This is a genomic window from Streptomyces cadmiisoli (assembly GCF_003261055.1).
In the GTDB taxonomy this organism is placed as follows: domain Bacteria; phylum Actinomycetota; class Actinomycetes; order Streptomycetales; family Streptomycetaceae; genus Streptomyces; species Streptomyces cadmiisoli.
In genome coordinates, this window is record NZ_CP030073.1 from 57,672 (window position 1) to 288,357 (window position 230,686).

Annotated in this window: 198 protein-coding genes and 14 pseudogenes; 96 read left to right on the forward strand and 116 right to left on the reverse strand. The window is 67.3% G+C overall.

All coding sequences use genetic code 11. The features are described from left to right. Positions 1–693 precede the first annotated feature (693 nt). Complete coding sequence (locus DN051_RS00310; protein WP_342781518.1) at positions 694–1,953, reverse strand: hypothetical protein; 1,260 nt, start codon at positions 1,951–1,953, stop codon at positions 694–696. A 1,994-nt stretch (positions 1,954–3,947) separates the two neighbouring features. On the opposite strand from DN051_RS00310, the gene DN051_RS00315 reads away from it, so the two are divergent. From DN051_RS00315 to DN051_RS00330, 4 genes are all read left to right on the forward strand, one after another. Then, positions 3,948–4,145, forward strand: a complete 198-nt coding sequence (locus DN051_RS00315; RefSeq protein ID WP_112437534.1) for a type II toxin-antitoxin system Phd/YefM family antitoxin — start codon at positions 3,948–3,950, stop codon at positions 4,143–4,145. 34 nt (positions 4,146–4,179) lie between these two features. Beyond that, complete coding sequence (locus tag DN051_RS00320) at positions 4,180–4,533, forward strand: DUF6247 family protein (protein WP_112437535.1); 354 nt, start codon at positions 4,180–4,182, stop codon at positions 4,531–4,533. Further along, positions 4,530–4,853: a hypothetical protein gene (locus tag DN051_RS00325; RefSeq protein ID WP_112437536.1), complete on the forward strand. Its 324-nt coding sequence runs from the start codon at positions 4,530–4,532 to the stop codon at positions 4,851–4,853. The genes DN051_RS00320 and DN051_RS00325 overlap by 4 nt, the downstream gene beginning before the upstream one ends. A 125-nt stretch (positions 4,854–4,978) precedes the next feature. Then, complete coding sequence (locus DN051_RS00330; RefSeq protein ID WP_112437537.1) at positions 4,979–5,479, forward strand: hypothetical protein; 501 nt, start codon at positions 4,979–4,981, stop codon at positions 5,477–5,479. Here the strand turns inward: DN051_RS00330 and DN051_RS00335 are convergent. The 4 genes from DN051_RS00335 to DN051_RS00355 all read right to left on the reverse strand — a co-directional run bounded on the left by DN051_RS00335 (position 5,445) and on the right by DN051_RS00355 (position 7,600). After that, complete coding sequence (locus tag DN051_RS00335; RefSeq protein WP_162624726.1) at positions 5,445–5,849, reverse strand: transposase; 405 nt, start codon at positions 5,847–5,849, stop codon at positions 5,445–5,447. The genes DN051_RS00330 and DN051_RS00335 overlap by 35 nt on opposite strands. 195 nt (positions 5,850–6,044) lie before the next feature. Continuing rightward, positions 6,045–6,338, reverse strand: a complete 294-nt coding sequence (locus tag DN051_RS00345) for a hypothetical protein (protein WP_162624727.1) — start codon at positions 6,336–6,338, stop codon at positions 6,045–6,047. A 661-nt stretch (positions 6,339–6,999) separates the two neighbouring features. Beyond that, positions 7,000–7,275 (reverse strand): DUF7848 domain-containing protein, encoded by a 276-nt coding sequence (locus DN051_RS00350; protein WP_112437540.1) that lies wholly within the window; start codon positions 7,273–7,275, stop codon positions 7,000–7,002. Further along, positions 7,268–7,600 carry a hypothetical protein gene (locus DN051_RS00355; protein ID WP_112437541.1) on the reverse strand — a complete coding sequence of 111 codons (333 nt, stop codon included), beginning with the start codon at positions 7,598–7,600 and terminating at the stop codon, positions 7,268–7,270. The genes DN051_RS00350 and DN051_RS00355 overlap by 8 nt, the downstream gene beginning before the upstream one ends. On the opposite strand from DN051_RS00355, the pseudogene DN051_RS00360 reads away from it, so the two are divergent. After that, positions 7,599–8,429 (forward strand): annotated as a pseudogene (locus tag DN051_RS00360) (IS5 family transposase). The gene DN051_RS00355 and the pseudogene DN051_RS00360 overlap by 2 nt on opposite strands. Here DN051_RS00360 and DN051_RS00365 read toward each other — a convergent pair. After that, positions 8,421–8,903 (reverse strand): hypothetical protein, encoded by a 483-nt coding sequence (locus DN051_RS00365; protein WP_246040803.1) that lies wholly within the window; start codon positions 8,901–8,903, stop codon positions 8,421–8,423. The pseudogene DN051_RS00360 and the gene DN051_RS00365 sit on opposite strands and share 9 nt — an antisense overlap. Before the next feature lie 260 nt (positions 8,904–9,163). Next, positions 9,164–10,420 (reverse strand): helix-turn-helix domain-containing protein, encoded by a 1,257-nt coding sequence (locus DN051_RS00370; RefSeq protein ID WP_112437542.1) that lies wholly within the window; start codon positions 10,418–10,420, stop codon positions 9,164–9,166. Positions 10,421–10,911: 491 nt separating this feature from the next. On the opposite strand from DN051_RS00370, the pseudogene DN051_RS46215 reads away from it, so the two are divergent. Continuing rightward, positions 10,912–11,426, forward strand: a pseudogene (locus DN051_RS46215) (tyrosine-type recombinase/integrase); the annotation flags it as partial. A gap of 137 nt (positions 11,427–11,563) precedes the next feature. Here the strand turns inward: DN051_RS46215 and DN051_RS47675 are convergent. The 3 genes from DN051_RS47675 to DN051_RS00385 all read right to left on the reverse strand — a co-directional run bounded on the left by DN051_RS47675 (position 11,564) and on the right by DN051_RS00385 (position 22,800). Continuing rightward, the gene (locus DN051_RS47675) at positions 11,564–11,959 is read right to left on the reverse strand and encodes a DUF5958 family protein (RefSeq protein WP_220451579.1); all 396 of its coding nucleotides are present in this window, start codon (positions 11,957–11,959) and stop codon (positions 11,564–11,566) included. Next, on the reverse strand, positions 11,956–18,849 hold the full coding sequence (locus DN051_RS00380; protein ID WP_112441894.1) for a polymorphic toxin-type HINT domain-containing protein: 6,894 nt from the start codon (positions 18,847–18,849) through the stop codon (positions 11,956–11,958). The genes DN051_RS47675 and DN051_RS00380 overlap by 4 nt, the downstream gene beginning before the upstream one ends. Positions 18,850–19,044: 195 nt before the next feature. Next, positions 19,045–22,800 carry a laminin G domain-containing protein gene (locus DN051_RS00385; RefSeq protein ID WP_246040802.1) on the reverse strand — a complete coding sequence of 1,252 codons (3,756 nt, stop codon included), beginning with the start codon at positions 22,798–22,800 and terminating at the stop codon, positions 19,045–19,047. An 801-nt stretch (positions 22,801–23,601) separates the two neighbouring features. Between DN051_RS00385 and DN051_RS00395 the strand changes: the two genes are divergently transcribed. From DN051_RS00395 to DN051_RS46220, 11 genes are all read left to right on the forward strand, one after another. Next, positions 23,602–23,784, forward strand: coding sequence for a DNA ligase-like domain-containing protein (locus tag DN051_RS00395; protein WP_162624728.1), 183 nt, complete (start codon positions 23,602–23,604; stop codon positions 23,782–23,784). Continuing rightward, a complete protein-coding gene (locus DN051_RS00400; protein WP_112437545.1) occupies positions 23,781–24,029 on the forward strand; it encodes a DNA ligase-like domain-containing protein in 249 nt (82 codons plus the stop codon). Before DN051_RS00395 ends, DN051_RS00400 begins: the two co-directional genes overlap by 4 nt. Then, the gene (locus DN051_RS00405) at positions 24,026–24,529 is read left to right on the forward strand and encodes a hypothetical protein (RefSeq protein ID WP_112437546.1); all 504 of its coding nucleotides are present in this window, start codon (positions 24,026–24,028) and stop codon (positions 24,527–24,529) included. The genes DN051_RS00400 and DN051_RS00405 overlap by 4 nt, the downstream gene beginning before the upstream one ends. A gap of 13 nt (positions 24,530–24,542) precedes the next feature. After that, positions 24,543–25,097, forward strand: coding sequence for an integrase (locus tag DN051_RS44690; protein ID WP_162624729.1), 555 nt, complete (start codon positions 24,543–24,545; stop codon positions 25,095–25,097). Beyond that, the gene (locus tag DN051_RS00410; protein ID WP_112437547.1) at positions 25,094–25,639 is read left to right on the forward strand and encodes a hypothetical protein; all 546 of its coding nucleotides are present in this window, start codon (positions 25,094–25,096) and stop codon (positions 25,637–25,639) included. Before DN051_RS44690 ends, DN051_RS00410 begins: the two co-directional genes overlap by 4 nt. 255 nt (positions 25,640–25,894) lie before the next feature. After that, entirely contained in the window at positions 25,895–26,137 is a 243-nt protein-coding gene (locus DN051_RS45700) for a hypothetical protein (RefSeq protein ID WP_199315031.1), read from the forward strand. Beyond that, positions 26,124–26,585 carry a hypothetical protein gene (locus DN051_RS00420; RefSeq protein ID WP_112437548.1) on the forward strand — a complete coding sequence of 154 codons (462 nt, stop codon included), beginning with the start codon at positions 26,124–26,126 and terminating at the stop codon, positions 26,583–26,585. Before DN051_RS45700 ends, DN051_RS00420 begins: the two co-directional genes overlap by 14 nt. Before the next feature lie 84 nt (positions 26,586–26,669). Beyond that, positions 26,670–27,131 carry a hypothetical protein gene (locus tag DN051_RS00425; protein WP_246040801.1) on the forward strand — a complete coding sequence of 154 codons (462 nt, stop codon included), beginning with the start codon at positions 26,670–26,672 and terminating at the stop codon, positions 27,129–27,131. A gap of 464 nt (positions 27,132–27,595) precedes the next feature. Further along, the gene (locus DN051_RS00435) at positions 27,596–28,627 is read left to right on the forward strand and encodes a hypothetical protein (protein WP_112441899.1); all 1,032 of its coding nucleotides are present in this window, start codon (positions 27,596–27,598) and stop codon (positions 28,625–28,627) included. A 107-nt stretch (positions 28,628–28,734) separates the two neighbouring features. Beyond that, the gene (locus tag DN051_RS00440) at positions 28,735–29,058 is read left to right on the forward strand and encodes a hypothetical protein (RefSeq protein ID WP_112437549.1); all 324 of its coding nucleotides are present in this window, start codon (positions 28,735–28,737) and stop codon (positions 29,056–29,058) included. 574 nt (positions 29,059–29,632) lie between these two features. Then, positions 29,633–30,319, forward strand: a complete 687-nt coding sequence (locus tag DN051_RS46220) for a hypothetical protein (protein WP_246040800.1) — start codon at positions 29,633–29,635, stop codon at positions 30,317–30,319. A gap of 162 nt (positions 30,320–30,481) precedes the next feature. Here DN051_RS46220 and DN051_RS44695 read toward each other — a convergent pair whose 3' ends face one another. From DN051_RS44695 to DN051_RS00470, 8 genes and pseudogenes are all read right to left on the reverse strand, one after another. Then, a complete protein-coding gene (locus DN051_RS44695) occupies positions 30,482–30,643 on the reverse strand; it encodes a hypothetical protein (protein WP_162624730.1) in 162 nt (53 codons plus the stop codon). A 652-nt stretch (positions 30,644–31,295) separates the two neighbouring features. Continuing rightward, a complete protein-coding gene (locus DN051_RS00450; protein WP_112437551.1) occupies positions 31,296–31,763 on the reverse strand; it encodes a DUF5959 family protein in 468 nt (155 codons plus the stop codon). Between the two features lie 147 nt (positions 31,764–31,910). Then, positions 31,911–32,414, reverse strand: coding sequence for a hypothetical protein (locus DN051_RS00455; RefSeq protein WP_112437552.1), 504 nt, complete (start codon positions 32,412–32,414; stop codon positions 31,911–31,913). Between the two features lie 34 nt (positions 32,415–32,448). Further along, complete coding sequence (locus DN051_RS00460) at positions 32,449–33,306, reverse strand: IS5 family transposase (RefSeq protein ID WP_112437553.1); 858 nt, start codon at positions 33,304–33,306, stop codon at positions 32,449–32,451. Positions 33,307–33,439: 133 nt separating this feature from the next. Beyond that, positions 33,440–33,991 (reverse strand): hypothetical protein, encoded by a 552-nt coding sequence (locus DN051_RS44700; protein ID WP_162624731.1) that lies wholly within the window; start codon positions 33,989–33,991, stop codon positions 33,440–33,442. A 103-nt stretch (positions 33,992–34,094) separates the two neighbouring features. Then, positions 34,095–34,658 (reverse strand): hypothetical protein, encoded by a 564-nt coding sequence (locus DN051_RS47485; protein ID WP_342781516.1) that lies wholly within the window; start codon positions 34,656–34,658, stop codon positions 34,095–34,097. A 173-nt stretch (positions 34,659–34,831) separates the two neighbouring features. Then, a pseudogene (locus DN051_RS47490) lies at positions 34,832–35,299 on the reverse strand (pentapeptide repeat-containing protein); the annotation flags it as partial. A 585-nt stretch (positions 35,300–35,884) separates the two neighbouring features. Next, the gene (locus tag DN051_RS00470; protein ID WP_425471787.1) at positions 35,885–37,321 is read right to left on the reverse strand and encodes an IS1380 family transposase; all 1,437 of its coding nucleotides are present in this window, start codon (positions 37,319–37,321) and stop codon (positions 35,885–35,887) included. Positions 37,322–37,525: 204 nt separating this feature from the next. Between DN051_RS00470 and DN051_RS00475 the strand changes: the two genes are divergently transcribed. Beyond that, a complete protein-coding gene (locus DN051_RS00475; protein ID WP_112441901.1) occupies positions 37,526–38,368 on the forward strand; it encodes an IS5 family transposase in 843 nt (280 codons plus the stop codon). On the opposite strand, the gene DN051_RS00480 is transcribed toward DN051_RS00475, so the two are convergent. The 3 genes from DN051_RS00480 to DN051_RS00490 form a co-directional block, all read right to left on the reverse strand. Continuing rightward, positions 38,326–39,324: a site-specific integrase gene (locus tag DN051_RS00480; RefSeq protein WP_162624732.1), complete on the reverse strand. Its 999-nt coding sequence runs from the start codon at positions 39,322–39,324 to the stop codon at positions 38,326–38,328. The two genes, DN051_RS00475 and DN051_RS00480, sit on opposite strands and share 43 nt — an antisense overlap. 304 nt (positions 39,325–39,628) lie before the next feature. Further along, positions 39,629–40,198 carry a GNAT family N-acetyltransferase gene (locus tag DN051_RS00485; protein ID WP_112437556.1) on the reverse strand — a complete coding sequence of 190 codons (570 nt, stop codon included), beginning with the start codon at positions 40,196–40,198 and terminating at the stop codon, positions 39,629–39,631. A 10-nt stretch (positions 40,199–40,208) separates the two neighbouring features. Then, complete coding sequence (locus DN051_RS00490) at positions 40,209–41,516, reverse strand: NsdA family TPR-like regulatory protein (RefSeq protein ID WP_112437557.1); 1,308 nt, start codon at positions 41,514–41,516, stop codon at positions 40,209–40,211. 193 nt (positions 41,517–41,709) lie between these two features. On the opposite strand from DN051_RS00490, the gene DN051_RS00495 reads away from it, so the two are divergent. The 10 genes from DN051_RS00495 (at position 41,710) to DN051_RS00540 (ending at position 49,140) form a co-directional block, all read left to right on the forward strand. Beyond that, entirely contained in the window at positions 41,710–42,120 is a 411-nt protein-coding gene (locus tag DN051_RS00495) for a DUF6415 family natural product biosynthesis protein (protein WP_112437558.1), read from the forward strand. Then, positions 42,117–42,572: an ATP-binding protein gene (locus DN051_RS00500; RefSeq protein ID WP_112437559.1), complete on the forward strand. Its 456-nt coding sequence runs from the start codon at positions 42,117–42,119 to the stop codon at positions 42,570–42,572. Before DN051_RS00495 ends, DN051_RS00500 begins: the two co-directional genes overlap by 4 nt. A 117-nt stretch (positions 42,573–42,689) precedes the next feature. Beyond that, positions 42,690–43,460 carry an NUDIX hydrolase gene (locus DN051_RS00505; RefSeq protein ID WP_112437560.1) on the forward strand — a complete coding sequence of 257 codons (771 nt, stop codon included), beginning with the start codon at positions 42,690–42,692 and terminating at the stop codon, positions 43,458–43,460. A 3-nt stretch (positions 43,461–43,463) separates the two neighbouring features. Beyond that, positions 43,464–44,300 (forward strand): 2-keto-4-pentenoate hydratase, encoded by an 837-nt coding sequence (locus DN051_RS00510; RefSeq protein WP_246040799.1) that lies wholly within the window; start codon positions 43,464–43,466, stop codon positions 44,298–44,300. A 25-nt stretch (positions 44,301–44,325) separates the two neighbouring features. Further along, a complete protein-coding gene (locus tag DN051_RS00515) occupies positions 44,326–45,216 on the forward strand; it encodes an acetylating acetaldehyde dehydrogenase (RefSeq protein ID WP_112437561.1) in 891 nt (296 codons plus the stop codon). Beyond that, the gene (dmpG, locus tag DN051_RS00520) at positions 45,213–46,232 is read left to right on the forward strand and encodes a 4-hydroxy-2-oxovalerate aldolase (protein ID WP_112437562.1); all 1,020 of its coding nucleotides are present in this window, start codon (positions 45,213–45,215) and stop codon (positions 46,230–46,232) included. The genes DN051_RS00515 and dmpG overlap by 4 nt, the downstream gene beginning before the upstream one ends. Then, positions 46,229–47,092 carry an HpcH/HpaI aldolase/citrate lyase family protein gene (locus DN051_RS00525; protein ID WP_112437563.1) on the forward strand — a complete coding sequence of 288 codons (864 nt, stop codon included), beginning with the start codon at positions 46,229–46,231 and terminating at the stop codon, positions 47,090–47,092. Before dmpG ends, DN051_RS00525 begins: the two co-directional genes overlap by 4 nt. After that, entirely contained in the window at positions 47,089–47,625 is a 537-nt protein-coding gene (locus DN051_RS00530; RefSeq protein WP_246040798.1) for a MaoC family dehydratase, read from the forward strand. Before DN051_RS00525 ends, DN051_RS00530 begins: the two co-directional genes overlap by 4 nt. Positions 47,626–47,638: 13 nt before the next feature. Then, the gene (locus DN051_RS00535; RefSeq protein WP_112437564.1) at positions 47,639–48,805 is read left to right on the forward strand and encodes a GNAT family N-acetyltransferase; all 1,167 of its coding nucleotides are present in this window, start codon (positions 47,639–47,641) and stop codon (positions 48,803–48,805) included. A gap of 56 nt (positions 48,806–48,861) precedes the next feature. Next, positions 48,862–49,140 (forward strand): hypothetical protein, encoded by a 279-nt coding sequence (locus DN051_RS00540; protein ID WP_112437565.1) that lies wholly within the window; start codon positions 48,862–48,864, stop codon positions 49,138–49,140. Between the two features lie 231 nt (positions 49,141–49,371). Here DN051_RS00540 and DN051_RS00550 read toward each other — a convergent pair whose 3' ends face one another. The 6 genes from DN051_RS00550 to DN051_RS00575 form a co-directional block, all read right to left on the reverse strand. Continuing rightward, positions 49,372–49,863, reverse strand: coding sequence for a hypothetical protein (locus DN051_RS00550; protein ID WP_162624733.1), 492 nt, complete (start codon positions 49,861–49,863; stop codon positions 49,372–49,374). Positions 49,864–49,895: 32 nt separating this feature from the next. Continuing rightward, entirely contained in the window at positions 49,896–50,369 is a 474-nt protein-coding gene (locus tag DN051_RS45705; RefSeq protein WP_199314828.1) for a hypothetical protein, read from the reverse strand. A gap of 234 nt (positions 50,370–50,603) precedes the next feature. Continuing rightward, on the reverse strand, positions 50,604–51,620 hold the full coding sequence (locus DN051_RS00560; RefSeq protein ID WP_112437567.1) for a helix-turn-helix domain-containing protein: 1,017 nt from the start codon (positions 51,618–51,620) through the stop codon (positions 50,604–50,606). A 2-nt stretch (positions 51,621–51,622) separates the two neighbouring features. Continuing rightward, entirely contained in the window at positions 51,623–51,844 is a 222-nt protein-coding gene (locus tag DN051_RS00565) for a hypothetical protein (RefSeq protein ID WP_162624734.1), read from the reverse strand. Between the two features lie 578 nt (positions 51,845–52,422). Then, the gene (locus DN051_RS00570; protein WP_162624735.1) at positions 52,423–53,046 is read right to left on the reverse strand and encodes a replication-relaxation family protein; all 624 of its coding nucleotides are present in this window, start codon (positions 53,044–53,046) and stop codon (positions 52,423–52,425) included. Positions 53,047–53,141: 95 nt separating this feature from the next. Continuing rightward, on the reverse strand, positions 53,142–53,384 hold the full coding sequence (locus DN051_RS00575; protein ID WP_162624736.1) for a hypothetical protein: 243 nt from the start codon (positions 53,382–53,384) through the stop codon (positions 53,142–53,144). Positions 53,385–53,423: 39 nt separating this feature from the next. Here DN051_RS00575 and DN051_RS00580 point away from each other — a divergent pair, with 39 nt between their 5' ends. The 3 genes and pseudogenes from DN051_RS00580 to DN051_RS00590 form a co-directional block, all read left to right on the forward strand. Further along, positions 53,424–53,834: an Imm10 family immunity protein gene (locus tag DN051_RS00580; protein WP_112437571.1), complete on the forward strand. Its 411-nt coding sequence runs from the start codon at positions 53,424–53,426 to the stop codon at positions 53,832–53,834. Between the two features lie 209 nt (positions 53,835–54,043). After that, positions 54,044–55,234, forward strand: a complete 1,191-nt coding sequence (locus DN051_RS00585; protein WP_162624737.1) for a hypothetical protein — start codon at positions 54,044–54,046, stop codon at positions 55,232–55,234. A gap of 68 nt (positions 55,235–55,302) precedes the next feature. Further along, a pseudogene (locus tag DN051_RS00590) lies at positions 55,303–56,277 on the forward strand (transposase); the annotation flags it as partial. A gap of 395 nt (positions 56,278–56,672) precedes the next feature. Here the strand turns inward: DN051_RS00590 and DN051_RS00595 are convergent. Continuing rightward, a pseudogene (locus tag DN051_RS00595) lies at positions 56,673–56,804 on the reverse strand (CBS domain-containing protein); the annotation flags it as partial. A 258-nt stretch (positions 56,805–57,062) separates the two neighbouring features. Here DN051_RS00595 and DN051_RS00600 point away from each other — a divergent pair. Both DN051_RS00600 and DN051_RS00605 read left to right on the forward strand, forming a co-directional pair. Next, entirely contained in the window at positions 57,063–57,515 is a 453-nt protein-coding gene (locus DN051_RS00600; protein ID WP_112437573.1) for an SRPBCC family protein, read from the forward strand. 71 nt (positions 57,516–57,586) lie between these two features. Continuing rightward, a pseudogene (locus tag DN051_RS00605) lies at positions 57,587–58,125 on the forward strand (site-specific integrase); the annotation flags it as partial. Positions 58,126–58,278: 153 nt separating this feature from the next. Here the strand turns inward: DN051_RS00605 and DN051_RS00610 are convergent. From DN051_RS00610 to DN051_RS00620, 3 genes are all read right to left on the reverse strand, one after another. Then, positions 58,279–58,671, reverse strand: coding sequence for an Imm50 family immunity protein (locus DN051_RS00610; protein ID WP_162624738.1), 393 nt, complete (start codon positions 58,669–58,671; stop codon positions 58,279–58,281). Positions 58,672–58,685: 14 nt separating this feature from the next. Next, a complete protein-coding gene (locus DN051_RS00615) occupies positions 58,686–58,919 on the reverse strand; it encodes an HNH/endonuclease VII fold putative polymorphic toxin (RefSeq protein WP_246040797.1) in 234 nt (77 codons plus the stop codon). A 779-nt stretch (positions 58,920–59,698) separates the two neighbouring features. Beyond that, positions 59,699–60,127, reverse strand: a complete 429-nt coding sequence (locus DN051_RS00620) for a winged helix-turn-helix domain-containing protein (RefSeq protein ID WP_246040796.1) — start codon at positions 60,125–60,127, stop codon at positions 59,699–59,701. Between the two features lie 305 nt (positions 60,128–60,432). Between DN051_RS00620 and DN051_RS00625 the strand changes: the two genes are divergently transcribed. Together DN051_RS00625 and DN051_RS00630 are read left to right on the forward strand one after the other, a co-directional pair. Continuing rightward, positions 60,433–61,905 (forward strand): replication initiator, encoded by a 1,473-nt coding sequence (locus DN051_RS00625; protein WP_246040795.1) that lies wholly within the window; start codon positions 60,433–60,435, stop codon positions 61,903–61,905. 187 nt (positions 61,906–62,092) lie between these two features. After that, positions 62,093–62,887: an IS5 family transposase gene (locus tag DN051_RS00630; protein ID WP_112441909.1), complete on the forward strand. Its 795-nt coding sequence runs from the start codon at positions 62,093–62,095 to the stop codon at positions 62,885–62,887. Here DN051_RS00630 and DN051_RS00635 read toward each other — a convergent pair. Both DN051_RS00635 and DN051_RS44705 read right to left on the reverse strand, forming a co-directional pair. Then, on the reverse strand, positions 62,835–63,362 hold the full coding sequence (locus DN051_RS00635) for a hypothetical protein (protein ID WP_112441911.1): 528 nt from the start codon (positions 63,360–63,362) through the stop codon (positions 62,835–62,837). The genes DN051_RS00630 and DN051_RS00635 overlap by 53 nt on opposite strands. Before the next feature lie 48 nt (positions 63,363–63,410). After that, positions 63,411–63,767: a hypothetical protein gene (locus DN051_RS44705; RefSeq protein WP_162624740.1), complete on the reverse strand. Its 357-nt coding sequence runs from the start codon at positions 63,765–63,767 to the stop codon at positions 63,411–63,413. A 56-nt stretch (positions 63,768–63,823) separates the two neighbouring features. Between DN051_RS44705 and DN051_RS00645 the strand changes: the two genes are divergently transcribed. Beyond that, positions 63,824–64,015: a helix-turn-helix domain-containing protein gene (locus tag DN051_RS00645; RefSeq protein WP_112437576.1), complete on the forward strand. Its 192-nt coding sequence runs from the start codon at positions 63,824–63,826 to the stop codon at positions 64,013–64,015. Next, positions 64,015–65,322, forward strand: a complete 1,308-nt coding sequence (locus DN051_RS00650) for a tyrosine-type recombinase/integrase (RefSeq protein WP_112437577.1) — start codon at positions 64,015–64,017, stop codon at positions 65,320–65,322. The genes DN051_RS00645 and DN051_RS00650 overlap by 1 nt, the downstream gene beginning before the upstream one ends. Before the next feature lie 307 nt (positions 65,323–65,629). On the opposite strand, the gene DN051_RS00660 is transcribed toward DN051_RS00650, so the two are convergent. Further along, positions 65,630–72,862, reverse strand: a complete 7,233-nt coding sequence (locus tag DN051_RS00660; protein ID WP_246040794.1) for a polymorphic toxin-type HINT domain-containing protein — start codon at positions 72,860–72,862, stop codon at positions 65,630–65,632. Between the two features lie 493 nt (positions 72,863–73,355). Between DN051_RS00660 and DN051_RS00665 the strand changes: the two genes are divergently transcribed. Continuing rightward, a complete protein-coding gene (locus tag DN051_RS00665; protein WP_112437579.1) occupies positions 73,356–76,841 on the forward strand; it encodes a DNRLRE domain-containing protein in 3,486 nt (1,161 codons plus the stop codon). 427 nt (positions 76,842–77,268) lie between these two features. Here the strand turns inward: DN051_RS00665 and DN051_RS44710 are convergent, their stop codons facing one another. Then, positions 77,269–77,688 (reverse strand): hypothetical protein, encoded by a 420-nt coding sequence (locus DN051_RS44710; protein ID WP_162624741.1) that lies wholly within the window; start codon positions 77,686–77,688, stop codon positions 77,269–77,271. A gap of 294 nt (positions 77,689–77,982) precedes the next feature. On the opposite strand from DN051_RS44710, the gene DN051_RS00675 reads away from it, so the two are divergent. After that, positions 77,983–78,339, forward strand: coding sequence for a MafI family immunity protein (locus DN051_RS00675; protein ID WP_112437581.1), 357 nt, complete (start codon positions 77,983–77,985; stop codon positions 78,337–78,339). A gap of 83 nt (positions 78,340–78,422) precedes the next feature. On the opposite strand, the gene DN051_RS00680 is transcribed toward DN051_RS00675, so the two are convergent. Then, positions 78,423–78,845: a hypothetical protein gene (locus DN051_RS00680; protein ID WP_162624742.1), complete on the reverse strand. Its 423-nt coding sequence runs from the start codon at positions 78,843–78,845 to the stop codon at positions 78,423–78,425. 590 nt (positions 78,846–79,435) lie between these two features. Between DN051_RS00680 and DN051_RS00685 the strand changes: the two genes are divergently transcribed. Beyond that, entirely contained in the window at positions 79,436–80,089 is a 654-nt protein-coding gene (locus DN051_RS00685; RefSeq protein WP_112441915.1) for an RNA polymerase sigma factor, read from the forward strand. Then, on the forward strand, positions 80,086–80,709 hold the full coding sequence (locus DN051_RS00690) for a hypothetical protein (protein ID WP_112437583.1): 624 nt from the start codon (positions 80,086–80,088) through the stop codon (positions 80,707–80,709). The genes DN051_RS00685 and DN051_RS00690 overlap by 4 nt, the downstream gene beginning before the upstream one ends. Positions 80,710–81,251: 542 nt before the next feature. On the opposite strand, the gene DN051_RS46225 is transcribed toward DN051_RS00690, so the two are convergent. The 5 genes from DN051_RS46225 to DN051_RS00715 all read right to left on the reverse strand — a co-directional run bounded on the left by DN051_RS46225 (position 81,252) and on the right by DN051_RS00715 (position 85,603). Then, entirely contained in the window at positions 81,252–82,232 is a 981-nt protein-coding gene (locus DN051_RS46225; RefSeq protein WP_246040793.1) for a hypothetical protein, read from the reverse strand. Positions 82,233–82,272: 40 nt separating this feature from the next. Next, positions 82,273–82,722 (reverse strand): helix-turn-helix domain-containing protein, encoded by a 450-nt coding sequence (locus DN051_RS45710; RefSeq protein WP_199314827.1) that lies wholly within the window; start codon positions 82,720–82,722, stop codon positions 82,273–82,275. Between the two features lie 774 nt (positions 82,723–83,496). Further along, positions 83,497–83,724, reverse strand: coding sequence for an NUDIX domain-containing protein (locus tag DN051_RS00705; protein WP_112437584.1), 228 nt, complete (start codon positions 83,722–83,724; stop codon positions 83,497–83,499). 172 nt (positions 83,725–83,896) lie between these two features. Beyond that, the gene (locus DN051_RS00710) at positions 83,897–84,709 is read right to left on the reverse strand and encodes a formylglycine-generating enzyme family protein (RefSeq protein WP_246040792.1); all 813 of its coding nucleotides are present in this window, start codon (positions 84,707–84,709) and stop codon (positions 83,897–83,899) included. 117 nt (positions 84,710–84,826) lie between these two features. After that, positions 84,827–85,603, reverse strand: coding sequence for an aminotransferase class IV family protein (locus DN051_RS00715; protein WP_112437586.1), 777 nt, complete (start codon positions 85,601–85,603; stop codon positions 84,827–84,829). 251 nt (positions 85,604–85,854) lie between these two features. Between DN051_RS00715 and DN051_RS00720 the strand changes: the two genes are divergently transcribed. Continuing rightward, entirely contained in the window at positions 85,855–86,412 is a 558-nt protein-coding gene (locus tag DN051_RS00720) for a hypothetical protein (protein ID WP_112437587.1), read from the forward strand. Then, positions 86,409–86,954 (forward strand): DUF6415 family natural product biosynthesis protein, encoded by a 546-nt coding sequence (locus DN051_RS00725; RefSeq protein ID WP_112437588.1) that lies wholly within the window; start codon positions 86,409–86,411, stop codon positions 86,952–86,954. The genes DN051_RS00720 and DN051_RS00725 overlap by 4 nt, the downstream gene beginning before the upstream one ends. Positions 86,955–87,072: 118 nt before the next feature. On the opposite strand, the gene DN051_RS44715 is transcribed toward DN051_RS00725, so the two are convergent. Beyond that, positions 87,073–87,297, reverse strand: a complete 225-nt coding sequence (locus DN051_RS44715; RefSeq protein ID WP_162624743.1) for a hypothetical protein — start codon at positions 87,295–87,297, stop codon at positions 87,073–87,075. Positions 87,298–87,469: 172 nt separating this feature from the next. Beyond that, a pseudogene (locus DN051_RS47680) lies at positions 87,470–87,637 on the reverse strand (MFS transporter); the annotation flags it as partial. A 170-nt stretch (positions 87,638–87,807) separates the two neighbouring features. On the opposite strand from DN051_RS47680, the gene DN051_RS00740 reads away from it, so the two are divergent. Beyond that, positions 87,808–88,335 carry a MurR/RpiR family transcriptional regulator gene (locus DN051_RS00740; RefSeq protein ID WP_162624744.1) on the forward strand — a complete coding sequence of 176 codons (528 nt, stop codon included), beginning with the start codon at positions 87,808–87,810 and terminating at the stop codon, positions 88,333–88,335. Between the two features lie 10 nt (positions 88,336–88,345). Here DN051_RS00740 and DN051_RS00745 read toward each other — a convergent pair whose 3' ends face one another. Together DN051_RS00745 and DN051_RS00750 are read right to left on the reverse strand one after the other, a co-directional pair. Then, positions 88,346–89,104, reverse strand: a complete 759-nt coding sequence (locus tag DN051_RS00745; protein ID WP_112437591.1) for an SDR family NAD(P)-dependent oxidoreductase — start codon at positions 89,102–89,104, stop codon at positions 88,346–88,348. Between the two features lie 52 nt (positions 89,105–89,156). After that, positions 89,157–90,239, reverse strand: coding sequence for an aldo/keto reductase (locus tag DN051_RS00750; protein ID WP_112437592.1), 1,083 nt, complete (start codon positions 90,237–90,239; stop codon positions 89,157–89,159). Between the two features lie 180 nt (positions 90,240–90,419). Here DN051_RS00750 and DN051_RS00755 point away from each other — a divergent pair, with 180 nt between their 5' ends. Next, positions 90,420–91,313: an AraC family transcriptional regulator gene (locus DN051_RS00755; RefSeq protein ID WP_246040791.1), complete on the forward strand. Its 894-nt coding sequence runs from the start codon at positions 90,420–90,422 to the stop codon at positions 91,311–91,313. A 215-nt stretch (positions 91,314–91,528) separates the two neighbouring features. Here DN051_RS00755 and DN051_RS00760 read toward each other — a convergent pair whose 3' ends face one another. Then, positions 91,529–91,987, reverse strand: coding sequence for a DinB family protein (locus DN051_RS00760; RefSeq protein ID WP_112437593.1), 459 nt, complete (start codon positions 91,985–91,987; stop codon positions 91,529–91,531). 36 nt (positions 91,988–92,023) lie between these two features. Next, a complete protein-coding gene (locus DN051_RS00765) occupies positions 92,024–94,003 on the reverse strand; it encodes a recombinase family protein (protein WP_199314826.1) in 1,980 nt (659 codons plus the stop codon). A 374-nt stretch (positions 94,004–94,377) separates the two neighbouring features. On the opposite strand from DN051_RS00765, the gene DN051_RS00770 reads away from it, so the two are divergent. After that, positions 94,378–95,784 carry an IS1380 family transposase gene (locus tag DN051_RS00770; RefSeq protein ID WP_112437594.1) on the forward strand — a complete coding sequence of 469 codons (1,407 nt, stop codon included), beginning with the start codon at positions 94,378–94,380 and terminating at the stop codon, positions 95,782–95,784. Here the strand turns inward: DN051_RS00770 and DN051_RS47685 are convergent. The 7 genes from DN051_RS47685 to DN051_RS47690 all read right to left on the reverse strand — a co-directional run bounded on the left by DN051_RS47685 (position 95,698) and on the right by DN051_RS47690 (position 100,779). Beyond that, positions 95,698–96,225, reverse strand: a complete 528-nt coding sequence (locus tag DN051_RS47685; protein WP_425471714.1) for a DUF5372 family protein — start codon at positions 96,223–96,225, stop codon at positions 95,698–95,700. The genes DN051_RS00770 and DN051_RS47685 overlap by 87 nt on opposite strands. Beyond that, a complete protein-coding gene (locus DN051_RS00775) occupies positions 96,188–96,520 on the reverse strand; it encodes a reverse transcriptase family protein (protein WP_112437595.1) in 333 nt (110 codons plus the stop codon). The genes DN051_RS47685 and DN051_RS00775 overlap by 38 nt, the downstream gene beginning before the upstream one ends. 570 nt (positions 96,521–97,090) lie before the next feature. Beyond that, the gene (locus DN051_RS00780) at positions 97,091–98,233 is read right to left on the reverse strand and encodes an IS630 family transposase (RefSeq protein ID WP_246040790.1); all 1,143 of its coding nucleotides are present in this window, start codon (positions 98,231–98,233) and stop codon (positions 97,091–97,093) included. 35 nt (positions 98,234–98,268) lie between these two features. Then, positions 98,269–98,646 carry a cupin domain-containing protein gene (locus DN051_RS00785; protein ID WP_246040789.1) on the reverse strand — a complete coding sequence of 126 codons (378 nt, stop codon included), beginning with the start codon at positions 98,644–98,646 and terminating at the stop codon, positions 98,269–98,271. 262 nt (positions 98,647–98,908) lie between these two features. Continuing rightward, positions 98,909–99,157 carry an integrase core domain-containing protein gene (locus DN051_RS44725; protein WP_162624746.1) on the reverse strand — a complete coding sequence of 83 codons (249 nt, stop codon included), beginning with the start codon at positions 99,155–99,157 and terminating at the stop codon, positions 98,909–98,911. Between the two features lie 64 nt (positions 99,158–99,221). Then, positions 99,222–100,298, reverse strand: a complete 1,077-nt coding sequence (locus DN051_RS00795) for an IS110 family RNA-guided transposase (protein ID WP_112437599.1) — start codon at positions 100,296–100,298, stop codon at positions 99,222–99,224. 250 nt (positions 100,299–100,548) lie between these two features. After that, positions 100,549–100,779 carry a DDE-type integrase/transposase/recombinase gene (locus DN051_RS47690; RefSeq protein ID WP_162624747.1) on the reverse strand — a complete coding sequence of 77 codons (231 nt, stop codon included), beginning with the start codon at positions 100,777–100,779 and terminating at the stop codon, positions 100,549–100,551. 126 nt (positions 100,780–100,905) lie between these two features. Between DN051_RS47690 and DN051_RS47695 the strand changes: the two are divergent. The 3 genes and pseudogenes from DN051_RS47695 to DN051_RS00815 all read left to right on the forward strand — a co-directional run. Continuing rightward, positions 100,906–101,340, forward strand: a pseudogene (locus DN051_RS47695) (ABC transporter permease); the annotation flags it as partial. Positions 101,341–101,449: 109 nt separating this feature from the next. Further along, complete coding sequence (locus DN051_RS00810; protein WP_112437601.1) at positions 101,450–102,868, forward strand: FtsX-like permease family protein; 1,419 nt, start codon at positions 101,450–101,452, stop codon at positions 102,866–102,868. Positions 102,869–102,915: 47 nt separating this feature from the next. Next, positions 102,916–103,161 (forward strand): FtsX-like permease family protein, encoded by a 246-nt coding sequence (locus DN051_RS00815; protein WP_112437602.1) that lies wholly within the window; start codon positions 102,916–102,918, stop codon positions 103,159–103,161. A 489-nt stretch (positions 103,162–103,650) separates the two neighbouring features. On the opposite strand, the gene DN051_RS00820 is transcribed toward DN051_RS00815, so the two are convergent. Both DN051_RS00820 and DN051_RS00825 read right to left on the reverse strand, forming a co-directional pair. Next, positions 103,651–104,628 carry an NmrA/HSCARG family protein gene (locus DN051_RS00820; RefSeq protein ID WP_162624748.1) on the reverse strand — a complete coding sequence of 326 codons (978 nt, stop codon included), beginning with the start codon at positions 104,626–104,628 and terminating at the stop codon, positions 103,651–103,653. Positions 104,629–105,040: 412 nt separating this feature from the next. Next, positions 105,041–105,793, reverse strand: a complete 753-nt coding sequence (locus DN051_RS00825; protein WP_112437603.1) for a GntR family transcriptional regulator — start codon at positions 105,791–105,793, stop codon at positions 105,041–105,043. 124 nt (positions 105,794–105,917) lie between these two features. On the opposite strand from DN051_RS00825, the gene DN051_RS00830 reads away from it, so the two are divergent. After that, the gene (locus DN051_RS00830; protein ID WP_112437604.1) at positions 105,918–106,220 is read left to right on the forward strand and encodes a hypothetical protein; all 303 of its coding nucleotides are present in this window, start codon (positions 105,918–105,920) and stop codon (positions 106,218–106,220) included. A gap of 548 nt (positions 106,221–106,768) precedes the next feature. Here the strand turns inward: DN051_RS00830 and DN051_RS00835 are convergent. Both DN051_RS00835 and DN051_RS00840 read right to left on the reverse strand, forming a co-directional pair. Further along, positions 106,769–107,782 (reverse strand): hypothetical protein, encoded by a 1,014-nt coding sequence (locus tag DN051_RS00835; protein ID WP_162624749.1) that lies wholly within the window; start codon positions 107,780–107,782, stop codon positions 106,769–106,771. Positions 107,783–109,068: 1,286 nt separating this feature from the next. Continuing rightward, positions 109,069–112,398 carry a S8 family serine peptidase gene (locus DN051_RS00840; RefSeq protein ID WP_246040788.1) on the reverse strand — a complete coding sequence of 1,110 codons (3,330 nt, stop codon included), beginning with the start codon at positions 112,396–112,398 and terminating at the stop codon, positions 109,069–109,071. 125 nt (positions 112,399–112,523) lie between these two features. Here DN051_RS00840 and DN051_RS44735 point away from each other — a divergent pair, with 125 nt between their 5' ends. After that, on the forward strand, positions 112,524–112,694 hold the full coding sequence (locus DN051_RS44735; protein WP_162624750.1) for a hypothetical protein: 171 nt from the start codon (positions 112,524–112,526) through the stop codon (positions 112,692–112,694). Positions 112,695–113,232: 538 nt separating this feature from the next. Here the strand turns inward: DN051_RS44735 and DN051_RS47700 are convergent. Beyond that, positions 113,233–113,499 carry a hypothetical protein gene (locus tag DN051_RS47700; RefSeq protein WP_162624751.1) on the reverse strand — a complete coding sequence of 89 codons (267 nt, stop codon included), beginning with the start codon at positions 113,497–113,499 and terminating at the stop codon, positions 113,233–113,235. Here DN051_RS47700 and DN051_RS46240 point away from each other — a divergent pair. The 10 genes and pseudogenes from DN051_RS46240 to DN051_RS00890 form a co-directional block, all read left to right on the forward strand. Further along, positions 113,425–113,607 (forward strand): annotated as a pseudogene (locus DN051_RS46240) (ISAzo13 family transposase); the annotation flags it as partial. The gene DN051_RS47700 and the pseudogene DN051_RS46240 overlap by 75 nt on opposite strands. Positions 113,608–114,469: 862 nt before the next feature. Continuing rightward, on the forward strand, positions 114,470–114,928 hold the full coding sequence (locus tag DN051_RS00850; RefSeq protein WP_053762690.1) for a cupin domain-containing protein: 459 nt from the start codon (positions 114,470–114,472) through the stop codon (positions 114,926–114,928). Positions 114,929–115,325: 397 nt separating this feature from the next. Then, positions 115,326–115,454 carry a hypothetical protein gene (locus tag DN051_RS47195; protein ID WP_267890914.1) on the forward strand — a complete coding sequence of 43 codons (129 nt, stop codon included), beginning with the start codon at positions 115,326–115,328 and terminating at the stop codon, positions 115,452–115,454. Positions 115,455–116,054: 600 nt separating this feature from the next. Further along, a complete protein-coding gene (gene cseB / locus DN051_RS00860) occupies positions 116,055–116,783 on the forward strand; it encodes a two-component system response regulator CseB (RefSeq protein ID WP_053762689.1) in 729 nt (242 codons plus the stop codon). Position 116,784: 1 nt separating this feature from the next. Continuing rightward, complete coding sequence (locus DN051_RS00865) at positions 116,785–118,047, forward strand: sensor histidine kinase (RefSeq protein ID WP_053762688.1); 1,263 nt, start codon at positions 116,785–116,787, stop codon at positions 118,045–118,047. Positions 118,048–118,321: 274 nt separating this feature from the next. After that, positions 118,322–118,795 (forward strand): hypothetical protein, encoded by a 474-nt coding sequence (locus DN051_RS44745; RefSeq protein WP_159054240.1) that lies wholly within the window; start codon positions 118,322–118,324, stop codon positions 118,793–118,795. Next, complete coding sequence (locus DN051_RS00875; RefSeq protein WP_112437607.1) at positions 118,792–119,907, forward strand: efflux RND transporter periplasmic adaptor subunit; 1,116 nt, start codon at positions 118,792–118,794, stop codon at positions 119,905–119,907. The genes DN051_RS44745 and DN051_RS00875 overlap by 4 nt, the downstream gene beginning before the upstream one ends. Then, positions 119,904–120,593: an ABC transporter ATP-binding protein gene (locus tag DN051_RS00880; RefSeq protein ID WP_053762685.1), complete on the forward strand. Its 690-nt coding sequence runs from the start codon at positions 119,904–119,906 to the stop codon at positions 120,591–120,593. Before DN051_RS00875 ends, DN051_RS00880 begins: the two co-directional genes overlap by 4 nt. A 59-nt stretch (positions 120,594–120,652) precedes the next feature. Then, positions 120,653–121,795 (forward strand): ABC transporter permease, encoded by a 1,143-nt coding sequence (locus DN051_RS00885; RefSeq protein WP_342781514.1) that lies wholly within the window; start codon positions 120,653–120,655, stop codon positions 121,793–121,795. Between the two features lie 43 nt (positions 121,796–121,838). Beyond that, a complete protein-coding gene (locus DN051_RS00890; protein ID WP_246040787.1) occupies positions 121,839–122,303 on the forward strand; it encodes a hypothetical protein in 465 nt (154 codons plus the stop codon). 15 nt (positions 122,304–122,318) lie between these two features. Here DN051_RS00890 and DN051_RS44750 read toward each other — a convergent pair whose 3' ends face one another. Both DN051_RS44750 and DN051_RS00895 read right to left on the reverse strand, forming a co-directional pair. Next, a complete protein-coding gene (locus tag DN051_RS44750) occupies positions 122,319–122,495 on the reverse strand; it encodes a hypothetical protein (protein ID WP_162624704.1) in 177 nt (58 codons plus the stop codon). A gap of 252 nt (positions 122,496–122,747) precedes the next feature. Beyond that, positions 122,748–123,581, reverse strand: coding sequence for a PIG-L family deacetylase (locus DN051_RS00895; RefSeq protein WP_112437609.1), 834 nt, complete (start codon positions 123,579–123,581; stop codon positions 122,748–122,750). A gap of 518 nt (positions 123,582–124,099) precedes the next feature. Between DN051_RS00895 and DN051_RS00900 the strand changes: the two genes are divergently transcribed. From DN051_RS00900 to DN051_RS00910, 3 genes are all read left to right on the forward strand, one after another. Beyond that, positions 124,100–124,294, forward strand: coding sequence for a hypothetical protein (locus tag DN051_RS00900; protein ID WP_112437610.1), 195 nt, complete (start codon positions 124,100–124,102; stop codon positions 124,292–124,294). Positions 124,295–125,075: 781 nt separating this feature from the next. Then, complete coding sequence (locus DN051_RS00905) at positions 125,076–128,651, forward strand: S8 family peptidase (RefSeq protein WP_162624752.1); 3,576 nt, start codon at positions 125,076–125,078, stop codon at positions 128,649–128,651. Then, positions 128,648–129,274, forward strand: a complete 627-nt coding sequence (locus tag DN051_RS00910; RefSeq protein ID WP_112437612.1) for a hypothetical protein — start codon at positions 128,648–128,650, stop codon at positions 129,272–129,274. Before DN051_RS00905 ends, DN051_RS00910 begins: the two co-directional genes overlap by 4 nt. A 135-nt stretch (positions 129,275–129,409) precedes the next feature. On the opposite strand, the gene DN051_RS00915 is transcribed toward DN051_RS00910, so the two are convergent. Further along, positions 129,410–129,883, reverse strand: a complete 474-nt coding sequence (locus tag DN051_RS00915) for a VOC family protein (RefSeq protein WP_112437613.1) — start codon at positions 129,881–129,883, stop codon at positions 129,410–129,412. Between the two features lie 348 nt (positions 129,884–130,231). Between DN051_RS00915 and DN051_RS00920 the strand changes: the two genes are divergently transcribed. Both DN051_RS00920 and DN051_RS00925 read left to right on the forward strand, forming a co-directional pair. Then, the gene (locus DN051_RS00920; protein WP_112437614.1) at positions 130,232–131,734 is read left to right on the forward strand and encodes an FAD-dependent monooxygenase; all 1,503 of its coding nucleotides are present in this window, start codon (positions 130,232–130,234) and stop codon (positions 131,732–131,734) included. 304 nt (positions 131,735–132,038) lie between these two features. Further along, positions 132,039–132,896, forward strand: a complete 858-nt coding sequence (locus DN051_RS00925) for an arylamine N-acetyltransferase family protein (RefSeq protein ID WP_112437615.1) — start codon at positions 132,039–132,041, stop codon at positions 132,894–132,896. 19 nt (positions 132,897–132,915) lie between these two features. Here the strand turns inward: DN051_RS00925 and DN051_RS00930 are convergent, their stop codons facing one another. Together DN051_RS00930 and DN051_RS44755 are read right to left on the reverse strand one after the other, a co-directional pair. Next, the gene (locus DN051_RS00930; protein WP_112441901.1) at positions 132,916–133,758 is read right to left on the reverse strand and encodes an IS5 family transposase; all 843 of its coding nucleotides are present in this window, start codon (positions 133,756–133,758) and stop codon (positions 132,916–132,918) included. A gap of 110 nt (positions 133,759–133,868) precedes the next feature. Further along, complete coding sequence (locus tag DN051_RS44755) at positions 133,869–134,033, reverse strand: hypothetical protein (protein ID WP_162624705.1); 165 nt, start codon at positions 134,031–134,033, stop codon at positions 133,869–133,871. Between the two features lie 430 nt (positions 134,034–134,463). Between DN051_RS44755 and DN051_RS00935 the strand changes: the two genes are divergently transcribed. Both DN051_RS00935 and DN051_RS00940 read left to right on the forward strand, forming a co-directional pair. Then, positions 134,464–135,273, forward strand: coding sequence for an SCO4651 family lipoprotein (locus DN051_RS00935; protein WP_112437616.1), 810 nt, complete (start codon positions 134,464–134,466; stop codon positions 135,271–135,273). Between the two features lie 501 nt (positions 135,274–135,774). Then, positions 135,775–136,428 carry a class I SAM-dependent methyltransferase gene (locus DN051_RS00940; RefSeq protein ID WP_112437617.1) on the forward strand — a complete coding sequence of 218 codons (654 nt, stop codon included), beginning with the start codon at positions 135,775–135,777 and terminating at the stop codon, positions 136,426–136,428. Positions 136,429–136,565: 137 nt separating this feature from the next. Here DN051_RS00940 and DN051_RS00945 read toward each other — a convergent pair whose 3' ends face one another. The 5 genes from DN051_RS00945 to DN051_RS00965 form a co-directional block, all read right to left on the reverse strand. Continuing rightward, the gene (locus DN051_RS00945; RefSeq protein ID WP_246040820.1) at positions 136,566–136,778 is read right to left on the reverse strand and encodes a hypothetical protein; all 213 of its coding nucleotides are present in this window, start codon (positions 136,776–136,778) and stop codon (positions 136,566–136,568) included. A gap of 967 nt (positions 136,779–137,745) precedes the next feature. Continuing rightward, positions 137,746–138,216, reverse strand: a complete 471-nt coding sequence (locus DN051_RS00950; protein ID WP_234389134.1) for a hypothetical protein — start codon at positions 138,214–138,216, stop codon at positions 137,746–137,748. Positions 138,217–138,277: 61 nt separating this feature from the next. After that, entirely contained in the window at positions 138,278–139,171 is an 894-nt protein-coding gene (locus DN051_RS44760) for a hypothetical protein (RefSeq protein WP_162624753.1), read from the reverse strand. 1,176 nt (positions 139,172–140,347) lie between these two features. Then, on the reverse strand, positions 140,348–141,031 hold the full coding sequence (locus DN051_RS00960; RefSeq protein ID WP_112437619.1) for an MOSC domain-containing protein: 684 nt from the start codon (positions 141,029–141,031) through the stop codon (positions 140,348–140,350). Positions 141,032–141,363: 332 nt separating this feature from the next. Continuing rightward, positions 141,364–141,870 (reverse strand): hypothetical protein, encoded by a 507-nt coding sequence (locus DN051_RS00965; RefSeq protein WP_246040821.1) that lies wholly within the window; start codon positions 141,868–141,870, stop codon positions 141,364–141,366. 760 nt (positions 141,871–142,630) lie between these two features. Here DN051_RS00965 and DN051_RS00970 point away from each other — a divergent pair. Continuing rightward, the gene (locus tag DN051_RS00970) at positions 142,631–143,839 is read left to right on the forward strand and encodes a HEAT repeat domain-containing protein (RefSeq protein WP_162624754.1); all 1,209 of its coding nucleotides are present in this window, start codon (positions 142,631–142,633) and stop codon (positions 143,837–143,839) included. A gap of 139 nt (positions 143,840–143,978) precedes the next feature. Here DN051_RS00970 and DN051_RS00975 read toward each other — a convergent pair. The 4 genes and pseudogenes from DN051_RS00975 to DN051_RS00990 form a co-directional block, all read right to left on the reverse strand. Next, a pseudogene (locus DN051_RS00975) lies at positions 143,979–144,912 on the reverse strand (IS5 family transposase). Positions 144,913–144,968: 56 nt separating this feature from the next. Continuing rightward, complete coding sequence (locus tag DN051_RS00980) at positions 144,969–145,298, reverse strand: deoxyxylulose-5-phosphate synthase (RefSeq protein WP_112437621.1); 330 nt, start codon at positions 145,296–145,298, stop codon at positions 144,969–144,971. A gap of 808 nt (positions 145,299–146,106) precedes the next feature. Continuing rightward, positions 146,107–146,319, reverse strand: a complete 213-nt coding sequence (locus DN051_RS44765) for an SAM-dependent methyltransferase (protein ID WP_162624755.1) — start codon at positions 146,317–146,319, stop codon at positions 146,107–146,109. Between the two features lie 122 nt (positions 146,320–146,441). Further along, positions 146,442–146,714, reverse strand: a complete 273-nt coding sequence (locus DN051_RS00990; protein ID WP_112437622.1) for a hypothetical protein — start codon at positions 146,712–146,714, stop codon at positions 146,442–146,444. A gap of 1,215 nt (positions 146,715–147,929) precedes the next feature. Between DN051_RS00990 and msrB the strand changes: the two genes are divergently transcribed. Next, positions 147,930–148,343: a peptide-methionine (R)-S-oxide reductase MsrB gene (msrB, locus tag DN051_RS00995; protein ID WP_112437623.1), complete on the forward strand. Its 414-nt coding sequence runs from the start codon at positions 147,930–147,932 to the stop codon at positions 148,341–148,343. Positions 148,344–148,502: 159 nt separating this feature from the next. Here the strand turns inward: msrB and DN051_RS01000 are convergent, their stop codons facing one another. The 3 genes from DN051_RS01000 to DN051_RS47705 all read right to left on the reverse strand — a co-directional run bounded on the left by DN051_RS01000 (position 148,503) and on the right by DN051_RS47705 (position 150,033). Next, complete coding sequence (locus DN051_RS01000) at positions 148,503–149,102, reverse strand: hypothetical protein (protein ID WP_112437624.1); 600 nt, start codon at positions 149,100–149,102, stop codon at positions 148,503–148,505. Between the two features lie 108 nt (positions 149,103–149,210). Continuing rightward, entirely contained in the window at positions 149,211–149,753 is a 543-nt protein-coding gene (locus tag DN051_RS01005; RefSeq protein WP_112437625.1) for a helix-turn-helix domain-containing protein, read from the reverse strand. A 172-nt stretch (positions 149,754–149,925) separates the two neighbouring features. Then, the gene (locus tag DN051_RS47705; RefSeq protein ID WP_425471801.1) at positions 149,926–150,033 is read right to left on the reverse strand and encodes a divalent-cation tolerance protein CutA; all 108 of its coding nucleotides are present in this window, start codon (positions 150,031–150,033) and stop codon (positions 149,926–149,928) included. A 245-nt stretch (positions 150,034–150,278) separates the two neighbouring features. Here DN051_RS47705 and DN051_RS46245 point away from each other — a divergent pair. From DN051_RS46245 to DN051_RS01025, 4 genes and pseudogenes are all read left to right on the forward strand, one after another. Continuing rightward, positions 150,279–150,551 (forward strand): annotated as a pseudogene (locus tag DN051_RS46245) (ISL3 family transposase); the annotation flags it as partial. Positions 150,552–150,738: 187 nt separating this feature from the next. Then, complete coding sequence (locus tag DN051_RS46250; protein WP_246040824.1) at positions 150,739–151,428, forward strand: transposase; 690 nt, start codon at positions 150,739–150,741, stop codon at positions 151,426–151,428. A gap of 144 nt (positions 151,429–151,572) precedes the next feature. Beyond that, the gene (locus DN051_RS01020) at positions 151,573–152,118 is read left to right on the forward strand and encodes a ferredoxin (RefSeq protein ID WP_112437626.1); all 546 of its coding nucleotides are present in this window, start codon (positions 151,573–151,575) and stop codon (positions 152,116–152,118) included. 476 nt (positions 152,119–152,594) lie between these two features. Next, positions 152,595–152,885: a hypothetical protein gene (locus tag DN051_RS01025; RefSeq protein ID WP_079002059.1), complete on the forward strand. Its 291-nt coding sequence runs from the start codon at positions 152,595–152,597 to the stop codon at positions 152,883–152,885. Positions 152,886–152,914: 29 nt separating this feature from the next. Here DN051_RS01025 and DN051_RS47495 read toward each other — a convergent pair. Then, a pseudogene (locus DN051_RS47495) lies at positions 152,915–153,065 on the reverse strand (IS21-like element helper ATPase IstB); the annotation flags it as partial. Positions 153,066–153,345: 280 nt separating this feature from the next. Here DN051_RS47495 and DN051_RS01035 point away from each other — a divergent pair. From DN051_RS01035 to DN051_RS01045, 3 genes are all read left to right on the forward strand, one after another. Further along, positions 153,346–154,275: a tyrosine-type recombinase/integrase gene (locus tag DN051_RS01035; protein WP_199314831.1), complete on the forward strand. Its 930-nt coding sequence runs from the start codon at positions 153,346–153,348 to the stop codon at positions 154,273–154,275. Then, entirely contained in the window at positions 154,272–154,586 is a 315-nt protein-coding gene (locus tag DN051_RS01040; RefSeq protein WP_112437628.1) for a helix-turn-helix domain-containing protein, read from the forward strand. Before DN051_RS01035 ends, DN051_RS01040 begins: the two co-directional genes overlap by 4 nt. Before the next feature lie 528 nt (positions 154,587–155,114). Then, the gene (locus DN051_RS01045; protein WP_246040826.1) at positions 155,115–156,236 is read left to right on the forward strand and encodes a tyrosine-type recombinase/integrase; all 1,122 of its coding nucleotides are present in this window, start codon (positions 155,115–155,117) and stop codon (positions 156,234–156,236) included. Here DN051_RS01045 and DN051_RS44770 read toward each other — a convergent pair whose 3' ends face one another. The 4 genes and pseudogenes from DN051_RS44770 to DN051_RS01065 all read right to left on the reverse strand — a co-directional run bounded on the left by DN051_RS44770 (position 156,237) and on the right by DN051_RS01065 (position 158,755). After that, positions 156,237–156,632, reverse strand: a complete 396-nt coding sequence (locus DN051_RS44770; RefSeq protein ID WP_162624706.1) for a hypothetical protein — start codon at positions 156,630–156,632, stop codon at positions 156,237–156,239. Between the two features lie 88 nt (positions 156,633–156,720). Continuing rightward, positions 156,721–157,362 (reverse strand): annotated as a pseudogene (locus DN051_RS01050) (ATP-binding protein); the annotation flags it as partial. An 11-nt stretch (positions 157,363–157,373) separates the two neighbouring features. Continuing rightward, the gene (locus DN051_RS01055; RefSeq protein WP_246040828.1) at positions 157,374–157,871 is read right to left on the reverse strand and encodes a hypothetical protein; all 498 of its coding nucleotides are present in this window, start codon (positions 157,869–157,871) and stop codon (positions 157,374–157,376) included. Between the two features lie 398 nt (positions 157,872–158,269). After that, complete coding sequence (locus DN051_RS01065) at positions 158,270–158,755, reverse strand: DUF1036 domain-containing protein (protein WP_107094157.1); 486 nt, start codon at positions 158,753–158,755, stop codon at positions 158,270–158,272. 481 nt (positions 158,756–159,236) lie between these two features. Here DN051_RS01065 and DN051_RS01070 point away from each other — a divergent pair, with 481 nt between their 5' ends. Further along, positions 159,237–159,881, forward strand: coding sequence for an SMI1/KNR4 family protein (locus tag DN051_RS01070; protein WP_112437630.1), 645 nt, complete (start codon positions 159,237–159,239; stop codon positions 159,879–159,881). 71 nt (positions 159,882–159,952) lie between these two features. Here the strand turns inward: DN051_RS01070 and DN051_RS01075 are convergent, their stop codons facing one another. Further along, a complete protein-coding gene (locus DN051_RS01075; RefSeq protein ID WP_162624756.1) occupies positions 159,953–160,576 on the reverse strand; it encodes a TetR/AcrR family transcriptional regulator in 624 nt (207 codons plus the stop codon). 365 nt (positions 160,577–160,941) lie between these two features. Between DN051_RS01075 and DN051_RS01080 the strand changes: the two genes are divergently transcribed. From DN051_RS01080 to DN051_RS01090, 3 genes are all read left to right on the forward strand, one after another. Beyond that, complete coding sequence (locus DN051_RS01080; RefSeq protein WP_199314832.1) at positions 160,942–161,679, forward strand: SDR family NAD(P)-dependent oxidoreductase; 738 nt, start codon at positions 160,942–160,944, stop codon at positions 161,677–161,679. Between the two features lie 549 nt (positions 161,680–162,228). Beyond that, on the forward strand, positions 162,229–163,098 hold the full coding sequence (locus tag DN051_RS01085) for an aldo/keto reductase (RefSeq protein WP_112437633.1): 870 nt from the start codon (positions 162,229–162,231) through the stop codon (positions 163,096–163,098). Between the two features lie 502 nt (positions 163,099–163,600). Further along, on the forward strand, positions 163,601–164,563 hold the full coding sequence (locus tag DN051_RS01090; RefSeq protein WP_112437634.1) for an alpha/beta hydrolase: 963 nt from the start codon (positions 163,601–163,603) through the stop codon (positions 164,561–164,563). 205 nt (positions 164,564–164,768) lie between these two features. Here DN051_RS01090 and DN051_RS01095 read toward each other — a convergent pair whose 3' ends face one another. After that, the gene (locus DN051_RS01095; protein ID WP_112437635.1) at positions 164,769–165,959 is read right to left on the reverse strand and encodes a M20 family metallopeptidase; all 1,191 of its coding nucleotides are present in this window, start codon (positions 165,957–165,959) and stop codon (positions 164,769–164,771) included. A gap of 262 nt (positions 165,960–166,221) precedes the next feature. On the opposite strand from DN051_RS01095, the gene DN051_RS01100 reads away from it, so the two are divergent. From DN051_RS01100 to DN051_RS01110, 3 genes are all read left to right on the forward strand, one after another. After that, entirely contained in the window at positions 166,222–166,437 is a 216-nt protein-coding gene (locus tag DN051_RS01100; protein ID WP_053756977.1) for a hypothetical protein, read from the forward strand. 38 nt (positions 166,438–166,475) lie between these two features. After that, the gene (locus DN051_RS47200; RefSeq protein ID WP_267890842.1) at positions 166,476–166,610 is read left to right on the forward strand and encodes a hypothetical protein; all 135 of its coding nucleotides are present in this window, start codon (positions 166,476–166,478) and stop codon (positions 166,608–166,610) included. A gap of 1,457 nt (positions 166,611–168,067) precedes the next feature. Then, positions 168,068–168,982: an MBL fold metallo-hydrolase gene (locus tag DN051_RS01110; RefSeq protein WP_053756978.1), complete on the forward strand. Its 915-nt coding sequence runs from the start codon at positions 168,068–168,070 to the stop codon at positions 168,980–168,982. Between the two features lie 344 nt (positions 168,983–169,326). Here DN051_RS01110 and DN051_RS01115 read toward each other — a convergent pair whose 3' ends face one another. The 4 genes from DN051_RS01115 to DN051_RS01125 all read right to left on the reverse strand — a co-directional run bounded on the left by DN051_RS01115 (position 169,327) and on the right by DN051_RS01125 (position 172,548). Beyond that, positions 169,327–170,523 carry a phosphatidylinositol-specific phospholipase C1-like protein gene (locus tag DN051_RS01115; RefSeq protein WP_112437637.1) on the reverse strand — a complete coding sequence of 399 codons (1,197 nt, stop codon included), beginning with the start codon at positions 170,521–170,523 and terminating at the stop codon, positions 169,327–169,329. Positions 170,524–170,553: 30 nt separating this feature from the next. Further along, entirely contained in the window at positions 170,554–171,228 is a 675-nt protein-coding gene (locus DN051_RS01120; RefSeq protein WP_162624757.1) for a hypothetical protein, read from the reverse strand. Positions 171,229–171,493: 265 nt separating this feature from the next. Further along, positions 171,494–171,715: a hypothetical protein gene (locus tag DN051_RS44775; RefSeq protein WP_162624758.1), complete on the reverse strand. Its 222-nt coding sequence runs from the start codon at positions 171,713–171,715 to the stop codon at positions 171,494–171,496. 386 nt (positions 171,716–172,101) lie between these two features. After that, positions 172,102–172,548: a peptidoglycan-binding domain-containing protein gene (locus DN051_RS01125; RefSeq protein WP_112437639.1), complete on the reverse strand. Its 447-nt coding sequence runs from the start codon at positions 172,546–172,548 to the stop codon at positions 172,102–172,104. 524 nt (positions 172,549–173,072) lie between these two features. Here DN051_RS01125 and DN051_RS01130 point away from each other — a divergent pair. Continuing rightward, on the forward strand, positions 173,073–173,465 hold the full coding sequence (locus tag DN051_RS01130; RefSeq protein ID WP_162624759.1) for a hypothetical protein: 393 nt from the start codon (positions 173,073–173,075) through the stop codon (positions 173,463–173,465). Between the two features lie 947 nt (positions 173,466–174,412). Next, a complete protein-coding gene (locus DN051_RS01140; protein ID WP_162624760.1) occupies positions 174,413–174,829 on the forward strand; it encodes a peptidase inhibitor family I36 protein in 417 nt (138 codons plus the stop codon). Positions 174,830–176,049: 1,220 nt separating this feature from the next. Here the strand turns inward: DN051_RS01140 and DN051_RS44780 are convergent. From DN051_RS44780 to DN051_RS01160, 4 genes are all read right to left on the reverse strand, one after another. Continuing rightward, positions 176,050–177,090, reverse strand: coding sequence for a hypothetical protein (locus DN051_RS44780; protein WP_162624761.1), 1,041 nt, complete (start codon positions 177,088–177,090; stop codon positions 176,050–176,052). Between the two features lie 839 nt (positions 177,091–177,929). Beyond that, the gene (locus tag DN051_RS01155) at positions 177,930–178,346 is read right to left on the reverse strand and encodes a peptidase inhibitor family I36 protein (RefSeq protein ID WP_159054189.1); all 417 of its coding nucleotides are present in this window, start codon (positions 178,344–178,346) and stop codon (positions 177,930–177,932) included. Between the two features lie 476 nt (positions 178,347–178,822). Then, a complete protein-coding gene (locus tag DN051_RS44785; RefSeq protein ID WP_162624762.1) occupies positions 178,823–178,966 on the reverse strand; it encodes a hypothetical protein in 144 nt (47 codons plus the stop codon). Positions 178,967–179,639: 673 nt separating this feature from the next. Then, entirely contained in the window at positions 179,640–180,044 is a 405-nt protein-coding gene (locus DN051_RS01160) for a peptidase inhibitor family I36 protein (protein WP_053761408.1), read from the reverse strand. A gap of 226 nt (positions 180,045–180,270) precedes the next feature. Between DN051_RS01160 and DN051_RS01165 the strand changes: the two genes are divergently transcribed. The 3 genes from DN051_RS01165 to DN051_RS01175 all read left to right on the forward strand — a co-directional run bounded on the left by DN051_RS01165 (position 180,271) and on the right by DN051_RS01175 (position 181,398). Next, positions 180,271–180,582: a hypothetical protein gene (locus DN051_RS01165; protein ID WP_162624763.1), complete on the forward strand. Its 312-nt coding sequence runs from the start codon at positions 180,271–180,273 to the stop codon at positions 180,580–180,582. 190 nt (positions 180,583–180,772) lie between these two features. Then, positions 180,773–181,036 carry a hypothetical protein gene (locus DN051_RS01170; protein ID WP_199314833.1) on the forward strand — a complete coding sequence of 88 codons (264 nt, stop codon included), beginning with the start codon at positions 180,773–180,775 and terminating at the stop codon, positions 181,034–181,036. Beyond that, on the forward strand, positions 181,033–181,398 hold the full coding sequence (locus tag DN051_RS01175; protein ID WP_063797357.1) for a hypothetical protein: 366 nt from the start codon (positions 181,033–181,035) through the stop codon (positions 181,396–181,398). The genes DN051_RS01170 and DN051_RS01175 overlap by 4 nt, the downstream gene beginning before the upstream one ends. Positions 181,399–181,933: 535 nt before the next feature. Here the strand turns inward: DN051_RS01175 and DN051_RS01185 are convergent. Further along, positions 181,934–182,311, reverse strand: coding sequence for a VOC family protein (locus DN051_RS01185; protein ID WP_053761410.1), 378 nt, complete (start codon positions 182,309–182,311; stop codon positions 181,934–181,936). Next, entirely contained in the window at positions 182,308–183,087 is a 780-nt protein-coding gene (locus tag DN051_RS01190; protein ID WP_112437645.1) for an arsenate reductase/protein-tyrosine-phosphatase family protein, read from the reverse strand. Before DN051_RS01190 ends, DN051_RS01185 begins: the two co-directional genes overlap by 4 nt. An 80-nt stretch (positions 183,088–183,167) precedes the next feature. Here DN051_RS01190 and DN051_RS01195 point away from each other — a divergent pair, with 80 nt between their 5' ends. Then, positions 183,168–184,439 carry an APC family permease gene (locus tag DN051_RS01195; RefSeq protein WP_112437646.1) on the forward strand — a complete coding sequence of 424 codons (1,272 nt, stop codon included), beginning with the start codon at positions 183,168–183,170 and terminating at the stop codon, positions 184,437–184,439. A 191-nt stretch (positions 184,440–184,630) separates the two neighbouring features. On the opposite strand, the gene DN051_RS01200 is transcribed toward DN051_RS01195, so the two are convergent. After that, positions 184,631–185,908 carry an NAD(P)-binding domain-containing protein gene (locus DN051_RS01200; protein ID WP_112437647.1) on the reverse strand — a complete coding sequence of 426 codons (1,278 nt, stop codon included), beginning with the start codon at positions 185,906–185,908 and terminating at the stop codon, positions 184,631–184,633. A gap of 286 nt (positions 185,909–186,194) precedes the next feature. Further along, the gene (locus DN051_RS01205; protein WP_220451580.1) at positions 186,195–186,632 is read right to left on the reverse strand and encodes a DUF6223 family protein; all 438 of its coding nucleotides are present in this window, start codon (positions 186,630–186,632) and stop codon (positions 186,195–186,197) included. A gap of 217 nt (positions 186,633–186,849) precedes the next feature. On the opposite strand from DN051_RS01205, the gene DN051_RS01210 reads away from it, so the two are divergent. Both DN051_RS01210 and DN051_RS01215 read left to right on the forward strand, forming a co-directional pair. Beyond that, positions 186,850–187,977, forward strand: a complete 1,128-nt coding sequence (locus DN051_RS01210; protein WP_112437648.1) for a histidine kinase — start codon at positions 186,850–186,852, stop codon at positions 187,975–187,977. Beyond that, positions 187,974–188,633 carry a response regulator gene (locus DN051_RS01215; protein WP_053761415.1) on the forward strand — a complete coding sequence of 220 codons (660 nt, stop codon included), beginning with the start codon at positions 187,974–187,976 and terminating at the stop codon, positions 188,631–188,633. Before DN051_RS01210 ends, DN051_RS01215 begins: the two co-directional genes overlap by 4 nt. Positions 188,634–189,244: 611 nt before the next feature. Here DN051_RS01215 and DN051_RS01220 read toward each other — a convergent pair. Then, the gene (locus DN051_RS01220) at positions 189,245–189,571 is read right to left on the reverse strand and encodes a hypothetical protein (protein WP_246040830.1); all 327 of its coding nucleotides are present in this window, start codon (positions 189,569–189,571) and stop codon (positions 189,245–189,247) included. A 79-nt stretch (positions 189,572–189,650) separates the two neighbouring features. Beyond that, on the reverse strand, positions 189,651–198,263 hold the full coding sequence (locus DN051_RS01225) for a golvesin C-terminal-like domain-containing protein (RefSeq protein ID WP_425471715.1): 8,613 nt from the start codon (positions 198,261–198,263) through the stop codon (positions 189,651–189,653). A 474-nt stretch (positions 198,264–198,737) separates the two neighbouring features. Here DN051_RS01225 and DN051_RS01230 point away from each other — a divergent pair, with 474 nt between their 5' ends. Beyond that, positions 198,738–199,160, forward strand: a complete 423-nt coding sequence (locus DN051_RS01230; RefSeq protein ID WP_234388955.1) for an MmpS family transport accessory protein — start codon at positions 198,738–198,740, stop codon at positions 199,158–199,160. Positions 199,161–199,924: 764 nt separating this feature from the next. After that, positions 199,925–201,133 (forward strand): hypothetical protein, encoded by a 1,209-nt coding sequence (locus DN051_RS01235; protein WP_112437650.1) that lies wholly within the window; start codon positions 199,925–199,927, stop codon positions 201,131–201,133. 418 nt (positions 201,134–201,551) lie between these two features. Here the strand turns inward: DN051_RS01235 and DN051_RS01240 are convergent, their stop codons facing one another. Both DN051_RS01240 and DN051_RS01250 read right to left on the reverse strand, forming a co-directional pair. Next, positions 201,552–201,983 (reverse strand): hypothetical protein, encoded by a 432-nt coding sequence (locus DN051_RS01240; protein WP_053761418.1) that lies wholly within the window; start codon positions 201,981–201,983, stop codon positions 201,552–201,554. 883 nt (positions 201,984–202,866) lie between these two features. Then, on the reverse strand, positions 202,867–204,048 hold the full coding sequence (locus tag DN051_RS01250; RefSeq protein ID WP_053761419.1) for an SMI1/KNR4 family protein: 1,182 nt from the start codon (positions 204,046–204,048) through the stop codon (positions 202,867–202,869). A gap of 552 nt (positions 204,049–204,600) precedes the next feature. On the opposite strand from DN051_RS01250, the gene DN051_RS47205 reads away from it, so the two are divergent. Next, positions 204,601–204,732, forward strand: a complete 132-nt coding sequence (locus tag DN051_RS47205; RefSeq protein WP_281289051.1) for a hypothetical protein — start codon at positions 204,601–204,603, stop codon at positions 204,730–204,732. Positions 204,733–204,750: 18 nt separating this feature from the next. Here DN051_RS47205 and DN051_RS01255 read toward each other — a convergent pair whose 3' ends face one another. From DN051_RS01255 to lanL, 16 genes are all read right to left on the reverse strand, one after another. Then, positions 204,751–205,413: a hypothetical protein gene (locus tag DN051_RS01255; RefSeq protein ID WP_159054193.1), complete on the reverse strand. Its 663-nt coding sequence runs from the start codon at positions 205,411–205,413 to the stop codon at positions 204,751–204,753. 367 nt (positions 205,414–205,780) lie between these two features. After that, a complete protein-coding gene (locus DN051_RS44790; RefSeq protein WP_162624764.1) occupies positions 205,781–205,951 on the reverse strand; it encodes a hypothetical protein in 171 nt (56 codons plus the stop codon). 380 nt (positions 205,952–206,331) lie between these two features. Continuing rightward, a complete protein-coding gene (locus DN051_RS01260) occupies positions 206,332–208,809 on the reverse strand; it encodes a beta-galactosidase (RefSeq protein WP_199314834.1) in 2,478 nt (825 codons plus the stop codon). Positions 208,810–209,214: 405 nt separating this feature from the next. Continuing rightward, positions 209,215–210,147 carry a formylglycine-generating enzyme family protein gene (locus tag DN051_RS01265; protein WP_381276954.1) on the reverse strand — a complete coding sequence of 311 codons (933 nt, stop codon included), beginning with the start codon at positions 210,145–210,147 and terminating at the stop codon, positions 209,215–209,217. Beyond that, positions 210,144–211,802 (reverse strand): alpha-amylase family glycosyl hydrolase, encoded by a 1,659-nt coding sequence (locus DN051_RS01270; protein WP_112437651.1) that lies wholly within the window; start codon positions 211,800–211,802, stop codon positions 210,144–210,146. The genes DN051_RS01265 and DN051_RS01270 overlap by 4 nt, the downstream gene beginning before the upstream one ends. A 12-nt stretch (positions 211,803–211,814) precedes the next feature. Further along, positions 211,815–213,251 (reverse strand): sulfatase family protein, encoded by a 1,437-nt coding sequence (locus DN051_RS01275; protein WP_112437652.1) that lies wholly within the window; start codon positions 213,249–213,251, stop codon positions 211,815–211,817. 136 nt (positions 213,252–213,387) lie between these two features. After that, positions 213,388–215,535, reverse strand: coding sequence for a glycoside hydrolase family 3 N-terminal domain-containing protein (locus DN051_RS01280; RefSeq protein ID WP_112437653.1), 2,148 nt, complete (start codon positions 215,533–215,535; stop codon positions 213,388–213,390). A 173-nt stretch (positions 215,536–215,708) separates the two neighbouring features. Then, the gene (locus DN051_RS01285) at positions 215,709–216,083 is read right to left on the reverse strand and encodes a hypothetical protein (protein WP_112437654.1); all 375 of its coding nucleotides are present in this window, start codon (positions 216,081–216,083) and stop codon (positions 215,709–215,711) included. A gap of 185 nt (positions 216,084–216,268) precedes the next feature. After that, positions 216,269–217,162: a carbohydrate ABC transporter permease gene (locus tag DN051_RS01290; RefSeq protein ID WP_112437655.1), complete on the reverse strand. Its 894-nt coding sequence runs from the start codon at positions 217,160–217,162 to the stop codon at positions 216,269–216,271. After that, complete coding sequence (locus tag DN051_RS01295) at positions 217,159–218,214, reverse strand: carbohydrate ABC transporter permease (RefSeq protein ID WP_112437656.1); 1,056 nt, start codon at positions 218,212–218,214, stop codon at positions 217,159–217,161. Before DN051_RS01295 ends, DN051_RS01290 begins: the two co-directional genes overlap by 4 nt. A 3-nt stretch (positions 218,215–218,217) precedes the next feature. Further along, the gene (locus tag DN051_RS01300; protein WP_053761427.1) at positions 218,218–219,465 is read right to left on the reverse strand and encodes a sugar ABC transporter substrate-binding protein; all 1,248 of its coding nucleotides are present in this window, start codon (positions 219,463–219,465) and stop codon (positions 218,218–218,220) included. Between the two features lie 344 nt (positions 219,466–219,809). Then, complete coding sequence (locus DN051_RS01305; RefSeq protein ID WP_053761428.1) at positions 219,810–220,856, reverse strand: LacI family DNA-binding transcriptional regulator; 1,047 nt, start codon at positions 220,854–220,856, stop codon at positions 219,810–219,812. Between the two features lie 488 nt (positions 220,857–221,344). Further along, a complete protein-coding gene (locus DN051_RS01310; protein WP_246040832.1) occupies positions 221,345–222,328 on the reverse strand; it encodes an LLM class flavin-dependent oxidoreductase in 984 nt (327 codons plus the stop codon). 119 nt (positions 222,329–222,447) lie between these two features. Then, the gene (locus DN051_RS01315) at positions 222,448–224,193 is read right to left on the reverse strand and encodes an ATP-binding cassette domain-containing protein (RefSeq protein ID WP_162624765.1); all 1,746 of its coding nucleotides are present in this window, start codon (positions 224,191–224,193) and stop codon (positions 222,448–222,450) included. 8 nt (positions 224,194–224,201) lie between these two features. Beyond that, entirely contained in the window at positions 224,202–225,824 is a 1,623-nt protein-coding gene (locus DN051_RS01320) for an ATP-binding cassette domain-containing protein (RefSeq protein WP_162624766.1), read from the reverse strand. 418 nt (positions 225,825–226,242) lie between these two features. Continuing rightward, on the reverse strand, positions 226,243–228,987 hold the full coding sequence (gene lanL, locus DN051_RS01325; protein WP_162624767.1) for a class IV lanthionine synthetase LanL: 2,745 nt from the start codon (positions 228,985–228,987) through the stop codon (positions 226,243–226,245). Between the two features lie 512 nt (positions 228,988–229,499). Here lanL and DN051_RS44795 point away from each other — a divergent pair. After that, complete coding sequence (locus tag DN051_RS44795) at positions 229,500–229,661, forward strand: hypothetical protein (RefSeq protein WP_162624768.1); 162 nt, start codon at positions 229,500–229,502, stop codon at positions 229,659–229,661. An 81-nt stretch (positions 229,662–229,742) separates the two neighbouring features. On the opposite strand, the pseudogene DN051_RS47710 reads toward DN051_RS44795, so the two are convergent. After that, a pseudogene (locus DN051_RS47710) lies at positions 229,743–229,823 on the reverse strand (hypothetical protein); the annotation flags it as partial. Positions 229,824–230,686: the final 863 nt, after the last annotated feature.

Here is a 230,686-nt window from a genome sequence, read left to right on the forward strand (position 1 = left end):
TCGTGATGACCAGGTCGTTCGCCATCCGGGCCAGGCACTTGCTGCCGGCCGCATTCCTGATCGTGGCACCGGCTTCACCGGGTGAGTCGTCGAACAGCCACAGCCTGCGTCGTCGCCGGCGGCACAGGGCTTCATGGCGGCCCGGCCGTTGCGCGACACGAGGCACAGACCGGTTGCCTTCTGCCGGAGCGCGTTGTACCCGTACTCGTCGTTCCAGTACCACTCCTGGCAGGTCGAGTAGTTGCATTCGACGACATACGGGCCGAGGTCGGCACGGAAGTCCAAACAGCGCCAAAGCGGCGCGGCGGCGTTCGAAAACAGCGTCTTCTGCGGCACCGCGCTCGCCGACGTGCCGGTCAGGCCCATGACGAGCCCGACGACCGCCCCCATGACGGCCAGCCTTTTCAGAACCACGATTCCCCCACCTCTACCCGACAGGTCAGGAGCGGATGCAACATCCGCAGTGACCGGAGAGAAGCAGCCGGCTACCACCCCAGTCCCCAGAACCCGCACGGGCGCACAGGGCCAGGGCGCCCATCACACAGTCGCCGTGGTCGCACGAGCATGGAGCCCGGCGAGAGGCCGAACCCCCTTGCTGCTGTTCGCCTCCTGCGGGATCTCCCCGTCGCCGCCGATGAGGTCGAAGACCCCCTCGTTCCACAGAAATCCCGTCCAACCGCAAAGCACCGGCGGTCATGATCGGCTTCCCGCCAGGAGGACGGCTTGCGCGGTGACGCAGGCGTTGCAGCGGCCGTTGTTGTCGGGGTGTGCGCGCCGTGGTGTGGGTCCGGGGCAGGTGCGGCACAGCGGCCAGCCCAAGCAGGACGGGCACAGACTCTCCCCCGGTGCCGTTGCGGGCGCGCCGCAGCCGGAGCACTCCACCAGCGCCCGGTACGCCAGGGCCGCGACCACCGTGCGGGAAGGGGGCGCCGGGGAGGACCGCTCGGACACTGGTCCGGCGGTCGCCTCGTCTCCCGGGGCGTCGCCGTCGTGGTGCCGGCTGTCCGCAAGGGGCGGCGGCGGATAGGCGTGGGCAGCGCGCAGCCGGGCGGCGATGATCGCGCCTACCGTGGTGCGGACCCGGTCCGGCAACGGCCGGTGGGTGATGACGTGGCGTAACTGCTCGGTGTTCCAGCCGGCCTCCATCATCGCGGTGATCACACGGCCCTGATCCGTCAGCACCTGCCCGGTCAGCAGGAGATCCGGACAGCGGGCTCCGATGTCGAGGAGCAGCCGGATACCCGGATGCATCGCGTCCGCCCGCGGCCCGGGCGGCGCAGACGCTGCGGGGACGGGCTTGCCGGTCGCCGCGTGCGTTGCGGCGTGGCCGCGGGCGCAGGGACGGAGGGGTGTGGTCTTCTGCTTCGTGGTGTTCTTTCCGATGGTGTTCTTAGTGAGGTGGTCAGCCGACGTCGGGTCACCCACCGGTGGAAAACCCGACATCGGCTGCGACCTGCCACGTTGCTGACCGGGCAGATCGGTGAGGACGTAAGTGGCCGCACCGAGCGTGCCGTCCGGACGGCGCTCACGTCCCCGGCGCAGGAAGCCGTGCTTCTCCAGTTCCTTGAGGCCGCTCCTGACGGCTGCCTCACCGTCACGGCCGCGGCGCGCCAGGTCCGCCACGCTGATCCGCCAGCCGTCCCGGTGCGTACTGATCAACCCGAACAGACCCTGCGCCTTGAACGAAAGCCGGGGGTCGCGGAACAGGCCGTTCGCGATCTGCGTGAACCGGTCCGCCGCCATCACCCCACGCCGTATCCCCGCCTCGGAACCGGCCCCCGCCCGACTCGACGACCCGGACACCGACACGGACGGCCAGCTGGTCGCCTGCGTGAGCCCGGCATTACGGAGGGCCGGCCGGTCCGTGATCGAGTAGACGATCCCGCCGAGCGTCCCGTCATCGCACCGCACCTGCTCACGGACCAGATAGCCGAACCTCTCCAGCTCACTCACACCAGCACGCACCGCATCCCGCCCATCAGGCCCCACACCCACCAGGTCAGCAACCGTGACCCGCCAACCGACCACATGGGTACTGAGGAAACCGAAAATCCCCTTCGCCCGAAACGAAAGCCCACAGTCACGGAACAGGGCATTGGCGACCTGAGTGAACCGGGCAGACGGCGCGGACCGGGCGGACCGGGTGGACCGGTCCGCCGCCATCACCCCACGACGAACCCCCACCCCGAAACCAGTCACCGCACTCCCCCACCAGCCACGAACACCCGGCCGCCACAGGTCTGCAGCAAAGGGGCAGACACGAAGTTGCGGCGACCACTGAACAAAGAAGCGTGGGAGAGATTCATCCCTTCAGCGCACCCGACGACCCCGACCACACCGACGACCACCAGCCCCGACCACCGGACACAATCCAGCAACAACCACACAAGACCGCCATGGTCGGGCCATGGTCGGCCCGACCACAGCCCCGGTGCGCAACCACGATTGCGCAACCACGCCGGCACTCCACTGCGCAAGCCTTCCACTGCGCAAGCACCCGGGGATTCCCCGCAGCCCAACACCGGCAGGCAGCTGCGCAACGAGCCCCGACCCTGCACACCCGACCTGCGCAGCCGACCTGCGCAGCCAGCTGCGCACCGCCGGGAGCCACCACCACCAAAAGGGCTGCGCAGTTAGCGGAGTTGGGCACAAGCGGGCTTCCACGACCACGGCCTGAGGCCGGTGCGCAGCCGAACCGTCCCCTCCCCGTGATCGCCCGAGCCTCGCTCCGACCGGATCCCCACCCCCGCCGCCTACGCGACGGCCGTCCACTCACTCCCACCCCGTGCCACGGACACCGCTGGTCGGCCCGACCACAGGCCCACCCGCCGTTTTGTGTCCCCATCGATACCTTGGTCGGGGGCCCACGGTCGATGGTCAGGTCGGACCACACTGGTACTGCCAGGCGGCAGGTCAGAAGCGCAAGTTCTGCCCCAGGAGTGTGACCGTGTCGCTTGGCAAGCACGCCCGGCAACCCGTACTTCCGCTCCGAGGCCGCAGATGCCGAGCTAAGCACGACGAGGCGCAGGCTACGCCCGTCGCGCCTGGCCCTCCTCACCGCGACCGCAGCCGGTACCGTCACCCTCGGCAGGGTGCCACCGGCACGCACAACGGATACCGCCGATCCTCCGAACAAGCCGGCCACTGTGTCCACCCCAGCCGACACAGCCGACTCGGCAGCCAATGCGCAGTCCTGTGTTGACGTATGGCCGCGCAACAGACTCCGACAACGCCCACCGTGCGCAAACGAGACCTGCGCAGTTCCTCAATCCCCGACACCGATTCGCCCAACGCGTGCCGCTGCGCAATCGGAGCCGAGTTCGACGTGTCAGCGACCGCGCAATTCCCCAGGTGCTCCGCCACTTTCCCCTGGCATGCGTTCGAGTGCGTGGGGAAGCTGAGGGCGGCCCGCCCGCCCGGTCAGTGTCCCGGGCCCTGGCAGCCGGCCAAGGACGCCTGCGGCGCCGCTACCGCGGTGAGCTGCGCTCATCCCTGACAGTCCGCCACGCCCCGCAGGATCCGGCAGTAGTCGGGCGGGCCGGGGAAGATTGACGTCCCCCTGGTCGCGCAGACGCAGCGCCGCGATCCCCATGGGGAAGTCTCCGACACCGCTGTTGGGGAATATCGCCGTCGTTCACACGACGACCACCGTAGACACAGCGCGACGACCAGCGGGTCACCGCAGGCAGCGAGGCCTTGCCGGAGGCCGTCCCCCGGCCTTCGGCAAGGCCCAGTTCCACTGCCGAAGCGCGGTCGAGCGGTGCGTCAGCAAAACGTCGGACGCCGCTGCGCTGCCACAAGGCGTGCACCGCCAGTAGCCACTCAAAGCACCCAACCGACACCCCGGCTTGCCACAGGTCGACACGCGGGCTGTCCACGGCCGTACCGAACGCGCCTCACCTCGAAGCCAGCTATCACAACTATCATAGTTGAGGTAGGCTGGGGCCATGGAGCCGAAGACATACTCGACCATCGATCTCCGCAAGCAGATGGGCGAGATCCTCGATCGCACCCGGATCGCCGGCGAGCCCGCCGCGATCACCCGCCGGGGCAAGACTCTCGCGTACCTCGTACCCGCCGAATGGTTCGAGCAGTACATCGCGCAGCACCCGCAGGCTTCCGACGCCGACCGGAACGCGGCCTGAGACGCCGGACCCGCAGACCAGGAGCCATTCCGCCATGACAGCGCAGCCCCTCCACTCCGACGGCCCCCGCCGGGTACCGCCGATGCCCGAACGCACGCCCCAAGCCCTGAGGCTGGCCATCCAGGAGCACGCCCCACACCTGCTGCCGGACTTCGAGGCCCACTGGCGCCGCGCGATCGCAGACGCCTTCAACCTCACCCCGGTGCCCGCCTTCATGCACCTGTGGTGGACCCAGTACGCCATCGCCCGCGACCCCCGCCTCGAAGCGCACCTGGCCGACCTCGAGACCCGGGCGGCAAGGTGCGACGACCCCGAGGAATCCGCCGCGCTCCTGGCCCAGTACAGCAGGCTCAGGCGCCAGGCCGCCACGGCGGAGCCCGGCCGGTGAACGACGAGTTCCCACAACCACCCTGGCAGATGGACTGGACAGTCGAAGCTCGCAACGAGTTCGAGCACATGCCCGCGGACGCCAAGCAACTGGTCCTGGCAGCACGTGCCGAACTGATCACGGCCACCGACCCCTACCACCGAGGTATCGACGCCGACGCCTCCCTCCCGCACTGGATCACCATCCGCCCCCTGGCCTCGACCAACCCCGGCGGACCACACATCGCCGACCTTGCCGGCGGCCGCGGCTGGCTCATCTTCACCTTCATCCGCCGCCACGCCGAACCCCAGATCACCGTCACCGACGCCTTCTGGGCCTGAACCTGACGCCTCAGAGGGCTTCTCGAAACCGAGTGTGGGGCTGGGTTTGTGCTGGTCAGGCGTAGTGCCGGGGTGGGTGAGGTAGGTCCGGTGCGTCCGTGGAGGTGGCGTGCTGGAGGTGTGTGATGGTGTCGGTGCTGGGGCTTCTGGAGGAGCGGGAGCGTGCGGCCCGGAAGCGGGTGGAGGAGTTGCTGGCCGAGTTGGAGGCGGCGCAGTCGCAGTGGGACGGGTGGCTGGTTGCCCGCAGGCGGGTCGGCGAGGTGTGGGACGCTCGTGAAACGGCAGATCAGCAGGCTGCGGCGGGGATGACGCCGGAGGGGAACAGGGCCAGGACGCCGGCGGTGGTGAAGCCCGGGTCGCTGGTTCCGGTCTGGCGGGAGGGGCTGTCGGCCGAGGTGCTGGCGCCGGAGTATCAACAGGTCATGGGCCTGCTGGCCGAGCGCCGGACCACCGGTGGTGAGCCACTGAACTGCCGGGAGATCACAGTCTTGTCGGGGCTGGAGGTGGTTCCGGCGAAAGTTGAGGGTGTGCGGTGCAAGCTCAAGCGGCTCGTTGCGCGGGGATGGGCGCACGAGCCGGTGCCGGGCCGATTCACCTTGGGTGATGGGCGAGGCGGCGGGTCATGACCGTGGTCATCGACCACAGGATCATCGCTTCCGACGACGCGGCCAGCCGTTCGTAGTCGCAAGTCAGGCGCCGGGAGCGGGTCAGCCAGGCGAAGGTCCGCTCAACGATCCACCTTTTGGGCAGCACGACGAAGCCTTTCTGGTCGTCGCTGCGGCGGATGACTGTGAGCATCAGGTTCAGGACGGTTGCGCACCAGCCCACCAGCATGCCGGTGTATCCGCTGTCCGCCCACCCGCGCATGAGCCGGTGATGCCGCCTCGTGGCCTGAGCCAGAAGATCCTGGGCGGCGTCCCGGTCCCCCGTCGAGGCGGGGGTGACCATGACCGCGAGGATGCCCACATCGGTGTCACCGCCACGGTGTACTCCCACGTTCGCCTCCGCCTCCAGCGTCAAGCGATCGATGCCCTCAGCGCAGCCCTGAGCGACCCGTCAGAAGGCTTCGCGCAGACGGATGATGGCGGCGATCCACCACTCTGTGCAGCACCTCTCCGCTGACGTTGCCGTCAACCGTTGCCGTCAAGAGACCAAAGAGCCCCGCCGGATACCTTCCGGCGGGGCTCTCCGCTACGTTCTAAGAATCAGCACAGAATCCCGGTGCGGCACTCCCAGAGCGTCGTTATCCGAGCCCCTGGGATGTGACCAGATGCTATAGCTGAGGCACGCCACAAGGCCGTCGCCACTGTCCGACTTCAGCGCCAAGCAACGAACGCGCGAGGCATGGGATTCTCGCACGCCGGAGAATTTCAACATCTCTTCGACCTGCACTGGCTCCGCAATGGCGATAGTGAGCGGCTGGTACACCGTTTTCAGCTTCATTCCAATGACGCCGTAGAACGTCACTTCAATGAACTCATGCACGGAAGCTGGATCGACGCTTCGCAGCTTGAGCTCAGAATGGCTGACACTGTATCGCCATGGCCGGAACTTCCGATCGAAGGAGATGGGAAGGCTCGCAGTCGGCTGTGGTGACTCCTCGTCAGGGAGCGAATGGGTTGGCAACGGGACTTCCGTTTCTGTAGAAGGTCACGCGAGACCACGCGCTCGGGTCCTGGATGTAGCTTAGCTCCCACCCAGTCGCATGCCCATCGAAGATCGGATCCAGACCCCTGCCGGTGCGGGCGACTGCCGCCGGGTCGTCAATGCCATTCAGGTTGAAGTGGATCGGCGTCTTCCCGTCATTGACATAGCCCTTGAACTCGCTGACCCATTTATCACCAGCAGAGGGCCAATCATGGTACGACTTAGCGCCAACCGAATCCGAAAATTCATGAAGGTCCATAGAGTCGCCATCGACGTCGCTAAGTCCGAGTGCAATCCCCCCGCAACCATTGGAATTGTGAACCAAGATCGGCGTGCTGCCGGCGAGTACATAGTACCTGTGCTCCGCGGCACCCCTCTACCTGCTTCTTCGCTGGTCAGCGCTGGTTTTGCGTTCCGCTGTTGTCCGTGGGTGAGCGGGGAGATCCGTGGTTGTTGCCGTCGCTACTGCCGTCAGGACGTACGGGCGGCGGAGGGGCCGCTACTGCCAGGCGCCGGGTTCAGCCCGGAGGGTAGCGCGGGTGGTGCGGTGGTAGAAGTCGTGGCCGGTCTCGGCGCAGTGCTCGGCGATCCAGCGGGTCAGGTCGTCCTCGGCGTGGAGTTCGCCGGAGGTGGTGCCGCAGTCGTGGTCTTCGCCGGTGACGCAGACGGCCTCGAAGGTGGGCAGGGCCATAGGGTCCACGGCGGCGGTCACGTGGTACTCGCGGAAGCGGTAGCGCTTGCGGCCCGGCGTGCCGGTGGTTGCCGGGTCAGGCATGCTCGGCCGTCTCTTCCTGCGGGTCCGGGATGCGCTGTCCGCGTGATTCGGCCACCCAGAGCGCGTCGGTGAGGGCCTCGACGAGTCGGGAGGCGAGCCAGCGGTACTCGGTGGCCGACTGCGCTCGTGCGCCGGGGGCCACGACTTCGCGGGCGTGTTCCAGCAGTTCTTCGCCCATGCCGAGTTGGATGGCTTCGATGCTGTCGGCGAGTGTGGACAGGTAGCCCCTGCCGTCGGTGCTGAGGTAGCAGGGGCGCCCGTCCGGGGTGGTCCACGGCAGTAAGACGTCGTTTCTTATGGCGTGATCGGTCGTTGAACCGTGCATGACGGATCTGGTTGAGCGGCTGGTGCCGGACGAGTTGTGGGTGCTGTTCCGGCGGGTGGTGCCGCCGACGGAGGTGATACGTCCGCAAGGCGGGGGCCGGCGTCGGGCGGGTGACCGCGAGGCCCTGGCCGCGATCATCTTCGTGGCGACCTCAGGCTGCACCTGGCGACAGCTCCCGCCGGTTTTCGGACCGAGCTGGCAAACGGTCTACCGGCGGTTCGCCCGGTGGAGCCGAGCCCGTGTCTGGGCCCCTCCACCGGGTCATTCTCGACGAACTCGGGGCTTGTGGTGAGCTGGACTGGTCGCGATGCGCGATCGACTCGGTCAGCGTCCGGGCGGCAAAAGGGGGCCACTGACGGGACCGAATCCGACCGACCGCGGCAAGAGTGGATCGAAGATTCACCTGATCACCGACCGGAACGGACTGCCTCTGTCGGTGGGCATCTCCGGTGCCAACATGCACGACAGCCTCGGCCTGCAGCCGCTTGTGCGCGGCATCCCACCCATTCGTTCTCCCCGCGGACCCCGACGTCGTCGTCCGGCGAAGCTGCACGCCGACAAGGGCTACGACTACGACCACCTGCGCCGATGGCTCCGCAAGCGCGGGATCCGCCATCGCATCGCCCGTAAGGGCATCGAGTCCTCACAGCGACTCGGCCGTCACCGATGGGTTGTTGAAAGGACGGTCTCCTGGCTCGCTGGCTGCCGCCGCCTGCACCGCCGCTACGAACGCAAGGCAGAACACTTCCTCGCCTTCGTCGGCATCGCTGCCGCCCTCATCTGCCACCGCCGACTCGTCCGTGTGAACGGGCAGGACCAGTCAGTGTGAGGCTCCGACGCTGCTGACCCAGACATCCAAGGGCGCGATCTCCAGTTCGGTCTCGGCCTGCTCCGAGAGGCCCTGCGCGTCGTCCAGATCCGACCAGGGGATGAAGCCCGGCTCGTCGTCGGCCAGAAATCCCTCGACGACCGGACGGAGGTCCTCTGATGCCACATAGGCACCGGTGAACGGCAACGCATCCGGGGGCACAGAACCGGTCGAGCACCGGAGCTGCCCTGCCTGTTCGTCGTGCCACACGTAGAACGTCGCCACCCCGGGAAACCCCAGATCGCGAATGCGCTCCCGGACGGCAGCAGCAGTCCACTCGAAGGCATCCACCACCTCGGTGACGGACAACGAACTCCTGTCCTCGTCCGCCGCACCCAGCGACCAGGTGTTGGTCTCCCACTCCACTCGCCGATCAGCCGGCTCCAGCACCAGGGGCTCGGCCGCCACCTCAGCGATCCACGTCAACAGCACCACAGCAGTATCCCTGCACAGCTCGGCCCGAGAACCACCAAAAGAAACGACTTCTAAGTGGGGACCGGCCAAGCCTGCTGCCGCGTCGTACAGTTCCCGGCGCCGCATGCGGTCCGCGTCGCTCCTGGGTTTGGTCACCGTGCACCCCCGGCTGGGTCGCTGATAGGGACACGGTGACCGTAGGAGCTGACTGGCCGTCACTCGATGTATGGGCCAGGGCAGTTTGCTACACGGAGTGCGCGAATTGCTGCGCTGCGTGGTAGCTATCCGACGACGCCCAGGTAGGAGGCCATGTCGCGCATCTCGGCGGTGAGGGTGCGCTTGCGCTTCTTCAGGATCTCCTGCATGGTCTCGGCGGCCACGTGCTGATGTTGGAGCCACTGGGGGGATGCTCGGCGGACCCCGATCAGCTCGTCCATGGCTGCGGTCAGGTCGCCGGTGCGGGTGTGGGCGCGTGCTACGTCCATGCAGTGGCGGTTCCAGTTGTCGTCACTCGGCCGCCCGGTGCTCTTCCACGCCTTGGGCGACAGTGCGTCCTCGCCGGCCTTGCGGACGACGGTACGCGCGTCGCCCACGACCATGGCGTCCTCCACGCCCTTCATGCCGACGGTCAGCGGGCCGAAGGTCGTCCAGTGTCGGAAGAACGAGCCGGTGTGCTCGCGTCCTACCGCTGATGCCGCTGTGGTAGCCATGCGGTGGTAGTGGCGGGCCTCCTGGGGGCGGTTGTTTCGGCCTGCGGCCGCCGCAGCCCGTAGTGCCAGCCAGCCCCATGCCGCGCATTCGTCGGGGGTGGCTCTGGACAGCCTCGGCTCGATCGTGTCGGCGGTCTGGGCGGCGAGGGTTTCTGCCTCGTCCAGTCGGCCCTGGCGCAGGAGCAGCCAGCACATGCCGATCACGCCGGATGCTGCGGTGAGGGTGTCTGCGGCTCGGCGGGCGTCGGTGATCGCCCCGGCCAGGGCGGTGTAGCCGAGGTCGTACTGCCGGACCTGGGTCAGGTACCGCCCTGCCAGTTGCCGGGCTTCGGCTCGGGCCAGAAGCGCCTGGCGGTGTTCCTCGCCGTTGTCGTAGTAGGCGACCGCGCTGTTGGCGTCCCGTAGGAGTCCGGGGAGTTGGGAGGCGACGCTCTTGTAGCTGTCGGAGTGGTACAGCACTGCGCCGTCATGCACCGCCCGGCGGAAGCGACGTACGTTCGGCTCTTCCTCGCCGGCCTCGCCGCCCGCATCGGCCAGCCCGACCGGCGGAGTCAGGGCGGCCCGCAGCTCGATGAGGTTGACGCGGTTCCTGTCCTCGGTTCGGCGCACCGGTTGCGGAGCGTCCGGAGCCAGCAGCGTTGCCGTGGTCACCTCCAGTGCGCGGGCGAGGGTGTGCAGCGTCTCCATGCGGACCGTTCCGCCCTGCTCGACCTTGCGCACTGTTCCCGGGGACACGCCTGCGGCGTGGGCCAGTTCCTCCTGGCTCATCCCGGCCCGCCGCCGGTACTTGCGGACGTTGTCCGCCAGCTCCGTGAGTTCCGTAGCCATCCGCTCACCACCTCCAGCGCCACGGTACGCCGGACGGGCGCGTCAACCGGTGGCTATCCGGCAGATACCCGCCACGGAGCGATCGCCCACCCCGGGCGGGGCCGGACCTCCGGCAGAACCGCCGCCTGAGCGGGTTGGGTCCCTCGTCGGTCGGGCAGCTTCGCCGGACCAGGGTTCTCCGGGGGCCGCCAAGGCTCACCCCGTGACGCTTGCGCTCGGCCTTGGCGGACCCCGGGGGTTCCTGGTACGCCTCCGGTGACCGGGCGACGAGGGACCCCACCCGCGCCCCGCGACCACTCACCACGACGAAGCCGCACCCGGCACTCGGCCCCCTGCCCCTCGGAGGGAGGGCCGGGGTCTGGGGCAGCGCCCCAGGTGGTTTGCGGTGCTGGCTGTTGCGCGCCCGGACCGGCGGGGCCGTCGCCTGCGGGGCGGAGAGCGGCGGCGGCCCCGCAGGGCCGGAGCGCGCGCGGCCCGCGACAGCGGGCCGCCTTGACGCGGGCACCGCCGCAATCCGCCGAACCTTGCAGCGAACCGCCGCAGGCGGGCTCACCACGCTGCCCACCAAGACGCGGGCGTCCGAGCGCCGCATCGCTCTCCCCACCCGCTGCGTCCAGTCGCTGAAGCTCCACCACGAGCAGCAGCGCGAACAGGAAGCCGTAGGCACCACGTCGCGGCACGACGGGCACGTCTTCACCACGGTGCAGGGCCGACCGATCGACCCAACCAACCTCACCCGCACTTTCATCGCGCTCCTCCGCAAGGCCGGCCTCCGCCGCATCCGCTTCCACGACCTCCGGCACTCCAGCGCCACCCTGCTCCCGGAACAGGGCGTCGAACTCATCGTGATCAAGGAACTCCTCGGCCACGCCCACATCGGCGTCACCGCCACCGTCTACACGTACGCCTCCGCCTCCAACGCCAAGCCATCGACACCCTCAATGACGTGCTCAACGTCGAGGATGACGGCCCTGACGACCCACCCGCCGCAGCCGACGTCCGCTGACGTTGCCGTCAGCGTTGCCGTCAAACACGTGGGAGCCTCCACCGATTACCGATTCGGCGGGGGCTCCCAATTCGTGTCCGAGAGAACTCGGAAATCCTCGAACATTTCCCCATCGGGGGCACCAGCAGCGCTGGCACCTACGACAGGTTGTGCCAGGCGTGGCTACAAGTTCCTCGGCACTCCGCTTCTCTTCGTCGCGTGTCAGCCACAGCGAATGTCGCCAAGAGGACGCGCCAGGACTTCACGTACTCACCGGGGGGAAGATTTATGATCTTCCCCATTTGTTCGAGAATTGGCTCTCGAACAATCAACACTGCCGGGGTCATGGTCGGCTTAACGCCTGATCGCAGGAGTCCTTCACGCGCGTCATTCACCGTTGCATGGGCTTGTATGACGTAGCGAACAACCTCATGCAGCACCGCTTTCTGATCAACCTGCTCCAGCGAAGAGAACCAAGCCACAGCGTCTTCCAGGCTTCGGAGCCCCTGGGCAAACTCGTTGATGATCCGCTCTGATGCTCGCAAAGTGCTCACCTGGGCTCGAAGACAACGTACGGCCTGCTTCTGTCCACCTCTGCATAGTCCGGGCGGTTCGGATTGTAGCTCTGCCAGAAGTCTCTACCACGCCCGCTCCCTTCACCATCGCCTGTTCCCCGCGGAAGTGAATTCTTGACACCGTGACGAGTTCTGGACGGACCGGACAGGATGTAATCCCAGTCGGACGCCGCGTTGGGTGTTCCGTTCGCGCGACTCCCAACCACGATGATTGGCTGCCCGGACTTATTGGCGGCATTCTGGATTCGCTTTGCATCATTCGGGCTGATCCCCGCTTCCGATGCCGTCCGAAGGCCAGGGCCACACCAGCCGTTGGAATTATGAACCAAGACCGGAGTCTGTCCAGCCAGCACATAATACGTGTGCAATCCGTCGATCGTGAGGTTGTATGTTACGGCATGCTGAGTGAAGGGCCTGTTGGCTGTGACGACTACCGTTCGGGCATCGTCCGTGAGGAGCGTCATGCCAGGCTTGAGTTGCTGAGCCTCAACCCACCGTCTCTCGGAGGGTGACCAGAAGGGGTGCTCGTAGGTTGCGGTAAGCTCCTCGATCCCTTGCTCGGTTGTGATGGACAGTTCGTTGAATTTCTTGTCCTCGTCGGTGCGAATGAGCCGAGAGACCTTACGTGGGGCAACCTCACCCGTTTCCGGGTCCGCAGCCAGGACCTTGTCACCGATTCGGACGTTTTCGATGTCCTTCGTTGTGCCGTCGGCCATGAGGACTTCTGTGCCCGCAAGGAAGCATTGTGTGCAGTTTCCCTTGCGACTCTTTGGCAGCTTTCCGAGGCCGGGCCGACCCTTTACACCCCCTTCAAAGATTCCCGCAACCACGTTCTGGGCGAAGAAGTTGAAGAAGAATTTCTTCTCGTCAGGGCATCCAGTGGCATGGCATGCGCTGGTCAGTGCTGCGCTCACTGATACCTGCAGAGACGGCTCTTCAGGATGGTCGGCGTAGATCCAGATCCCGTAGTGACTTTCGCTCAGCTTGCCGTAGAAAAGCTGAGTGAACTGGGCCGTTCCATGCCACTCCGCGGGAATGTGGACACCCGGGAGCAGGGTGATGTAACCGTCCCCGTTCGCGTCCTCATTCTGAAGGCCTTCGTCCTGCCAGGTGATGTTCGTATCTTTGACGTTGGTGTTTGGATATCCGGGGTTTGTGACGCCGTCACCGTTGGTGTCGTTATCGGGGCAGGGCGTGTCGAAGCCGTTGCCCTCTCCGCAGGCGAGACCCATTCCGCTGGGGTCGGGGTATGTTGCCGGGTTTTGCGCTCCGTAGCTGTATCCGTTCAGCGTCTGGTGCAGGTTGAGCTGGAGGAGTGGGTCGACGCTGATGAATTGGCCAGTGCTGGGGTCGTATTCCCGCGCGCCAATGTGGGTGAGGCCTGTTTGGTGGTCGGCTGTCATGCCGAGGAAGGCCTTGTCGTCCGGCCAGACGCCGGTCGTCTGGCCGCGGTTCTTGCCGAAGGGTGTGCTGTAGCGCTTGCTGAGGGCTTGGCTGGCGTCGCCGGTGATGGCAACGGTGCTGGTGCCGTGGTGGTCACCGGCGAGGAAGGTCAGTTTCTCGCTGCCGGTTTCGTTGGTGCGGAGGGCGATGGTGGCGCCGGCTGCGGTGTAGTACCGGTTCGCCCACTTCTTGCCGGTCTTGAGGTGCACCTCTGTGGCGCCGAGGTAGAGGACCGTTTCACCGTCGGTGGCGTTGTCTCGGCGGATGAGGAGTTCGCCGTCGGCGTCGTATAGGTAGTTGGTGGAGGTGGCTGAGGTGCTGTCGGTGAGGCGGGCGAGTTTGCCTTCCTTGTTCCAGTTGAGGGTCTGGGTGGTGGTGGAGCCGTTCTCCTGGACGCGTGTTTCGGTGTTGCCCGTGTCGTCGTAGGTGTACTGCGGGGTGATGCCGGTGCAGTTGCCCGTGGTCGTGGTGGCGGTCAGGGCGTGTGGGCGGGCGGTGTCATAGCAGTGGGTCGTGGTGGCGGAGGTACCGAAGTGCTGTTGTTCGGTCTTTCGCTGGCCTGAAGCGGTGTAGGTGTAGCTGGTCCAGTACGGGGCGGGGCCGCCTAGGTTTGCGGTGGTGCGGCCAGAAGTCGCGCAGTCTGCGGTCTTGGGGGTCCAGGTTTGGCTCAGGCGGCGGTATGCGTCGTAGGTGAAGCACTGGTTGTCGGTGCCGGTGCCGATGTTGGCGGCATCGGTGATGGCCGTGACGTTGCCGGCGGGGTCGTAGGCGTAGGTGAGGTCTTGGACGGGGCCGCGGGTCTGGTCGTCGGTCGCGGCGGCCAGCAGGCGTCCGGTGCCACGTTCGTAGGTGTTGGTGAGGAAGACTCGTTTGGTTCCTTCGGCGGTGGACGTGCCGAGTTGGAGCTGTCCGACCTGTCCGAGTTCGGTGTAGTCGGCAGCGAGCAGGTAGCCGGTGGTGCCGGACAGTTCGGTTTGGAGTCCGGCGCTGTTGTAGCGGTGGGTCAGCAGCTCGGAGGCAAGGCCTGCGGCGGCGGGTTCGCGGGTGGTGGCGACTGAGCCGTCCAGCCGGTAGTCGGTCTGGAAGGTGGTGGTGGGTTCTACCGCTTTTGAGGTCACCAGCGGGTCGTCGGCGGGGAGTGTGAGTGTGGTGGCGGTAGGCCGGTAGCGGTTGTCGTAGGAGGTGACTTGCTTGGTGTAGGCCTTGCCGGTGGTGGTGTTGCCGTTCTCATAGCGGATGGAGGCAGTGGGCTGCCCCTTGAGGACGGTGTCGTATGTCCACGCGGCGAGCTGGTTGGTGTCGGTGCGGCTGGTGTGCCACAGACCGGTCTTGCGGCCGTGTTCGTCGTAGGAGTAGAGGAGTGTGCGGTCCTCGTCGTCCGTGGTGCTGTCGATCTGATCGAGGTCGGTGTAGCTGGTCGTCGTGGTGCCCTTGTCGGGGTCCACGGTCTTCACTGTGCGGCCGAACAGGTCGTAGGTGTAGGACCAGGTGGTGCTGTCCGGGCCGGTGATGGTGTCCGGTTTGCCGTCGCGTGTGTGGGTGTAGCGGACATTGGTGTAGGACGTGCCGGACGCGGCGCCGTAGGCGGTGTCGTTGGGCTGGGTGCCGGCGTAGGTGCGGGTTTCTGTGGTGCGGCCGAGGGGGTCGGTGATGGTGCGGGTTGCGTTGCCGCCGGTGGGGGCGCTGGTGGCGGTCGAGTCGCCGGTGTGGGTGGTGGTCGTTTCCCACTTCTTTGCGCCGTCGACGAGGAATTCCGTAGTGGTGGGTCGTCCGGCGCCGTCGTGCTGGATCTGGGTCTGTGCGCCGCCGCCGTAGGCGGCTTGCGCGTAGGCCCCGCTGGGGCCGCTGGTGGTGTCGTAGATGTCGGCGTAGGTCTCGTACGCGAGTCCGCGGCTGTCGTAGCGGGTGTCGGTCAGGATGCGCCCGCCGAGCGGGGACGGTGCCTGGACCTGGATGGGACGCAGCTGGGCGTCGTAGAGGCTGTAGGTGGTGTCGTAGCTGGTGCCATCCGGTTTGAGGGTTGCTACCGACGTCCAGGGAGCCTCGTTGCGTGTGAGGCCGTAGGCGAACTTGGCGTGGGGGGTATCAGCGGTCTTTGAGCGGCCGGGCAGCCAGGTTGCGGTGATGCGGCCGAGGGCGTCGTAGGTGTGGTCGGTGCGCTTGAGGTTGGCGTCGAGGGTGTAGTTGACGGTGCCCCGGGCCGGGTTGTAGTTGGTGCTGGTCTGGTGGGCCTGTCCGTTGGAGGCGAGCTTCGGGGTGGTGACGACCTGTGTGGCCAGCGGGCCGTCGGCGGCTGGGTAGTAAGTGGTGGTGGTGCGGCCCTTGGCATCTGTGGTGGTCAGCGGTCGGCCGAGCTTGGCGGTGGCGGTGTCGTAGGTGGTGGTGGTGACGGTCTGCCAGCCGGTGGTGGGCAGGGGATTGCGGTCGGCGGTGCCGGAGGCGGCCGGATAGGCCTTGGCTCGGCCGGTCCAGGTTGGCAGGCCCAACGTGGGGATCTGGTCAGGGGACCATCCGGTCGCGGCGGGGTTGTCGTAGACGACGGCGGTGTCGGACAGCACGTCACCGCGGGTGTCCGAGTTGGCGGGGAGGCTGAGCGTGTTGTCGGTGTTCGCGCAGGGTTTTGCGACGGTGCGGGTGCGTGAGACCAGGTTGGTCGGGCCCTTGTCGGGGTCGCGGGCGTACCAGGTGCGGGTGCAGGTTTCGTCACCGCTCGTGGACCAGGCACCGTGGTCCTCGACCGTGTTGGTCGTGCCGTAGGTCGTGTCGTAGGTGTAGGAGGTGGCGGTGGTCCGCCATTTTTGGGCCGTGGTCAGGTAGGTGTGGCTGTAGGTGCGGGCCTTGTTGACGAAGTAGGACTTGATGTGGGCGTACGACTTCTTCTGGCTGGCTGTCTGGTGGGCCCAGGGGTTGTGGACGGCGGTGGAGATGGCGGTGGCGGCACCGTTGTAGGTGATCTCCTGGCGCAGTTGTCCCGCCAGCCAGTCGTGGTCCGTCCAGTCGGCGACGTCGAGGTCGTCGTAGGTGGTCGCGGGGTCATTGTCGGCGACGTTGTCGAGGTCGATGCCCTTGATGACGGCGCTCCGGGTGGTGCCGTCCTTGCGCTTGTCGGCGTTCATGCCCTGCATGAACAGCTTGACGTTCTTGGACCGGGTGGTTCCGGCATCGCCGGCGTAGGTGGTGACTTTCTGGTAGCCGCGCCAGATCGACCAGGTGCGTTCCTTCTCTTTGGTGAAGGGGTCGTCGTTGTAGTGCCAGCCCGGGGTGTCGTAGTCGTAGGACAGCTGGGTGCCGGGGTTGCCCGCGGCAGGGTCGTTGGTGGTGATGGAGGTGACGCGGTACTTGTGGAACCAGTCCAGCTGGGTTTCGCCGCCGTTGATGGCCCAGTAGACCGGGTAGCAGGAGAGGCTGTTGTTGTCTTCGGCCGCTGGCATGTTGCTGCTGCGGACGCACTCCGGTTCGGAGAGAGTCACCGAGGTGATCGCGCCAGTTTCCGAGGTGACCGACACGATGCGCGGACGGGTCAGGGGAACGATGTTGCCGCCGCCGGGCTGGGTACCGCCGGCCACCCGGTTGGGGCGCTGCTGGTACAGGAACTCGATGGCCGGTACGGACAGGGCGGTGCCGTCCTTGCCGGTGCGGGTCAGCGAGGTGAGGGTGAGGACCTGGTCGGAGCTGTTGCCGATGTCCTGCCCGTCGAAGAACTCCTGCTCCAGGGTGTAGCTGTCGACCGGCTTGAAGGCGTCGGGTTCGGCGGCACGTGACCAGAAGTAGGTGTCGATGCCGGTCAGTCGCTTGCGTGTGAAGAAGGTAGGGCCGGTGGACTGGCAGTCCGTGGCGCTGGCTGAGCAGATGGTGTCGAACGGGACGTCAGGCCAGTTGTCCGCGGTGTCGGCGGTCAGTGAGGAGCAGTTGGTGGCGGTGCATCGCTCCTTGTAGGTGAAGGTGATCTTGTCGGAGGCCGGTGCGGTGAACAGGGTGTCGGAGCGCTGGCCGTAGCGGATTTCCTCCAGGCGGCCGCCGCGGGTGTAGGGGGCCAGTGCGGTGGTGTCGCCGTTCTTGGCGTAGTGGTTGTCCTCCGCTGCGTACGAGTAGGTGGAGGCGTTGCCGTGCACGTCGGTGACCTGGTCAAGATTCCAGCGCCATGCCTGGACCTCGGAGCGGTCTTTGAATTCGGTGCCTTTGGAGTAGCCCGGCTCGCCACTGTCGTCGCCGAAGACCGGCACGGTCCACACGGAGTTCGTCCGCTCGCTGCCGGCGCCGGAGAGCTTGTTGAGGCCGAATGTGTAGGTGGTGCCGTCCGAGGTGGTGAGCTGCCAGTACTCGCCGTTTTCGTCGTTGCTGTCACCCCCGGTGAGCCTGACCACCTTGGAGGCGTTGTCGTCCTTGAGGTGCCACGCACCGCTGGTGTCGTCCTGGACGAGTTCGGTGGCGTTGCCGTTCAGCACGAGGGAGGCGTTGTCGTACTTCCAGCACAGGTCGAACTTGTCGGTCTGGCCGTCGTCGTCGCAGGACGTGTACTTGCGTTCGATGTAGGAAGAGGTGATCTCGAAGCCCTCGCCTACCATCGAGCCCTGGTTGTTGGTGTTGGCGGTGCGCCCGTCGATGCTGCCCGAGTCGTACGACAGGGCCAGTGACGGGGCGGGGCCCGCTGCGGCAGGGGGCGTGGTGATGGGGTACGACCAGGTGAACGCCCCGGAGGAGCTGCCCGCCTGCCATGTGGCGGACGCGGACAACGGTGTTGCCTTGAAATCACCGGCGCCTGCAGCGGTCGAGGCGGCCGTGAGTGCCATGACCGTCGGTGTCTTGTCTGCGCTCCCCGCGATGGAGGTGCGGGCGGTGACGGTTTCAGCGTTGATGTTGTTGGTGGCAGCCGTCTCCGCTGCCAGGGTGCGGCACTGCTTCTTGTGCGGGGTGGTCAGTGCGCAGGCGGGCAGGGTGGCCAGGCCTAGTCTGGAGGACCAGTTGCCCCCGACCGCAGAGGCGAAGGTGCTGTAGTCGACTGTGACTTCGGCGGCCCCGGTCTGCTCGGCCTGGAGGGTGAAGAGCACGCCGGTCACGCCGGCTCGTCGTGCTGCTTTCTGGTCCAGGACAGTGACCTTCACCTCGCCTGCGGCGCGCGCACGTGCCTGGCGCGAAGATGCAGCGCCTCCAACGCTGTTCACCGTGACGACGGCGTCACTTTTCGCAGTTCTCGTCAGTCTGTGCTCGGTCGCCGACGGCTTCGGCCACGCGGTGCGGCGCTCAGCACGGGCTGAATCGATCAGCCGCTGGTTGCCTTTGCGATGCTGGGCCGCCCTGTCCCGGGCCGCTTTGGCTCTGGGAGAGGTCACCTCCACCACGCGGGTCGGCTTGACCTCGGGCACATCCGGGCGGCCCGGCATCTCAGCGGCCGCGGCAAGCGGCGTGAGCGGCACGGGAACCGACATGATCGCGGCGAGCAACACGGTCAGCGCCGTACGCCGGCCACGAAGGCGAGGGCGGATCAGGCGAGAAGACACAGCAAGCGCTCCGTAGGAAAGGGCAGCCGGTGCGTGACCGGGCGCCATGGGGTGAGCAGGCAAACTGCAGGCCGTCTGCCGTCCGCTCGGCTGCTGAAGCACGGACAGCACACGGCGGGCGGATCAGTAGCCGACGGTGCTTTCCACCTGGCTTGCGTCCTTCACCGCGCCCGCCCACAGGCGGATGTCGGTGAGCCGGCCGGGCAGGTGATGACTCCAGGCACCGTTCGTCCAGCCCTTGCCTGCGGCGAACTCCCCGCTGCCGACAACAGCTGTGTAGGCCACAGGTTCGCCCTGAGGGCCACTGCCGACATAGAGGGTGATCGTGCGGGTGAGCGCGTCGTAGGCACCGACAAGGCTGACATCGGAGTCCAGGACGGCATCTTCCTCACTGACCACCGATGTGCCACTGCCATCGGCTGTCAGGCGCCCGAAGTACCAGCGGGCCAGCGGTTCAGTCCGCATCACCGGATTGCCTTCGTCGTCGTAGACCGGGTTGCCCTCGTCGTCGAGCGCTGGCTCATCCTTCGTCCCCGTCTTCTCCGTCCAAAGGCTCCACGAAGAGCCGCTCGCGGTGCGCTGGCCCAGTACCTGAGCTTTGTAGCCGTCGGGCTTGTCGAGAAGGCTTCGGGCGGAGACCTCGGCCTTCGTAGCTACGGTGAACGAGCCGGTGTCGGCCACGACGGGGCGGGAGGCGGTTGCCGCTCCCGTCGTGCCGTCGAGGATCAGCGCGTCGCCGTCCAGGGAAGCGCCGGAGGACAGGCTGAGTGTGTTGCCATATCCGCTCAGGTCGGGCAGGGACGTGCCGGTGGCGCCCTCAGGTTTGTACTCGGCTACCAGTTCCATGAACGCCTTTCCGCTGGCGTCCTTCAGGCTGGCCTCGTTCGCGACCTGCAGTTCGTTCTTGACCTCTTGCCATACCTTGATCTCGTCTACGTCACCGGAGAAATGGTCAACGTAGGAGCCTTTGTACTTCACCCGGCCCATCTGCAGTGCACCGTCGGCCGACCAGGCGTTGGTGGTGAGGGTGTCACTGCCCTGCTTGGCACCGTTGACATACAGCGTGAGCGTTTTGGCACCGGTGTCGATGACTGCGGCCAGATGGGTCCACACCTTCGTCTGCGGGGTCTCCAGCGAGTCGACCCGCTGGTTATCCAGCGCGGTGGTGGCGGCGTCGGAGTCGGCCAGACGCAGGCACCACCGGTTACTGCCGGCGCAGTAGCCGAGGAAGAAGGGGCTGTAGTAGGTGCCATCCTGGCCCAGGACCGTCTGAGTGGTGCCGGTAGCGCCCAGTCGCACCCACGCTGCCACCGAGTACGACGCCTGTGTCTCCAGCACCTTCCTGGCCGTCGCGGCATAGGCCTGACCGCCAAGGTTCAGAGCCTTGTCCTGACCGGTCACATTGTTCTCCGTGACAACGCCGCGGCGGCCGGTGTCCACTCGAGAGCCACCGCTGATCGTCGCATCATCGCGGTAGGCCGACTCGGAAGCGGACACGTCCACCGCAGCGCCCCCCGCCTCATTGAACGTCCACCAGCCGACCGGGCCGTCACTCTCACCGACCAGGAAGCGAACGGCATTCCACGCACCCTCATGTCCGACTGCGTCTTTGGCCTGGACGGTCAGAGTGATCGTGCCGGAATCTATCGGTGTAATCGTCTCTGTGACTGTCGCCCCGGTCCTCCAGGGCCGCCACGTACTGTCCGTGGACAGCTTGTACCGGTAGGCGGCATTCACGTCACCGGAAGCCGGCCCGAACCTCACGGTTCCCGGTTCATTGGGCTTACCTGCGAAAGTGCAAGAGCCCGGGATGCAGGCGCTGTACACGGAGGTAAAGGTGATCGTCGGCGGATTGGGCACCGAACTGTCCACTGTGAAGTAGCAGAACGGAGTCCAGCCGCTGGTCAGTTTGTCCTGTCCCCCGTTGTAGTAGGAGCGGGTAACTGCCCGGTACCGGTACTGCCTGCTGTCTGCCAGCTCCGCGTCCCACAGCTTGCTCTGAGCCACCCCGTCACCGACATAGCCGGAAGTCGGCGCCTCTGAGCCTGAACTGGGCTCCTTGGCATCTGACCAGGTGCCGTCGGCAGAGTTCTGCACGTCCAGGTCGAAGTACACCCGCAGCGACGCACCGCTCTGCCCGCCCGAGGCCGTCTGCGGGGTGGCTGCGAGACTTGGCGTGGGGTCCGTCCATATCGTCGGCGCGGATGCGCTCTTGGAGCAGATCTCAGTCGTGCCGCTGTCCAGCCCGTAATCGGTGGGGACTGAGGGCTCGCCCACGTACGTGACCACGATGACCGCGTCGTCGTCGAACCGTTTCCAGGCGATCGGGTCTGACTCGTCCTTCGCCTTCAGCATCAAGGTGAGCGTGGCGAATTTCCCGTCCGCGAACGCCTTGACGGTCGGTGTCAGGTTCTCATCCGCTTCTTCGGGGTTGTCCTGGAACGTGATCGGGGCGCGAGGCTGCGCCGGTTCGCACGCGCCTCCCCGGCCGGCGGACACGTTACGGTCCCCCATCTGGTCCCAGGAGTTGTCGGACTTCGGCCCTCCTGGCCCGGGCCACCGGGAGGACGAGGAGATGCCGTCCGTACGCTCAAGATCGACCCAGCGCGCGTCACACGAGAACGACCACGTCTCCGTGACCTCAAACCGTGCGCCCAGGACGTGCTTGCCCTTCAGACTGCCCGGTGTGAACTCGAAGTACATCCGGTTGGTGTAGGCAGCGCCGGTGGTGCAGTAGTAGATGTAGCCGCCGATCACCGCGGAGCTGCAGCGGCCCACGCTCATGCCATTCGCGCCACCTGAGAAGTTGTAGAAGCTGTCGCCATCGGAGGACAGCACGGTGCGCTCTGACTCGTTCAGCTCAACCGACGGATCGATATACAGTGGGAGTTCCGCGCTCGTCGTAGCCTCGATCAGGTCGCTGTCCGGGGTGACAGTGACAGCGCCTTCACTCAGGTCAACGTCCATCACGGCAGCCTCATCACCCGCACCTGGCCCGGCGAGCGGATCGCCTTCCTCCGCCGGCCCCGCCGGGTGCCCCCCTGTCTCGCTCGGCGTCTCCTCCTGCCCGCCTTGCGCCAGAGGCAGCACGGCAAGGGTCTGTGTCCCCGGGCCGTCGCCTGCGGCAGCGGTTGCAGCATCGCCGGCGGAGTTCCACATACGGGCGGAAGGGGAGCGGAAGACGACCTGGCCGTTGCCGTCCAGCACCTCCAGGCTGCCGACTGCGCCCTCCCGCACACGCAACCCGTCGACGTCCAAGCTGTACTCCAGCGAGCTGAGCTCAGGGTCCTTGGCTGCCGCAAGGGTCTTGACTTCCAGGACCTGCCGGAAGCCCTCCACAGTTGCGGTGAGAATCAGGTTCACATCCGGGCGCACATTCTCGTAGACGGCCCGCTGCCCCTCGATACGCGGCTCCGGCAGATCGCCCGGCCACCCCAAGGTGACCGACTGGCCATCCTCACCGATGGTCACCAAGTCCTCGCCGTCACCGCCAGGCGAGAACGACAAATCCACCGCAGCAGCCTTCGGACCAACCGATCCGTCTGCGCGCCTCACCAACGTCGCATCCGGCTCAGTCCACCCGCCGCCGGGCTTCTCCACACGCACCGGAACGATCGACTTGTTCAGCGTGAACGTTTCACCATCGGGGTTGGCGAAGACCGTCTCCCGTTCGGTGCGCTCGCCCACAACCTCGACCGGCTCACCCGACACCTGAGCCTGCTGCTGCGCCCGCTCCGACGCGGAAAGTGGACCGCTTCCGCTTCCAGCTGCCACTGCCGGCGCAGCGCCCAGCACCGGAACAACGGCGGGTGTCGCCACCAGAACCGCAAGCGCCGTCAGCCACACAAGTCCCGCCCGCCGCCCGCGGATTTCCCGCAACCGCAGCCCCCCATCCCCCACTGCCCCACCCCTTGCCCACAAGATCGCCACAGGTGAGCAAATGACAAAGCATGAACGGGTAACTGTCAAGCAAAATCCGATGCTCCAGCAGTCATTACCGGACCCGCCACTGAAATAGCATCAAACTTCACAAGACAGACTTGAGGAACACCATTCCACTGACGCGTCATCGATCCCGACATCGGGTGCTGAGGGAAGGCCGACCGTCTCTACCGTGGCGCGTGGAGAGCATATCGTGCAGGCTGTCCCGCTTTGGGAAGCGATGCAGGAGGCGTTTCAACTTAAAGGCTGATCCTGGTGGTTGAGGGTGCCCTTCGCACTCCGAACCTCACGTGTCGTTACCGGTGGTCCGGCTCGAGTCGGCGGATGGCGCGAAAGCCTCGGTCCGTAGCTGGACGGGACCGTCGTCGCCGTACTTGAGCCAGTCGTCCACAACCGGCCATCTGGGGTGGTCAAAGACGGACTCATCCAAGTCCTCGTCGTACCCGCGACCACTGGAGGTCAGGGCCCGGGCGAGGGGCCGGAAGCAGACCTCGGGGAGTGCGTCGTAGTGCGACCGACAGGCAGCTGCCGCCCGGGAGCGGGAGGGGAGAGCGGGAGTCTGAACGGCGTGCTCGTGGCAACAGCGCATGGCCCCTCGGGCCGACTCCGGCATCAGACTTTCACGCGGGCTACCGGCCCAAGGCTCGGTCGACGTCGACGGACGACCACCGCTCTCAATTTTCACGCCTTCAAGGATCCTTCTGGCTAAATGTCGTGTCCTGGGGTGTGAGGAGGGTGTTGGCACTATGGTGGACGCTGCCCGTCGGTGCGGACCTTCACTACGAGCCGAAGATGGACGGCCATCGGCTGGTCATGTGGCGTACGGCGCAGACGGTCCGGTTGCAGACCCGGTCCGGGCGGGACGTCACGCCCCAGTGGCTCGACCTGGCGCTCGCAGGGATGCAACTCCCCCGGGCGTGATCCTCGACGGCGAGGGGATCGTGTACGTCTCCGGGCGCATCGACTTCGGCGCCGCGCAGTCCAGGGCGGCCTCGACGCCGGCGCGGGCCCGTGCCCTCGCGGAGCACCACCCGGCGCACTACGCGGTGTTCGACATCCTCAGCCACCCCGACCTGGGAGACACCCGCGGATGGTCCTACGTTAGTCAACGCGCCAGCCAGCAGATCGCCCCGCCCGCCGACAACAGAGAGCAGCACTCTCAATGACCGCCTCGAACCTCTCCGCCGACTGGCTCACCACCTGGCAGCAGGAGATCACCGCCACGCTCGGGACGACGCTTCGCAGCTTCGAGGACACCTTCGGCTATCCGCCAGGCGACAACGAAGTGTTCCTGGCCGATGAGGAGAGCCGAGCTGCGGCAGCACAGCTCAAGGAGGTCGTGGACATGCCCCAAGAGCTGATCAGCCTCTACGCCACGATCGCCGAGCTGTCGCTACCTGATATCGATCACGGATACTTCGTGCACACACCTGCTCAGGTGCTCAACGACATCGACCAGTACGGCCCCGTCCGCGTCACCGCGCACGCCACTGGCGTCGTGTTCGGCAGCGATGGCGGAGGCATCCTGTTCGCCCTCGATAGCCACGGAAGAGTGCACCGGTCCACCACGGCATCCTGGTTCGACGACTTCAAGGTGTCCGCACCAACCCTGATCCACTTCCTCGAACAGCTCCGCCAAGCTGTCACGGCCTTCGCACGCCGCTGAGATCCCTCAACCCATGCCCACAGGTTCCCGCATCGGCAGGGTATTCGGACAGTTCCAATACCCGACTCCACCGTTAGCGATCTACCCGGAGGACGTGATCTCCCATCATCGGGCCTTCATCGCTCGTCGCAGAACCGAGCGACCCAGCGAGGAGTACCGCGAGCTCACCGCCACCGAGTGGGACGAGTTCCTGGCCCATTTCGAACTCCGCAAGGTAGCCCTGGGAACCAGCAGCCGCGACTACGCGACCTCGTGCCAGCATGAAAACGCCTGTGTCAGATGCCCCCTACTTCTCGTGGACCCGGCCCAGATGCCACGTCTGCAGGGGATCCACGCCAACCTCGTCGACCGCCTCCAGGAGGCCCGCGACCAGGGCTGGCTCGGTGAGGTCGCCGCCATCGAGACCACCATGGCCGCCGCCGCGCAGAAGCTGGAGGCCATGCGCGAGCGTGCAACTCAGCCGTCCACGGTCCACCTCGGCATGCCCGACATCCGACGCGACACCGGACGAAGCAGCGTCGCAGACGTTGAGAGATCCTTCCCATCGGATCCTAAGCTTCGCGGATGAGCTACGAAGAGTTGTGCTGGGAACCGATAGCGGCGCTTCCAGAAGGCGAGCCCGAGGCGTCGTTCGGCGGGCGTTGGGAGGACCGGCTCTGGTTGAACGTTCCTGGCCCCTTCTATACCGGAATCGCCGATAACTGTTGGACGGGCCGGCTGCACGCACCGCGTCATGTGCTCTGCGGCGGCGAGTACTTCGGCGAGTACGTGTATCGCCAGCCGGCGACCACGGCCGAGGTCCTGAACCTGGTGACAGCAGCCCAGGAAGATCCGTACCGCGGCTATGCCTGCGACGGCGACAGCCGATGGACACCCGAGGCCGTTCGGGACTGGTGGCGCGACCGTCGGCGGGTCACCGAGTACCTGGAGCCCCTCCTGCCCACATGGTCGTCCAGCGACAGGTCTGACGAGAGGGAAGCCGCAGAGGGGCTGAGGGACTTTGCCGCCTACATCACCGAAGGGCTCGGCGTGGACCTCCGGAAGTACCTCTTCCGGCTTGAAGAGGGCTGCTACCCGAAGACCCCCGGACCATTGCCTGAGCTCCCTTAAGCAATGACGGCCGTGGGGTTCCCGCCCTCATACCTGGACACTCGTGAAGTGGGCGCAGGTGCAAGGCGGCGCGACCTCGATGACTGCGGCCGTGCCACGGCGCGACACGCTCGGATGCTGCCGAGTACCAATGTTTCTGCCCACTACTTTCAGTGACTCGACTGCGATCCGACCTCGCCAGGCCGTCTGGACTAGTTCGGATAAGCTTGCGTTCGTTGCTCGCTCCTCCGGCCGGACCCGGCCCAGCGTGGCCGGTTGGAGGAGATCCGCGACAACCTCGTCGCCCGCATCGCCGAGGCCGAGCGCGAGGGCTGGCTCGGGGAGGTCGAGGGGTTCCGGGTCAGCCTGGCTGAAGCCGAAGACAAACTTGCTCAGATGGGCCGACGAGCTTCCGGCGGCACGGCGATCGACCTCGGCATGCCGCGCATAGCCGCAGCTCAACCCACTCAGGCGGAGGGAACAGCTTCGCTGGCACAATCACTGGATGACCAGCAATGACATCCGGTTCGACTGCCAGCACCGTGGCGACGGCGGCCCGCTCGTGATCGTCCCCCGCATCGACGGAACACCACTCACCGAGCTCGTCGACGGGTTCGAGATCGCCGCCGGGATGCAGCCCGCAGGCGACGCCTACGGCGGTCTGATCCCGGAGTTCTTCCGGTTCGGCCCGATGCAGGATCACTTCCTCGGACTGTCCACCAAGGCGATGGGGCCGAAGACACCCGTTCTCGGTTGCGAATGCGGCGAGTGGGGATGCTGGCCCCTCATGGCCCGCATCACCGCGACGGCCGACTTCGTGATCTGGGACGGCTTTGAGCAACCGCACCGCAAGGCCCGCGACTATGTGGCATTCGGTCCGTTCCAGTTCGACCGTCACCAATACGATGACGCTTTGCAAGCCCTGAGCGCGACGATCGGCTCCGACGTCGACGACACGCGCGCGTGAGCGAGCGCCACCAGTCGCGGCCTGCTGGGCTAAGGGTTGGGGAAGCGGTTCTTGGAAAGATTCGAGACGGAGAGTCTGGCGCTCATGCCTGGCCAGAAGGTGCAGGCCAGGGTCCTCAGCCATCACCCATGGGGTGTGCTCGTTGAGATCGTTGGTTACGAGAACGCTGGTCTGTCGGCCTCTATCGACATGATCCAGCAGTTCTCCCAGACCACGAGCAGCCACGACGAACTACTCGCGCTCTTTCCACCCATCGGTTCACAGATCGATGCAGTGATCCAGCAAATCCACCGCTGGCATCCGCCGGTATCAGTGCGGCTCACCATCCGACCTGCTGACCTGGAGTCGCTGGTCTGGAGCTGCGACTTCTGTGGTGAACCGATCACGTTGGGCCCAGGTGGAGACGCCCTCGTCCTGGACTCGCGCAGCAGCGACGGTCCAGGAAGCCACACCATCATCTCCCACCGGCAGTGCCTGGCCGAGCGCATCCGCCCGGAGAACCGTGGAGAGCGGGCGAGAGCATTGAAGATCGGGAAGATGTGCTGAAGTCGTGAGGCCCGCGCCTACCGGCAGGGATGAGCTCGACAGCTCATTCGGCGGGGCCCGAGCGATAGTTCAGATAAGCCTGCATCCGCTGCCCGGTCCTGCGGGTCAATCCGCAGATGGCCTTCCGTCTGGAGGAGGTCGAGACTGATCTGATCGCACGCCGGGCCCGTGCCGAGGCTGAAAGGCTGGCTCGGCAAGATCGAGGGCATCGATCTGACCTTGACGCTGCTGCGGCAGAAGCATGTCGAAGCGAGGCGGCTGGCCAGCATGCCCCGAACCGTTGACCTGGCCATTCCCCCGGTAGCACGTCGCGCTAGCCAGTAGGGGGATCAGGCACTCAAGCACCCTCCCGCGCAGGGGGCGGAGAGGCTGACGACTGCTGGCCGCGGCTGCTGACGGCTTCGAACAGGCGGACCTGAAGGTGGCATGATCGGCTCCGGTTGGACTTGGCGGTGGGGTGTGACGTGGGCGAATGGCGGACCGATCCGACGTTTGCGATGTGCCGGGCGTTGGTGGACGGGGCAGAACTGTCCTCGTTCGTGGGCGGACGGTTCGACGTTCGGACAGTGGTGGCCACCATCCGGCCCGAAGCCAAGGACGGATTCCTCCTCGACCAAGTCCCGTGGGAGCATTTCCCGCAGGGGGATCGTGTCAGGGAAGCCGTTCACCTGCTGCACACGAACGACTCGCCTGTTCGCACCGGAGCAGGCGTTGTGGATGGAATGTGTGCCAATGACATGCGGGCCGCGACCGTTCTCGCTGTGCCGTTCCTGATCCGCATCGCCGCCGATACCCGCCACCCTTATCGTGCCGGCGCGCTCGCAGAGGCCTCCGCCCCGGCGCGCGCCCGCTACTTCTGCGTGGCCTCCCGCGACGAACTGCTACTCCATCGCGCCGACCTCCAGGACGGCGATCCGTACGACGCCTACGGCGTTGAGGTGACCGGTTACCCTGCGGGCTGGTCGGTCGCCGCCGCCCGAGCAGCGATCACCGCCGACATTGCTCTCTTGCAGCCCCTTCTCGGCGACCCCGACCCGTCGATACGCATCCACGCCGCCTACACACTGGCCGCTGCCGCAGATCCCGACCGAGCGGTCCGTACCTCCTTCCGCGCCCGGTTCGACGCCGAGCAGGACCCGATCGTCTGTGCCGCCTTGGTCCTCGCCACCGCCGAAGCCACCCGAACCCACCCTTACTCGCCGATCACCGCATGGCTGCACGAACAGTGGCGGGACCCGTCACAGGCGCCGGAATCCCGGCTGGCCGCCACGGTCGCCTGGCTCTGCCTCACCGACGAACCCGTCCCCGACGACTTGCGCGCCGCCGTCGATGCCCTCGCCACCGACGAGCGCGCCCACGCCATGGAGGCCCTGCCCTGGATGGCTGCTGCCAGCGGATCCGGCGAAACGGGACTGCACCGCTGCGTACGAAAGATGCTCCACCCCGACCAGCCCGACCCTGAGTATTACGACGACCCATGGGCCCCGCGCCCCTGACGGTGAAAAACCAGCCAGCAGTGCTCGATCCCTAGTGTCGGTGGCCGCGCACGCCGGCTGCGCGGAAAACAGCCCAAGCTCACCGCCAGATTGAACGAGATGCCCTGGTGCAGTTAAGGCAGAAGGTCCGCCACGCGGAAACCGTCGACGCGGCCGTCGTCGGCTACAACGGCACCGCGGTCCGGCCCCGGCACCTGGCCGTGCGACTCCCGGACGGGCGTACGGCCCTCTCGCAGACCCTGACGGCGCCCCTGGCCGCGCACGTCGCCCAGGTCCTCACCGGGGCGGGACCGGCCCGCAGGGCGCGCACCAGCGGCGGAGACGCGTACAACGCGGTCGACGTCGACGCCGTGGTCGAGGTCCTGGCGGGCACGACGCGGCACGCCGTGGTGTTCCCTGTCAAGTTCTTGGGTTCAGCAACGCCGGAGTAGGCCAGTGACAGCAAGTTTCGTCCGAGTGTCCAGATCTGTACACGCATCGGTGCGGCTGCAAGCGGCATTGTCAGAGGCAGTTGGCAAGATCGCGGCTATGACCAGTACTCCGACCACGCCACCACGGCCCTTCGACGTCGCCGGGCTCTTCCCCCAACTGGTACCCCTGGCACGCACCGCTACCCGGTTGCACCCCCGACCTGGGGCGCCGTCGCATCAGGACAGTTCCATCGGTGGACCGCTGTTGTGGCCCGTTGACGAACCGTGGCCGCACTGCGAAGGACCGCATGTGGTGCGCGGGTCCGGTCCGGGCCAGTCTCCGGCAGACGTGAGACTGGAACGGCAGATATGTGCCGTCGCGCGCGGCAGGGCCCTGACCGTACGGGAACGGGAGACTCTGGAACGAATCCGCCCCTCACGGGAGTATCCGCTGAAGCCCACGGTGACCCGCTATGAGGGGCCCATAGCGATGTTGCCCGTCGCGCAGCTGTACGCACGAGACGTACCCGATCTGCACGCGCCGGAAGGTGCAGACCTGCTCCAAGTCCTGTGGTGTCCCTTTGACCACCAGGCGATGCCGCGAACTGCGGTGTTCTGGCGCTCGGCAGCCACTGTCACCGACATCCTCACCACGCCCCCTGAGCCGGCCGTGATGCAGTCCGACGGCTACCTGCCCGAGCCGTGTTTGCTCTACCCGGAGCAGGTCACGGAGTATCCCGACCATCTGGAGCTGAGCAAGGAGCATCGGGAGCGGATCGGGACTTGGACCACATGGCAGACGGTCGTGGCGGATGTGGAGGAGTACGCGTCGTCCGCGGGGGTCTACTACGACCAAGAGCTGGCCAGCGCACCCGGCTGGAAGGTCGGCGGATGGCCCCGCTGGAGCGCCACCGACCCCGTCCCCCGGCTCTGCCCTGCCTGCGGTAGCGACATGGACGCCCTGCTGACCATCGCCTCGTACGAGAGCCTGGCCAACAGCAGCAGCTGGATCCCCGACGAAGCGTGTGAAGACCGCGAACGCACGAGTCCGACCTCCAACGGCATAGGCCCGGAGGGGCAGGAATTGATCGACTTCTTCCGCGCCCAAGGAAGGGAAGTCCAGCTTCGCGGTCACATCCCCGCCAAGGCCCACGCCACCCCCGTCAACGTCAACCCTGCTCCCAGGCAACCAACCGCCATCCAGCTCGCCGACGGCTCCGACCAGCAGCTCTACATCTGCCCGGCAGACCCCGAACACCCCCATGCGGAGATGATGCACTAAGGCGATAATGCGGGGTCTAACGTGCAGTCAGGTGACGGGCGGGCGGAGTGGGACGACGTTGTCGGCGACCGGGATGGCCTGGGGCGAGGTGCTTGTCAACCGCGATCGCTCCTGACGCTTGAACCCACCCAAGCATCAGGGAAGTGGTGACGGTGACGCGGGTCAGGTGACGGCCTGCCGGCCAGCCTCGCGCGCCTGGTCCATCGCCGTGGCGAAGCCCTTGTCACGGCGCCGCCGTTGGTAGATGGCGGGCGTGGTCACGCCGACCGCGGCCGCGAGGACCGTCGTGCCCGGCTTGCTCAGCTCCTCCAAAAACAGCGCCACCCGCGTCGGGGTGAGGCGCGTCTGTCCAGTGTTGCGCGTACGGGGCGGATGCCGCGGCCACGGCGTCGCAGGCCTTCGCGAACGGGTCGTCGCTGCGCCACCCGCTCGTGTGCGCGAAGCCGAGGATGAGCTCGGCCCGGCCGGGCGGTACGCCGAGGGCGAGCAGACGCAGGAAGTCGGCCCGCGCGGTCCGAACGCGTTCCTCGACAGCGTCGGGGTCGCGGCCGGCGAGAGCGATCGTGAGCCGGGTGTCCGTACGCGCTCGGGTCCACACCGCAGGCAGGTCGAGGCCGAGACTCGTCGCCGCAGCGTCGACCGCCTAGCCCTGCCGGAGAGCGGTGATGAGCCGGTCGGCTTGGCGGGCAAAACGGCGCGGGGTCGGTCATACCCGCACCCTACGAGCGGCGTGGCAGTGCGCTGGGCGGAACCGCTGCGCCCCGGCCGGAGAGTCGTCCGGCCCGGGCGTGGCCGGGGCCTCACCGCAGTGGACGCCTGCGGCCTCTGAACGGACCGCTGCGACGTCGCCCTGTCCGGGGGCCCGGGCGGTCTGCACGGCCCGGCGCTTCAGCGGCCGGGCCGGCGCGAAGGCTCCCGACGACGCGCACCCTGGCCTGCGCGCTCATCTGTTGGCGTGGCGTCGGCTCACAGCAGCTCAGCGCCGCCACTCGTAGGCTCCTGGGGAGGTCTGCACAACTTCCTGAGGCCAGGTCGCCCTGACGCGCTGCAGCCGTTCGTTATGGTCATCGGCCCATCCATCAGCCAGACGTACCGGAACCCGGACCGACGTCCCCGTTCTGGCAAAGTCTTCCACCACGACCGCGGCGATCCCGTTCTGGCTGGACGGTTCGAATCGGATCTCGGGGTTGCGTCCGTCGTCCATCCATGCGGCGTCCCGCCCGGCGGCGAGCGTGCGCAGGACCTTTGACCAGCTGTCCAAGTCGTCCGGGGCCAGGCAAACATCCAGGCGTCCCTGGGCGAACCCGCTCGTGACGACGATCTCGGCGTCGAGGAAGTCGTGCCACGGCAGCACCCCGGGCATGTGGCGGCTCAGTACCCGAACCATGAGACTGCTCTCTTCGTCGGCCAGGCAAATGAGATCCACGGTGCTGTCCTCGGCCATCTCCGCTCCCCACGTTCACATCGACTGCCGTCATGATGCACGCGTACCAGCACCCAGGCTCAGACCGCGTTTGAGATCTGGCCAGCCCAAGTTGTGCCGACGCGGTCGCTGTGCTCACTGTCGGCAGATGCCTCGGCAGGTCACCAGTCAGCTGAAGCCAAGTTCGGTGAAGCCACAACCCCCGCGTTCGGCATAGGGCAATGCCTGCCGGGATACGAGACTCGGGGCCTGCCGGAAGTACTGACGGAAGCCCGAGGCCCGGAACTTCAAGTCAAACGCGTGGCCTTCAATGTGCCAAAGCGGACAGGGCGCAAAGTTCGGACGGGCATCATCCGGCACCAGCCGGTGCACCCTGTCGACCTCCAAGTCCACAGCAAAACCCTTGAAGTCGAGGTCGCCCTCAAGGTCGAAGACATCTTCGAAGACGAGTGTCACCGGAGAGACCCAGAACGAAAAATGGGTTGCGGGCGGGACCGGGTGGACCCAGCGGACGATGTAGTCGAGGTCGAAAAGAAGACGCGGCAGGAGGTCGTCGGTCGGCTGGACGGACAAGCCGTGGATGGTGGCGTCATGCCACCCCATCTCTTCGAAATCTGCGTCGCTCCAGGTGCTCTTGGAGAGACCTGACTCCTTGTGGCTGCCGTTGCCCATGCGCGAATCCAACCAGACACCTCGACGGAACCACTCACAGGCCAGGCTTGAACGAGAGTGGACGGGGTCCTGGGCGTGAGGCTGGCCGGCCTCGAGTGAGCCGACGGACCATGATGCCGATCATCGCCCAGCGGATCATGGTCTCTGACCTGGCCGGACTGGTTTCGTAGTCGCGGGCCAGGCGCCGGTGAGAGGTGATCCACGAGAGTGTGCGCTCGACCGCCCACCGCTTCGGCTGGACCTGGAAACCGCGCTGGCCCGGGGCCTTGCGCACAATCTCCAGCTCGCGGCCGAGGACAGCACTGGTCCACTCCACAAGGCGTCCGGCGAAGCCTTGGTCGGCCCAGATCTTCTGCACGCCCGGGTGGTCCAGGCGGGTCCACAGCAACGAACGCTTCGCGCCGTCACGGTCCTGGATGTTCGCTGCGACCACCTGGACCGCCAGAAGCAGGCCGAGGGTGTCGGTGACGATGAACCGTTTGCGGCCCTTCACTTTCTTCCCCGCATCGAACCCTCTGGTTCCCACGGGCACTGTGTCGGCCGACCGAACCGACTGTGAATCGATCAGGCCCGCGCTCGGCTCCGCGTCGCGGCCGTCGGCTTCACGGACCCTGCTGCGCAGGGCGTCATGGATGCGCTCGACAGCGCCGTCGTCGTGCCACCACGTGAAGTACCAGTACACCGTCGGCCACGGTGCGAAATCCTTCGGCAGCTGCCGCCAGGAACACCCGGTCCGCACCACGTAGAAGATCGCGTCGAGGATCCGCCGCCGCGGGTGCTTCTCCCGCCGACCACCCTTCGGGCCCACCCGCGCTGGCGGGAGCAACGGCTCCACCAGTGCCCACTGCTCATCCGTCAGGTCCGACGGATACCCGCCCCCACCACCGCTCACAGTGAGCTCAACGAGCGCCCCAGCAACGAGACACCGCAGATCTCAAACGCCGTCTCACACGGGGCACTGCGTTAGGAGTTCTACAGTAACCCGCCAGGACACACCTGACGGAGCTTACTATTTGCTGTCGATATTAGGGCATGTGTCCTTCGCGTTGAACTTCCCGGGCCTCTTCCAAAGCCTCACTGGAGATGCGCAGCAATTCGCCTTCAAATCGCGAAACCGAAAGGCTGAGGAACTCAATCACTTCCTGTGACGAGTCGGCCAACTGAGGAATCAGGAAGCAAACCTCTCGGAAGAGTTCTATATCCTCGCCATCGGCTTTTCGGAGAATCTCTGGAAGAATATCAAGGATTCTCTTTCTGCAGTATTCAGCCACATCCACCGCGACTCCACCAATAGCTACGTTGAGGCCCGGATGTCTGGCGTTAAGGATCGATTCAAGCACGTCGACAGAGTTTGAACTAAGGCCCCCTCCGGACTCTACGTGCTCCGCTATGATGTCGACACACGGAGCAGCGGCATCATACAGATACCCCTGATTGGCAACCTCACAGTAGAGTACCCCGCGTGCACGGTTTCGCTCCTCTGCATCCATTCCGAGCAGTCGTCCGAGGTGCTTTCGAAGTTGACTCGAGGGAATGCTCAGGGTCGTAAGGGATTCCCAATCCCACTCTTCGGACATTTTCACTGTTCATCACTCTCCCATTTAGTTCCAGGCGCGAACTGATCGCGAGTGGTTCGAATCTCGCAGCGCACGCGGATCAAGCAGGCGCGGTGGCGGTGGGTCAGCGTTTGATGCGTCCGCGGATGGCGAGGACGGCGAGGGCCAGGAGGGCGGGTTCCAGGAGGCGGGAGGTCATCTCGATGTAGGCGCCGGCGGTAGTCAGGTCCTGGCCGCTGGAGCGGAAGACCACGGAGTTGAGCGTGATGTTCAGGGCCTTCTCGAACCGCTTGCCGGTGAACCTGTCCCCAGTCGGGTTCTGCGGGTCGTCTTTGTCGATCGTGAACGTGACTGACCTTGCCCCGCCGGGCGGGACGGTACCGGTCGCTTCCTGTTTCGGGGAGGAACCCGGCAGGCCGTAGCCCATCAGCAGCATGATCGTGAGCAGCATGGCGGCGGCGAGCCAGCCCAGGGCGCGCGCGGCGCGCAGGCCGTAGCCGGACAGCAGCCAGTAGGCCCACAGCAGGCCGCGTTCGACTCTGGGGGTGCCGGCGCGGTCGTGGCGGCGCATCTCGCATTCGCAGTAGTAGAACTCGGCGGCACCGGGTTCGTTCTTGCCGTCCTCGAAGGCTTTGCGGAGCTGCCGGTACAGGGCGGCGACATCTTCGGGGTCAGGGGTGTGGCACAAGCCACCTCACGCGCCGCGATCTCCAGCGTCACCGGCGCCCCGAACACCGCACCCGACAGATCCAGCGATCCCACACAGACAGCCGGCCCCCACCGTGAAGCCACCAAGAACTGCGCCCCGACGAACCCGGCGGTGCCTGAGAACTGCACCCCGCTGAACCAGGCGTCGCCCGAGAACTCCGCCCCGCCGAACATGGCGGAGCCGGAAAACTCCGCCCTGATAAACGCGACGCCGCCGGTGAACTGCGCCCTAATAAAAGCGGTTTCGCCGGAAAGCTGCGCCCCGCCGAACCCGGCGTCACCGAAAAACTGCGCGTCGTCGAACCCAGCGTCGCCGGAGAACTGCGCTCCTTCGAACTTGGTGGCACCGAAGTGGGGGTGGGGGGTGATGGGGTCGTGAGGGGCGTTCAGGAGTCGGTTCAGGAGGTCTTCGGTGAAGGGGGTGCCGCGGTGGTCGATGTCGGAGCCGGGTGTCAGACCCGCCAGGTAGGTGTCGCGGTCGGTGCCGTTCAGGTGGGCGAGGCAGGCGGTATGGCCTGGGACATGAATACCGCGGCAGCCAATGGGATCGGTGGCCGGATCCGCGCCGTGAGCGCAGTGCAGCCAGGACGGGGCCGGGGGTGCGGCCGGGGACATTGCCATAGCCAGCACCGTAACCCTCTGCAAGTGGGTTCAGGCGGGCTGCTGTTGTGATTCGGGCTGGGTGGGGCAGGTCTCCTCGTTGGGCGGCAGGCCCTGCGCAGCGTGCCGTTCAACGACTGTCCAGGATCGGGCTCTGCCAGACCGCGTATCGGCGCCCTTGGAGGAAGCAGCCAACCGCGCTCAGTCAAAGTACTCGCCGCAAGTCACCACGGCCGTGGCGCGCTGAACGGAGCGCCCACGACCGGGCCGACGCTCCCGCCCCGGAACTGCAGGTCGTGAGCGAGAGGCGGCGCTGGTGGTCCCGACCCGACAAGCATGCGCTGGTGAGGACGAACCGATCTCGACACGGAAGCGCTGGCATCGTTGAAAGAGCGCAACTCCACACGTCACGGAGCCCCTGGAAATGCTGCCCTCCGGAGGCTCCGTGACTTAGCCTCGCTGTTTCGCTTCGGGTGGCTGAGCTGGTCTGGTGGCGGTCGACCGATGATTTCGGTCGCTGGTCGGCCGGTGAGTATGGCGAAGGCCCGACGCTCGGGCCGGGTTCTCCAAGGTCTTTCGGGTCGTGGGCGGTCTGGGGTTTGCTGGTCAGCCGGCGGGACGGGGCAGTGAGGCGAGGCGGTGGAAAGCCGTGGCGAGTTCGTGTCTCCACGGCCAGGTCGCCGATATCCGCAGGCGTAGTCGCCGGCCGCCGCGGGTGAGGCGGGCGGCGACGTGCAGGAGTCGGTGGCGGAGCTTCTTCGGCTCGGCGGTGGCCATCTCCCCGTCCAGCAGCAGGAGGCACGTCCAGGCCAGCAAGTCGATCGCGGTGAGACTGAGTTCGAGCCAGACGGCGTTGACACCGAAGTCGCGGGAGGGGAAACGGCCGAACCCGGTGGTCTTGCCGCACCGGATGCGGTCCTCGACGGTGGCATGCCCGCGGTGGCGGACCTCGAGGAACTGGGCCGAACCACCACCGGGATAGGGAGTGTCGGTGAGGAAGACCTGGTGGCGCAGTCCCTCGTCCAGGTCGAACAGCGACAGCTGTGCTCCTGGGTGTGGCCGCTCGCGGCGCACGATGATGCGGGTGCCGGCCGGGTAGCCGCCCAGATCGACCATGCCGGTCAGCTCGGCGACTTCGGTGCCATCACGCAGTGTCCCGTCCTGGTCCAGGGCGGGATGCCAGAGGCGGTCGGGCATGGCCCGGATGGCGCGGCGGATCGGCTCGGTGATGGCGTATCCGACCGAGAAGAAGGTACGGATTCCTCGTTTGCGCAGGTCACGGACGTGAGCGAGGAAGGCTTTCGCGGATCCGGCGCTATCGGTGCGGACCAGGATGTCGGTGCCGTGCCGGTGGGCATCGGGGATCTGCGCGAGTGCCTGGTCGAGGACCGCAATGTGATCGGCGGCAGTGTTGGCTCCGGAGTTCCCGGGCCGCAGCTGCCCGGACAGCGCCTCGCCGGTGTTGGCCAGGAAGCACACCAGCGGGTGGAACCCGAAACCGCCCTTGTAGGTGGGCGCGGCCGCCTCCTTTTCCGAGTGGCAGGCCACCAGCGTGGCGTCGAGGTCCAGGACCAGGCCGGGCAGCACACGACCCGCGGCCCGGGCAGCGGGTATGCCCTCACCGTTCTCGGCGGCCTGCAGCCAAGCGACCTCCCGAGCCGAAGCGCGGGCCGAACGCAGCGAAGCAAGTGCCTGCTCGTCCATGTCGGCGAGCAGCCGCCAGGCCGTCGGTGTCGAGGCAACCGAGCCGAACACTTCGGCCTGGTCCCGCAGTACGGCCAGGTCCGCAAACGCCTCGCCGCCGTCGGCGAGCATCACCGCCAGGTCGGTGGTGATTCGTCCTGGATCGTGTCCGGTCCCGCGTGGCCGCAACGGCCTGAGCGCGGTGGAGTACGCGGCGGTCAGCCCCGTGGCATCGGCAAGATCCGCCAGCAACCGTGTCCCGGCACGACCGACCACCCCCGAACCATCGGCACTGACATAGATCTTGGGACGCAACCCGATACCCTGCACGTAGAAAGTGCCCTCCGCCTGGACCGACAGAACCCCTCAGCAAGGTTCATCGTTCCAGGTCAGGAAGGCACTTTCGCGTTTTCGCCTCGGCAGCCACCAACCCCAAGCGAAACAGTGAGGTTAGAGCGCCCGGCGGTAGGCGTGTCTCGTTGATGAAGGCGACCCCGGAAGTCGAGCAGGCACGAGCCATGGTGATCATGGAGTTCTCTACGCTCAGTGATCACCGGAGGGCCCGTGCCTGTCCTGCCATCATGCCTGCTCGAACCCCTGTGGGACCAGTTCGCGACGCTGTTACCGGAGCACGTGGACAGCCACCCGCTGGGCTGCCACAACCCGCGCATCGCGGACCGCGTGGTGTTCGACCACGTAATCGCCGCCCTGGTGCACGGCTCCGGCTACGAGCGTGTCGCAACTCCTGGATGCTCGGACCGCACCATCCGACGACGAGTCGCCTACTGGGCCCAACTCGGAATAGCCGGGCAGTTGCACGCCCTGGTGCTTGAGGCGTACGACCGGATGATCGGCCTTGAGTTGAGCGAGTTGTCCGTGGACGGCTGCATCACCAAGGCTCCCTGCGGTGGCGAGGCCGCCGGGCGCTCCCCAGTGGACCGGGGCAAGCAGGGCCTCAAGCGCTCGGTGGCCACCGAGGCCCGCGGCATCCCGCTCGGCATCGTCTCAGCCGGGGCCAGCCGGCACGACTCACCGCTGCTCGTGCCCACCTTGGAGGCCGCGAAGGAGCAGGTCGGATGCCTGCCAGATCAGGTCAATGTCAACTTGGACCGTGGCTACGACAGCCACAAGACCCGGGCCGCATTGTCGGAACTCGGCTTCACCGGCGAGATCGCCCGCAAGGGCGTGCCCGCTCCCATACAGGCCGGCAAGAGATGGGTGGTCGAGCGCAGTCACGCGTGGATGAACGGCTTCGGCAAACTGCGACGCTGCACCGAGAAACGCAGCCGGGTCGTCGACTTCTACCTCTACCTGTCCGCCGCCATCGTCACGCTCCGTATGCTCATCCGCCGCGCCACCCCGCTCTACCGATGGGACGGTCGCCCCACTACCAAACGCCTGAAGTAACGCCTACTGCCGGGTGCTCTAAATCGCGAGCCGTGCAGATGCTTGGTCGGGTCGGGCGGGATCAGCGTGGCCCCGTCGCCGGACGCGAAGGTCTTGTTGACCCAGGCCAGCAGCCTCTCCATATCTCGGTTGATCTGCGCTGTGCCGATCGCGAAGCGGCCGGCGCGGGAGTTGGTCTTGATCAGGCCGGTGGGGAAGAGGAGGTCGGCGTCGTGGAGCGATTCGAGCATCGCGATGGCGTCGTGTACGGGCTGGACGGTGACCCATGGCCGGGTCGGGTCGACCGGATCGAGCGGCGTGCGGTCGTAGCCCTTGCCCCGGCGACCGCGGATGAGCAGCTCGCCAGTGTCCGAGTCGGTGTCCCGGCAGCCGCGGCGCAGAGCGACGACCTCTCCGGGACGAGCCCCTGTGAGGTAGCAGATCACCACGAAGCACGCGGCGACCAGGATGCGGACCAACAGCGGAAGCTCCGCAGCGGTGATGGGCCGGTCGCGCCATGGGCGGTCGTCGACCCGGCCGGTGATCGAGCCCAGGTAGCAGTCGTCCGCGATCCGTACGCCGAGCTCGGCCGCGCACGTCGCGGCCAGGACGCTGAGATAGGTCCGCCGACGCGAGGGCTTGATCCCCAGTAGACGTCCGAGATGGTAGGCGCTGACCGCGCCTGCGGTCCGCGGATCCCCGGGGAGTACAGACCCGGTGCGGGCCGCCTCCTGGACGAACAGCCGCACCCGCTGCGAGGGCGACAAGCCGTCGTAGACGCGCTGGCTGGGGTGGTCTCCGGCGGACAGGGTCCGGAATTCCCTCCAGGCATCGCAGATGTCCGGACCGAGGTCCTCGACGATCCGCAGCGACCAGTCAGCAGCGCCTCCATGGTCACCGCTGCGATCCGAGGGGTGGCGTTGAAACGGCCCCGGCCCGGCATGTCGGCCAGCTCGCGAAGGGACTGGCCCTGCCATGGCTCGACGGTCGCGAGCCGGCACACGTCAGGCAGGTGCTCGCCGTAGGCCCACAGGGCACGGACCGCGTTCAGCAGCTGGTATTTGACGTTCGGGGTCACGGACAGGGCCTGCACGTGGCCCAGGTACTCGTCCAGAAGGCGGTCGCCGACCTCGCTCAAGTACTCGATGCCGTCGTCCTCCAGCCAGACGGCGAAGGGCCGTAGGCGGATGAACCACATCTTCACGTTGCCGCAGCCGGCCTGGTCGCCGATCGGCGCCGGTCCTCTCCTTGCAGGCCGGTGAGGGCTGGTGAAGCGTCCCGTCAGGCGTCGTCCTGAACGTGGAGGAGCAGCAGGTCGAACTCCGGGCCGTCAGGGGTGTTGCGGTACGGCCCCGCGTACTTGTAGCCGAGCCGGGCGTAGAGGTCTTGCCCGCGCTGGTTCGAGGGCAGGGCAAGCAATGAGGACCACTTGGGGGCAATGGCCTGAAGGAGGGCACCGTGCAGCTGGGTGCCGATGCCCTTGGACTGCCAGGTCGGCCGGACGGCCAGTTCACACAGGCCCATCAGCCGCTCCTGGCGGGCGCCTTCGGGGACCTGATCGACCAGGGGGCCGAACCAGTAGTCGGGCGAGCAGGGGAACGCATAGCCGAAGCCGACGGCGCTGCCGCCAGCGTACGCGACGACCAGGACGAAGCCGGGGTGCTTGAGGTGGCCGGTGATCTGGCGGTGGAGTGCAGGCACGGACAGGCCCATTGCCTCCGCACCCGGGTTGTCGACCAATTCCGGGTGGCTGTCGGCCCAGATGTCGGCGAGGGTGTCGATCAGCGGTGGGACCTGGCCAGGACCGTAGGTGCGGATCACCACGTCGGTGCGGGTGCTCGGGGTGGTCACCGTCTCCTCCTCAGCTGACGCCGGCGATGGTGCGGTACTCCTCCAGCCAGTCCGCGACCGCCGGGACGGACGCGTGCCGCTGTAGCGCGCTCGAGACGTTGTGCAGCTGCTGCAGCAGCCGGTCCGAGCGCACTTCCGGAAGGTACGCGAGGACGCGTCCGGCGGCTTCGGCCGCGGCCTCCGGCTCCGGACGTTCCCTGACGGCATGCTGAATGGCGACGTCGGCTGTGTACAGGGCGCGATTGCGGGCGAACTGGTCGCCGTGCAGCAGCACTGCCTGTTCCGCCCCGGCTGCGGCCCGCTCGTGCTGGGCGAGGTCGGCCCGGGCCAGCGCCTCTAACCCGGCCAGCTCGCCCGGATGGTAGAACTCCAGCCAGTCCGGATCGGCCTCACGTGGCCCGTTGGCGTACAGCTTGTGGGCGCGGATGATCGCCCGGTCCGTGGCGCTGGTGTCTCCCAGCAGGGCCCAGCCGCCGGCCTCACGCATCGCGAACATCGACAGCATCCTCGGTGAGCCGTAGGAGTTGGCTACGCTCTGCGCGCCCTGCGCTGCCGAGATTGCCTCGCGCGGCCGACCGGATGCCTTGGCGAGCAGGGACAGGCAGCCGAAGGCGTGCGCCTCCAGGCCTGGGTCCTCGGCGATCCGCGCGGCGGCGAGGGCCTCGTTGTACAGGCTGCGCGCGTCGGCGGGACGGCCGGAGTCGTAGCTGAGCCACCCGGCGGCGATCGAAAGATGACCGGTCGCCGACCTCAGCCGCTTGCCGGTCTTCTCCGTGTAGGTGCCTTCCTGCAGCCACGAGTAGGCGGTGTGCAGGGCGTCGGAGGCGCCGCGGCGCATGGCGGCTGACCCGTGGTCGTGATCGTGGGCGTAGATCTTCGTCACGGCCGTGTCCAGGGCACGCAAGTTGACGGCGCCGATCCGGCCCGGCGGGGCCCCATTCCGTGGGGAGGGGAGGGGGATGAGCGACAGGACCGCGCCTGCGCTGTCGGCCATGAACCCGCGGCGATTCACCTGCTCCTCCTCTGGGTTCGCCGTGGCGGCCGGCGCAGCGGTGTGGGGCGGGGTGCTGAGCCGGAAGCCCAGATCCTGCATGGTGCGTCCAGTCAGCCGCGTGAGGATCCGCCGGTAGACCGGTCTGGGGAGCTGGACGTCGCCGTCTTCCCATGCCGCCACCAAGCGCGCGGTGCAGGCGACTGTTTCACCCATCTCCTCGCCTGTCTCCACGATGAGCTTCGCGAACTCCTGACGGGACCTCTGCAGTTCGTCCTCGCGCACGGCGCGCACCCGGACGTTGGGGGTCTTGGGGCGGTCAACCATACCGACTCCGGCGGTATCCGACATGACGGGTGCGGCGACCGTACCGCCCCCACCCCTGTGGTGCCCCGGGCTTGGTCGCAGTTCACCCCAACTGGGCGAAGTTTCATCGTTCTTGCATTGCGCTGGCGTCGCGCTCGCTCGTCCTGCGCTGGTTGCGTAGACGGTGACGTGACGACCAATCAGGGAGGCCGCTGTGGCAGACGCTGCAAGCAGCGCAACGGCGACAGTCCCGGCGCCCCGCCCAGCGGGCGCCGGCAACAACGTCCCGGTCGATTCCGAGACCATCCGGCAGTCGTACGAGGCGGTCCTGTCGGCCTCGCGGCGCCTGGCGAGTGAGGACTGGGAGAGGCTCGGTGGCCTGCTGCGCGGGCACGTCCAGCTCCTGGTGCCGGAACTCGCCGGGGTGGAGCCGCGCATGCGTGGTGAGCAGCGGCGCACCGCCCGGCACGTCCTCGCCGGAACCCGCCACAGGCTGGCGGAGGGGATCGGCACCTCATCCAAGGGCGTCTGGGATCTCGCCATCCAGTGCCGTGCCCTGCTCACCCTCCATGAGCATCCCGGCCCTCTGCAGGCGGCGCGGCCCGTCGCTGGTGTGCGGTCATGACGACCATGACGGCGCCCCGGCCCCGGATGAAGGGGTATCCCGGCTACCGGCTGACCGCCGACCGCGCCCCGAAGACGGCAAAGGAGGCCCGGCTGCTCGCGCGCGTAGCGATGGCGGTGTGGGGCCTGGAGGACGACGCGGAGACGGCTGCCCTGGTGATGTCCGAATTCGTCGCCAACACCGTGCGGCACGCACACGGCCCAAGGATCATTTTGACCGTGAGCCGCCCGGCATGCGACCGGGTGTACCTCGCCGTCACCGACCGCTCCCCCGACCGGCACCCGCAGCTGCGCACGCCCGACGAGGACGCCGGCCACGGCCGCGGCCTCCTCCTTGTCGACGACCTCGCCAACCGCTGGGGCTTCGACCTGCTCCGCTCTCGCCGCAGCGGCGAACTGTCGGCCAAACGCGTATGGGCCGAGCTGAAGCTCGTACGGCGGTCCCCACTGTGACCGGCCGTCGCTCGAGGCCCGTGACGAAGGTACGGTCTGGGGCTCGCGGCAGGGGTGGCACCGGCATCGCGTGCCTGATCAGCGCTGCCAATGTAGGGCACTCAACAGGAGGTTTCGTTGCCCAACCAACCGCAGGCTCCCGCAGTTGAGCTTTCCGGTGTCTGCCGCCTGCTCCTTGCGGAGACTGATCCGCCCCGGCTGACCGATGAGCAGACGGCGGCGATGGAGCGCAGGTGGGAAGAGGCCGTCACGGCGAACCCGGCGCTGTTCGACGGGCCGACCGTGGTGTGCGCAGGACTGGAGTGGAAGGACTCCGAGACCCTGCTCCTGACCTGGTACCGGGCGACCTACCGCCTGTACGTACTGCGGCTGGACCCGGTCCACGCCGTGTCCGCCCCGTCGGTGTTCGTGTCCGTTGCGCAGCCCACGGACGACGGGCGGCTGCTGGTGGGACGTATGGCGTCGTCCACTGCGGCCCCCGGGCGCTGGCAGCTGCCCGGCGGGACGATCGAGCCCCCCAAGGTGGGCGCCGCCCTGGACGTGGAGTGCCTGCGCCGGCACGCCGCGCTGGAACTCGCGGAGGAGGCCGGGCGGGAAGTCGCCTCCGAAGACCTGGAGCTGTGGGCGGTGACCCGAGGCGACAAGGGCAACGTGGGCGTGCACTTCCGCGCTCCCGCCTGCCCGGCCGAGGCGCTCACCGAGCAGTACACGCAGCTTGTCGCCGCCGAGAGCGCCCAGGGCCGCACCTCGGAGCTGGACTGCATCGCGTTCATCGGGTCGGACGCCGATGTGGCGGGGCTCGGCGGCCGCTACGCCGACTTCCTGCCGGTGCTCGCCGCACGCCATGCCGCGAATGGCACGACCGACCAGGCCTACAAGCGGAGGTAGCCGATGGCCAGTCCCGCAAGCGCCGACAACCATCCGGCCGTACAGATGGCCGGGCCCGAGGCGGAGGAGGAGGTCTTAGCGGGGCTGGCACGGGAGCTGGCCGACGCTGCCCGAACCGGCGTTCCTGTCCGATCGCTGTCGAAGCGTTTCCCGGGCCTGAGCCTTCAGGACGCCTACCGCATCCAGCGAATCAACCTGGAGGAGCGGGTTTCGGCAGGGGCCCGGGTCGCCGGTCACAAGATCGGACTGACCTCGGCCGCGATGCAGGAACAGATGGGCATTGACGAGCCCGACGCCGGAGTCGTTCTGACCAGCATGGTCGCTGCCAGCGGAGCCCGGCTGCGGTCGGCCGACTTCATGAACCCCAGGATCGAGACCGAGATCGCCTTCCGGCTCGGTCGCGACCTGGCCGAGGCCTCGGACCTGGCCACCGTCTGTTCGGCTGTGGGCGAGGTGCTCCTCGCGTTTGAGGTCCTCGACACCGTCTTCGCCGACTGGAACATCACCTTGGTCGACAGCATCGCCGACAACGCCGCCTGTGCCGGCGTCATCACCGGCAGTCCGGTCCCGTTCGATCCGGCATGGGACCTGGCCGCCGAGCAGATCCGGGCGGAGGCCGACGGCGAGATGGTCGCGGCCGGGCAGGGGCGCGACATCCTCGGCGACCCGCTCAAGGCGCTGGTCTGGCTGACGCACCGCCTGCCCGTCCTGGGCACCACCTTGCGCGCCGGAGACATCGTCCTGGCCGGATCGGTACACGCGAGCCTCCCGCTCACCCCTGGCACAAACTTCCGGGCCACCTCCACCCGGCTCCCCGCCATCCATCTGCGGGTCGTCTGACCTGCCGTCCACACCGGGAGCACACATGTCATCGAACACCGTTAACGCGGCCGTCCTCGGCTCCGGCTTACTCGGGCTCGACTTGGTCGAGCGCATGCAGAACTCCCCGCACCTGAGCTGCGGGCTCGTCGTCGGCCGCACCAGCCACAGCCGCGGACTGGCGCAGGCCGCCAAGCTGGGCTGCGCCACCGCAGCGGGCGGCGTCGCCGCCCTGCTCGACTCCGGCCAGACCTTCGACATCGTCTTCGACGCCACCAACGCCTTCGAGCACCCCGAGCACTGGGCCCGGCTCGCTGGCACCGGCACGGTACTCATCGACCTGACACCCACCCGTGCCGGTGCGCTGATCGTGCCGACCGTGAACGGCGACCAGGCCGCCCAACACCAGCACATCGGCCTCGTCTCCTGCGGCGGGCAGGCATCGATCCCCGTCCTGTACGCCCTCGCCCAGCACTTCCGGCCGCAGTACGTGGAGATGGTCGCCACAGCTGCCAGCGTCAGCGTAGGTCGGGCCAGCCGCCTCAACCTCGACGAATACGTGGAGACGACCCAGGACGCGATCCGCCGGTTCACCGGCACCGGCGCGGCCAAGGCGATGCTGAACGTCTCCGCGGCCGCGCCACCGCCGCCATTCCGCATCGCCATGACGATGGTGGCCCCCGGGCTGAAGCCGGGCCCGGTCAGTGACGTCGTGGAATCCGCTGCGGCGGCCATGCGGACCGTCGTGCCCGGCTACCGGATCACCTCGTGCACCGTCACCGGCGACACGGTCCGTGTGATCTCGGAGGTGACCGCCACCCGCAACCGGATGCCGGTGCACGCCGGGAACCTCGAAGTGATCAGCGCCGCCGCCATCTATGGGGCCGAGCAGCACGCCCTCGCCAAGGTCCCCGCGCTGAAGGAGCTCGCCCGATGACCGCCCAGACCACGGTGATCATGCACGACCCCACCTTGCGCGACGGCCAGCACGCCGTAAGGCACCAGCTGGATGCCGAGCAGATCCGCACCTACGCCGCGGCGGTCGACGCGGCCGGTGTCCCGGTGGTCGAGGTCGGCCACGGCAACGGGATCGGCGCCTCCTCCCTGCAGGTCGGCCGCAGCAAGCTCAGCGACGATGAGATGCTCGCCACCGCCCGCGAAGCCCTCACCCGCAGCAGGCTGGCCACCCTCATGCTGCCCGGCTGGGCCACCACCGCCGATTTGCGCAACGCCGTCCGCCACGGCGTGGATGTGGTGCGCGTGGCCGCCCACTGCACCGAGGCCAGCGTCACCGAACGCCACCTGGGCGTCCTCCGCGAGCTCGGCGCCGAGGCGCAGGGCGTGCTGCTGATGAGCCACATGGCCAGTCCCGGCGAACTCGCCGAGCAGTGCATGCTGATGGTCGGCTATGGGGCGCAGGCGGTGTGCATCTTCGACAGCGCCGGTTACTACCTGCCTGACGATGTCACCGCCCGGATCACCGCCATCACCGCGGCGGTGGAGGTGCCGGTGGCGTTCCACGGGCACAACAACCTCGGGATGGCCGTGGCGAACTCGGTTGCGGCCGTCGCGGCCGGCGCCCGCACGATCGACGCGTGCGCGCGGGGATTCGGCGCGGGCGCGGGCAACACCCAGCTGGAAGTTCTCGTGGCCGTGCTGGAGCGCTACGGCCACCGGACCGGGATCGATCTGCGGCGCCTGGCCGACGCCGCCGATCTCGCCGAGAAGACGCTGATGCCCGCCCCGCCGACGATCGACTCCACCAGCCTCGTCTCGGGGCTGTCCGGGGTGTTCTCCGGGTTCAAAAAGCCCGTTCTGGCCGCCGCCGAGAGCCAGGGAGTGCACCCCTGGGACATCTTCGTGGAGCTCGGCCAGCGCCGGGTCATCGCCGGGCAGGAGGACCTGATCCTGGACGCGGCGCGCACCCTGGCGGCACAGGGGGCGATTCGATGATGCAGACGCTGGCCCCCGCCGGGGTGTGGTTCGTCACGCCCGGCCACGCCTCCGGCCGTTTCCCTGCCGCGCACGGCTGCGGCGCCGACGTCGCCCTCGTCGACCTGGAGGACTCCGTGCCCGCCGCGGTGAAACCGCAGGCCCGCCAGAACGCCGCCGCGTTCTTCACTGCCCCCACGGCGGCCGGCTGCGTCCTCGGCGTCCGGATCAGCTCTCCCACCACCCGGGACGGCATCCTCGACCTGACGGCTATCGCCGACTTCCCGGTCCGGCCGGACGTCGTGCTGATCCCCAAGGTCGAGTCGGCCCGGGACTTCGAGATCGCCGCCGGGGCCCTCGACGCGCCCGGCTACACGCCGCACCTGTATGCGCTGATCGAGACGCCGCGTGCGCTTGAAGAGCTGCCGTCGATCGTGCGGGCCGAGCGCATCGCCGGGGTGGTGTTCGGGACCGCTGACTACGCGACGGCCCTCGGCTGCTCCAAGAGCTGGGAAGCGATGCTGCACGCCCGGTCCGCGCTGGTCACCAGCGCCGCCGCCGCAGGAATCTGCGCCATCGACTCCCCGTTCTTCGACCTGGACGACCTGGACGGGCTGCGAGGCGAAGCCGAACGCGCCAGGAACCTGGGCTTCGCCGGGAAGTGCTGTGTGCACCCCCGCCAGCTCCCCGTCGTCACCAGCGTGTTCACCCCGACGGACGAGGAAGTCGCCGCCGCCCGCGCCATCGTGGCCGCCTCCGAGGAAGCGGGCGGCCGCATCGTGCGCGTCAACGGGCAGATGATCGGCCCGCCCATGGTCAAAGCCGCCCGGGCACTGTTGGCTCGCGTGGACGGCCGCACGCCGCGTGGGGTGAGCGTGTGACCACCAGCATCCCCACACCAGCGGGGTATCGGCGGATCGCCGAGGGCCGCTACCGAGAAGTCGTCGGCCTGGGCTACCACGAGCTGCGTGAGGGCCTGGTCATCGAACACCGGCCCGGGCGAACCATCACCGAGGCCGACAACGTCGTGATGACCACGCTCGGCGGCAACGACGCCCCGATCCACACGGACGCCCGCTACAGCACTCTCACCCAGTGGGGCAGGCCCCTGGTGTGCAGCAGCATCACCCTCCACATCGTCGGCGGGATGACCGTACGCAGCACCAGCGGCCTGACTATCGCCAACCTCGGCTTCGAAGAGATCCGCTTCACCCATCCCGTGTTCGTGGGCGACACCCTCTACGCGGAGACGGAGATCACCGGCCGCCGCCTGTCCCGCAGCCGCCCGGACACCGGGATCGTCACGAGCCGCACGACCGGCAAGAACCAGGAGGGTGCGGCCGTGGTGACCTTCACGCGCAGCTTCTTCGTCCCCATCGATGCCGATGCCGTCCGCGACCGGACCAACTACTAGAAGGGGTGGCGACATGCCTGATGCGATCCGGATCGTGCAGGCCGACGACGAGTTGTGGCAGCAGTACGACGCCCTCGCCACCCGCAGCTACGGCCATCCCGTGGGCGACATCACCCGCCTGCGCCCGCACGCGGACATCCGCGTCGCCGTCCGGGACGGGCGGGTCATCGCGGGCGGCCTCGGCCTCCTCGTCCCGCAGTTCTTCGGCGGGGCCCCCGTGCCCTCCGCCCTGCTCAGTGCCGGGTGCGTCGCCCCCGAAGAACGCGGCGCCCGCCTCTCCGTCGACATGCTCGCCGAACGGCTTCGTCACCTGCGCGAGCAGGCAGCGGTGATCTCCACGCTGTGGACGACATCGGGCGGGTACGTCCGCCGTTTCGGCTGGGAGGCCCCCGTTCCCGTGTTCGCGTGGTCCATCGCCACCGACGACCTCAAGCGGGCCTTCACCCGCTCTGGGCTGCCGGTCGAGCACGGCCGTACGACGGAAGCCGACGAGCTGCAACGCCGCCTGGCCCGGCAGTGGAACGGGCCCGTGCTGCGACCGGACTGGTGGCCCGCTTGGATCGACAACAAGCAACAGCTGACCACGTACCGGTTCGGCCCGGCACAGTCCCCCACGGGGTCGCTATCGCTCGCCATGAAGCGCAGCGAGCGGCACGGGATGCAGCTGACCGTGCACGACTTCTGGGCCGCCGACGCGGACACCGTCGGCGAGATGATGGCGTTCCTCGCCAGCCATCACACCCGCGCCCCAGCCATCCACTTCCGGCGCTCCGCCCTTCCCCCGTACCCGGCTCTGCTGCACAACCTCCACCGGTACCGGCTGACGGCGGAAGCGTGGCACCCGTGGATGCTCCGCATCCTCGACCTGGAGGAAGCGGTGCGGCTGCGGGGCTGGCCGGATGACCTCGACATCGACGTTCCCGTGGACATCGAAGGCGAGGACGGTGAGACCTGGGGCCAGTACCTGCTCGAAGTGAAAGGCGGCGCCGGACAGATCACCAAGACGCACACCGCTGGTGAAGTCCGGCTCACCCGACGGCAACTGGCCGTCTGGTACGCCGGCGGCTACCGGACAGCGACCGCAGCACGCCTGGCCGGAGTGGACGCAGGCTCCGAGGAGGTGCTCAACAGACTGATCCGCACCACAGAGCACGAACCTTGGTTGCCCGACCACTTCTAGATTCTGTCCGCTGGGACGCTCCGTCGTACGACCCGCCGCCGACGTGGTGCTCCTGGATGTCGCAGGCCGATCTCACTGCCGACACCGGCCGGTGCCTCGCCGACCTCGGGCAACTGCGGCGGGCGCACCAGCTCATGGATGAGGGCATGGATCTGCTGCCTGCCACCCGTTCGAAGACGCGGTCGGTGTTCCTTGCGTACCAGGCCGAGACGCATCTTCGTGCTGGCGACGCGGATATCGCGGCAGAGACGGCGACGCGCGCCTTCGACCTGGCAAGCCGGATCAGCGCCCGCCGCTGTGTGACGATGGTCCGCGCTCAGAATCGCAGGAGTTGACCTTCCCTTCTGCGGGACATCGCCTCCCGGCTCGTCATCACCACCGGCGCCAAGAAGGGCCAGCACCCCAGCCCGGCGACTGTCATGCGAATGCTCCGGGACCACGACGAGCAGATGGCCGCTGCCGAGCTGGAGAGCGCAGCCGTAACGGCGCCGTAGGGCCTCCAGAGCAGCAGTCAGCCCCTGCTGAATCCAACGGGTCCAACAGGGGCTGACCGTGCGCTTGCGGCCTCAGCTGGACGGCGGGTCGAGCCGCCGTTTCGGCTGGGAGTGCCGGGGCGCCCGCGCCCGCATGTGCTCGCACCGCTGGGCCTGCCGGGGGAAGGCCACGCCCGTCGACGCGGTGAGAGCCGGGAAGAACGCCCGGGCATCCTCCGACTGCGGCGTCGTGGTCCAGGCGTACCCGTCACGGCCGTGCAGGGCGAAGCGCACCATGCGGCTGCCGTACCCGTGGCGCTGCCAAGGCCCGGTGACCCTGATCTTTACGATCAGCCCGAGGCGGCACACCTCGCAGGCTTGCCAGACCAGGCGGGCGAATTCGTACCCGTCCGGTGCGCTCGCTCGGATCTCCTGCATGCCGGCCGGGCCGCCGGGCGGCACGTGCCACCAGGTCTCCGTGTCGGGGTCGACCCTCCACTCCAGGCTGTTCGGGGCGACCGAGGGCGCCGGCGCCGCGGTGTCCCGTCCGTGGAAGGCGTCGACCATGCGGGTCCACAGGGACACGCGCGGCCGCGCCGGGTTCGGCGAGCCCATCGTCAGGTCTGGCTCTGGAGCGGCGGGAGCTCCCGCAGGGCGGCGGGCAGCTCGTCGATCCCGCGCTGCAGGTACCAGGCACGCGCCCAGCGCAGGACTACACCACGGCGAAGGCGCCACTGGTCGCAGAGCTGGGACAGGACGTCGTCGCAGAAGTCCTCCCGCAGCTGCACCAGCACCTCGTCCTCGAGGTAGGCCGCGTAGCCGATGCCGCACTTGTCCGGGTCGCCAAGGTCGAGCGCGTCGGCGAGGATCACCCCGGCCGCCGCACTCGTGCCGCCGCCGTTGTAGCCCCAGCCGAAGCCCCCATGCTCCGGCTCGGGCAGCTCCCGGAGCCCGGTCACGTCCTGCCGCTCGGTGGGGCCGAACTCGGGCTTTTCGACAAGGATCCGGGCGGGCTTCCACTCCTCCTCGTCGCTCCTATTGCTCTCCGGGCCGTCCTGGATGCCGTGGTACGTGCAGTCCTCGTACGCCATGCCCGTCCCTCCCGTTGATCGTCTGGGCCGTCTCAGCCTGCCGCACCTCACGGACCGGCGACAGATCGCGATCGGCCAGCGTGGTCCGGAGTCTGGGACGACAACGACTCCGCCGGACTCACCTGACCGCAGATCAGCCCCGGTCGGGCCCGTTTGATCCAACGGGCCCGACCGGGGCGTCCGGTTGGTCCCATTGCCCCCAACGGGACCAACCAGCCGTGAACTGTGGCTCTGTCAGGAACGCCGGGTGCCGGTCGGACCGCTGGCCAGGCTGTCCCCGAAGCCGGCCCCGGCATTCACCACCAGACGCGAAGGTGCCCTTCTTGCTCTCGCGGCACCTGTCCCGGTGGCGGCGGTCCCCACGATCACCGACCCCCGTCGCACGGATTGCCGGGATCGGGTCGGCGGCTGCATGCGGAGCAGGCTCCGAGCAGCCTCCAGTTCAGCCTGCGGCAATACGGAGTCGGGTGACCGCGTGTTGGTCGTGCAGACAGGGCAGGACTTGGAGGACATCGCACCGATCGCCCGGGAAAGCGCGATGACGGTGTGGCCGTCCGAGTGAGGCCCAGTGGGGGTGAGACGCCGGATCTCCTGTCCGTCGGGGGTGCGCTCGGGATCCGAGTGGAAGTACACCGGGCGGCCGTCCGGAAGGACGACTTCGGAGGCCCGGCGCCGTGCTACGACCGTGGGCGTTCCGCCCAGCCGCTGTTCCTCGGCCCGGTCCCATGCCTGTTCCCACTCGCGGAGGGCCATCCCCTTGGCCCCGCAGGCTATGGCGAACTCCCGGACGAACTGGCGGGTGGGGCGTCCGCCCTCCTGGCGGAGGAACCGCCCGACAGTGGCGTGGGCCAGGACGCCGTCGCTGGCGGCCTCCAGTTCGCGGTACGGCCGGGCGCCGTCCTTCTGGTAGAGGTCGGCCAGCGCCGCGTGCAGCTCTGCGAAGTTCCGTACGTACCGTGCGTGCGGAACGGGCTCCTGGCAGCCGCGGGCGGCCCGGTAGCGGGCCCGTTTCCACAGCCGCTCGGCCTCATCGGGGTCGGCGCCGCAACCCAGGGCGTAGGCCCGGACTGTCTTCAGCTTCGGCATGTGCTCGCCGGACGCGGCCCGGATCAGCGTCGAGGCGCTGCATCCGGACCGCACGGCGAGTTCCTTGTAGTTCAGCCCGGCCCAATTGCGGTGGTCCCGCAGGTAGAGGACCAGTTTCTCCAGCTCCCGGTCGCAGGGGGCGATCGGGTTCTCCCGCCGTCCCATCGTCAGCCCTCCGCTTCGGCCTGCTTGCGGGAGCGTGCCCGGCGGACCAGGCGCAAGCCCGTGTCCGTCGTCTCGGCGAGCAGGACCAGGACGGACAAGGCAGGCATCCCCGCGAGGGCGAGCAGCACGGCCAGGACCAGGACGACCACGACGATGGTCGCCTCCGGAGCGGTCAGCGGCAGGTCGCCGGGCACCACGCAGGCGGCGCGGGCAGTGTGAGACACGGTGTTCTCCCGTTCGGTGTCTGTTCGGGCTCCCCAACTGGCGTCACTGCGCGGGCGGTTGCCGTCGCCCATGCGAGTGACAGTCCAACGATGCTGGCGCACCGCACAGAGTGCTCATGACCAACTCCAGGACTACGCCCGGGTATAAACCCGTCCCTGTCTCAGACTGGGCGCGGCGGATCGAGACCTTCACACGCGCGGAATCAGCAGGTCAGGGCTGGGACTCTCCGGCCTTTACACCGTTTCCGTCTCAATCGTGGTTGTGTCCCCCTTGGGGTACTGCCGATTCTGGTTGACGCCTCATGTGCCACGCACTGAGGATCCCGTTCCGTCTGTGGGCTCCCCCTGTGACCTCGGGACATCGTCGTGGGCGGCCGCGTTGCCGCGAGGGCCTCCGCGACCGTCGGTCCGTTCATGCGCCGACAACACCGTGCGAGGGGTCGGCGGTCACCGCCGACCCCTCGCCGCGCCTCCGCCCAACTCGCCTGCCGCGACGGCAACAGTGCAGCTCAGCGCCGGTCGACCCGTTAGAGCCAACAGGTCGGACCGGGGCTGACCTTGTGCCGGGCCCGGGCCGGTCACGCCACCTGGGTCTGCGCCTGTTCGTCGCTCTGCCCGATCGGCCGCCAGGTCCACTCGGTGGACGGCTGGCGCTGCAGCCGGGGCAGTGCGGCGACGTCGACCCGGGGCCGGATGCCGCGGATGCGCTGCTGCAGGGCCCGGGCCCGCTGGTCGAGCGCGTCGCAATCATCGGTGCCGGCGAGGACCAGGCGCACGACGGGGAAGAGGGCGCTGTGCGGGTACCGCTCGCGCCACAGCCACTTCGTCCGGCCGATCGTGCCGCGCTCCCCCTCGTGGAACGTGGCCTGGCTGTACGTCTCGTACGCTCGCAGCTTCAGGGCGAGCCGGGGCAGCGACAACGTGTACCGGTCCACCTCCAGGAACTCCGCCTCCGCTCCCCGGCCGGGCCGGTACAGCACGGCGTCGGAGACCACCCGGCGGACCTTGTCGATTGTGTGGTCCACCTCGACCTCCCAGTCCAGGATCGGGCCGCCCCACAGGGTGATGACCTCGGTGACGGCCATGCCGTGCGGGGCGAGACCGGCAGCTACCGCCCGCTCGCCCGTCGCGGCGTGCGGCCGTACGACGACGTCGCCGCCTTCAGCCACGGCCCGCTGCCCGGCCACGGTCAGGTGCCACACCTTCTCCCGGCCGTGCCGCCCGTAGTCCGCGATATGTGGGTCCCGCCCCGCTTGGCTGGCCGAGCACACACTTGCGCGGTCTTCTGGGGTGAGATTCAGCGGTCGACGACGTCCTTGTCGAGGTCGCGGTGGACGAGGTGCACCGTCAGGCCACGGCCGGAGTAGAGCTGGGCCAGGTCCTTCACACCCAGCTCGGTGGCTCCGGTGACGTCGCCGCTGAGGACGGCTTGGAGTGCGAGGGCGAAGGTGGCGGCGCGGTGGCGGCCGCCGGTTCTCTCGCCTATTGCGAGCTGTTGCTTCGGTGGTAACCAGTCGCGGTTCACCTGGCCTCGCCCCATGTGTCCTGCCTCAGCTGAACGCCCTGATAGAACCCCGTCATGACATACCGGTTCACTGCTCGTGTCGCCACAACAGAGATCGACCCTGACGGCTACTTCACCGAGGCTGCTCTCGCCGAAGGGGAGGACGGAAGCGGATTCATTTTGATGTTCATGGCGGGCGAGGATGACCCAGATGATCAGGAGGTCGCCTTGGGCATGGACACACACTGCCTGGTCACAGCCGGACAGGGGACCGCGTACGGCTGTGTGCGCGAAGCCGTTCTAGCGGGCAACATCCTCCGCGTCTCGCTTGACCCTGAAGCGCTGGATGACCTGCGGTTGAGCGACAGCGAGATCGAAGCTGTCATTGAAGCCCCGGCCGAGGACGTCGTCCTGTTCCGAGAAGTCCTCGCCCAGGTACTCGCCTATGGACGTGCGGACGCTATGCCGATTCGTGTAGCCGTCTGAGCGGTCACCGGGGTCCGGTGGGGCGGGGGATTACGCGGAGAAAATTGCAGCCCCGCAATCGCCGATCACGAAATCGCGACGGCAGCCGCGACCGGGCCCCAGCGTCCCTTTCCGTGCTCCTCCATGGCCGGGCGTGCGCCCTTGCTGGGCGGGCCTGGTGGCGCTGGCCAGCGGCGAACCCACGGCGTCGGGGCAGCGAGAATGGCGGGATGGACGGACTGGGTGGGGCGCTGGAGCGGGCAACTGCGGATGGCGATGTGGTGGACGGCTGGCTCCAGGGGCTGGCGGGCAATCAGGTGCTGCCGGTGGAGATCCTGGCCCGGCTGCTGGAGTTCGACGAGCTGCCGATGCCGAGCTTCTGGCTCAAGCACAGGACCTTGGATGCCGCAGCGACGGAGCTGCTGGTGGCTTCGCCGCAGATCCAGCACCGGCTGGACGTGACGGAGAACGCGACGGCGGACGTCGACGTGCTGGCCCGGCTTGCGCGGGATCCGGAACCACGGGTCCGGTTCGTGTACGCGGTGATGCTCTTCGAGTACAAGCGCCGTATCCCTGCCGGGGTGCTGGAGATCCTGGCGCAGGACCTGGAACCGAAGATCCGTCGGATCGTCGGCGAGAGTGAGAAACCGCCCGTCGCGGTGCAGGAGCCGCCGCCCGTGCTGATGGCGGAGCAGCGGGTGACGCACCCGGATCCGGCGGTGCGGATGAAGGCCGCTGCTGATCCCGAGGTACCGACCGTCCTGGCCCTGCGACTGGCGGAGGATCCCGAGAACGACGTCCGGCTCGCGGTATCGATGCGGGAGGAGCTGACGGAGGAACAGCGCACGGCCATCCCTTGCACGGTGTGGCAGCACTTCTGGTCGCCGCCGCCCTGGATCGCACGGCAGGCGACCGACCCGGAGGCGGCCCGCCGGATCGCGCGGTCGGCGCACGTCGGGCTGCGGCGGGTGCTCGCGGCTCAGCCGCACCTGACGCCGGGCGTGGTAGCCCTGCTGGCCGCGGACGAGGACGAGTGGGTGCGGCGCACATTGGCCGAATCGTGCGAGGACGCGCCGCACGAGCTGCTGGTGGAGCTGTACGCCACGGTGCAGGACCGGTACTGGTCGGGGTACCGCAACCACCGCAACTTCGCCCGGCCCGGGTTGGCGCGGTTCGCCGACGACCCCAACCCGCGGCTGCGGCACGCCGCGTTGGACGACCCGGAGGCCGGGCCGGAGCTGGTGCTGCGGCTGGCCGACGACCCTGAGGTGGGTGGCTGGGCGGTGCGCGACCCCAGGCTGCCCGCCGATGAACTGCTCCGGCGGCTCACCCTGCCGGCACATGCCGCCGCTGCCGCAGGCAATCCGGCACTGCCGGTGGCGGTCATGCACCACCTGCTGGACCTCGCCCGGGCACGCTGACCTAGAAGGCTGCTGAAAATCTCGGGTTCTGGCCCCGGCTCGGTGGAGTTGGGGCCAGTCTTGTGAGCATGCAGGGGGAATGGGCTGGGGAGTTGGTCGGGCCGGATGTGTGGGAGACCTGCCGGGAGTTGATCCCGGCCGGGAGTGTGTTCGCGTTCCTGGCCGAACATCGCGAGGCGCTGTTCCCGCCGTCGATGTTCGCGGACATGTATCCCTCGTCCAACGGGCGGCCGAGTCTGCCGCCGCAGGTGCTGGCCGCGACGGTGGTGTTGCAGAGCCTGCAGGGGCTGTCGGATTTCGAGACGGTCCAGGAACTGCGGTGTGACCTGCGGTGGAAGGCCGCTTGCGGGCTCGGGCTGTACGACATGGCGTTCGATCCGTCGCTGCTGACGTACTTCCGGCGTCGGCTGCGTCATTCGGCCGATCCGATGCGGATCTTCACCAAGGTCAAAGAGGTCGTGGCCGCGACCGGTGTGCTCAAGGGCAGGCAGCGGCGGGCGCTGGACTCCACCGTGCTCGATGACGCGGTGGCCACCCAGGACACCGTCACCCAGATCATCTCCGCGATCCGCCGGGTGATCCGCGAGGTTCCCGGCGCGGAGGAGGTGGCCGCGGGGCACTGCCGGGCGCACGACTACACCGACCCGGGCAAGCCGAGGATCGCCTGGGACGACGAGTCGGCCCGCGCCGCGCTGGCCGACGCGCTGGTCACCGACGCCCTCAACCTGCTCGGGCGCCTGCCCGAGCAGAACCTGGGCGAGAAGGCGGCGAACGCGGTCGGCCTGCTGGCCCTGGTCGCCGGCCAGGACGTGGAACCCGCCGAGGACTCCGACGGGCGCGATGGCCGCTGGCGTATCGCGAAGCGCACGGTGACGGACCGGGCGGTGTCCACCGTCGACCCCGACACACGGCACATCCACAAGAACCGCACCCGTCACCAGGACGGCTTTAAAGGGCATGCGTCCCCCATGGTGGAACACACAACCGTCGTGCATACCCTCGTCCGCGACAGGACTCACCGAGGTGGATGGGTCGAACACGACCCGACGGGATGCGCGGTGGTGCGGTGCTCATGCGGGCTGGACAGCGGCAGACCGGAAGCCCTGGCTGCGCAGATCGCGGACGATCACCGCAGGACGCCCGCGGAGGCACGCATGTGAGAAAACCGTGCTCGGCCGCCGGGCCGCTCGACAGTGATCAACAAATGTACGAGAGGCCCTCGCACAGGAACCAGCGTTTCACGTGGGAGAGATGAAACGTCCGGCCGGTCGGAGGGTGAAGTCGCGGAGACAGGTCCGCTTCGGCCGCTGAGCCAGGGGACTACATCGACCGCGGCGGGTGTAGCACCAGCAGCATCCTCACGTCGTCCCGGCGTTTCCCAGGAATAGCCTCGTGCTTCGCGTGCCGGGACAGACAGGCCGCCGGTTTGCCGCGGCCATCAATCGGTGGAGAGCGCCTCGAGGAGGTCGACGACCGTCGCATCGGACAGAGCGCGCGCCACGTCGGCCTGCGCGACCATGCTGACAAGGTCGTGACCGTCGATGACCGGCAGCCGGCGCACACGCTCGGCGAGCGTCGATCACACCCGGCGGACCCTGAGCAAGCGCACCGACCCACACCGGCACCACCGCCACGACCAGCTCATCTCGCACGCCACGGTGACCGCGGGCCGCTCCCACTGCTCCGACTGCGGCCGGAGTCGACTCCGCCGACCCGTTCCGCGATCGGCGGGCCGCTACGCCCCGGATGGTCGTACGCATGACTGTCGCCGGAGCTGGAAACCCGGCCCTCTGGCGAGAGCCGTCATGGTTCGCAGAGAGGACAGGCCATGTCCCAGGTTGAGGAATCCATCGAGGTCCACGTCCCCGTCCGCGCGGCGTACAACCAATGGACGCAATTCGAGGACTTTCCGCAGTTCATGGACGGTGTCGAGCGGATCGAGCAGCGCACGGACACCCTCACGCACTGGAAGACGAAGATCGGCGGGGTGGAGCGGGAGTTCGACGCGGAGATCACCGAGCAGATCCCGGATGAGCGGGTGGCCTGGAGCTCGGTCGGCGGACAGGCCCACCAGGCCGGTGTCGTCACCTTCCACTACATCGACGACCACACGACCAAGATCATGCTGCAGCTCGACTACGAGCCCGAGGGCCTGGCCGAGACCGTCGGGGACAAGCTCGGCTTCGTCAAGCGCCAGGCCACCGGTGACCTCGAGCGGTTCAAGGGGTTCATCGAGTCCCGCGGCGGCACCGAGACCGGCGCGTGGCGCGGCGAAGTCTGACTCCGATCAGCGATCAGCGATCAGCGATCAGCACGAGAAGGGGCGGGGCCATGCTCCAACGTTCCGCGCGGGTCGCCCTTCGCACTGGGCTCCGCAGGGGCGAACTCCTCGGCCTGCACTGGGAAGACCTCGACCTCGACGGCGGCACGGCCAGCATTCACCGCTCCCTCCAGCGCACCCGCACCGACGGGCTGACCGTCCTGCACACCAAGACCCGAGCCTCCGAACGCCGTATCGCCCTCCCCACTGAGTGCATCCACTCGCTGAAGAGCCACAGGAAGCGACAGCAGGAAGAGCGCCAGGCCGCCGGAGTGGGCTGGACGGACAGCGGGCTCGTCTTCACCACCCGAACCGGCAGCCCGACCCCGCCAACCTCACACGCCGCTTCGGCCGCCTCCTCAATCGGGCAGGGCTCCGGCACATCCGCTTCCACGACCTTCGCCACTCCACCGCCACCCTGCTCCTGGAGCAGGGCATTGACCTCGTCGTGATCAAGGAACTCCTCGGCCACGCCCACATCGGCGTCACCGCCACTGTCTACGCCCACGTCCGACTCCGCCTCCAGCGAGATGCCATCGACCTCCTCGGCCGCGCCCTTGACCGCCCCTGACATACGTACGGCAACGGCGGCGGACGCATGGTGTCCGCCGCCGTTGCCGTCAACTACTGCCGTCAGGGGCGCTCAGGAACGCCGGGCCACACAAGGGAAACCAAGCCAAATTCGCAATGGCAACCCTTCGTCGCGCGCTTCCGCTTTGCGCCGTCAGAAGCTCCCTGATGCGTACGCAGAGATCCGCAAGATCGTCGCTTCGTCCGCGACACCTCGAAGCCTTACGGAATCGGATTCGGCGGAGAACTGAAGCAAGCCGCTCTTTTGCACCTTCAGGTCACACAAAGAGTTGGTCGCCAGTCTGTCAATCGAGATCTCATGCAGACCGCCAAAGGAGACTTCGAGCTGAACCACGTTCATGCCATCGCGCCGCCATTTCGCAGGGGGCTGCCCTGGGAAAGTGGGAAGATCGAATCGCAGGCGAAGCGTAGGACCATTCGGACTCAAGCAGATCTCTTCGATGCGTACACCCTCGAGCGCAGGTACGTCTTCTCCGTAGATAGCCAGCACCGGCTTCGGGTTGCTGATGGCGTCAATCCACTGCAACTCAAATATCCTCTCTAGTACTCGTAATGCTGAGCCGTACCCGGGACTTTCCCAGTCCTTGGATTGCTGTACGGGCGGACATTGAAATGCGCCCCTTGATCGCCCACGCCCCCTTCGCCGTAGTAGTGGCCGTATGAATGATCCTGAATGATCACGCGATCGCCGCCGCCACGCGTGAATACGTATTCGCGGGTCATCACTCGAGTTCCGTCGGGATTCAAGATGTTTTCCCCCTTACGGTTCGTCATCGGCACCATGTTCAACTCGTCAGGCTGCTGGCCGTTCGGAATCCCAAGATCCCTCTTCGCCGCCCTGAAGGCCGAACTACGACTCGGAAGGGTCCGAACCTCGGGTACACAGTTGCTGTTGTGAACAAGTACCGGCGTGGTCCCAGCGAGCACATAGTACGTGTGCTACGCGGCCCCTCTCTACCTGCGTTTTCGCAGGTCAAGTGGTATTCGGTGGTCCGCTGAGGTACGGGTTCGGCCGGGGTTGTTCGTGGTTGTTGCCGTCACTACTGCCGTCAAGGGTCTTGGCGACCAGGCACGCCCGGTCGCCTCTCGGCGGTCGTTTGTCGGGGCGGCCCTCGGTATGCGGGCGGCGGGGCTTGTGCGTCGGTCAGCCTCGCCGCGTGGGAGCCGGGGCGGGAATGGTCGCCGGGGGTGGCCGGGGGCTTTGCTCCCCGCCGGAGGCGACGTCGGCCACCGCCCTCGGTGAGCCGGCGACGGGTGTTGAGGGTCGGCCCCCTGGTCGGCCCTGTGCCTGCGATCCGGCCGTAGGACGGTCGTAGGCGATAGCTTGCTGCGCAACGCGCCCGGACGCCATGCCTGCAACTTGTCTCCTATGGAGCCGTGTTGATCCAGGCTCATGCCCGAGACCGGCACCTCGATGCGGCTTGGCACGGGCGTCAGTACCTCGTCCTACTGCGGGTCGGTCGGCGACGGCGGCCAGCCTCGGCGGGCGGGGCCCGCCTTGAACCTCGAAGAGAAAATCTGAACGCACGCCCCGGGCCACGCGCCACGGCGGGTCAGTGGCCCCGGTCGCTGACGTCCGACTCCAAGGCCTCGACGCGGCCACGAAGGTCGGCGATCTGCTGAGCAGCCTCGGCCAGCGCTCGTTCCAGCGCCTCGACGCGGGCCGTCGTCCCGCCGGCGGGTGCGGTCGCCTCCGGACCGTCGGGGCCATCGGGGTAGTCGCGGTGGGCGACGAAGGCGCCCTTGCCGGGGCGGGAGACCGCCCACCCGTCCTGCTTCAGCAGGGCCATGGCCTTCTGCACGGTCAGGCTCGACGCCCCGAACTCCCGCATCAACACGGCCTGCGTCGGCAGCGCGTCACCCGGCCGCAGCCCACCGGAGCGGATCCGCTCGCGCACGGTCTCGGCGATGACCTCGAACGTCAGCGATACCCCGCCACCGGCCAGCCTGCGCCCGCGCCGCCCCACCACCACGCCGCTCACCCCGCTTTCCACGCCCTCTACCAGCACAATCCGGCCCGTCCAAACCGGGAAACCGGCCCCACACTACCCGCGTCCCACCGCCAGCAGAAAGGAATGAGGAGGGATGCACTTGAATGCGCCTGTCAGACGATGTTAACGTCACGCACCCGTCGGTGATCACCACCGCGCCCCGCCGACCATCCCCTGGTCCGGCCCCCGCGCCCAACTCCGAGGCGCCCCGTTCCCCTGTGAGCCGATCACTTCGGCCTGCCCACGTGCCCCGCGCCGTACCGCTTCCGCGTACTCGCCGAAAGGCCTCTTCTCGCATGTCCGCACAGCTCCAACTTCCGTACTCCACGACCGTTCCAGCCGCCTCGCGTCCGACGTCGCCGTTCACGGCACCGACCTGCCCGGCAGACGTCACCGCCTCTGCCGCTGCAGGGCGGGCGCTGGAGCGTCGCGCCAGGCTCACCGCCAAGCTGGCCAAGCTCGCCGCCACCGGCCAACTCCCACCCCTCGCACGGCAGATAGCCGGACTCGGCGGATGCGCGCACCCGATCCGCCTCACCGGGCACCGCACCCGCCTGGACACCGCGACCGGTGAGATCCTCGACCACTTCGACTCCAGTCGGCTCCCGGCAGGCGAACTGCTGGTCCGCTGCGGCAACCGTCGCGCGACCCGCTGTCCGGCCTGCTCCACCGTCTACCGCTACGACACCTACCAACTCATCGCCGCAGGCCTGCGCGGCGGCAAGACCGTCCCCGCCAGCGTTGCCGCCCACCCGCGCGTGTTCGCCACCCTCACCGCACCCGGCTTCGGGCCCGTCCACAACCAGCCCGACACCGGCCGCTGCCACTGCGGCCACTCCCACCCGGACGACGACCCGCTCCTGGGTACGCCGCTCGATCCCGAGCGGTACGACTACGCGGGCGCGGTGCTGTGGAACGCGCACGCCCCGGCCCTGTGGGCCCGCTTCACTACCCACCTGCGCCGCGAGATCGCCAAGGCCGCCGGGCTCACGCAACGGACCCTGCGGGACCACGCCACGCTCTCGTACGCGAAGGTGGCCGAGTACCAGAAACGGGGCCAGGTCCACTTTCACGCCGTCATCCGCCTCGACGGACCCACCGGCCCCACCAGCACCCCGCCCGCCTGGGCCAGCGTCCAGCTCCTCGACCACGCCGTCCGCGCTGCCGCCGCACGCACCCGCGTCCATCACGAGGGCGAACCGCCGAAGCAACCACAGCCCGCCAGGGACATCTCCGCGTCCCAGCCCGAAAACTCAGATCGGGCAGGACGGTTGGTATTCCGGTTCGGGCGACAGATCGACGTCCGCGCGATCCGCGGCACCGACTTCACCGGTAGCGGCCCGGTCACCGAGCGGCACGTCGCCGGCTACATCGCCAAGTACGCCACCAAGGGCGCCGAGACCACCACCGGCACCCTCGACCACCGACTCCGCCTCCTCGCCGAGCTGCACAAGTACGACATCACTGACCACGCCCGCCGCATGATCCACACAGCCTGGCACCTCGCCACCAACCGCCGGCACGCCCACCTCCGCCTGCGTCAATGGGCCCACATGCTCGGCTTCCGCGGCCACTTCTCCACCCGCACCCGCCGCTACTCCACCACCCTCGCCCACCTCCGAGCCGAACGCACCGCCTGGCGAACCGGCCGACCCGAAACCCAGACCCCAACCCCGGCGTCGGCTGAGAAGCCGTATCTCAACCGATCATGGAACGTGCGGGTCGAACAGGTTTCCCGCCGGGGTGATCTTCCCGTTGTGCGCGCATGAAGACAGGGCCTCTCGGTAGCTCGGGGATGCGAATCTAACCAAGCAATGCCGGGAGGCCCTGGTGTCGTTGTTGTACGCGTCCGAGCCCGTGCAGTTCAACTCGGCTGCTCTATCGTGTGATTGCCTCGCGCACGTGTACGGCAACGCGGCCGATCATCCCGATCGGGAACGCCGGTATCCGTCGGACATGACGGACTCGGAGTGGGCGGCCATCCGGCCGTTGCTGCCGGTGCCGGCCTGGCTCCAGGGCCGGGGCGGGCAGCCGGAAGCCTACTGCCACCGCCAACTGCTGGACGCGATCCGCTACCTGGTCGCGGGCGGTATCTCGTGGCGGGCGATGCCCGCGGACTTCCCCGCCTGGGGCCGGGTCTACGCCTTCTTCCGCCGCTGGCGCGAGCACGGGCTGATCACCGAGTTCCACGACCGGCTGCGCGGGAAGGTCCGTGAGCGCGAGGGCCGTGAGGCCGAGCCCACGGCGGGGATCATCGACGCGCAGTCGGTGCGGGCCGCCGCGACGGTGCCGGCCTCCTCACGCGGCTACGACGGCGGGAAGAAGGTGCCCGGGCGAAAGCGGCACATCGTGACCGACACGCTCGGCCTGCTCCTGGTCGTCGCGGTCACCGCCGCGAACATCGGCGACCGGGACGCCGCCACGGGCCTGCTGAGGCGGCTGCGCCGTCTGCACCGCGACATCACCCTCGTCTGGGCCGACGGCGGCTACACCGGCTCCCTCGTCGACTGGTGCCGTCAGAAACTCGCGCTGACCTTGGAGATCGTCAAGCGCACCGATGACATGGAGGGTTTCGTGGTGCTGCCCAGGCGCTGGGTGGCAGAGCGCACGTTCGCGTGGTTGATGCATTCGCGTCGGCTGGCCCGGGACTACGAGACGTTGCCGGCCAGCAGCGAGGCACTGATCCGGTGGTCGATGGTCACGCGGATGAGCCGGCGTCTGGCACGGCCACGGGCCGCCGGCCGACGCTGAACGCCCCCGACGTCTCCTGCACGAGCCACCCGCGCTCCGCCAGGCGCCGGGCCTTCGAGCGCACCCCCTCGACCTTCGCCGACGTTGTCTCCAAGCCCAGCAAAGCCGTGATCTCCCTGGCCTTCAGCGACCCCTGGTCCGCCGGCTGCCGCTCCTCCAGCACACCAAGAATCCGCTGGTAGTCCGGCGCCAGCACCCTCACCGGCAGTCCTTCGCGCCAAGGCGGCACGATCGAACCCGGCACCGGCGAGAGCGCGGTTTCCTGCTCTGCCTCGGTCTCGGTCACGGCGGTGGTCTCGGCAGCCGAAGCTGCCAGGGCCTCGACCAGTTCCTCCCGCGCGATCACCCGCCGGTCCAGGTCGATCTCTGCGGCCTCCAACACCCCAGCCAGCCGCGCGACTTCCTCCCGCAGCCCTTCCACCCGCACCCGGGCTGCTGTCTCCCGCTCCTCCAGAATTCCCAGCACCGACGCCATCGCGCACCCCTCGATCACGGAGCCGAAACAAGACGCCGCATGCCTCCCTCATTCTGAGCTAGACCATGCCTGACCAGCGAAAATCAAGCGATCATGTTCGGTTGAGATACGGCTTCTGAGACGCAGACCGGCCAGACGGACGGCAGTCAGGTCAGCAACGACGCCGGACACCCCACTGACCTGGCCGCCGGTCGCCGTCCCGGTGGCCGCAATATCGACGGTCAAGGCGTGGATTCGGACACGACGCTGGTCATCTCCCACTGGCAGTTCGCCGGAACCGGCCTCCTGCCCGAACTCGAACACCTCGCCGACCTCCTGGCCGCAAAACGGCAGACCCAACCCGAGCAACCGACCCGAACCCGACGCTCGAAGCGCTCCGGTGACCGCGACGGTCAGTCCGGTCACCCGGTCGGTCACTCCACTGATCGGCTGACCAGCACTGTCCGGACGGGGGCCCTCGCGTGACCGCCGGCACCGAACTCCTCACCGTCCCCCAGGTCATGGAACGCCTCCAACTCGGCCGCACCGCCGTCTACGACCTCATCCGCACCCGGCAACTCCCCTCCCTCACCCTCGGCCGCGCCCGCCGCATCCCCACCCACGCCCTCACCGACTTCATCCACACCCGCCTCGACCAGGAAGCCGCCGCCTGATGGCCACACCCCGCGACACCCCCGCCTGTCGCCGCACCCGCGCCAACGGCGACGGAACCGTCTACCAACGCAAGGACAGCCGCTGGGAAGCCGCCGGATACGTCCTCGCCCCCGGCAACACCCGCAAGCGCGTCCGCGTCTACGGCACCACCCGCAAGGAAGCCCTGGCCAAGCTCACCGAGAAGATCGCAGCCAGCAACCGCGGCCTCCCCGTCTCTTCCGCTCAGGGCAGCGTGGCCGCGTACCTGACGTACTGGCTGGAGAACGTCGCCGTCCACCACCTTCGCGAGAACACCCACACGCGATACGCCGCCTGCGTCGACCAGTACCTGATCCCCGGCCTGGGCAAGAAGAGGCTCACCAAGATCACCGCCAAGGACGTCCGCACCTGGCTCAACCAGCTCCGCACCACCTGCCAGTGCTGCACCCGCGGCCTCGACACCGCCCGCGACCAGCCCCGCTGCTGCGCCGCCGGAGCATGCTGCTCCAAGCGGCTCTCCCCACTGACGCTCACGTACATCCACTCCGTACTCAAGTCCGCCTTGGAGCACGCCGTCCGCGAGGAAGAGATCCCGCGCAACGTCGCCCGCAACGTCCGCACCGGCACACCCCGGCCCCGACGCTTCGAACCCCTCTCCGCCGACGAAGCCCGCCAGCTCCTCACCACCACGCAAGATCACCGGTTGCACGCGCTGTTCGAACTCGCCCTCCACACCGGACTGCGCAAGGGCGAACTCCTCGGCCTTCGCTGGGAAGACCTCGACCTCGGCTCGGGCACCGCCGCCATCCGTCGCACCCTTCAGCGCACCAGCGCAGGCGGGCTCACCACACTGCCCACCAAGACCCGGGCCTCCGAGCGCCGCATCGCCCTCCCCACCCGCTGCATCCAGTCGCTGAAGCACCACCACGAACAGCAGCAGCACGAGCGTGAGGCCGCAGGCACCACGTGGCAGCACAACGGGCACGTCTTCACCACTCCCCAGGGCAGGCCGATCGACCCGACCAACCTCACCCGCACCTTCACCACGCTCCTCCGCCGCGCCGGCCTCCGCCGCATCCGCTTCCACGACCTCCGGCACTCGACCGCGACCCTGCTCCTGGAACAGGGCGTCGAACTCGTCGTCATCAAGGAACTTCTCGGCCACGCCCACATCGGCGTCACCGCCACCGTCTACGCCCACGTCCGACTCCGCCTCCAGCGAGACGCCATCAACACCCTCAGCACCGCGCTCGACAGCCCGAAGACCACCGAGACGGCACGCTCCGATGGCGACGAACCGCCGCCCCGGAACGCCTTCGTCCGCTGACGTTGCCGTCAACTACTGCCGTCACCCCACGCAAAAGCCCCACCAGGACACGCCTGGCGGGGCTTCAGATTTGCATGAGCGATCACATCACGGCAGTTAACTCCCACCACCGAGTGGCAGATCCGGCAGGCCATCCAAGAGAGCCCTCACCTCATCCTTGGTCGCCCCTACGCGCGTCTGAAAGTCGCGGTCATCTCCGGTCTCAAGCGCTTCCATCATCAGCGCTTGAACCAGGAAGAATTCCGCTCTAGGCATCGTGATCACGATCTGCTCCCCGCGATCTTCTACGTGCATCAAAATCGCCCTCTCACTCCGATCTGAAGTTCCTGGTGAAGTACCTATACCCCTCTTGAGGTGCGAAGACAGTACCACCGTCCCTCGACCTGGGGTTGCGGATCACAATTACTCCGTTCCGCCAATAAGCAGACGCACCATCGGATCGCACGCGACGCTCGCCGTTCAGGATTACACCTTCAATCATGTCGGCGAATTGTGCGCGGGTCCGAATTCCGGGGAACTCCCCCTGCTCTACAACATGCTTCTGGAAAGCATGGCCGTCCGCTCCAGCGAGCTCCTCCGCTGCGAGCCGAGCTTGAAGTCGGGGGCCATCCGCAACGTTGCAGCCGCCGGAATTGTGAACGAGTACTGGCGTAGCCCCCGCCAGCACATAGTACGTGTGCAGGTCGTCAACCGTCAGGTTGTAGGTAGTCGCCGCCCTGGTGAAGGCCTTGTTGTCCGTGATGATAACGGTCGTGCCATCATCGGTTAGGAGCGTCATCCCTGGCGTGAGGTTCGCTGCGTCAACCCAAGCGTCTTGCGATGGAGACCAGAAGGGGTGCTCGTGGGTCGCCGTGAGCTTTTCGATACCATCTTCTGTGGCAATCGACAAATCGTTGAAATGCTTGTCGTGCCTGGTGACAATCAGATGGGTGACTTTGCGGGGTCCGCTTTCGCCGGTTTCGGGATCCGCGGCTTGAACGGTGTCGCCGACTATGACGTCTTCGATGGCTTTGCTTGAACCATCCGCCATGAGTACGCCCGTTCCGGCCAAGAAGCAATTGTTACAATTCGCTCCAACTCTTGCGCGACCGCCCTTATACCAACGAATCCCCGGCCTCGCCGCAAAGAATCCCAGAGAACCACCAGTCATGCCCGTCTCTACGCCGAATTTATAGAGATGGTTTCTTGTGTCGCACAAGGAGTCACCTTCAAGGCACGGCAAGTCAGGAATCGGCACCTCGTCGGCTGACGACGCTACCGAAGAACAACTACTTGCCGTCGCCCAAACGCATACACCGTTCGTTGACTGGTACTGATAAGTCGGCGGCGTAGTGTTATAGACCGTTGACTTCGTTCGGTTGCCAGGCCTTCCACTGTTAGCTGTTCCACCGGGACTGCTGTAGCTCTCACCGTTCTCCGCGTAGAGCGTGTTAGCAGACTTTGTGGGTTTGCCAGGTTCGTGCCCCGGGGTGGTGTTCTGATAGTCGGGACTCGGGCGAGTCGGGCAATCGAGATCTGAACACAGGCCTGTGGGGTCTGAGTTGGTGATGGGGCTGTTGCTGCTGTAGGCGTACCCGTTCATCTGCAGGGGGTTTGCGATGTCGATGATGGGGTCGGCGGAGAGGAAGCGGCCCGAGTTCTGGTCGTATTCGCGCGCTCCGATGTGGGTCAGGCCCGTGGCCTGGTCGTCGATGCCGACGCCGAGGTAGGTGCGCTTGTTCGGCCAGGTAGTCGGTTTGGTGCCGCGGAGTTCGCCGTACGGTTTGAACTCACGGCGGGTCATGGGCTGAGTGGTGGAGAGTTCGACTGCTGTGTTGGCTGTGCCGAGGTGGTCGGCTATGAGGACGTTGAGTTTGTGGCCTGTTGTGGCGCCGTTGTTTGTTGTGCGGACGACCGTGGGGGCGCCTGGCTGTGTGTAGGAGCGGGAGGCGCGGGTGATGGTGCCGCTGGCGTTGGTGGTGAGTTCGGTTTCGCCCAGGTACAGGGTGGAGCCGGACGGAGAGTTCTCGAGGAGGCGGTTGCCGCCGGCGTCGTAGACGTATGTGGTCTTCGTGCCGTCGTCCGTGATGGAGTCGAGCTTGTTCTCCTGTGTCCAGACCAGGCTCTGCGATGTGTCGTGCAGGTTCCGGATTTCGGTGTTGCCGGTGGCGTCGTACCGGTAGGTGCTGTTCTTCCCGGCTGGCGTGGAGGCGATCGACGTCATCGTGTGCGGCTGGGCCGTGGCCGCGGCCGTGGTGCCGTTGTTGGTGACGGTCTTGCCGTATCCGTAGGTGTATTTGGTGTTCTTCGACGGGTCGGCTGTGTCGTGTTCGGTCATGGTGGCCCGGTTGCCGATCCAGTCGAAGGTGAAGGACTGGCGGTAGGCGGTCGTGCCGGTGGACAGCGTGGTCGCGTCAGGAGCTGCAGCGGCCAGAGATGCTGCTAGGGAGGTGTCGGGCGTCTCCGCGTCCGTCTGTGCGTCAGGTGCGTCCGCGACGGGGCCGGAGGAGTTCTGGTAGTTGGTGCGGTGGCCCCATGTGGTGCCGTTGGCTGCTTTGCAGCCGGTGGCGTTGCCGGTGGGCGTCATGTTGGACGTCCAGGCGTGGGCGAGTTCGCCCATGACGTCGTAGGTGAAGCACTGGGTGTCCCAGACGCCTTGGGCTGCGTCGCCGTGGTTGCGGCTGTTGGAAGTGATCAGGCCGGATGCGTCGTAGGAGTAGTAGCTGTCGGTGATGCGGTGGGGGCCTGAGGTTTCGCGGTCGGTGACGGTGCGCTGCAGGCGGCCGGTGTGGGGGTCGGTGAAGTTGGTCGTCCACACGCGGTGGGGCTGGGGTCCGGAGACGGTGCGCAGTACTTCGCCGTACGGGGAGTGGGTGGCGTCGGCTGTGTACCAGGTCAGGCCGGAGGTGGACTCCGGTAGCCCGTCGCTGGTGTAGCGGTTGACGACTTTCTCCTTTGCCAGGCCGCCTGCGGCCGGCAGCGTGACGGACTGGAGTTTGCCCGTCGGGGTGTAGGTGTAGGTGTTGGCGTAGGTACCGGCCAGGCCCGTGGTCATCGAGTTGGCCGGGATGACCGTCTCGGTGCCGGTGGGGCGGTATTCCGTGTCGTAACCGGTGATGCGGTTGGTGTAGTCGCCGGTGTCGGTGTGCCGCTTGGAGGTGTAGGGCTGGCCGATGCCGCCGGGCGCGTCGTCGTAGGTGTATTCCTTGACCGGGGTGGAGGTTGCGGAACCTTCCCTGACCTTGGTGACGCGGCCGAGGAGGTCGTATTCGGTGAACGTCTCCTGCTGGCGGGCGTTCTTGATGTGGTTGGGGCGGTCAGCCGTGTCGTACCCGGTGTCCGTGGTGCCGGTGTCGGGGTCGGTGGCGGAGGTGAGGCGGCCCCGGGCGTCGTACTCGTACGTCCAGGTGTTGCCTGCCGGGTCGACGACACCGGTGCGGTGGCCACGGGCGTCGTACTCGTAGGCTGTCACGCGCCCGTTGTTGCTGGTGTCGTCGGAGTAGTGGCGGATCGAGGTGACTCTGCCGAGAGTGTCGGTGTAGGTGCGGGTCCGCGGGGCGGTTGAGCCGGCCGGATTGACGTATGTGCTGGTGTCGTAGTACGTCGTGTGGGCGGCGTGCACATAGGTGCCGCTGTGGTAGGTCGCCACACGGACGGGCCGCTCCAGGCCGTCGTAGCGGTGGTGAAGCCAGCTTGGTATCAGTGACAGTGACTTGGGTGCAAACAGTTCGGTGACGGGTTCCCCCTTGGCGAGGTAGCCGGCTGTCTGCTCGTGGACCAGACCGTGGTCGTTGTACGTCGTGCCGGTGATGATCCGGCCGGGACCGTGGGCCTCGGACTGTGTCTGCACTGGGCGCAGCAGGCCGTCGTAGATCGTCACCTGCGTGCTGTAGGTGCCGTCGTCCTTGAGTGTCCGGGTCGTGACGGCAGGGGGCAGGGCCTTGCTCGGAGTGGCGGCTGCCGTCTGGTAGGCGATCTCGACGTTCGGTGACTGGTTACCGGAGGAGCGGGACGGCGACCAGCCCTTGATCAGACGGCCGAGAGCGTCGTACTCGTTGCGGCTCACCCGGCCGTTGGCGTCGGTGACCGTCAGCGCGAGGCTGCGGCCCGGGTCCAAGGTCGTGGTGACCGTGTGCCCCTTGGCGTTGATCACCTTCATGGAGGTGACCGGGCCGCCCTCGTCGGCGGGGGTGTACTGGGTCTCGGTCACACCGGCACCCGGCTTGGTGATCTTCCGGATACGGCCGAGGGGGTCGTATGTGCTCGTGGTGACAACGGAGTTGGATATTCCGTCTCCGTTGGCCTCGGCGGACGATGTGACAAGGCCCTTGGTCGGCGTCTGTCCGTGGCCCAGGCCGTCGTAGCTGAGCTGCACGTCCTTGATGAGCCGGGTCTTGGGGTCCGCGGTGTCGTGGGCAGCGCAGGTCGTTCCCGTACTCCGCTGCTTCTTCGGCAAGCCGATCAGCCACGTGGTCGTGTTGTGTACATACGACGTGACCGTGCATGTCTGCTCGGACAGCGTCTCGCCGGTGCCGTTCGGCTTGACCACGGCCGTCTCGACCTGGGTCGGCAGGCCATAGGTGTCGTCGACCTCGGTCAGTGTCCTGACAGCGCGCCAGCTCGAATCGGCTTTCTGGATCTCATCCGTGCGCTTGATGCCGGTGCGGTGGGCCAGCAGCGGCTCCAGTTCGGTGCCGTTCTCCGCCTCCCGAGGACGGGACGCGGTCTGCTTCGACCAGGGAAAGTTCAGCGTGCGCTTGGCAATCGGCCTGATTCCGTCCGGGTCCTTGCTCGAGTCCTTGTAGGTGATGCTTTCTGCTGTCATGCCCGCGTACTGCGGAGCATCGTCGGCGAGCAGGGTGTAGGCCTGTGTGGAGTCCTTGACCGCTCCGCCCACGCCCTGGAAGTAACGGGTCTCCGAGTAGGACTGGGACTGCGTGATGCCCGCCGTCGTCGAGCTGGACTTGCTGCCCTTGGTGGCGGCTACCTGGCGGTAGCCGCGCCAGTCGCTGTAGGTGTGCAGTGCCGTGCGGGTGAACTCGTCGTCGCTCTTGGCCCAGGCGGGACCGGTGTAGGCGTACTGCGTGGTGACGGGTCTGCCGTGCGAGGTGACCTTGTCCGTCTCGGTCACCGAGTCGACGACGTATTTGTTGAACCACGCTTTGGCCGGCGTCTTCTCGTCTCCGTCCGGCGACCAGCGCACGGGATAGCAGGTGCCGTTGTCTTCGCCCTTGTCCTCGGCAGGTTCGCTCGCACAGCCGCCCGTGTACTCGATCTCGATGTCGGCGCCGTTCGAGGTGGAGATGGTCCCGATGCGCGGGCGGGTGTAGCCGGGACGCTGATCCGCCTTGCCGTTCGTCACCAGGTTGGGCAGCTGACGGTCCAGGAGGCGGGCTTGCATCTCCTTGGGTGCCTGGGTGCCGACGGTGTACTGGGTGAAGCTGATGCCGTCTTTGGACTGGAGGGTGCCGGTGTTGTCGCCGGGGGCGTAGCCGGTGCGGGTGATGGAGTTGAGCCACAGGCCGGGTGAGGTGTCGTACCAGTCCTCAGGGAACGACTGCCGGAGTGTGTACTGGTCGACTTTGCCGAGACCGGTCTGCCCGGCACGGGCGGCCTTCGTCGTCACCGTGTCCAGGCGCAGCTGCGTCCAGAAGGAGGGGAAGGCGGGGCACAGGTCGGAGGTTGACTTGCAGTTGAGGTTGCCGGGCGTGTCCCACCAGGGGCGGTAGGCGCCAGGGTCGTCGGTCTTGGCGAAGTTGTCCGGATCGCAGGCGGTGTCGGATCTCAGGCAGCGCTGCTTGGCCCCGAAGTCCACGGTGGCCGACGGCTTGGTCAGGCTGTCGGGGCGCATGCCGTATTCGATAGAGGCGGGGTAGGCGTAGCGGTCGTAGCGCTCCGGGGACGTGAACTTCTTGCGGACGGCGTAGTAGTTCGTCTCCTGCTTCCAGTTGACGATCATTGTGTTGCCGTGGACGTCGACGACCTTGTCCAGGCCCCAGCGCCAGGCCTGCTGCTTGCCCGTGCCGCATCGCGAGTCCGCGAAGGAGTTCGTGTGGCAGGGCTCGTTGGGGTGGTTGCCGAAGACGGGGACCGTGGAGACGGAACCGGTGTCGGCGTGGCCCCCGCCGACCTGGTTGAGTCCGTAGTAGTAGCGGGTGCCGTCGGTGGTGGTGACGACCCAGTACTCGCCGTTGTTGTCGCCGTTGGTGCCGCCGACACGGCGCTCGACCCGGGTGCCGTCGTCCTGCTGCGGACGGTATACCTCGGTGTCCTGTTCGGGGTTACTGCCGGAGGCGGCGTCCCGCACCAGTTCAGTGGTCTTGCCACGCAGGGACATCACGGCGTTGTACGAGACCCAGCACAGGTCAGTCGTCTTGTCCTTCGTGGCCGTGTTGTTCGGAGTGCCGGCGGTGAGCGTCTTACGGTCGTCCTGGCAGGTGCGGTAGCGGCGTTCGATGTGGCCGGGATCGTAGGACCAGCCCTCCCCGATCCATGAGCTCTGGGGTGAGGAAACGGCCGTACGACCATCCACCGTCTGCGAGTTGTAGTCGAAGGAGACCGACGGCGTAGGACCTGCGGGCGGACTCGGCACGGTCAGGGGATAGGACCAGGTGAACGCACCCGATGATCCTCCCGCCTGCCACTTCCCGTCAGCCGCCAGTGGGGTTGCCGTGAAGGAGCCGCCGGCGCCCTTGCCGGAGTCGATCGCGCCGACGACCGCCGTACTGGCAGCGGCCGCTGCGGAAGTTGCGGTGTCCTTCCGGTAGCCGGCTTGGACCACACCAGAGTTCTTCTCCGGAGTCCCATCAGCCGACGCTGGCGTCGCTCCTGTGTCCGCCGCCGGGTCGATCGTGGCGGTGAGGGACTTGGACGCCGTGTCGTTGAGTGTCTCAAGTTCTTCGTACGTCTGGCACGCCTCGTCGTTCGGCGTCGTCAGATAGCAGTCGGGGAACTGGACGAAGCGCAGCCGGGAAGCCCAGTCGGCGCCGTAGAGCAGTTCGAACTTGGCGTAGTCCAGCCTGGCCGAGACCGGGACAGCGCCGGCATCGGGTGCCTGCACCACCAGCACGGCACCATCCACGCCTTGGCTGATCTCCTCGGCGCGGTCGGGAATGCTGACGTGCCAGGTGCCCGTCGGAGCTGGATGGCCGCTCGCCTGGCCGAGACTGACAGGGAGGGAGCCAACGGGGGTCAGCCCGGCGGCCTGGGCTGCCGAGTTTGTCTTTTGAGCCGAAGCGGAGCCCGCGCTTGAGCCGAACGGGACCGAGCCATTCAGGTTGGACGGGGGATTCACGGTGTTGGTGGGCGCCGCGAGCATCTCCGCGGGAACCCGGGCCCTGAGAGCCGCCAAGTTCCGCTTGGCCACCGTGCCGGGCACGGGCTCTTCATCCTCGAGTTTCTCGAGCGTCAGCGATTCCCGGCCAGTTTCCGCCTTCGCCGGATCCGGAGGCAGCGCGAACGATTGCGCGGGCAGCAATCCCACAAACAACGCGGCCGCAACGACAGGCACCACGGTGCGTGCCAGACGACGATGGCGAGCAGAAGGCAGTCGATCGAACACGGCGAGGTCTCCCGGACCACTTGGAGCGGGACCGGTAACGGACCACGCACGATGACGTATCAGACACGGAGATTCTGTGATCGTTTCGCGAGTAAACGCCAGAGTCGACAGGTCGATGTGATGATCACCACGGGATGTAACGGAGCCGCAGAGCCGGAATAGGGTAAAGGCGAGACGAAGCTCCACATCACAGCAGATCACCCTTTTGGCCACAACCGGGCATTTCGCCACATTGCGTGGCGAAGGGTATGACCTTTTGTGACAAAAAAACCGGGTTTTCTAGGATTCCCCCGCTGCTCTGCCTCTGATTTACCCGGCCACACGGGATGTCTGTTGCCATCAGCCGGGAACCGCGCGACTACTCCTTCACCACACTCACAACTTCGCCACAGGGTGACGACGCGTTCCCCATAGGTCATCATCGGCTGGCCCGACCGCACCACGTGCACGTGTGGGCTCCGAGGGGACACAAGGCAGAAGGGGATCTCGCCCGATGACGCGCATATCGCGCCGCGCACTGGGACGTGGGGTCGGTGTGGCGGTTCTCGCGACTGTGGTCGCTGCAACCGGCATCGTCTACGCCGGACTGGAACTGGACGGCGACGCCACGCCTGGCGGCGGTCATGACCGGCCCGCAAAATCCGTGAGCGAAGCCACAGCTGTGCGGGAAGCTGCACGAAGCGGCAAGAACGTCGAGGTGACCGCAGCGCGGACCTCTCACTCCACCACATGGGCCCGTCCCGACGGGCTGATGGCGAAGCAACTGCACTCTTCGCCGATCCGCGCCAAGGTGGGCGGGGAGTGGAAGCCGATCGACACGAGTCTGCGCCGGACCAAGAACGGGTGGGAGCCGCGAGCCACCAACACCCGGATGGTTTTCTCGGCCGGTTCTGACGAGCACGCCGAGCAGCGTGCCTCCCGTGCGTCCGTGCAGCGAGTCTCTCTGGTGAAGCAGGCGTCCGTGGAGGACACCGGAACCCCGCTGGTCACGTTGTATGTGGACAATGGCACAGATGCGATACAGCTGACGTGGCCCGGCCCCGTCCCCGCACCGATCATCGACGGGAACCGGGTGCTGTACCCGGAGATCTTCCCGGGTGGTGACCTGGTGCTGACCGCCGACGATGACGGATTCGGTCAACTGGTCGTGCTGAAGAACCGTGCTGCTGCCGCCGATCCGCATGCCCGGCAGCTCCTGTACGGCCTGCACTCCGCAACCCTGACCTTCCGCCTGAGCCCGCGCTCCGGCATCATCAGCGCCGAAGATGCTTACGGCACCGAAGTAGCCGTGTCCTCCACGCCACTGATGTGGGACAGCAGCGGCAAGCCGGCCGTGACCGACGGCAACGTAGGGGCAACGGCCCAGCCGACGGCTCCGGAATCCCCCAACGCCAGCGACCCCGGCAGCCCCTCGCCGACCGACAACCCGAGCCCGAGCCCCACAGACGACGAACCCGTGGAGTCCGACGAGCAAAGTGACACCGACGTGGAGGACCTGCCCTCGGCGACCGACGGGCCACCCCCCACGGTCTCGGAGTCTCCTCTGCCGTCCGCGCCGGCAGAGCCGACGCCGGCACCTTCCCAGACTGGTTTGGCATCGACACTGAGCCTGCCACTGCTCGACGGCCCGTCACCGGATTCCCGCGGCGCGCTGGTGGAGGTCGACCTGTCCGACGGGGCCTGGGCTCTTACTCCTGACCAGGACCTCCTGAATGATCCGGAGACCACCTATCCGGTCTTCATCGACCCGTCGGTCAAGAAGCACACCCAGAACTGGACCACTGCGTACGACCGCCATCCCAACGCCACCTTCTACAACGGCGCGGGCTTCAACAAGGGCGGCACCCACGAGGCCCGCGTCGGATTTGAATCCGACACATGGGGCACCTCGCGCTCCTTCTTCAACATCTCCTTCGACAAGGACCTGAAGGGCACAAAAATCACCAGCGCCAGACTGCGGGTGCTGGAGACCTACTCGTGGTCCTGCAGCGCCCGCTCGGTCAGCGTTCACCTCACCGGACCGATCAACTCCCGTACCAACTGGAAGAACGCGCCCGAACTCCACGACGGCAACAAGCTGGCGACCAAGAGCTTCGCTCACGGCTACAAGTCCGGCTGCCCCGACGCACACGAAACCTTCGACGTGAGAAGCGGCGCCCAGAATGCCGCCGATGACGGCGAGGACACCATCACCTTCGGGCTGCGCGCCCGTGACGAAGACTCCCAGTACGCCTGGAAGAAGTTCCGGGCCAACGGTGACGACGCGCCCTCCATGGTCCTGGTCTACAACCGCAAGCCGTCGATCGTCTCCAATTCCCTGGACCTTGGTCCGGACGGGAGGTGCACGACCACCAAGCCGTACGTGCGCATGGGCTCGGGCGACCTCACTTTTACCGCCAAGGCCACGGACAAGGACAAGAACCTCGACTATTTCGACTTCGACCTCTGGGAGCTGGGCAAGTGGGACACCACGGGTGACCGGCTCGGCTCGACGGGCAAGGTGTCCGTTGGAGGCGACACCGGTACCGCTCTCGGCATCACTGACAGGTTCCCCACCGGCGGGCTCAAGAACGGTGCCACGTACTCGTGGCGCGTCCGCGCGGTGGACGACGCAAAGTCCACCTCGGGGTTCTACCCGACGAAGGCACCGTGCCGGTTCGTTCTCGACACGGCCGCACCGCGACCACCGGTGGCGTCCTCCAGCGACTACCCGAACGCCGATGGCAGCAATAACGGCTTTGGCAGCGGCGCCGAAGACTCCAACTGGAGCACCAAGAAGTTCGGCACACCAGGGTCCTTCACCTTCCGCGCCCTCAACACCGACGTCGTACGCTACGAGTACGGGTTCAACTCACCCAGCTACACCGGCTCCGCGTCAAGACAGGCCGGATTGCCCACTTCGCATCAGTCCACTGTCACCGATGCCAAGCCACCGGCCGCCGGACCGAACGTACTGTACGTACGGGCCGTCGACAGTGCCGGAAACCCCTCGGAACCGACGAAGTACTTCTTCTACGTCACCCCACGCGACCAGGCTGACGCGCCCGGGGACTTCACCGGTGACAAACTCGCCGACCTCATGGCTGTGACCAAGGACGGAAACCTCTACCTCTACCCCACGCAGTTCGACAAGGACCTCGTCAAGGGCACCGGCGACCTCGACTACTCCATGCCAGGCGCCTACCGCGCCAATCCTGACAAGGACCCCAACGGCGGCGACGAAGAGCCTCCCTACGTGCAGGCACCTGCCGGTCATTTCAAGGGCGCCCTGATCACCCACAACGGTGACATCACGGGAGGCGACGGCCTCCAGGACCTCGTCGTCCGCCTCGACGGCAGGCTCTGGGTCTATCCCGGAGACGGCTACGGCGCCGTCAACATCGACAAACGCCAGGAAATCCTCCTTCCCAACAACGCGCCCGATCCAGACGACCTCACCCAGATCGCGGCCGCAGGCGACATCACCGGCGACGGACGTACCGACTTCTTCGCCACCGTCCACACCGACACATCCGACGAACTGTGGGCCTTCACCGGATACCACGGCGCCACCGTGGAACAGGCAGTACTTCTGACCACCTCCTCCACATGGAATGAACGCGACATCGTCACCGTCCAGGATGTCTCCGGCGACGGCATCGCCGACCTGCTCTTCCGTACCGACGCCTCCGGAAGACTGCTCCTGCGCAAGGGAATCCCTGCATCCGGCGGCGGCGTCGACCTCACCTCGCTCGCCCTCTCCGGCAACTCCGCCGGCGGAGCCGACACCGAGTACGCCGCCTCCGGCTGGTCCAAGACCAGCGTGCCCATGCTCATGGGCACTCCCGATGTCAACGCGGACACCATCCCCGACATCTGGGCCATCCAAGCCGACGGCACCGTCAAGTACCACGCAGGCAGCAAGACCGCCCTCTCCGGTTCAGGAATCCAGGTCATAGGCGCCAATCCACACTGGCCCACTCGCATCGCGATCGGCTGAGAACGCCCTTGAGAGGTCCGCCACACGGCGGACCTCTCCCTTTTTGCAACTACTGCTTCGAGCTCCTGCACCCGGTGAGAAGTGAGCGAGCCACGCCACTGCCTCAGCCGCGAGGAGGCCGCCGCACGCGGCGGCACGAGCGCCACAAAGCCGGGTCACGACGCGTCCCGTCACGCCCGGCCTTACCGGCCGGCGTGGGAAGCCGACAGACCGGAGACGTACCGCTGGCCAGGGCGGGCGCGGACGCAGTGCCCGGCGTGTCCGGACGCCGGCTCAGATCCCCCGGCAGCCGTGGTGATGATCCATTCGGCGGCTTCGGCATCGGTCATCAGAAGCGCCTGCGTCGGGTGGACGTCGCCGTCCAGGAGCCGCGGACGGCCCGGTATCCAGCGCGTTGCCGAATACCGGGCCGTGGCTTCGTCGGCGTCTACGGCGCGGCCAGGAGCCTGCCCCAAGCGGACAGGTCGTCCGCCGAATCGCCCTCCGTGCTTGCCGAGTAGGCCGTCGAGCCGGCCTGGACCTGAAGGACGAGGCGCTGGGCCAGGAAGGCACGCTTCGCCGTCACCCGGGCGTCACCGGTGAACACTCTCCTCACCAGCTCGCCCACGTGTTCGGTGTGTACCTCGTCAAAGGTGAAGTCGTCCAGCATGACCCGCACGCCTCCGGGATGGTTGCGCGCCCCCATAATGAGGATCCAGACGTCGTGTCCGCGGATGTCACCGTCCCACTCCGCGACCCAGGCGCCGCCCTCCTCCCGTTCGCTGGGCGTGGCGTCGGCCACGCCCAGCGAACGCAGCGCTGCTGCGAGTTCCGCCAACGCGAGCGGTCTGTTGCCACTGCGTGTCATGGCTACAGTCACCCTCCAACTGTTTAGGCGGGGAGACGACATTCTCATTGATCTGACGCCTCGCGGGTCGGTCCGGGGGGCTCTACGACGTCATGATGCGGTCCGACAAGGTGGCTGCCATAGTGCCGGTCCGCGCGGTCTGGTCCGGGATCTACGCGACGCGCGGGCCGTCAGGCCGGATCGCGGAGCTCGGAGTGGCACTCAACTCCCCGTCGGTGTTGACGCTGTGGGGAGCACTGTTCCGTCGGACACGCGCTCCCGGTACGCGAACGGTCAGTGTGCCAGGATGCGTGGATGGTGCAGTCTTACGCAGCGTGGGAGAAACGTGTACAGGATCTGGTTGAGTCCCTAACGGGTCCCGACTCGGAGCGCATGCGCGGGCACGTTCTTGACTTCCTCAGGGCCGGTGAGCACGGGCTCGCTGTCGAAACGCTTGCCGACTGGATCGGGGATCTGGAGGAACCCGCGGTCGTTGCGCCAGCCGACCGTGCAAGGGTGCTCGAGCTGGCGTCGGACTTTCCCGAGGAGACACGGATTCGTGTGAGGCATGCTCTGACTGATAGCTGCCGACGGATGAGGCACAAGGTCGGTGGAGTCCTCATGACCGGGCAGCGGGTGCACAGGGCACTCGATTCATTCTTCTGGCAGTGACGCGGCAATTCCCTCACGTGGGCGCCCGCCTCGCTGGAGGCTTCTGACCAGCGTGAACGGTGGCGATGGCTGTCCATGCCCCTCTACGAGGAGGGGTGTTGTTGCATCCACGTCTGCAACTGGGTCACAGCACCCAGAATGTCGGTCCGAGCAGCGTCCAGGTCATCTGGGCCGGCCCTCTGAGCGCTGTCCTGCGCACCGTCGATGATCTTGTAGGCGCCGGAAAAGTGCTCATCCCCGGCAGGATCGCTCTCCATCGCGGCCCGTAGATCACTCAAGGTGGTCAGCACCCAAGTCAGGTGGTCTGTGCAATCTGCCTCACCGCAACCCGAGTACTGCGTCGCCTGGACCTGGGCCCACACGTCTTCCACCTTCTTGGCCTGCGCCGCGCCCGTGCTTCGCGAGCTGGGGCTTGCCTCCCCCGCATCGCACCCGGACGTTCCCCACGTCACCGCGATCCCCAGCACGACACTTGCCGCCAGCCCCACCGCGCGCGTCTTCGTCATGCGCACGATCAAACAGGGAGCGGGTGCCCAAGTCCAGAAGAAGACGGGAGCTGCCGGTACGAGGTCGGCGTAGCGGCTTTGGGCAAGACCTGCCATGGGGCGACTCATCATGGCCCCTAAGCTCAGGCGCCTACCGTCCCATGGCGGGAAACTCGATGACGCCGACCGCCGCGCGAAGAAGCTCAGGTCAAAGGCGCCGTAGGGAATCGCCGTGCGGCGAACGGTCACGGCTGGCGGCAGGGTGCTGGGGACGACAGGGCGGGGTCGAGGCTGCGGGCCCGTTCGTCGGCGGTGCGGCCACCCAGCAGGCGCTGGACCGTCACGGGCGGGACGGCTGTGAGCAGGCCGACTTGGTGGACCACGCTGCACGCTGGCACAGCCGGCCGTGCCTGGGGGCATTGATACGCGGCACGCCGGCAGGGGGTCGTAAGCGTCGTGCGTTGCGGCTCTTGGACCTGAACGCCTCTGGCGCCAGGCCCGGATGTAACGCTTTTCGCGTCCTGGCCCAAGAACAAGTGACGTGCGGTTGAAGCACACCGGTGAACCTCCGCAGCGGAGGACCGGGAGCCTTGGACGAGCAGGAGCTGTTTGTGGATGACCCGGAACGGTTACGGGGTGAGCCCGCTGCGTTGGTACGTGACCCGCAGCTCTTCGAGGAGTTCTACCGGCGCCACGTGGACGCGATGATGCGTTTCGTGGCCCGGCGCGTCGACGACCCGCATACCGCGGCCGACCTGACGGCCGAGATCTTCCTCGCCGTCCTTGACTCGGCCCATTCCTACCGGCCGTGCCGCGGCAGCGAGACCGCCTGGCTGTACGGCATCGCCCGCAACGTCGTCTCGTCGGAACGCCGCCGCATAGCCCGGGAGAGGGAACGCGATCTGCGCATCTGCGGGCGGCGACTGCTGGAGGCCGACGACATCGCCCGCATCGAGGACAAGCTCGATGCGGCCAGCCCCGGGCGGCACGTCCTGGCCGCGCTCGAAAGGCTCCCCGAGGGTGAACGGGCCGTCATGGAGCTGATCGCGGTGGACCAGCTCACGGTCACGGAGGCTGCGGCCGCGCTGGGCATCCGCCAGGTCACGGCCAGGGTCCGACTTCACCGTGCGCGCAAGACACTGCGGCAAGAGGCGGACTCCAAGACCACGGGCACGCATCACGCAGCTGTCCGGGCACGTTCCACGGGAGCGGGCACGGGGCCGGCGGACACATCGCTGCCGTACGTCGCGAGGGGAGAAGCATGAGCACGAAGAGGACGTTCGAGGACCGGCTCCTGGACGAACTGCACAGGGAGATCGAGGTACGCCAGGCCGGCGTGTGCCGGACCGGGCCCACTGAGACGGCAACGGGCGAAGGCACGCTGAAGGCTTCCGGGCGGCGTCTGTCCGCCCCGCGCCGCATCGCCGTCACAGCGGCAGCCTGCGCGGCAGCCTGGCTCACCACAGTGATCGTGCCCGGCTCACCGACCGACTCGAGGGCATACGCGGTGGAACGCCACAGCGACGGCACTGTCACCCTCACCATCGAGGACCAAAGCATCGACATCGAGGCCCAGCGCGAACTCGCAAGGCAACTGCGCCCGAACGGTATCGGTGTGACCGTGTCCGAAGTCGCGCCCGGCTACATGTGCCAGCGCAGCAAACCGCGAGAGCTCTACATGACCGACGAACAGGGCGAACCCGTCGGAAAACCCGTCGCTGTTTGGACCTGGGAGATCAAGCGCGAGATCAAACTGTTCCCCGGCCACGTGCTGGCCTTCGAGAACACCACAGGCAGCAACAAGCCGTACGCAGTCATCACCTACTTCGCCAAGAGCCAGGTCGAACCCTGCGTTCCGGTCAAGCGCGCCAACCCAGAAGGCTAGCCTCGATCCTTCTTGACGGGCCGCCGACGAAGTCGGCGGCCCGCTTCGTTGTTGATATCCGGGGTGCAGCGGGCCGTTCCGGTGCGGCAGGAGCCCTCGCGGTCCGCTCACTTCCCCACCAGCCGTCGTCGAGATATCGCGTCTCGGCAGCCGCGCTGAGGTGAGAGTTGACGGCAGCGTGACCGCCGTGGGTTCTGCGCGTTGAGCGAGGTGACAGGCGTGCATCGAGTATTGGGCGGTTCCGGTTCGCCGGCGTGGGTTGGGAACCGCTGGTTTCGATGACCGTCCTGTCATGGCAGGTCGCCCCTGGCCTTCCCCTCGAAGACCAAGGGCTGCGAACTTCCTTACCCGTCCCTCCGCCCAGCACAACCACCCGGCCCGTATCTCAGGGGCGCCGCTGCGTCGGCGGTGAGGCCGCCCGCCAGCAGTGGTCGCAGAAGCAGCCGCTATGCCATTTCCTCAAGAACCGGCTTCCGCGGCCGTCCTACGGATGACGCCGACGAGGTCCCGGTAGCACGGCTGTGAGTGCTGGTCATACCGAGTCAGGTGCGCAGCCGGGCGAGTTCGTCTGCGCGGCGCTGGTCCTTCGGACGGCCGAGGGCCCGCCGCATGCGGATCAGGTCGTCGAGTGCGGCGTAGCGGATGGTGAATCCTGCGGGGTCACGGGTGGTCTGCGCCAAGGTCAGGCAGGGGGTGACATCCATGGCGCCCCAGGGCAGGGCGGGGGTGCACAGGTCTCCGCTGGCACCGGTGACCCGGTACCCCACCTGTGAGCGGTCGAGATCAGGCAGTCCGGTGCAGCCGCACAGGGCCAGGGCGTCGCGCAAAGCGTGCGCCTCGTCAGGAGTGCCGTCCCAGAGCAGGTCGAGGTCCCCGGTCAGTTCGGTCGAGCCGTGCATGATGCCGGCGACCTGGCCGATGACTACCGCGCGCAATCCGGCATCGTGAATTGCTTGGAGGAAGGGGAAGGGATCGAAGCCAAATGCCCCGTCGGTGGCGAAAGTGCCCAGAAGATCGTCGGCTTCCTCTGGGCGGCGCCCGCTGGGGCTACGTTCTCGCGTGGCGTCTTCGGTCCGGGCGATGGCCTGCCGCAGGCGAGGCCGAGCCACCAGTCGGGGGCGACGTCTTTGGGGCTGACAAGCGACAGCGCCGCAGCCGGAGCACTCCACCAGCGCCCGGTAGGCCAGGGCCGCGACCACCGTGCGGAAAGCGGGCACCGTGGACGACCACTGGGATACGGGTACCACAGGCGCCACGCCTCCCGGGACGTCGCTGTCGTGGCGCCAGCTGTCCGGAAGGGCCGGCGGCTGGTAAGCGTGGACAGCACGCAGCCGGGCGGCGATGATCGCGCCGACGGTGGTGCGGACCCGGTCCGGTAAAGGCCGGTGGGTGATGACGTGGCGTAACTGCGCGCTGTTCCAGCCGGCCTCCATCATCGCGGTGATCACGCGGCCCTGATCGGTCAGCAGGAGGTCCGGACGGCGGGCACCGATGTCGAGCAGCAGCCGGATACCCGGATGCATCTCGTCCACCCGCGGCCCGCGCGGCGGCGATGCTGCCGGCTCAGGCTGCAGCTTCGCTGCGAGCCTCGTTGTCGCCGCGGTGGCCGGGACGGAGGGGTGTGGTCTTCTGCTTCGTGGTGTTCTTTCCGATGGTGTTCTTAGTCAGGTGGTCAGCCGACGTCGGGTCATCCACCGGTGGGAAACCCGACATCGGCTGCGACCTGCAGCGTTGCTGACTGGGTGAATCGGTGATGACGTACGCTGCCGCACCGAGCGTGCCGTCCGGACGGCGCTCGCGTCCCCGGCGCAGGAAGCCATGCTTCTCCAGCTCCTTGAGCCCGCTCCTGACGGCTGCCTCGCCGTCGCGGCCGCGGCGCGCCAGATCCGCCACGCTGATCCGCCAGCCGTCCCGGTGCGTACTGATCAACCCGAACAGACCCTGCGCCTTGAACGAAAGCCGAGGATCGCGGAACAGGCCGTTCGCGATCTGCGTGAAACGGTCCGCCGCCATCACCCCACGGCGGATCCCCGCCTCGAAACCGGCCCCCGCCCGACTCGACGACCCGGACACGGCCGGGGGCTGCCGGCCGCAGGCCCCCGGCCGGCGTCACCGAGGGCCGGCCGGTCCGTGATCGAGTAGACGATACCGCCGAGCGTCCCGTCATCGCACCGCACCTGCTCACGGACCAGATAGCCGAACCTCTCCAGCTCGCTCACACCGGCACGCACCGCATCCCGCCCATCAGGCCCGGCACCCACCAGGTCAGCGACCGTGACCCGCCAGCCGGTCACATGGGTACTGAGGAAACCGAAAATCCCCTTCGCCCGAAACGTAAGCCCGCTGTCGCGGAACAGGGCATTGGCGACCTGAGTGAACCAGGCGGACGGGGCGGACCCGTCCGCGGCCATCACCCCACGACGAACCCCCACCCCGAGACGAGTCACCGCCCTCCCCCGCAGGCCACGAACACCCGGCCGCCACAGGTCTGCAGCGAGGGGGTAGACGCGAAGTTGCGGTGACCACTGAGCGAAGAAGCGTGGGAGAGGTTCATCCCTTCAGCGCACCCGACGACCCCGACCACACCGACGACCACCAGCCCCGACCACCGGACACGATCCAGCAACAACCACACAAGACCGCCATGGTCAGCCGCGTCCCGCGGGCTTGGCGATCGGCGTTGCTACTGCCAGTTGTGCGCGGCGAGGGGGCCTGTGCCGTTGAAGTGCCCAGCAGGCCTTCACGTGGGTATTCGATGATGTCATGGGGCAGTTCGTGCACGGTAAATCAGGCCAGAGCCATGTACCTGTCCGGTCCTTGGTTGACGGGCTCGCCTTCCCATTCCTCAGCCTCGAAGAAGAAGTCGATCCGCTCGACTTCGTCGCCCTGGCGGTGGTGCACCACCTGGACAAGGCGGAGGTCGGTCGGGTCGACGGTGATCCCGGTCTCCTCGTGCAGCTCGCGGACAGCGCCGGCGGGCAGAGTCTCGCCCCGGTCGAGTCTTCCTGAGGGCATGCGCCACCGACCGTAGCCAATCGCCGCGGGGGTGCCGCTCCGGGAGCGCAACCGGCAGGCCGTTGGTCAGCGGAGTCGCAGACCGCGGACACGGTGTACGACAGGCCGGTCACGGCCACGGCGGAGGACCCGCTGTCCAAGGTGCCGTGGGGAGGCCACGCTCCGGTGGGGGTCATTCCGGAGACAGGCTGACGCAGCGGAACCCGGTGTCGTTGTCCTGCATCGTGGCGTTGGCGGCGTTGAAGAGCGACGGGGTGGCATGGATGAAGGGGGACGTGAACGCGCTCCCCTTCAACTCGTGCCGACCGGGCTCCGATTCGGATGCGCACCATTCCCACGTGTTCCCGCACATGTCGAACACGCCGTACGGGCTCACCCCCGACTGGTAGCGGGAGACGGGAGTGGTTCGCCCAATCTCGGAGTCGAGCACGTTGCATTTGGCGGCCGTGGGCGCGTCGCCCCACGGGTAGGCGCGGCCCTTGGTGCCGCGGGCTGCCTTCTCCCATTGCTCGCTCGTGGGCAGCGCCTTGCCGGCCCACTCGGCATAGGCGTCAGCGTCGTGCCACGTCACCCACACCACTGGGTGGTCAAAGATGCTGTCTGGGCACTTTCCGCCCGGCCAGTGCTGCGGGGCCCGGTGGCCAGTCGCCCTGACGAAGCGTGCGTAGTCCGCGTTCGTCGTCGGGTACACGTCGATGGAGAAGGCCTCCAGCCAAGTGGGCCTGTTGCCCCGCCCGGCCCGGAAGATGCCCGCGTCAACGGAGACCATCAGCTTCCCGTCGATCGGGCTCTTGGCGTAGTGGGGTTCTCGGCGTAAGAGGGCCTCGGCTCGCGCATCGTGTTCCGCTGCGGCCTGCTCGGTGATCAAAGTAGCGAACCGCTCTTGCACCGCAGGGAGTGCTGTCGAGAGCATCGTGTCCAGCGCGGTCTGATTCGCAGCTCGCGGCACAATGTTCGCGCCCTGTTTTTCCCACTTGACCAGCATGCGGTGACTGACTCCGACCGATGCGGCGAAGTCACGCCCGTTCTGCCGTAGGGCGGTACGGAAGGCCAAGACCTCCCGCCCCGTCCACCGCGCAACCCCCGTCATGGCGTATCCCCTTTACAGTCGCTCGCCGGGGACGGCGAGATAGGCGTCCCGGAGCTGGGTGAGCGTGGGGTGCTCTGTGGCCATCGGTACGTCATCGATGGTGGACAGCGCCCGCACTCCGATCGTGGTGTTGGTGGCGAAAGCGGCGTGCATGCCCTGCGCTTCCGCGAGGGTCACCGGCGCGGTGTGGTGCTGCCCGGTCTGCTGGAGAAGTGCCATCGTCACACCCGGCAACACGTCGGCCTTGGGCCACACGACTCCGTCCTCACCGATGAAGCCAACGTTCCACGTTCCGCCTTCGGACACGTGGTCGTCCGGGCCGACGAACAGTGCATCGTCGTAGCCGTCCAGGAGCGCCGAGCGTCGGGCGTGCAGGGCTCCGAACAGACCTGCGTGTTTGACCGCGGGCACGTCCCGCTCGTAGCGGACGGACTTTACGCGCAGTGGGGGCATCGGCAGGTCGCCGGCCGGGCGCACAGTGACCAGGACGCTGGGGTTGTTCGCCTTGTCGGGGTGTGCCATCTCGACGGCCGGATCGAAGATGGTGACGCGCACGACGAAGGAACCCGCCAGATCGCCTGCGGCCTGGCGGACGTAGCTGCGGACCCTCTCCGGGTCCAGTTCCGCGCCCATCACCGTCCGGCAGTCCCTGACCAGGCGCGCAAGATGCAGATCAAGGCCGCGTACGCGATGGTCGTCCACGCGCATGGATGTGAAGTGGCCGAAGTTCGTCAGCGCCAGAGTCAGCAGGGCATCGGGGGTAACGGGTCGTCCGTTCAGGGTCGCCATGTTCACCAGGATGGCAGCAAGCCGGGCAATTGCCGAGTGTCAGCCCCAAGTTGACGGCCTATAAGTTCGCCAAAAGTTCCTTCCATTGCCATGACTCAAGGGTGTTGTCTAGTGACCTCCCAAACACTCACTGTGACCAGGTGGTATCCGATGGGCGACTCGCCATTACTGGCGTTCATCTATGACCGGTGCGCAACAGCGAAGCATGCGTTCTTCGCCGCGGCTGAACCACGTACAAAAGGCGCGGTCCGGTGACGCCCGACAGCTACGTCCTGCCCAGGCCCGAGAGAGAGCGCCGGGCCGCAGCCTACGAGTGGCTGCTGACAGCAGCCCCGGACCGGCAAACGGCCATCAGTGAGTGGCGCAGCCCCGGTGTGGCACTGCTGACGGCCGGTGTGGAGTGGGACGCCGTACGCGTGCCGTACGACGTCCTGCACCCGGGCTTCGACCGCGCCACCACGCTCCAGGAACTGGTTCAGCGGCTCGGGGAACTGAAGGTGGGCGGATCGGCCTTCTGTGACCCGTACAGGCCCTTCATGTACCTCCTGGTCCCGCCGCGTACGGACAAGGACTGGCCCCGCGATCTCGCCTCGGCCCGGGTGGAATGCCTGGGAGGCACCCAGCCCTACGTCCATCACGTGGGCGTGCCTCGTCTGGAGAGCGTGGCGCCGCCCGGCCCGTTCTGGCTGACGCCGCCCGACGTCATCCCCCAGCGGCATGCCGACCCCGAGCACCTGTACACGCTGCTGCACGCGCTCCTACACGCGGCGCCGCAGCAGCAGGCAGACACGCCCCAGGTGATCGCATGAGCGACCGAGACCCGCCAGGGGCCACGCCGACCGCGCCGTGGACGGTCGGCAACCTCGCCGCCATCACGCCTTTTCGCATCGCGGTCCACGAGCAGACCGTCAACCCGGCCGCGGCCGCGGCCGGCGCCTCCCACCCACCCCTCGCCCGTGAGGCCAACATGATCGCTCTCCTGCAAGCCCGCTCCGGATCGGCGCCCATCGACGCCGACCACATCCGCCGCACCTGCGCACTGGCACTGTGGGAACCGGCGCTGCCCAACGGTGAGGAACGGGCGCATCTCGTGGGCTGCCTGCGCGGACAGACCCAGCTCCTCATGCCCGAGATTCAGCAACTGCTCCCGCGCATGCAGGGCGAGCACCAGCGGACCGCCCAGCACGTCATCGCCTCGGCCAACCGCGCCCTAGCAATCGACATCGTCACTGCACGGCAGGCGGACGCCCTGCACAACCTGGCAACCGCCTGCCGGGCACTGCTGGTCCTGCACGAGTTCCCGGACCCACTGAGAGCCCCCCAGACTCCCGCACCGGCCCGGCCGGATTGACTCCCCCGAGCCGGTACGGGCAACCCGGACAACCCCCGGGCTTCACCACAGAACACCGGAGGAGACATGTCCACAGCACGCATCCCGTCCGGTGCCAGCGCAGCCGGACCGACAGCGATTACAGACGGCGGCGCAGGAACGTCGTGCGCACCGGACTGGGCGAAGGGAGCGCGTCGTAGGTGCGGTACCAGTCCGCTTGCAGCAGCACCAGGTCGTGCGGGAGGCGAACGTCGCCACCGCACGCAGTCCGCTCCAACGACAGCTCACGATGTGAGGGCTCGAAGCGACGGCATTCGTCGCCGAGCTGGTGGTCAGCAAGCTGGTCACCAATGCGATCCGTCATGCAGAAGGCCCTGTCCACCTGCGTGTCATTCGAGATCACCACGTCTTGATATGCGGCGGAGATGGAGCAGGACGTGGACTACGAATCGGATCACTGATGCCGCTCGCGAATCCGGTGCGGCTTCCGGTCCGAGGGACGCGGGTCAAGCAGTGAGGTGGCGGCGGGTCGCCACCTACATGGCTCCGGCGGCGACCACGACAGTGAACGCCGTGGTGGCGGCGGGCAGGCCGATGACGTCGCTGAGGTAACCGGTGACGACCGGCAGCAGACCAACGGGGACGTACCCGCCGACGCTCAGGGCAGCGTTCGCCTCGGCAAGGCGTCCCGCCGGGACGCTCGCGCATCGGACTGCAGATCATCGACGGCACCCGGCCCTCCGTCAGGCTCAGTCGGCGCATCGACGGCGCGGGGCGGGAGACCGCCACCTTACTCGACCACGTCTGCTCCAAGGCGAGCGAACGGCTCACGGAGACCTTCCGGCTGGTCCCTCCAGGGGAGTTCGAGCAGGCCGTGGAAGTCCTGGCGCGGGCGCGCGAGGTACTCGCGTTCGGTGTCGGCCTCTCCGAGATCCCCGCTCGGTTCCTCGCCATGAAGATGAACCGCCTGGGTCATCCCACGCGGTTCGTCGGTGCTACCGGGTTCCTGCTCGCGGACGGCCTGCTCGGGCTCCGCGAGAACGATGCCGTTGTCATCTATGCACCAGCCCGCCTGACAAGGGAACTGGGCGTGGTCATCGACCACGCCCAGTCTGTGGGAGCGAAGACCGTCCACGTGACGGACTCGCTCGGCCCGGCCCCGGCAGGACGCGTCGACGTGACACTGCCTGCCGTCCACTCGGCCACCGGCTACACGGCGGAGGCCTTCAGCTCGCTGCTGATCACGGATTGCCTGCTCCTCGGAGTGGCCGCCCGGTACCGGGACCGCTCCACCTCCCACTCCGAGCTCCTGCACACACTTCGGGCAGCCCTCACTCCGGAGTCCCACCCGACCGGCCGGCAGCCCACGAGGCGCCGGGCCTCCCAGGAGGACGGCTCGTGACGGTCGTGCGTCACGGCACCGAGTAGCCGCCGTCGATCGGCAGCGCCACGCCCGTGACGAAACCCGCCTTGTCCGAGCAGAGCCAGACGACAGCGTCGGCGATCTCGTTCGCGTCGGCTATCCGCCCCAGGGGGTGGGCGGCAATGATCGACTTCATGGGTTCCTCGTTCGGATCCATCGTCGCGATCATCGGTGTGTCCACCAGACCGGGGCACAGGGCATTGACGCGGATCCCGTACGGCGCCACCTCAAGGGCCGAACTCTTGGTCATGCCGATCTCCGCCGCCTTGGTGGCCGTGTAACCGGAGAACCCGGACACACCCACCAGCCCCGCGCCCGAGGACATGTTCACCACTGAGCCGTGGCCCTGCGCGACCATCTGCCGGAGTTCGTACTTCATCGACAGGAACACGCCACGGACATTGACGGCGATCATCCGGTCCAGCATCTCGGTGGAGTAGTCCGTGGTGAGCTGGAACTCGCCGTCGTAGCCCGCGTTGTTCACGGCGAAGTCGAGTCGGCCCGTGTCCCCGACTGCCGCTCGGACCGTGGCTTCCACCATGGACTCGTCAGACACATCGGCCACGAAGTGGCGGGCCGAGCCGCCGGCATCCTCGACCAGGCGCACCGTCTCCTTCAGCGTCTCCTCCGTCCGACCCGAGACGGTGACCAGCGCGCCCTCGGCCGCGAGCGCCAGTGCCGTGGCTCGCCCGATACCGGATCCGCCCCCGGTGACCAGGGCGGTCTTGCCGGCGAACTGCAATGACATGTCTGTCCCTTCCGTTCTTCTTGTCGTCGCTCTCACTGTGGTGCTGTGGCTTTCAGTAGCGGGCGCTGGCGGCCCTCAGGAGCGGGGACACCATCGAAGGGCGCCCGTCCACGGTGGCCCCGCCGAACTGGATCATCGGGGCCAGCGTCCTGTTGTTCTCGGCGGGGAAGTTCAGCGCGGGAGCGGACACCTCGTCGAGGGCGTCCCGCTGGGCTTCGGTCAGGGTCACATCGAGCGCCCGCAGGTTGGCCTCGAACTGGTCCATGCGGCGTGCGCCGATCAAGGTGGAGGTGATCCCAGGTCGGCCCCGCACCCAGGCCAGCGCCACCGCGGCGGGACTGGCGCCCACCTCACGGGCGACGGCGTCGAGCGCGTCGATCACGACGTAGTCGGCCTCGCTCGGGGTGCCGACCAGTTGCGTCCGCGTGGTGTCGACCGGTCCCGTGACGGTGCTGGAGTACTTGCCGGACAGGAAGCCGCTCTTCAGCGGCCCCCAGGGCATCACTCCCATGCCCAGGGCCTGAGCCATGGGGATCAGCTCCCCCTCCGAGGTGCGTTCGAGCAGGGAGTACTCCAACTGCACCGCGATGATCGGGGCCCACCCGCGGAATCGCGCGATGGTGGCCGCCTGCGCCGTCGCCCAGGCCGGCACGTCGGAGAAGCCGACGTAGCGGACCTTGCCGCCGGCGACCAGGTCGTCCAGCGCGCGGAGTGTCTCCTCGGCCGGAGTGGACGGGTCGAAGTTGTGCAACCAGTAGATGTCGACGTAGTCGGTCCGCAGCCGCCGCAGGGAGTTCTCCAGCTGTTGCACGACCGCCTTGCGGCCCGGTCCGCCGCCGTTGGGGTCGTTCTCGTAGAGATTGCCGAAGAACTTCGTGCCGATCACCACCCGGTCGCGCAGTCCGGACCGGGCGGCGAAGTAGTCACCGATGATCTTTTCGGAATGGCCGTTGGTGTAGATGTTGGCCGTGTCGATCGAGTTTCCGCCTCGATCGAGATAGGCCGTGAGAATGTCCTGGGAATCCCCGGGGCTGCTGCCCCAACCGTGATCCTCCCCGAAAGTCATCGTGCCCAGCGTGAACTGACTGATACGCAGTCCGGAACGTCCGAGCGTCACGTAGGAATCGAGCGACATGGTGCAACCTCATAAGCGGGGAAAGGCGAGGACGGACGCTGTGACGGTCCGTCCGGGTACCTCTCCATTCGACCCCGCCGCGGGGCGGCTCCCTAGACCGATGCACGCGGACCATTGCACGATCCGCGCAACCTCGCCCGCATCAGGCTGGCCCCGCGTACGCTCACGTGCTTTCCTGGCATGGTGGATCACCTCAAGGAAATCCGGCGCCGGATCGCGAGACTGGCAGCGGGCAGCTCCCGTCCTGTATGGACTCACCAGATAGCGGTCTTCTCGACCCAACACGTGACCGAACCACTGGGCACCGTGACCGAGCCCATGATCGCCCTCACGGCTCAGGGAGCGAAGCGCTCCGTCCTCGGGGACCACATCTTCGAGTACCACTCCGGCCAGTACCTCATCGCGACCGTCGACCTGCCCCTGACCTCGCAGATCACCCGCGCCACACCCGCCGAGCCGTACCTCGCGTTCGGGCTTCCCCTGCAGCCCTCGATCATCGCGCAGCTGCTGCTCGAAACCGGCCCGACGACCCCCCGCCCACACGCGGGGCCAGGCCTGGCGACCAGTGACGCCGACGACAGGCTGCTCGACGCCGTCGTCCGGCTGCTGCGCCTGCTCGACGAACCACGGGACATCCCGGTACTCGCCCCCAGCCTCCAACGCGAGATCCACTGGCGACTACTAAACGGCCCCCAGGGCGCCCTGATCAGGCAGATCGGCCTCGCCGACAGCCGGACCACTCTCGTCGCCCGCGCCATCGCATGGATCAAGACGCATTACGACCAGGTGATACGCATCGACGACCTCGCCGACGAAGTCGGAATGAGCGTCTCCTCTCTCAATCGGAACTTCCGGGCCGTGACGGCCATGAGTCCGCTGCAATACCAAAAACGGCTCCGTTTGCAGAAAGCCCGCATTCAGCTCATGGCATCGCCACACGACGTGGCCGCGATCAGCTACGCCGTGGGATACGAAAGCCCCTCACAGTTCAGCCGTGAATACCGGCGCATGTTCGGTGCACCTCCGGGTCAGGACGCAGCGCGCCTGCGAACCGTTGAAGTTCTCCAGGAATAAATGCCGGGCGTTCAAACAGACAAATTACCCGGCACAAATATCGGCAAAACGCGCGGACACATCGCCCCGCGACACTCGGCGGGACCTGCGGTGGAGTCGTTGTGATCAGCTCACCGCTGTCCGGCCGGTGCGTGATGAGAATGTGCGCCCCGGCGCTATTTGAGGGGCGAGTCATGGAACAGAGCAGCAGCACTCGGAGATTGGTGACTGCGGACTCAGGCGCCCACGGTCCCGTCGACACCCTCGCGCAAAAAGTCTGCGTGCCCGTTGTGGCGGCCGTACTCCAGGAGCACGTGCACCATCACCATCCGCAGCGATACTTCCTCACCCCATCTCGGCTGATACCCGGCCCGGTCCAGGGATTCAGCCTCCCGCTCGATACGACGCGAGTTCTCCACCTCGGCCTCCCAGGCCTCGAACGCCTCGTCCCTGGTCGACGCGCTCGCGTCGTACGCCGCCTGGAAGTCAATCTTGTCGGACCAGACCATGGGCACGTCGTTCTCCTCAAACACCCGACGGAACCAAGCACGCTCCACCTCCGCCATATGCCGAACCAGACCGAGCAGCGAGAGCGTGGACGGCGGCATCGACTGCTGCCGCAGTTCCTCGTCGGTAAGTCCTTCGCACTTCATAGCAAGAGTCGCGCGGTGGTAGTCGAGGAAAGCCCGCAACATGTCACGTTCGCTTCCGAACCCCGCGGCACGGCGGCTTCATACTGCCCCTCCTGCTGTGATGGTTCGGGTTTTCGGGGTGTGGTGCCCGGATTCGGCGATGCGCCGTCGGCAGGCGGCCTCGGTCTCGTCGTCCCAGAGGACACACCAGCGTCCGCTGGGAGTCTTGCAGGCGGCCAGCTGGCCGTGGTTGATCCAGTAGTAGACCGCGTCGGCCGCGATCCCCAGGCGGCGGGCCACCTCCTTGACCGAGATCTCGCCGTCCCGGAACGGGACCGTGAACGGGGAGGGGATCTTGTGGACGTGGCGGACCCAGCGGACCGCCGCCGCATCGAACGGCCAGCCCGACGCGGTCGTGATGCCCTCCGCGGCGAGCTCGTCGACAAGCTCGGCGTCCCGCAGCCGGGGGCCACGCCGGCTGATCAGCTCCAAGGCGGCCGACGGGGTCCGCCGGGCCTCCGGCGCCGGCTTGGGCCGCTCCAGGCCGATCACCTCGCTCGCGCCGGTGTGCCAGCGCAAGCCCACCCGGGCCCGCCACCGGTCGGCCTCCGGCATCAGCGTCACGTCCGCCACCAGTGTCCTGAGCAGGCGTTTCCTGTCCTTGTCCCGGGTCCCGGATGCGTGCCAGAGGCGGGGAAGGTCGCCAGCGAGGGCCAGCAGGTCAGCCCGATCGGGCAGCGGTGGACGGCTCTCGTGTGCTTCTGCGAGGGCGGCTTCGGCCTCGGCCAGGGCGGTGAGCCGGGCCTCCCACCGGCTCTCCAGTGTCTGGGCGACGAGCCGGTTGCCGGGATCGACCGCTGTGAACGCCCGCTCGGCGCGATCCGCCTCGTAGCGGGCGCGTTCCACTGCCAGCTCGGCCGCCCGCTGTGAGCGGGTATGCCGGGCGGTGACCTCGTCCGCCGCCGCGAGGGCGACCGTGATCCGGCCCGGGGTGAGCTGGGCCAGCAAGCGTGTGGCAACCGCGTCATCGACAACATCCGCCCTGATCGACCGGCAGGTCGGTGTGCCCTGGTGGTCGGCCTTTGACCCGGAGCACTCGTAGGCCGCCTGCCCGCTGCGGTGGTAGCGGGTGGCCATCGGGCGCCCGCACGAGCCGCAGCCGATGATCCCCTGACATAGGGCCAGGCCCTCGCGGGCCGGACGGGCGCCGTCATGGGTGCAGTTGGCCTTCAGCTTCGCCTCGATGTCCAGGAGGGTCTGCCAGGTGATGTCGCCCTCGTGGTGATCGTGCAGCACCACCGGCCACTGATCCCTCGCAAGCAGCCGCACCCCGGTGCGCACGGTGCCGTCCGGCTCCACCGTGCGCCGGGTCGTGTACCGGCCGTAGACGTAGGTGCCCGCGTAACACGGGTTGCCCAGCACCCCCAGCACCCTGGCATGGGTGAGCTTCCCCCAGCGCAACTGGCTTGCCCACACGCCTCCATAGGCCCGCAGCGGGAAACGCCGGCCGACGAAGGCGGCCACTACGGCGTAGGCCGACCCGCCGGCTGCGAACGCGGCGAACACGTCCCGGATCGCGGTCTGCGCCTCCACGTCCGGATCGATCACGCATGCGCCCTCGTCGTCGTAGACGTAGCCGACCGGCAGCGGGAAGTGCAGCTCGCCCCGCTCGGCGGCGGCCCGCTTCGCACCCTGTAACCGACCGGCCAGGATATGCAGTTCGGCCTCGCTCATGCTGCCCTTGAGCCCCAGCAGCAGCCGGTCGTTGATGTCCGACAGGTCGTAGACCCCGTCGCCGTCCACCAGCAGCGCGTCCGTCAGCCGGGCCAGCTCCAGCAGCCGGGCGAAGTCCGCCGAGGACCGGGCCAGGCGGGACACCTCCAGCCCGAAGACCGCCCCGACCTCGCCCAGGCAGACCTTCGCCACCAGTTGGCGGAAGCCCTCGCGCTCGGCCCCGAACTTCCCCGACACCCCCAGGTCGGCGTCGATCACCACGACGTCCTCGCGGTCCCAGCCCAGCCGCACCGCCTCGTCGGCCGGCGCGTACTGCCTCGCCGTGGACTCGGTGTTGTCCCTCACCTGCACATACGTCGACTGCCGCAGTTAGACCACCGCCTGCCGGGACCGATGCGACGAGGTGATCTTCGACTGCCCGTTCACGGCCGCCTCCCAGCACGGACTCGACCATGTTGGCCAGCACCATCACCGTCTCGCCAAACACCCCGGTCCGCGGCACGGCTCCTCGCTCCCGCCCACGCCAGGGCACTCGCGCGACACATCTCACATGCCATCAGGATCCGCCCCCGTCCTGGTCGGCACCACGGCTCACTAGCCTGCGCGTTTCATCTGGGGTTGCGTCCGGATCATGATCGGAAAAGCGAAAGTGCCTTCTGAGCTGCAACGATGAGGCTTGTCTAGGGTCTCGATCGTTCCAGCGGGAAGGCACTTTCTGCGTGCACACTACCCGGTCACGCCCCAAGCTCGTCGTCAGCGCCGACGGGCACGGGGTGGTCAGCCATGCCGGCTCGCGTCTACTCGCGGATCTGGCCGACGCCACCGCACTGACCAGCGCTTTCTCCGACGCTCTGTGCCGACTGCGGCCTCGTGGCACCGGGCACGACCCCGGCCGCGTCGCGGTGGACCTCGCGGTGATGCTCGCCGACGGCGGCGAGGCGATCGCCGACCTGGCCGTGCTGCGCGACCAGCGCGACGTGTTCGGCCCCGTCGCCTCCACTCCGACCGCCTGGCGGGTACTGGCAGGCATCGACACCGCGACTCTGAACGCCCTGCGGGCAGCTCGGGCCAGGGCCCGCGAGGTCGCCTGGCTGCAAGCAGACGAGACTGGACACGCCATACCCGCCTCGCAGGCCGGAGGCCGTGAACTGCCCGGCCTGGTCCTGGACATCGACGCCACCCTGGTCACCTGCCACTCCGAGAAGGAACAGGCCGCCGCCACCTACAAACGCGGCTTCGGCTACCACCCACTGCTCTGCTTCCTGGACAACACCGGCGAGGGCCTGGCAGGTCTCCTGCGACCGGGCAACGCCGGAGCGAACACCGCAGCCGACCACGTCGCCCTCCTCGACCAGGCCCTCGCGCAGATCCCCGACGCTCACCGCCACGGCACCCCAGTCCTCATCCGCGCCGACAGCGCGGGCAGCGCCAAAGCCTTCCTCGCTCACATCCGGGCCCTGCGGGAACGCGGGATCCACACCTTCTTCTCCGTCGGGTATCCCGTCACCGAGCCAGTCCGTCGCGCGATCCGGGCCCTGCCCGAGCACGTCTGGCACCCCGCGCTGGAACAAGACGGTGCCTTGCGCGCCAGTGCCGAGGTCGCCGAGCTGACCGGCCTGGTCGACCTCACCGGATACCCGGACGGCACCCGCATCATCGTCCGCCGCGAGCGTCCCCACCCCGGCGCCCAGCTGTCCCTCTTCGACCAGGACGAAGGCATGCGCCACCAGGTCTTCCTCACCGACTCGCCCGTCGCAGGCAGCGGCTCGATCCAGCACCTGGAGGTCCGCCACCGTGCCCACGCCCGGGTCGAGGACCACATCCGCTGCGGCAAGACCACCGGCTTCGGTCGCTTCCCCTCCCGCCACTTCGCGATCAACCAGGTCTGGCTGGAGCTGTCCCTGACCGCGGTCGACCTGCTGGCCTGGACGCGAACCCTGCTACTGGACGGCGAGTTGGCCACCGCCGAGCCCAAGAAGCTCCGCTACCGGCTCCTGCACGCCGCAGCCCGGATCACGCGCGGAGCCCGTCGCCTACGGCTACGGATCGCCACTACCTGGCCCTGGCGCCACGAGCTGACCGCCGCGTTCAGCCGCCTCGTCGCACTGCCCCGACCGGCCACGTGACAGACAAGACCGCCACTGACCACCCACGACCCGAGGACCCAGGAGCACCCGGCCATCGCGCCGGGCCTGCGGCATGCCCACCATCCAACAGCAGCCCCACGACCTCCGGCACGGGCGTTCACCCAGCTCAGCCGACCCGAACCGAAACACGGAGGCTAGGGCATTCACCAGGGCACGGGCAGCACACGGGCCCTCGACCGCGAGCGGGTGCTCCTCGGCCGCAACCCCTCGGTCGGTCCACGCCTGCGGCAGCGTCACGCTCCGGCCCGCACCGCTCGCGCAGACGAAGACCAGCGCATCGCTCCGGCGCTTGACGTACAGAATCTCCAACTCGCAGCCGGACAACGGATGGAACGGGTGGGTGACCACCAGCGAACCCAACGACTGCCTGGACGATGCGGCCCTATGCGAGGACCGTCGGCACCCCCAGCATCCGCTCACCGCCGCCAGGCTTCGGGATGATCACCTGACGGACCGGCGCCGGCCGGTAAGTGCCCGCGTCGAGTTCGGCCCTCACCTCGGGCCAGTGCACCGCGATCCACGGCCACAACTCAGCCGTGGTCATGCCGTCCACCCCGGGAACACCCCGGTTCGCCTCGACGCGGTCGAGCGCCGCGAGCAGGTTCTCCTTCGAGAGCAACAGCTCCCACAGCGAGGACGCCTGTTCGCGGTGAACGTCCTCCGTGAGACGCGCCGACCGGCCACTACGCTCCGCCGGGGCACTTCCGGAATGCACCGGTCCCTCTCCGGACGGCACCGCCGAAGCGGTATTGCTGCGATCACCGTGACCGGCACGAGCAGTCACCACATCATCCGTTCCACTCGATGTTCGGCCCTTCCCAGCCGCCGTACTCATCCCGGCTGGTACTACGACCTCTGCTGGCTTCTGCCCGGTCAGCCCGCACCTCCCGGCACGGACCGTCGGCGCGGCGACACCTCAGCACAACCGACACCCGGACAGATCTCCCCAGGTAAGAACGATCACTGTCCCTGGATCCCCGCCGCGTTTACGCACTGGCCTTCTTGGTGGAGACGGGCATCACCTTCGCTTGCAGGCTCACCCGACCAGCACGCCTCATACACGGTTCGTGTTCCTCGGTACCCAGGTCTCGCCTCGGGCTTCCTCCAGACCCCACCTCACGATGACGCCCTTGCCTCCGGCTCGGGGTTAGCACCACCTCTTCCCCCAGGGGACTTCCACCCCCAAGCAATCGCCCATGCTGGGCGCACAAGCGTGAGGGTCCACCGACTCCGTCGGTGGACCCTCACGCAAGATCGAGGCTAGTGTCTCGTGATCCTGATTGCGTTACTTCGCGTTGTTATTGACGAGTTTCTTCACGCTGGTCTGGACGAGTCGGACCTTGGCGAGGATCTCGTCGGTGGTGGCGGTCCAGGTGAAGGGTTTCGCGTTCTCGTTCCAGGAGTTGACGTAGTCGCGGATCTGTTTGACCAGGACATTGACGCTTGCGAACGTGCCGCGGCGGATGGACTGCCGGGTGATGATCCCGAACCAGATCTCGATCTGGTTCAACCACGAGGAGCCGACGGGGGTGAAATGAAAGTGGACGTGCGGGTTCTTCGCCAGCCACGCCTTCACGTCCGGGGTGGTGTGCGTGGAGAGGTTGTCCAGGACGACATGGATTTCCTTCTCCGCATGCGGCTTGACGGCCTTCTTCAGGAACGCCAGGAAGGTCGCGCCGCTCCGGTTCGGCCTGCACTCGCCCAGCACTTCACCGGTCGCGACGTTCAGCGCGGCGAACAGGTTCGTGGTGCCGTGCCGCACATAGTCGTGAGTGCGCTTCTCGGTGGCCGCGAAAGTCACCGGCAGCACCGGCTGGGTCCGGTCCAGGGCCTGCACCTGCGTCTTCTCGTCGACCGACAGCACCACGGCGCCACCGGGCGGGGCCAGGTACAGACCGACGACATCGGCGACCTTCTCCGCGAACGCCGGGTCTTTCGAGATCTTGAAGGTGCCCGAGCGGTGCGGCTTCAGATTCTCCTCACGCCAGACGCGGGCGACGTAATGCCACGACACCGAGATGCCCTCCCGCCGCTTCAGATGGTCGGCCAGCGTCCGCGTCGACCAGTGCGACAGACCGGATTCCGCCGGCGGCGACATCCTCGTCAAAGCGATCAACCGGGCCCGCACCTGCGGCGGCACCTGGGTACGCGGCCCGCCGCGGCGCTTCTCCTCCAGACCGGCAAGGCCCCGCTCGGCATAACGGGTCTTGCAGCGGTCCACCGTCAGCGGCGCCACACCGGCGAGCTCGGCAATGTCCTTGCGTCGGCGTCCTTCGCCGGACCACAGCACGATCCTTGCGCGAAGCGCCACATCGGCCGGAACATCCCGCGACCCGGCCAACTCCCGCAGTTCCGCCATCTGTTCAGAGGTGAGATGCACACCAGACTCAACGATCACAGAAGCCTCAGGTTCCATGAACAGGATCACGAGACACTAGGTATGAACGCGATTCAGGTCCTGTATCAGTCGGCCGAAAACCGCAGGTGGGCGCGTTCGGCGATCTCTTCGTCTGTCAGCATAGTGATCTTGGGTACGTCAGGCGCACACAGCATTACGACAACGAACTTGCTCGAGGCGTCCGACAACAGGTTCGCGACACGATAGTGCACGACCTCACCGCCTGGCTCCCAGAACGCCTGACCCGCCTCGATCGAGTAAGGAGCCTCTCCTTCAATCTCGAAGAGGATCTTCCCTTCGATGACGTACCCGAATACCGGGCCCGAGTGACGATGCGGACCCGCCCCCTGATCACCAGGCGGCAGTTCCAGGAACTCGGTCACGACATCGGAGCCTTCAGGAATGAAGGGCGCCTTCACGCACGCGAGTTCGCTTATCTTCACTCCACTGTTTCCTAGTTCAAGCATTTCGCCAATATAGGGGCCAGCGCTCGATTGGTCCAGTTGAGGCGGACTTGCGCACATTTGACGAACGGCGGCAACAGATGAGCCTGGATCCGCCGCGTGATGCTCGGTCTGTGGGTGACGGAAAGAGAAGAGATGCCTGCTGAGACCTTGGATGATAGGAGTTCCTACGCCCACACCAGTCCCACGAAGCAAGGCACCTCGTAAGTGAAGTTTCCCCGTGATCCCGGACACGTGATTGTTATGCCGCGAGGGTGTGCTGATGCCGCAGCCGGGTTTCGGACGGCCTGAGGTAGCCGAAGACCTTGTGTTTGCGAAGGCGGCGGCGGTTGTAGAAGGTCTCGATGAAGGAGAAGACCTCGGCCCGGACGGTGGCCCGGTCGGACCAGGTACGGGCGCCGATCTCCTCCTTGAGCAGGGCCCAGAAACTCTCCGCGGCAGCGTTGTCGAAGCATGATCCGGTGCGTCCGCAGCTCTGCCGCAGCCCCAACTCCCGTATCCGGTGCCGGAACTGGGCAGACGTGTATTCGCTGCCTCGGACGCTCTCCTGTATGTCAACCTCTCTGGACGGTCCTGTTGGGGGTGCTGTCCTGCTTGATCGCGTAGTACGCCTCCCGGGCGACGTACCGTTTGAGGCAGCGGATGATCTCCATCTTGGACTTGCCCTCGTTGGTGCGGCGTTCGACGTACTTCTTTGTGTTCTCGTCGTAGTGCAGGCGGCAGACGACAGCCATGTGGATGGCGGAGTTGGCCTGGCGGTCACCACCGCGGTTGAGCCGGTGCCGTTGCACCTTTCCGGACGAGGCAGGCAGTGGGGCGACGCCGCAGAGTTTCGCGAAACGGGCCTCGTCCGTGACGCGTTCGGGGTTGTCGCCGCAGGTAACCAGCAGTTGGGCGGTGTTCTCGATGCCGAAGCCGGTCCGCTCCAGCAGCGTCGGGGCCAGCTCGTGGACCAGGGGCTCGATCATCGAGTCGAGGTCGGCGACCTCGTCGTTGAGCTCGAGGTAGCGGCGGGCCAGCGACTTGATCGCGATGCGGGTGGCGGAGGTGGGGTCACGGAAGGCGGTCTCGTCCGGCCGCCAGGCCGCACAGGTGCGGATCAGCTGCATCCGGGTCAGGTTGCGTACCTGGTCACGCAGTTCTTCGGGTGCGGAGATGATCTGGCAGCGGAGCATCTGCAGCGCGACGCGGCGGGCCTTGACCGCGGTCGAGCGGGCGACCCGCAGAACGCGCAGGGACTCGACCATGCCGTCGCGGGTCTTGGGCGTGATGGTGCGGTGGCCGGCCAGGGCGGCATGGGCGGCGTTCTCGGCGTCGAGGGTGTCGTCCTTGCCTCGCCGACGACGGTCGGAGCGATCTGGGCGGTTGACCTCGAGGATCTCGATGCCGGCCAGCTGCAGGTGACGCAGGAGTCCGGCGCCGTAGGAGCCAGTGCCCTCGATACCGATGCGGCGCACGTCGCCGAAGGTCCGCATCCATCGGAGCATCGCGCGGTAACCGGCGCGGGTGGTGGAGAACGCTTCCGTGCCCAGCACGTGGTCGTCGGTGTCGATCACGGCGGCGACGTGCAGGTCCTTGTGGGTGTCCACGCCGCCGATGACGGTGCGGGAGACGGGTGGGATGCTGGCCATGTCGGCCTCCTCGCGGATGAAAGAGCGCGGTGGGTCGGCGCGCGTTCACCGAGGCGGCGGACAAGACAGTGATGGGACCTTGGCCAGGCTCTCCTTAAGTCACTCCCGTCGGCGAGGCGAGCGCCTCGCCGGGATGCTCCCGGGCCACCGACAAGTCCGAGGAAGGACAGCGCCGTCGGTCGGAGTGCGGGTCAGGAGGCCGCGAGAGCATCCCGGCACCGTCATCCTGGCGCGTCCATCGCTGTGCGGGTCAAGAGGCCCGGGACACCCGGTACTTCACATACTCACTATCGCTGTGGATTATGCAGCCGGGCTCCAGTCCGCCCCGGCCGTGGGCCATGTCGAGTGCGTCGACGACGAGCTCGGCGCGGTGGTGGTCGGCCATGGCGTAGCCGACGACCTCGCGGCTGGCCAGGTCCAGCCAGCAGGCGAGGTAGAGCCAGCCTTCTGCGATGGGCAGGTAAGTGATGTCACCGACCAATCTGGTCCCGGGCCGATCGGCGTGGAAGTCGCGGCCGATCAGGTCCGGGGCCGGTTTCGCCTTCGTATCCGGCCGGGTCAGCGAACGTCTCTTGCGCCGGGTGACGCCGCGGATGCCGCGCTCACGATGGTCTCCTCGGACCTGAACACCAATCCCATCACCGACACGGACCTCGCTGCCATCCGAGCGGTGCCGGGTGTGGCGGAGGCGGCCCCCCGTACCCTGGAAGGGGTGGAAGCCTCACTCGCCGGCACACAGCGTCATCTGCAGCTTCAAGGAGACCCGGGTTCCGGGCGGCTGTCGCGGGTACAGGTCGTGGCGGGCAGCTATCCGGACGGCCCCGGCAAGATGGCCGTGAACCAGCAGGCTTCGCAGCGCCTGGCCATCGAGCCCGGCGACCGGATCGGCCTGCTCTTCCCACGCGAAGAGGACTCACAGGAGACAAGAACGGCCCCTGTGATCGTCACAGGGGTGGTGAAGGCCAACTCCGACCGGGTGGCCATCGGTTACGCCCCCGCCGCGATCCTCAACGAGCTGAACCGCACCAAGGGGTATCCGCGGGTCGACATCCGCGCGGAAGCCGGAGTCTCCGCGGCGGCTCTGTCCCAACGGCTGCGTCCGGTGCTCACCCGCCCTTCCGGAGGTCGCCGCCTTCGTCCCCGGCGACACCGTGCGGGCCGAGGAAGCCCGGGCGGCGGCGTCGCAGTACGAGGCCCTCTTCGAGCTCATCGCGGCATTCCTGGCCGCCGCCGTGGTCGCCGCAGCCCTCGTGGCGACGTCCACGTTCCGGATCGTCTTCGCGCAGCGGCTGCGCCAACTGGCACTTCTGCGCACCATCGGCGCGCACCGCGGCCAGCTCGTGCGGGCCCTCGCCGTCGAGGGAGCGCTGGTGGGCCTGGTAGCCGGGACGGCCGGGGTGCTACTGGCACTCGGCGCCGGACATGCCGTCCCGGCGATCGCGAACACCACCGGACAGAGTCTCTCGATACCGGGAGTTCCCGTTCCGGCGGCCCTGGCGGTGGTGCTCGGGGCCGTGCTGGTGACGGTCGGCGCAGTCCTCGCTCCCGCGCTGTCGGCGTCCGGGGTGTCCCCTCTGCTGGCTCTGCGCCGCGCCGGAACGGTGGCGGGCGAACGCGGTATCGGTCGCGCGCGCCTGGGTACCGGCCTGTTCCTCGCCGCCGGCGCCCTCGGACTGATCGGCGTGGTCTTCAGCAATCTGCCGGAACCGGGCGACACGAACTACGCACGGGCCGCGGGCATGACCATCGCCGTCCTCTCAGGCGCCATGGCCTTCCTCGCGCTGGTCGCCCTCGGCCCGCTGCTTGTCCGCCCGGTGCTGGCCACCGTCGGATGGCCGCTGCGCCAGCGGGGGCCCACGGGCACACTCGCCGTCGGCGGCGTCGGAGGCACCCCCCGCCGCGCCGCCGCCGTATCGACCATCGTGGCGCTCGGCGTCGCCCTGGTCTCCGGGACCCTCGTCGGCATCGCGAGCCTGCAGGGCCACACGGACCGGCACCTCGCCGTCAACGCACCAGCGGACTTCGACCTGCGCGGCGACGACAGGGGCCTCAGCGCTGAGTTCGTACAACGGATCAAAGCCCTGCCCGAGCTGACACACGCGACCGCCTACCGCAAGACCGAGATCTCCATCGACGGAACCGACGCCGTCGCCACCGACCTGGAGCCGGCCGCTCTGCCCTCCTCACGACATCTGTATCCGGCCGACGGCACCCTGAGCAATCTCGGTCCGGGCCGGGTGATCGCAAATGCCCGAGTCGCCCAGGAGCTGGACGTGACGGAGGGCGACAGCCTCACCCTCACCTCGGTGAGCAAGCGCACTGTCCGTGTGACCGTCGCCGCCACGCTGCCCAGCGACGCACCGCTCACCGCCGATGTGATCGTCGCGCCCGCCGACCTGGACCGTATGGGCGCCTCACGGCTGCGGAACGGGGTCCTGGCGAACGCCGCCCAAGGCGGGCAGGCGGCGCGCACCGCGGCGGAGAAGGCGATCCTGCGCACCACGGGCCCGAACGGTGGTACCGACCTGAGCATCCTCGCCGAGGAGCGCGACAACAGCTCCGCCACCTAAAGCTGTGGGCCACGACGTCACTGGGTCTGCTCGGGCTCACGGTGCTCATGGCCGTCATCGGCGTCGGCACCACGACCGGACTCACCGTGCTGGAACGCACCCGAGAATCCGGACTGCTGCGCGCCCTGGGACTCGGCCGGCGCGGACTCCGCCTCGCGATCGGCATGGAAGCCGGCCTGTACGGTGCCATGGGCGGCACCCTCGGCCTGGCCCTCGGCGTGCCCTACGCCTGGCTTACGATCCGCGCAGGCAACTTCGGGGCACCGCTGCTCCTGCCCTACGGCAACTGCTGACGGTCTTCCTGAGCCTGCTCGCCGTCACCGCGCTCGCCGGACTGCTGCCCGCTCGCCGCGCGGCCCGCGTCAGCCCGGTCACGGCGATGGGCACCGCCGAATAGCAAGGGCGGGGTGGAGGCAGAAGATCAGGCAGGTGGGGCCTGCCGAGCCGTGACAGGCCGACAAGAAGGGGACGGTCGGGGAGAGAATTCAGTCTCGCCCCGGCCTGCGATCTGACGGACAGCGGCTCCGCCAAGCTCGGCTGTGCGCCGTCTCCGGCGTTTGACTGCTTGCACTCGCAGGCTCGGCGACGCGTGGACGAGCAGAGCCGCGCCGGTGTTGCCTCCGATCTGACAAAAGCGGAGTGGCCGGACATCCCAGAGGCGCCGAGGTCCGGCCCGTGCCAGGCAGATGGTCAGGCCGCGCCTTCAACTCGCCCACGTGTACTGGCCGAACGGGCAGAGTCTTGGACCGCGACAGGTCCGCTGCCCGCTCAAGGTGCAGTGATCAGGCGTTGAGGGCGCGCAGGGCAGCCCCGTGCCTCCCGATCCACGCCTCGTAACTTTCCAGCTCGGGGTTGAGGTTGTGGGTCAGTTCGATGTCCCGGATCTCCGTGTCTTCCGACCTCTCGGCGAGGAACTGAAGTCCGTTGGAGACAGCGATCGCATGTGGGACGTCCAAGCCTCGGAACTCGGGCCAACTGAAGGGCTGGTAGGTGACCTTCTCGCCGATGGCGGCCGAGAGCATCGCGGCGAGTTCTGCGCCGGTTACGTGTTCTGCCGCGATGGACACCGTTTCACCGATCCAGTGATCGGCAGCCTTGAAGATGCGGTGCACCGTTCGGCCTATGTCCTGTGCTCCGATCACCGTCATCTTGCGATCAGCGATGGGAATGGAGAGGATCAGCTCGCCACGCTCATTGCGGACGGGGCCCATACCGAGGAAAACCGTCTCGTAGAAGAATGGCAAGCGCAAGAAGGTTGTGGGCACCTGCAGTTCGGCGAAGACCGCGTCCGCACTGGCCTTCACATCGAAGTGCGGCGCCGTGTATCCGCCCATGACCCGCGGAACCGCGTCACCTGTTCTCTCGAAATGGGGTCGAGTGTCCTCCAGGGTGGACCACACCACATGGCTGACACCGGCGGCCTTCGCCGCTCGCGCCGCATTGGTCGCCTGCTCGAACTCTCTGATCGTGCGGGGCCTGACCGCTTCCTGCTCGGGGGTCAGCGGGGACCAGAAATCTGTCACGACGAAGACGCCATGTGCTCCCGCGAAAGCCTGAACCAGGCTGATTTCGCTGTCCAGATCGGCTTCGCCGACTTCCACGCCGCGTGCCGCCATCTCCTTCGCAGCACGCGAACTCGCGTCTCTCGTCAGGGCTCGCACCACGAATGGGCTGTCCGGATCAGTGAGGACTGCGTCCACCAATCCCCCGCCCTGCTTGCCCGTCGCCCCGACTACAGCGATGACCTTCTTGCTCTCCACACAAACCCCGATAGTTGATGCGACAATTAGTTTGGAGTCTACAGGTCGTCGCCCAACAGGCAAGGAGGCTTGTTCACCATCGGCCCGAGTCGGTCGGACAGCGTTCACGTGGTGAAGCCGCACCAGCAACCCCGCTCTCACCCGACTTGCGACACCTCGGCACAGCCCGCACACCCCGAGCCTCAACTCCCACCGGCACGGGGAGCAATTGCGAGGTGCACAACGGATGCGACCTTCTACGGCGAGTGAAGGGTTACGAAGTCGGTGGGTGCAACATGTTGAAAACCCGTCAATACCGGTGTGCACGAGCTTCGACAAGGCGCTGTGATGTTGCGTTTCGGCTCTGGCGAGTGTCGTGGCCCGCACACGAAGATCAGTCATGAAGGGGCTTGAGGTGCGCAAGTCGGGATGCTCAGGCATCAAACGCGTACTCCAGCACGTACGCCGCGCTGTCCGTGGTCATCTCGTTCACTTCGACCGCTCGAAGTTCCGCGTCGAAGGCCGTGCGGCACAACTTCATGACCGGGCGCTCCGAGGGCATGGCAAGACCTTCGGCCTCTTCGGCTACAGGCAGTCGGCACCGGATCTCCTCTCGGAAGTGCGTGGGTGCGTGACCGATCTCAGCGAGCCGGGCGTACGTGCCGCCGTCCCCGGTGTCGTAACGCATGATCGCCGTTCCTTCAACCAGCCCAAGGGGCAGGTAGGAGGTCGCGAGCATGACGGGCCTGTCGCCCAGCAGGAAACGTCGGGAGCGAGCGCAGACCAGTGCGCTCTCGTCCACGTCCAGCAACCGGGCGATGTGTACGGGGACCGCCACCGTGTCGACGCGGACGTCAATGGTGACCGGCCGATCCTCGTCGGCGGACCAGATGGATTTGCCGGCACCCCACTGCTCAGATGCCAGCCGCTGAATGCCGTGACGCCGGATCGGGCGGAACTCGATGACTCGGGGACCAGCCGCCTTCTCCGTTTCCACCAGTCCCTCGATCCTCAACATCTTGAGTGCTTGGTGGGCGGTGACCTCAGCGACGTCGTACCGGACGGCGAGCACGCTCTCAGCCGGCAGTCGATCGCCGGGGCCGTAGAGGCCGGACTCGATCGCCGTCTTCAGGTCGTCGGCAATCCGCTGGTACTTCGGCCTCTGCGGGCTCGTCTCACTTGCCATGCCTCTCCCTACGTCGCCAGCGATCCTAGGCCCGCTGCCTGTCGAGCCGCCGGAGCGGCGCTGCCAGGCCTCGCAGACAGGCTTCGCGGCGACGGTGATGGGCTCCTGTGCGACGAATGCGGCCATGACTGCGACGCGCACCGTTCGACCTGGCGTCCGGTCACAGCGCGGCAATGAGGGAACCGCCTGCGAGGGCTGCGGCGAGGGTCTCGACATCGACGGCCGGCACCGGCATGCGCGCAGCGTCCGGACGCTGTCCGGGCAGGCCACGGCGCTCGACTGCCTCACTCGCGGGCCCGGCGACGAACAGACGTGCCGAGCCGCGCCCGGTCTGACGGAACAGTCTGTCGAGCGTGCCGGGCGGGACGGCGAGGCGAAGCAGAAGGCGAGGGCGACGACGGGGGCCAGCGCCGCGCACAGCCAGTAGCAGCTGACTCAGGACCCTGCCAAGGAGATGGTCAGGAAAGCAGTGATCGGTGTGCCGGGGCGAGGAAGCCGGTGGCTTCTTCCCAGTAGCGGAGGGTCAGAGCCGACCGGAGCGCCTCCCTCAACCACCACCATCACGATGACCTCCCCGGCCACTCCCCGCACGTCCCCCTGACCACGCCGTACCGTCCATCCGGCCCACCGGCAGCGGCACTCCCCTGATCCCCGGGCGACGCCGACGTGTCTCTCCTCCTGCGGGACGGCAAGGACTATCGTGCCGACTCACCAGGTAAGGAGCAAGGACCGCTTCGTCGCAGGCAACGCTCGCCCCGTCGCGACGCCGGGCACGCTCCCCCACTCTCGGCTTCGCTCGAGCCTGAGGGGGCTCCTACGACGCCGCTCCTTGACGGGCATACGTTGCCTGCCACGGCACCAGGAGGCTATGCGCGACGGGCTGCTCACTGCGTAGGCCGCGGGCGGACCCTCGTACGGAACCCAGGTCGGACACTCCCGCTGAGGTACGTGGCCGTCTTCTCGTTGCGCTTGAGGTCAGGATCCGTCGACGGTCTGCCAGGCGGGATCAATCGCGATGCGTCGCAGCTGTTCCAAACTGAGGGCGGGGTTGGCCCGGTTGGCCGGGAGTTGGTAGGCACGTGCGTTGACCGCGGAGACGACGACGCGCACGCCGTTCTTGCTGAGGGTGTCGACTTCCCACCTTACGGTGCCCTTGCCGCCCCTGGCAGCGGGGCCCTTGCGGCTGATCATGCGGGTACCGTCGGGCAGGATGTCAGCCTTCTTGAACACCTCGTCCAGGCTGGACTCGTGGTGTGGCCATTGCTGGACCGTAGCGGCCACGAGGCTCTTGCCGTGGCCGTCGTCGACGATGACGTGGCCAAAGTCCTGCGATCCGCGCGATCTTTCCGCTTCGAGTCCCCTGGGCAGCAGCCGCATGATGAGGCTGCTGATCTGCTGCGCGGCCATCTTGCTGACCGGCGGGGACGTGGGTATGTCGGCGGCAGGTTCGGGCAGCGCCCGTGTGTGGGGGTCCCATACCTGAGAGGTGGCAACAACGGTGAGCTGCTTCGGGGTGAGCGGGAGCGGCGTATCCTCGGCCGGGTTCTTACCGCGCGGGTCACCAGCCTGGGTCACGATGACCCGCCGGCCGTCTTTCTGGGTCAGCAACGCACTGGCGTGTCGGGCACCGGACGGGTACTTCTCGTCCTTCGGGGACTGATCCAGCACGAGACTGGCTCCACCCGGCAACAGCGTCTGCGTGCAGCGACTGAGGGGGCGGTAGGCCGTTTCAGGGCATTCCGAGATCGCTGGGGGAAGCGGAACCGGATACCGGCTCAGGGTCACCTGCACCTTGGCTGCACGTCCATTCCGCTCCAGGACCAGTTCCGCGGAGGGCGGCGGGCCGGGCTTCTCCCCCCGGGTCTGACCCCTCCCGTGCTGCGCGGACAGCTTCCCCTCGGGGACCAGGCCCTCCAGGAGTTGCACCATCTCGTCGGCCGATACCGGCGAGGGGGTGGCCTGCGGGGAGGTGCACGTGGACAGCGCCACCGCGATCAGGGCAGTTGGCACCATCGAGCCGACGGCTACAGATTTCCTGGCATGGCGGTCGGCGTTCCACCACAATCTGCGGGCGGATCCGGGGAAAGCAGTGAGGGGGTGTGACTGCGTTCCGACCCACGTTTTGGGTGAGCGGCGCGGCCGGGAAACTGTGCGGGGACGCATCGGGTCGTTTGACATCGCCATCGTTATCCATCGGAGCAGTGCATCGGAGCAGACCGCGACGCGCCCACCTCGGTGCACGGAAGCCGCGTACGTCGTGATTCGACTCTAGCCGATACTTGATGCTTCAACCAATCGGGCTTCCATGTCGACCTGAAATTTCACCTTCACCCCAATCCGGGCATGACTTCAGTGACGCGCCGACGATGCGCTCGATGGCGAGTCGACCTCGGCTCCAGGCTTGCGCGACGGCCCGAAATGATGATTTCGGCCGGCATCCCGACTTTCCGGCGGGCGCGAAAGCCGGCACACACGAACCGCGGCACCAGGTGAGCGCCCTTGCGCTCATATACCTATTCCGCGACCGAAGGGCCGGGGGCGACTCGGCGCCCCCCGATACCCACAAGTAAGTTGACGCATCAATGATCTCAGGTAATTCTTATGCATCGAGATCTCTTTCGCTGCTCCCGAGCATCCTGGAATCAGGGAGCCGGCTCCGAAGCGGTCTGGTCGGCCACGGACTCCGCTGTCACCGCGGTCTTCGCCGGCTGAATCCCTTTCTGGCCGCCGCAGTCACCGGGCTGCTGACCGGAATCGGCCTGGTCGTCGGCTCCCATGGCAACGCCGACCTCGGGTCTGCCCTTCACAGGCGCTGGACCACTGGACCCAGGCCACAGCCCTGTCCTTGTGCTGATACTCAACCCCGAGGTCCATGCAAGCCTTGCGACCCAGGGCTTCCACGAACAGTGGAAGCCCTTCGTCAAGATCAAGGCGTGGAACCGTGAGGACGGCCTCCCGTCGAGGCATCGTCCGGCATCGAGGCGGCCCTGGAGTTGATCAAGGGTGACTGGGTCGGGTCACACCCGGACCGCGCGGCGAGCCGCAGAAGCAGCGTGCACGGTGGCGCTCCGACCGGAACGCGCGGGTCGCATCGGCGATGCGCCGACAGCGATACTGCCGAGTCGCACGCCGGGGTGCGGAGCAGATCAGACTTTACGCTCTGTCGACCAGCTAGGGTCATGAGGCGGTGCCGACACGGTTCGGACCGTGCCGGCACCCTATGGGTCTTTCCAGCAGATTTTGTCCAGACTGAAGCTACCGGCCCGGGACGGGTGTCAGTGCGTCAGGTAGGCGTCGTTGATGGTCTGCTCGACGGAGTTGCCCTGCTTGTCGACGGCCACGGCCTTGAAGGAGACACTGCCTCCGGCGCGGGGGTTGGTGACCTGGACGGCACCGTCGCGCACCGTCAGCTTGTGCCAGTGGGCACCCTGGTCATAGGAGACCCGCACACTCAGGGACTTGAGATTGCGTCCCTCCGCGGCACCCTTCACGCTCACCGGCACCTTCATCTTCGCTCCGGCCCGCGCGGTGTTGTCGAGGGACAGTTCGGGCGTGAAACGGACGACGGACAGCGGGATGAGGGTCGGTTCGGCGGTGTACTCCGAGGAGAACGTCCAGCTCGCCGTGACCCTCGTGGAGACGTCGGACACCCCCGCGCGAGCGATCGAGGCCGTCAGCCGGTAGTCGGCTCGCTCGTCGTCCAGTACGAAATGGAAGGCCGCGGGCGTGGCAGTGTTCTCGTAGACGAGTTCGCCGTTGCGGTGGAGTGTCGTGGAGGTTTCACTGTGCACACTGTTGTTGTCGTTGTGGTTGCCGGCGTTGTCCGAGAACATCGGCAGGGCTCCGTTGACCATCGCGCCTTCACGGATGATCCCGAAACCCGGTCGCAGGTCGGGGCCGAAAACACCCATGTTGAACGTCTTGCGGTAGGTGCGGCCCGGTTTGAACACGTCCGCGGACGTGTTGGTATAGCTGGCTTCCGGGCGGACGTCGGAGTTGGCCTGGCTGAACCCGAAACGCCAGGTGTTGCTCGGCCCGAGCAGGTGAACGGTGCCGGTGTACGGCAAGGGGTGGGCGGTTGCGTAGCCACCACCTACCTCTGATATGCCCGGGGTGTAGAGACCGAATTTGTTCTTGGCCGTTGCCCCCATCGTGACGTCGACGTTCGCGAAGTCGTGTCGCTTGGTGTGGCGGGTGAACCCGGTCGTCACGGTGTCGCTCTTGTGCAGGTACAGCAGGTGGTACTCGTCACGGCCCTTGGCGCCGGTGGAGAACGAGAACCCGAGGTTCTGCCGCAGGTGCTGCTCCTGGAGGTTCACCTTGGGGCCCAGGTGCGCGGTGCGTATCGCCTTGTGCGGGTCGATGTCCGGCGTGGTCCCGGTCGTGATTCCGATGCCGAACCCGGCGCCCTTCCCGTTGGTCATCCCGCTGAAGACACTCGTGTCGGCGGCCACTGGGTATGCGGAGCGGTTCGGGACGGTGATGTCGAACGGCTTGGTGGTGCGCCCGTCCAGCGTCACCGTGGTGTCGCGTGTGAGGTCCAGCCGGGGCTGGTTGATGAAGTCGACGCCCTGGGAGAACGACCCCGCCGGGTCCGCCGGGAGCGTCGCGCTGAGGAAGTACCGGCCCTTGGGCAACCGCATGGAGGACGAGCCGTCGTGGAGGTAGGAGGAGTCTCCTTCGGCGGTGCCGGACAGGCCCGCCACCGCGGCCCACCAGGACGGAGCGGCAGGCTTGCCGGCGCGGTCGAGAGCCTTGACCGTGAGGGTGTACATCTCCGCCTCGAGTTCTACGACCAGCGGGGTACGGACGGTCTGCCCGCCGCCGGTCGCCTTGACCCGACCGCTGAAGAGTCCCGTTCGGTCCCCGATCCGGGTGTCGGCGGTGACCTTCACCGTCTTCTCGCCGCCGGGCGCGATGGTGACCTGCTCGTCGACGGTGAACATACCGTCGGGCGCGGGCACGCCGTCAGGCCCGGTGACCTCCGTGGTCAGCTTCAGGGTGAGCGGTGTGCTGCCCAGGTTGCGGTAGGTCAGGTCCTTGGTGATCGGCTCGTCGTCTGCGTGCGGCCATTGTGCGGTGCCGAAGGGCAGCGACGTCTGCCGGGTGACCGCCGACTGCTGGATCGCCGCGCCCAGGTCGGCCCGCCCGGCCCCCTGCTGGAAGACGGTGTAGGCACTCGGCGTCGCGGAAGCGGTCAGCGCGTGCTTGATGTCCTCGCCGCTCCAGTCGGGGTGCTGCTGCGCGAGAATGGCGGCGGCACCGGCGACGTGCGGGGTGGCCATGGAGGTGCCGCTCAGGGCGAAGTAGCCGTCGGCGACGGGAGCGCCGGACAGTCCGCCGTCCTTCGACCTCGCCGCGCCGATGTCCACACCGGGCGCCGTGAGGTCGGGCTTGATCGCGCCGTCGCCGACCCGCGGGCCGATGCTGGAGAAGGAGGCGAGGCGGTCCTGCTTGTCCACCGCGCCGACGGTCAGGGCGGCGTCCGCGCTGCCCGGCGAACCGATGCTGCCGGCACCCTGACTGCCGAGGTTGCCGGCGGCGATGACGAACAGTGTTCCGGTCTCGGCCGACAGGTTGTTGACGGCCTCCTCCACCGGATCGACACCGGGCGTATCCGTGCCGCCGAGGCTGAGGTTGACCACGTCGGCCTTCTCGGCCACCGCCCACTCCATGCCGGCGATGATGCCGGAGTGGGCACCGAAGCCCCGGTCGCCCAGGACCTTGGCGTTGAGGATCCTTGCGCCCGGCGCCACACCCTTGTACAGGCCGCCGGACTTCGCGCCGGTGCCGGCCGCGGTGGACGCGACATGGGTGCCATGGCCCAAGCGGTCGAGCGTGTCCGGCGAGTCGGTGAAGTTGCGCTCGGCAACCACCTGCCCGGCCAGGTCGGGATGGGTGGCGTCGATACCGGTGTCGAGGACGGCGATACGCGATCCGGTCCCGTCCAGCCCCGCCTTCCAGGCCTGGGGGCCGCCGATCTGCGGCACGCTCTTGTCCAGGCTCACCTCGACGACGGCGTCGAGCCATACGGAGGCGATGCCCGGCGCGGTGCCGCGGTTGGCGGCGCCGGCCGGCCCGGTGGTGAGCGTGGACCACAGCTGCGCGTCACCGGCGGGAGCGGTGAGGGCGTCCGCGTTGATGCTGTTCAAAGGGCGCTGCGTCCGGGCGCCGGCGCGCAGGGCCGTCCTGGCGGCCGGGCGGGCCGTGTCGTACCGCACGATGAGCCGCAGGTCCTGGCGCTGCGCGTAGGCGGGGGAGCTGAGGGTGGTGATGTCGAACAGCCGCCGGTCCAGCCGCCCGCTCTGGATGAGGCGCCGAGCGTCGGCCGGTACCACATACGTGTGTCCGTTGAGGGTTTCCCGCAGGACGGGGATGCCCTCCCGGCCCTTGGCGGGCCGTGTGGAGACGATCTCTCCCTGCGCGTTCACCGCGACCTGGTCGCCGGTCAGCAGCGGAATCCAACGCTGTGCGGCGCCGGTCGGAGCAGCGGAGTCCACCGGAGCGGCCGGGACCGACGTCGGCGATACCGACGTGCCGATGGGCCCGGAAAGAGCCACGGATGTCGACGCGGTGGCGGCGACCAGCAGCATGCTGATGGCCACAACCGCACTGTCACGCGCGGTTCTGTGGAACTGGAAATTCACGATTTCCTCTCGTTCGTCTGTCAGCCTCCGCCCCCGGGCTCGTTATCGAACACAGGTCGAGGCGCGCACAGGGAAACACCAGCGTGAAGAAGGTGTCAATAGCCGGTCTGACGTGCGAGATTGCCAGCGCCGCCGCGTGGACGCTTACCGATCCGGCAGCTGACGAAAAAATTGCATCACTTGCCGCGGAGGACGAAAAAACACGAGCGACGAATGAATTCCGGAGTGCTGATCGAACCGACGACCGGGGCTGATCGCACCCCCGGTGCGTCCGCTCGCTGACTGCCGCATCCCCCAGGGGAACGGGTCACACGTAAGTACCAGCCAGCGTCACGCCCAGACGGTCAGTCGGCCTGGACGACGTCACGCATCAGCGGAGCCCACCCGCGCGCCGCATCACCGAATCGGACATCCTCGGCGACTCCGGGGATCCGCCGAATAAATTCGGACGGGCGTCGGCCCAGGGACGAAGAAATTCGAGTGGGCGGGTGACCGGCTCGGACAGCAAGCCGGTGCTCCAGCAGAGACAGCAAGGCACCGGCTTGTCGCCATCGTGGACATCACCTCTGTCGACGCACGGCTGTCCTTCCCCATGGGCGTGGAGATCGCCGCGGCCAAGGCCGCACCACATGGCGTACGCATCAATGTTCTCCCCGGTCCGGGTCGCGCTCCCCACCGGCCCGTCGCAGCCGACTCGTGGGGATCCGCGGCCACTTCCGCGACCGTATGAAAGCCGAGCGGGAAGGCTGGCTCGACGAAACCCATGGGCACCGCGTCCACCTCGACGCCGGATCAGAATTCCGCCAGATCGACTCGATGCCCCCGGGGCAAGCCGGACCATCCCGGATTGCCGACGTCGCGGCCGGCTTGGCGATAGCACGCTTGGGGCGTGCAGATCTTGAACTCGTGCCTTCTCACCGGTGGTTCGTCGGTCTCGCATGAGCAGGCAGGAGATGCGACGGGGCAGTCCCGGGCGCGAAGTTCGTGGCGATTCTGCCACATCTCGATGAGCGGCAGCGCAGTCTGTTGATCGAGGCAGAGGCCCAGTCCCTCGATCACGGCGGGATCAGAGCGGTCGCCCGTACGGCTGGTGTCCGTGAAGCCACGGTGTCTGCCGGGATGCGGGAACTTTCCCCCGTAGACACCTCGTTGGGACGCATCCGCCAGCAGCGGCTGCGGCCGGACGCCGCCGGCACCCTGCGCTACTTCGCCGACATTCTTGCCACCGACGGGTTGGTCCGCGCAAGCCGCGGCGTCGGAGCTGGATTCCGCCTAACTCACGGCGGAGTTCGCGGTCGAGGTCACTACTCCTTCCGACGCGTGGAATGCGATTGTGGCTCGACCCGTGCCGATGGCCGCCCGCGATTCGTTGGGGTCCGGCTCCGGCACACGCCGGGAGGCTGGTCTTGACACCGCCTGTCAGGCGGGGCCACGCGATGCCATCGGCCTGCAGCATGTGGCGCGTAATACTGGTCCGGACATCACCGGGTCGCCGTTGGGTTCCGCACTGGTGGAGGAGCCGCGGACCGGTGGTGTGGTCACGGTCGAGCCCTCCGCCCTGACGGTGCCGGGCGTGAGCAGCAACGTGGCCGGGAGAAGACCGCAGTCCAGGGCATGGGGCGTTTCGAACTGCCGGCCGCTGAGACACGGCGGACAACGCCGAGCCGACGGACGAAGCCTTGACCGCCGCCTGCCCCCGTAGCCGGGCAGAGACTGTACGGCGCCGGGTGGGAGGCCCTCAAGTGGTGAACTACCGCGGGGTCGGCACAGCCGAGACCGGCGCGAGAACGACGGCTGGCGCAACGGGCGCTGACGTGCGAGCCGCGGGTTCGGTGCCCCTGCCGCAGCGTCGGCGATATGAGTGGACGGCCCTGCGTCAGCTGTGCGCACACAGGAAAGCCTCCAACTAGCGTCACCGGCTTGACAGGTGACGGACCCCGTGTGAGTGTTACCACCACCTCCGGAGCGTTCCACCGAGTCGGCGTCGCCACTGAACATGGCGTGCCCCGCCCTCAATCAAGGATGAATCGTGATCACTCGCCGTTCGTTGATGCGTAGCAGCAGTGCAGCCACAGTCGGATCGCTCGGTCTGATCGCCCTCGGATCCTCCTCCGCCGAAGCACATCGAAACTCCAGCGAGGCACCCGCCGTCACCCCTGTCTCGGCGGACGGCATCACGCGCACCGAACTGCAGCGACACCTCTCGCCGGCCCCGGGCTGGGAGCTTGTGCAGACGCTCGTTCAGATCCCCAGGGGTGTTGAGTCCGGGCGCCACAGCCACCCTGGGGTGGAGGTCGGCTACATCATCCAAGGCGACATCTTGATGGAGTTCGACGACCGCCCCTGGCAACGGTTGCGTACCGGTGACCCCTTCTTCATCCCGCACGGTGTCATTCACAATGCCCGCAACATCGGGAAGGTCCAGACGAAGATGCTGTCCACCTACCAGATCGAGCATGGAAAGCCTCTGGTGACGCCCCATCAGTGAATCGCCGCCTACCGCCGAGAACAGCGCGCGGAAGTCGTGGGTTGTCGTGCCACTGCGCGGCCGGGCCCGGATGTCGCACGGGAGCCCTGGGACGCACTTCAGGAGTACTGACGCGGGCAACGGCGTGACCGGGCCCCGGGACGTCACCCTTCACCTCGCCCGGGACGCCGCGGCCGACGGGCTTCTCGGCCGCGGCCCGCTCGCCGGGCCGCGGCCGAGCTGCAGGCCGAAGCGTGGACCCGAGGGCCTTCAACCGGCCGCCGGATCGGCGGGAGCGGGACGCGCACGCTCCAGGTGATCAGCAGGGCGCTGGCGGCGGTGACCGCGCGGTCGAACCGGCAGAAGGACGACCTGGACTCCGCAGAGTGGCTGCCCGTCGACACGGTGGTGTGCCGGTATGTGGCCGACCGGACCGACCGCCATCGGTTACCGGTGGGCGCCGGCCGTCGACCAGGTCGAGCAGCGGACACCGCCCGACTCGGCCGCCGCCGGCCCGACGTCCCGGTCACACGTGCTGGTGCTGTGACCGGATCGGTTACCTCGGAGTGATGCAGCCCTATCAGCCCGACACGGACATCGGGATGTCCGGCGTAGATGACGTCGTTCACCTTGTCGGTCGTGGACTTTGGGCGGAGAAGAAGGGCGAGTACCGGGTCGAGCCGCCGGGCGGGTTTCACGGACCGACATCCGGGGCCGGCCGTCCGTCGGCGACACATGGCCATGGCGCCGGAGTGGTGCTTGCGCGTACCGGGCTGCCGCATCGTCCGGCGCGGCAGCCGACTCGCAAGAGGCCCACAGCGTGATGCCGAAACCGTCCTGGTCGTAGGCGGCGGCTCAAGCGCGCCCTCCGGAGTATCGGCCCCGCAGGGGTGGTGGCCCAGCTCTCACTGGAGCGGAGCGCCGTCGGCATGCACCGACGGAGAGACGTGAGCGATGACATCGCATCGAATCAGCCGGACCACGGTGCGGTCGGTGTCGTTGACGGCCACCACGTCGTCGACCCGAAGGCCCAGCGCAGGTCACACCGGCGTCGGCGGCCATGACAGTGTCGGAACGCGCAGGAAGCGCCGAGGGGTCTCCTTGTATTGTCATGTGTCACTAGCGCGTGCGTCACGGTTGGGGAGTGATGTTGGTTTCTGGTGTCGGTAGCAGGCCGGCCACTCCTGTCACGGTTCTTCTCGTCGAGGACGATGCAGTGATCCGCAAGGCGGTGGCGATGGCACTGGATCGCTACGGCTACCGTGTGAGCACGGCGAATGACGGTCTGACCGGTCTCGAACTGTTCCGGGAGCGGGGACACGATCTGCTGCTGCTCGACGTGATGCTGCCGGGGCTGGACGGGATCGGGCTGTGCCGGAGGGTCCGTGAGTGGAGCCTGGCCCCGATCCTGATGATGTCCGCGCGTGGTGACGCCCTGGACGTGGTCGCGGGCCTGGAGGCAGGGGCTGATGACTACGTCGTCAAACCTGTCGATACCTCCGTGCTGGTCGCCAGGATCCGTTCGCTGCTGCGTCGGGCTTCCTTCTCCCCCGGCACGAATCACGCTCCGGAGCCCGCTCGCGGTACCAGCACCCGTTTGGTGTTCGGTGATGTGTCCGTCGACACCCGAGGGCTGGAGGTGCGTCGCGCCGGTGAGCTGGTGGCGCTGGCTCCCACCGAGTTGCGTCTGCTGCTGGAGTTCGCGGCGAATCCGGGGATCGTGTTGAGCCGGCAGACGTTGCTGCGCGGTGTCTGGGACTACGGCTGGGAGGGTGACAGCCGTGTGGTCGACCTGTGTGTGCAGCGGTTGCGTAAGAAGATCGGCCACGACCGGATCGAGACGGTCCGCGGCTTCGGCTACAAGTTCCGGCACTGAGATGGGGCGGGCCGTGGCCCGGCGGAATCGCGGGTTGTCGAACTGGAGGTCGCTGCGCTGGAAGATCGCCGCGCTGGTGGCCTTGGCGTCCTGTGCCGTTGCCACGACCGTCGGTGTACTGGTCCACCGGAGCACTTCGGAGCGGCTCATGGGCCTGGGGAGGGACCGGGCCTTCTCCGCCCTGGTGTCCGCGCTGGACGATTACAGCCGCACGGGCGCAACGCCGACCGATGCGGACCCCGCACAGATTCCGCCCGCGCTGCTCCAGCAGGCGGTCAGCACCGGGCAGCACAGAACCTGGTACGACGACCGCCGGTCCGAGATTCCCTGGATGTGGGCGGTGCAGCCGGTCGACGGCCGCATCCTCGCCGTGCGGGTCGACATGGGGTCCGAGATGCGGAGCTTGCAGGCCCTGGACCGCAACATCGTCGCGGCCTCGCTGGCCGTGCTCGCGGTAGTCGTGCCCCTGGCGGTGCTGGCCGCAGAGCTGCCCCACCGACGACTGCGGAAGGTGGCTCGGACCGCGCGACGTATTGCTGACGGCGACCTGGAAGCCCGCACGATGGTGGATGGCCGCGGCGGCGACGAGATCACCGAGATCTCCGTCACCCTCGACTCGATGGCCGACGCTCTGCGGGACCGGCTGCTGAGTGAGCAGCGCTTCACTGCGGATGTTGCCCATGAGTTGCGCACCCCGCTGATGGGCCTTGTCGTCTCCACCGACCTGCTCCCGGACGGCGAGGCCACCGCACTGGTCAGGGACCGGGTCCAAGTGCTGCGCGAACTGGTGGAGGACCTGCTGGAGATCTCCCGGCTCGACTCGGGCGCGGAGCGGGCCGACCGCGCCTCGGTGCCGTTGGGCCGGCTCGTCGAGGAATCCGTGGCCCGTACGGGGGTCCAGGCCCGCCTGACGGTGATCGGCGATCCGGTCGCCGACACCGATCCGCGCCGCCTCGACCGGATCATCTCCAACCTCGTCTCCAACGCCCATCGCCACGGACGCGCTCCGGTCGATGTCACGGTGAACGGTGCATCGATCGTCGTACGCGACCACGGCCCCGGCTTCCCGGACGAGTTGCTGGCAGAGGGACCGCAGCGGTTCCGCACCGGTGCGGCCGAACGCGGCCAGGGGCACGGTCTGGGCCTGACCATCGCCACCGGCCAGGCACGCGTGATCGGCGCCGCTCTTGCGTTCACCAACGCCCCGGAAGGCGGGGCGATCGCCACACTCCGGCTGCGCAGCGAGATCGGCCCACAGGGCTGACGTCTGCCCGAGGCTCCCCGAGCGCACCCGCGCATCGCTCACCTCGGCCACGAACAGGGACCCGGGCTGCTGCGACCGAGGGCTGACACACAACCGATACACAGCAGAGCGGTCATGGATGCACGACCGCGGCGGTACGGACGCCCGCACCAGGCACGGTGGCTGACATGCACCCCGGAGGCGTACCGGCCTCGGGGGCGGAGCGTTGTCCGTTGCTCCGCCCGTCATCCCGCCCGATCGCCTGGCGGCCCCAGCCACCGAAAGTGAAACTGCCATGATCAGCGCGCTCCATCTCCCTCGAACCGGTCTCGCACTGGCGACGTTCGCACTCGCTGGCTTGCTGGCCGGTTGCGAGAATGCTGATGAGGCGGGCTCGTCGGCATCTGGTTCAAAATCCGGCACGTTCGACCAGCGGTACGACGAGTGGGAGAACAAGTTCCGGTCCTGTTTGAGTGACAAGGGGTTCGACCTTCCGAAGGAAGCCGGAAAGGTCGACTTCGGTGACCGGCAGGACGCGTACCGGGTGGCGTCTGACGCCTGCAGGAAGAAGATCGGAAAGGCACCACAGGTCACTGGTGAGCGCTCCAAGAAGTCCGCCGAGGAACTGAAAGAGGAGCATCTCAAGACGCTCCAGTGCTTCCGCGACAACGGCGCCGAGGTCACCGACCCCGGAGCCAATCAGGCTCCCCAGATCGAGTTTCCTGAGGGCGTTTCCCAGGACGCGTTCGAGGAGTGCTACAAAAAGTGACGGTCGAGCACTCCTCAGGTGAGCCGGGGCACGAGTCCGAGCCGCGAAGACTTGGCCGCAAGCGGGTACTGGCGATCGCAGCCGTGACCGGCATCGCCCTCGGTGCGGCCGCGACCTCGATGACGATCCTGTCCGAGGACGGCTCTGCCGAGCAGACCGGGCAGAAACAAGTGGCGAACACCGCGCTCGTGGAACGAAAGACACTGCAGGAGACCATCACGTCGCCCGGGTCGCTCAGCTACAGCGAGGCGAGCCCGCTCACCGCCGGCCGCTCCGGCACCATCACGCGCCTGCCGGACGCGGGAAGCAAGGTGAGACTGGGCGGCGTGCTGCACTCGATCGACAACGAGCCATTGGTGCTGCTGCACGGTCGGCTCCCGGTGTGGCGGGCGTTCGAGAGCGGGATGAGCGACGGGCCGGACGTACGCCAACTGGAGCGGGGTCTCCAGACTCTGGGCCACTTCACCGGGACTCCCGACGCACACTTCGACTGGCACACGACGGTCGCGATCCTGCACTGGCAGGACGCCATCAACGTCAAGGAGACCGGCTCGATCCAGCGTGGGCGGATCGTCTTCGCCCCCGGCGACGTGCGCGTCGCGGAGACCGTCGCACACCTCGGCGACGAAGTCGCGGCCGGTACGCCCGTCCTGAAACTGTCGGGGCTCGAAAAGATCGTCACCGTCGACCTCAAGGCAGCGGACCAGACGGTCGCCGAAGTGGGTGGCAAGGTGACCGTGAACCTGCCCGGCGGCAAAACAACGACCGGCACCATCTCCGGAGTCGGCGTGCCCCGGCAACGGAAGGACAGTGAGGAGAAGGCGGTCACCGTCCCGGTGAGCATCACCCTCGACCGGCCCGCCGACGCCGGCACGCTCCAGGAGGTGTCGATGCTGGTCGACTTCCCCACGGCGAGTCGCGAGGACGTGTTGGCCGTACCGGTCGCCGCACTCATCGCCCTCCCGGACGGTGGGTACGGCGTCGAAGTGGCCGGCGACGCCGGTACGACGCGGACGGTCATGGTGAAGACCGGACTGTTCGCCGGCGGTTCCGTCGAAGTGACCGGCGACGGACTTCACGCAGGTCAGAAAGTCGTGGTCCCGACAGTATGAGCGATTCCGTCATCGAACTCGATCAGGTGGTCCGCGACCACGGCCATCCACCGGTGCGAGCGGTCGACCACGTGTCGCTGTCGGTCGCTCGCGGTGAATTCGTCGCCATCGTCGGCCCGAGCGGCTCGGGCAAGTCGACTCTGCTCAACATCATCGGCACTCTCGACCGGCCCACGAGCGGACGTATGGCCATCGACGGCCACGACGTCGACGCGATGAGCGACGAGGAACTCTCGGCGCTGCGCGCGTACCGGATCGGGTTCGTCTTCCAGCAGTTCCATCTCAAGGACGGGGTCAGCGCGCTCGACAACGTCGCGGACGGCCTCATCTACACCGGAACACGCCGCGCCCAAAGGCGGCGCAGGGCGGTGGCAAGCCTTACCCGCGTCGGACTGGGACACCGCCTCGACCACAAGCCTCACCAGATGTCTGGAGGGGAACGGCAGCGCGTCGCCATCGCTCGGGCGACGGTGTCCGATCCGACGCTGCTGCTGGCGGACGAGCCCACCGGCAATCTCGACCAGCGCTCCGGCGCGAGCGTGATGAAGCTGCTGCACGAGCTCAACGCCACGGGCACCACTGTCGTCGTGATCACCCATGACGTGCAGCTCGCGGACCGGATACCCAGGCGGATCACCCTTCGCGACGGTCACCTCGTCGACGACGAGCAGGCGGCGTCGGCATGAGTCGTGACAACCAGACCGAGACAGGCCGGTCTCGCCTGCTCCCCTCCGACATCTGTCACTTGGGCATATCGGGACTGAGATCCCGGCCCACCCGGGTTCTCCTGTCCGCGCTCGGCATCGCGATCGGTATCGCGGCCATGATCGCCGTTGTGGGCATCACCACCTCGAGCAGGGCAAAGCTCGACAACGAGCTGGCGTCGCTGGGCACCAACCTGCTGAGCGTCCAGCCAGGCATGTCACTCACGGGCCAGGACACGACGTTGCCGGCCGGATCCACCGGCAAGGTGCGCCTGATCCCGGGGGTGACGAGCGCCGGAGCGGTCGCCACGCTGCCCGACGTCAAGGTGTACCGGAGCCGGCTCATCGACCCGGACAAGTCAGGTGGCATCGATGTGCAGGTCGCCGACCTCCACCTCCTCGGCCTCCTCGACGGCACACTGCGCCAGGGAACATGGCTCAACAGAGCGACCGCGAACTACCCCACCGTCGCACTCGGCAGCATCGCCGCAGACCGGCTCGGTATCGTGACTCCAGGAAGCCGCGTCTGGCTCGGCAGCACCGAGTTCACGGTCGTCGGGATACTCGATGCCCTGCCTCTCGCCCCGGAACTGGACACCTCCGCGTTCATCGGTGAGGCGATCGCGCTCGAGCGGTTCGGCTGGGACGGCAAACCGACCACCATCTTCGAACGTTCGGCCGACGAGGAGGTGGAAGCAGTACGCGACCTCCTGCCCCGCACAGTGAACCCGGAACATCCCGAGAATGTGAGTGTTTCGCGGCCCTCGGATGCGCTGGCGGCAAAGAACGCTGCAGACGTCGCGTTCACCGGGCTTCTGGTAGGGCTCGGCTTTGTCGCGCTGCTCGTCGGAGGCATCGGTGTCGCCAACACCATGGTCATCTCCGTACTGGAACGGCGAAAGGAGATCGGTCTGTCGCGTGCCCTCGGCGCCACCCGAGGGCACATCCGCACACAGTTCCTCGTTGAGGCCCTCCTGCTGTCCACGCTGGGCGGACTTGTCGGGACGGCCCTGGGGTTCGCAGTCATCGCCACGTTCGCCGTGACGAACGGCTGGCCCGTCTCGGTACCTCCCACCGTGTTCGTCGGTGGTATCGGCGTGACCATGCTGATCGGAGCAGTCGCCGGCCTCTACCCGGCTGTCCGGGCCTCGAAGACGCCGCCGACAGCCGCCCTGAACGGTTGATGAACCCAGCGCAGTACCGCGCTCACACCTGAGGGAGCGACCGGTGTATCGCGCAGTCGCCGGTGTCTCACGGGCCGACCAGTTCCGTCGCGACATCGGCTGCGCATCCCCAGCGACTGAGGAACCAGCGGTCTACGACCGGGACGGCGCCGCACAGTGCACGTCGACGGAGCTGGCGGACGGCGAGTGCGCGCTGACCGGCCCGGCTCCCAACCGGGCGCTGGTGCACACCCATGACGTCGGCGACGACGCAACGGGCCCCTACACCATCGCCTTCCACCGCACCGACGCCGCGAACGACTACCCGGTCCTGCCGGCCGGGAGCTTCACCGCCGACGACGGAAAGGCCACGCCGCGCACCGGGGACGGAGTCTTCTCGCGGTGCCTGAACATTCCGGCTGACGCGCACACGAAGGCGGAGGTCCTCCAGCTGGTCAACACCTCCGGCGGCGTGGCGGCGAAGTTCTCCGTGCTCGAGGAGGCGCTCGCGGTCCGTCGCGTCGGGTGAGCGTGTACGTCGCGGTCAGGTCCCGGCCGGTGAGCAGCACGGTGTGGGCCTGCCCCGGGTCAGCGCGCACAGCGTCCAGCCGTTGGTCGTGGCGAGGCGGTCGCAGACCTTCTTGCCGGCGGGCTGCGTGAAGTCCGCCGCGTCGAAGGTCGGCGGCCCGTCCCTGGCCGGTGTGTGCGGCGAACCCGGCACGCTGACCTGTCACCAGGTCACCGCCGCCGCCACCGACGTCCTGCACGAAGATCACCGTGAAGGTGATCGCGCTCCGCACCGGCCACAAGGACGGCTCGGCGGTGAGCAAGCCGACCGGCACGGTCAGAGCTGACATGTCGCGGTCGACCGAGAAGTGAGCGGAGGGGGCGGCCGGGTGGCTGCCGCCTCCGTCATGACTCGACCCGCCGGGCGTGCGGTCGATGCGCTTTCCCGGCCGGGCGGGCGGGCGGATCAGCGCAGTCCGGCGAAGAGATCGTTCTCGGGCAGGGCGGCGCCGGTGGCGTCCTGGACACGGACGAAGGTCTCCGTGCCCATCAACTCTTCGAAGTTCTCCTTGCCCATCCTGAGGAAGTGGATGTTCTCGCCCTGACTGGCGTGCGCGGCCAACGCGTCGAACTTCTGACCACTGAACGCGGTGGTGTCCACCCATGTGGTGATCTCGGAGTCGGGGAGGCCGATCTCGGCCATGGCGGCGGCCTCGGCAGGATCCAGCTCCGGCATGTCCTCAGGAGAATCGCCCATGATCTCGCCGAACCGCCGCACGATCGAGCGAGGCATCGTGGTCCAGTACACCTTCGGCGCCAGCGCGGTCATCTCCAGCGCCGCCATCGTGATGCGGTGGGCCTGGATGTGGTCGGGGTGCCCGTAGAAGCCGTTCTCGTCGTAGGTGACGACGACATCAGGTCGGTAGTGCCGCATGAGTTCCGCGAGTCGGGCCGCGCCTTCCCGCACGGGGGTCTGCCAGAAGGATCCGGGGGCGTCGTTGCTCGGCCAGCCCGTCATTCCGGAGTCGGCATAGTCCAGCATCTCCAGATCGCTGACCTTCAGGACGTCGCAGCTCGCCTTGAGTTCGTGCCGGCGCATCAAGGCGACCGCCGCCGGATCGTGTCCGGGATCGCCCGGTTTCACACCCCCTGGTCCGTCACCGCACCGGCCGTCGGTACACGTCACGAGAACCGTACGGATACCCTCCGCCGCGTACCGCGCGAGAACCCCTCCGGTTCCGGTGGCCTCGTCATCGGGGTGCGCGTGTACCGCCATGAGCGTCAAGGGCCGGCCAGTCATTGAAACAGTCCTCCTGCAGAAATACGTCTTGGTCCGGGTGCGCGGTGCGCGTACCCCGATCTTGGGGCGGCCGGTGTCGGCGGGGCGTGGGGCGAGGACCGCCGACCCGTGGCGAGGGGCAGGCGGACACCGCCATCGCGATCAGGCATCCGGCACCAGCGAGGCCGAGCGGCGCCGTCCGAGAACCGTGCGGAGACGCTTCGGGTCGAGCGCCATCGCAGACCGCCGTTATCCGTTCGAGCCGAGCATCAGAGCCGACCGCGGCACGCCCACATCAGTGCACGGAGGCCGCCTTCGTCGTGAATCCCACCGTACCGGAACCTTGACGAGTCAACCATCTCTGGGTGCTGTCGGCTCGACGGCGAAGGCGAGCCCCGCACAGGCGGCCCCGCACCGCTGACTACGACTGCGCCACCACCAAGGTGCAGCGCGCCTCGAACCTCACGGATCTCAGGTGCGCCCCCGGGTCCCGGGTGCCCACGGCATGGGGCTCAGGCGCAAGACTTCCCTGCCAAAGTATGAGCGGGGCCACCCTCGTCGCCGGAGCCGGACTGTTCGCGCTGCTCGAATGGGTCCGTCCGTCTCTGTGGCCTGTCACCACCACGAACGCCCGGAACACCACGCATCCGAACGCGCCGGACAGCGCGTGGCTGCTCGCGGACGGTCGGCTGTCCACGCACGGCCGACGCGTGCTCGACGTCACCGACTGCTAGGCCCGGACCGACTACGGAAAGTGCCTGGAGTCGCGCGGGATCACCGGCCACTGGGCCGAGTTCCACCCGGTCTCGCACCTGTGGCCGTTGCAGTGGACGGTGACGGGTCTGTGTCTGACGCTCGCTGCCGCGCTCGTCGCCGTGTCCGTGTGGCGGATGCGACGGCACTCCTACTGATCGGCGCGGCCGTGCCAGTCGGCAGCCCGTCCGGCCGCCGACGCCGCGGGATCCGGTGTCGAGGCGTGAGTGCGGTAGCCGTCGGACCCGCCCGCGTCCGCGATGCGGAACCGGGCGCCACGGTGTTGCCAGCCCGTGACGGTCCTGGCGGTCCTGGCGCCGGATCGCGGGCCGCGCCCACCTGACGCAGCAGTTCCCCGCCGGTCGATGACGAAAATATTTGCCGCGAACCGCTCTGGGAAAGAAGGGATTTAATTCCCTCATCTGGTCAATCGATCAGGGCCCGGCCTTGCTTGGACACTCGTCACCGTGATGTCCGCGGATACCCCTATGGCCGAGCAGTCATGTGACCCTGCCGTGCCCGTAGATCCAGTGAGGGAGGGCCCCGTACCAGTGGGTCCGCTCCCCCGGCCGGGCAGATGCACGGACCGCTGCGGGCGGCTTCTCTTGGCGCCCACGCCTCCAGCCGTTCCCGGACATTTCCGACGGAAGATTTCCCAACAGGAGATGATGGATGAGGCATAGACCGACTTTGCGGCGTCTCGGGAGACGCCTGGGCGCATTGACCATCGGTCTGACCGTCTTCGGGACCGTGGTGTCGCCCATGGCGACACACGCCGCGGAGCCTGACGGCAAGGCGCCGATCACCGACACCGCGCGCACGAAGAACGTGGTGGTGACCGCCGACGGCGACCTGAAGCGGATCGTCGCCGCGGCCGGCGGGAGCGTCACGGTGACGCTGATCACCGGTGACAAGGTGCAGGTCGGCATTGACGCCGACGGAAAGGTGGTCGCCCGCGACTTCACGAGTGCGGTGCGACCCGATGGATCCCCGGTCGAGTTCCAGACCCTCACCCGCAACGGCAAGGTGCACGTCGTTCCGGACGACGCTCTCGGGCTGGTCCACGAGGGGTTGCTCGACTGGGGGCTGTTCGACCTGGCCCAGTTGGTGTCGCTGGTCGCGGCGGGGCGGGTCGGCGAGGTGCCGGTGCTCGTCACGTACTCCGGGAAGGACACGGCGCGCAGGGCGCCGAAGGCTGCCGGGGCGAGCGCCGAGAGGCACCTGTCGAGCATCAACGGCCGCGCGTGGGAGATAGCCGGCAACGGCAGGTGGTGGCAGGGAGCGCGAGGCACATCTGCCGACAAGGGCGCCGGTGCCGCCGCCCGGTCCGCCGGTTCCCTGGCCGGGGTCAAGAAGGTATGGCTCGACTCCGTGGTCAAGGTCGACCTCGAAACGTCCGTCCCGCAGATCGGGGCGAAGTCCGCCTGGGATCGCGGGTACGACGGTACGGGTGTGTCCGTGGCGGTGCTGGACACCGGCATCGACCCGGACCACCCGGACGTGTCCGGGAACCTCATCGAACAGGTCGACTTCACCGGCGCCGCCCCCGGTGCCCGTGACGGGCATGGACACGGCACTCACGTGGCGGCCACGGTCCTGGGCAGCGGAGCAGCGTCCAAGGGGCTGCGCAAGGGTGTCGCGCCCGGCGCCAAGCTGCGGGTCGGCAAGGTGCTCGACGACGAAGGTTCCGGATACACATCGGACATCATCGCGGGCATGGAGTGGGCCGGCCGCTCGGGGGCCAAGGTCGTCAACATGAGCCTCGGTGGTGGTCCCACCGACGGGACCGATGTGTCGAGCCAGGCGCTCAACCAGATCAGCCGCTCCACCGGGACCCTGTTCGTGGTCGCGGCAGGCAACAGGGGTCCGTTCAGCGAGACGGTCGGATCCCCGGGTGCCGCCGACGAGGCGCTGACCGTGGCGGCGGTCGACAGGGAGGACGAGATGGCCTCCTTCTCCAGCCGCGGGCCGCGGTTCGGGGACGGGGCCTTCAAGCCGGACATCGCGGCTCCTGGTGTCGGCATCGTCGCCGCCCGAGCCGCCGGCACGGCCATGGGCACGGTGGTGGACGAGCACTACACCCGTGCCAGCGGGACCTCGATGGCCGCACCGCACGTGGCCGGCGCCGCCGCCCTCATCGCCCAACAGCGCCCGAACCTGACCGGCGACGAGATAAAGGCCGTGCTGATGAGCACCGCCACCGACGTGGGGCACGACGTCTTCGCCCAGGGCGCCGGCCGGGTGAACAGCGCCGCCGCACTCGACCCGATGATCACCGCGAAGCGGAACCTCGAGTACGGCCGCCATGTCTTCCCGCACTCGCCGCTGACGCAGAAGGTCAGCTACCGGAACCACACCGACGCCCCGGTCACGTTGAAGCTCACGGCGTCGATGTCCGTCGGCACCACGCCCGCTCCGGACGGCCTGGTCAGCCACGCGGGCGAAGTGGTCGTTCCCGCCAACGGGGCTGCCGACGTTCCGGTGACCATCGACGGCCGGGTACTGGGCACCGAGGGGCCCTTCGGCGCCTACCGGGGCCGGCTGGACGCCCACGACTCCTCGGGGGCGCTGCGGGGCAGCACACGCCTGGGCGCCTACCTGGAGCGCGAGAAGTTCCCGCTGACCGTGAACGTCATCCGGCCGCCGGGCGCCCTGCACCTCAACTTCGGTCCCACGACCTTCCTGCCGCTCGACGAGAACACTACGCAGGAAGGCCCGGAACGCGTCGACGAGCTGACTGCCCCAGTGAGCACCCGCTTGGTTCCCGGCACCTATTCGGTCAGCGCCAAAGTCGATTGGCATGACGAGGACGGCAACCGGCACGCCGCACTGCCCATCGCGGCGGAGGTGAGTCTCACCAAGGCGACCACGATCACGTTCGACCTGCGCAAGCTCAAGCCGCTCACCGTCCAGACTCCGGAGTCGACCGAGAACTACGAGAGCCGGCATCTCGTCAAACGAACCTCCGCGACTGGCAAATGGGCCATCGAGACCTATGTCGGACGAAGCAACGCCTCCGGGAAGCTGTGGGCACTGCCGACCGCCAAGGTCCGCACCGGCACCCTCACTCACGAACTGCACAGCGTGCGCACGGCTCCCGTCGTCACCATGCGGGCCGTCGGGGGCGGATCCCCGTTCGGCCTGTCCCCGCGCTACCAGACCTCGGACGTCTCCGTCGGCGGCGGAACGCGTACCTGGCAGGAGAACGGGAAGGAGGTGACGGGCGAGGCCAGAGTCCTGATACCGCGACTGCCGGTCAAGGGCCATCTGCCGGTGGTGCACGCCGGCACCGGCACCGCCACCGAGATCGCCAAGGTCAACGCCCGCGGCAGGCTGGTACTGATGACACCGACCGACATCTGCGGCGCAGGCCAATGCACGTTCGAGAAGCTCAGGGACGAGCGGGTTGCAGCCGCCCACGCCGCCGGCGCCGTGGGGGTCCTGGTGGCCGCACCGGGCCTCCGCGACCTGGCCTATGGGAGCGCGGGGTACTTCGCGTGCACCGACGGGCTCAAGAGCTGTCCGGAGGTCAAGCCCTACGCGGCACTGCCGATCGTGCACCTGCCGTACAGTGAGGCCGAACGCCTGATCAAGCGCCTCGAGGCAGCCCCGTCGAAGGTTCAGATCATCCTCGGCGGCAGCGCTGAGCCGACCGTCTACGGCGCCCGATACTCCACCGACGGCCAGATCCCGTCGAACCTGACGTACCGGCTCAGGGAAGAAGACGTCGACCGGGTCGACCACTCCTTCCTCGCCGACCGACCCCAGCAGGTCACGCACCTCACCTGGGAGCAGCATGCCAAGTCCGGTGCGAGCGTGGTGCCGCTGCCGCTGCCGCGCACGGCCATGCAGCAGACCCTCACCACCTACTTCAAGCGGCAGGACGACGCCGTCCACCGGTTCGACTCCGTCTGGGCCGACCAGGTCCAGGACTCTCTCCTGGTATGGGCCGGCCGCGAGCGACAGGACACCGTCCTCGGCAGCAGGAACGAGCTGCGCTGGAACGAGGGCCCGACCGTGCCGGGGGCCGTGGCACCCGTGCGGACCAGGTCCGGCTTCGAGCTGCCGACCGGAACGCCGTGCGTGGGCTGCCGCCAGGGCAACACCTTCTACCCGGCCTTCGCCCTGACCAGCGGCGCGGGCGCACCCCAGACCATGTTCGGCGCCATCGCCCCGGTCAACCTCACCGATCCCTTCGTGACCCCGTCCTGCCCGCCGCCCGCCTGCGGTTTCAAGTTGTTCGACGAGCAGGGCGACGAACTCAGCTACAACGTCGAGTTCAGGCACCGCGGCGACCTTGGCGTCACGCCGGAACACGAGCCCTGGAGCCGGCGATGACGCACCGCACACCCAAGGAGATCAACGCGATGAACACACCCGTGCCGACGCCGCGGCACCGGAAGGGGGCCCTTGCGGCGTTCGCGACCGCGGCGGTGTTCGCTCTCTCCGGATGCGCCGCGTACCAGCTGCCGCCCGAACCGGCCCGGTACACGCTCGAGACGCAGACCAACGGGGTCAAGACCGTCTGGCAGTACACCTCCGCCCAGGTGACCAAGGATGTCGCCCCCGAGCAGCAGCCCTGCACCGGCGAGGTGATCGGCACCAACCACGAGCCCTGCCGCCCCGAGCCGCTGATCTTCCTGCGGTACGACCTCGACCTGGCTTTGGACAAGACCGCGAAGGCCGGGGACACGCACGAAATCACGATCACCGGCTACTACCAGCAAAGCCTCACCGCCCTGCCCAAGGTGACCACGCTGAAGGCCGAGGCCAGCTTCGACGGCGGCAAGACATGGCACTCCGCCGCCACCAGGGCCCAGGGCAGGAACACTTTCAGCACGAAGATCGAACACCCCAGGCGCGACCGGGCCGCCGACGGCGTCGCACTTCGTATCACCGCGAGCGACAGCGAAGGCAACACCGTGAAGCAGACCCTGCCCACGGCGTACAAACTGCGCTGAACCACGGCCGGATGCTGATCGCCCGGTAGTGCGAGGGCGGCGTACACCGACATCGCGTCGGCCTACGCCGCCCTCGTCCGTCTCATCGGCCCCGGGCCGGCGTCTGACGAGCACGGGCCGCTCGATGACGTGCCATCAGCGGCCGGGAAACCGCTCCGTGATCTCCTGGAGGACCCAGCCGTTTCCGTCCGGGTCCGCGAAGGTGGCAAAGGACGAGTAACTGGTGCCCTGCGGGTGTCGGCCCGCCAAGCGCTCCTGGCCCGGCAGGCGGTGGGTCACGTCTCCGTCCTCATGGCCGTGGAACAGTACCCCTCCCGCGTCGTGGAACACGTCGCTCACGTCGATACCCCGCTCCCTCAGCTCCCTCTGGGCCGCCTCGATATCGGAGACGATGAGGTACAGGCCCTGCACCGAGCCCGGGGCGGCAGCGGTCATTCCCTCACCGAACATGATCGAGCACCCGGAGCCCGGGGGCGTGAAGTGCACACCTCGGAAGTCGTCACTGGGGCCCGTGTCCAGGTCCAAGCGCCAGCCCAGGTCTTCGTAGAAGGCTTTGGCCCGGTCGGTGTCGGAGACGGGCAGCACAATGACTTCGAGCTTCAGGTCCATGGCGTTGAGTCCTCGCAGTGAGTGGTGGAACTGTCCGTACCGTGCGCGTCCCGGGCTCAAACCGACGGGGGTATCCGACGGTGGAACGGAGTGCGGGCGGGACACAGGGCGGATCTGCGACGGGCACGGGTGGCTGACTCGTGCTCGAAGCGAGCGCGCCTTCACTGCCTGGCGCTTCACCGGCCGAGCCGGCGCAGAGACGCCGCCCGCGCCCGCGACGACCCACCGCCCCATATATTTGATCCGTCAAGTAATGTAGGCGTGGTGGCGGCATGAACGCTCGGAGGCACACACCGCCCCCTGTCTTCCGGCCGCAAGGGAAGATCCGAACCGGAGAATGAGGATGCCGTGGGTAGCGTGATCGTTGTCGGAGGTGGCCCTTCCGGACTGTGGACGGCTGCTGAACTGCGACTGCGGGGAGTGGACGTCACCGTCATCGAACAGCTCCCCGAACGCTCTCCGCACAGCAAGGGATTCACCATCCACCCCCGCACCATGGAGGTCTGGGCGTCGCGTGGCATAGCGGACCGCTTCGTCCGGCAGGGCAAGCGGATCCCCAGCGGCCACTTCGGTCTCCTCGATCAGCGCATGGACTTCAGCAGGCTGGACACCCCCTTCCCGTACACCCTGATGCTGCCGCAGCCCAAGGTCGAGGAGTTGCTGGAGGAGTACGCGCTCCAGCTGGGTGCGGACATCCGCCGCGGGCACACCTTCACCGGGCTCACGGACAAGCCGCACTCGGTCCTCGCCCAGGTCCAGGGACCCGACGGCGGATACGCGCTCGAAGCCGACTACCTGGTCGGCTGCGACGGCACCCGCAGCGCGGTCCGTGAGAGCGCGGGTATCGGGCTCTCCGGAACCGACTCCACCTGGTACGGATGGCTGGCCGACGTCGCTCTCGACGAACCCCCGAACACGATCCCCTTCTCCCATGTCAACGCCAGAGGCACCTTGATGATCGTGCCGATGTCACCCGGCGTGTACCGCGTGGGCGGTCTCGACCTCGAGGACCGTAGCGCCGAATGGGCCGGCTACACGGTCGAGGAACTCCGCGCCAAGACGGCTGCCGTGGCCGGCACCGACTTCGGCCTGCGCGATCCGCAGTGGGTGTCGCGCACCGGCAACGGCGCGAAACTGGCGGACCACTACCGCTCGGGCCGTGTCCTGCTCGTCGGGGACGCCGCCCACCGGCACCTCCCGGCCGGCGGCGTGGGCCTGAACCTCGGACTGCAGGACGCGTGGAACCTAGGCTGGAAACTGGCCGCCACGCTGCGGGGCTGGGCGCCGGCAGGACTTCTGGACAGCTACGAACAGGAGCGCCGTCCCGTGGGCGCGGAACTCCTGGAGGCGACCGACGCCCAGAGCGTCCTGATGACGGCCTGGACACCCCAGGGCAGGAGCCTGCGTTCCTTCCTGGGCAACGCCATCGAGCGGCAGCCCGAATTCTCGAGGTACCTGGCCGAAGCTGTCTCGGCGCTGTCGGTGGCCTACCCGCCGGACTCCCCCGACGCCCATCCGCTCGTGGGCCGCAGGACACCTGACCTCCGACTCCGTGGGGGCACCAGCCTATTGACACAGCTGCGACCGGGCCGTCACGTCCTGCTCGATCTCACGGACGGGCTCGTGGTGAAGGCCACGGATGGTGCGGTGCCTGGCGAGCGGATGGTCACGCCGTACACCGGCGCGCTCACCGAGGACCGGGCGGACTGGAGCGGCGTACGCGCCGCGCTGGTGCGACCCGACGGCCATGTGGCCTGGGCCTGCGAGGAGACGGACGACCAGCGTCTGACGGCCGCGGCGAGCACGGCGCTCACCGTGGCGGGGGTGACCGGGCCGGAGCACACCGCGTAGTGCCGACCGCACCTTCACGGACGGGTGGCACGGCTGGAGGCGCGCCCCGACCGGCGGCCGCCCGCCGTCGGCCCGTCGGCCCGCGCCGCGGGGAACCCGTTGCGGTTGATTAGCGAACGACACGGGATCTAGAATGTTGACTGGTCAAGTAAATGGCTGAGGGCGAGAAATCGGGGGACGCCCCGGCCACCTGGCCGCATCACGCCGCCCGGACGGGCCGCCGCCCTCGTGCGAACCGTGGACCTCTGATGCCGCTTGCCGCGCCGCAGCGCCGTGGGTCCGGACAACCAAGGACGACAACAACATGAGCGAACACCGAACCGCCACCGAAACCGTGCCGGACAAGGAGAGTGGGGACCAGCCGAGCCACCTCCACATCGACGAGGCCCGGGTCACGAGCTACCTCGAGCGCATCGGTGCCGCGCGTCCCGGCCGGCCGGACGCGGCGCATCTGCGTGACCTGCAGTTCAGGCACGTGCGTACCGTGCCGTTCGAGAACCTGGGCATCCATGCCGGGGAGCAGATCGCACTCGATGCCCGATCGCTCGTCGACAAGATCGCGCGGGAGCGGCGCGGCGGCATCTGCTACGAGTCGAACGGTGCCTTCGCCGCGCTGCTGACCACTCTGGGCTACCGGGTCAGCCTGCTGTCCGCGCGGGTCTTCCTGGGCGACGGGTTCGGCCCGCCCTTCGACCACCTCGCCCTACGCGTGGATGCGGAGGGCGAGCCCTATCTCGTGGACGTGGGGTTCGGGCGGCAGATCGAGTTCCCGCTCCGCCTGGACGACCGGGCGGAGCAGCGAGGACCCGGCGGTGTCTATCGCATCGAGGACGGACCCGACGGTGACCTGGACGTCTATCGAGACGGCGTGTTGCAGTACCGCGTCGAACTCCGCCCGCGGGCGCTCTCCGACTTCACGACAGCCTGCTGGTGGCACAGCAACGCTCCGCAGGCGCACTTCACCCAGAACCTGGTCTGCTCACTGCCCACCGAGAACGGCCGGGTCACGATCAGCGGACAGCGCCTGGTGATCACCGACGGCGGGCACAGCAGCGAGGTCGAACTGCCGCAGGAAACCGTCCTGGAAGCCTACCGGGACCACTTCGGCATCGTCCTGGACCGCATGCCGGAACTGCTGACGGCACGGCTGGCCGGAGTGTAAGAGCACCCGGCAGTAGGCGTTACTTCAGGCGTTTGGTAGTGGGGCGACCGTCCCATCGGTAGAGCGGGGTGGCGCGGCGGATGAGCATACGGAGCGTGACGATGGCGGCGGACAGGTAGAGGTAGAAGTCGACGACCCGGCTGCGTTTCTCGGTGCAGCGTCGCAGTTTGCCGAAGCCGTTCATCCACGCGTGACTGCGCTCGACCACCCATCTCTTGCCGGCCTGTATGGGAGCGGGCACGCCCTTGCGGGCGATCTCGCCGGTGAAGCCGAGTTCCGACAATGCGGCCCGGGTCTTGTGGCTGTCGTAGCCACGGTCCAAGTTGACATTGACCTGATCTGGCAGGCATCCGACCTGCTCCTTCGCGGCCTCCAAGGTGGGCACGAGCAGCGGTGAGTCGTGCCGGCTGGCCCCGGCTGAGACGATGCCGAGCGGGATGCCGCGGGCCTCGGTGGCCACCGAGCGCTTGAGGCCCTGCTTGCCCCGGTCCACTGGGGAGCGCCCGGCGGCCTCGCCACCGCAGGGAGCCTTCGTGATGCAGCCGTCCACGGACAACTCGCTCAACTCAAGGCCGATCATCCGGTCGTACGCCTCAAGCACCAGGGCGTGCAACTGCCCGGCTATTCCGAGTTGGGCCCAGTAGGCGACTCGTCGTCGGATGGTGCGGTCCGAGCATCCAGGAGTTGCGACACGCTCGTAGCCGGAGCCGTGCACCAGGGCGGCGATTACGTGGTCGAACACCACGCGGTCCGCGATGCGCGGGTTGTGGCAGCCCAGCGGGTGGCTGTCCACGTGCTCCGGTAACAGCGTCGCGAACTGGTCCCACAGGGGTTCGAGCAGGCATGATGGCAGGACAGGCACGGGCCCTCCGGTGATCACTGAGCGTAGAGAACTCCATGATCACCATGGCTCGTGCCTGCTCGACTTCCGGGGTCGCCTTCATCAACGAGACACGCCTACCGCCGGGCGCTCTAAGTGATCAGCTGGCCATCGAAGGTGCTCACCGACGGCAGCACGACGGTGTCGAGCGGGTCCACCAGCCAGGAGCGCGCGCGTTCGGCCAGAACGTCCACGAAGGCGCGTTGCGCGACGTCCAGGTCGCCCTCGTCGTACTCGAACCAGGGGATCTCGTCCATGAACGCACTGTACGAGCGACACAGAGGTTGTCCAGCAACTGCCGGTCACACGCGAGATGATCTTGGTGTGGCTGGTGAGAACACGAAGCGGGTCGCGCTCTCGAACAACGGTGGGCTCGCAGAGAGCCTTGCCGCATGACTGACATGGCCACTGCCCAGCGCTCTTTGCCGACGTGGGACCAGGTGGTCGCCTTGCGAGACTTCGTCCACAGCCGGATTGCGCTCAGACGCCGGCTCGTTGGTTTGGTGGTGGTCACCCGGCGCCGCGTATGAATGAGGGCTCCGTGTGTCGCGCGCCGAGCGACCCGACCCCGGAGCGAGCGTGAACCGCCGGGGTCGCCTCGCACGGTTGTGCGCTCCTTCGTAAGATCTCGGCGCGAAGCAGTGCCGCAGTGGCCGAGTGCTCGCCCAAGACCCCTCGGAGAACTCCATGCGCCGTCCTCTCGTGATCGCCGTTGCCGCCGCGCTGTTGTGCGCCGGCTGCTCCACGGCCGACCCCGGTAACCGTGACAAGCCCGCGACTGCGTCACCGTCTTCCACATCGTCGTCCGACCCGCGCTCCGCCGTGCAAGCGGCCGTCGCGGCTCTCCGCGAGAAGAGCGCCGGCTTCCGCCAAGAGGTCGAACTGGAGGGTGGGGGCCAGGAGTACGGCCTCACCGTCACCGGAGGCTTCGACTTCGCCGCGGACAAGGGCCATGTGGCGGTCGACCTCCCCGGTGGCGCCATCGACCACAGCGACCAGGTCTTCGCGGACGGCAAGATCTACATCAGCGGCGCCGAGGGTATCGACGAGGGTGCCTGGGGCGTCATGCCCCGGGACAAGGCGGAGGCCCACTACCTGCTGCGGGCCCCGCTCAACGATCCCGAGCACGTCCTTGTGCAGATCGCCGCCATGCGCGAGATCTCCCAGGAGGGCGAGGAAAACGTCCAAGGGGTGCGCGCCGTGCACTACCGCGGCATCCTCGAACACCAAACCGTCACCCTGCGCATGGCCAAGGACGTGCGCACGAAGATGGACCAGGCCCGCGACATGCTGGGCAGCAACCTCCCGGTCTTCGCCGACGCGTGGGTCGACGGCCGGGGACGGCTGGTACAGACCCGCACGAGCGTCAACATGTCGGGTACGCGGGCGACGCTGACCATGGCGCTGTCGGACATTGGTAAGCCGGTCCGCGCGACAGTACCGCGGGCCTCGGACACGGTCCCCGTCACGGAGGTCGGCGGCATCCTGAACGGCTGAGGCGGAGCCGCCGCGCGGGCGGGCGGCCGCCATCGGCCCATGGATGTCTGCTCCTGGATTTTGCGGGTGCGCCGGCCGAGGCGGTGGGGTCCCGGCCCGGCACGGGGGGCGGGTCAGATGAGGGCGCGGCCGATGAACTCGAAGTGGGTGCCGTTCGGGAGCGGCGAAGGCGGCATCGGCGGGGTCATGCGCTTGCGGTCGCTGATGTGGCCGCGGACGCCAGCCACGCTCGCGCCCCTCCCCGCTGCGCAGGCCGCTCAGGCCAGGCCGACATCAACGCCTCCTGCACGGTCACGACACCGCGAGGAACTACAGCTGGCGTTGAAACTCGTCTCTGAGGAGGCGTGGAGCAGGAGCATCGCTGGTCACGGAGCCGCTGCATGAAGCAGGGCGCGCGACCTGCACCCCGGCTTGCGGCTGGATGTCGGCAGTGGTGGATGCCGCGCGGGTCAAGTGGGTTCGTGCCATGGTCTGTCGGTTGCCTGGTCTAGGGTCACCCGCATGCTCGAGCCCTCCTATCTGACCGCCGTCCGCGACTCTTACGACACGGTCGCCGCCGACTACCTCGAACGCGTCCCGCCTCCAGCCGCGATGGACCCGCTCTCCCGCGCGATGCTGGCAGGGTTCGCCGAACTCGTACGGACGGCCGGTCTGGGGCCGGTCGCGGACCTGGGCTGCGGACCCGGACGCATTACCGCGCACCTGGCCGGGCTGGGAGTGTCCGCCTTCGGCGTCGATCTGTCACCGAAGATGATCGGACTGGCCCGGCACTCCTACCCGACCCTGCGGTTCACCGAGGGCACGATGACCGCGCTGGACATGAGCAACGACGAGCTCGGCGGCATCCTCGCCTGGTACTCCACCCACCACACGCCTCCGCAATGGCTGCCCGATGTGTTCGCAGAGTTCCACCGCACACTCGCGCCCGGCGGCTACCTGCTCTGGGGAGACTACGCCGGCAACGAACGGCTGCAGCCGACCCACGGCTACGGCCGCCCGGTGTCCTACGAGTCCTACCTCCTGCCACTGAACCGCATGATCGACCTGCTCGAGCAGGCCGGCCTCGTCGTCATCGCCAGACTCGAACAAGAGCCCGGCGGACGCGTCAACAGACCGCACGCCTGCATCCTCGCCCGCAAGCCCGAAACACCCTGACACGGCACGATCCCGGCGTCAGACCACTCGCCTGGACCACCGACAATCACGAGCGGGGCAGTCAGACCACTGTGCTGTCCCCTACTTGATGACCAGGCGTGATGGGGTAGTCCGCGGACTTATAAGCAAGTCGGGGTTCACCTGCCGCCCGACTTGATCCATGGCCATTTGACCGCGCAGACCACGACGGGTGCGACGAGCATGGCCAGCAGCCACAGGCCCACGCTCACCGGAGAGTAGATGTAGTAGCGCCAATGCTCTGGCAGGGGCGACGGCGCAAGCAGGAGCACGATCAGCGCGGCCCATGTGACCAGCACGGCTGCTGCCATACGTGCTGCGATCATCTCCATCGGCCCCCTCGACGGCGCTCGTCTCTTTGGATCGGACAATAGGGCGGGCGAGATGCTCTCGCTGGGGCTGGTGTGATCATGACGTCCGAGCCGTCCTGATCCGGTGGTAGCGACAGCCCGGAGAGACGTCCGCCCGGGCTGTTCGAGCAGCAGAGGTTGGTCTCGATTCCGGTCACGTGAGTGTCCGGCTGACGCCTTGAGTCGTCCGGGACTTGATCCCTATCTCCAGAGCGGTGATGCCCGACGCTCTCGTGACCGCCAGCAACGTCAAGGCTGCCCGCTTGATCGCTCGTCGTACTCAGAGACGAGGCACGCGCCGCGATCAAGGCGTGGGAGGCGTACGTCGAGCAGGAGGTCATTCTGCACAAGGCCGCGCAGAAGGCACTCGCCAAAGAACTCGAGGCGAATCCGGATCTCCCCGTTGCCGTTCTCGCGAAGGTGCCGGAAGTCCCCTGGGAATCGGCACGCTCTGGAACATCGTAGCGAGTACGACGTCCCGGCACGTCAGCCGAACAGGGCGAAGAGGCCAGAGGAGAGCTGACCGGCTCCACGCGTGACGAAAGGGCCACGACGGTGGAGGCTCGGCCCGTTCGCGTTTCCCTGGGGAGACCGGTCAGCCCGCTTTGAAAATCAGGCCGAGCAAGATCAGCGCGCCGACAAAGATGAAGATCCGCCACTCGCTGGCCTGCGGCATTCGGCCGCCGCCGGTACGACAACGGCTTCTGAAAACGTTCCGTGCCCCTCCATATGCTCCTCGCATCCACGAGGGAAGGCCCCGCGACCCAGACTTTCGGGCGATGCGGTGCGCGGCGGCAATGGCCGGGCAGGACCTCAGGCGGGCGCGGTCCTCCTGGTCTTGCAAGTGGAAGCACACGATCATGATGTGCCGCGCCCGTCCGGGTTCACCCGGCCACGCCCGCCTACTGACCAGGCGGCACGACTGTGCCAAGGGGTGTGGTGGGGAGGGTCACACCGCGAGAGCCGAGCATGCAGTCCTGTCGACCCAACGGTGCGAACCTATGGCGTTGTTGACGGAGCCGAAGTCTCTTTCTTCGAGCCAGTAGTCGTCGGTGAGATCCCGGACGAATCCCTCGGCACGGGTGAGACAGATGTGGAAATTGCTGTTGCCTCCCGTCCCCAGGAAGAACTTGACCTCCGAGTAGTTGCCCTTGTTGACGACGGAGCTGGCGCTGTAGGCGTCGTTGTCCCGAAAAGAGCCGGAGCTGTCGCCCCAGTTCAGGTCGTTTCCCTCAGCCATGCCGAGATAGCCGTCACAGTTGACCTGCGAGTAGGCGGACATGTAACCGCTGACAGCGTTCTCGTAGTTGTCCCAGCAGGTCCCGGGGGTTTCGGCTGAAGCTGTGGGGCCGAAGCCGAGGACCGCGACCCCCGTCAGGGCTGCCACGGCGGCAGCCGAACCAAATGTGGACATGCGCATGCTGATCTCCTCTGTCGCAGGTGTCTGCTTCCCGGCAGTCGAACGTCTGCCGGAGTCATGGTCAGGACAGGACGCCCTGGGCCTGCCGCAGGGCGTGCAGGCGCATCTTCCGGAAGGTGGACCACTGTTCGCTGTACGGCTTCAGCGTCCTGGCCCGGTACTCGCTCTCCAGGTCGCGGAGCACCTTGCCCAGGGAGGACTCCACAGTGCAGGTCGCCTCGGTGACGGCGAGCTTCCTGTCGAAGGCGTCGGCTTCGGCATCCGGCATCTCCTCGACGGCCGCCGCCCTCTTCTGCCGGAGATCGTCGGGGCTGTCGAAGGACCGTCCGGCTCTCGTCATGCAGTCGGCCCACCGACGGAGCGCTTTCGTGAAGCGTTCGTCCTGCTTGAGGGCCTGGACGTAGAGGGGGAGGGCGCTCTCCACGGTCCGGCGTGCGGTGTACCAGATCGCGGCATCGCCGTAGAGTTCGGCGCGTGCTTCGTTGGTACATCCCCCGCGTGGGGTTTCCACCTTGCCAAGGTTTCCGGGGAGTTTGACTGTCATCCTGTCCCGGTAGTCGCCGTCGAGAGCCCGGGTGTAGCCGACACGCCCTTCCTTGGGAAGTTCGTTTTGGTATATGACGGTCCGGTGGGAGGTTCTAATCTTTTCGCCACGTTCTTCGAACTCTCGACCATATCCGTACATCTTGGCCCACCGCACGGACTCGATGACGTAATTGCCCGATTTTCGCTCGTCAATGCTGGGCACTGGGAATTCCCAGTAGGGGAACCCCTTATCCCTCATGCATGTCTTGATGAGCTTCTGTTCGGCCCGCTCGATCTCGACAACTTCCTCGTTGGTCAAATCCCGCACCCTGGAGCCGGAGATGTCCTCCCACGGTCGCGGTTCATCAGCGCAACCTGCGAGCAGGAAGAGAATCGCCAGTGTGAGCGTGGCCGAATACTTCCGCCTCACCGATGTGCACCTTTCCATGTTCCGGCCAGAGGTCCATCTCTCCCGTGAACTGCTCAGAACTACATGATCAACAGATGGCAACGGCACACCGAAACTGCCGTCAGCGATACCACTGATTCCGCGCCTGCCGCCTGCCGCTGGGCCGGCGTGGAAGCCGCCATGGCCGTGCCCGCGGTGGCCAGGGTGCCGACGGCATCCCGACTGCGGCGAAGAGCACTGACGAGTGCCTCTGTGAGAGCGCGCCTGCTGTCCCCTCCGATGACGTGCGATGAACGGAACCGACCACACCGGCCGACCCGCAACGAGACTGCGGCTCCGGCGCGATGCCCGGCCACAGTTGACCCAGAAGTGGCATCATCCCGGGACGTCCCAGGCGCTGACCTGCTGAAACACTGTCGGCCGAGTCACTACGGCGGGACGACCGCGAGTCTGCGCTGGCCGATCCTGCACGAAGGCGGGACCCCCATTCGCCATGGCGGCTGATGCAGAACGAGGCCGGGACACGGGGATCCGGGCAGAACCTGCGGCCTGAGCAAAATGACGCGCATGCGATCCCCCTTCTCTCGGCCTCCCCCATGGACCTTAAGGTCATCGTGGGCTTCGGACTTTGTCATCCGTGCGGGGAACCTGGTCAGTTGTGCACCACCGCAAGGTGACGCTAGGTCAGGTAGGTCTCTGCGTATGCCCGTCGAGCGGATGTCGGGAACCGTTCGACGTGAGACTCCTTCATTGAGTTCAGTTTCGCCGCCCCCCAGGCGGCCACGCCTTCGCATTCGGCGATGATGTCCTGCACCACTGGTTCGCTCCGGAGCGGACAGGCCGGTGCAGGTCGGCGCTCCGTTTCGCGTCGCCGTCGGTGGCCTGAGCCTCGTGCAGCAGGCGGTCGTTGCGCAGCGCGCGGCAGGTCAGCTCACCGACGTGGCGATTGACCCAGCGGTGTCCGACGTGGGCGGTTCCGACCGCGATGCGGAAGTGGATGAACAGGTGGGAATTGGCGGTCGCGGGCCAGCGCCGGCTGCGGTGGTCGAGGAAGCGGCCAGGCGCTCGCGGACGGAACCGGCGAGCAGGACCGGGCGGCCCTTAAGGCCAAGGCGCCCGGGCCTTGACCAGCCAACTACCCACTGAGCACTCCAGTTGTCAGTGGCACTGGAGTACTCAGTGGGTAGTTGGCGACATTCAGTCGAGCCAGCGGGCCTTGTCCCCGATACGGACATGTCCGGGTTTCTCGATCGCCGCGTACACCCCGAGGGCGTTGTCGAGCTCACGGGCGACCCAGCGCAGCACGGCGCGGTCATGCGGGACAGTCGGAGTTTCCCTGGTGATCATCACGCAGCGGTCGCACGCCTCTGTGATGCGCAACCGCAGCGTGCCGATGACCATCCGGCGGCCGATCCAATCGTGCTCGGGGTACCCGGTCGAGTGGTCGCCGGGCTCGTCGTCGAGCACCAGGTTGGGGCGGAACCGGCTGGCGTCCATCGCACTGTCCGGCAGCGCCGAACCGAGGCTGCGCAGCGCCGTTGTTGTCAATACATGGAGCGCGGCGTCAGGCCGGTGCGGCTGGTGCTCGACCAGCGTGACCTCGGCCTGTACCGCCGCACTGAGCCGACTGGCAGCGTCAGGCGCATCGGAACGGAACCGCTGGCCGTCCGGCAGGACCAGCTCGGCCACGCCCGGCCCAAGGGTGACCGCCCGCAAGCCCATGAGCGCCGGAACAGCACCGGCCCAGGTGACCTCTTCCCGCTCATCGCGAACGGCGATGCCCCGGTCACCCTCGATCCCGAACACACCGACCGAGGCAGCGGTCAGTTGCTCACCGCCCACCGACTTCACCGGATACCGCCACAGTTGGTCGACCCGCATCCATCGCCCCCTTCATCCCAGCGGTCCGGCGACCGCAGTCGACGGCTGCCCAGGCAAGCACAGCGACGATCGCCGTACTGGGGGTCACGCCGTCGTTCCATGGCCGCCTGGCGGTGGCCTCTACCGCGTGGAGTACCAAAGCAGCGTGGGCAAGTGCCAGCCGCCGCCTCTGACTACGGCACGCCACTCACTCCGTGTTCAAACTCCCGGTGCGCTGTGGCGCGCCCCGAAGTAGTGAACATCGAACATCAGCTGCCCGTTCTCGCGAACGAAGCCAGATTCACGGAAGCCGAAGTCCCTTCAGTGTGAACTCACCGGTCCCCCAATTTGCTTCAGGTCAGTGGATCCGTGGGTTCGGGTGCAACACGAGGATCCTGAGTGAGCCGAAGAGCTTCGGCCAGAACTTCGGCGTCGACCTGTGCCGGTGTCCTGTCCCCGTATTCAAGGATGTCGTACTCGTCGTCCAGGTTGGCAAGTCGTTCGACCAAGGGCAGTTCGTGCCCGAAGCGCTGATGGATCCGGAAGGCCAGCTCGCGTGGTTTCAGCTCGCCGGCCAGCGTCCGGGCGGCAAGCGCTCGTGCGGCGGCTTCCTGTCCGGCGACGCTGCCCACTGGATGGAAGGTGAGGCCCAATTCGTCAAGTGCTGGGGGAAGGAGATCGGGGACGTCGTAATCCGCCTCCGCGCGCGTGCACGCGGCCAGCATCCGCAAGGCGGGACTGTCGAGGCCGGCGACGAGCGCATCACAAGCGCCAGCGACTACATCGGCTGCACGGATCTCGCCCATGCTCCAGAGAATGGCACGGTCCTCAAGCTCGCGAGCTACTGATTCGGACGTCATCTGTCCATGATCTCGTCACCGGGTTGAGCAAAGCGAGCCGGTTTCACTGCGATACTCGCTCGGCAGCCTCTCCCAGCAACGCGCGTGCTGAGTCCGCGTAGCGGATCGCGGTCTTCACATCGATGCCGAAGGCGAGGACGAGGGGGAGTGGGTCGGCCCGTGCGTGAGGGCTTCTTCGAGTTGGCGGTCGACGCGGAGCCGTTGGGGAGTGGCGGCGGGGTTGCGGGTGGCTCGGGTGGTCCAGAGCTTGGCAGCCGGGCCGAGTTCGACGGCGGTCTTCTGGGTGATCAGCAGGCGTAGATTGGCTGTGTTCGGCCAGCGGTTGCAGGGTAGTCGAGCCAGCCCTGCACGGCACGGCGTGTGAGATCGTCGAGAGGGCGGACGTCGCCGCCGACAGTGATGCGCCGGTTGCCCCAGGTCCAGGTCGTCCAGCCGCATCGTCCGGATCACCTTCGGTGGTGCTGTGTGGACGGCGGCCAGGGCGATGATGAGCCGGATGTCCGGAGTACTCGCTGTGACGATTGCCTCGTCGGTGGCGTCTGGGTCGCGCAGGGGCGCAGGCCGTCGGGCGGGTTGGGGAGCTGGCGGGCGTACCGGCCGAGTATCGCTCCGTCAGCCGCTCACCCGGTCCGACGTCGACTTGATTCACGAGTTGGCGCGCCTGTGTTCCTCGACTCCGGGTCGCGGGGGATCGCTTGGCCATCGCCTGTTCAGGCATCGAATCGCAGGACGGAATCCGGGTATGCCACGATCTGCTGCCGTGACAGATGAAGACCCTCTCACCGGCCTGGACGATGTGCCCTGGGCCCAGCTGCAACATTCCTACGGCATGGCCGACGACGTCCCCGGACACCTCCGGGCGATGCAGGCGGGGGTTTGGGAGGGCCGGTTCCCGCCGAGCGCGCAGCTCGCGAACCATATCGTGCACCAGGGCACGCGATCGCAGGCTGCGGTGTATACCGTTCCGTTCCTCGTGCGGATGGCACTCGACCCGAGATTGGTCAACAGGCATCGGTTCGTCCGTCTGCTCGTCGACATCGGGATCGGGCTGGACAACAACTACCTGCCGAACGGCTACGACCCTCGGGATGACCGGGCTTCCCTGGCGAATCTACGCGGCGAAGCCGACGACTGGGCTCAGTGGATCGGCGAAGCGCCGGACGATGAACAGCGCAAAGAGCGCGAGGGGAGCTGGGCGCAAGCGCTCATCAACGCTGAAGCGGTGGTGCGTTGCTATGACGCCGTCCGGGAAGCAGTCCCCGCACTCGCCGTCCTGCTGACCTCGGACAGCCCTGAACTGCGGTCCCAGACAGCGAACTTGCTGGCATGGTTCCCCGAGTCTGCGGCAACGTCGATTCCGCTCTTGAAGGCGTTCATAGCCGATGAAAGCTCGCCCGGCGCGGCAGCGACGGGAGTGGTCGCCCTCGGTCTGCTCGGCGAGCCCGCGACCGTCCCGTTTATCCGGCGCTACCTGGAAAGCCCGATCGTCGAGCTGCGCTGGGCCTCCGCCTTCGCGTTGACGCGGTTCGGCACCGCCAGCCCGGCCGTCGTCGACGTGCTGACGCAGGTCATCGCCCAGCCACCCGAGAAGACCGAGACCATGCCGTTCCTGAGCGGCTCCTACAGCGGCCTCGCGGCGATGGCCCTGGCCGAAACATCCGAAGCCACGACGCTCCGGGCGGTCGATGCCATGCTGGTCAGCGTGGCTGACGGTACAGGCGTCGGAGGGTTCTACGACAGGTACTACACCGCGCATACGCTGTTCACGCTGGTTTTCCCGGGTAACCCCGGCGAACCGCAGTCCTTCGGCGACCTGAGCAACGTGCAGCAGCATGTAGTGCGCTTCCTCGCCGACCAGGACGAGGCCGCCTGGCCATCGGGTGCAGTGGACGCTCTCCGTCGCTGGAAGGTGCCGACCAGGCACTCCCATCTTCGCGTGTACGCCGGGTTTGTCCAGGCTGGCCAATAGGCCGGCACCCGACGCCTCGCCATGCTCGCGCCGGCCTGCCTCGCCGCCGCCAGACGCAGTCACCACAAGCTACGAGTCACCATCGAGGCCATCGCCTGATGGCGAAGTGCGGCTGTAGTACCAGGGTCTGTCCCTCCGATCATGAACGGATCCAGATGACGACGGCCGTGGAAGTCACGGTGCCCAGAACACACATCCTCGCTTGTCATAACGGGTCGCCCAGCTCGGAAGCCCCTGAGCTTGTTACTTCCCCGCTCGATGACGTTACGCCTCTTGTACCGCTCCTTGTCGAAGCCGGGAGGCCGGCCGCCGTGCGAGCCACGCATGACGCGGTTGGCCGCATGGTCGACCTTCTCTGGAATCACGTACTGGATACCTCGTTTGCGCAGGTAGGCCGGCGTAAAGCGGTTGCTGTAGGCCTTATCGGCACTGCCGCCGTCCGGGCAGGTACGAGGCCTGCCGGCACCGGTACGCGGGAGACCGATCTTCTCCATGACCAGCTCGAGCTGGGTACAGTCCGCCCGCTGCCCGGTCGTAGCCACCAGGGACAGCGGGCGGCACCGGCCCTCGGCGCTCAGGTGGAACCTGGTGGTGAACCCGCCGCGCGCGAGCGACCCAATCCTTCGTGTGCAGCACCACATCCTCCAGGTGGTCGAGCAGGCCTGTCCACGCCGGATCGATCTGGTGTCCCGTCGCCATCGCCCCTTTCGAGGCGGCCAGCGACGGAGCCTTGTGGGGCGCCGGAGGCGTGCTGATGGGCGCGCATCACCGTGGAGTCGACCGAGACGTCCCAGTCGATGGATCCCTCCACGTCTGAGACGGCCTGGACTTGCTGCAGGATTCGCTCAGACGTACCGTCCGCCGACCACTGCACATGCTTCTTGCGCACGGCCTTCCACGAGCCGAACCTCTCGGGCAGGTCAACGCCACTGCACCCCGGTCCGCACCCGATACGGAACGCCGTAGATGACCTGCCGATGATCCCGCCACCTGCCACAACGCCCGTTGCTCACCGGCAGAAGCGGCTTCACACAGGCCCACTGCTCATCCGTCAGATCAGCGCGACCAGTCATACCAAGCTAACGAGGCGCATGATCGGACAGGCATGGCGGCTCTGTTGCGTCAAGGGCTACGGCAGCTCGCGGCGCACCAATGCACGCGTGAACGGTTCACCGGTCCTTCGCGCGTATGCCATCCGCTCGCGCACCTCCCTCAGTGTGCGCGGACGATAGCCAGAGCCGCCACAGCAGCTCTTGTGGAAGCGGACACCGGCATTCAAAAGTACCGACAGGGTCCGCCAGGCAGCAGCGTCGCGCCGCCGTGGCGTTGCGAAGGCGGAGCCCACATGGATCAGCGGCTCGGTGCAGCGTGGACAGAGCCGGTCGTGGTCACCGAGGTAGGGCTGCTTGTAGGAGGCCCGACAGGGCAGGCAGACATACGAGGTTTTCGCGTGGCCCATGCTGGCCAGAGTACGGCCCGTCCGGGATGAACTCGACCAGGTTTCTGTGGCATTCAGCAAGATCGAAGGGACAGACCCTGGCGCGAGCACTCGCGTTCAGGTTCCCATCATCAGCGGAGTAGGGAACCTTCGTGGCTCCCGTTTCGAGGACGCCTGCCAGGTCATCGGTGACCAGAGCATCGAGCGTCATGCGGAGATCCTCCGGGACCGGGTCGTCCACCGTCGCCCGAACCAATTTTCCCCGTCCCGGCGTCCATCGTGACGGTGATCCGCTCTCTCGTCCATGCCAGGTGCCCATGGTCGCGGCTGCGGCCGGCCCCACCACGAACGCGCCCAGGGGCCTTGTGCCCCTATCGTGACTACGGTCGGCAGTCCGTGGTCGGCGGTCCGGTCAGGGCACAGGGATACCTTCGAGCCAGGTCGGAAGCACAAGTTCTCACCCGGGAGTTCGACCACCTCTCCTGTCAACTGGGACCCAGGACAGCGGAACTACCGAGCCAGCGAAGCCAACGGCGCCGGTACCGCACGACTGACTCGGGAAGGCGAAGCGCCGGCCACGCCTTGCGCGTCCTCCCCCAGTCCACCGCGATCGCAACCGGCCCCGATCGCGCTCGGCGCGGTGCCACCTGCCGGCTGGCCACCGTCGCCGCGCCTTCGAACGATCGGTGCCTGCCCGTACCGCCCTGCGCGACAGCCGTGGTTGGCGCCCTCTCGGGCGGCTACGTCCCCGCCGGCCGACCGCTGGCGTCGGCCGCGGACGATGCCCGAGTCGGCCGCGGACGATGCCCGAAGTCAGCGTTCGACGGCGCTACTCCAGCAGTCCTGCAGCATCCCGGTGGGCCACACCGGCCGGGGGGACAGTGCCGCGCGGGAAAGCCTCCTTGCAGACCGCCACCAGGTCCACCACCAGCGTGCCGTCGTCCGCGTCAAGGCCGGCGACGTGCAGATCCGGCCCATCGGCGCGGAGCACCCGCGAAGACGAGGCCGCGAGGCGGGCCGGGCGCCGGTGGTTGTGGTGCACAAAGGTTCCCGTCGCCACCCCACCCGAAGAATCCAGACAGGCTCTCCACCAGGAATCCGCGCAGGAGCCTGGTCGCAGGTTCGACAGGCGGAAAGTGCAGGGTCGCAGACGCCGATCACCTCTCACTCGTAGCCGAGATCCTCCTCGGAGTGCAGGCGCCACCCGTCGTACTGCTTGACCAGGACGAAGGCAGTGCGCTTAAAAACGTCGTAGTACCCGGAATACGGGTCGTGGCCACATGTAAACCAGAGCGCCTCGACCCGCGCCGTGTCCGAGGCCTCGCGGACGACGGTCACCTCTTCCAGCCTGGAGACAGCCCCGAATCCATCGGCTTTGTCACGGTCGTGCGCTCTGGCGTACTCGGCGCAAAAGTCAGCAGGGCTCTCGTAGAGCATCTGAACCTCTTGGATGCAGGTTGCGGCCGGTCCGTATGAACATGATGACACCGCCGTCTCTCACAACAGCCGTACCCGCCCGGCTCGAATCACGCCTCCCACCCGGGTTCCAGGGCGCTTCCCGCGCGGGTGCAAGGGCGTTGGGAACCACAGCCTGCAAGGCCCTGTCCCTCATGACCCACCTTTTTGGGGTCTTCTGTGAACACCCGGCGGCCCACTGGCCGATCGCACACCCCGACGAGCTGTCGACCAGCACCGTGTCAAGCGGCTGGCGACAGATTCGGTAACCGCACCGCCGCCTTCACCTCACAAGGTCACCTGCAGGACCTTCGGCCACCCCGACACGCACACCCAGGCGGAACAGCCCCGCCTCAAGACCGTCCCGGCCCACCGGCCCGAACCCGACGCACTCACCGGACACCACCGACCCTTCACCAAGATCCCCACCGAGCGGCAAAGCCAGCGGCAGCCCGAGAGGCTCGACGCTGTCTGCAAGGACAATCTGCCCAGCCCCCCACAACCCTCACCACCGTTACCGACCGCTACGCTGTCATCGCCAGCCTCACCCCGCCCTGGAGCCGGGTGCCGCAGAAGGGCACGACAACTGGATCAAGATGCTCAAGCGCGCGAAGGGCGAGCCGGGTGTCGCGACGGGGCCCTCGTTCCACGCGGACGTGCGCACAGCCACCTCCGGACGGCCGTCCAATTCGCGGTGCACGGCGCCGCAGCGGCAGTGGCCGTGGTGTGCGCGGAGTAGCGGTGAGGGCGGCGGCAAGGTGAGCGACGGCGGCACGGTCGCGGCGAGCAGACGCCGATCCACGTGTCACTGACCCTCGTGATCACCGTGCCGGTCGCGGCGGCTGCCGAAGACTACCCGCCGGCGACGACCCCGCAGTTCGTCTGCCCGACCACGCGAGCGGAGCGACGGCATGTGAACCTTTTCACCCGGGGAAGGGACCCGAGGGATACCGCCCGACACATAGAGCTCTGGTAAAATATTAAACTTCCCTATTCGGCGATTCGGCTCCCAGCCTCCACGGCGGGCAAGTCCACGAGAACGAGCAATGTTGCGGTTCCCGGTATAAGTCAGCCGATCTAATCCCTGCCCGAAAACACGAGGCCCGCACCCGCGAGAAGCCTCGACCACGCAGACCAAAAATTACAGTCCGCCACTCGCCGTCTTGGAACAGCGTTACAACTCTGAAGGATCATGTCATGGCCTACGATATCGAAAAGTCAGATGCCGAATGGCGTGCCGAACTCACTCCCGCCGAGTTCAGGGTGCTGCGCGGCGCTACCGATGAAGCTCCGTTCACGGGAGAATACACCGACACCAAAGAAGAGGGTGTGTACTGCTGCCGGGCCTGCGGTGCCGAGCTCTTCACTTCCGAGGAGAAATTCGACTCCCGCTGCGGCTGGCCTTCTTTCTACGACCCCAAGGACCTCGATTCCGTCGAAGTAAAGCAACAGCGATCACTGTTCGGCCAGGAAGCCCCAGTAGTTCAGTGCGCCCGATGCGGATCGTATCTCGGAGAATTGTTCACTGGTGAAGGATTCAACACCCCCACAGACAAGCGATACTGCATCAACAGCCTGTCCCTGCGACTGAACCCTGCCGACGGCGAATGATGTGAACCAGATCGCAGTCATCGCAGCCGTACGACTCGACCTTTAGTGGTCGGATCACACAGTCGCTGCCGCAGTGATGCTGCTCCAATGCCACGGCAGACGGTGGCGCAGCGCCGGTGCCAGCGCCGCCCCGCGAGTTCGCCATGGAACGGCCGACCTTTAGAGGTACTGACCCCTCCGCCGATGTAGGACATGTACCAGCGTGTAGCCCGGCGACAGGCAGACCTCCTTGCTGCTGTTCGCCTCGTGCGGAGTCACCCCGTCGGCGGCGATGAAGTCGAAGACCCACTCGTTCCAGGGGCAGGTTCGGCACAGCGGGCAGCCCAGGCAAGCCCGGCACAGGCTCTGCCCGGGTGCGGTTGCGGGCGCACCACAGCCGTAGCATTCCACCAGCGCCCGGTAGGCCAGGGCAGCGACCAGAGCGCGGGATGCGGCCTCCGTGGACGACCGCGCGGACGCTGGTCCCACGGGCGCCTCGTCTTCTGGGACATCGCCGCCGTGGTGCCGGCTGTCCGACGCGGCGTGTGGCGGATAGGCGTGTGCAGTACACAGCCGGGCGGCGATGATCGCGCCGACGGTGGTGCGGACCCGGTCCGGCAAGGGCCGGTGGGTGACGACATGGCGTAGGTGCTCGGTGTTCCAGCCGGCCCCCATCATCGCGGTGATCACACGGCCCTGATCGGTCAGCACCGGCCCGGTCAGCAGGAGGTCCGGACCGCGGGCACCGATGTCGAGCAGCAGCCGGATACCCGGATGCATCGCATCCGCCCGCAGCCCGGGCGGCGGCGATGCTGCGGACTCAGGCTGCTGCTTCGCTGCGGACGTTTCGGCATCGCTGCGGGCGCAGGGACGGAGGGGTCTGGTCTTCTACTTGGTGGTGTTCTTTCTGATGGTGTTCTTAGTGAGGTGGTCAGCCGACGTCGGGTCATCCACCGGTGGAAAACCCGACATCGGCTGCGACCTGCAGCGTCGCTGACTCGGCAGATCGGTGAGGACGTACGCTGCCGCACCGAGCGTGCCGTCCGCATGGCGCTCGAGTTCCCGGCACAGCAGGCCATGCTTCTCCAGTTCCTTGAGCCCGCTCCTGACGGCTGCCTCGCCGTCGCGGCCGCGGCGCGCCAGATCCGCGACGCTGATCCGCCAACCGTCCCAGTGCGTGCTGATCAGCCCGAACAGACCCTGCGCTTTGAACGAAAGCCGGGGGTCGCGGAACAGGCCGTTGGCGATCTGCGTGAAACGGTCCGCCGCCACCACGCCACGCCGGATCCCCGCCTCGAAACCGGCTCCCGCCCGACTCGACGACACGAACACGGACGGGCCGCCGACCGCGTGCCCTCGCCCGGCATCACGGAGGGCCGGCTGGTCCGTGATCGAGTAGGCGATCCCGTCGAGCGTCCTGGACACGGCCACGACCTGAACGCTACGCGTCCGGTCTGGTCTGCGCGGCAATCCAAGCCAGGCGGTTCGCAGACCCGGCGACGATCGGCACGGCCGCGATCTCCGGACTGTCTCACGGGTGATGCGCCATCAAGTGCGCTTCCAGTTCGGTGTACCGGCTTCGTGTGGCCTTCAGCAACAACTGTCATTCCTCCCCGGTACCGAACGCACCGTCTTGCCAGAACGCCGAAGTCACCGGGCCAATGATCCGAGCCCCCGCCGCCAGCCTGCTCTGAACGACCGAACGGGCCAGATCAACCGCCTGCTCACACGACTGCGTCGCCGTGGACCCGGCGCTTCATCTGTGGGGCGGCGGACTGTCCGCGTCGGACGTTCGCCGAGCCGTTCTCCCGGTTGGCCGCCCCGCACACACGGTTCACTACGCGGCTCAACCACGCCCTGGAACGAGTGGGGCTCGCGCTGGCCGGGCGGGCCGGCGCTCGGCTGGCAGCCCAGCTGGGCTTCGGCGCGGGAAAAATGACCTTGTTACGTAGGGTCATGGCCCTGCCCGATCCAGGCTTCAGCACTCCGCGAGTTCTGGGCGTGGACGACTTCGCGATCCGCCGCGGCCAGACCTACTCCACCGTCCTGACCAGCGTCGAAGACCACCGCGTGGTCGATGTGCTCCCGACGCGTGAAGCCGGTCCGCTGGCCGCCTGGCTGATCCGTCATCCCGGAGTGGAGATCATCTGCGGGGACCGGGCAGGCGCCTACGCCGAGGGCGCACCGCGCGGTGCACCCGACGCTCTGAAGGTCGCTGACCGGTTCCATCTATGGCAGGGCCTCGGCCGGGCCGTGGAGACCTGCGTCGCCGCCCACAGGCAATGCCTGCGCAACCCGCCGCCCAGCGGCATGCTGCCAGAGGCCCCCGGCCAGCTTCCGGCCAGCCGCAGAACGACGCGGCGCCCGTCGGCCGGCGGGCCGAGCGCAAGAAGGCCGCACCACCCTGGTCCACGAGATGCTTGCCCAGGGTCACTCACGCCGGGCGATCGCCCGGCACCTGGGCTGGGGCCTCAACACCGTGCTCCGATACGCGAACGCCGCACGCTGGCAGGACACCATCCGCGACAACCGGCCCCGGCCCAGCAGACCCGACCCCTACAAGCCCTACCTGGAACGACGATTCGCCGAGGGATGCACCAGCGTCACCCGCCTCCACGGTGAACTCCACGCCGACAACGCGCCCGTCACCTACCAGATGGTGCGCGCCCACATCGCCACCCTGCGCACGGCTCCGGCCGGGGCGCCGCCCCGGCCGCCGACAGTGCGGCAAGTGACCGGCTGGCTCACCCGGCACCCCACCGCGCTGAGCGAGGACGACCGCACCAGCCTGAAGGAGGTCCTGGCCCGCTGCCCCGAGCTGGACACGGCCGCCGGACATGTCCGGGACTTCGGGGAGATACTCACCGACCGCCTCGGCTCCACACTCCCCACCTGGATCGACGCAGTCGACGCCGGCCAGCTACCCGGCCTCACTGGCTTCGCACTTCACATCCTCCGGGACCTCGACGCCGTAACAGCCGGCCGCACCCTCGACTGGAGCTCCGGCAGCATCGAGGGCGCCGTTAACCGCATCAAAAGGATCAAGAGGCAGCTCTACGGCCGAGCCGGCTTCGAACTACTCCGCAAAATGATCTTGCTCCAGTAGTTCCTCGCGCCAATGCGGCTCTGCTGCTGGTCGGCACCTTCGAGGTCAGAGCTCGGTCGTCCAGACCCGACAGGGTGCTCACTCGGTGCCAGCCACAGCTCAGGCTGCGACTCTCAGCTCTTCGGGCAAAAGTACGCTGCCCTCATGACGCTCTACTTCGACGCGGCGGCGGTGCTGTTCCAGGTGTACCCGAGCTGTAACGGTCGCTGGGAGGACCGCCTGTGGCTCAACGTCCCGGGGCCGGTGTACGGCGCCGAGACCGATAACTGCGCGACAGGTCGACTCGAAGCCCCGCGTCACATCCACTACGGCGGTGAGTACTTCACTGAGTACGTATACCGCCAGCCGCGCACACCGGACGAGGTGAGGGAGGTCCTCGGTGCCATCGAGGCGGACCCCATGGACGGCTATGCCTGGGACGGAGACCAGCGGTGGACACCGGAGTTGGTCCGGGAGTGGTGGCGGGACCGGGAGCGGATCCTGCAGTACCTGAGAGACCAGGTGCACGAGTGGGAGCGGTACGACCGGTGGATCCCGAACCAGCGAGCAGCGGAAGGTGCCCTGGACTTCGCGGCCTACATCGCTGGCGGCACCGACTCCGGAAGCCTGGAGACGGACCTGCAGATCTACCTCTACTGGCTACAGGAACGCCGCTCTCCCACCCCGGTCGACCGACTGCCCGAGCTCTAGACCGATATACACCGACTTACCTGAGACAGGACAGCAGCACGGCAGCCTCACATGACTCTGTAGCCACCACAGGTCGGACGACGGGAGCCGAGACCACGGCAACGAGAGGTGCGGCAGAACCAGGGCCATCCTCCCAATCGAACGCAAACATCACGCTCCGCGACTGTCCCCAAGATCTGTGCCAGAACCTTCAATCGAGAACACCTGTCGGTGGGTTTCGGCATCACGCCGTGACCGACAAGCTCGTGAATGTTGGTGAGAAGTAGGAGCACCCCGGGTGGCGGGGGCTCGATCGTGCCAGCGGAGCCGGCTGCGTTCGTGGCAGGATGACGACATGTTGATCGGCGATGCCGCGTAGGCGCCCGAAGGCCGTCCGTGATGAGCAGTGGCGGCCTCACAGACACGTTGCAGTTCGGCGAATCCGGGGCGTCTCCGCGAGGACTCGTGTAGCTGTCCGCCGCGTCGAGGATGAGCGGATGTGGCCTGGTGCAGTTGCTGACGCGCTCGCCCGTTTCGAGTGGGCGTTCAGGCGACCCGGCCGATATCTGAACGCATCCCGGGTCTGGCAGCCCGGACTGGAGGTGGAGTATGCCCGCGATGATCTGGAAGAGGTCGTGCTTCACCTCCCTCGCGGTGCCCAGCGCGATCTCGGCCGGCTGGTTGCTCGTATCGACGATGAGTTCGAGCGTCGCACTCTGCCGAATCCTGGGCCGGTGAACGCCTTCACGGTGGGCGGCTGGTGGTGGTCAAGGATCCGTGAGCACTGACGATGCTCACGAAGCCTCGTGCGCCCAGGTCAGTTCGTGGCCACCTGTTGTTCGGCGCGGGCGCGGGTGGTGGCGAGGCTGTAGAAGTTGGTGCGGGGTTTCGATGATGTTGCCGCCGAAGGTGAGGCGGTCGACGATGGCCCCGCAGAGCCTGGGATCGGTGAAGGTCTTGGTCCAGCCATCTGGGGCTGGCACTTGTTCCCTCACAAGGGTTGCCGCTGCCACCTGGCCGTATCCCCCTTCTGGGGGCCTCGTTGATTCTCGCGGTGGCACTCCTGTTTTCAAGGTGCTGCCTTGACCGTTCAGGTGCGAGGAAGGTGTGCCGGTGGCGGAGGCGAGACTGCAGGTCATCGCGGGCGGGGCTATTCCGTAGGAACCGCTGACGACGGATCCATGGCAGTTCCAGACCGCGTGCGTCGACGCGTTCGTCGCCTCATGGCGGGCCCGAGGGTTCAGTCCAGTGACCATCGACAACGACATCGGGCAGCTGGAGCGGACCCTGAAAGCTCTGGGCCGGCCTGCATGGGAGGTGACGCCCGAGGACGTCGACCGCGTGGTCGGCGACCTGGCGGTTCAGGGCCGCAAGACGTCCACCCGGCGCGAGTATGTGCAGATCTTCAAGGGCTTCCACCGGTTCCTTCAGGCCCGCAAGGCGCCCGAGATCGAGGCCGCGTTCGGCGTCCGCCTGGTCTGCCCGATCGACGAGTTCAACGCCTCCCGTCACGTCGGCGACGATTCACCGGCCCTGCTGCCGCCGCCGACACCGGAGCGGGTGAACGAGTTCTTCGACTTCATGAAGCAGCGGATCGCGACCGCGAGGAAGTACGGACCCGCCGCCCGGGACTATGCGATGTTCCGGACTCTGTATCACGCCGGACTCCGCTCCGAGGAGGCATCACTGCTGGAGAAGCCGGACCTGCACTTCACCCGTGGGCCGTTCGGCAAGCTCCATGTGCGGTTCGGCAAGGGCGCCCATACTTCCGGGCCGCGGCCGCGGTGGGTGCCCATGCTGGATGGACTCGATCTGGTGCTGCGATTGTTCTTGGAGGACGTGCGGCCCAAGTTCCCCGACTCGCCGGTGCTGTTCGCCGACGAGTCCGGGGGCAGTCTCCATCGCGGGACCATCCGCAACCGCCTGCGCTGTCTGATGGAGCTCGAGGGCCGTCCGCCAGCCGACCGGTTCAGCCCGCATGCCCTGCGACGAGCTTGCGCGACCCACAACTACGAACGCGGCGTCGACCTCGCGGCGATCCAGCAGATGCTCGGTCACTGGACGGTCAGCTCGACCATGCGATATGTCCGGCCCTCGGCGACCTTCATCGAAGACGCCTATCAACGTGCCGTCGCGAGCACTCTGGCCGAACTGACCGGGAAGGACATCAAAGGGTGAAGATCCAATGGCGGCTGCGGATGGCCGCCGCCCAGCGAGAGGTCTGGACCGGCACCGAACTGCGGCGGTTGCTCGCCGAGAAGGCCGGTCTGGAGCTGTCCTCAGCGTCGGTGTCCGCACTGTTCACGAAGGAACCCTCGCAGGTGAAGATGACCACGCTGGCCGCGTTGTGCACCGCTCTGGAGTGCACCCCCAACGACCTGATCGAAGTCGACACCACCCCCGTCGAGCGGCCGATCGCACCCCCTCGCCCGGTCGCCGACCTGCCGCAGGCCGCCTCGGCCCGGGGCCGGTCGATGCCGCCCCTGTGACGGCGGGCCGCGATGGGCAAGAAGCAACGGGACTGCGTCGCCTGCGGCGGACCGGTCGGATATCTCGACCGCCAGCACTGCTGCCGGTGCTGGCGCCGCATGAAGGGGGAAGCCGCCAAGGCCCCATGCCCCTCCTGCGGCCTCGACCGCGTGCTGCAGAACGACACCGGCAGGTGCATCACCTGTTCTCGCGTTTGCAGGGAATGCGGCCACCCGGTCCGGTCACCGAAGAACCAGCTGTGCCGGGAATGCCGACGCAAGGCCGGCCAGCTGGCTGGCCAGCGGATATGCCCGCGCTGTGGAAAGCTGGGCTATCTGCGCGAGACGACCGGCTGGTGCGGTCACTGTTCACGGCCCCGGCCGGAGAAGAAGCCGCCGAGGATCTGCCGCGAATGCGGGCAACTTCGGCGCCATGCCGGCCTTGGGCTCTGCTCGGCCTGCTGGCAAAAGCACCCCGGTCGTCCCTTCATCCGCGGTGAACACCTCCGCGAACGGCTCACCGACCCGCCCAGATGGCTCGGCGATTTCGTGGCCGAGGTCGCGGCTGGCCACTGCGTTGCCAGAGCCTGCGGCTTCATCACGGACCTGGGGCGGCTCCTGGAGGACGAGCACTCCAACTCGCCCCAGGCCCTGCTGGAACGGTCCCGCAGGCCCGGACGGTCGATGGGCTCCTTCGCCCGTGCACTCGAGGACTTCTTCACCCTCCGCGGCCTGGCACTTCCCACCGACCAGGCCGAGCGGCTTGCCGCGGGCCGACGTCACCGCCGGGTCGAGGCCGTGCCCGAACCCTTGCGGCAGGCCGTTGCGGCGTTCGACGTCTTCCGGATGCGAGCCCAGGATCGGGCGCGGCGAGCCGGCACCCGCCCTCGCACCAACCACACCCTGGAAACCGCCCTGGCCACTCTGCGGGACCTGGCCGTCTTCCTGATCAACGAGCGCGTCAAGGACGGCTGGTCTCTCGTCGACGTGCACGACATCGAAGCCTTCCTTGCCGTCCTGCCCCGGGCCCGCAAGCGGCGACTGACAGTGCTGCGGCAGTTCTTCCGCTTCGCGCGGGCCCAGAAGCTGCTGCTGGTCGATCCGACCCGCGGCCTGGCCGCGAAGGAAGCGAGCGGCTTCCGTGGCCAGACCCTCACTCTCGATCAGCAGCGCGAGCTGTTCCGGCGCTGGACGGCCGAAGACCTCGTTCACCCCCACGAGGCTCTCGTGGGCATGCTCGCCCTGCTGCATGGTGCCTCCAGCTCGGAGGTCCGGCTGTTGCAGATCACCGACGTGGACCGCCTCGCCCAGAGCATCCGGCTCGGCAAGCGGCCCCACCCCGTGCCCCTGGACCCCGCCTCCTGGACGGTGCTGCAGAGATGCCTGGACCACCGCAATGGCTGGCCGACCGAGAACCCGCACGTCATGGTCACCAAAGGAACAAAGGCTGGGCGAAGCCCGGCCTCAACCGCCTATCTCTCCCATGTCCTTGACGACTGCGGATTCCCTCCCCGGATGATCCGCAGCACCCGCCTGCTCGACCTGGTGAACACCATGGACCCCAAGCTCGTCGCCGCCGCCTTCGGCATGGACCCACAAGCCACCTTGATCTATCTGTCCGATCGCATCGACGAGACCCGCTTGTCGCAGTGGGAGACGGAAAGAGGCTGATTAGAGCACGTAAGGGTAGAGACTGACCTTCTCGCGGTCGACAAGGAGCTCGACCCACGTATCGGCGACATCTTCGGGCAGCGGATCAGCAAGGTCTAGCAGGATGTTCGTACCGTCGAGGTCCAGCAGGGCGGCGCCGTCCTCAGTCGGGCTCAGCTGTCCCCGCAAAACCACGCAGTGCCCGCCAGTTCGGAGCCCAGGACCGACCCCAACAGCTGGCTTGACGTTCTGCCGCCAGGCGATGTCCTCGTCGATCGTCCACTCGACGTGGTACTCGCCGGGCTTCGCGGCCCCGTCCCCGCACCAACGGACCGCAGTGTGACCGAACGAGGTCCGGACATCGGCCAGCCATAGGCCTCCGGGAGACTTTGCGACCTTCACCAGTTCGATCAACACCCCTCGATGATGAAGCATCCACGTCGCCGCCGGAACCCGTGAAGTTTCGGCGCTGCCTGGCACGGGTTCGCCGGAACATGTGCGCTTTTCCGAACGACTCGTTGGAGGCGATGGCGACGCTGTTCTTCTCCTCGCGCTCGGTCAGGACCTGGAAGAGGAGCTCGGCGCCGCGGCGGTCGAGTTCCATGTAGCCGAGTTCGTCGATGCAGAGCAGGTCGACGCGGCCGTAGCGGGCGATGGTCTTGGTCAGCTGCTTCTCGTCGGCGGCTACGACCAGCTCGTTGACCAGCTTCGTCGCCAGGACGTACTGGACCCGGTGGCCGGCCATCGAGGCCTCGGTGCCGAGCGCGGTCAGCAGGTGGGACTTGCCCGTGCTGGAGTCGCCGGTGAGACAGAGCGGCAAGCCCTTCTTGATTCATTCACACTTGGTGAGGGTGTGGACCATGTCCGCGTCGTTGCACAGTTGGCGTCGAAGTCGAACTTGCGCAGCGACTTGTCGCGTGGGAACCCGGCGACCTTGACGCGCCGCTCAGGGCCGGCGCCGGGCCCGGTCATCGCGCTCTGCCAGCAGGAGCTCGGAGAGGAATCCGAGGTCGGACATCTGCTCGCGGCCGGCCGTTACGGGACTCGGGAACTGGGAGCTGGTGGGCAGCCTCAGCATCCGGCATGCCTGGTCGATCGCCGCCGTGGCGGCCTGTTCGGTGAGTCCTCGCTGGCGGGGGATGGACACGCTGTTCTCCTTCAAGGGGTGTGGCGGTCGCGGCGGAGCCGCAGGAGCTGGTCGTAGTGAGCGACCGACGGCAAAGGCCGTTTGTCGGGTGGCAGGCGGGCGCGGACAGCAGCCGCGAGCGGAGCAATGCTGGTCCGGCTGACTGTCGCCGGTTCCGGGGCCTCCACAGGGATAGCGTCGGCGCCCGCCGCCTTGCGGGCTTCCAGGGCGACGGCGTCCGCCGTCAGCGCCCCGGTCTTGAGGGCGTCGGCAAGTCCGTTGACCAGGTGCTCGTGCGGCGAGTGCCGTCCGAGGAGGAGCACCTCGATGAGCGTACGGGTGCCGTCCCGCTCGCCTTGGGTCTTGACCGCGGCTTCCCACCAGGCGTCGTGGACGGGAGTGAACCGGCCTGCGGAGCGGCCCTGGTCGAGCGCGGCCGCTCCCGGCAGAGCGCCAGGTTTGCGCACGAGAGCTTCCAGGTAGTGGTCCAGTTCGAGGCGGGTGCCGCCCTTGGCAATCAGCCGAGGCATGCAGCATCGCGCGGACGTTCCGGCCGATCAGCCGGATCGACACCGAGTAGCTCCGGCGGAGACCGACCCCGACGACCCGCCGCAGCCGTCGTCCGCTGACGTTGCCGTCAAACGCCGTATGGGCGGTGGACAGGGTGCCGGGTGCCCTACATGGCGGGACAGGCCCTAGCCGCGGCCCAACTCAGACCCGCAGTGACACCGGCGGCACACAGCAGCTTGGCGTATGTGCGGCGCAGTTCCCCATCGTCGATGCGACCGCCGAGCCTGCGATGCAGGCAGGCCCGGCCAGTCAGGACAGGGTGTGGGCGGCGGCCCGCCGGTCACCGCCCAATGTGCGGGCAGCAGCAGGTTTCGGGGCGGGGCCGGAAATTTTCGGGAGTGAGGACCTGAAGAGGCGCTCACGACTGCCGTTGGACCAGATTCAGTGCCCCTCCGTCGACGCCTACCTTGATCTCCAGTGCGCCCACCATGTGTACGCGAGCGTTGCAGCTGCTGCTTTGCAGGAGCGGGATCGAGCCTTTGGGTTCGGACGTGACAAACTTGTCTCCGGCTCTGACTTTTCCGGTCACTGGCACAGCGACGGCTATCTTCGTGGCGTCGCCAGTCCACTGGCGAGCCCCCCCTTTGGTTCGCGCATAGAGGTAAACCGGGCTTCCGATGCGCATGACGGGCACCGGATAGACTTCTGTGGCATACGCGTCCACACGCAACCACCCCACCGTAAGCCATGTTTCACGGGTTCTCTCGGGGGTGAAGCAGAGAGCCAAGTAGAGGTTCTTGCCCGTTCTGTTTCCGATCGTCACAGGCTTGTTTCCAGTGCCCGTCGCGTATCGGTACAGCGCTTTGCCACCGCTGAGAAGAATTGCACTGAAGGGCTCGACCATAAATTCCCCCGGGTCGGTCTAAAAAGCGAGGTAATTCTCGCTCCATGCCCCTGGGGACGCCAGCGTGTTGGCGAAAATGACCACATTCTTTCCCGTGCAACCACTTCCTTTCGGTTTGGGTCTCTTGGTTCGGCATCAGCAACCACGCCCCCACAAACACAGCCTCTCCCAGCGCCTTCGATACTCCCCGCCGCCGGACCTGACGCGAATTCGGCTAACACCGCAGAACGGATACCCGGCCCCGGAGCGGGCGCACAGGCATCGCGGCATCAGGCCCGTCACGGACTGGCTGCGGGAGACCTGGAAGAGCGAACTGCCGGCGCCGTTCGCGTACATCACGCCGGCCGGGTGGCCGTCGGCTTCGGGTCGCATCCGCCGGGGGGCAAATCGCGGATCAGTGCCCGCCTGCCGCGTTCCCGGAGGACGTCCAGCACCGTCGCAGCGCAGGAGGTGTCAGCACCAGATGGCAGGATGCCATGCCATGACCGCACCGATCAGTGAGTCGTGGACGCGCATAGAGAACTGGCTGGCCGAGCACGCCCCGGCGACCTACGCCGCGCTGGCGCCGCCCGCGGATCCGGCGGACATCGCCGCAGTCGAACGCGTCATCGGCCGACCACTGCTTAAGCCCTTGGTGATGTCGCTGCTGCGGCACGACGGTCTCCTCAACCAGCGGGACGCGCTGCTGCCAGGGTTCTACAAACCGATGAGTGCGCACGAAATAGCGACTGCGTGGCAGCTTCTCACCCGCTTCTACGACAAGCGCGAGGCGGATGAGATAGGAGAGGAGGCGGACTACGACTTCATGAAGCGCGGGTTCAGCAGCGTCCTGTACGGACATCCCCAGTTGATCCCCATCGCGCGGGACCTCGGCGGGGGTCACCTGGTGCTGGACCACCGTCCCGAGATCGACCGAGGGCGCGTCCACGAAGCCGAGGCCGTGGAAGGCATTAGGCGCGTATCACACGAGCTGTGGACGACCCTGCCGGTGCTCATGGAGGCGATCGCCACGTCTCTCGAGACTTCCCAGTCCCTCAACGGCTACACACCGGTAGTGGATCAGGAGCAGAGGCTGTGCTGGGACATCGCACCACTGCGCAGCGACCAGCCCTTGCATCGGTCATGACGGTCTGATGCACGATCGGGTGACGTCTTGACCAAACCTGCAGCAGACCCGTGCTCCTGAAATGCCGACCTTCACCGCGGGGCAAGAAGCAGGCCGAGGAGGCTGTCAACCTGCTCATCAACGGGTGGCCACGGAAAGGTCCCCAGCTTGCGCAGCGCAACGATCCCGTGTAGGGCAGTCCACAGGTGCAGAGCTACGTCATCATCCTCGCTCGTGGCAACGGCGTCCGCAACGGCTTCGCGAAGCAGATCGAATGCCTCGTCAGCTTGCTGTGTCACTTGCTCGCCCTGCGCCATCGAAGCGGGAAGAGGACTGAACATCACGTAGTAGTCCGCTGGGTGAGTAAGTCCGAAGTCTACGTATACCAAGCTCATGGCACGCACTCGCGCGTGCGGGTCATCGCCAGCCGCGACAGCGGCGCTAGTGAGCATCTCGATGAACTGCTGGAACAGTCGCTCCTTCACCACGGACATCAGTTCGCCAATGTCGTGGAAGTGAAGGTAGATCGAGGTCGTTGCCACACCAACCGCGCGGGCCACGGAACGCAAGGACAGGGAACTTGCGTCACCCGTCTCAGTCACATGCCGTCTCGCCGCCTCGATGATCTCCGATCGAAGCTGACTTCCCTCGCCCCGACGGGCAGGGCGTCGCCGTTTCTGAACTGCTTCGATCTCTGCGGGCATGGGTTCGTCCATGGGTGACATGAGGCGTCCTACCTTTCAGTGGTGGTTGCTCTGGAAACTCCTATAGATCGTCAAGCGGTCTGTCGGAGTTGACTCTGTGGGATGTTCGTGCTGGTCAGGTGCCTGTTCCTTCCACTCAAGAAGCGGTCGCGCTCCGAGTGAGTCTACAGACATAGCTTGACACCTGTAGCGCTACATGCGTATACCTATTAATGGGCTACAGCCGTTGCGTAACTGTTAGTGCGCACCATCCCGCCCGCTCGCCCCGTTCAGGGCCGACACAGGTACGGCGCAGCGCCCCCTGGCGCTGCTCGCCAAATCGCGCAGCGTGGATGCCCAAGTAGATCATTCCCGTATGTGGCTTTCGCCATATTCGCTTGAAAGGCGAACAAAAAATGAGGCTTCAAAACAAGGTCGTACTCGTCACCGGTGCCGCGAGTGGCATCGGTCTGGCCGTCACCAATCTCTTCGCCGAGCAGGGTGCGACGGTCTTCGCGAGCGACATTCAGCCGCCGGAAACTCCCTACGCGAGCGGTGTCAAGGAGATCACTCTTGACGTCACGAGCGAGGAGGAGTGGCAGTCGACGGTCGACAGCGTGGTCGCCGAGGCCGGTCGACTCGACGTGCTGATCAACAATGCCGGCATCATCGCCTACGAGCCCCTGCACGAGCTGGGTATGGAGGCGTGGCTCCGCATGATCGCTGTAGACCAGACCGGGGTGTTCCTCGGCATGCGTGAGGCCGTGCGCGTCATGCGCCCGCAGCAGTCGGGCTCGATTGTGAACATCTCGTCGATCTGGGGCAGCGCCGCAGTGGCCGGCGCACACAGCTACCACGCCGCAAAGGGCGCGGTGCGCAACATGTCGAAGAACGCGGCACTGACCTACGTCGGCGACGGTATCCGGGTCAACTCGGTCCACCCGGGCTTTATCCACACCCCTCTGACCGACTCACAGGCGGCCGACCTCAACGACGCCGTGATCGACGCGACCCCCATGAAGCGCGGCGGCCAGCCCATCGAGGTCGCCAACGGCATCCTCTTCCTTGCGTCGGACGAATCCAGCTACGTCACCGGGGCCGAACTCGTGATCGACGGTGGGTATCTGGCGCAGTAGCCAGTCCACGTGACAACCCCGGTCCGCACCCTTACGTCTCCCAGTCGGACCTGGGCCCTACGCAGTTCACCCGTCCCCCCCAAAGCCTCACCGGCGGGTGAACTGCGCAGAGCACGCTCTTGTAGCCCCGAGTCATCAGGGACCGTCGCAGCCTGGTTCGGCAAGCAGTGCAGCCGCTCCGGCCGCAGGCGCCAATGCACTACTCACGGATTACCGTGACGCCACTCGTGTGCCGGCCGTCCTGGGCGTGACTGTCGAGAGAGTGCGAGGGGTCGACCGCCTTGCCGACTCTGAAAACTTGCTACGGCTCACGGCTCACGGCTCACGGCTCACGGCTCACGGCTCACGGCTCACGGCTCACGAAATGCCGCCACATCGGCTGGTTGGGTTGCTACATGCCCCCCGACAGGAAAAGGCATCGGGATTCCTTTGCCATCGGTGCACACCGATGGCGGATTTCAAAGATTTGTCCGACCTTCCCGTATGCCGGCGATATTGTTGCCAACTTACTCAGGTCAGCCCATACAAATGTGAGAGGGCCACGCAAGAATGACCAGCAAAAACACCGCTCGTGAATCTGGCCAGTTCCACCTTGCTGGAACAACTGCAGTGACGCGACTTGGATACGGGACCTTGCAGCTGACTGGTCCGGGCGGGTGGGGCTACCCTAAGGATCCAGATAAATCCATGCGCGTGCTTCGTCGAGCGGTGGATCTCGGCGTCAACCTCATCGACACAGCCGACTCATACGGTCCTGAAGTGGCTGAGAATCTCATTCGAGAAGCCCTCTATCCCTATGCCGAAAACCTTGTCATTGCAACAAAGGCAGGTTTCACCCGACCTGGGCCTAAAAGGTGGGTTCCTGTAGGTCTCCCGGAGTATCTGAGGCAACAGGCGGAAATGAGTCTGCGCAGGCTAAACGTTGACTGCATAAGCCTGTTTCAGCTTCACCGAGTTGACCCTAGAGTGCCACTCGAGGTTCAAGTGGGTACACTTAAAGAGCTGCAGGATGAAGGAAAAATTCGGCACATCGGCTTGTCGGAAGTTGACATTCAGCAGCTCAAACGAGCGCAGCGGATCGCCCGAATTGACTCGGTGCAGAATCTGTACAATCTAGGGAATCGGGTAGCTGATCCGCTGGTTGATTACACCGAGAGAGCGGGAATTGGCTTCATCCCTTGGCATCCCCTTGCCACGGGCGCGCTCGCGGGCCATGACAGCCCCCTTTCTGCGATGGCTAAGAAGCGAAATGTAGCACCGTCTCAGATCGCTCTCGCTTGGCTGCTGCAGCGCTCATCCACGATGCTGCCCATCCCCGGAACTTCAAGTATTTCCCACTTGGACGAGAATGTTGCCGCGTCAGAAATCAGCTTGACTAATTCGGAACTGCAAATTCTGAATGGGGTCAGGGTGTATTGATAGTGGGCCTCAAGCGCCGAGTTCGAGTCATCTCACGCTCGCAGATCGTCCTTGGGTGAACCATAGGGTGATCGATCACAGAGGTATCGCGGCGTCAGAGGGTCGCAGCGCATAAGACCAGCCGGATCTCGATGCCCGGCATTGAGATCCGGCTCGCTTCCTGCACTCTCATCTGGCGTTGGCACCGCCGGCGATGTCGCCAGTGCGAGCTTGTCACCCGTGACCAGAGCCATTCACCTCGCCTATCTGAGACAACACCCCTCCAGACGCGGCAAGCAACTCGAATATTCCGACCGCAGTCGCCCAGACACGCAGATGTGCAACATTCGAGCTGTAGCCGACTGAAAGGACTCCACAATCGAGACCTAGTACGAATCGCCCCGAAGGCATCGGAGAGACCACGCGTGTGCAGGCCTCCTGCCGGTGTCAACGTAGCACTACTGAAATTGGAGACAGAACACAGCGCGTCTCCAGCCAAGCGAATTTGCGAGAGAATTGAATCATGACGCATCCTGTCAAGACCGACCGAATTTCGACTGTCGACCATCTGGTCGCACCATGGGCTGCCCGACTGGACGCCGCACTAGCCGCCCTGGAAGAAGGGCGCCTCGACGACCTGTCTGATATTCGCACCGAATATGCTGACTGGTTTTCCTCGCGATTTCCGTCTCCATCAGACGTCCTTTTCGAGGACACCGAGGCCAGCGGTGTTCCGATCACATGGGCACGCCCCGCAGATACCGTTGACGGACGCGTTCTGCTCTACCTGCACGGCGGCGGCTATCTGGTCGGTGCACCTCGCGGATACCGCGGGCTAGTAGGTCGATTTGCACGCAAGCTCAAGGCCCGAGCGGTCATCCCCGACTACCGACTAGCGCCTGACGCCGTATATCCGGCAGCCATAGATGACAATCTCGCCGTCTACAAGGCTCTGCTGGATGAGGGGTACGACGCACGGTCCATCGCCGTCTCCGGGGACTCGGCAGGAGGGGCTATGTGTATCTCGCTGATGGTAGCGGCTCAGGAAGCGGGTTTGCCGCTGCCCGCAGCAGCGGTGGCCATCTCTCCATGGGCCAACCTGGAACATACAGGAGAATCGATCAGCTCAAAATCCGATACTGATCCGGTATGCGCTCCTGAAGGGCTGCGAAAGCTGGCGCTGAACTACTTGGGCGGCCTCCCCCTCAGTAGCCCACTCGCCTCGCCCGTGTTTGCTGACGTCACTGGTCTGCATCCGGTGCAGATACAAATCGGAGAGCGCGAAATCATGCTCAGCGACGCTGTGCGCCTGGCCGAACACCTAGCCTCTTCCCGCGTGCGCGTGAATCTTGAAGTATGGCCGGACATGCCGCACGTTTGGCACCTGTTCTCGGATGATCTAGAGGACGCTGATGCCGCAATAGGGTCAGCTACGGACTTCCTCCTTTCCCACTTGTCCAGCCCTCAGGATCCGTCTTCAAAGTGATCTTGCCCAGAGCAAGAACGAGGCGAGTGTGACCGCTGCTTCGTAGGAGGTGGCGGTCTTCTAAGGGTGACCCGGCCCCACGCCTGTCGCACATCCTGCACCTCATGTGTCGGCACTTCGCTGTGATCGAAGGTCTGTTCCCAGAGGCGAAGTTGGGCGGTTGCTGGGAGTGGACCCGGGAAGTAGATGGGACGCGCCTGGGGCGTCAGCCTCCGAGGAGGCCGAGGACGGCCCGATGGTAGACGGCGTACACCGCGGGGAGTTCGGCAAGGTGTGCGCGCTCGTCGATACCGTGCAGCCCTTCGTACGGCACACCGAAGCCGGCGGTGGCCGCGATGCCCTCCCCGGCAAGCAGGTTGCCTATGTTCGACGGGCCCGCGGTCTTCGGCCGCACCGTAAGGCCAGCTTCGGCGGCGGCGCCGAGGAGGGCGGCGGCGGGCTGCTCGTCCTCGGCAAGGCGGAACGGCGGCCACGTGGCGACCGAGGTGACGTCGGTGGGCACCGCGACGGGCAGCTCCGCGTCGAGCTCGGCGACGGCTTTTCTGATGAGGGTCTCGGCGTCGTGCGCGTCAAACACCAGGGTTGTGCGGACATCCACGTTGATGTCGACACGGTCGCAGATGGCCGAGAAGCCCTGTCCGCCGTGGAAGGCGGTGACCGACAGCTTCGGCGGCAGCGGGAACCCCGAGCCGACGTCCACGTCGGGCAGCGCCGCCGTATCCAGGAGATGCACGAGGCGGGCGGCGCGGGAGATGGCGCTGACCACGGTCTGGCCGGAGCCGGAGTGCCCGGAGGGGGCGTGCACGGTGATCGCGGCCCGCCACAGGCCCCGGCCGCCGACCACGATCTCGTCCAGGCCCGGGTAGCCGATCATTACCCCGGCCGGGCGAGCCGCGACCCGGTCGGTGAGGTAGGCGCGTGCGCCGCCGAAACCGCCGGTGTGCTCGTCGACGTCCAAAAGCACGGCAAGCCCGCCTGCCAGGTCAGCGGCGCAGGGCGCGAGGTCGGCGGCGATGTGGCAGAACATCGCGGCAGCGAGCTTGGAATCCGCCGCACCTCGGCCGCACAGCCAGCCGTCCATGATGTCGCCGCAGGCCGGGGAGAACGACCAGGCGGCCTCGTCGCCGTACGGGGCGGTGTCCACACACGCGTCCAGCGTCCACCACGGGCCGGGCCGCCCACCGGGAATCTCCACCAGCAGCCCCACCAGGGCGCCCGCCGCGTCGTGCAGGCGGCGGTGCGGCAGGTCCCGAGCGGCAAGCCAGTTCTCCAGCACGCCAAGTACGGGCCCGTAGGCGTCGATCCCCGCCCGGCTCGGACGGCGGATCAGCTCGCTCGCCAGCTCGACCACAGACGCGGTTCGAACCTGGGCCGCCTGCGACAAGTCCTCGATCACGCTTCCCCGTCGCCCCCTGGTTGTGCCGTACCTGCAGCATGCGGACGGCTTCGATCCACCTTGATCATGCGAGGCCGTGCCTCGTTTCGCCAACGCCGTGAAACCGACGATACGCCTACCTGATGAGAACCATGACGTCTCATCACCTGAAAACGCACGGGCCCTGGCCGACTGATCATCCTGCGCCTGATTGCGTCAGTCGTTGTCTTAAGCTGAGACTGTTGATCACTTGGACATCTCATCTGCCTTGGAGTACCGAACTATGCTTAGCTGGCTGACGGCTGCCCTCGGTGAACTGGCCGGAGCCGTCTTCGGAATCATCTTGTTCGCCTGGTGGCTCGGCGGTCCGGCGGTGACCGCTATCGTCTGGAGCGAGGGTGACAAGCTCCTCGCGGTCCAGTTTCTAGCGGCCTGGGCTGTTGTCACCGCCCTGTATTTCACCGCGGCTTGGTTGATCCGCCGCGCTCGACGCGCTTGAGCCCTCGCTCGGACTGAGCCCAAGAAGCCTCCCCCCGAGTGGCGGACACGGTGACACTGGATCTGCTCGATCCGGAGAACCCTGCCCGGGAGGATGGGTTGTACGGCATCGACGGCGTGGGCGTCTTCCTCGACCTGGACGGCGGCCGGGGTGCCATCACGGTCACCGACTGACCCCGGCCGATGAAAGACGGTCTTCGACAGGCAGCTATCGGCACACGCGTTGTCACAGGCTGCTGGCAGCATCGCCGCTATGACCGCCATCCGTATACAACCCCGCCGGGGCCGCTCGACGTCACCGCGCTCTTCCCCCAACTGGCCCCGCTCGCGCGCACGGCGACCCGGCTGCATCCCCGCCCCGGATCGCCCACCCCGCACGACAGCTCCGTCGGCGGGCCACTGCTGTGGCCCGCCGACCAGCCGTGGCCGCACTACGAGGGAACGCACGTGTGGGACCAGATGCAAGCACCCATGTCACCGGACGACATACGTCAGTGGCGGCGAACCCGGGCAGCAGCACAGAGCCGGCGGCACCGTGATCCGCAAGGACCCTGGGCAACGCCCACACCACCCGAGCCGCCCGCGATCCAGTTCCACACCTACCTACCGGAGCCATGCCTGCTCGCACCGGAACAGGTCACCGAATACCCCCAACCCCATGGAGCTGAGCAAGAACCTGCAAGAGCAGCTCGCAGACCTCAACAGGTGGGAAGCCGCCGGAATAGCGTGGGACAACACGCACACCATCGCGCCGGAGGAGTTCTACGAGGACCACCTGTCCATCGCACCCGGCTGGAAAGGCGGGAGGCTGGACCCGCTGGGGCCTGACCGATCCCATCCCCGGACCTGCTCCACATGCGACACCCACACGGTGCCGCTGCTCACCATCGCAAGCACCGAATGGTGCGCCGACAACCACAGCTGGATCCCCCACGAGGAACGGGGCCGACCCCACGCCCCTCCTCCCGGGCACCCCACCGGCAAACATCACCATGATCGTCATCGCAAGCGGCTACGACCTGCAACTCCACCTCTGCCCTCAGTCCCCGGACCACCCGCACATCGAACTGATCCAATGAGCAATCCCTGGAATCCTCCCCGACGCCATCTACACCACGGAAGTGGTGAGTGAGACTCGTCGAACTACTCGCCACCGGGAAACCTGTGAAGCCCGGGGCCCAGGTATCGACACCGGATGGTGTCCCATCACGTGGTGCAGCCGATCAAGGCTTGGGCGTCCACCTGGGGGCAGCTCTCCCCCGCCGAGCAGCCCGAGAGCACTCCCGCACTGCCCGACACCACTCGTCGGCCATTCCGAGAGGCAGGCCCTTCCACGGCCCAGGGGTTCTCGAATGACCTGGCTTTCGCGAAAGTCGCGACCTCGACGGAGGCAGAACTCCAACCGGAACGCACTAGAGAGGCACTGACCCGCGGAAACGTGATCGATGTAGCGGCACCCGGGGAGTCGCTCGGGCCAATCCTCGGCATGACCGGGCGAGGGAGCACAGCGGCTACCGCAAACCAGGCTAATCTCACAAATCGGGCTGCCGCCCGGTCCTGAGGACGACTGGACGGTGTGACCCATGGCGTCCTCGATGTCGTCGGCCAACGCGCTTCCGAAGGAGAACAGCATGAGCCACACCGACTTCGCACACTCCCATGCACCGGGGCATGACGAGCTGGTTCCATCGCGCTACGCGCTGAAGGTGGGCGACATCGATGTCATGGTGATCAGCGACGGCGTGATGCCGATCCCCGCCACGACGCTGGCCACCAACGCCGCCCAGGACGATCTGGCGACCTGGCTCGATGACATGTTCCTGCCTCCGGAGGTGTGCAACTGGCCGTTGAACGTCGCCGTGGTGCGCAACGGTGACCGGACCATCCTCGTCGATTCCGGTCTGGGAACGCAGTTCCCGGGCTTCCCGCGAGCCGGCCAGCTGGCCATGCGACTGGACGCCGCAGGGATCGATCCCGGGTCCGTGACCGACGTGGTGCTCACCCACCTGCACATGGACCACATCGGCGGTCTGCTCGTCGAAGGGCTGAGGGGCCGGCTGCGCCAAGACCTGCAAGTCCACCTGGCGGCGGCCGAGGCCGAGTTCTGGAACGCACCAGACTTCTCCCACACCGTCATGCCGGCACCGGTGCCGGACGTGCTGCGAAAGACCGCCTCGCGGTTCCTGGACGTGTACCGCAGCCAGTTGCGGCCGTTCGAGACGGAGTACGAGGTGGCACCAGGAGTGGTGATGCAGCGCACTGGCGGGCATACCCCAGGCCACAGCATCATCCGCCTGGAGTCCGGCGGCGACCAGCTGACATTCGCCGGCGACGCCGTGTTCCAGCCCGGGTTCGACAAGCCCGACTGGCACAACGGCTTCGACCACGACCCAGAGGAAACGGCCCGCGTCCGGATCCGTCTCCTGACAGAACTGGCGGCAAACGGCGGGCAGCTGCTGGCCACCCACCTGCCGTTCCCGTCCGCCTGCCACGTGGCGGTCGCCGGCAACGCCTTTCGCTTCGTACCGGCCGTCTGGGAATACTGACCGCAGTTCGGCTGAGGCCGACGCCCGAGCACCGGGGGCGAACGGCACCCGAGCCGGACGCCGCCCTGGGGTGACCAAGCTGCTGCACTGGCTGTCGAGCCAGCCAGGGAACATCTGGCAGCAGCGCTGGGTGGCCAAGGGGGCATAGAACTTGTGCTGAGCCGTCCGAGTGGAGCTCCCAGAGCGGTGGCTGGGCAAGCGGGGGCCCTCATCGTCGTACGAGCGGGAAGACCTGGCCTCCGGTCTGCTCATGTCGATCTGACACACCCGTCGACACTGCGGTCCGTAGTACGGAAAAGAAGAGGCGGCCGTCCGGGATCGGCCGGCCGCCTTTCAGAACGCGCTCATCGGGTGGACGAGGGCTCCAGCCTGTCGTCGTGGCAGTTGCGCGGCGCGGTCACCGGGTTGCAGCGAACCGGCTCGTTACCGGGCAGCTCGGCAACGAAGTCGCTGTTGTAGCGAGCGGTCATGCCGACGCTCGGGAAGTCCGTCGTGACCATCTGCGCGCCGCTGGCCAGAGCAGTCTGGACACGGCTGAACTCGTTGTTGATGACCGTCTTCAGCGGCTCGTCCGAGCGGGTGCGGACGATGTAGCCCCGCTTGACCAGGTCGCGGATGGTCGCCTCGTTGGCACCGCGCGGGTCGTTCACCATAGTGATCGCCGCATCCGCGTCGCCGGGGTTGCCGCGAGTGAAGACCGCGCGGCCCTGCAGGCTGGGGTGCCCGTCCAGGTACATGTCACGGATGGCGCCGGGGCCGCCGTTGTCGAAGAAGAACATCACCTTGCCGCGCGCCCAGTCCAGGGTCGGCCAGCCGTTCTCCAGGATCGACTGCTCGAGCGTCAGGCCAGGGCTGCGCAGGTCGTCAGCGGTGATCAGCTGCGACTCGGAGAAGACCGAACGGATCTCCTTGTCGATGTCGTCGAGCAGCTTGCCGCTCCAGGCCGGGCTGACCGCGCCTCCGAGCTGCTCCCAGCGGTCGTCCGTCTGCTTGAGCTCCAGCTGCAGGATGATCGGCGCGTGCTGCGGGTTGGCCTTCGACCAGGTCTTCACCTGCTGCATGCAGACCACGAGGGTGCGGCAGGTCGAGTTGTAGTCCTGGTCGGCGACATGGATGACCTTCATGCCGGGTGCGGCCATGGCCGGGTCGTCGATCGGGCCGAGACCGGCCCGCTTGCGGGCCAGCGGATGCTGATACAGGCCGCCGTCGGGGTCGGGCAGCAGGTCGAACTCGAGCGCGCGCACGTTCTGCCGGCCCAGCAGATCGGAGACGGACGCGTGCGAGTAGAAGCCCCACGACGGGTATCCAGGGTCGATCTTGATCGACTCGGCCAGCTCGATGCCCTGCATCTCCCGGTGGAAGGCGTTGTGGGCGCCCATGAACTGGATCTCGTTCATCCGGACCTTGCCGGAGTGCGCAGTGGCGCTCGCGGCGGCCGGGTTCGGCTGCTGAGCCGAGACGGCACTCGGCACGACGGCGCTCGTGAAGACCGTCGTCAGCACGGCGGCAAGTATGACGCCCAGGCGGGCACGGGTGATCATCAGTCCTCCATCAGTGACAACCCCCGCAACCTAGAGATCAGTTATGTCCCGACGGTGCCGTCCACCCGCCGGAAGATCACCGGCCAAATGAATCCTGCCTGAACTGGCCACGCGTCTCCGCACCGCTCGAGAGCCGACGGGTGCGGGCCAGGAGTCCTGCGCCGGCATGAGTTCTTCGAGGGCGTGGGACGGCTTCTTGCGGCGCCGCGGAGAAGCCGGTGCCGCCGCCAGGCGCCATAACGGCCTGGTGCACGATCGTGTGTTGAGCGTGTAGGCGCTGACGGGCCGCTCGATCGTCAGGACCGCCGACGCCAGGATCATCCTGGTGAAGGGGCTGTGGCGGCCGTTGGTGCGGTGGCGCACGACGCGGATGTATCCGCCGATGAGGATACGGGTGGCGAAGGAATAGCGGTGGTCGTGCGGGAAAAGCTGGTTGTCCGGCTGGGGGTCCAGGTCGAGGCGGATATCCAAGCTGCCGTCCGGTGCCTCGTACAGCGACAGCCGGTTGGACAAGAGGGTGACGCGGGTGGGGGCGAGTTCAAGGTCGGCCAGGACCCCGAACACGAGTCGAGTCAGGACAGTGCGGTCATCGGCGAGCCGGTTCAGCAGGTTGCGGTTGACGGAGTGCACGCCACGCAGACAGGGTCTGTCGAGCGAAGGCACCTGGGCGACACAAGGATCCTGGTGCGGCACGACGACGAGCAATACACCGACGTACCGTCAGCCGTGGCAGACCTGGCACTGGATCTTCAGCCGGTGGTACCGGCGTGGCTCCCGTGTAGCGGCGGCGAAGTCGATGTTGCTCCGACACCATTCTTCGCGCCCTGCGCCACCGCCATGCCTTTGTGCGGCACGCTGCTGAAAAGTACCGCTGGGAGCGACGGTTCCCCTCGGGAAGCGGGCCCCCGCACTGGCTGCACCTCGTCACGCTGTTGCGTGCCACGGTTTAGAGATCCTCCGCGGCGGTCCGTCACAGCCAGAAGGCACCCGCGTGGCCGATCGCAGGCGCAGGCGGCAGCCAGCCCGTTGCTGGGCAGCTTCGGCCGCGGCCTGCGTGATCTTTGTCGCTGCCGGAGACGACATCGTCCTCGAGGGAGACGACGTGCCGGCGTGCCGCGCACCACCACTTGGCCGCCTCCAGCCGGGCGCCGTTGATCTTCCCGTTCCTGCTGCACGCGCTCGCGTTCGGCATCTGCCGCCTGACAGCGGGCTTCACGGCGCACGCTCGACAGTCTCTGCTGCAGGCTTACGGCCGCGCCCGCTGCCGCGCAGGTTCGGCGCCGGCCCGCTTCTGGTTGCTTCGGCGGAGCCAGCACTCGCTGGAAACATGGACGCCATGCATACGACCACGAAAACTGCGGCAACAGGGCCTCCTGCGGTCGGTTTGGTTCGCACCACGAGCCACCAAGAGGCCCCGCTCTCAAGCCCTGGCCCATCACTCGATCAGGACCCGTGGTCGAACAGGCCAACCCGTGAGCGACAAGCTGATGGCAACGCCGTACGGCTCCGCTCTGGCCTCGCCGCTGGGCAGGTGCCCGAGTAGGTGACCAGTTCGCAAACTCGTCCGCTCACCCCGGCTCAGAAGTCCCAGGCATACCACCGCAGCCATTCCCAGGACTCAGGGCCCGGCACGCCGTCAACGGCGAGGCCAGCTCTCCAGGGTGAGCCGTTGACCTTCCTCTGGAATTCCTTCATAACAGCCTGCGAGTTCGGCCCGAACACACCGTCAACCGTGATGCTGTACCCGATCTCCTTCAGGAGGCACTGTGCTTCCGCCCCCGAACTGGTCACCACGGTCTTCGACGGGACCGCAGTCCACCCGCTGTAGTGACCCGCGAAGGCATAACCGGTGGTGTTGTTGTAGGTGTACGAGCATGTGGCGGCTTGGGCGCTCGCTGTCGGTCCCGCGACCGCAAGACCGACGCCCAAGGCGATGGCCGCAGCCATGGTGGTGATCTTCCTTCCAGCCAGCATGAGCTGGTCCCCTCCCTGTACGAAGCACTCGTGTGCGAGAGGAGTCTGCATAAACGATCGACTACAGGAAGCCTAGTTGGAAAAACTGAAGCGCATGACTCTGCCAGGCACGGCCCGTCTCGCCGCGCGAGGACCATCAGACCCCTCGAGGACCTCGACGGCCATTGGAAGGCCGCAGCAGGCACTAGCTGGCGCAGTTGTTGACGCCGATGCACCCGACGGCGGGAGCACTGGATGCTGGAGAACCTCAGCCCAGAGTGCCGCTCTGATTGACCAGGGGCAGCTGGGGCTCCTCCATTGAAGCCCCGCACCGTCCACCGCTGCACCCTGGCGCAGCAGCGCCGTTCGTCGCCGCCCGATGTCTTCTGCTCCACCGACCCGACGCTCCAACGGCCAGGCAGCGCGGAGGCCGTGCCGACGCACAACACCACCTCCCATGCGTAGGATCCCCCCGGCGTGCCAGCCTCTGCCCCAGGCCCGCTCCACTCTCCTGAGAAACAGTCGGCTGCGGTCCAGCTCGGAATGCCGGGTTTCAGCCGCTCCGAAGCAACCACAGGGACGCCGAGATCATCCTCATGATTGAAGCCGGAGGCGAGCGAAGACTGAGATCAAAACGGAACCGACAACCCGTCCTCGCGCAGACATTGTTGCTGCACAGTTCTCCCGTCAGCGTGGAAGGCGGCGGCAGCGCAGAGTGGCTGTTCGACATCTTGGTGGATGGCCGTCCCAAAACCTATCTGCAGTTCGCGGAGGAGTACTGCGAGGTCACAACGGACATCGAGGCCATCTGCCACGTCTACGTGCTGCGGCCACTCACTCAGAGTGTCGTAGCAGCGTTGAATCCGCACGTCGAGCTCGTTGAGCTCGCTGAAGTTCTCGCACAGATCGAATATCCCGTTCCAGGGGCTGAAGTTGACCCCGAACCCGCCTGCTCACGGGACAGGCCCGTTTCTCACCACGACAATTAGCTGCAGCAACGCGGTAGTCAGGGTGTCGAGGACCCGTCGCTTCTCAATCGACGCAGAGACGCCGCCAACTTCTGGCTATGGCAGTGCACTTGGGCTCAGGCACAGATCGTGGAGAGCGGTCGCAGAGTGGCACCAGGCAGGTCGCTTCGCGGCTCTGATCACAGCTGTTCGTGGTAGAACCTGATTTTCTGGGGCTGGAAGTTGCGGACGATCGTCCAGAATTCCTGACGGCCAAGATCGTCGGCCCAACGGTCGAGTTCGTGGTCCGCGTCGCGGAAGAACCAGGACTCGAAGTGCCCCAGTGCCCGAAGTAGAAGAAGGGGCTCTTATCGAAGTTCGCCGTGTCGCCGAATGTAATGATCGGGATCGACGGAAGCGTCGTTGATCTCGAACTGTCGTGCAAGGTCCAGGGTGAAGACGGGCGGTGAAGCTGTCACAGCAGGAGCCCCCGCCCCAGACTGGGGCGAGGACCTCGGTGGAGCGCCGGCCCGAACTTGCACCTGGACCTCTCAACCGAAAGTCAAGTGTGCGTTAGAGGTCATCTCATTGGACGTCGGGGGGCACTCGAAATGAGCAGGGCATGATGGTGCAAGCGCTGGTAGTACCGATGGCCTGTTGGATCGCTGATCTGCGTCCCGCCTCCGTCCAGAGGACGGACGGTAACGTGTCCTTCAGTTGCTGTGGTCTTTGTCATTGCCTTCTGCGCTACTCAGCACTGGATGATGTGGGAGCGAATTGCCGCCTCCGGCCTCATTGGGCCAAGTCCCAATGAGGCCAACCGGAAACAAGCAATACGAACCTGGACCTCAACTGATGGGCATTAGGGTCGAATCCACACTGTCGCACGGCTCCCTGCGACCTTGTGGCCGAGTAGGTGCTCTCCGCGCAGTTGGGCGGAGGTGCCTTGCTGCGTACGCAAACACTTCAAAGTACTCTAAGGACATTCAGTGACGGCAAAGAAGAAGCTTGCAATGGTCCTGGCCCCGACTGTTTCAGCTCTGGGGCTTGTAGTCGGCGGGGTCGGGTCCGCTTCTGCCTCCGACGTCGACGTCATGGCCTACAGTTGCCAAGACAATGAGGTCTGCTTCTACCAGCATTCCAACTACACCGGTTCGGTATTCGTGCCGTCCGAGCTGAAGTATCGTTCCGCTGTTGTAGACTTCGGTATTCGTAATTTCGTCAACGGAGTCAACACCGACAACGCGGTGTCTTCCGTCAAGAACACAACGGGCTGGATGTTCTGCGCATATGATCGCCCGTACCAGAAAAACCTTATGCACTACTTGCGCATCGATACGGACGACAACTTCGTTGGCGATAAGGCGCATCTCAATGACCGCATCAGCTCTGTAGGACCCTGCTAGGTGCATTAAGCGCGGCCCACTGATCGGGTGACGTGAACCTTGCGCGCCACGCACCGTGCTCCCGTGCCGTTGAGGAAGATATGGGATGTCTCAACCCACCGGCGCGGGAGCTTCGTTGATTTCCCGCTTCACGACGTCGCGTCCGGCCCACACTATGTTGGCCCCCGTTGCTGTCGGCTGTGGGTTCGCGGTCGGCAGGGCGCACGCGTACGGCTTGGATCGATCTTCTCGGTGATGCCGCCGAGGCTGTGTGCTGTGTGCCGCCGACCTTGGGTCTGCTGCTGGGACGGCACCTTCGCTGGGTGCGACCGGAGGGGCGCCAACCGTGCCGCGGTGAGTGCGGACCGGCCCGGACTCACAGCGCATTCGGACGTAGAAGGGAAGGGTTCGGCCACCTCGTGGTCGATGACGGCCACGGCAAGAAGCACAAGCCCGTAGAGCGGGGCGGTCGCGTGAGGTGAGGGGCGATGCATGCCCGGTCGGCCGGAACCGCAGTCTTGCCAACCCCGGTCGGAGCGGGCCGGGCGACGGGGCAGCCACCCGGCCATGAGGTCAGTCGGCAGCGCACGACTGTGCCGCGGGGTGGCGATAACGCGTTGTCCCACTGTGAGGACGACCGCCCCGCCATTCGACCCATCCCGGATCGTCACGGACGTTCTCCGGATCGGCAACTCCAGCGGCCTCGAGGAGCACGACCAGGTCGTGATCCGAGTAGGCAGTCCCGAGGATCTCCGAGCACACCGTGAGCCGGCGGCTGCCGAAGACCTCAGGACCTCAATCACCGGGCAGCGCACCGGGTAGGACAAGGTGACGCCCGCACAGCAGTGCCTGCCGGAGATACTCGGAGCAGAACCCGCTGACACCGGCAACGTGCCAGTCGTAAGGCGACCGGTAGAAGACCACCCTCATCGTCACGCGCCAGTTCCACGCTTGTGAGAGGCATGTGCGGGTGGTGCCCCACCAGTACGTCGATACCGTAGACGGAGCGCCCGTGCGTGTCGGCCTCTTCCTCGACAACACCCGCTGGCGCGCCGCGAAGCTCAACGAAGAGCACCGTGCCGACCACTTTGCACTCGGCGTGCGCTCGTAGAACACCGCTGCCGTTCACGGCAGGCTGACCAGGGTGTAGCCGGGGGCGACTGGACGCTGGTTGAAGCTGCTTCGTACGCACCTGTGGATCGGTGCGGCGGGTTTCGCGGAGGACTGGTGGTGCTGGTTTGTCACTTGCGAGTGACTCGTTGCCATGCTGGGTCGAGGGCGATCGCCTTCAGTTGGGCGGTGTCGAGGGCGGGGTCAGGCCGGGTGGGGGCAAAGGGGTAGGCAGAGGTGTTGAGGGCGGAGACGACGATGCGTATGCCGTCTTCGCGGAAGGTATCGGCGGTCCATTCGATCGTGGTTGTGTGGCCTTGGTTGACGGGCTTCTTGTGAATGTTGAGGCGGGTGCCGTCGGGGAGGGTCTCGGCCTTCTCGAACAGCTTGGTCATGCTGCCGTCATCGGGCTTCCATCGCTGGACGTTGACGGCGACGAGACTTTTGCCGTGACCGTCATCGACCACAAGGTGGCCGAAGCCATCCGTGCCGCCAGGCTGCGCGTGGCGGAGTCCGGCCGGAAGGAGTTGTCCGAGCACTCGACTGATGTCCATGCCGGTCGGCTGCCAGCCCCCATTTGGCCCGGCGGGTGGCTTGGGCACTGCGTTGAGGACGGGTTTCCAAGTCGCAGAGGTGGCGACGGCTGTCAACTGCTTGAGTGCCAGTGGCAGGGGCGTTGACGCGGAGCCGGTCTGGGCTTGCGGGTCGGCGACCTGGGTAACGAGAACCTGCCCGCCGTCCTGGAAGATCAGGCGTGAGGTGAGGACTTTGCCGCCGGACGGATTCTTCGCGTTCTGGGGTGACTGATCCTGCACCAGGGTGCCACCGTCGGGCAGCTTGGAGACGCTGCAGCGACTGTAGGGGTAAAAGGCTGTGTCCGGGCACTGCGACACTGCGGACGGAACAGGAAGCGGAAGCCGACCGAGGACTACTTGCACATGAGCAGACTTGCCGTCCCGCTCGAAGACCAGTTCGGCCGACGGCAGCGTTTCGGGTTTCGCGCTCACGCCCTTCCCTCGTTTCCCGGAGGTCTTGCCTTGTGGAAGCGACGCCTCGAGCAGACGCACCATGTCCTGCGACGACGCTGACTCCGAAGCCGAAGATTGGCCCGAGTCCTGCGAAGCGGCACAGCCAGTGACAACCACGGCGCTCAGCCCAGTCATCACGATCACCGCGGTTGCTCTGCGCCAACCGGAGAAGGCGTTGCCGCGGGCCGGCTGGCTTCTTTCTGACGTGCTCTCGGATGCCGGCGAGACGTGTGTAGGTGAGGGCGGGGCGATCTCACGTGGTGGGGTGAGGCGCGGTCGGCCAGGCGGGCGCAGACCGGTGCGGTCGACGAGCATGGAAAAATCACCGTGTCTTTGGATGTTCGAGGCTGGGGAGACCGGCCCATAGAGGATTCGGGCCACGGTTTCGTGGGCGTCATACGCGCGATCCGCAAGTTGGCGCCGGTCACTCAACTGCGGGCTGAGGCAAGCCCAGCGGCAAATACTTCGGAGTGGATGTTTCTGCTTGCGGGGCCGGCTCGGGGTTCGATGAAGCCCGCCAAGTCGGTGACTTGCACGGGCCGCTCATCTGCCCCTCACAGCGAGAGAGCGCAAACACCCGACGGCACCACGCCAGTCAACGCTGTTCCGTGGGACCGCGCCGGCACGGGGGCGCGAACCGGGTCGGACTCGGTGATGACCATCGATGGAGCACGTCGGGATCGGTGCCAGGCCACGCACCCCCCGAAGCAGCCCAGGTGAGCCCTCAGGGCGAGGGTCCGATGTCTGCTGTCCCGCACCTGTATGCCGGGCTACGGCGCCGAATCCGGCGCTGAGGCGCACGAGCATATCTGTGGCGATCGCTATGGCGCCCCGCTCCACCAGGGCATACGAGCCCTGGTGCAGCAGACTTTGGGAGCCAACGAAGCTCCTGCGCCCACGAGTGAGTCCTCGAAGACCCACCTCCACAGCACGCGAGCCTCGCACGGCGTATACCGCTGACGTCGCCCAATCAGTGGGTTCGGTCAAGAACAGGGCTGGACAGAGCTGATGCGGTCGTTGAGATACGCCCACTGCTGGCCCACGAAGTTTGCGCCGTCATCAGCCCCCAGTGTCCCCTGGTAGTGCTGCATGAACGGGCGATCGTAGAAACAGAAGCGCCAGCCGGTCGTGTTGATGACCGAAGACACCGCATTGTCGGCATTGGCCCCGTTGACAAATTTCTTAACACCGAAATCGGAGACAACGGAATGATACTTCAGCTCGTCCGGCACAAACACCGAACCGGTGTAGTTACTGTGCTGGTAGAAGCAAACCTCATTGTCCTTGCAGGTGTACGCCATAGCTTCTGCATCCGAGGCGGAAGCGGGTCCGGTTCCGGCGACTGCGATTGCGATTGCAGACAGAGCCGGAGCCACGATCTTGGCAAGCTTGCTCTTCAAAGTAATCTCCTTTGAGATCCTCATGGTGAGGACGGCAACTACAGCAACTGAGTTTAGGCGATGCGCACGGCACTCCAGGCACTTTGATGTCTCATCCTGGTGGCCTCAATGGGACCTGACCCATTGAGGCCACCAGGCCAATGATCGAATTCGTGAACCTAGGAGAGGGCTCAAAATAGCTCGGGGGAACACTCGGCAAGGACGAATGGCCAGCGGGTGACTCGCGTCGCGGTAGCACTGGCGGCAACATAGCGGCCCACAGCGGAGAACCCGGGTGCAACGGTAAGGACCAGATGCGACGACGCACGATCTTCGTACCTCGCGGCATTCGACGTGGTGGCCCCATCAGAACGGAGAGGCATGACCTGACTGCTACATCGGCTCCAGGTAGCGCACCGCAGCTTCCCGAAACCTTTGTCATGGTTTCCAGAGCACAAAGTATTGGTAAATGAGTTATATGTCACATGCTGTTACTGTCACGTCTGACCGTGTTCAATGTGTACACCGATAACCTTGTCGAATGGGTGGTCAGGCACGAATTTCAGTCGGCCGGCCAGCGTGAGCTGAGCGACACGCGCGATATCCAGGTATGACCGTCCCAGATTCTCGATGGTGTTCACCTCGTTGCGGTCTGGAGCAGAGACGGCTAGTAAAGGCCGCCGGCCAGGTTTCGGCGGGTGCGGATGCGGACAGCCCACACCAAAGGCTTTCTGTCGCCAGGCGCGCGTACGGCACCGCGGAGAACAGAACACCGCCGATCGCCGGTGTTCAACTCCCGCCGTCCACCCAGGGCCGCGGACCGGACAGGCCACCTAGTCCCCACGCTGCACCGCCGCGACCCGCCGACGGGCCTGCTCCAGGGCACGTCACCAGCGTGACCTGCACCGACCGGAAGAAGATAGCGCTGCCGCCGACTTCGTCGGCGGCAGCGCTATCCCACACTCCGGCAATACCTTCGAACTGCCCCGCCAGAGGCCATACACCCCAGCATCCCGATCCTCAGCCCCTCGACCAGGGGTGTCAGACAGACACTCATAGTGTTGAGGCGCGCTGACACGAACCCGACATCGCGACATCCGCCTTCACTTGAAGGACAAGACAGGGAGCCCTCGTGTGACAGGTGTCGTGAAATTCAGGCGAGTCGGCCATCCGAAACCAGTCCGACCGACGGCATTTCGGGCGGAGATTCTCGTCCCCGCGCAACTGGCGCTGTCCGCGCTGCCCCATGACGTCGTGACCCGACAGCACGGCCGCACTCAAAATCGTGCCGGGGGCCTCGACCGCTACCTGCTGTCAGCAGTAGGAAGCCGAGCTGATGGCGTCGTTGGCGTACCTGTTGCCGAAGTCCAGCTGGTCGTCGAGGGGAACGGAGCCGTAGTAGTTCTGCATCCGCGGGGCCTCGTAGAAGCACACCTTCCAACCGGTCATGTTCCTGATCGAGGACACTGCGTTGTTAGCGCTGGCCCCGTTGGTGAAGGTCCGACCCGCAAAGTCGAGTACGGGCTTTCCGGCCTTCATCTCGTTCGGCACAAACACCGAACCGGTGTAGTTGGCGTGCTGGTAGAAGCAGACCTCGTTGTCCTGGCAGTTATAGGCCATGACGTCGGCGTCGGAAGCGGAGGACGGCCCGGCTCCGGCGACGGCTATGGCGACAGCCGACAGAGCGGGAGCCATGATCATGGCAAGCTTCTTCTTCAAAACGATCTCCCTCGTGATACCCGGATAAGGCGGAAACTTCAGCAACTGAGCTTAGGGGGGAAGCGCTGCACTCCAGTCAATTTGGCATTGCATCCTGGTGGCCACAATGGGACCTGACCCAATGAGGCCACCACACTGCCACTGAACCCTTACAGAGAGCTCGAAATAGCCCAGATGCATCAGAGCCGTGAGCCACGTCATATCCGCGGCTCGTCACAGACGGCATGTGATCGGTGTCTTCATGTGGAGCAAATCACGAAGCGGGAGATGCCCGGTAGATGAAAAAATGCTCGCAGCCGATATGGGCGCGTTTAGCGCTCTTTCGGTCTCGCCGGCCCTGGCTGATGACGCCAGTACAACTGGCTGCCATAGGCACTACTACCTCAAGGGACCTCAGGTCCAGGTTGACAACTACCCCAGCAACGGCGCCAAGGATTGGACGAAGGCTCAGGCCACGCGTGTCTATTTCGCGCACCACGGGATCACATACGTACCAGAGATCATGCTGGACAAGCACCAAGTTCATGAGCAGAACTGAGGTCAAGTGAAGTCAGCAGATCTGCAACTACGCCAAGGTCAGCCGGTACCCGCTTCTCTGGGTTCATGAATGCTCGCCCCCGTTGGCGCTCCTATGTGAGACATGGTTCCGTGCGGCCTGGCAACTCACGACGTGCCCCGGGCTACTCGTGAGCTATGTACTGGTACCACCAGCTAGCTATGATGGTGGTATGGCAAAGCAGACGAACATCCGACTGGACGACGCAGTCAAGGCTGCCGCCGAGGAACGGGCCAAGCGCCGCGGGCTGAGCTTGCAGGGATACGTGGCCGACTTGATCGAGGCCGATCTGAACCAGTCACGCGCAGCCTTCATGGCCGGCGCCGCGGCGTTCCTGGCTGCGTACACAGAGGAGTTCGAGGCGGAAGTCGGTGAGGACCGGTATCCCGGTCTCCCGGTCAGGCCGGCGGAGACCGCACCGAAGGACGCCGCGTGAACCTGCGCATCGACCTCGCCTGGATCCTGGCAGTGGCGCAGCAGATGCCGGGGGATCCTCAGGTCATCGACTACGGCGTGCCGGTCGCAGCGGAAGCGCGCCATCGGGCAGAGATTCTTGACCACGAGGTCTACCCCGAGTCCCATCACAAAGCTGCGGCACTGCTGTGCGAGCTGGCGAGAAACCCGAGCCTGGAGGCGAGGAACCTTCTGTTCGCAGCCACAGTGACCGCGGCGTACCTGTCGGCATGCGGCCTGCCGGTGAGCCCTGGCCTGGACACCGTCCTCCCGCTGGCCCGCGCCGCCCGGGACGGGATGCCGGTGCGGGAGGTCGCTGCTCAGATCAAGACCTGGACAAGCTGATTCCTCCGTCACAAGTACCGCCAGCAGCGGCCCGGCCGTACTCCAGCCGTAGTTGTGGATCTTGGTGAGCTCCCATCGACAAGCAGCCGAGTACGGGAAAAGCGAGCGAAGTGAGGACTCGCTCGGCGAGGGCACGATCTTCCGGGTCTTCTCCGAAAAGGACGAGCTGCTGCAGGCCTGCATGACCGAGGCGTCCCCGAGCACGCGGTCCGCGAGCTCGACGCGATGGGCGTATCCCAGCCGCTGCCCAACCGGCTTGCGGAGGCGGCCGAGGCGCTGCTGGCCGCGCCGCGCACCGTGCCGGGGTGCGTCCCGCCGCGATGCCCCAGCGAAGGGGGTTCCGGCCGCGGCGCAGGCAAGCGACGAGTGCGGCTTCCGTCCCAGGTGCGCGTGCTGCACATGATCGTCCGCTTCGGTGCGGCCGTCGCCCGTGAACATCCGCACCCGAGGGTGGCCCTCATCTGCCTGCCGAACCACTGTCGAAACGCCGCTGGAGGCGACTCCGACCCGTGTGTACAGCAGGTTGTCGCCCCTCTTAGCGGGCGGGCTCGAACAGTTCGATGAGGTTGCCGGTGGGGTCGGCGAGCAGGATCTGGCGCCCTCCGGGGCCCGAGACGACAGCGCTGCTGAAGGCGAGTCCGGCGCTGCTCAGCCGGTGGGTCTCGGTGTCGAGGTCGTCGACGATCAAGTGGATGCGGTTACCGCCGACGCCCAGATCGCTGGGGGTGGCGCGGGCGCCTGAAGTGGCCGGGCCGGACAGCAGCAGCCGCAGCGGCCCGCGTGTCACGTCCGCGAAGGCGGGGGCGGGGTGGCTGCGGAGAGTGAAGCCCAGGTGGGTGGTGTAGAAGTCGATGGCTGCCTGGACGTCGTCGACGAGGTAGCGGACGCTGGCGAACTGATCGGGGGTGGTCACGGCTGAACCTCCTGTGGCGTGGGGACGAGCAGCGGCAGCAGGTAGCGGATGCGGCTGTCGATCTCTGCTGCTGTGCGGGCGAATGCGGGGTAGCCGACCGGATCGGGATCACGGGCTGTGGCGGGGTCGGGGATGCTCCAGTGGATCAGCTGTGCCTGGTCGCCAAAGTCAGGGCAGACTTCGCGCACCTTGTCGCACAAACTGATCACGTAGTCGAACCGACGCCCGATCAGGGTGTCCAGGTGTCGTGGACGCTGCCTCGAGATGTCGATGCCGTGCTGCTCACGCAGGAGTTGTACGGCGTCGGCATGGAGGCGGGGTTTGGGGTGGCTGCCGGCGCTGGTCACCTCGACCCGACCGTCCGTGCGGTGGCGCAAGAGTGCCTCGGCGATCGGTGAGCGGGCGCTGTTGCCGGTGCAAGCGAACAGGACGGCGGGTCGTCTCGCTGCCGGTAGCGAAGGCGGCGGTGGCGTGAGGGCGACACCCAGCGCTGGGTGCAGGGCGGTGCCGGCGTTGCCGAGCGCGCGGGCGCACTGTTCCAGGTCCAGGTGGTAGTAGCTGTCGCGGGCGTCGAAGCTGCTGCGGCGGGCGGTGACCAGTCCGCCGTCGCGCAGTAGCCGCAGATGGTAGGAGACCAGGTTCTGCGGCTGGCCAGCCCGCTCCACCAATTCACGAACCCGGTAGTCACTCGCGGCCAGCTCGGTCAGCAGCCTCCACCGCAGCGGGTGGGCGGCCAACTGCACGAACGCCGGGGCGGCAGGATCCGAAGACCTCATGAAGCCAAAATACATCAAACAGAATTGATGTACCTTACGTTCGAGCCCCGCCGCTCACTGCCGAAAGCCGGAGGCCCGTCATGAATCAGCCCGCCCAGACCGCGTCACCTCAGCTTCAGCGGCGGCTCGGCGTCGGTGACGCCGTCCTCATCGGACTGGGCTCGATGATCGGCGCGGGCATCTTCGCGGCGCTCGCTCCGGCCGCCCGCACGGCCGGCTCCGGGCTGCTGGTCGCTCTGGTGGTGGCCGCAATAGTGGCCTACTGCAACGCCACCTCCTCCGCCCGGCTGGCCGCCCGCTATCCGGCCTCCGGCGGCACCTACGTCTACGGCCGCGAACGCCTCGGCGACTTCTGGGGATATCTGGCCGGCTGGGCCTTCGTGATCGGCAAGACCGCCTCCTGCGCGGCGATGGCGCTGACCGTCGGCTCGTACGCGTGGCCCGGTCACGCCCACGCGGTGGCGGTCGCCGCGGTGGTGGCGCTGACCGCCGTGAACTACGCCGGGGTCCAGAAGTCCGCCTGGCTGACCCGGGCTGTGGTCGCCGTCGTACTGGCGGTGCTGGCGGCCGTCGTGGTCGCCGGCCTCACCTCGTCCACAGCGGACGCAAGTCGGCTGACCATCGACTCCGATGCCACCGTCACCGGCGTGCTGCAGGCGGCGGGACTGCTGTTCTTCGCCTTCGCCGGGTACGCCCGCATCGCCACCCTCGGCGAGGAAGTCCGCGACCCCGCGCGCACCATCCCCCGCGCCATTCCACTGGCCCTCGGCCTCACCCTGGTCGTGTACGCGGCTGTGGCGATCGCCGTCCTGACGGTGCTCGGACCCCGCGGGCTGGGCGAGTCGGCCGCGCCGCTGTCGGACGCGATGCGGGCGGCGGGGGCGGACTGGTTGGCGCCCGTCGTACGGGCCGGGGCAGCCGTCGCCGCGCTCGGCTCACTGCTCGCCCTGATCCTTGGCGTCTCCCGCACCACCCTGGCGATGGCCCGCGACCGGCACCTGCCCCACGCTCTGGCCGCCGTTCATCCGCGCTTCAAGGTGCCGCACCGTGCCGAACTGCTGGTGGGCGCCGTCGTCGTGATGCTCGCCGCCACCACCGACGTACGCGGCGCGATCGGCTTCTCCTCCTTCGGCGTCCTGCTCTACTACGCCGTTGCCAACGCCTCCGCCTGGACGCTCACGCCGGACGAGAACCGTCCGCCCCGCATCGTCCCCGCACTCGGCCTGGCCGGCTGCCTGGTGCTGGCCTTCACTCTGCCCGCCGCTTCCGTCATATGGGGATCCACGGTCCTGGCCGTCGGCATCGCCGCTTACGGAATACGCCGGGCCATCACCGCCCGCCGGGCGTCCTGAGCCGCTCACCTGCACGGGCGGCGTCGGGTTCACGGGCCGCAGCCGGGTACGCGGTGCCGCGCCCCGCTGGGACTCCCGCACCCCTCCACCTCTGGCGGGGACGAGACCGACATCGGCAACCGACCGTACAAGGCAACACGGAGGCCCAGCGGTGCACACCGACGGCACGGCGACTCCCGGGACACGTGCCGTCAGCGGCGCGGACCCTGCCTCGCCAGCCGCCCGGCGATCCGCCGGGCCGCGAACTCCGTGCCGGCCACGAAGCGCAGCATCGGCCCGAACATGGGCGCCGCCAGCGAGCCGGTGAAATACAGCCCCGTCACACTGGACTCGAACGCACCGGACAGGCGCGGAGCCTGCGAGCCGGGCACGCGCCCTACCGCCCGACGCACCGGCGCCGCCAGGAAGGGCAGGGCATCCACATCGAGCCGGTATCCGGTCGCCGCGAGCACATGGTCGACAACGTGATCGGCCGGTCCGCCGCCTGCGCCGCCGACACGCAGGTGCACCTCGGCCCCGGACCGATGCGCCCGCTCCACACGGCACGACGTGCGAACGGGAACCACGCCTTCCACTCGCTCACGCAACCACCACCCGCCCGAAGGTCCCAGCGCGCGGCGAAAGAGCTGCATCCGGGCGGCGGCAGGCAGCCGTCGTACGGCGCCCGGAGCACCGCAGATCGCGGCGAGCGCCCAGCCCGTCCCCAGCGGAGACGCCGGGGCGGCCAGTCGCTGTCCCCACGGCCGCTGCAACTTCGGGCGCACTCCCCAGCGCACCCGGGCATCGCGCACCAGCACCTCGGCGTCAGCGCCGGCTTCGTGCAGCAGCGCGGCACTCTCCAGCGCCGACTGACCACCCCCGACCACCGCCACCCGCTGCCCCGCATACTCGGACAGGTCGGTGTGCTGGCTCGTGTGGGACAACACCGCCCGTGGCCCGGGCCCGCCGGGCGCCAGCGGCAACAACGCGCCGGGGATGTACGCGAACGTGGCTAGCCCGGTGGCCACCACCACTGCCGCCGCCTCGATCTCCCCGCCGCCTTCCAACCGGACAGCGAAACCGACCCCGCAGCGCTCCACCGCCGTCACCCGGGACGTCTCCACTGTGCCGACGTACCGCTGGGTGAACCACATCCCGTAGCGCACGAACGTCTCGCACGGGATCGGCGTCAACTCGGTCAACTCCGGCTCGCCGGCCGCACGGCAGAAGTCCGCCAACCGGCCTCCCGGCACCGGAGCCGACAGATCGGTCGCCGCGGGCGTCGACTTCAGGAACATCCCGGTCGCCATCGAATGGCGCCAACTGCCCATGACTTCGCCGAAAACCCGCACCTCCACCCCGGCCGCCCTCAGATGAGCGGCCACCGACAGACCGTACGGACCAGCGCCGACCACCACGACCGGACCGCCGCGCGTGCCCGCATCCAGCCTCGTTTCGGCACGGCGCTGCCCGGATAGCGACTGCGTCATCCATCCCCCACTGCCACTGCGGCGCCCACCCCAGACGCACGCGGCCAACGGCGGTGTACGCGCACCCCTGCACGCACACCGCCCCCCTTGGGCGCCAGTGTGCCTGCTTGCGAGCAATCGGCACACGATCTCGGCACACGTTGCCCAAATAATTACCAATCGGGCCGAGAGGGACGACGCCGCCAGGCCGCATCCTGTGATGGACCCGGTGGGTGTTGGTTTTGGACTTTCCCAGAAACCACGGCCTCGTGCGGGGCTCAGCGACCGGGCCAGAGAAGCCTCGCCCTCAACTCACTTGTCCGAGCCGCCCGTCAGCGTAGGTCCGACGTTGCTTATGGCGTGGACCCGAACTCCGGCTGGTACTCGAAGAGGTGCGCGGTCTGCGTCGGGAGCGGGCGAGAACGCGCCAGCCGATGGCCACGGCAGTCAGCCCCAACGGGATGGCCCCGATGGCTCCCACGGTTCCGTTGCCGGTGCCGGGGCCACCACTGGAGGTGGCCAGGTGCAACGCCGCGAGGGCCGTGCCGGCCAGGCCCACAGCCATGGCCGACATGGCGCCGGTACGCGCCTTGCCGGTGCTGATACGACCGGCGACACGGGCCAGGGACAGCCAGCCGATGGCCACACCGATCAGCCCCACCCCGAGAGCCAGATTGGCCCCCGTCCGCCCGTCGCCGATGACTCCGCCCTCGGCGACCACGGCCAGGACACCTATTGCGCTCATGCCACTCTCCTTCTTTCCGCGGTTTCGCTGTGCCTTGAGCGTGCCTGCCGACCGCACTGCCAGTCGTCCGGCGGTTGCAGACTTTTCGGACTGCCCTCTACATGGAAGCTGACTACTGCCCATGCGGCAGACAGCGGGCAAGTACCGCAGGTGCGGTACCCGGCCGCTCGTCCGCCGGCGGGACTCGCCCGCCGGGCCGTCCGGCTAAGGTGCGCGCATGGACACTGGGCGTTTTCGTGTCCCGGCCGGTGCCATGGACTGGGCGATTGCCATCAGCGTGGCAGCGCTGCTGCTGGGAACCGGGTTGTCAGGGCAGCGCCCGGACGGCGAACGTGAGCTGTTGGGCGCCGTGCTGCTCGCGGCAGGCGGTATTGCGCTGCTCGCGCGTCGTCGGGCTCCGACTGCGGTGCTGGGTGTCACCGGCGCGTGCGCGGTGGGGTATGCGGCGATGGGTTTCGAGGTGCTCGCTGTCTCGTACCTGGTCGCGGTGTACGGCGCCGTGCGTGCCGGGCGCCGTGCCTCGACGGTGGCGACGTCCGTGGCTTTGCTCGCCGTTCTCCCTCTCACCGCACTGGCCGTCCGCGACGGCCCGCCGCGCGAGGCGTTCGCGCAGGCCCGCAACGTCCTGGAAATCGCCTGGCTGATTGCCGCTTTCGCTGCCGGGGAGGCACTGCGGCAGGCCGAGCGCCGCGCGGACGACGCCGAACGCACGCAGGAGGAAACCGCGCAGCGCCGCGCCGATGAGGAGCGGCTGCACATCGCGCGGGAGCTGCACGATTCGCTCACCCACCAGATTTCGATCATCAAGGTGCAGTCCGAGGTCGCCGTCCACCTGGCGCGCAGGCGCGGCGAGGAGGTACCCGAGGCGCTGCTGGCGATCCAGACAGCCGGACGGGAGGCAACCCGGGAGCTGCGCGCGACTCTGGAAGCCCTGCGCAACGACGACACGAGCCCGCCGCATAGCCTCGAGCACGTACCGGACCTGGTGGAGCGGGCCCGTTCGATGGGGCTGGACGCCACGCTGACGATCGGAGGGCAACGGCATGACGTGCCGGACGCGGTGGGCCGCACGGCCTACCGCATCGTCCAGGAGGCACTGACCAACACCGCCCGGCACGCCCATGCCACCACCGCGGCGGTCCGGATCGAATACTTGCCCGAAGCGCTGACCATCCAGGTGGACGATGACGGCAAGGCCACCCCCGAGAACGCCCCGGCCCCGGGCCTCGGGCTGCTCGGCATGCGCGAGCGCGTCACCGCCCTCGGAGGCCGGCTGCGCGCCCAGCCGCGCACCGACCACGGTTTCACCGTCCAGGCCGAACTACCTGTGGAACGAACATCATGATCCGTGTCCTGCTGGTCGACGACCAGCCCCTCATCCGCAGCGGCTTCCGCGCGCTGCTCGACCTCGAAGACGACATCGAGGTGGTGGCCGAAGCCGCCGATGGCGAGGAATGTTTGGTGCTCGTCAAGGAGCAACTGCCCGACGTCGCACTCATCGACATCCAGATGCCGGTCATGGACGGTATCCAGGCGACCCGGCGTATCGCCGCGGACCCGGCTCTGGCCGACGTACACGTCGTCATGCTGACCAACTACGGCATGGACGAGTACGTCTTCGACGCGCTGCGCGCCGGCGCCGCCGGGTTCCTGGTCAAGGACATCGTGCCGGAGGACTTCCTGCATGCCGTACGGGTCGCCGCCCGCGGCGACGCTCTCCTCGCCCCGTCCATCACCCGCAAGCTGATCCAGCGGTACGTCACCCAGCCGCTCAACGCCACCGGCGCGGCACTGAAAGGGCTGACCAGCCGCGAAAACGAAGCGGTCGCCCTGGCCGCGCGGGGCCTGTCCAACGACGAGATCGCCGACCACATGGTGATCAGCCCGACGACCGCGAAGACCCATATCAACCGAGCCATGACCAAACTCCGCGCCCGCGACCGGGCCCAGCTCGTGGTCCTCGCCTACGAATCCGGCATCGTCACCCCGAGAAGCCGCTGACAGCCGGCAGTGGTTGCCGACTTCACGGTGGCACGACCGAACATGCCGCCGGCCACATTGCCGCCACCGTGCTCGCCGCATCACGCCCCTGGCCGAGCCGGAACCCGAAACCTCTAACGGGGCGCACCCATTACTCACACCGAAGCAGCCGCCACCATCCTCGAGGAGCCACTGTTCAGCTCGCCCGAACCGTGATCTCCCCGGGGTACGGCGGTCGGGCGGTGAAGGGCAGCGTCTCCTGCGGTGTGAGGTCGCGCGCAGACATAACCACGCGGACGGGGCGGCGTAGCGGCCGGCACCGATGGCGGTGTCGGCGACGAACTCCGCCACCAGATCCGCCCGGACGGTGCTGTACTCCAACTCGCCGCCAGTTCCCCGAGCGGCACTGAAGTGCCCGCCGTGCCAGGGGAGTTCGGATCCTGCGAGTGCCAGCCGCCGCCTAAGATCTCCCGACGCAATGCCCCCGTGTGAGCCGGGTGCTCGTGCGCGTGCATCATGAAAGCAGCCGATGTGAGCGTGGGAGCGGAGACGGCCGCGCCGGACCGCAGTATTCAGTCCCGCCGCGCATACGAATGTCCCTCACGTGTGCTGAGCGTGAAACCTGACCTTGTTCAGAACCGGCGCGGACCTTCGTGATCCCAGTGCTCGATCAGGGAAGGGACTTGCGTCCAGACAATGACGAGCACCACCAGAAACGTCAGGGAGACCACCCAGGCGGCCTTCCATCTGCGGGACACCACGGCGGCGCCCAGCAGGAAGAAGGCGGAGAACAAGAGGATGAAGTTGGCCCCGAACACGTCGTCGGGGTCACTCGTGGGCCCGATCTCCTCACCCACGAACGGAAGGCTCAAGGCCAGCCAGAACAATGCGGCAAGGTACAGGACTGCGGTGACAACAGCCCTCGTCCACAGGCCCCCTCGACTTTCCGGGAAAACCATTTGCCGGTCCTTTCGTTCGTTCGAGATCCGGCGTGGTGCGCCCAGGACGAACCCGGGCGCACCACGCCGGTGGCGGATGTTACCCGAGGAGGTCGCGGAGCATCGGCTGCCAGCCGACTATGCGGCCACCGTAGCTCCGTGAACTGGGGTTGGTGGTGTAGTAGTCGGGTCCACCTTGATAAAATGCGCCGACGTTCTGGATGTCCGCGCCGCTGAATTCGGACGCTCCCTTGCCCGGAATTATCTGATCCCGGGCCGTGGACAGATACCTCGCTGCCAGGAAGACGTTCTGGACGTTGTCCTGAAGCGATGCCTTGATTTCGCTCCGCTGATAACCCGTGAGATTGGCTGGGTCATAGCCGAGCAGATCAGCGGCGACATCGATCTGCATGCTGACGTTTCCGTAGGAGGCGTCGTCTCCGCTTCTCACCTCGCCCATCAGGTCGGTGATCGGCGGCTTGCCCGAGACCTCGTTGTAGGCGACTCCGGCCAGTAGGGTCCCAGGGATGTTGTTCTCCGCTGCGGCCGCGTTGATGGTGTCCGCGTACGCGGCGACGAAGTCCCTCTTGTACTGGGCCCGGTCCTCGTCGACTCCGCCGAAGATGAAGTCCGGGACCTGGGCCGCGCCGTCCCAGTTGCTCCAGACGTCGAGGTTCTGCTGCGAACCGTACTTGTTGGACAGGCCCATCAGCAGCAGGTGCTCCACGGTGAGCTGCTTGGTGGGCGTGCTGCACGCCGGCGGGCATCCGGCGCCGATGGTGACCAGCGAGGAGTCGGGTTCGGCCGTCATGGGACCCTTGTAGTCGATGTCCCATCCACCCCCGTCGTTCATGCTGCAGGTGTAACCGGACTCGTTGCACTCGATGGGACGGTGACCGTCGTACTCGATGAACGAGGACGGGTTGCCGCCGGCGAAGGCGTAGCGGTTGCCGGTGTAAGGGTCGGTGCCGAGGCCCATGTCGGCCAGGGCGCCGGTGTACATGTCCCGGGTGGTGAAGCGATTCAGGCCCGGGTCGTAGTTGCGGAAGCCCATGTCGTACGTACCCGACTGGGCGTCCCAGCGCTTGGCGTTGAAGCGGTAGGCGTTGTAGGCCTCCTTCGTCGGGTCGGCGGCGTCGGGCTTGTCGATGCCGGTGAACTCGGAGTCGTCGTCCTTGCCGTAGGCGGTGTAGCCGTAGGTCGTCTCGGTGTCGCCGTTGCCGTCGGTGACGGTCTCGACGTCGGTGTGGCTGTTGTAGCCGTAGTAGCCGTCCTCGGTTGTACCGTCCGTGTTGTGCTTGACCTGGGACAGGCGCTCTCCCCACGGGCTGTACTGGTACGACTTGGTCAGGGCACCGGAGACCTCTTCGTTCAGGACCTCGCCGGACAGGCCGAGGTAGGTGAAGTGGGTGGTCTTGCCGTCCGCGGTCTTCGACATGGTGCGGTCGAGCGGGTCGAAGGTGTACTTCGTCGACTTCATCGCTCCGGTGTCGTCCATCTTCTGGGACTCCACGACGTGGTCGAAGCCGTCGTACACGCTCCGTTCGATGACCTGGCTGCCTGAGGTCACCGACTCCTGGCGGCCGAAGGGGTCGTAGGTGTACTTCGCCGTGGAGGTGCCGCTGGTGGCGGTCAGCAGGCGGTTGCGGTCGTAGTTGAAGTTGGTCGTGGTGTTGTCGACGGTCTGGGTGATGACGTTGGCGTTGTCGTCGTGGACGTACGTCTCCGTCCCCGCGCCGTTACCGGTCTTGACCGACTCCTTGAGCCGGTCGGCCGGGTCGTAGCTGTAGTTGGTCGTCGACTCCAGGTATGCCGTGCGGTTGTCGGCGTTCATCTTCTTCGTCACGTCCTGCGCCTTGTTGCCGTTGGCGTCGTAGGCGTAGGTGTGGGAGGTGACGAGGGTGCCGTTGGGCTTCTTCTCGGCCGACGTCCTCAGGGCCGCATTCAGGTAGTAGGTGTAGTCGACGGTGTTGCCGTTGCCCTTGGTCTCCTTCAGCATCTGGCCGCGGTCGGTGTAGGTGTACGACGTGACCTTCGGCGAGGCGTCGGTCGCCGTCTTGCCGACCGAGACCGTCTTGACCAGTTCACGCAGGTCGTAGGTGTACTTGGAGAACTGGTCGGGGTGGGTGACCGTCTCCGGCTGGCTGTTGGCGTCGTAGGTGTACGACGTCGACTTCTTCTCGTCGCCGGCGAGCGTCTCGGTGACCTTCTGGACTTGATTGAGGCCGGTGTAGGCGATCGTGTAGGCATCGATCTTCGCCGTCGACGACGTGTCGTCGATCTTGGTCATGTTGCCGTTGAGGTCGTAGGTGTAGGCGAAGTCGCTCTTCTCCGTGTCAGCGGGCTCCCCGGCGGTGTCTCGCACCAGCTTGACGCCGTCGGCGACCACCGTGCCACCGCCGTTCTGGAACAGCTGCAGCTTGGCCGCGTTGCCCTGCTTGAAGGCGTACGAGCCCAGGGACACCCAAGTTCCCTGGTTCGTGGACGCGTTCTGGTCGACCGTCTTGTCGGCCGTGCCCGTGGAGTGCGTCACGGTGTATTTCGCCGTGGTCGCAGCGCCGGTGACCTTCGGGAACTTGACGTACGCGGTGTACGTGCCGTCCTTGGGGATGTTGAGCGTCCAGGTGAAGGCGTCCGTGCCGGCGCCCGCCGCGTGGGTGGCGTGGTCGTAGCCGTGCTGGCCGGTGGCGGTTGCCTTCGTCCAGGTACCGGTGGAGGAAGTGTGCTGGGTATCGGAGTTGTCCACCAGGACCACATCCAGACCCACCGGTACACCGTCGTCCGAGCGGGCCTTGAGGGAGCCGTCCGGGTGGTACGACCACGTCATCGTGCGGTTGGAGGAACCGCCCGCCGAGGTCAACGTGCGCTTGGTCTGCAGCCCGAGCTCGTTGTAGTCGTAGGTGGTGGCGATGTCCCACGGGTCCGTGGACGACTCCACCCACCCGTTGTCGAAATAGGAGTAGTCCGTGTCATTGCGGACCGTCTCACCCTCCGACGGCGGCAGCGACGTCTTCGCCACCCGGCCCAGCTTGTCGTACACGGTCTGCGTGTAGACGTTCGGGTCGTTGTAGCGGCCGTCCGTCGGGTCGTAGGGCTGGTACTGCTTGACTGGACGGTTCAGCTCGTCGTACTCGGTCCGCGCGGTGAACGCCGTGGTGGTGCCGGCCGCGACGGCGCGCGGAGTGATCACCTTGGTGACGTTGCCGATCTGGTCGTACTCGTACTTCGTCGACCGGGTCGTCGTGCCCTCGTACGGGACCTTGACCTCGCTCTGCTTGCCGCGCTCGTCGTAGGTGACGGTCGTGGTGTTGTTCTCCGCGTCCGTGGTGGAGAGCACCAGCGAGTCCTTGTCGTAGGTACGCGAGGTGGTCTTTCCGGCCGCGTCCGTGACGGTGGTGACCCGATGGTCCAGATCGTAGGTCGTCTTGGTGGTGTAGTCGGTGGTGTCGGCGGTCGCGTTCTTCTTCGGGTCGATGACTCTGACGACGTTGCCGGCGTTGTCGTACTCGTAACTGACCCTGTCACCCGCCGCGTTGACCACCGAGGTGAGCTGGTAGATCTCGTTGTAATTGTTGGTGGTGACGTAGTCGGCGTCATCCGCCGTCGTGGTCGTGCCCTTGGGCTCGGTCGTCGTCCTGAGGTGGCCGACCTTGTCGTAGGTGTACGTCGTGGTGCGTGGGTCGGTGAGGTTGTTCGCCGGCGCGCTCGCCGAGGTGACCTGGTCCGCCTTGTCGTACATCGCCGTGGAGACGGCCCCGTTGGGCGCCTTGGACTTGGTGATGTTGTCGTTGGCGTCGTACTCCGGAGCCGGAGTGGTGATCAGAACGCCGGTGTCCTGCTTCTTCGGCACCGTGCCGACCAGCGGACGTCCGTAGACGTCGTAGCTCTGCGTGGTCACCTTCTCGTCCGCGTCGGTGACCTTCGTGACCTGGCCCCGATGGTCGTGGACGAAGTCCGTCGAGAAGGTCTTCGCGTCCGTGATCCGGCTCGGGTTGCCGGTGGGCCCGAAGTCGGAGTACCGCGTCGGGTGACCGTTGGCGTCCGTTGCCTTGGTCAACTGGCCGTAGACGTCGTACTCGTACTTCGTGGTGTAGTCGTCCGCCGTGGCGGTCGCCACGCCCTTCGGGTCGGTGACCGTCTTGAGATTGCCGAAGGTGTCATAACCGAACTGCCAGATCCGCCCCTCGGGAGAGGTCTTGCGAACCAGGTCCGCGGCGTAGCCGTCGGCGCGGGTCTGGTACTCGAACCTGGACGCGTTGGCCGGGAAGGTACCGGGCACACACTCCGAGGCGGCCGGGACGCCGTTCTTGTTGTTCTCCGCGTCACGCTGCCAGATCGGGTAGCCCGTCTTCTGGTCGTAGCAGTACGCAGTCTTGGCGCCGTTGCCCTCTTCCAGATACGTGACGTTGTTGTCCGCGTCCCAGCTCATTTTCGTGACCTGGGACTTGGCGTTGGTGGTCTGCACCGGTCGGCCGTAGTCGTCGGCGACGTACTTCGCCGCGTTGTTCTCGGCGTCGGTGACGGTGGCGTCGGTGAACTTCGTGTTCGTGGTGTTCGCCGCGTACGCGAACAGGGTGTCGCCGTCGAGACGGTCGGTGATCTTCTTGGTCCACCAGTGGTACTTCGGGTCGTCACCGGCCTGCGGGGCGTGGTAATCGAGCCCGGTGTCGTGACCGCGCGGATCCGTGATCGTGACCAGCTTGACGTTCTTGTTGCCCTGGGTCGAGTCGTAGGTGAAGCCGAACACCTTCGGCTGAGCCGAGCCCGCACCGTCGGTCAGCTTCGTCAGAAGACCCTGGTCGGAGTACTCGAAGGTCACCTTGCGCACGGGCAGCCCGGTGACCGACCCCGAGATGTCCGTGATCGACTTGACGTGGTCGGCGGTCTTCGGGCTGGTCGCCTCGGCCTTGGAGTAGTACTCAACCGTCAGCGACTGCCGCCCGGCCGGGTCGGTGATGTAGGAGAGGAACTTGGTCGGCTTGGCGTTGGACTTGCGCTCCTCGTATGTGTACGTCTGTGTGTTGCCGTTCTTGTCGATCACCGAGGTCAGGTAGCCGTCGCAGCCGAAGAGGAAGCGCGTGCCGTCCGGGCGCAGCATGGTCCAGGCGTCCGGAACCGGGTCCTTTTCCGGCGTGCAGTCCAGGCCCGGCTTCATCGTGATCCGGAAGTGGACACCCGCCGGAGCCTTCCAGGTGCCGTCGGCCTGCTTGGTGAACACGTGCGTGGTGCCGTCACCGTCGGGCAGGCGGATCTCGGTGGCGTTAGCGCTGGGGTTGGGATGGAAGTCCAGCGGCGCGCCGAGACGGATGGGGCCGGCGAGCTGCGCGGACCACCCCGCGCCCAGGACGGTGTCGCTGGTGTCCAGGGAGTTGTAAGCGAAGCGGGCGAAGGTGGTCAGACCGCGGCCCGGGTTGGTGAACGCGTTGTAGGACCACACGGTATTGCCGGCGGCCAGGTTGTTCATCACCGTCGAATTGGCACCGGTGTTCTTGCCCGTGTAGGAGTAGAATTTCTCCAGCCCCAGGCTGTTGGAGGTCGGGTCCTCCACCGCCACGGTCTGCTTCAGGCCGGGGATGCCGCCAGTACCCGCCGACAGCCAAGTCCCGGCCGTCTTGTTGAACAGGTCCCAGGTCAGGACATAGTCCGTGCGCTTGTTCCCGTTGTCGCTGTTGATCGGCGTGTTGACCTGCGCCTGGAGCGTGACCGTCTCGCCGGGAGCCACGTCCTCGGGCAGCGCGGTCCGCACCTGGTTGCCGCCGGTGGTCTTGTCCGTGCCATCGGGCAGGGCCCAGGTGTACGACAGCACCTGGTCGGCCATCGTCCAGATCTCGTCGGTGGTGTTGGTGAGGGTGAACTCGACCGAATAGGCGGAGTTCGGGGTCATCCGCGCCGGGGTCTTGGGCGCGTAGTACGTCGAATCGGTCGTCGAGTCGACGTAGGTGACGACCATGCGCGGGCGCAGCTTCTTCTCGGACGCCTCGGAGGACAGGAATACGGTGCGTTCCTGCTTGACCGACTCGTCGGCCATCTTCACCAGCACGCCCTGCTGGGAGCCGGGCGTGGTCACCCAGTCCTGCACGAGAGAAGCGGCGCTCCAGTCGTGGCGGGCGGGGTCGTTGCTCATCGCGGGGACGGTGTCGGCGACCGTGGCGCCGAAGTCACCACCGGAAGTGGTCCAGTTGGTGGAGGAGTCGGCCTTCACCCAGGTCGCCGACGCCTCGTCGAAGTCGCGGGTCAGCGGCCGCATCTCGTAGAGCGCGCCGGTGTTCTCCGTGCTGGTCTGGGTGCCCCACATGCGCAGGGTGGCGTCCAGCACGCGGGCACTGGTCGGGATGCTGGACAGGGCCGGGAACTTCAGCAGGGCCCGGGTGGTGCCGTAGGTGGGCGAGTTGTTGCCCACCGTCAGCCACTTCTGCGCCACCCCGTCGGTCAGCGTGTCGTGCGGGGTCGTCGACTCCGTCTGCGACAGGGTCGTGTCCTGTCCCGCCTCGACGATCTTCGTGGTGCGGCCGGCCTTGGGCAGGCGCACCAGCTGCGTCGGCGCGCCGACCACCTGACCGTCCGCGGTCTTGACCGCAACCGTGTAGTAGTAGGCCCGCCCGAACGGATCCGCGCTGTCCGCCGCGGTCGGCGTGGCCGAGGTGTCGGTGTAGGAGGTCACCGTCTTCGCGACCGGCGAGACCAGAGTAGCCGCCGACGGGGTGAAGGTCTGGTAGATGGAGCGGTGGACCTGGTACTCGACGATGTCGTCACCGGTCGCGGTGGAGGGGTCGGTGTAGGCCGACCACTTCAGCTCCGCGCCGGTGTCATGGATCGTCGTCGGCGCCTCCAGCTCGACACCCGCACGGCCGTAGGTCAGCACCAGACGCGGGTAGTTGGCGGTCTCGCCCTCGTAGGCGTATTCGCTGCCCTCGTAGCGCGGACCGCCCTTGGGGGCGTTCGCGGACTCGTCCCCTGCCTTGACGACGAAGCCGTGGTTGGCGTTGGTCCCGTCGATCCAGGACTGCACCGTCTTCGTCACCGGGAATGAGTGCCACACGTTCAGTTCGGAGGGCTGCTTGGTGACCGCTCCGCCCTTGGTGAACCGCACCGCGTCCGCGATCACCGCCGTGCTCGTCGAGGCCGGGCCGTCCCCGAGGACTATCTTGCCGGCCGTGCCCGCCTTGAACGGGTGCGTGCCCAGCGTCTTCCACACCCCGGCCGAACCGGCCTGCTGGTTGACGGTGTAGGTCTGGCTGCCGCCGTTGTAGGTGACGGTGTACGGGGCGTTCGTCGCCCGGTCCGAGGCCGCCACGTAGTGCGCCTGAACCTGGTAGTCACCGTCCTCCGGCAAGTTGGGCTGCCAGGTGTAGGTGTTCCCGGCCACCGAGTCCTTGTTGAACAGGTAGTCCTGGTTCACTGCGTATTGCGTGAACGCCGTGTTCCCCGACGCCGGCCAGGAGCCGTTCGCGGCCGTGGTGCCGGCGTCCCCGTCGTCGACCAGGACCGAGGTCCCCGACAGCTCACCGGTGATCCCGTTGGCGCTGTTCCAGGTTGCCCTGTCCTCGCTCCAGTCGGCGGTCGCCCGGTGCGCCTCCAGATGCACCTCGGTGTCGCCCGTGGTGTGCGTCTGGTCGTAGTACAGATTCAGATCGGCCGAGTCCAGTTTCGTCCCGGCGGGCACGCCCGTGAGCGGGAACTTCAGCAGGGCTCGCGAGCTACCGGTGCTCGTGTTGCCCACCGACAGACGCCAGTTGGTGTCGTAGTTCGACGTAGGGCCGTCCGAGGAGATCATCACGTCCTGCGCCGTGGACGGCGTCGGAGCGATCTGGATCGTCGGGTCGATCGTGACCGGATACCGACGCTCCGGCGAGGCCAGCCACTTCGCGTTCGGGACGACAGTCAGCTTCCAGCCTTTGCCTTCCCTCGAAAGCTTCTGCTGCACGGCCGTGCTGTACGCGGTGCCGTACGGCGACTCGGCATCCTTCTCGGTGTCCGCCATGAACGGCGCCGGGATCACCAGCACCGGGTCGGCACCCTCGCCGTAGAAGGCGATCGAGCCGTCCTTCGCGGCCTTCGGCGTCAGCCCGTCGGTGTCCAGCGTGAAGACGAACTTCACCGGACCGTCAGGTCGTTCGGCCAGAGTGATGTTTTCCTTCACCCGGCCCGGACCCACCTCGTACGACAGGTCCGCACCCGGCACGGCGTCCCGGTAGGTGACGGTGTCACCCTTCGCCACGGGCTTCAGCGACGCCCCCGCGCCCTCCAGGCCCAGGACCACCGCGTGGCCGTCGGCGGACTCCACCCGCATCAGCCGGTCCGGCTCACTGCCGAACCAACTTCTGGCCGCGTTGGTCGTGTTGGCGTACCGGTAACCGTCCCGGTCGCTCTCCCCCACCCGGGCGTCGACGTCGCGCCACGACTTGCCCGCCCGGTAGGCGGTCGGTACGGCCGACACCTCGGCCTGCACCCGCCCGTCCGACAACTTGAAGAACCGGGCATTCGCCGTACGCCTGCCGGTCAGTTCCGCGACCCGCTTCGCCTTCGGCGCCACCTTGCCCTTCCGCAGCTTCTGCCGGTCGGCAACTCCCGCCTCATCGTGCGAGGACGGCTCGTCCAACTCCTTGCTGTCGTCCGCGAACCAGTCCTTGATGCTGTCGACGAGACCCTTGCCGTCGTCACCACCAGAGGCGTTCGCGGCATAAGCGGCCTGCGGCAGCAGTGAACTTGTCACCGCGGTCACCACAAGGCACGCCAGCACCCTGCCCAATCTGGGACTCACGCCAAACCTTTCCATCAACGGTCGGTGAATCCACCCGCAATTCCCCAGCTGGCCCGAAGGGCCGACCAGGGCATACACGCAGTGGCGGCCAGAGGTGTAGTGATTGAACTGACGCCACGTCAAGTGATCGGACAAAGCGTCAACTTGACGTATGATCATTCGCAAATCCGGCCATGCGGGAGCGGCTTGATGTCCGATATTTCCGCTCACTGGAAAAGGGGCGACGTCGTGGGTTATAACCCCGCCTGGGCTCAGTCCGCGCGAGCTGAGCACACCGGAAATTGACCTGCCGAGGAGCGGACATCGATGGACGACAACTGCGCGAGACCCGAAGATCGGGCCGATAGCGAAGAACGGGCGCGAGCCGAAGATCGGGCGCAAGACGCGGAATCCGGTGCCAGCACCGGCCGCCCGGACCGCGCGGGGGTGATCACAGCCGCCGTGGCGCTCGCCGCCTGCGGCGCCCTCGTGCTGTACGGGGTGCTCTCCCCGGGCGGCGAGCAGCAGAAGAAGAAGCCCCAGGTGCCAACCGCCTCCGTCACCTACGAGGTGACCGGCACCGGCACTGCCGACATCACCTACCAGGCGCGCAGCAAGTCCGGGAAAGCCACCGTCGTGAAGGCGGCAGCCCTGCCCTGGAGCAGGACCGTGCCGGTCCCGCTCGGCCGCAGCCCCATCGTGAGCATCGTGCTCGGCGAGCAGGGCGGCCAGGCCCGCTGCGCCGTCGCCGTACGCGGCCAGCACCTGCAGAGCGCCACCGCGAGCGGCGGGTTCGGGCGCGCCACATGCACCGGGACGCTACCGAACGCCAGTCCGAGCCCGGACCCGGCCGACGCATCCGCGGGCTGACCACGCCCTCGTGCGCCCCACAGCAGGCGCCAGCGCACGAAGGAGAAGGAGGGCAAACCACACCAAGCGCACGAGCCGCAGTATCTGCGGTCCCAGCGCCGCCAGGATCCGGCAGTCGGCACGGACAGGTGTGGCGGCGTTGTCGAGGGCACTTGCCCGCCACCGTCCTGCCCCGCACCTCGTGTCACCACAGCCGGCCCCAGTCGGGAGGGGCGGCGTTCGCCACACACCGACCACCACCGTCGCGCAGTTGGTCACTGCCCAGGTTCCCGAGCCCCACAGCACGCTCCCCCTCGCCGCCGTTCTGCACCTGAACAGCGCGCGGCAACAGTCGACGCGTCGTGGCGTTCGTCCTCCGCTTTCTGCTCCTCGGCCGGCTCCATAACTTCGTAGCCCCTAAGGGCTGGCCCGACCGACGAGACAGCAAAAGCCGGGCCACGATCCGGACCATTCCCGGACGCAGCTCAACGGCGCGCAATGCACATCCCACCAGCAGACACGGAACCCGCCGGTCGCTTTGAGGGCTTCGTGTGACCGCGGTCTTCTTTAGCTGACGAGGCACAATCCTGGTCCTGGCGAGGTGCCCGTACACCGTCGACCGCGGGACCCCGTACATATCGGCGATCTGCTGGACCGTCTTCCCGCTCGGCGAGCCGACGACCTCGCACGGCCATTCGCTTCCACCAAGTGCCGGTATCACCGTTGATCCGTAATGCCACGGAGTGCCACGGAATGCCATTCGAATGGAAGTGCACTGATTGGCCGTGTTAACTTCGCGCGCCTTCGACGGACGGCTCCGCGAAGAGCAGGTCTCCTCGCTCCACCTGCCGTTCTCCGCCGACTACTTGGAGGTCCCTGTGCCCCAAAGTCACCCGCTCCTGACCACTGCGCTCGCCGCGCTCACCCTCGCCACCGGCACCGTGGTGACGCTCGCGCCCACGGCACACGCCGCTCCCGGCGCCCTCGGCGCCCAGCACCTCTCCTCCTCGCAAACCCCCGCCCCCGCCCCGGTCCAGTACGTACAGGACTTGCTCTACGCCGCCGGAGACTCCGGCTATCTACACCGCCGCGCGAACGCCGACGGTTCGGCAGGCCCGTACACCTGGCGCGGCTACGAAGGTGGCGAACGAACCCTCGGCAGCTACGGCGGCGCACTTCCGGGCGAGTACGGCTACTACGGCACGGGCAGCGACACCGTCCTCACCTCGCAGCAGTACGCCGGCGGCCAGGCTCAGCTGCAGAACCTCGCGACCGGAGAGACGACCGCCGTCACCGTGCCAGAAGGACAGTACGTGGCCGCCGCCTTCGGTTCCACGCTGATCACTCAGGAGTACAACGAGGTATGGCAGGCGGCCCGTCTACACATCCTGCGGCTGTCGGACGCCGGGGCGATCGTCAGCGACATCCCGGTGGACCCGCCCTCGGACCAGTTCTTCGAGAAGCAGCAGACGGTGCTGGCGGGTGACGGCACCTCGGCGCTGATCCGGCTGCGCCACGCGACCGACATCGGACTGCTCGACCTCGCCACCGGCTCGCTCACGACCATCAGCACCCATGCGACCGACGACGACCCGCTCTACCTCCAGGCGGCACTCTCCCCGACTCATATCGCCGTCTACCACGAGGGCGCGAACCAGGCCCGCGTCGTACGACGGGACGACCCGACCGGCGCGCAGACCGCGGTGACGGTCTCACAATCCCCGACCGGCACAGCCTTCGTCGGCCTCGTCGGCAACTGGCTCCTCACGTCCTACCGCCCGCCGTACGGCACCACACCCGGCCCCGGCGGCCCTCTGCTGGCCACTCCCCTGACGGGCGGCGACCCGCGCACGCTGCTGCCTGCCGCCGAGCCGCAGATCGGCCAGGTTCCGGGCGGCGGCGCGATCGCCGTCGGCCAGTCGGCCGCCGGCACGTGGAGCGTGCACCGCATCACGGTGGCCCCGAGCGGCAAACTCGCGCTCCAGGTCCTGTGACCTGAGGCGGTGAGGAGCGCGCCCCCTTGGACTCCGTGGGGTATGCCCCCTCCACACCCTGGGGGCGCGTCCCGGCCCTCCGACTGCCTCCAGCAGGCCCTGGGACGGTCACTGCACCTGAGGGCTGTCAACCCACGTCCGCCGGAAAGCGCATGCCCCCGTCGAACACCGCACGGATCTCCTCGCGCGTCTCCTGGCTCCACGCGAAGGTCCGCCCCTGGTGAGCGATCAGGTCGACGCACTAGAAGCGATGGGACCAGCAACGGAACACCACGCCAACACCACACGAAGCAGTACATCGACCAGCCACGGAGTCCGGGGTGGTACTCATGTGCGGACAACCGTCTCCCGGTTGAGTGGGAGTTGAAGTACTTCGGCTCGGAGCGCGACAGCGGCGCTTGCGGGCTGCTGTCCCACCTCAGGCCGCCGTTCCGTGCGCCCGGCCGTGCAGCGTCAGATAGAAGGTCTGCAGGGACTCCTCCGGACCGCCCAGCTCGAACCGGTTGTGCACCTTCCCCACGGGGTTCCAGATCCGGCCGTCCGGCATCCGCACACCGACTGGCTGACCGAAGTACGTCCGCTGGTCGGCGTCGAAATCCACCCACACCGCGCCCGCGCGGCGCACGAGCACCTCACCGACGTACGCGCCGAGCCCGAAGAGCGTCGCACGCGCGCCCTCCTGGTCGGCCCCGCCCTTGCGCAACCCGTCGACCAGGAAGTCGACGACGCGCAGACTGGCCACGGAGTAGTCCAGCGGCAGCCGGTTGCGTGCCGTGATGCGCGCCACGAAGCCCGTCGCACACGCCCTCATCTCACCCGCGCCAGGAACACGCTCGCTCCCTGTGCTCATGCAACCACCCCTTCACTCGCCCAGCGAGGACCAGATCGCCCTCCCGCTGACCAAGCGGATTCCAGCTCACGAACATCACAGGTCACGGACGTGTCGATCACCACACATCAAATGCACAGCGGACGTACAACCTTTTCGCGCTCCGCGTGAGCCTCATCAGGGACGAGTGACGAACCGAGCCTCGGACAGGGAAGGGCCCAGGAGCACGACCCCTTCCTCCGCGTCGAGCACGTACTCGGATGGGTACGGCTCCCCGCGCTCGGCTTCGTGCTGTCGACCGCCCCAAGGGTCCGGCAGTACCTTCGCCCGCCGGTGAGAACGCACCCCTACGGCTGCCGGGATCGAACATGCCCTCCACCCCCACCGGCAGCCCCTACTCGCCCACCACCCGCAGGGCTGGCCGTACACCAGCCGCCCGCCTCCGACGCGTCCGCCGCCGGCCCGAGCCGGCCCGCCCGATTCCACGCCCACACGGCCACCCAGCGATACTCCGACCTCGCTGGCGTTCCCACCTGCTGGGAGCGGTGACCCCACCCGGAGCGCAGCTCATCTCACGCCGCCTGTGCCCATGGTCCTCTTGTGCGGGATGGAGACCGGCGCCCCAACGTCGCGTTCTCTCACGCCAGTTGACGAAGGACGGCTCTTCCGGGAGAACGACGCTGATCGTCTCCTCCTGAAACGCGGCATCGGTGAGCAGTCGGCGCAGGAAGTCCGCCTCCCGAAGGGATGGACCTGGAAGGCCGGTTCCGTGTGCCTCCCGCAGATGAGCACCGGCCATCGGTCGGGGTCGTCGTCCGTGGTCAGCCAGCAGTAGATGTCCGCGCCGGTGGTCACGCCCCAGGCCAGACACGTCACCCCGGCTCGCCCGCTCCGGGCCAGGTGATCAGCCGTAGCTCTCCAGCTTGATGAACTCCAGCGGATCGTCGTCCGCGTCGAACCCGGGAAAGCCCTCCCACCGGAAACGCCCCCGAAGCCAGGCCAGCAACGTGTCCGTGAGACCCATCGGCAGCGGCCCGCCCTGCTCCGCGTGCCGGGGTACCACGATCAGCGGCCAGCCGTCGGGATCGTCGCCCTCCGTCAGCCAGCAGATCTGGTCACCGTCGATGGTCGACGCGAACGGCAGGAAGCCGCCCTTCTCCGGCCAGACCGGCAGGGGATGGTACTGGGGGTGATTCGCGCGCAGTCTGCGGTAGCCGTCGCGGTACCACTGCTCGGCCACCAGCCCGGAGCGACCGGTGTCCAAGGGCGCGGGCAGGCTCAGCCAGCCCAGCCAGCCGCTGCCGCCATAGGTCTCCGTCAGCGTGACGTACTCGGCGGGCAGCCGCGTGCCCAACTGCCCGTACACCCAGTCCCAGTCGGCTTCACCGAGGTACGGCTCGGCCGGTGGCGGCAGCAGGACCCGCAGCGCCTGAAGCCCGGTGCCCTCGGTGAGCGCTGCCCGGCGCCGAGCCTGCGCGGCGGCCTCCGCGTCCCGGCTCGGCGGCGTCCAGGGCTGCGCTTCCTCAAGGAACGCCGTGCGGCGCGCCGTGGCGGGCAGCGGCCCGAGCGTCCCGGCGCCGGGCAGCGACAGCCCGTCCCGCAGGACCGCGGCGAGGGTCTCCGACAGGGGCGTCCCGTAGTTGAGCCAAGGATTCACACCCTGGTACACCGCGTCCCTGTGGAAGATGACGACCGGCCAGGCGTCGGGATCGTCGGACGCCGACGTGTCCCAGAGCAGACAACTGGCCGCCCGGGTCTCCCCCAGGGCGAGCAGCCCGCCCGCCTCCGGCCAGAACACGGGTGGCTCGTACGGCGGAGCGCCTCGGGAGCCGATGCGGCAGTTGCGGTGGGTCGACGTCAGCCAGGAGCCGTAGTCGAAAAGACCGTCGCGCACACACGGACTGTGCAGCCAGACGAAGTCACCGATGTCGAGTGGGCCGTACGACGCCAGCGTCTTGTAGTCGGTCGGCAGCGTCGTCCCGAGCCAGGTCTCGACGGCGCCCCAGTCGACCGGCGACGACCGGTCGGAGGGCAGCAGCGCCACGAGCGCGGAGAGAGTGTCCGACGAGCGTGAGAGCTCCGACACGCGTCAGCCGATCACAAGGGAAGCGGCAGACTGCTCCTGGCCGCTGCGGGCCGACACGAGAGCCGTCGCCGCGATGACGGCCGGCACGGATGAATACCTACGGGAAGAACGCAGCACGAAGTGATTCCTCGGTTCGTCGGAACAGCACGGCGCAGCACCACCACGCCTCAAGGCGACCCGGTTTATACAGGGCCCGCGACGACCGTTGCCAGGCGACGGACATTACGGACCCGGCGGACGGCACCGCCGCGCGGCACGTCGGGCATCTCCGGACGTACGGCAGGTCCCGCAGGCAGAACATCGACGCCTTCCTGGACGTCAAGAACATCCCGGCCGGTCAGCAGGTCATCGTCACCTGCGGCCTCAACGTCGACTCGCAAACGCCCGAGTACGCCTCGCTGCCGGCCGACGGCGGCCCGGTCGCAGCCGACAGCCGCAAACGGCCACCAATACTCCATCGCCCTCGACCACCACGCGAGCTCTCCGCGCGAGGACCTCGACCACGTCCTGCACCGCGCGAGCCACACCCGCCCGGCGTCCTGGAACAACAATGTGGTCAAGGAGCAGACCGCCCTGTGGACCATCGCCGGCGGGGGCCAGAACTACACGTACACGAACCGCTCCGACCGCTACCCGGTGGCTGGGAGCGGCGACCGACGATGCCCCGGGCGGGACCGGGAGTGACGTCGTCCGCGAGGAGCGTCACTTCGCGTCCGACGGCAAGGTCACGCTCCCGCTGAACACTCCGCGGTTGTCGGCCCGAACCTCCTGGCTCACCGTGATGTCTCCGCCCTGGAAGGGGACGAGGAGCGTCAACGTATAACGGTGCGATGTGAGCCGGTACCCCTGCGCCGCGTCCAGGTCCCACGTCTCGGTGAAGCTCTTGAGCGTGATCTGACCGTCGGTCGCCGTCACCCCGACCTCGCGCAGCTGAGTCAGCGTGGGCTCCACTTCCCGCACCGCCCGTTTCAGAGCGGGGCGCTCCCGAGCGGCCGACAACGTCCCGCCGTCATGGGTGACTTGAAGCCGCACGCCCTCGCCGGTCGCCCCCGTGCGCCGCACAATCGCGCTCTTGGCGTACGCCACGAACGCGTCCAGCTCGGACACGGGATCCTCGACGCTGTTGGCCACTCCGGGATCTGCGAGGGGCCCCTTGATCCACGCCTCGGCGCCCTTCTTGACGTAGCCCGTGCCGTCGACGACGTACACCACCTCGGACTTGCGCTCCCCCTTGCTGGTGGTGATCGTGCCGGTCTGCTGGAGCGCCTCGGGGGCGGTGGTGCGGTGCACGGTCGCGGCGTACGTGGCGGACGAGGGCGCCTGTCCCTGCACGGCGGCGGACTCGCTGCCGCGCAGATCGAACATCCATCCCTCCTCGGCGCCCATGGCCTGCCGGGCTCGGGAGACGAACTGTGCGGCGGTCCTCGGCTTCGGCGCGAGCTTGGTTCCGGCCCCGGCTTGCGACGTGCCCCTCGGATCGGGTTGGGCCTGCGTCGTCTTCGAGGAATCGTGGCGCCCCGCCGGCTTCCGATTGCCATCCTGCGGAGAACATCCGGACACTGCCACCACGACCGCGGCCAACACAACCACGACAGCGCGACGATCACTCGAACACAGACGTATTCCGGTACCGGACAGCACGCATTGCCCCTTCGACATGGACAGGCAGTTTGATGGCGGCCCGGTTATACAGCAGCAGCCGACGCGATGGCGACCGCCCGGAAGAAGTGGGTCAAACGGGCCCTTCGATCCAACGGTCAGCCGCCCCGAACAGCGCGATCGAGCCGAACTTGCGGGCCTGCGGCACGAGCCCGTCGATGTCCAGAGCGAAGGCACACCGGGCCGTCCGGGGGTGGGGTTCGGCCAGGGCGATGTTCTCCTTCGCCCGGCCCGCACGGACCACGTACTGCAGATCCTCACCGCCCAGCGCGTTCTTGTACGAGATGGTGGAACCTTCGCCATCCCGATGTCCGAGAGGGCCTGGAAGTCGTGGAAGGTGTTACCCCGCGGCTGAGGCTGCGTGGGCGCGGAGGCGACGGCGGCGAGGGAGTGGGCGCGACGACAGTTCCGCCTCGACCCGGCCGTCCGACAGCTGCCAAGGACTACTCCCACCACGCCGTTGCGAGGCTGCTGAACGAGGCCAGGCTCACCGCCGCCCAGACATGGGCCACACACCAAGAGAAAGGGCGCCAGACTAACGCACACACCCCCTGCGAAGAATCGACCGATGGCAACTGCATGCGGACCACACGGAACCACCCGTCCCAACGACCGTCACAGGCCTCAAGACCCATTCCTGAGCCGGATCCGCAGCCGTGCGCCGTCCTCGCCGCCCGGCCAGGTGACCAGTCGGCAGCCATTCTCCTCCTCTGTCACCTCGGCGCCGCTGCCGTCGTCGACGAGGACCTCCCGGCCGGTCTCGAGCAGCGCACTGCCGGGGCCGTTGTCACGGCGCAGCAGGAGGGTGGAACCGTCGCCCGCGCCGTCCAGTTCGGCGGTGGCCCACCGCAGCACGCCGCCGTCCAGGCGGATGCCTACCGGCAGCATCCGCCCACTGCGCACCGGCAGTTCCAGCGCGGCACCGTCGGCCAGCGGCATGCCGTTCACGTCCAGGGTGAACTTCTGTGGGACCTGGGCGACGTTGACCAGGTGGAGGAGACGCTGGCCGGTCGCGTCCGCCGTGCTGGTGACGACGAGGCCGGGCGCCTCGCCGTGGGCGACCAGGCGCCGGTGCACTCCGAGCCGGGCGACCAGGGCGCGCCAGAAGTCGAGGTGGCAGGGGTAGTCGCAGGCCATGACGATCGCGAGGCCGCCGCCCTCCGTCCGTACCTCGAAGGCGACCGGGGAGCCATCGGCGACGTCGAGGGCGAGCGGCTGCGCGTCGGTCTCCCCTGTGGCGCGCAGGCGTTGCAGGACGCCGACCCGGACCTCGGGCTGCGGGCCGGCCCAGTCGGTGGCCCGCACGGACGGGAAGTGGTGGACCGTGCCGTCGACGGTCTCGGTGACGGCGACGCCGAGGGTGTCGGCGAGCACCGTGCACGGTGTCCCGTCGTCGTCCAGGACGGGCAGCACGCCGTGCAGCAGCAGGCGTCCGCCGCCCTGGACGAACGCGGCGAGGCGTTCCTGCACCGCCCGGCCGAGGACGGGCGGCGTGGCCAGGGCCACGGCCGGTCCGGCCGGGTCGAGTGCGCTGTCGGCCGAGGTGGGGGCGGCCGAGAGGTCGACCGCCCCGAAGGAGTGACCGCCGAGCAGCAGGGCGCGGGCCAGGATGTCGCGGGGGCCCATGCCCCGGTACCGCTCGACCTCGTGGACGAGCTCGCGCCGCCGGGCGGCTTCCGGGTGGGTGTACTCGGTGAGGTAGTGGTCCTGGACGTAGCCGAGAACGATGTCGTCGTGCTCCTCGTCCATGTCGGCCAGCAGGTGTTCGGCACCGTGGACGGCCCGGACCACGCTCCGGAGGGCCGGATAGGTGGGGCTGAGGCGGCCCTCGGGGTCTACGGGGGCGGCGAATCCGTGGCGCTCCCCGGTGAAGGCGATCCGGTCGTTGCCGTCTCCGACGGGCTCGTCGAGGGGCGGGTTGTGGCCTCCGGCGAAGAGGTAGTAGCTGATCAGCCGGTTGCCCTGGGCGACGCACAGCCGGGTCTTCAGATCGGTGGCCTCCGGGCTCGCCTCACGGCTGAGGTCCTCGACGTAGTTGCCGGTGCCGGACTCGAACTCCAGGGAGGTCAGGGGCTGGTCTGCGTCATGGACGGCGGCCATGAACGCGTTCATGACGTAGAGGTCCGGGACGTTCTCGACGGTCAGTTCGCCGAGGTAGTGGTCGGAGCCCGAAGTGGTCTGCGGCATGCCCGCGTACGCCTTGGAAAGCTGGCTGATACCGATCGGGAACGTCCGGCCGCGTCCCTCGGACGTTCCGTGCAGGTTGACGAGGAACGGCACACCGTGGATGCCGTGCTGCACGGCCATCTCGCGCAGTCGCAGCAAGTACCGGGCGTAGCGGTCGCGGTGGTGGGCTCCGAGGTCGTGATGGAGTGCGAGCTGCTGCGCCTCGCTGCCGCCCCGGGTTCCTCCCGCGCGCCACTGGGCGACCCAGGCTTCGGGTTCGCGCGGGTCGGCGCCGTAGCGCTGTCGCGCGTCGTCGGCTCCCCAGTGCTCGATCGCCCAGGACGCCAGGTCATGGAGGGTGCGGTCGGTCAGCTCAGGGGTGTTGGTGACCCAGGAGAGCATGCCGACCTCGTTGTCGAGCTGCACCGCTGCGACCGGTCCGCCGCGGGTGACCAGTCGGTCGGCAAGGACGGGCATGATCTCGGCGAACCAGCGCTCGGCCTGGGCGAGGTAGCCGGGTTCGAGATAGTCGAGGGTCTGTGTCGGGCCGCGCTCGCCGTCCCAGCCGAGGGGTATGGCGGCAGGGTGTTCGCGGTAGATGCGGAACGGTATGCCCTCGTTCTTGAGCTCGGCCATGATGAACGGGCCGGGGCGGGCGATGACCAGGAGGTCGCGTTCGGCGGCGAGCTCGAGGAAGCCGACGAGGTCGCGGTATTCGCTGGTGGCGCCCGTCAGGTCGACCGTGCCGGAGGCGGTCTCGTGGACGAGCCACGGCATGTAGCTGGCGACTGCGGTGCATCCCGCGGCGACCAGCTTGTCGAGACGGTCGGCCCAATCGCGGCGGTGGAGGCGGAAGTAGTGCACCTCGCCGGCCATCAGGATCCGCGGAACTCCGTCGACGAGGAGTCGGCGCCGCTCCAGCCGCACTCCTTCCACGGATTGATCAAGTGTCTCGGGGTGGCCGGAAGTCGTCGCTGACGTGGGGTTGTCTGCAGGAGATGTCTTCACGGAGGAGTCCTCGGGTGATCGTCAGGGGCATCGGACGGGCGGTGGTTCGCATGGCCGGCCGCACTCGACGACGCGGTCGCGCCGCGGCCACGCCGAGGGGAGGGTGCCGACGATTGCACCGCCCGGGCCGATGTCAGCGGGCGTGAATCCTGGTGAATCCCGTGGCGGGCCTACCCGCGCGCCGGGACGGCGGGCAGGTCGAAGCCGAGGTCGGCGACGTCGTGCTGCCGGCGTTCCAGGACCCTGCCAGGGCCGCCGGCTCCGGGTCGATGCGACGAGCCCATGAGCGACAACACAGCTGCAACCTCGTCCCGCTGGTGCCGGCCGCTCCACTCAGAGCTCTCGCCCCTCTCGGGTCTCCGGTCCCCGCACCACTCTGAACCCGATGTTCCCGCTGGAGCTGTCCGGGGTGTTGCCCATGCGGGCCGATGTGCGGTAGCGCAGGCAGTACGACTCGTGGCACAGGTGCGAACCGCCCTTGAGGACGCGGGCGCCCGGGGCGAACCGGTCCGCGCACCATTCCCACACGTTGCCCGTCATGTTGAAAAGGCCGTAGGCGTTGGCCGGGAAGGCATCCACCGGGCAGGTCCCGCGGTAGCCGTCGGCGGCGGTGTTACCTCCCGGGAACGTGCCGCGGAAGATGTTCATGCGGTACTCGCCGCCCGGGTCGCGTTCGTCCCCCCAGGGGTACGGCTCGCCCTCCAAGCCGCCGCGGGCGGCGTACTCCCACTCGGCCTCGGACGGGAGCCGCACCCCCGCCCAGCGGCAGTACGCGAGGGCGTCGTCGTACGACACGTGGACCACCGGGTGATCGTCGCGGCCGTCGAGGACGGATGCGGGGCCCTCCGGGTGGCGCCAGTCGGCGCCGTGGACCTGCCGCCACCAGGGGGTGGCGGCCGCCGCGCGGGTCGGCGGGAAGTCGTCGGGGAGGAAGCCCCCGAAAACGAAGGACCAGCCGAGGCGTTCGGCGTCCGTACGGTAGCCGGTGGCGTCGGCGAAGACGGCGAACTCCGCGTGGGTGACGGCTGTCGCGCCCATGGTGAAGGCGTCGACCGTCTCCTCGCGGACCGGGCCCTCGCGGTCCGCCGGGTACGGGGAGTCTTCGCTGCCCATGAGGAAGGGACCACCGGGCAGCTCCCGCCAGCCACCCCGCGGGGCGGCGGCAGCGGGGGCGTGCTCGACGCGGATCGCGGTCGCCGCTGCCGTGCGTGCCTGCGGGGGCCGCTGCGGGGCGCAGCAGGCCGAGCGACCCGGGTCGTCGCTCACCGGGCAACCCTCACGCCGGCGCTGCCGAGATCGAAGACGCCGTACGCGAAGCCCGCGGCGGTCAGCAGGTCGTCGTTCACGTCGACTCCGGCGGCCTCGACGGCCTGGGCCCGGGTCAGGCCGCTGGTGATGCCCTCGGGCAGAGTGAATTCCGACCGCTCACGGCGGGGGTTGACGACGATCAGGTAGCGCCCGCCGCGCAGGTACACGAAGGGGTATCCCTCGTGCAGCACCTGCACCCCTGCCTGGCTGCCCAGCTCGGGCGTCGACTTGCGCAGGGCGATCAAGCGGCGCACCAGGTTGAGGAGGGAGCCGGGATCCTCGCGCTGGGCGGCGACCGTGGGGCGGGCGGGGTCCGGGTCCAGGGGGAGGTAGAGGCGTTCGGCAGCGGCGGTGGAGAAGCCGGCATTGTCGGTGGCGTCCCACTGCATCGGGGTGCGCGAACCGGCCCGGTTGTAGCGGGCGCCGAGGACGCTGCCCTCGCGCTCCGGCAAGTCGGGAATGTAGCGCATGCCGATCTCGTCGCCGTAGTACACGGCGGGGAGAGTCGGCCAGGTGAGCTGGAAGGCGAAGGCCGCGGGAAGCTGCTCGGTGGTGCGCGGTCCGCAGGCGAGGCGGGAGAAGTCGTGGTTGGCGGTGGGCAGCGCGACGAAGCCACCGCGCCCGGCGGCGGAGATCGCGTCGGTGGCGGTCCGCCAGCCGTCGAGGAAGGTCCCCAGGGACCCGGTGCCGTCGGCCCCGAAGTAGGGCTCCAGCGGCGCCCAGCCCTCGCTGACGGTACCGGTGTTGTTGTTCCACAGGGAGCGCAGCTTGAGGCCGTCGTCCTCGGCACCGAACTGCAGGAAGAAGTCGGCGTGGAAGCCCGCCGGTACGGAGACCGCCGGGTCGCCCCACTCGGACAGGAGCGCGGCCTGCGGATGGCTCTTGTCCATCCAGTCGCGCATGTCGCGCCACAGGCGGGCCGACTCGGCGTGGCCGGGGTCGTCCTTGACGAGCGAGGCGGCCATGTCGACGCGGAATCCGGACAGGCCCAGGTCGAGCCAGTGCTCCATGATGTCGCGCAGGGCCTGGCGGTTGGCTCGTGGTCCGTCGGCGTCGACGGGCTGCCGCCAGGGCTCGTCCGGGTGTGTGCGCGCGTAGCCGAAGTTGAGGGCGGGCTGGCTGGGGAAGAAGTTCGGCTTGTACCAGCCGGGGCGGGTGCCGGGCGAGGGCTGGAAGCCGTCGCCCGGGTGGGTGTCGCCCTCGGCCCAGATGTAGCGGTGATCGGAGGGGTCGTCGGCGGACGCCGTGAACCACGGGTGCCGGTCGGAGGTGTGGCCCGCCACCAGGTCGAGCAGGAGGCGTATGCCGTGGCGCCGGGCGCTGTCGGCGAGCCTGGCCAGGCTGTCGTTGGTGCCGTAGCGGGGGGCGACGGTGAGGTAGTCGGACACGTCGTAGCCGGCGTCCTGGAAGGGCGAGGCGAAGCACGGGTTGAGCCAGACGGTGTTCACGCCGAGCCAGGCAAGATGCTCCAGCCGCTGCTCGATGCCGGCGAAGTCGCCGATGCCGTCGCCGTCCGCGTCGGCGAAGCTCTGCGGATAGATCTGGTAGAGGACTGCGTCGGCCAGCCATTCGGTGGCCGGGCGGTTGTCGGGGCCGGAGCCGGTTGTCGTCATGGGATCGTCCCTTCAGGAAGCGGTCGGCGCGGGCAGCATGCCCTCCGGCGTGTCACCGAAGTGGCGCTGGAGTTCGGCAAGTTGTGCCGTCAGGTCCTTGACCATGTCCGCGTACAGCGGGTCGTCGTAGCGGTTGTGCAGCTCGTGCGGGTCCTGTGTCAGGTCGAACAGTTCCCAGGCGGGCGGGCGCGGCGCGTCCTTGGCTCCGTCCGCGCCCGAGCCGTGGCCCGGGTAGTGGATGAGCTTGTGCGTGCGGGTGCGGATGCCGTAGCAGGCCTGGACGTTGTGGCAGACGTCCAGGTGCATGTAGTAGCGGTAGTAGACGGCGTCCCGCCACTCCTGCCCGTCCTCCCCCTTCAGGAGGGGTAGCAGCGACCGGCCCTGCATACGGGAATGGGGCGCCAGGCCCGCCATGTCCAGCAGAGTGGGGGCGTAGTCGATGTTGGCCACCAGTTCACCGTGGCGGGAACCGGCCTGGGTGACTCCGGGCCAGCGGAGCACCAGCGGGATGCGCATGCCCTCCTCGTACATGAACCGCTTGTCGAACCAGCCGTGCTCGCCGAGGAAGAAACCGTGGTCCGAGGTGTACGCGACGGCGGTCGAGGCCTCCAGGCCGGTGACGTCGAGGTAGTGCAGCACACGGCCGACGTTCTCGTCGAGGGCGGCGATCACCCGGAGGTAGTCCTTGATGTAGCGCTGGTAGCGCCACTCGCGCTCGTCGCGTGGTGACAGTCCGGGCGGCACCGGTACGCCCTTGAGGTCCTCGTCCGTGAGGTCCTCCATGCTCATCTTCGCCTCGTGCGCGGCAGGGGCGCGGCTGCCGAGGTCGTCGTGGAGGGTGGGCGGGGCGGGGATCTCCTCGTGCTCGTACAGGTGCCGGTGGCGTTCGGCGGGCTCGAACGGGCGGTGCGGCGCCTTGTGCTGGATCAGCAGGCAGAAGGGCTTGTCGGGGTCGCGCTGGTCGAGCCAGTTCAGCGCGAGGTCGGTGATGATGTCGGTGACGTAGCCCGGGTACGTCTTCCTGCCGTGGGCGGTGACGAAGTCGGGGTCGTGGTAGACGCCGTGCTCCGGCAGGATCTCCCAGTGGTCGAAGCCCTCGGGGTCGTGGCCCTCGCCGTGGCCGAGGTGCCACTTGCCGACGATCGCGGTCTGGTAGCCCGACTCCTGGAGCAGCTTCGGGAACGACGGCTGGCTCGCGTCGAACGTGTGGTCCGGGCCCTCCAGCGACGTCATGCCGTTGACATGGCTGTAGGTGCCGGTCAGCAGGGTGGCGCGGGCGGGCGAGCAGATCGCGTTGGTGCAGAAGGTGTTCTCGAAGACCGCGCCCTCGGCTGCCAGGCGGTCGACCGACGGGGTCTTGTTGATCACGCTGCCGTAGGCACCGACGGCTGCGGGGGCGTGATCGTCGGTCATGAACAGGATGATGTTCGGACGCTGGTCGATGGTCATGGGCGGCGGGCTCCGGTAGGGGTGAGGACGTACGTTCCGGTGCGAGACCTGTGGTGGCACCGCGGCGAGAGGCGACGCGAACGCCCCCGGTCACGTCCGCCGTTGCGCACGGCGGACGTGACCGGGCTCGGGCGTGTCAGCCGACCGTCAGGGTGCAGCGGGCCTCGGCCAGGGAGCTCGTACCGGCGTAGAGGTCGATCCTGCCCGGCTCGACGGTGAAGTGACCGGCCTGGTCGTTCGTCCAGAACCCGAGGTCCTCGGCGCCGAGCGTGAAGCGTACCTGCGTGGTCTGCCCCGGCTCGAGCGTGACGCGACGGAAGCCGCGCAGCCGGCGTACCGGCTGGGCGATACTCGCCACCGGGTCGTGGACGTAGAGCTGGACGACCTCGTCGCCGGTGAGTTCGCCGGTGTTCGTCACGTCCACGCGGACCTCGACGCACTCGCCGTGCTCGAGTTCGTCGACGGTGACCGACTGCCGGTCGAGCTGCGGCTCTCCGGTGGCGAACGTGGTGTAGCTCAGGCCGTGCCCGAAGGCGAACTGTGGTCCGTCGGCGAGGTCCAGGTACTTGGAGACGTACTTCTCGTCGTCGTGCGCCGGGTCGTAAGGGCGTCCCGTGCTCTCCCGGTTGTAGTAGACCGGGATCTGGCCGACCGCGCGGGGGAAGGTGACCGGCAGCTTGCCGCCGGGGTTGACGGCCCCGAAGAGCACATCGGCGACGGCGTTTCCGGCCTCGATGCCCGGGTGCCATGCCTCGAGCAACGCCGGGACGCTGTCCAGCCAGTTGCCGATCGTCAGGGGCCGGCCGTTGACCAGCACGACCGCGAACGGCTTGCCGGTGGCGGCGACGGCGGCGATGAGTTCCTCCTGCCCGTCGGGCAGGGAGATGTCGCTGCGCACCGCGGCCTCACCGCTGAGCTCGGGCTCCTCGCCGATGACGACGACCGTGACCTCGGCGGACTCGGCGGCGGCGACGGCCTGGGCCACGTCGGCCCCGGCGTGAACGACCTTCGCGGCAGGGGCGGCGGCGCGTACCGCATCGAGGATGCTCACCGTCGGGAACCGGCGGCAGCCGGGACCGGCCCATGTGCCGTGCAGATCCGTGTGGTCGGCGAACGGGCCCACCACCGCGATGGACCCAGCACCGGCGTCCAGCGGCAGCACGCCGCCGTCGTTCTTCATGAGCACCATGGAGCGGGCGGCGGTCTGCCGCGCCGCCTCCCTGGCCTGCGGTGTCGGCACGTCGACGGCCGCGGACTCGTCGGTGTACGGGTCGTCGAAGAGACCGAGCGCGAACTTCAGCCGCAGGATGCGGGCGACCGCGTCGTCCAGTCGGTCCTCGGTGATCCGCCCGTCGGCGAGCAGCCGCTTGCCGTGGGCGGCGATGTTCGTGCTGACCATCTCCATGTCGAGGCCGGCCATCAGGGCCAGCCGCGCGGCGTCGGCGCCGTCCTCGGCGTAGCCGTGGGCGATGAGCTCTTCGACGCCCGTGTAGTCGCTGACGACCACCCCGTCGAAGCCCCACTCCTCCTTGAGGATGCCGGTCATCGTGTGCGGGTTGCCGTGCGCCGGGACGCCGCTGACGGTGTTGAACGCCGCCATGACGGTGGCCACTCCGGCATCGACGGCGGCTCGGAACGGCGGCAGGTACAGATTGCGCAGCCGCTGCTCGGAGACGTCGACCGTGTTGTAGTCCCGCCCGCCCTCGGCGCCGCCGTAGGCGACGAAGTGCTTCGCGCAGGCGGCGACCTTGTCGTCGGCGGTGAGGTCGTCGCCCTGGTAGCCGCGGACCTTGGCCACCGCGAGGACGGCGTTGAGGTACGGGTCCTCGCCGCAGCTCTCCGCGATGCGGCCCCAGCGGGGCTCGTGGGTGACGTCCATCATCGGCGAGAACGTCCAGCGCACGCCGTTGGACCTGGTCTCCCTCGCCGAAACCTCGGCGTCGCGCTCGACCACCGCCGGGTCGAAGCTGGAGGCCTGTGCAAGCGGGATCGGGAAGGTGGTCCAGAAGCCGTGGATCACGTCGAAGCCGAAGAGCAGCGGGATGCCGAGTCGGGACTCCTCGACCGCCATGCGCTGCAGGGTGTTGGTGTGGGCCGCGCCGTGCAGGTTCAGGACCGAGCCGAGCAGGCCGGCACGGGCCGCACGCTCGACCTCCTCGGTCTGGCCACCGCCGGGGCCGGTGTCGCCGGTCCAGGTCAACTGCTGGAGCTGGCCCAGCTTCTCCTCGATCGTCATCCTGTCGAGCAGGTCCTTGACCTTGTCTTCGTACGGTCCGCCGAGCATCTCAGTCCTTTTACTCGTTCGCGCCGCCATCTCAGGGCTGACGACCCCTGGCTGTAAGCGCATACATTCTACCTTGCAAGATATCCCCCGCACCTGCACGTGGGGCAATACCGGTGGGTACGACATGCGGCGGGCCCCTTGCCGGGTGCCGCAGCCAGCCGGCGTGGGGAAGTTCAGCCCCGGTACACGGTGAACTCCGGCCGACGCTCCCGCAGTGCCGTGCGGCGGCCCTCGAAGAAGACCCTCGCGTCGGTGCGGCGCGCCCGACCGACGACGGCCACGTCCCCCGACGGACGAAACGTCACCCGCTCCTCCTCCACGGCGCCGATCTCGTCCGTGGCGTACGCGATGCACATCCCCGCGGCCGTGAGGCCCCTCAGCCGCATCGCGGCGCCGCGATGCGGCGGATGCGGCCGTTCGCCGCCGAACAACGGCCTGCCGCGTCCCGCGGCGGTGACGTCCTCGGCGTTACCGGAGCCGATGCGAAGGCGTGCAGCAACCGCCCGCCCGTCCGGGTCCGTCGCGGTGAGGAAGGTGCGGCGGTGCATGCGGCGTTCCAACTCCCAGGGCTGCAGTTGTGTGCGGGGGGTGGCGCGTGGCCCGGCAGGGCAGGGAGGCGCGGTGCCGGGCAACGCGGTGGTCCGGAAGAGGGCTGGTTCGCACGGCGGCGGATGGTACGGGGCCGGCAGCCGTCAGGGTGCTGCCGGCCCCGTACAAATGAGGGGCGCGCCCGCTACTTGATGCCCGCCGTGGCGATGCTCTGCGTGAAGTAGCGCTGCAGCACGATGAAAACTGCGAGCACCGGCAGAACGACGAGGAACGCGCCGGCCATCAGCACACCGTTGGAGCCGTTGGCCTTGGTCGGGTCGGTGGCGAAGGTGGCCAGCGCCACCGGGAGCGTGTACTTCTCGACGTCGTTGGTCGCGATCAGCGGCCACAGGAAGTTGTTCCACGAGCCGAGGAAAACAAAGATCGACAGGGTCGCCAGAGCGGGTTTGACCTGGGGAATCACGATCCGCCAGAAGATGTACCACTCGCGTGCCCCATCCACCCGAGCGGCCTCCAGCAGCTCGTCGGGGACAGCTGACATGAACTGCCGCATCAAGAAGACCCCGAAGGCACCGGCCGCGGACGGCAGGACGAGCGCCGCGTAGGTGTCGAGGAGGTTCATCTTGCTCACCATCACGAACTGCGGCATCAGCATCAGGTTGCCGGGCACCATCAAGGCCCCCATGACGACGCCGAAGATCACCTTTTTGCCCGCAAAGTTCAGCTTGGCCAGGGCGTAGCCCAGCATGGAGCAGAACAGCAGGTTGCACAGGGTGACGATGAGCGCGACGAGTGTCGAGTTGAAGAAGTAGCGCGGCACGTCCAGGAGGTCGAACAGCTTGCTGAAGTTGGCCAGCGTCCAGTCAGTGGGGATCCACACCGGCGGACTCGCCGAGAGGTCCTGGGGCGTCTTGAACGCGGACAGGCCCATCCACAGGAAAGGCGCGGTCGTGATCAGCAGACCAAGGCCGAGCAGTACGTAGGTGACGCCCCTGGTCCGGCGGGTACGGCGGTCCCGCGCCGCGTACCCGTCGCGGCGGGCGGTGGCGGTGGCACTCGTGTCGGTCGTGGCGCTCATTTGGTCTTGTCCTTCAGCAGCCGCATCTGGAGCAGCGTGACGGCCAGGATGATCACGAACAGGGTGTAGGCCATCGAGCTGGCGTAGCCCATGTTGAAGAAGTTGAAGCCCTCGCGGTACATGAGGAGCGAGACCGTGAGCGTGCTGTCCGAGGGACCGCCGTTGGTCATCACGAACGGCTCCTCGAAGACGTTCAGGAAGCCGATCGTCGTCATCACCGTGACGTAGAGCATGGTGGGCCGCAGCAGCGGAACGGTGATCCTGCGGAACTCCTGGAAGGCGCCCGCACCGTCGAGCTTCGCCGCCTCCCGTACCTCGGTGGGGATCGCCTGCAGTCCTGCGAGGAACAGCACCATCGACGTGCCCAGGTTGCGCCAGACCGCCATCGCGATCAGCGACGGCATGGCGAGGGACTCGGAGGCGAGGAAGTCGGGGGCGGTGAGTCCCACCTGGGCGGCCAGCCCGGCGATCAGGCCCTCACTGGGGTCGAGGACGAAGCGCCACACCACGGCGACAGCGACGATGGCCGTGACCACCGGGGCGTAGAAACCGACCCGGAAGAAGGTACGGAACCGTTCGATGCCGGAGTTCAGCAGCACCGCCGCCAGCAGGCCGCAGCCGATGGTGAGCGGTACGCCCAGCACCACGAAGTAGCCGGTGTTGAACAGCGCCCGCAGGAACTGCTCGTCCCCGAGCAGCTCGGAGTAGTTCTCCAGGCCGACGAACTCCGCGTCGAACGGGTTCGTGACGTTGCGCAGACCGAAGTCCGTGAAGCTCATCACCAGCGTCGCCAGGATGGGGACCGCCATGAAGGTGACGAAGAACGCCAGGAACGGCGTCGAGTAGAGCCAGCCGGAGAGGTTGTGCCGGGAGAGCCGGTCGGGCCGCAGCGGTGTGCCGCCCGACGTCGTCCGGGTGCCGGCTCCGGCCGCTTTGCGCAGCGGTCGGGCGGCGGCCTTGCCGGTCACGGCCGACTCGGCGGGGGTGTCGGTGGTGCCGGCGGCGGCCCGCCCGCTGGAAGCGGGCCGCTCGGCAGAGTTCGTACCGCTCATGCCTCAGGACACCAGGCCCTCGGTCTTCTTCTGCAGCTCCTCGGCGAGCGCAGCCGGGTCGCCACCCTTGGCGAGCTTCTCCAGGGTGACGTCGATCTCGTGGGCGACCTGCTCCCACTGCGCCAGCGGCGGGATCTCCCCGGCGCTGTTCAGCGCCTCCTCGAAGACAGCCACATCGGCGTTCTTGAGCGCCGGCTCGTCCCAGGCCTTCTTGTTGGCGGGCAGCGACTTGGACATCTCGTACCAGTCCGCCTGCGTCGCCGGGCTCGTGAGGAACTTGGTGAACTCCTTGGCCGCCGCCTTGTGCTCACTGCTCTCGAAGGTGACGAGGTTGGAGCCGCCGATGATGGAGGCGGGCTGCTTGCCGGCCGGGAGCGGGACCGCCGCCCACTTGCCCTCGATCTGCGGGGCCTGGTCGGCTATGTTCTGCACCATCCAGGGGCCGGAAGGGAACATCGGCACGCTGCCCGCGCCGAAGTCCTTGATCACGTCATAGCCGGGGGCGGCAGGCGTGTCCTTCGCCAGACCCTTGTCGAAGTACTTGGCGTACTCGGTGAACGCCGTGACCGCCTCCGGCGAGTCCAGCGCCGGCTTGCCGTCCTTGTCCAGAATGGTGCCGCCCGCCGAGAACAGGTACGGCGCCCAGTTCTGCCAGGAGCCCTGGCCGCCCGCGGGGTGGGAGAAGGCCCACTTCGTGGAGTCGAGCTTCTTGAACGCCTCGGCGAGGGCGAGCTGGTCGGTCCAGGTTTCCGGGGCCTTGGCCACCCCGGCCTTCTCGGCCAGGTCGGTGCGGTAGTAGAGGACGCGGGTGTCGACGTACCACGGCACGCCGTAGACCTGCCCGTCCCTCTCGCTGCCCTTCCAGGCGGCGGGGAAGAAGTCGTCCGCCTTGAACGCCTTCGTGTCCACCGGCTCCAGCACACCCAGGTCCATGAACTCGCCCATCCAGGTGGAGCCGAGCTGAGCCAGGTCGGGCAGCTGGTCGGCGGCCGCGGCGGAAACGAGCTTCTGATGCGCGACGTCCCAGCCCACCGGGGTCACCTTGACGGTGATGTCCGGGTGCGTTTCGTTGAACTTCTTGGCGATCTCCGCGACCCGCTTGCCCTCCTCACCCATGGCCCACACGGTGAGAGTCTGCTTGGCGTCCGCGCCCAACTGGTCGCCGTCTCCGCTGCTGCAGGCCGTCAATCCGAGCGACAATGCCACAGCGGTCGTGGCGATGGCGGCACGCGACAAAGCAATACGGGACATGCGAGCTCCTCCTTGAGTACGCGCGTCGTTCTGTAAGCGCATACATGATCCTTCAGGAGGCGTTCGAACTGACGCAAGCGACGATCGGTAACGCTTCTGTAAACATGCCGAAACCTTGCCCGCAGCGGGCTGCCTACGCGCGTACGACGGCAGCAGGCGGCCCGCCGTGCGCTGGACGCGGTGCACCAGGACGTACGGACCGCTTCACTCCGGCGATGCACGGCTGGACAATGACCGCCGGTAGGGCATCACTGGGACAAGTTCGCTGTATGCGCATACCGGGTCGGGCCGACCCGAAGTGCGGAGCATGCCGGGTGCCGGGAACCGACCGGGTGCGAGGCTCCCTAGACCCCGCACCCGCAACTGGCGCGCAGGGCCAAAGTGGTCGGCAGGGTGCGCGAGAGCGCCGGGCGGCCACGGTCGGCGATCCGCGCGACGAGCAACTCCACGGCCTCCTCCCCGAGTCGGCTCATGGGCTGCCGGACGGTGGTGAGCGCCGGGGTGACCAGACGGCCCAGCGGAATACCGTCGAACCCGGTGACGGCCAGGTCGGTGGGAACGCGGATCCCCCGCTCGGCGAGCACCTGGAGTGCCCCCACGGCCATCTGGTCGTTCGCGAAGACCATGCCCTGCGGGCGCGGCCCCTCCCCGTCCAACAGCTCCATCGCGGCCTTGCGTCCGGAGAGCAGCGTCAGGTCGCCACGCACCGAGGGCCGCTCGGGCAGCGGCAGCCCCGCCGCGAGATGGGCCGCCTGGAAGCCGCGGAATCGGGCCTCCGCGTCCGGCGAGTCCTCGGCGCCGCCGACGAACGCGAGGTTCTTCAGCCTGTGGCCGTCGATCAGGTGCCGGGTGAGTTCCAGCAGGCCGTCGAAGTTGGCCACCTCGACGGCGTCGAGACCGGACGACAGCGGTCCGGCAAGCACGACCAAGGGCAGCCGCCGCGAAACGACGTCCAGCACCGCTGGCGGAACGTGCTGAGCGAGAATCGCCAGGCCGTCGACCCGCCCGGCCACGTCGGACAGCACCTCCCCCGCCCGGTCGGCATGGGCGGCCGAGATGAGCAGCGCATAACCGTGCCGCCGCGCGGCGCGCTCCATCCCCCGGATGACCTCGTCGCCGTAGAAACTCAGCTCGGCCTCGTCGGCGTCCGGCGCCGTCCCCTCGGCCTCCGGATCTGCGAAGTCGGGAAAGCACAGCCCGAGCACCCCGGTCGCCCGGCTGGCCAGCCCCCGCGCGCTCGCGCTGGGCAAGTAGCCCAGATCGTACGCCGCGGAAAGCACCCTCTCGCGCGTTGCGACCCGCACCGAGTCGGGCATGCGGTAGACACGGGAAACCGTCGCGATGGACACACCGGCGCGCTCGGCGACGTCGTAAACGGTGGGATCACCCATGATTGAGCCGCTGCTTTCGATACCCGCTGAGATTTTCACAGCTGCGCCGTCTGACTGTGGAAGCGCATTCAGCCTAGTTCTCCGGCTCCGGGCTGACAACCGGGCCGGCGGCGCGCGGACACCGTCGTTCCCCGCCCCGCTGCGACCGGAACCACGTCCCGCGCCGGTTCGCATGGCGCCGGCGCCCACCAACATCAAGCCGCGGAAGCGAATCGCCCCTGGCACAAGGTCACCGCCGCCGGCAAGCTGCAGGTGCCGATCAATCACCCGGCCAGGTCACGCCGAGATCGGCGACCCCCGGTAGGACCGCCGAAGGTCCCGCTGTCATCACGTGGACAGGGACGGGCGGCATCACTACTGCTTGACCTTGACTCACCGGGGCCTTCTACAGGAGTCCCGGTGAAGAGTGCCCCGGCAAGCGCCGCCCGGCAGCCCTCTGACACCCCAACAGAAGCCTGTAGTCACCTATTCATCGGAGTGAGATCGCCTCACTGGGCCGCTGCAGAGCCGGCCTGTGGAATGTCCGCCAGCATCGTCTGCAAGTCGTTGAGAGCCACACGGCTGCCGAACTTCGCTGCGACGCCGGTGACGTTCAGAACGATTTCGTCGGCTCCAGCCTGGCGGAACTGATCAAGCTGATGGGCTAGTTCCTCCCCGGTTCCGAAGAGGAACCCGCCGCCCTCGATCAGCGCTTCCGCGCCAGCTTCGGGATTGGTCATGTCGATGTCGATCCCGGACAGCCTCAGCATGCCGGCGTAGTTTGGCTGGCGCAGGTGACCGGCGTTGCTGGCCAGTACCAATTGCGTGGCGACCCGGTCCGGTCCGCTGAGGGCGACGGGAACGATCGCGGTGAGGCGAGGCCGGGGCCGCCCCGCTGCCGTGGCACCGGCGTCGAGAGCAGGCACGATGACGTCCGCCAGATAGCTCGCCGGTGTCATCCAGGTGATCGCTACGTCGGCGATCTCGCCTGCCAGCCGTGCCATACCGGGGCGCAATACGCCGAGACCGAGTTCGATCGGCGGTCCGGGAACACGCTTCAGCGTCGCGTCACATGTAAAGTGCTTGCCCTTGTACGCGATGCCACCATCGTTGAGCAGTCCGCGGACGATCGTGAGGTAATCCCGTGTGGCGCCCAGTTGGCTGGTGTACTCCTCGCCGAGCAGACGGCGCTGTACATCGGCAGTACCGGGTCCGTAGCCCACGACGAGGGGGTGCCCCAGGGTCAGGGAGAGAGTACGGGCTTGAAGGGCGGCGTCGAAGGGGTGACGGAACGGCATCAGGGTCACCCCGATGCCGGCGGGAACCCGAAATCCGCTGACCGCAGCCGCAGTGAACGTTTGGTGGGGGTCACTCGTCGGTGCCTGGCCCTGCCAGAGCCGGACAGCGTGGCTCATCTGCGTCAGAGCCGCGAAAGGCAGGATCTGCTCGCTGCGCGGCGGCGCGATCGGTGCGTAGATCGAGAAGGTGGTCACTCAGTGCTCCTTGCGTGCATCGCTTCGTGTGGTGCGGTTGATTCCCGTCACTGAAAGGTTCCAGCGAGGAAGCACGCTGGACGGGTGCAGCGTGGCCGCAGCCTGATGCTTGCCCTCCGTCACGGAGTCACCGGTCGGCCCGGCCGTTCCCAGTAGCGGAACAGCTCGGCGTATGGCGGTGAGAGGCTGAGCAGTTCGTCGTGGCGGGCGTGAGTTGCCCGGCCGTTTTCCATGAAGAGGACTTCGTCGGCCCTGGTCGCGGAGTCGAGCCGGTGTGCGATCACGATGAGCGCGCCGGGACGGCTCCGGAAAGCGGCTTCGACCGCCGACTCGGTTGCCGCATCGAGGTTACTGGTCGCCTCATCCATGATCACGGTGTGGGCGTTGCTCACGTATCCCCGTACTAGGGCGACCAGTTGGCGCTCTCCGGCCGTGGAAGTCGTACGGCTCATCGGCCGGTCGAGTCCCTGGCTTCCGGTGAGGAGAAGGTCGGCGCTGAGTGTCCGGACTGCATGGACGAGTTCGTCGTCGGAGACGTCGTCTCTCAAATAGCGGAGGTTCTCTCGCAGCGTGCCGCTGAACACGTACGCTTCCTGAGGGAGCAGCAGGACGCGGTGAGTGATGTCCTCCTGGTCGGCTGCGGTGAGAGGAACTCCGGCCCACGCGACGTGGCCGGAAGTAGGGGTGAGTAGACCAGCGAGTAGGAACGCCAGGGTGGACTTGCCAGCACCGCTTGGTCCCACGACCGCCAGGTGCGCACCGGGGGCGACAGTCAGGTTCACTCCGCTCACCAGCGGCGCCGCGTCGTCGTCATGGCGGAAAGTCACATCGACGGCGCGTAGGGTACCCGTCTTGGGCAGGGCAGTACCGGGGGCGTAGGTGCGCGGGTGCGTAGTCCTGTGCTCCGCGAGTCGACGCAGAGCCGCCGACAGTGGTGCCGCTATGCCGGCCGCCGTGCGGGAGAGGGTCAACAGCGCAGGGATGCATCCGTTGGCTGTGTAAATCGCCGCGCCTACGAGTGCGCCGGGACTGAGCAGGGAGCTTTCCAGCAGACGCGGTGCTGTGCCAATGAGCAAAACCAAGGGGAGGTATCCGCCGATTGCAGTGGTTAGACCCCGGGCGATGCCACTGCGTGCGACTTGAGTGGCGAGGATACTGTGTCGGTCTATCGCCTCCCTCACGTCCGCGACGGCACGCTGGGTGGCGTCCTCGGCAACAATGTCACGGATGGCGTGTAGCACCTGTCCTGTACGGTGACTGATCCTTTCGTTCGCCACCACCATGTTGTGGTGCACCGCCGCTAGGGGTGCGCTCTGCCAGCGCAGCAGGAGCAGTCCGGCCGCAATGGCGGGGAGCACCAGCGGCAGGGTTGGGGGCGCGGTGCAGGCGACGCCAACGATGGAAGCCGCCAGAGTGACCGACGCGGTCAAACCGGCGCTCAGAAGCGCGCCGGTCATCCGGCGCACGGACTCCACTTGTGAGGTGAGCGCTGCCGCGGCCTCGTACCGCGGAGGGCTCCAGCCATTTTCCGTGCTCGTGGCAATCACTGAGACCACGACGTCGCGGGTCAGCCGTTCGCGCAGGGCTTCGGCGAGACGCGACTGCGCGCGAACCACGTGCTGTTCAGCGCCCGCCTGGATCAGCAAGGTGACGACCAGCCCGCTCAGCCAGGCGGCTCCTGTCCAGGGAGCGTGCGCGAGGAAACCGTCGTCCACAGCCCGGGAGATCAGATAGCCAGAGGCAAGCGCGGGCATGGACGTCACCGCCGTCCACAGCAGGAGCGAAATGACGATCCGCCGGTCTGTGGCGAGGACGCGCATCAGCGGTGACAGGAATCCATGGTCCTGTTGGGAAGAGGCAACCACGGTTGTCCTTAGGTTCGGCTCGTTCGCGGAAGCGAGGAACTGAAGAGTTCGCGATACGCAGAGTGATTCCACAGCTCAGCGTGAGGTCCGACCGCGCGTACGCGGCCGTTCTCAAGCCAGACAGTCAGGTCCGCTTGGGCCGCGAGCGGTTCACGATAGGTGATCCATACTCGGACTCGGCCTTCAAGCGCCGATTCCACGCTGGCCACCACCTGTGATTCGGTCACCGCGTCGAGACTGGAGACCGCGTCATCCAGCACGGCGACAGGACAATTGTGTATGAGCATGCGTGCCACCCCGAGCCTCTGCAGCTCGCCAGCGGAAAGCTGCACATCAGCAAGTGGTGTGCGCAGACCCAAAGGAAGGCCGCGCACCAGGGAGGCTGCCCGCGCGTTCTCCAGAGCGCTGTTGATGATTTCCCGTGATGGTACGGTCTCGCGCCCGTAAGTGAGAGCGTCCCAGAGGGTCTCGCCGACCAGCCGGGGGCGTTCAAAGGCAAAGGCCACGTCGCCGGGGCGGACGGCTCGTCCCCTGCAGGTCACAATGCCACGTTCGGGGGACAGTACGCCGCCCAGAACGAGCCCCAGCGTGGTCTTGCCCGAGCCGGGACGGCCCACCACCGCCACCGACGAACCGGCAGGAAAGCTGAGGTCGATCGCTTCGAGGGCGCTACGACTGTCACGCGTCACCCACACGTTGCGCAGGCGCAGTTCGTGCGTCGTGGATGTGGGCTGTGGTTCTACTGTGCCGATCGTGTCACTGGCTTCGTTCATCTTTAGCAGGTCGGACACGCGGTTTGCGCTACTGAGCGTCTCCGGGATGAAGCCGATACCACCTAGCTGGGAGAGGTAGGGTACGCCGACAGCCATGAAAGCAACCGCTTCCACGAGCTGTCCTGGCTGGAGTCGGCCTTGCACGACGCCGACGCCCGCGACGATCAGTACGGCTACTTCTCCCAGCCCAGTGAGCAGCGTTCTTTGCAGGTTCACGCGGCCGGCGACCTGCCAGGTGGCCTGGCCGGCCGTAGCCAGCGTCGGGAGTGAGGACAGCACCCGGGCTGTCTCCACCCTCTGCGTACGGCTGACCCAGATGGTTGAGATTCCGGCCGTCGCGTCGGTCAGCGCCGCTGACAGTGCCGACTGAGCGCGCTGGTAGATGCCGAACTCTGGGTAGGACTTCGTGCTCCCCCGGTGCGACAGCAGCAGCGCCAAAGCCGCTGTGCCACACAGGATCAGCGCCAGCGGGTAGTACAGAAGCCAGAGCGCCACAATGACGTAAGCTCCGCCCAACGCGGCGATCGCGTAACTGATGAACTCGTATCCCGAGTGGGCGACAACCTCAGTGCTTCCGAGCAACCGGGACATTACGTCGCCGGCGGGGTGCTTCTGGTCAACAGCATTCTGTGAGGTGAGCACCCGGCTGATGAGTTTCGTGCGCAGCCAGACGATGGACTGGGCGGCTGACCGAGCGCGGCAGAAACTGGTCAAGGCTGTCGCGAACGATCTGATGAGAACCAGTACCACGAGCCATGGGAGCACCCGCGCGCTATGGTCCGTGAATTCGGCATCGAGGGCAGCGCCGAGGACCGAAGGGAAAAGCAGAGACGAAGCGACGCTCGTCAGCGTTCCCACGACAGTAAGCACGTTCCATCGCCACGCGTGGGCCAGCACTGACCACGTGAGACTGACGGCGTCATCTCGTTCACCGTGCACGGCTATCCAGCGCAGCAGACGCGCGCTTCGCCGTCGCGAAAGGGCCGCGGACGCGGAGCCATTCCTCGGCATCGGAAACCTCTACTGTCAAGTGCGCTGTGATAGGTGGAAAATCGCCCTGGGGCCAGGGCCGTCCAGCCCTGGCCCCAGAGGTTGTTCGATCAGAGAGTCCAGGACCGCGAGCAGCCCATGGACGAGCCGTGCATTTCCAGGTCGCCCGGGGTCTCCTCGGCAACCAGCTGGTTCAGGGACTCAAAAATCTCATCGGCACTCATGTGTATCTCCTTGCTCTCATGTGGTTTCTCATCTATCCGGGCTCACGGACGAGCCCGGAAGTTCAAGGGACCTGCGGGGCAAGGCCCGGCTCCGGTGTCATCCACGGAGCAGCAGCGCCATGGTGCGCTCGCAGCAGGAAGGACAGGACTCCCGGTACACCAGTGGCGAAGTCCCACTCGACCGCGCGCTTGTCATACAGAGTCAAGCCCTGGCGTCCGGATGTGGCATGGGACGTCAGCAGCGCGGTCACCAAGCCGGCCCACCGGCCGGCGGCGGAGGTAGGGCCTTCGTCGCCTGCGATGTCCAGCAGGAAATGTCCGTCGCCGGCCAGCCCCCACCAGGCACCCAGCGGCGCGCGGGGAGCCGAGTAGCGCACGGCCGCCGCTGCGGCGGCTGCAGTGTCCCGGTACGCAAGCCGGTTGGAATCTGCGCCCAGACTCCACAGGAATGCCCCGATTCCCGCCGGGCCACCCCACCATCCGTGCGGCGTTCGTCCGTCGTCCGTCTGATCGCTCCACCACGCGGCCCGGTAGGTCCGTGCTCGACCGTTTTCCAGGACGTCTACATCCCGCAGCCGTGCCTGAGCGACGAGTTCGTCACCGGCCAACTGGGCCACTTCAGCGAACCGGGGTTCCTGAAGGATCTGGGCTGCGCTGAGAAGGAACCGGCCTATGCCGGCTGTGCCTGTGGCGATTCCATTGTGGGCTGTGGGAGTGTTCTGCTCGGCCATCCACCGCACCCCGACGGAGCCTTTTCGGACGGCTGTGTCCACCAGGTGTTCCGCGCACTCCAGTGCCTTCTGCCGGAACTCCCACCGGCCTGTGGTACGCCAGAGGTGCAGCATTGTGGCGCCTGTCCCGGCGATCCCGTGCGCCACTGTGGGTATATGCCAACGAGTCGGCAGCTGCTCGGCGATCTCCAGAGCATGGTCGAGGGTGACCGAGTCGCCGACGGCCTGTGCCACGTCGGCTGCGGCCCAGATCATACCGGCGTGGCCGTTGTACAAGCCTGGCAGCAGCGTGACGGTGGGCCGGCCGAGATTCCTGTCCCACCAGCGGCTCAAGGTGACCAACGCATCCTGGAGCACGTCGTCCAAGTCACGGTCGCCACCATTGATCACCGCCGGACAGCGCGCCGCCTGAAGCAGCACACCTGTCACACCAGCAGCGCCAGCCTGAACGAATCGAGGGTCTAGCCTACGCATCGTTCCCAGTGTTGGTACCAGCGCAGCGGCTTGTGGTCGCAGGGCAGAGATCATGTTCAGCAACGACTCACGGATGAGCTGATCGGGGTCAGGCTCCGCAGGGGTGCCGGCTGTACTCATGGAAGGGTGCACGCGAGCGGCTGCGTGTAGTTCCCGTTCGGCGCGCGACCAGGTCCAGCGGTCTTCGGGCGCGAACGCCATCAAGCCGTGTACCAGAGGATTCAGGGCGTGTATCAACGGGTTGTCCGCAGCCATGACATCCATGGGCGAAGACGTCTTGGAGCCAGTGTCCAACCCGCTTGGGCGAGTAACCGGACGCCGCTGCAGGCACAGAGCGGCGATCAGGGCCCCCGCGCCGTAGCGGTCCATCTCGGGCGTTGCGAGCAGGACGTCGTCCCGCTCAGACTCAAGCTTTTCCGGGGCGGCATACCCGGGAGTTCTCAGCTTGGGGATGGGCGCGCCAACCTCTGCGGCGCTCTCCAGGTCCAGCAGTTGAAGTCGGCCGTCGGGGCCCATCAGGAAGTTGCCCGGCGACAAGTCGCCCACAACGATGCCGGCATCGTGCACAGCTTGGAGGGTCTTCACGATCTGGCGTGCCAGGTTCAGGACGATTGCGTCCGACGGTGGCGGCGCGTCGTCCTCATCGGGTGTGACCAGGTCCTGCAGAGGCCGTCCAGCGAGTTCCTCCTCGACGAGGAATGTCTGGTCCGCGAGGTCGAACAGGTCCACCAGTTCGGGGACAACTGCCACATCCGCCAACCTGCGGAGCATCGCCGCTTCCCCGCGTAGAAGGTCCCGTGCGTCCGCACCATCACTCGATGGATCAATCCCTGCGCGACTCTGCTTGATAACGACCCTGCGGTCGGTCTTGGTATCCAGCGCCCGGAACACGCCTCCGCGATTGGTGTGCCGAATTGCGCCTGTGACCTGGTAACGGTCGGCTAGTAGCAGCGACTTGCTCTTCTTCGTGGACCCTGCGTCCGCCGCCGGCTGCTCGACCGGGTCGCTGAGCCATGAGGGCGGGCTGAACCAGGCAACGCGCCGGTCCTCCACCAGGGAGCCGTCCGGGGAGACGATCATCTCCTCAACCGCACCCTTGTCGTCCAGTCGGGTCATCTGCGAGATGCCGCCATAGCGATAATGGACGATCCCGCCTTGGTACTGGCGGTCGGACATGATCCGTGGCCCCCAGTGGTCCGTCAGTGGTGTGTGCAGCTTGTCTAGAAGATCGCGGAACTGACCGTCGTCATTCGGGTAGACAGTGATGAACTTCCCGCTCGCTGCCGGATCGCTCCCACGTGATAGCGAGTCGTGCAGAAGATCCGGCGTACCAACAAACTTGAAAGCGACGCCCAGGGGCACAAGCACGGAGCTGACCTTGCCCAGGATGTCCGCCGCGGTGTCGGGCGTAGCGGACACGTGAATCTTCCAGCCTTGCAGGCGGTGGCGGTGTCGAGATGGCTCTACGAAATGCCAGTAATCGGTCTCTCGGATGCGCCAATAGGAATCTGGATGGGTGTTCAGAACGTCAAGCACAACTTTCTTGAACATCACTTGACGAACACCCTTCATGATTTTGCGCGTTGCTCTCGTGAAGTCCACGGCAACAAATCTTCGTGAAGTCGGAGAGCAGCTACCGACATCAACGAGCAAGGAAATCGCATTGCCTCCGAACGGATTCGGAATGTAGCAGCGGATCGCAACCGATGCGAGTTGACATTGACCCGCGAAGCGAGCGCCCTACACCAATTCTTCACCTTTTGTTTACAAGGCAGCAAACCCTTGTCCCGCCGGCTCGGCTAAAGAAAATATGCGACATATTTCCAGGGATGGAAGAAGTGTCGCATCCCGCTATTCTGCCGTATGGCAATTGAATGCCACTATTGAATTTAAGCGCCAAAAATCAGTGTGATGCACGTCACCGATCTTCGCGCCCCTCCGGCCTGTGCGGGCGTGGCCTGGGAGGTCCGTCGACGGCTCGAGGTCGCGCTGGAGGAGCAATTCGTCGCAGGGTCCGCAGATGAGCAGCTTGATCGCATGCCGCAGCACAGAGGTCGGACGCCAGGCGCGCTACAGCGTCGCGCAGCTGCAGAAACCTCATCGACGAACGGCTCGTGCGCTTCCACCACCGCCCCCACGAAGGGCTGCGCCACCCGGTACCGCCGAAGATCACGCCATCCCCGAACCGGATGTGGGCGGCCCTGGTCGCCGTCACCGGATACGTATCGGTCTCGCTGAGCGGCAGTGACTACCTGGAGTTGCCGCCGGTGCGGTGACAAGCCATCACCAAACGCCGCATCCGCCAGCGCCACCACACCTACGGCCAAGACCTGTTCGGCCCCTGACGGGGCCAGACATCAGGCGTCGCACCCCTCGGCGGGAAGTGGGGAGTCCACACCAACCCACCGAGCAGGTCCCAACCTCAGAAGAACACCGCGGCAGCGACGAGGAGTGCAGCGGTGAAGATGCGGTCAAACACGGTGCCGACCGGCTACCGGCGCAGGCCACGCCGTTCAATCCGGCACCGCGATGTAGGGACTCCAATACACGGCCAGGGCTGCATCGGCGAGTGACCGATTGCGGCGTGCTTCGGTTGAAGCATCGGCACGAGCGCGGCAACGCGTCGAGGTGGCTGTTGTTCGTGTGGGAGCGACGGCGGCGGACGTGCCGGTGCTGTTCCCCTGGGTTCCAGATCCTGTCTGCACGCTGGCATCTGCCCGGTGCTAGAGCGCGGCGGCCCGGCCAGCGCTCGACAGCAAACACCGCCGCCCGATCCCGCGAAGCGCGCCCACCCCGCCCCTTTCCCTTGCCTCTTCCTGCCTGAGGCGGGGTTGCGGGGGCGTGCAGAGAGACATGTCCGGCTGCTTACCCCGCCCGAAGGACGTGATCACCTGCGAGTAGGCCGTCAGGAGCCCCGCAGGCGCGGACAGTTGTCGGCGGGGATACCGGTGGGGTCTTCAGCGGGGATACCGGCGTGGTCCCATCGTGATGCTGGTCGGCCCTTCATGGTCGACGGTCTGGTCGGGGCCAGCTGATGACGTGGCCAGTACACGCGGGGCCGGGCAGAGCAACGCCGCACCGTACGGCGAGAGCGTCGACAGATGCAGAGCGTGGATGCGGGTGGTGGGGACCGGCTGGCGCTGGCGGTGCTGGCGCAGTACCCGATGGCGACCACCCAGCAGATGCACCACGCTCTGCGCGTCGATCAAGGAGGCTGACGGCTTCACGCTTCGGCCCTCCCTTTGCCGCACCTGTTCCCGCAGCAGACCCGTTGGGCTCGGCGAAGGCGACCTCCTTCTGC

Bases quoted from the DNA above. Each gene is read 5' to 3' on its own strand.
- DN051_RS00715 (WP_112437586.1), bottom strand. From the start codon at position 85,603: ATGGCGACCCTGAACGGACGACCCGTTACCCCCGATGCCCTGCTGACT.
- DN051_RS00585 (WP_162624737.1), top strand. From the start codon at position 54,044: ATGGACGGACTGGGTGGGGCGCTGGAGCGGGCAACTGCGGATGGCGAT.
- DN051_RS01290 (WP_112437655.1), bottom strand. From the start codon at position 217,162: ATGAGCGCCACGACCGACACGAGTGCCACCGCCACCGCCCGCCGCGAC.
- DN051_RS00535 (WP_112437564.1), top strand. From the start codon at position 47,639: ATGCCTGATGCGATCCGGATCGTGCAGGCCGACGACGAGTTGTGGCAG.
- DN051_RS00830 (WP_112437604.1), top strand. From the start codon at position 105,918: ATGACTGCGACGCGCACCGTTCGACCTGGCGTCCGGTCACAGCGCGGC.
- DN051_RS01195 (WP_112437646.1), top strand. From the start codon at position 183,168: ATGAATCAGCCCGCCCAGACCGCGTCACCTCAGCTTCAGCGGCGGCTC.
- DN051_RS00405 (WP_112437546.1), top strand. From the start codon at position 24,026: ATGACCGCCTCGAACCTCTCCGCCGACTGGCTCACCACCTGGCAGCAG.
- DN051_RS00625 (WP_246040795.1), top strand. From the start codon at position 60,433: ATGTCCGCACAGCTCCAACTTCCGTACTCCACGACCGTTCCAGCCGCC.
- DN051_RS00490 (WP_112437557.1), bottom strand. From the start codon at position 41,516: ATGGTTGACCGCCCCAAGACCCCCAACGTCCGGGTGCGCGCCGTGCGC.
- DN051_RS01285 (WP_112437654.1), bottom strand. From the start codon at position 216,083: ATGCACCGCCGCACCTTCCTCACCGCGACGGACCCGGACGGGCGGGCG.
- DN051_RS44755 (WP_162624705.1), bottom strand. From the start codon at position 134,033: ATGGACGAGATCCCCTGGTTCGAGTACGACGAGGGCGACCTGGACGTC.
- DN051_RS44700 (WP_162624731.1), bottom strand. From the start codon at position 33,991: ATGTCCGAAGAGTGGGATTGGGAATCCCTTACGACCCTGAGCATTCCC.
- DN051_RS00320 (WP_112437535.1), top strand. From the start codon at position 4,180: ATGACAGCGCAGCCCCTCCACTCCGACGGCCCCCGCCGGGTACCGCCG.
- DN051_RS00540 (WP_112437565.1), top strand. From the start codon at position 48,862: ATGTCGCAGGCCGATCTCACTGCCGACACCGGCCGGTGCCTCGCCGAC.
- DN051_RS01020 (WP_112437626.1), top strand. From the start codon at position 151,573: ATGACGCTCTACTTCGACGCGGCGGCGGTGCTGTTCCAGGTGTACCCG.
- DN051_RS00710 (WP_246040792.1), bottom strand. From the start codon at position 84,709: ATGCTGGTCAAGTGGGAAAAACAGGGCGCGAACATTGTGCCGCGAGCT.
- DN051_RS47195 (WP_267890914.1), top strand. From the start codon at position 115,326: ATGTGGCCGACCGGACCGACCGCCATCGGTTACCGGTGGGCGCCGGCC.
- DN051_RS00760 (WP_112437593.1), bottom strand. From the start codon at position 91,987: ATGTTGCGGGCTTTCCTCGACTACCACCGCGCGACTCTTGCTATGAAG.
- DN051_RS00745 (WP_112437591.1), bottom strand. From the start codon at position 89,104: ATGTCATTGCAGTTCGCCGGCAAGACCGCCCTGGTCACCGGGGGCGGA.
- DN051_RS00725 (WP_112437588.1), top strand. From the start codon at position 86,409: ATGAGCGACCGAGACCCGCCAGGGGCCACGCCGACCGCGCCGTGGACG.
- DN051_RS01255 (WP_159054193.1), bottom strand. From the start codon at position 205,413: ATGTTCGATCTGCGCGGCAGCGAGTCCGCCGCCGTGCAGGGACAGGCG.
- DN051_RS00575 (WP_162624736.1), bottom strand. From the start codon at position 53,384: ATGGGGCGAGGCCAGGTGAACCGCGACTGGTTACCACCGAAGCAACAG.
- DN051_RS00750 (WP_112437592.1), bottom strand. From the start codon at position 90,239: ATGTCGCTCGATTCCTACGTGACGCTCGGACGTTCCGGACTGCGTATC.
- DN051_RS00665 (WP_112437579.1), top strand. From the start codon at position 73,356: ATGACGCGCATATCGCGCCGCGCACTGGGACGTGGGGTCGGTGTGGCG.
- DN051_RS01075 (WP_162624756.1), bottom strand. From the start codon at position 160,576: ATGGACGAACCCATGCCCGCAGAGATCGAAGCAGTTCAGAAACGGCGA.
- DN051_RS00560 (WP_112437567.1), bottom strand. From the start codon at position 51,620: ATGGGACGGCGGGAGAACCCGATCGCCCCCTGCGACCGGGAGCTGGAG.
- DN051_RS00355 (WP_112437541.1), bottom strand. From the start codon at position 7,600: ATGCACGGTTCAACGACCGATCACGCCATAAGAAACGACGTCTTACTG.
- DN051_RS01200 (WP_112437647.1), bottom strand. From the start codon at position 185,908: ATGACGCAGTCGCTATCCGGGCAGCGCCGTGCCGAAACGAGGCTGGAT.
- DN051_RS00980 (WP_112437621.1), bottom strand. From the start codon at position 145,298: ATGGGCCACGCGAAAACCTCGTATGTCTGCCTGCCCTGTCGGGCCTCC.
- DN051_RS01110 (WP_053756978.1), top strand. From the start codon at position 168,068: ATGAGCCACACCGACTTCGCACACTCCCATGCACCGGGGCATGACGAG.
- DN051_RS00510 (WP_246040799.1), top strand. From the start codon at position 43,464: ATGGCCAGTCCCGCAAGCGCCGACAACCATCCGGCCGTACAGATGGCC.
- msrB (WP_112437623.1), top strand. From the start codon at position 147,930: ATGGCCTACGATATCGAAAAGTCAGATGCCGAATGGCGTGCCGAACTC.
- DN051_RS00910 (WP_112437612.1), top strand. From the start codon at position 128,648: ATGACGCACCGCACACCCAAGGAGATCAACGCGATGAACACACCCGTG.
- DN051_RS00795 (WP_112437599.1), bottom strand. From the start codon at position 100,298: ATGGCCAGCATCCCACCCGTCTCCCGCACCGTCATCGGCGGCGTGGAC.
- DN051_RS01215 (WP_053761415.1), top strand. From the start codon at position 187,974: ATGATCCGTGTCCTGCTGGTCGACGACCAGCCCCTCATCCGCAGCGGC.
- DN051_RS00500 (WP_112437559.1), top strand. From the start codon at position 42,117: ATGACGACCATGACGGCGCCCCGGCCCCGGATGAAGGGGTATCCCGGC.
- DN051_RS00635 (WP_112441911.1), bottom strand. From the start codon at position 63,362: ATGGCGTCGGTGCTGGGAATTCTGGAGGAGCGGGAGACAGCAGCCCGG.
- DN051_RS01220 (WP_246040830.1), bottom strand. From the start codon at position 189,571: ATGGTTTTCCCGGAAAGTCGAGGGGGCCTGTGGACGAGGGCTGTTGTC.
- dmpG (WP_112437562.1), top strand. From the start codon at position 45,213: ATGACCGCCCAGACCACGGTGATCATGCACGACCCCACCTTGCGCGAC.
- DN051_RS00425 (WP_246040801.1), top strand. From the start codon at position 26,670: ATGCCTGGCCAGAAGGTGCAGGCCAGGGTCCTCAGCCATCACCCATGG.
- DN051_RS00690 (WP_112437583.1), top strand. From the start codon at position 80,086: ATGAGCACGAAGAGGACGTTCGAGGACCGGCTCCTGGACGAACTGCAC.
- DN051_RS01270 (WP_112437651.1), bottom strand. From the start codon at position 211,802: ATGACGACAACCGGCTCCGGCCCCGACAACCGCCCGGCCACCGAATGG.
- DN051_RS44710 (WP_162624741.1), bottom strand. From the start codon at position 77,688: ATGACACGCAGTGGCAACAGACCGCTCGCGTTGGCGGAACTCGCAGCA.
- DN051_RS45710 (WP_199314827.1), bottom strand. From the start codon at position 82,722: ATGGCGGCGGACCGTTTCACGCAGATCGCGAACGGCCTGTTCCGCGAT.
- DN051_RS01065 (WP_107094157.1), bottom strand. From the start codon at position 158,755: ATGGTCGAGCCCTTCAGTGCAATTCTTCTCAGCGGTGGCAAAGCGCTG.
- DN051_RS00705 (WP_112437584.1), bottom strand. From the start codon at position 83,724: ATGCCCTCAGGAAGACTCGACCGGGGCGAGACTCTGCCCGCCGGCGCT.
- DN051_RS00450 (WP_112437551.1), bottom strand. From the start codon at position 31,763: ATGGCCGAGGACAGCACCGTGGATCTCATTTGCCTGGCCGACGAAGAG.
- DN051_RS01125 (WP_112437639.1), bottom strand. From the start codon at position 172,548: ATGCAGACTCCTCTCGCACACGAGTGCTTCGTACAGGGAGGGGACCAG.
- DN051_RS00865 (WP_053762688.1), top strand. From the start codon at position 116,785: ATGGGGCGGGCCGTGGCCCGGCGGAATCGCGGGTTGTCGAACTGGAGG.
- DN051_RS01090 (WP_112437634.1), top strand. From the start codon at position 163,601: ATGACGCATCCTGTCAAGACCGACCGAATTTCGACTGTCGACCATCTG.
- DN051_RS01280 (WP_112437653.1), bottom strand. From the start codon at position 215,535: ATGCTCGGCGGACCGTACGAAGACAAGGTCAAGGACCTGCTCGACAGG.
- DN051_RS00755 (WP_246040791.1), top strand. From the start codon at position 90,420: ATGGTGGATCACCTCAAGGAAATCCGGCGCCGGATCGCGAGACTGGCA.
- cseB (WP_053762689.1), top strand. From the start codon at position 116,055: ATGTTGGTTTCTGGTGTCGGTAGCAGGCCGGCCACTCCTGTCACGGTT.
- DN051_RS01275 (WP_112437652.1), bottom strand. From the start codon at position 213,251: ATGACCATCGACCAGCGTCCGAACATCATCCTGTTCATGACCGACGAT.
- DN051_RS00945 (WP_246040820.1), bottom strand. From the start codon at position 136,778: ATGGAGATGATCGCAGCACGTATGGCAGCAGCCGTGCTGGTCACATGG.
- DN051_RS44690 (WP_162624729.1), top strand. From the start codon at position 24,543: ATGCCCACAGGTTCCCGCATCGGCAGGGTATTCGGACAGTTCCAATAC.
- DN051_RS00960 (WP_112437619.1), bottom strand. From the start codon at position 141,031: ATGCGGGTCGACCAACTGTGGCGGTATCCGGTGAAGTCGGTGGGCGGT.
- DN051_RS01295 (WP_112437656.1), bottom strand. From the start codon at position 218,214: ATGAGCGGTACGAACTCTGCCGAGCGGCCCGCTTCCAGCGGGCGGGCC.
- DN051_RS01025 (WP_079002059.1), top strand. From the start codon at position 152,595: ATGTGGCCTGGTGCAGTTGCTGACGCGCTCGCCCGTTTCGAGTGGGCG.
- DN051_RS00525 (WP_112437563.1), top strand. From the start codon at position 46,229: ATGATGCAGACGCTGGCCCCCGCCGGGGTGTGGTTCGTCACGCCCGGC.
- DN051_RS00815 (WP_112437602.1), top strand. From the start codon at position 102,916: ATGGCCGTCATCGGCGTCGGCACCACGACCGGACTCACCGTGCTGGAA.
- DN051_RS00370 (WP_112437542.1), bottom strand. From the start codon at position 10,420: ATGGCTACGGAACTCACGGAGCTGGCGGACAACGTCCGCAAGTACCGG.
- DN051_RS01070 (WP_112437630.1), top strand. From the start codon at position 159,237: ATGACCGCACCGATCAGTGAGTCGTGGACGCGCATAGAGAACTGGCTG.
- DN051_RS00880 (WP_053762685.1), top strand. From the start codon at position 119,904: ATGAGCGATTCCGTCATCGAACTCGATCAGGTGGTCCGCGACCACGGC.
- DN051_RS46250 (WP_246040824.1), top strand. From the start codon at position 150,739: ATGCTTGCCCAGGGTCACTCACGCCGGGCGATCGCCCGGCACCTGGGC.
- DN051_RS00580 (WP_112437571.1), top strand. From the start codon at position 53,424: ATGACATACCGGTTCACTGCTCGTGTCGCCACAACAGAGATCGACCCT.
- DN051_RS00935 (WP_112437616.1), top strand. From the start codon at position 134,464: ATGCGCCGTCCTCTCGTGATCGCCGTTGCCGCCGCGCTGTTGTGCGCC.
- DN051_RS01115 (WP_112437637.1), bottom strand. From the start codon at position 170,523: ATGATCACCCGTGCCCGCCTGGGCGTCATACTTGCCGCCGTGCTGACG.
- DN051_RS00650 (WP_112437577.1), top strand. From the start codon at position 64,015: ATGGCCACACCCCGCGACACCCCCGCCTGTCGCCGCACCCGCGCCAAC.
- DN051_RS00420 (WP_112437548.1), top strand. From the start codon at position 26,124: ATGACCAGCAATGACATCCGGTTCGACTGCCAGCACCGTGGCGACGGC.
- DN051_RS01300 (WP_053761427.1), bottom strand. From the start codon at position 219,465: ATGTCCCGTATTGCTTTGTCGCGTGCCGCCATCGCCACGACCGCTGTG.
- DN051_RS01205 (WP_220451580.1), bottom strand. From the start codon at position 186,632: ATGAGCGCAATAGGTGTCCTGGCCGTGGTCGCCGAGGGCGGAGTCATC.
- DN051_RS44715 (WP_162624743.1), bottom strand. From the start codon at position 87,297: ATGACGGATCGCATTGGTGACCAGCTTGCTGACCACCAGCTCGGCGAC.
- DN051_RS00965 (WP_246040821.1), bottom strand. From the start codon at position 141,870: ATGACGTCCGAATCAGTAGCTCGCGAGCTTGAGGACCGTGCCATTCTC.
- DN051_RS00895 (WP_112437609.1), bottom strand. From the start codon at position 123,581: ATGACTGGCCGGCCCTTGACGCTCATGGCGGTACACGCGCACCCCGAT.
- DN051_RS00680 (WP_162624742.1), bottom strand. From the start codon at position 78,845: ATGACGAAGACGCGCGCGGTGGGGCTGGCGGCAAGTGTCGTGCTGGGG.
- DN051_RS01170 (WP_199314833.1), top strand. From the start codon at position 180,773: ATGGCAAAGCAGACGAACATCCGACTGGACGACGCAGTCAAGGCTGCC.
- DN051_RS44745 (WP_159054240.1), top strand. From the start codon at position 118,322: ATGATCAGCGCGCTCCATCTCCCTCGAACCGGTCTCGCACTGGCGACG.
- DN051_RS00350 (WP_112437540.1), bottom strand. From the start codon at position 7,275: ATGCCTGACCCGGCAACCACCGGCACGCCGGGCCGCAAGCGCTACCGC.
- DN051_RS01240 (WP_053761418.1), bottom strand. From the start codon at position 201,983: ATGAGCACAGGGAGCGAGCGTGTTCCTGGCGCGGGTGAGATGAGGGCG.
- DN051_RS00905 (WP_162624752.1), top strand. From the start codon at position 125,076: ATGGCGACACACGCCGCGGAGCCTGACGGCAAGGCGCCGATCACCGAC.
- DN051_RS01000 (WP_112437624.1), bottom strand. From the start codon at position 149,102: ATGCATCCGGGTATCCGGCTGCTGCTCGACATCGGTGCCCGCGGTCCG.
- DN051_RS01085 (WP_112437633.1), top strand. From the start codon at position 162,229: ATGACCAGCAAAAACACCGCTCGTGAATCTGGCCAGTTCCACCTTGCT.
- DN051_RS00900 (WP_112437610.1), top strand. From the start codon at position 124,100: ATGAGCGGGGCCACCCTCGTCGCCGGAGCCGGACTGTTCGCGCTGCTC.
- DN051_RS00615 (WP_246040797.1), bottom strand. From the start codon at position 58,919: ATGACGAACCGTAAGGGGGAAAACATCTTGAATCCCGACGGAACTCGA.
- DN051_RS45705 (WP_199314828.1), bottom strand. From the start codon at position 50,369: ATGGCGTACGAGGACTGCACGTACCACGGCATCCAGGACGGCCCGGAG.
- DN051_RS00455 (WP_112437552.1), bottom strand. From the start codon at position 32,414: ATGGGCAACGGCAGCCACAAGGAGTCAGGTCTCTCCAAGAGCACCTGG.
- DN051_RS46220 (WP_246040800.1), top strand. From the start codon at position 29,633: ATGCCGCGAACTGCGGTGTTCTGGCGCTCGGCAGCCACTGTCACCGAC.
- DN051_RS00515 (WP_112437561.1), top strand. From the start codon at position 44,326: ATGTCATCGAACACCGTTAACGCGGCCGTCCTCGGCTCCGGCTTACTC.
- DN051_RS00380 (WP_112441894.1), bottom strand. From the start codon at position 18,849: ATGTCGGTTCCCGTGCCGCTCACGCCGCTTGCCGCGGCCGCTGAGATG.
- DN051_RS00675 (WP_112437581.1), top strand. From the start codon at position 77,983: ATGGTGCAGTCTTACGCAGCGTGGGAGAAACGTGTACAGGATCTGGTT.
- DN051_RS01190 (WP_112437645.1), bottom strand. From the start codon at position 183,087: ATGAGGTCTTCGGATCCTGCCGCCCCGGCGTTCGTGCAGTTGGCCGCC.
- DN051_RS00990 (WP_112437622.1), bottom strand. From the start codon at position 146,714: ATGCTCTACGAGAGCCCTGCTGACTTTTGCGCCGAGTACGCCAGAGCG.
- DN051_RS01130 (WP_162624759.1), top strand. From the start codon at position 173,073: ATGATTGAAGCCGGAGGCGAGCGAAGACTGAGATCAAAACGGAACCGA.
- DN051_RS00315 (WP_112437534.1), top strand. From the start codon at position 3,948: ATGGAGCCGAAGACATACTCGACCATCGATCTCCGCAAGCAGATGGGC.
- DN051_RS01100 (WP_053756977.1), top strand. From the start codon at position 166,222: ATGCTTAGCTGGCTGACGGCTGCCCTCGGTGAACTGGCCGGAGCCGTC.
- DN051_RS00330 (WP_112437537.1), top strand. From the start codon at position 4,979: ATGGTGTCGGTGCTGGGGCTTCTGGAGGAGCGGGAGCGTGCGGCCCGG.
- DN051_RS46225 (WP_246040793.1), bottom strand. From the start codon at position 82,232: ATGCATCCGGGTATCCGGCTGCTGCTCGACATCGGTGCCCGCCGTCCG.
- DN051_RS44775 (WP_162624758.1), bottom strand. From the start codon at position 171,715: ATGCCGAACGCGAGCGCGTGCAGCAGGAACGGGAAGATCAACGGCGCC.
- DN051_RS00825 (WP_112437603.1), bottom strand. From the start codon at position 105,793: ATGGCAAGTGAGACGAGCCCGCAGAGGCCGAAGTACCAGCGGATTGCC.
- DN051_RS01305 (WP_053761428.1), bottom strand. From the start codon at position 220,856: ATGGGTGATCCCACCGTTTACGACGTCGCCGAGCGCGCCGGTGTGTCC.
- DN051_RS00915 (WP_112437613.1), bottom strand. From the start codon at position 129,883: ATGGACCTGAAGCTCGAAGTCATTGTGCTGCCCGTCTCCGACACCGAC.
- DN051_RS01055 (WP_246040828.1), bottom strand. From the start codon at position 157,871: ATGCCTCGGCTGATTGCCAAGGGCGGCACCCGCCTCGAACTGGACCAC.
- DN051_RS00940 (WP_112437617.1), top strand. From the start codon at position 135,775: ATGCTCGAGCCCTCCTATCTGACCGCCGTCCGCGACTCTTACGACACG.
- DN051_RS01210 (WP_112437648.1), top strand. From the start codon at position 186,850: ATGGACACTGGGCGTTTTCGTGTCCCGGCCGGTGCCATGGACTGGGCG.
- DN051_RS00600 (WP_112437573.1), top strand. From the start codon at position 57,063: ATGTCCCAGGTTGAGGAATCCATCGAGGTCCACGTCCCCGTCCGCGCG.
- DN051_RS00480 (WP_162624732.1), bottom strand. From the start codon at position 39,324: ATGGCAGGGCCAGTCCCTTCGCGAGCTGGCCGACATGCCGGGCCGGGG.
- DN051_RS00950 (WP_234389134.1), bottom strand. From the start codon at position 138,216: ATGCGCATGTCCACATTTGGTTCGGCTGCCGCCGTGGCAGCCCTGACG.
- DN051_RS00410 (WP_112437547.1), top strand. From the start codon at position 25,094: ATGAGCTACGAAGAGTTGTGCTGGGAACCGATAGCGGCGCTTCCAGAA.
- DN051_RS00925 (WP_112437615.1), top strand. From the start codon at position 132,039: ATGAGCGAACACCGAACCGCCACCGAAACCGTGCCGGACAAGGAGAGT.
- DN051_RS00630 (WP_112441909.1), top strand. From the start codon at position 62,093: ATGACGGACTCGGAGTGGGCGGCCATCCGGCCGTTGCTGCCGGTGCCG.